The sequence below is a fragment of the Actinomycetes bacterium genome (assembly GCA_035506535.1).
GTDB lineage: Bacteria > Actinomycetota > Actinomycetes > DATJPE01 > DATJPE01 > DATJPE01.
Genome location: DATJPE010000029.1, coordinates 1 through 185,656, shown reverse-complemented (window position 1 = coordinate 185,656; position 185,656 = coordinate 1). Strand labels below are relative to the sequence as shown.

The following is a 185,656-nucleotide window of genomic DNA, read 5'->3' as shown; positions in this document are numbered from 1 at the left end:
GAGGCCGTCCAGCGCCACGACGCCGGATGGGCGCTGGAGGAGCTGCACGCCGTCGGCCGTCTGGTCGGGAGCGAGTCCTTCCAGCGGGACGCGGTCCTCGCCAACACCTACCCCCCGGTGCTACGGACCTTCGACCGGTGGGGCCACCGCGTCGACGACGTGGACTACCACCCCGGTTACCACCGTGTCCTGGGAGACGCGGTACGGCACGGAGCCCACACCGCGGCGTGGGCCGACCCCCGGTCGGGGGCCAACGTCGCCCGGGCGGCGGCGTTCATGCTGTTCGCCCAGGTGGAGCCCGGGCACGCGTGCCCGGTCTCCATGACCCATGCCGCGGTCCCGACCCTCGCCCTGCAGCCGGAGCTGGCCGAGGTGTGGCTGCCGAGGCTGTACTCCCGCGACTACGACCCCGACCTGGGCAGCGGCGCGAAGGCCTCCGCGATCCTCGGTATGGCGATGACCGAGAAGCAGGGCGGCTCCGACGTACGGGCGAACACGACGCGGGCGCTCCCCACGAGCCGCGGTGGCCCCGGTGCGGAGTACCTGCTGACCGGCCACAAGTGGTTCTGCTCGGCGCCGATGTCGGATGCCTTCCTCGTGCTCGCCCAGGCGAGCGGACCGGGCGGCGAGGGACTGTCCTGCTTCCTGCTCCCCCGGGTGCTCCCCGACGGCTCACGCAACGTCTTTCGCATCCAGCGACTGAAGGACAAGCTCGGCAACCGCGCGAACGCCTCCGCCGAGATCGAGCTGGACGCCACGTCGGCGGTCCTGGTCGGCGAGCCGGGCCGCGGCGTGCGCACCATCATCGAGATGGTCAACCGCACCCGGTTGGACTGCGTCCTCGGCACGGCGGCCGGCATGCGTCAGAGCGTCGCGGAGGCGTTGTGGCACGCGCGTCACCGCAGCGCCTTCGGGCGCCGGCTCGTCGATCAGCCGGCGATGGCAGCGGTCCTCGCCGACCTCGCGCTGGAGTCCGAGGCGGCGACGGTCACCGCGGTACGTCTCGCGCGGGCGCACGACGGCGTGGGCCGCGACGGCGAGGCGGCCTTCCGCCGCCTGGCCACCGCGGTGGCCAAGTACTGGATCTGCAAGCGCGGGCCGCACCACGCCTACGAGGCGCTGGAGTGCCTGGGCGGCAACGGCTACTGCGAGGAGTTCCCGCTCGCCCGCCGCTATCGGGAGCAGCCGGTCATGGCCGTGTGGGAGGGCTCGGGCAACGTGATAGCGCTCGACGTACTGCGAGCGCTGCATCGCGAGCCGGAGTCGGCGGCAGCCTTCGACGTCGAGGTGTCGCGTGCCCGAGGCCACCACCCGACCCTGGACGCGCACCTCGACAGCGTCCGCGACCTCATGCGCCGGACCTCGACGGCTGGTCCCGAGCTCGCCGAGCGCCAGGCTCGGGCGCTGGTCGAGGCGATGGCGCTCGCCCTGCAGGCGTCGCTGCTGGCGCGCTTCAGCCCGCGCGCCGTCAGCGACACCTTCATCGCCGCCCGGCTGGGTGAGGACCGGGGCCACGGCTACGGCACGCTGCCCTCCTCAGCCCCGGTCCGGGAGATCCTCGCCCGGCACTAGGGCGTCACGGGTAGGCCAGCACCGAGCCGGTGTAGTTCTCCGCGACGCCGGTCGCCGCCGCGCGCGACGTGGTGACGTAGCGCAGCTGGGTGAGCTGCATCTGCAGCAGGAAGTCGCGGTCGGGGTCGTCGGGAGGCGGCGTGTGCAGCATCGAGGTCATCCACCACGAGAAGTGGGTCGACTGCCATACCCGTTCGAGCGCGTCGTCGGAGTAACGGTCGAGCAGGTCGTCCTTGCCGTCCTGGACCGCGCGCGTGAGAGCTGTCCCCAGCCGCTTGACGTCGGCGATGGCCAGGTTCAGCCCCTTGGCGCCGGTCGGGGGGACGATGTGCGAGGCGTCTCCGGCGAGGAAGAGCCGGCCCCAGCGCATCGGCGCGCTGACGAAGCTGCGCATCGGGGTGATCGAGCGGTCGACGATCGGTCCGGGCCGAAGGGTCCAGCCGTCGAGCGCGAAGCGGGTCGAGAGGCCCTCCCAGATGCGGTCGTCGGACCATGCGGCGAGGTCCTCGTCGGGGGGGACCTGCAGGTACAGCCGGCTGATGGTGTCCGAGCGCATGCTGTGCAGGGCGAACCCGTCCGGGTGCAGCGCGTAGATCAGCTCGTCGGTCGAGGGCGCGACCTCGGCGAGGATCCCGAGCCAGGCGAAGGGGTAGATGCGCTCCCGGACGGTCCGTACGTCCTCCGGGATGCTCGGACGGCTCACGCCGTGGAACCCGTCACAGCCTGCGACGTAGTCGGCCTCGATGGTCTGGGCCCGGCCCGCGGAGTCGACGAAGCTCACGCGCGGGTGGACGGTGTCGGCGTCGTGGATCGCGGTGTCCGACACCTCCCAGAAGATCTGCTGGCCGTCGGCCTGGCGGGCGTTGATCAGGTCCTTGGTGAGCTCGGTCTGGCCGTAGACCCAGACCGAGTGACCGCACGTGTCGACGAAGTCGACCCGATGGCGCTCCCCCGGCCACTGCAGGTAGATGCCGTCGTGTCGCAGCCCCTCCTTGTGCAGGCGGTCCCCGACGCCGTACTCGGTGAGGACGTCGACCGCGCCGTGCTCGATGACGCCGGCGCGGATGCGCGCCTCCACGTACTCGCGCGACCGGTTCTCGACGATCAGCGACTCGACGCCGTGCTTGGCGAGGATCTGCGACAGCAGCAGACCTGAGGGACCCGAACCGATGATGGCGACCTGGGTGCGCATGCGCCGATGCTCGGGGCGGCGCAGCGACCGGGCAAGACGCTCCTTCCGTCCAGTGGAAGGTCGCTGTCCGGTCAGGCCGCCATCCGCCGGGTGATCGAGGCGGCGGCCACCCGCAGGGCGGGGACGAAGCGGGCCATGTCCCGACGGACCGTGCTGGTCACGAGCCCGAGGGAGGCGACGACGCTGTCGTGCACGTCGAGAACGGGGACCGCGACCGAGCAGGTGCCGAGGCTCATCTCCTCGACCGTGCGCGCGTAGCCCTGCCGGCGCACCTGCGCGAGCTCGCGCAGCAGCCGGCCGCGCTCGGTGACGGTGTAGCGGGTGACCGGCTGCAGGTCCGCGAGGCAGTCGTCGAGGACCTCCCGCGGTGCCCAGGCCAGCAGCACCTTGCCCACACCGGTCGCGTGCAGGGGCAGCGGGACACCGGCTCGGCTCACGAGCGGGACCGACGCGCGCCCGTGGATGCGCTCGACGTAGAGCGCCGAGCGGCCCTGGCGCACCGCGAGGTGGACGTTCTCGTGGGTGGCCTCGTAGACGTCCTGCATGGCGGGCAGGGAGGCCTCGCGCAGCTCACGCTGGACCGGGGCGAGCGTCCCCAGCTGCCACAGCCGGCGGCCGACGACGTAGCGCCCCTCGTCGTCACGCTCGAGCGCGCCCCACGCCTGGAGCTCGCCGACCAGCCGGTGCGCGGTCGACAGCGGCATCCCGGCGGCGGCGGCCAGCTCGGTCAGGGTCAGTCGCGGCCGGTCGGCGTCGAAGCCGTCCAGCAGGGCGAGGACCCGGGCGGTCACCGACGGGCGCGACCCCTCGGCCACGGGACTAGACTCCCCCTCCAGGTCGACTTCCGTCTGACGGAAGCGCACCGTATCCCTTCGGCGACCGGATTGGGAAGGTGAGCCTCACCAGTCTCGGTGGAGAGGATCGCCCGGTGCCCGTCGTCGTCCGCAACACCCCGCGAGCCGACCTGGCCGTGGTGGACGCCCTCGCCGAGTGCGGCAGCGCGACGGTCCACGAGGCGCAGGGCCGCACCGGCCTCCTCCACCACCGGCTGCGCCCCATCTACCGCCCGATCCGCGTCGGCGGCACCGCGCTGACGTGCACGGTCGCCCCCGGTGACAACTGGGCCATCCACGTGGCCGTCGAGCAGGCCCGGCCCGGTGACGTGCTCGTGGTGACCCCCACCAGCCCCTGTGACGACGGTTACCTGGGCGACCTGCTGGCCGAGAGCCTGCGCGCCCACGGCGTCCGTGGACTGGTCATCGATGCCGGGGTCCGCGATGTCGCCACGCTGACCGAGATGCGCTTCCCGGTGTGGGCCAAGGCGATCTGCGCCCAGGGCACGGTCAAGGAGACCCCCGGCGACGTCCAGGTGCCCATCGTCGTCGCGGGCGTGCGGGTACGTCCCGGGGACGTGATCGTGGCCGACGACGACGGCGTGGTGGCCGTCCCCCGTGAGGACGCCGCGGCGGTACTGGAGAAGGCCCGCGCGCGCGAGGCGAACGAGGCCTCCAAGCGGGCCCGCCTCGCCGCCGGCGAGCTGGGGCTGGACATCTACGGCATGCGCGAGCGGCTCGCGGAGAAGGGGCTCCGCTACGTCGACGCCGCGGAGTCGACGTGAGGCAGGTCGCGGTCCCCTGCGACGTCATGCGCGGTGGGACGTCGAAGGGCCTGGTGTTCAGCGAGCAGGACCTCCCCACTGACCGCGCGACCCGCGACGCCGTGCTCCTCGCCGCGATGGGCTCACCCGACGAGCGCGAGATCGACGGGATGGGCGGTGCGCACCCCCTCACCTCCAAGGTGGCGGTGGTGAGCCGCTCCGCGCACGACGGCGCCGACGTCGACTACCTGTTCCTGCAGGTGTGGCCCGACCGGCCCGAGGTCTCCGACTCCCAGAACTGCGGCAACATGCTTGCCGCGGTCGGGCCCTTCGCCGTCGAGCACGGCCTCGTCCCGGCGCGTCCCGACGTGACCCCGGTCCGGATCTGGATGGTCAACACCGAGACGCTCGCGACGGCGTACGTGCAGACGCCGGGCGGTGAGGTCCGCTACGACGGCGACGCCCGCATCGACGGCGTGCCGGGCACGCACGCACCCATCCCTCTCGAGTTCGCCGACATCGCCGGCTCCTCCTGCGGAGCCCTGCTGCCGACCGGGAACGTCGTCGACGAGATCGCCGGCCTGCGTGTCACCTGCATCGACAACGGTATGCCGGTCGTCTGCCTCGACGCCTCCGACGTCGGGCTCAGCGGCCGCGAGACGCCGGCCGAGATCGAGGCGATGGCCGCGGTCAAGGAGCGCATCGAGCAGGCCCGGCTGGCGGCCGGCCCGATGATGAACCTGGGCGACGTGACACGGCAGACGGTGCCGAAGATGAGCCTGCTCTCCGCACCCGACGCCGGGGGCACCGTCTCGACGCGCACGCTCATCCCGCACCGGGTGCACGAGGCGATCGGGGTGCTGGGCGCCGTCTCGGTGGCCACCGCGTGCCTGCTGCCCGGGTCGGTCGCCGCGTCGGTCGCGAAGGTCCCCGACGGCGACGGCCCGCTCGACGTGGTGGTCGAGCACCCGACCGGGTTCTTCACCGTCTCCCTGGACGTGGACCGCACCGGCGAGGCCCCCGTGGTGCACCGGGCGGCGCTGCTGCGAACGGCCCGCCTGCTCATGCGTGGCGAGGTCATGGTGCCCGGGCGCGTGTGGGAGCGGTCGTGACCCGGGTGGCCCTGGTGGGGCTCGGCGAGGTCGGCCGCACCTTCGCCGAGGACCTTCGAGCCGCGGGGGTCGTGCACCTCACCGCGTGGGACACGGCCTTCGCCGATCCGGCCAGCCCGGCCTCGCGCAACGCGCTCGAGCTGGGCCTCACCCCCTCGGTGTCGGCGCCGGCCACGGTGGCCGACGCGGACCTCGTGGTCAGCGCGGTCACCGCCGCGCAGTGCGTGGCCGCCGCGGCCTCGGTGGTCCCCGGCATCCGTGCCGGCACCTGGTTCTTCGACCTGAACTCGAGCTCGCCCGGCCACAAGAGCACAGCGGCCGACCTGGTCGACGCGGCCGGCGGACGCTATGTCGAAGCGGCGTTGATGTCGCCCATCGGGCCGCGACGGCTCGACTCGCCGTTCCTGCTCGGCGGACCGCACGCGAAGGAGTTCGCGACGGTCGCGGCGACGTACCAGCTGTCGGACGTCACGCCGGTCTCCGACGTCGTCGGCCGGGCGGCGGCCACGAAGCTGTGCCGGTCGGTCGTCGTCAAGGGCCTGGAGTCGCTGCTCACCGAGTCCCTCCTCGCGGCCCGGGTCTTCGGCGTCGAGCGCGAAGTCCTCGACTCGCTGCCGAACATCCTCCCGCCGGCGGACTGGGAGGCGGTGGCCGGGTACTTCATCTCGAGGTCCCTGCAGCACGGACAGCGCCGATCGGAGGAGATGCAGGAGGCCGCGGCCACCGTCGCCGAGGCCGGCGTGGAGCCGGTCATGTCACTGGCCGCCGTACGGCGCCAGGCGTGGGCTGCCGGCTTCCCCGACGCGAGGTCGGCCGGCACCACGATCGGGATGGTCGACGCCGTCCTCGAGGCGATGCGGGCGCAGCGTGCCGAGGAGGTGGCGGGTCCGTGATCATCGACTGCCACGGCCACTACACGACGGCGCCCGCGGCGCACAGCGAGTGGCGTGAGGGGCAGCTGGCCGCGTTCCTCGCCGGCGCTCCCGCGCCGACCTATCCCGCGATCTCGGACGAGGAGATCCGCGAGACCATCGAGGCCAACCAGCTGCGCCTGCTGCGCGAGCGCGGCGCCGACATGACGATCTTCTCCCCGCGTGCCTCCGCCATGGGCCACCACGAGGGCGACCTCGAGGTCGGTGTCGCCTGGGCCCGCGCCTGCAACGACCTCATCGCGCGGGTCGTGGACCTCTTCCCCGACGCCTTCATCGGCGTCTGCCAGCTGCCGCAGGTCGCGGGTCAGCCGTTGGACGCCGCCGTCGCCGAGCTGCGGCGCTGCGTCGACATGGGCTTCGTCGGCCTGAACCTGAACCCCGATCCCAGCGGCGGGCGCTGGAGCTCCCCGCCGCTCACCGACCGGTACTGGTACCCGGTCTACGAGGCGATGGCCGAGCTCGACGTACCCGCGATGGTGCACGTGTCCGCGAGCTGCACGCCGGTCTTCCACGCGACCGGCGCGCACTACATCAACGCCGACACCACGGCCTTCATGCAGCTCGTCCAGGGCGACCTGTTCGCCGACTTCCCCGACCTGCGCCTGGTGATCCCGCACGGCGGCGGCGCCGTGCCCTACCACTGGGGCCGCTACCGCGGCCTCGCCGACATGCTGGGCAAGCCGTCGCTTGACACCCACGTCATGCGCAACGTCTTCTTCGACACCTGCGTCTACCACCAGGCCGGCATCGATCTCCTCTTCGAGGTGATCGACGTCGACAACATCCTTTTCGGCTCCGAGATGGTCGGCGCCGTGCGCGGAGTCGACCCGACGACAGGGCACTACTTCGACGACACCCTGCGCTACGTCGACGTGCTCGACCTCGGCCCCGCCGAGCGCGAGCAGGTGCTCAGCGGGAACGCCCGACGGGTCTACCCGCGCCTCGACGCGGCGTTGCGGAGGAGGGGGCTGCCGTGAGCTTCACTCCGGACGCCGACTGGCTCGCCTACTGCGCCGCGCCGACGAAGCCGGCGTACGTTCCTCCGCCCGGCGCCGTCGACGCGCACTGCCACGTGTTCGGGCCGGGCGAGGTCTTCCCCTACGCTCCCGAGCGCAAGTACACGCCCATCGACGCGGGCAAAGCCGAGTTGTTCGCCCTAAGGGACTTCCTCGGCTTCGACCGCAACGTCGTCGTGCAGGCGACCTGTCACGGCGCGGACAACTCCGCGATGGTGGACGCCCTGCGCAGCTCGGGAGGGCGTGCTCGCGGCGTTGCCACCATCCGTCCGGGCGTCGCCGAGGCGGAGCTGGCGGACATGCACGACGCCGGCGTCCGAGGCGTCCGGTTCAACTTCGTCAAGCGGCTCGTCGACCCGAAGCCTGATGCCTACTACCGGGAGCTGGTCGAGCGCATCGCGCCGTACGGCTGGCACGTCGTCGTCTACTTCGAGGCCGCCGACCTGGCCGAGCGCTGGGCGCTGTTCACTTCCCTGCCGGTCACGCTCGTCGTCGACCACATGGGCCGGCCCGACGTGACCCAGCCCGTGGACGGCGAGCAGTTCGCCATCTTCCTGCGGTTCATGGACGAGAACCCCAACGTCTGGAGCAAGGTGAGTGGGGCCGAGCGGCTGTCCGTGGAGGGACCGCCGGCCTACTCCGACGTGTGGCCCTTCGCGCGCCGGGTGGTGGAGCGGTACCCGGACCGGGTCCTCTGGGGCACCGACTGGCCGCACCCGAACATGAAGAGCCACATGCCCGACGACGGTCACCTGGTGGACGTGATCCCCCACATCGCCACGACCGAGGAGCTGCAGCGCGCGCTCCTGGTCAACAACCCGACTCGGCTGTACTGGGAGGCCTGATGGTCGACAACTCAGCGCTGGACGACATCCCCGGAACGACGGTCTTCACCGCCGAGCGTTCGCGCAAGGGCTACCAGCTGAACCAGTTCTGCATGAGCCTCATGAAGGCGGAGAACCGCGAGCGTTTCCACGCCGACGAGCGGGCCTACCTCGATGAGTGGCCCATGTCCGAGGAGCAGAAGCAGGCCGTGCTGGATCGCGACTTCCAGCGCATGCTCGACCTCGGGGGCAACGTCTACTTCCTGTCCAAGATCTTCGCGAGCGACGGCCTCAGCTACGTGCAGGCGGTCAGCACGATGACGGACCTCACGGTCGAGCAGTACCAGGACATGATGCTGGCGGGCGGCCGCAGCCCCGAGGGCTGGCGCTCGAAGAGCGAGAGGGATTGACATGGCACGCATCACCGCCGGGCTCACTACGAGCCATGTCCCCGCGATCGGCATGGCCGTCGACCTCGGGAAGACCGAGCAGGACTACTGGAAGCCGGTCTTCGCCGGCTACGAGTGGACGAGGAGATGGGCAGCCGAGCAGCCGCCCGACGTCGTGATCCTCGTCTACAACGACCATGCATCCGCCTTCTCGCTGCAGATCATCCCGACCTTTGCGCTGGGTCTCGCGCCGTCGTTCAAGCCCTGCGACGAGGGGTACGGCCCCCGGCCGGTCCCGGTGGTGGAGGGTCACCCTGAGCTCGCCGCGCACCTCGCGCAGTCGCTCATCCTCGACGAGTTCGACATGACGCTACTGAACGAGCTGGACGTCGACCACGGGCTCACCGTCCCGCTGTCGCTGGTCTACGGCCGGCCGGACTCCTGGCCGACGAAGGTGATCCCGCTGGCCGTGAACGTCGTGCAGTTCCCGCCGCCGACCGGGCACCGCTGCCTGTCCCTCGGCCGGGCCATCCGCAGGGCGGTCGAGAGCTACCCCGAGGACCTCGACGTCCAGGTGTGGGGCACCGGTGGCATGAGCCACCAGATCCAGGGTGCACGGGCGGGTCTGATCAACAAGGAGTGGGACACCGCCTTCCTCGACCGGCTGGAGAGCGACCCCGACGGCCTCGCCAAGGTCTCGCACATCGAGTACCTGCGGGAGGCCGGCTCCGAGGGCATCGAGCTGGTGATGTGGCTGATCATGCGAGGAGCGCTGGGAGATCGCGTCAAGGAGCTCCATCGCTTCTATCACGTCCCCGCGAGCAACACGGCGGTCGGGCACCTCGTGCTCGAGCCGGCTCCCTGACCACCACCACCGAACCAGGAGACTGACGACACCATGCGCATCGCACTCGCCGGAGCCGGCGCGTTCGGCATCAAGCACCTCGATGCCCTCACGGCCATCGACGGGGTCACGGTCACCTCCGTGGTGAGCCGGCGGCTCGAGCAGGCCAAGGAGGTGGCGGAGAAGTACGGCGCGCCGCACGCCGGCACCGAGATCGACGAGGCGCTGGCTCGCGAGGACGTGGACGCGGTGATCCTCTGCACGCCGACGCAGCTGCACGCCGAGCAGGCGATCGCGGCGATGCGCGCCGGCAAGCATGTCCAGGTCGAGATCCCGCTCGCCGACTCCTGGACCGACGCGCTCGCCGTCGACCGGGTCCAGCGGGAGACCGGCCTGGTGTGCATGGTCGGCCACACCCGGCGCTTCAACCCGTCGCACCAGTGGATCCGGGGGCGCATCGAGAGCGGTGAGCTCACCATCCAGCAGATGGACGTGCAGACGTACTTCTTCCGGCGGTCGAACATGAACGCGCTGGGCCAGCCGCGGAGCTGGACCGACCACCTTCTCTGGCACCACGCGGCCCACACGGTCGACCTGTTCCAGTACCAGACCGGCGAGCGGGTGACGATCGCCAACGCCGTCCAGGGGCCGATCCACCCGGTCCTCGGGATCGCGATGGACATGTCCATCCAGCTGCGCACCGAGACCGGCACGATCTGCACGCTGTCCCTCAGCTTCAACAACGACGGCCCGCTGGGCACGTTCTTCCGCTACATCTGCGACAACGGCACCTACATCGCCCGCTACGACGACTTGGTCACCGGCAAGGAGGAGCCGATCGACGTCTCGCAGGTCGCGGTCTCGACCAACGGCATCGAGCTGCAGGACCGGGAGTTCGTCGCGGCGATCCGCGAGGGCCGGGAACCCAACGCCTCGGTCGCCTCCGTGCTGGCCTGCTACGAGACACTGGGGCGGCTGGAGCAGCAGCTCGCCACCCAGCAGTAGCGAAGGAGACGCATGCGCTTCGGCATCAAGACCCGCCCGGAACACGTCACCTGGCAGCAGGTGCGCGACGTCTGGGTGGCCGCCGACGACATCCCGATCTTCGAGAGCGCCTGGAACTGGGACCACTTCTATCCGCTGACCGGCGACCTCGACGGCCCGAACCTGGAGGCGTGGACCTCCCTCGCGGCGCTCGCGCAGGCCACTCGACGCATCCGCGTGGGCGTCCAGGTCACCGGGATGATCTACCGTCACCCGGCAGTGCTCGCGAACATGGCCGCGACGGTCGACATCGTGAGCAACGGACGGCTGGACATCGGTCTCGGCGCCGGCTGGAACCAGCTCGAGTGCGACGCGTACGGCATCCCGCTGCCCCCGCTGAAGGAGCGCTTCGACCGCTTCGACGAGGGTGTGCAGGTGATCATCGGGTTGCTCTCGCAGGAGTACACCGACTTCGCCGGTACCTACTACACGCTGACCCACGCCCGCTCGGAACCGAAGCCCGTGCAGCGACCGCACCCCCCGATCACGATCGGCGGCCGCGGCCCGAGACGCACGCTGCTGGCGGTGGCTCGATGGGCGCAGCAGTGGAACTCCCTGACCCAGAGCCCGGAGGAGTGGCTCGGACTCAAGCATGTCCTGCTCGAGCACTGCGCCGCGGTGGGGCGCGACGCGGCCGAGATCGAGTGCTCCGTGAACGTGATGCTGCCAACCGCTGGGGAGCTGGGACCCGCGTTCGAGAAGGCCGCGGGGTACCGGGACGCCGGCGTCGACATCGCCATCATGAACCTGCCGCACGGCGCGCCGCCGAGCCTGCTCGAGCCGCTGGCCGACGGCCTGGCCGCGATCTGACGCCCATGAAGCTCCTGACGTACCGCACCGGCACCGGGAGCCGGGCGGCGCTCGTCCTCGACGGATCGACCCTGCCGCTTCGCGAAGGGGTCACGGTCCTGGACGTGGTCCGCGCCGGCCTGCCCGTCCAGCCCGACCGCTGGGTCTCCGACGAGCCCGGGCTCGACCCGTCGAGCCTGGTCCTCGACGTCCCGTACCGCCCGCCGACCGTTCGTGACTTCGTCGCCTTCGAGGAGCACGTCGAGGGCGTGCGCAAGGCGGTCGACGGCGTCGGCGGCGTGGTGGACCAGTGGTACGAGTACCCCACCTTCTACTTCACGAACCCCTATGCCCTCGTCGCGACCGGCGATCCCGTGCCGGTCCCGCAGGCGAGCGCCCGCCTGGACTTCGAGCTCGAGGTCGGCATCGTGATCGGCCGGTCCGGCCACGACCTGGCCCCTGCCCGTGCCCACGAGAACGTGTTCGGCTTCACCATCTTCAACGACTGGTCGGCCCGTGACCTGCAGAGCCGTGAGATGAAGGTCAACCTCGGGCCGGCGAAGGGCAAGGACTTCGCGACCACGATCGGCCCCGTCATCGTCACAGCCGACGAGCTTCGAGACCACCTCGGCTCCGACGGGTTCCTCGACCTGGCGATGGTCGTGTCGGTGAACGGCAGCGAGGTCGGACGCGACCTCCTCTCCAACATGGGCTGGCCGATCGGTGACCTCGTCGCCTACGCCTCGCGCGACACCTGGGTGCACCCGGGGGACCTGCTCGGGACGGGGACCTGTGGCAACGGCGGATGCCTCGCCGAGCTGTGGGGCCGGTCGGGGTCGCTGGTACCGCCACCGCTGCAGCCCGGGGACGTCGTGACCATGACCGTCGAGGGCATCGGCACGATCACCAACGAGGTGGTCGCGGGCGTCGCGACCCCTGCGATCCCGCGGGCTCGGCAGCGACCACGCAACCGGCCCGACGACGCGCGGCTGGCCCGCGCGCGAGCGCAGTGACCGCACCGGCAGGGAGGAGGCCGGCGATGCCGGTCCGCGAGCCATGACCAGCGAAGACATGAGCAGCGAGGACACCACCATCAAGGACGTACCCGATCTGCCAGACACGTTGACGACCGATGTCCGAGGCGACGTCGCCGTCCTGACGCTGCGCCGGCCGGCCAAGCGCAACGCGATCGATGACGAGACCGTGCTCGGTCTCGAGGCGTTCTTCCTCGCGCCGCCGCCGGGCGTCCGCGTGGTGGTCCTCGACGGCGAGGGCGAGCACTTCTGTGCCGGTCTCGACCTGTCCTCGCTGTCGGCGACCTCCCTCGAGGAGGGCCTGCACCACTCGCGGATGTGGCACCGGGCCATGTCCGCCATCGAGTTCGGCCGGGTCCCGGTCGTGTCGGTTCTCAAGGGAGCGGTGATCGGGGGTGGCCTCGAGCTGGCCTCCGCCACCCACCTCAGGGTGGCCGAGAGCAGCGCGTTCTACGCATTGCCGGAGGGCCAGCGCGGCATCTACCTCGGCGGCGGAGGGTCGGTACGCCTGCCGCGTCTCATCGGCGTCTGGCGCATGGTCGACCTGATGCTCACCGGCCGGGTCTACGACGCCGCCGAAGGCCACACCGCCGGCCTCTCGCACTATCTGGTCGAGACCGGGCAGGGCCTGCCGGCGGCCCTCGAGCTGGCCGCCAAGGTCGCGACGATCGCCCCGATGACGGCGTACGCGGTCCTGCACGCGCTCCCGCGGATCGCGGACGCGGGGCCTCAGGAGGGCTATCTGATGGAGTCGCTCATGGCGGCCGTGGCGCAGAGCACCGACGAGGCCAAGGGCCGGCTGCAGGACTTCCTCGCGGGACGCGCCGCCAAGGTCACGGCCACGGAAGGGGACGCCCGATGAGCGAAGCCGTCGCCGAGGGAACGGTGCTGCGCCCGGTGCCGGCCGACGCGCGGGCGACCAGCGAGATCGGTCACTACCTCGACTGGCTCGAGAAGGAGCGGGGTCTGGCCTTCAGCGGCTACGACGACCTGTACCGCTGGTCCATCGAGGACCTCGACGCCTTCTGGCGCAGCATCTGGGACTACTACGACGTACGCGCGTCGACCCCACCGACCGCGGTGCTGGCCGACCGCAGGATGCCGGGCGCAGTCTGGTTCCCCGGCGCCACCTTGAACTACGCGGAGCACTCGCTCGGGACCTGGCGCGACCCGTCGGGTGTCGCGCTCATCGAGCACAACCAGACCAGACCGGCACGGACCACGACGCGCGGCGAGCTCGCCGACCAGGTCGCCCGAGCGCGAGCCGGTCTACGGCGCCTGGGCATCGGCAAGGGCGACCGCGTGGTCGCCTTCCTGCCGAACATCACAGAGACCGTCGTCGCCTTCCTCGCCACCGCGAGCCTCGGCGCGATCTGGGCGAGCTGCGCGCCGGAGTTCGGCACCCGCAGCATCGTCGACCGCTTCGCGCAGGTGGAGCCGAAGCTGCTGCTCGTCGTCCCGGGCTACGTCTACGGGGCCAAGCACATCGACAAGCGGGACGAGGTCGCGGAGATCCGAGCATCGCTGCCCACGGTCGAGCACGTGGTCACGGTGGCCTACGGGGAGGGGGAGATCCCGGACAGCACCTCCTGGGCCGAGCTGCTGAGCGAGCCTGCGCCCCTGGAGTTCGACCCGGTGCCCTTCGACCACCCGATGGTCGTGCTGTTCACGTCAGGGACGACGGGGAAGCCGAAACCCATCGTGCACTGCCAGGGCGGCCTGCTCGTCGAGCAGCTGAAGAGCCAGGGCCTGTCCTGGGACCTGCGCGAGGGCGACCGGCTGCTGTGGTTCACCACGACCGCGTGGATGCTCTGGACGACGGTCGTCGCGGCGCTGCTCCACGGCGCTGCCGCGGTCCTCGTCGACGGCAACCCGATGCACCCGGACCTCACCGCGCAGTGGCGGCTGGCCGAGGAGTCCGGCGCGACCCTCGTGGGCCTGAGCCCGGGGTATGTCATGGCGTGCCGCAAGGCCGGGCTCGAACCGGCCAAGGCCTTCGACCTATCCCGGGTCCGCCAGGTCGGTGTCGCAGGCGCCCCCCTCGCCACCGAGGGCTTCGTCTGGATCGTCGACCAGCTCGGCCAGGACGTCCTGCTCAACGTCGGCAGCGGGGGGACGGACGTCTGCACGGGGCTGGTCGCCGCCAGCCCCCTGCAGCCGGTCTACGCAGGACAGATGTCCGGGCCGGTGCTCGGCTGCGCCGTGTACGCCTTCGACCCGGACGGGAACCGCGTGGTCGACGAGCTCGGCGAGCTGGTCATCACCGAACCGATGCCGTCCATGCCGGTGGGCTTCTGGGGCGACACCGACGGCAGCCGCTACCGGTCCTCGTACTTCGACGTCTATCCCGGGGTCTGGCGCCAGGGCGACTGGGTCCGCTTCACCCCCCACGGCAGCTGCGTCATCACCGGCCGCTCCGACGCCACGCTCAACCGCGGCGGCGTACGCCTGGGCACCGCCGACTTCTACGGCGTCGTCGAGGAGCTCCCCGAGGTTCGGGAGAGCCTCGTCGTGCATCTCGAGGACCCCGAGGGCGGCCCGGGCGAACTGATCCTGTTCGTCGTGACCGCCGACGGAGATCTGTCCGACTCTCTTCGCGCGCGCATCGTGGACGCGCTGCGAACCAACCTGTCCCCTCGGCACGTCCCCGACGAGATCCGCGTGGTTCGCGCCGTCCCGCACAGCCGGACCGGCAAGAAGCTCGAGCTCCCCGTGAAGCGGATCCTGCTCGGCGAGGACCCCGATCACGTGGCCAGCCGGGACGCCCTCATGGACCCGACCACCCTCGACATCTTCGTCGAGGAGCGGGCCGCCAGGCAGGCGCGGACGTGAGCCAGGACGCGACGACGCCGGGCGACCCGGTGGCCGTCGTCGGGACCGGGGTCATCGGTTCGGCCTGGTGCGCGCTCTTCCTCGGTCGCGGTCTGCCCGTCCGCGCCCACGACCCGGCGCCCGGCGCGCGCGAGCGCCTCGAGCGTGACGTGCGCGCGGCGTGGCCGGCGCTGGCGGCGCTCGGCACTCCCGGCGAACCCGCGCTGGGGCGGCTCGAGTGGAGCGACACCGTGGCGGATGCGGTTCGCGGGGTGCGCTTCGTCCAGGAGAGCGGACCGGAACGTCTCGAGCAGAAGCGGCTGCTGCTCGCCGAGATCGACCGCTTCGCACCTGCCGTGACGGCGGTGGCGAGCAGCACCTCCGGACTGCGCCCGAGCGACATCCAGGCGAGCTGCACCGAGCACCCGGAGCGGGTTCTGGTCGGCCACCCGTTCCACCCGGCCCATCTCATCCCGCTCGTCGAGGTCGTCGGTGGAGCCCTCACCTCCGACGCTGCCATCGCGGCCGCCATGGCCTTCTACGCGGCGCTCGGCAAGCGGCCGGTGCACGTGCGGCTCGAGCTCGACGGCCACCTCGTCAACCGCCTGCAGGCGGCGCTGTGGCGCGAGGCGTACGACCTGGTCAGCCGGGGCGCGGCCAGCGTCGGCGACATCGACGCCGCCATCACCCACGGCCCAGGGCTGCGCTGGGCGGTGGTGGGGCCGTTCGCCGGCCAGCACCTCTCCGGTGGAGGCGGCGGCATCGCGCACACCCTCGAGCACCTCGGCCCGCCGATGGTCCGTTGGTGGGACGACCTGCGCACGCCGTCCTGGACGCCCGAGCTGGTGGCGACGGTGACCCGGCAGATGGCCGACGAGCTGGGCACGACGACGACGGAGGCACTGGCCGCGGCACGGGACCGGGTGGTCCTCGGATTGCTCGCGGCCAAGGCCGCAGAGACCGGGCTGCCATGAGCGCGGGAGAGGCGATGAGCACCGGCATCGACCTGGACGCGGTCGTCGCGATCGACGTCCACACCCACGCGGAGGTCTCCGAGGACGGCCATCTCAGCCTTCCCGACTCGCTGATGGCCGCCTCGGCTGCCTACTTCCGGACCGAGGACGGCCGGGCGCCGACGCTCGACCAGCTGGCCGAGTACTACCGCGCGCGGAACATGGCCGCCGTCGTCTTCACCGTGGACTCCGAGCACAACACGGGACACCCACCCGTCCCGAACGACGACGTCGCCCGAGCGGCGCGTCGCCATCCCGACGTGCTCATCCCCTTCGCCAGCATCGACCCGCACCGTGGTGCATGGGCTCTCGACGAGGCCCGCCGGCTGGTGGAGGAGATGGGGGTCCGCGGGTTCAAGTTCCATCCGACGCTGCAGGCCTTCTCCCCCGACGACGCGCTCGCCTACCCGCTCTACGCGGTGCTCGACGAGCTCGGCGTACCGGCGCTGTTCCACAGTGGCCAGACGGGGATCGGCGCGGGAACCCCGGGCGGACATGGCTTGCGGCTGCGCTACTCCAACCCGATGGCCCTCGATGACGTCGCAGCGGACTTCCCGGGGTTGACGCTGATCATCGCCCACCCGTCCTTCCCCTGGCAGGACGAGGCACTCGCCATCGCCACCCACAAGGCCAACGTCTACCTCGACCTGTCCGGATGGTCGCCGAAGTACTTCCCGCCCCAGCTGGTCCGCTACGCGGACTCTCTGCTCAGGCACAAGGTGCTGTTCGGCTCCGACTACCCGCTGATCAGCCCGGACCGCTGGCTGCGGGACTTCGCGGACCTGCCGCTGAAGGCCGAGGTGCGCCCGCTGATCCTCAAGGAGAACGCCATCGAGGCGCTACGGCTGCGCGGCTGACTCGGCGACGGTACCGGGTCCGCGGACCAGCACCACGCGCAGCAGCGGCCCGGCCAGCGCACAACCCGCGACCAGGAGGACGAAGGACCAGGCAGATCCGCCGGCTCCGGCCAGCGGTGCCACCAGACCGCCGAAGGCGAACTGGGCGATCCCGAACAGGCCTGCGGCCGAGCCTGCTCGACCGCGAGCGTGCGCCATGCCGAGCGCCATGGCGTTGGAGATGATCAGACCCATGCTGCTGACGGTCAGCAGCAGCCCGAGCAGCACGAGCGGGAGCGCGGACGCCGCGACGCCCGCCGCCACGACCGCGACCCCGACGAGCGTGAGCAGCTGTCCCGCCGAGAGCAGGGGGGCGGGGCCGGTGCGCTGTACCAGGCGGCGGCTGACGTTGGCGGCAACGAACAGCCCACTCGCGTTGAGCGCGAAGACGAAGCCGTACGACGTGGCCGACATCCCGAAGCGGACCTGCAGGAGGAACGACGACGCGGCGATGTAGGAGAACAGCACTCCTCCCGCCGCGGCAACGCAGGCGACGTAGGCGCCGAAGAGGCGCAGGCGCAGCAGCCCGGCCAGATCACCCATCGCCCGACCCACGTGGGCCGGCCGTCGCTCAGGGAGGGTCTCCTCCAGCGAGCGCAGCGCGGTGACGAGCACGAGGAACCCGGCACCGGCCAGCAGGACGAACATCATCCGCCAGCCCATGAACAGCGCGAGAACGCCGCCCACGGCCGGTGCGAGGACCGGGACGATGGTGACCGTCGCGGCCAGGGTCGCGTACGAGCGGGCCGCCTCACGATCCGGGTACACGTCGGCGACGATGGCGCGCGCGGTGACGAGACAGGCGGCGGTCGCGATCCCGGCGACGAAACGGATCACGACTAGCGACGCGATCCCCGGCGCCAGAGCGCTGCCCACAGCCGCCAGGACGAACATCGAGGCCCCCGCTACTGCCGGCCGTCTGCGCCCCCAGGCGTCGCTGAGAGAGCCGATGACCAGCTGGCCGATCGCGACGCCGATCAACACCGCGGCCACGGTGGCCTGAGCCGCCGACTGCGTGACCCCGAGGTCGCGTGCCATCGCCGGCATCACGGGCAGGTACAGGTCGGTGCACAGCGGCGCAAGCGCGGACAGGGCCGCGAGCAGCAGGATGAGGTGCGGGTGCCGGCGGGCGGTCGCCCCAGGCGTCGTCGTCATCCCGCTCGGCGGTCTTTCAGTGCGGGATCCCGCGCTCGACGGGCACGCCGTCCGACCCGGTGAAGGTGAAGCTGTTGTAGGCCACGCGGATGTCGCAGAACTTCCCGTCCCGGAGCCGGTACATGATGATGCCCCTGTAGTCGAGCTGGTCGCCCTTGCGGAGCGGACCGAAGAGCGACTCCTCGGCATCGACGAGTGCTTCGAAGTTCGCCCACAGCTGCACCGCCGCGGTGTGCTCGTCCGAGACGAATCGCTCGACGTGGAGGGTCTCCTTGAGGGTTCCCCAGATCCTCGCGTAGTGGTCCTTCATGCCTTGCACGCCGTGGTAGACGAGGGTGCCGTTCTGCATCCGCATGTCGTCGGTGAGGAAGTCGTCGAAGGCTGTCGGGTCCTCGGCGTTGAACCGGCGGACGTACTCGTCGTAGCGGTCGCGCTGCATGGCTCCTCCTGGTCCGGTCGGGTGCGATGGGCTCAGCGCAGGACGAGCCCGCCGTCGACGCAGAGGACCTGACCGGTCAGGGACTCGGCCGAGTCCCCGGCGAGGAACGCGACGGCCGCGGCGACATCGGCGGCGACGAGGCGTCGCGGCAGCGCCTGGTGGGACACGACGCTGTCGAACACGGTGTCGTCCATGGCCTCACGGGCGGCCGGGGTGTCCGTCAGACCGGGTGCGACGGCGCTCGCCGTCACACCGTGGCGTCCGAGAGCGGTGGCGAGCGCTCGGGTGAGGCCGACCAGCGCCGCCTTGCTCGTGACGTAGGCGAGCAGGTCTGCGGAGGGCGGCGACCACACGGTGTCGGACACCACCGCCACCAGGCGGCCGAACCCGCGAGCGGTCATCGCGGGGACGAATGCCTGCGCCAGCAGGAGGTAGGAGTCGACGTTGACGCGCTGCACCCGGTGGAACGTCGCCAGGTCCAGCGAGCCCAGCGTGGCGCGGTCGAACGCCGCCGCCGCATGGACCACGACGTCGCAACGGCCGTGCCGGGCGAGTACACCGGCTGCGGCCGTGCGAACTTCCGCCTCCTGACCGAGGTCGAGGACGACGGCGCCCACCGTTGGATCCTCCGGCGGTCGCATGTCGAAGGAGACGACCTCGTGTCCAGAGGCCAGCAGCGTCGTGCAGATCGCGCCGCCGATGGCCCCGGCTCCGCCGGTCACGACCGCGAGCCGACGGTTGCCGTCGCTCATGGGGCGAGCACGCTCATGCGGCGACCTTGGACGAGCCGGGCGCGGCGCCCACGACGGGCGCCGCGTCGCCGCTCGTTCGGGTGAACCGCCGGCCCACCCGCTCGATGAGGTTCGCCGGTCCCTTGCCGTTGGCGGTCGGGGTCGCGATCCCGTCCGGGTTCTGGATGGCGGTCAGGGTGAGCAGGATGCCCGCGATGACCGACTGGTAGCTGCCGAGGCCGAGGTACTTGTCCAGGGCGCTCACCACCAGGCCGGTGTTGGCGAGCATGATGCCCGCGACGGCCGCCCCGGCGATCCGTCCGATCCCGGCGACGTAGGCGATGGCCAGCAGGCCGAGGGACTGGAACACCGCGAAGCTCGCCGGGGAGATCGTGCCCTGCTGATAGGCGAGCAGGCAGCCGCCGAGGCCGGCGATGAAGCTGGAGATCCCGAAGGCGAGCAGCTTCGCACGAGGGACGTTGATGCCAGACGCCGCTGCTGCTCTCTCGTTGGACCGCACCGCAAGAAGCATGCGTCCGGTAGGGGAGTTGCGCAGCCGCGCGACGACATATCCGACGGCGATGACGACGACGAGCAGGAAGATGCCGAACACCGTCCGCGGATAGTCCTTGCCGCTGGAGATCCCGAGGTTGAAGCCGAGGATGCTGGGCGAGGGCACGTTGCGACCTCCGAGGCCGCCGCTGAAGTGCACGTTGTCGAACAGCAGGCCCTCGAGCGCGGCTCCCGCCGCGAGAGTGACGATGGCCAGGTTGACCCCTCGTACGCGAAGGGCGGGCAGGCCGATGAGCACGCCCAGCGGGACGGCCGCGAGCGACGCGAGGAGCAGCGACCACGGGAAGCCCAACCCGTGGGTCGTGGCGATGTGGCTGAGGATGAAGGCCGAGAACGCCGAGAAGGACAGCTGGGCGAGGGACACCTGTCCGACGTAGCCGGTGAGAACGACCAGGGACAGGGCGAGGCACGCCGTGCTGATCGAGGACATGAACGCGGACTTCAACGAGCCGTGCAGGAGCAGGAGGACCACGGTCCCGGCGACGAAGGTCAGCACCGAGGTGCGGAACGGGGCGCGGGGTCGGCCCACCGAGGGGTTGCGGGGCTGGATGAGGGTGCCGCGGGGGATCAGCGAGCGGCCTCGCCAGGTCATGATGAGCAGGATCACGATGAACGGCAGACCCTCGGCGATGCCCTGCTGCGGCAATGACTGGTGGTTCGCGAGGACTTGGATGATCTCCGACTCGGCCATCCCGAGGACGAGGCCGCCGGCCGCCGCGAGCATGAACGACGAGAAGCCCGCGATGAGCGCCACGCACAGCGCCGGGATGATGAACAGGGTGTACGACGTGGGGTCGAGGCTGGAGATCGGGGCGATGAGGATGCCCGATGCCCCGGCCAGGACCGTCGCGATGATCCAGTTCTGCATCGCCACACGCGTCGAGGAGATGCCGACGAGTGCGGCGCCGACCTCGTTCTCGGCACCGGCGCGCGTGCGTAGCCCGAACAAGGTGCCTCGGTACAGGAACGCGAGAGCGGCCGCGATGACCAGGACGAGCACGGACAGCCAGAGTCGGTCCACCGGGACCGGGACACCCGCGATGGTGACCGAGCCGCTAGGCAGCACCGAACCGGTGGTACGGCCCGCTGTCCCGAAGTTGAGGACGGCTGTGGCCTGCAGGTAGAGCATGACACCGACCGAGGCGCATACCTTGGTCAGCGCGTTCGAGTGCTGTAGCGGCCGGTAGACGATGTAGTAGAGGACCGCGCCGAGCACTCCCGCGTAGACCAGGGTGGCGACGATGCTGGTCGCCAGCGGCACACCGGTGTCGGAGATGTTGATCGTGTGCGGGAGGACCGGCCACGGCAGCTGGAGGTTGCCGTCGTCGCGCAGCGAGACGAAGACGAAAGCGGAGATCATCGCGACGGCGCCGTGGGCGAAGTCGACCACGCCGGCAGCCCGGTACTTCAGGACGAGGCCGAGGGCGAGCAGGCCGTAGATCGCTCCTGCGCCGAGCCCGAGCAGGAGGAAGAGCATCGTGTCGCTCATGGGTCCTCCGAGGTTGGTGCCCTGCCTGTGCCGCGTTCAGCGGCACAGGCAGGGCAGGACGGACATCGTCGGCTCTCGGTCAGCTGCCCATGGCCGAGACGGGGTTCACGTAGCCGCCGAGGTAGGAAGCCTTGCCTCCGGACCACTGGATGATGTGCTGCCAGGCGTTGCAGACCGTCGTGCTGCCGGGTAGCTGCTTGCCGTCGCAGGTGTACGGGTGGCCCATGAAGTTCGGATGGTTCGACCCGGTACGGAACGCCGAGAGGATCGACGCGGTCGTCAGGTTGTCCGCGATGGAGTTGAGCGCCGCCTGGATGTTCATGACGCTCTGGAACCCGATGGCCGTGATGGAGTCGATGACGACGTCCTTGGGGGCGAACTTCTGCAGCGCCGCCATGTACAGCGTCGCGTCAGGAGTCGAGTTGGGCAGGTCGACCGGGGCGCCCCAGATCATGCCGTCCGCTCCGCCGCCGGCGGCAGCGATGACGCGCGGGTCGGTGCAGGGGTCGACGACGAACACCTTGGCCTTGCTGCCGAGCTGCTTGAGCGTCTTGAGCATGCTCGCGCAGCCGACCGGAGTGGTGACGTACACCATGTCCCGCTTGGCCTTCACCACGGTGGCGGCCTGGGTGCTCACGTCGGCCGCGGTCGGAGGGACCGGCACCCCGGAGACCGGGTTCATGCCGACCTTCTTCATGTTGCCCTGCACCGCCAGACCCGAGCGGGTCCCCTCCGTGTCGGAGGTGTAGACGACGATGCCGCTGTTGACGCCCTGGCTCTTCGCGTAGACGACGCCGGCCGCGTTGTCCGCGCCCGCGATCGCCGAGAAGATCACACCGTTGGTGTAGTTGAGCTCCGCGGGAGTGAAGGATCCACCACCGACGTAGGCCAGGTTGGCCCGCTGCCACACCGGCATGGATCCCGGGGCGCCGGTGTCAGCGCCGCCGATGATGAACGCGGGATGCTTGTCCAGGATCTGGTTGGCGCAGCGAGCCGAGGTTGCCGGCTGGCCGTCGGTCACGCAGGTCACCAGCTTGAGCGGGTGGCCGCCGAGGCCGCCCTTGTAGGCGTTGATGTAGGCGATGGCCGCCTGAACACCTTCACGCATCTCGGGGAAGGTCACCGGGCCCTGCTCGAGGTTGAGCATGCCGACGGTGATCGGGGTCCCGGTCGCCGCGTTCGGCGTCCCCAGGACGTCGGCGGATCCACCGGTGGAGCTCGACGTGGACGAGCCGGTCGAGGTTGCGGGTGCGGAGGACGAGCCGGACGTGGAGCCCGACGAGGAGTTGCTACAGGCGGCTAGCAGCGCGACGGCTGCGACACCCACTCCCCATCGCACGAGGAGCTTGCGCGTCATTCCTGGTCCCTTCGGTTGGTTGGGAACTGTCGTCCCGCACCGGGCGGGGCGTCTGTGCGGGGCTCGGGCCCCGTGTCGGTGGCGGCGACGGACCCCTGGTCCAGCTCACCCATGTAGCTGGCGCGAAGCAGCTCACGGTCCTGCCGCAGGCGTGCGGCCGGTCCGCTCAGGACCATCCGGCCGTGGCTGAGGACGTACGCCGTGTCGGCGACGGACAGGGCGAGCGCCACGTGCTGCTCGACGAACAGCACCGAGGAACCGAAGTCGTCCGCGACCCGGCGCAGCACGGGCAGCAGGCGCTCGACGATCACCGGCGCCAGGCCCATGCTCATCTCGTCGACCATGAGCAAGCGAGGCCGCGACATGAGCGCGCGTCCCACCGACAGCATCTGCTGCTCCCCGCCGGAGAGCAGCCCCGCCTTGCGGTCCAGGCACTTGGTCAGCTCGGGCAGGAGGTCGAGCAGCTCGGACTCGGAGACCCCGTCCTTGGCGCGGGCGAGACGCAGGTGCTCTCTCGTCGTCAGGCCGAAGAAGAGCGCGCGACCCTCGGGGACGAGGGAGATCCCGCGTCGTGCCATCACGTGGGCCGGGGTGCCCGAGGTGTCCTTGCCGTCGACCTTGACCGCACCGCTGATGGGGGGCAGCAGACCGGCGATGGTGTTGACCGTCGTCGTCTTGCCGGCGCCGTTGACCCCCAGCAGGGCGACGACCTCGCCCGGCCCGACCGTCAGGTCCAGGTCCCGGACGACGGGGTTGCCGAAGTAGCCGGCCGACAGTTGCTCCAGGGCGAGCACCGGCCCTGAGGTCCCCGAGGGCTCCCGCTGCTCCATCACGGCGCTCTCAGGCATGGGCGTCCTCCGTCCCGCTGCTGCCGAGGTAGGCGTCGACGACGGCGGGGTCCTCCCGGATCTGCTGCGGCGTCCCGCGCGCGATGATCCGGCCGAAGTCGAGGACGACCACCCGGTCGCAGACGCTCAGCACCAGGCCCATGTCGTGGTCGACGAGCAGGACGCTGACGCCGTGACCGGGCAACGCCCTGAGTCGCTCGCCGAACTCGAGGCTCTCCGCACTGTCCAACCCGGCGGCCGGCTCGTCCAGGAGCACCAGGCGCGGACGCTGAGCGAGCGCCCGACCCACGCTGACCAGCTTGCGCTGCCCGTGCGAGAGATCGGTGGGCATCCGGTGCGCGATCTGCTCGAGCCCCAGCGTCTTGGTCGCCCACGCCACTGCCTCGGTCCCGCGCCTGCGGTGCGGCAGGAACATGTCCGCGAAGGGCGTGAACGGGCCGACTGGTTCGGCCGCCACGAGCAGGTTCTCCTCGACGGTGAGGTCGTTGAACAGCTCCACGGACTGGAAGGTCCGGACCAGGCCCTTGCGCGAACGCCGGTCGGCCTTGACCCGGGTGACGTCCTCACCGGCGAAGAACACCGAACCGGCCGAGGGGCTGTGATAGCCCGTGAGAGCATCGATCATCGAGGTCTTGCCCGCGCCGTTCGGCCCGATGAGCCCCACGACCTGGCCCTCCTCGACGGTGAAGGTGGCGTCGTCGACGGCGACCACGCCCCCGTAGGTCACTCGCAGGCCGCGCACGTCGAGCAGCTGGTCGGCCATCAGTTCCCACCTCCCGCGCCGGCGAGCACCGGCATACCCAGCTGGTGGAGCAAGTCCTCGAGCAGGGACGCGGCGTCCTCCGGACGCTCCGCGGTCCCGAACAGGTAGAAGTCGGGGCGCACCAGCGCAGCGACGATGCCGGCACCGGCGAAGAGGGGGAGGTAGTGCCCGTCCACGTCGGCGACCTGACACAGTCCGCCCTCGTCGACGGGGTCGACGTGGCGCGGGACGACCTGCACGAGGCTGCCCCCGAGCCGGGCGAACGCATCGAGAGCCTCCGCCCCCAGGAAGGGGCGGACGTCGACCGGACCGCTCAGCACGAACCCGGTTCCGACGATCTCGTCATGCAACCCGACCCGTCCGTCAGCACCGCGCACCCGTCCCTGCGACGTGAACGGGGGACCGGACGCGGGCTGGGTCGCTCGTGCGATGCCGGGCCCGAGGGCGGGCGGCGGGACGGGCGGCAGCGCCCGCTCCGGACGGCCGCCCGCCGCGAGCATCGTCGCGTCGCGCGCGGCGACGGCGACAGGGTCGGTCAGGCAGATGACGCGGCCGAGCTCGACCGACATCCCGATCGCGTGCTGCACGTGCGCGGCGCGCTCCGTGGTGTAGGTGTCGAGGACGGACTCCTCGGCGCAGCCGCGCAGCACCACGTCGAGCTTCCAGGCCAGGTTCGCTGCATCGCGTACGCCCGAGCACATGCCCTGGCCGAAGAACGGCGGCATCAGGTGCGCGGCGTCCCCCGCGAGCAGGAGCCGTCCGGCCCGCCAGGTCCGGCAGCAGCGGGCCCGGAAGCGGTAGACGGCGGAGCGCTCCATGTCCGCGTTCTCCGAGGACACCCCCCACCTCTCGAGCAGCGACCACGCGACCTCGTCGGAGTCGAAGTCGTCGGGGTCCTCCCCGGGCAGGACCATGAACTCGAAGCGGCGACGCCCAGGACCGCCGGAGACGGCTGTGGTGGGTCTGGCCGGGTCGCAGAGCTGCAGGTTCTGCGGCTCCCAGACGCGCGACCGGTCGTGGGGGAGGACGTCGACGACGGCCCAGTCGTAGAAGAAGCCACGGTCGTCGACCACGGGATCGATGACGGAACGGACGATGCTGTTGGCGCCGTCGCAGCCGACCAGGTATGCGCTCCGCACCGTCTCGACCTCGCCGTCACGACCCTCGACGTCGACCTCAGCGGACTCACCGGCGTCGCGGACCGCCACGACCGTGCTCCCTCGACGGACGCTGACGGAGGGGAGCTGGGCGACCCGCTCGACGAGCCGAGCCTCGAGGCTCGGCTGGTGGAAGGTCGCGTTCACCGGCCATCCCGACCCCGGCTCGCAGCCGAAGTCGAAGTGCAGGAGCGTCTCGCCCGCGGCGTTTCGCCAGTCGTACTGCCAGGACGGCTCGCTGAACTCCGCGAAGAACGACCCGACGCCGGCTGCGGACAGGACCCGCATCACCTCGCTGTCGAGCACGACCGCCCGGGGCAGCGGATAGGGCTCGTCCTGGCGCTCCAGGACCAGTACCCGATGGCCGCGTCGTCCGAGCAGGGCGGCGAGGGTCTGTCCGACCGGCCCGAAGCCCACGACGACGACGTCCGCGTCGAGGCTTCGGTCCGCAGGCCCGGGCAGGGCGGCGTCAGCCATCGCCCGTCCTCAGGCCGAAGCCACCGAGTCGTGCCCGGCGACCGCGTCGTACCCGGCGACGAGGGGGGTCTCGAGCCGGCCGATGCCCTCGATCTCGGTGACCAGCGTCTCTCCCGGGCGCAGGAACCGCGGCGGGGTCCGCCCGGCCCCGACACCGGCGGGGGTCCCGGTGAAGATGAGGTCACCGGGCAGCAGGGGCAGGATGCCCGACAGGTAGGCCACCAGGGTCGGAACGGAGAAGATCAGCTCCTTGGTCCGGCTGTCCTGGAGCACCTCCTCGCCGATCCACGCCCGGATGGCGAGGTCGTCGGGGTCGGCGAGCTCGTCGACGGTGACCAGCGCGGGACCGGTGGGCGAGAAGCCGGGGAAGGACTTCGCGACGGAGAACTGCGGAGCCGGCCCGCGGCGCTGGATGGCCCGCTCGGAGAGGTCCTGGCCGACCATGAGGCCCGCGACGTGGTCCCAGCCGGCGGCCTCGGACACACCACGGGCCTCGCGGCCGATCACGGCCACCAGCTCGGCCTCGTAGTCCACCCCGCGCGACGGGAGGGCCACCGGCGTGGCCGGCCCGGTCAGGCTCGTCACGAACTTGGTGAACACCACGGGGTACTCCGGGGTGGGGTGCGACGCCTCGGCGGCGTGGTCGGCGTAGTTGAGCCCGATCGCGAACACCTGGCGGGGCTCGGGGACCGGAGCACCGAGGTCGGCCAGGGCGTAGGGCTCGGGCGGCACCGGGGCGGTGGCCAGCCGCTGCGACGCGACCTCCCGGAAGCTGGCCCAGCCGTCGAGCACCGAGCGAGCATCGGGGCCGAAGGCGCCGTCGGTCAGGCGCTCGACGTCCACGGCGCCACCGTCGACCAGGAGCACCGCTCGCCCGAAGAGATTGGCGAGGCGCATCGGGAACCACCCCACTCGAGTCGGCCAGATGTGTCGGCTGGGTGAACTCTGGACCGTTGGTAGCGAAAAGGCAAGAGAAAATCGAAAACCGACGCGAAAACGTGTCCGGAACGCGATCAGCACGCGTCGGGCGCGGGCAAGCCGCTGAAGCGGGCCGGTCAGGCCGTGACGGGCTCGACCCTGGTATCGGCGAGGTAGCGCAGCACGAGGTCGGTCGTGAGCTGGATGTGCGCGGTCATCAGCTCGGTCGCCAGCTCGCCGTCGCGGTCGAGCACGGCCTCGCAGATGCGGCGGTGCTCTGCCGCCGCGTCGCGTCCGGTGTCCACCCGCACCGCGAGTGCGCGGTAGAGCTCCGCCCGGTCGTAGAGCTCACCGCGGATGCGGTGCATGAGCGGGCTCGCGCACCCCGACGCGACGGCGGCGTGGAACTGCGAGTGCAGAACCCGCCAGGCCGGGTTGACCGCACCGGCCGACGTCCGGGCGGGCGTGCCCGCCAGAGCGTGGTGGGAGGCGACGACTGCCGACTCCCAGGCGAGGTCGCCCTCGACCACGGCGCGGCGGATCATCATGTTCTCGACCTCGATCCGCACCCAGGTGAGGTCCAGCAGGGCGTCCTCGGACAGCGGGGTCACGGTGAACCCCACCTGGGGGGTGGACTTGGCCAGGCCCTGCTCGGCGAGACGGGTCAGGGCCTCGCGGATCACCGACAGGCTCACCTTGAAGCGCTGCGAGAGCGGGTTGACGAGCAGCCGTTCGCCGGGTTCCAGGGTGCCGAGGAGGATCTCCTCGCGCAACTGCGCGTGGACGTCCTCGACCAGGGAGGACCCGACTCGCTGGCGTCTCATGCGTGCACTCTAGCCCCAAAATCGAAAATCAGCGAGATTTCGACCACGGGCGTTGGGCACTGACCCAGCGGAAGGTGTTGCGCATGACCACCCGCCCGTCCGGCCGCTGGAACGGCTCGAGCGCGCGAACCAGCGTGGCCCGGACCCGGTCCGCACCCGCGTCCCGGACCGCGCGTGCGCCTCCGGCCGAGCACAACAGTCCCGCCACGGCATCGGAGAGGTCGGCGTAGTCCCAGCGGCACTCCACGGTGCCGCTGCCGGTCGGCGCCAGCCCGGCCGCGCCCATGGCTGCCTCGAGGTTGCCGGCGGCCGACAGGGCGTACGGCGCGTGGTCGGCGGCACGGGCCGGCCGGTTCAGCGCGGCCATCGCCTCGTGGACCACGGTGGACTCGCACAGCTCCGCGGCGGCGAACAGGCTGGCGGCCACCGCGCCCCCGGGCCGGACCACGCGAGCGGCCTCGCGAAACGCGTGCACCGGGTCTGCCGCGAACTGGAAGGCGTTGACCCCGATGACCGCGTCGAAGCAGTCGTCCTCGAACGGCAACGCCTCCATCTCGGCCTCGCGCAGGTCAGCCATCGGCAGGCGCTCACGGGCGACACCGAGCAGGCCCGGGCTCACGTCGATGCCCGACACCTCGGCACCCCGCCCCGCAGCAAGCAGCAGCGCGAGCCCCGATCCGCACCCGACGTCGAGCAGCCGGCACCCCGGCCCGACGGCCGCCGCGTCGAGCACGGCTTCGAACAGCGGCCGGTTGTGCGGCTCGGCGAGATCCGCCCAGGTCCGCGGGTCTCGGCCCCACAGGTCCCGCTGCACCTGCGCGGCGGGGCTGAGGCTCACGCACCCAGGCTAGGGGTTCAGCGCAGGGCCAACGGGTTCACCGGCGAGCCCACCGCGCCGGTGACGGGCAGGGGCGCGGCCACGAGCAGGAACTCATAGACCCCGTCGCTCGCGCACGCCGCGGCGAGCTCGTCCGGTGCCCACATCTCGCCGATGAACAGCCCGATGTGCGGGATCGCGACCTGGTGCAGCGGCTGGAAAGCGACGTCGAACTCGTTCGGACGCACCTCGAACCCCCACGTGTCGGTGGCGACCGCGGCGATCTCGGTGTCGTGCAGCCAGTCGGCCGTGGTGAACGACAGCCCCGGCGCGGGACCGCCCGCGTAGTCCCCCCAGCCGTCGCGGCGGGTCCGCGCGTACTGCCCCGTGCGGACCACGACGACGTCGCCGCGCCGCACCTGTGCCGTCGGGCCCTGGTGGGCGATGGTCGCCTCGAGATGCTCGACCGTGATGGCGAAGCCGTCCGGCAGCTCACCGCCGTCGCCGAACGCCCTCCCGACGTCGAGGAGCACCCCGCGGGAGGCGATCCCGTCCGCCGCGGTCTCGATCCCGGTGACGAGGTCGCCCTTGCTGGTCACCACCTCGGCGGCGTTGCGGCCGTTCCAGGCCTTGCCGTGGTCGAAGATGTGGCCGAGCCCGTCCCACTGCGTGGAGCACTGCAGAGGCATGGCGATCACGTCGTCGGCCCCGCCGAGACCGTGCGGGAACTCACCGCTCAGCGCCTCGAGCCCGGTGTCGAGCATCGTGTGGACCGGGTTCGTCCGGCGCCGCCAGCCCTTCTGCGGGCCGTCCATATCGAAGCGCTGGGACAGCGAATAGGCGTCCCCCAGCCTCACCAGCCCGGCCGCCTCGACCCGCTTCGCGGCGTCGACGAAGTTCAAGGTGCCCCGTACGTCGTCCGCGCCCCAACGGCCCCAGTTGGAGACGCGCGCCGTCGTGGCGGCGATGGCGCCCTCGGGGTCGCCGCGGTCCGGCAGCTGCACGGCCATCAGGACGCCCCGCCCGCCAGGTCGCGGAAGGTGTCGTCGACCCAGTCGGCGATGAAGCTGCCGACGTAGGGCAGATGGTCCAGCCCGATGTGCTCGGCGCCGCCCTCGTCGTGGGTGAAGACGCGGAGGGTGCGCTTGGGGCTGTTCACGGCCTGCTCGTAGGAGCGGAAGGCGTACTCGAGCGGGATCTGGCGGTCGTTCTCGCCGTGCATGACGAGGAACGGCACCGTGATCTTCTCCACCACACCGTCGAGGTGGACGTGGTCGGCCATCGCGAGGAACTCGTCGAGGTCGTCGTATCCCCAGGTCCAGAGCACGTGCTCCCAGTAGTGCGGGACCGGGCGCTCCCCCTCGCGCTCGACCCGCCGGCGCTGCACGGCGCCCCAGTTGTGGTTGGCACCCCAGGCGACGACCAGCGCCAGCCGCTTCTCGAAGGCCGCGGCACGGGGTGCGTAGTACCCGCCCAGGGACCAGCCGACCAGCCCGATACGCGCCGGGTCGATGTCATCGCGCTGCTCGAGGAAGTCGACGCAGGCGGCGGCCCAGACCTCGGTGTCGATCTGCGCCTTGAGTCCGCGAAAGCGCAGGGCCTCCCCGCTGCCGGGGCAGTCGACCATCAGCGTCGAGATCCCGCGCGCCGCCAGCTCGTGGGCGAAGCCCGAGGTGTACATGTGCTCCTTGGTCGAGTCCAGGCCGTTCCACATGATCATCACCGGCCGCAGCACGCCATCGATCTCCGGCGCCTTCGTGAAGTAGGCCGGGAGCGAGGTGTCGCCGTAGGGGACCTCCACCCGCGTCGTCGCGAAGTCGAGGTTGTCGAAGACGGCCTCGGTGAGGTCGAGGCAGCGCTGGTAGGTCGCCATACGCTCGGGGGACCCGGCGGACTGCATGCGTTCGGCGTTGACGAGGTAGTTCGCGGCTCGGAAGAACTTCTGCCCGGCTGAACGGTGGTGGCCGGCCTGGACATCCGCCCTCGCCGACGCTTCGAGCTGGTCGACGACCCGGGTCCAGGACGCCAGCAGCTCGGCGGTGCCGGCGTCCTCTCCTCGGCTCGCGGCCTCCCGCAGGGGCCGGACCGCGCGGTCGACCTCATCGATGAGTCCGCCGCTGTTCAGCACCGCGACCACGCCCAGGTTCCACACGTAGTTGCCGGGGAAGTACTCGAACACGAGGTCATCTCCTCTGGCTGATGGGTGGTTCGTACGTCGGCCGCATGGCGTCCGACACCTGCTTGGCGCCCGCGTGGGCGAAGGCTCCCCCGTCCACCGCGATCTCCGCGCCGCTCACGAACGACGCATCCTCGCTCAGCAGGAAGGCCACGACGGCCGCCACCTCGCGAGGGTGTCCCGTCCGCCCGAGGGGGGTGTCGGCGATCGAGGCGTCGCGGAAGGCGGCCGGGGCGCTGGCCGTCATCGGTGTCTCGACGAAGCCAGGGTTGACCAGGTTGACTCGTACGCCCCTCGGCCCGAGCTCCATGCTGGCGGTGCGGACCAGCCCGCGGACCGCCCACTTGCTGGTCGTGTACGCGAGTGGGTAGTGGCCATTGGTCGACGCCAGGGAACCGACCACCACGACCGAGCCGCCTGCGCGCATGAGCGGGAGGAGCGCCTGGATGGCGAGCAGCGATCCGGCGACGTTGACCGCATGCACCCTGGCGAGGTCCTCGGCACGCACGTCCCCGAGCCGGGCGCGCCAGGTGATGCCCGCGCAGCAGACCAGCCCGTCGACGACGACGCCCGACGACGCGAGCCCGCGGGCGAGGGCGGTCCAGCCGTCCTCGTCGGTGACGTCGAGACGGTGCTGCACGTCCGCCGCCGATGCCTCGACGTCCACGCCGTGCACGGTGGCACCACGCTCGTGAACGAGGTCGACGACCGCAGCCCCGATCCCGGAGGAGGCTCCCGTCACGAGGACGGTCCTCCCGTCGAGGCGGCTCACACCGGAGGAGCGTCGAACAGACCCGGGTCCGGGTCGTTGAACGACTTCCTGGCGACGAACTCGTTCATCTGGTTTGCCGTCCCCCACTGGTCGGCGACGTTCGGCTCGGTGAAGTCGTACAGGTGGGGGTGCCAGGTGTCCTCGTCGAGGGTCTGCATCGCGGTCGTGTACTCGATGGTGTTGCCGTGCGGGTCCAGGAAGTAGGAGAAGGTGTTGTTGCCGGCGAGATGACGGCCGGGCCCCCAGACCTTCTCGACGCCGAGCCGCAGCAGCCGTCCCGTCCCGCGCATGTACTCGTCGAGGCCGCGCATCTCGAACGACGCGTGGTGCAGCGAGTGGTGCGGGCAACGGGCCACGGCGATGCTGTGGTGCTGCGGGTTCATCCGCAGGAACCACATGAGGTTGCCCATGTGGGGGGACATCAGCGTGTCGCTGACCGCGAAGCCGAGGTGGTCCACGTACCACTGCACCGTGGCCTCGGGGTTCGCCGAGTTGAACACCACATGCGAGAGGGCGACCGGGATCGACTCCCCCTCCTCGATGCGTCGGTGCTGGCGGACGGCGACCTCGGCCGAGACCTCCACCGTGCGACCGTCGCCGTCGAAGAAGCGGAAGCCGTAGCCCCCGCCCGGCGTGGCCAGGGCCGCGGGCTCGGTGACGAGCTTCGCGCCCGCGGTGCCGAGTCGCTCGGCGAGGGCGTCGACCGACGCGCGGTCCGGGGCGCCGAACGCCACGAGGTCGACGCGCTTGTCACCCTGGCGCAGCCGCACGGCGTACTGCTCCGGCGACCCCTCGGCCGCGAGGAAGGCGATCCCGGTGTCGCCGGCCACCTGGGTCAGCCCCCACGTTCCCGTGTAGAACCCGAGCTGGGCGTCGAAGTCGGGTACGGCCAGGTCGATGTGGCGCAGGTGGGTGATGAGTCGGTCGGTCATCGGGTCTCCAGGTCGGCGTGACGGGACGTGCTCAGGCGGGTTGCGACACGAGGCCGAGGACGCGACCGAAGAGTCCGGGCAGGTCGCCCTGCTCGTGGGCCAGCTGCCACTCGGCCACCTGCACCGAGCCCTCGACGACCGTGCGCGCCCGCGGGATCCGGCGGTCCGTGAACGCCGTCCACAGCTCGTCGTCGAGCTTGTCGCGGGCGACGAGCAGCTCGGCGAGGACGGCCGCGTCCTCGAAGGCCATGGCGGCACCCTGGGCGATGGTGGGCGGGCAGGTGTGCGCCGCGTCGCCGATGAGCACGACCCGTCCCCTGTTCCAGGGAGCCTCGAGCAGGTGGTGCTCGAACCACGTGTAGTTGATCTGGTCGGGGTCGCTGAGCGACTCGCGGATCTCCACCCACGGGCCGCCGTACGACGCCGCGAGGTCGCGGACCACCTCGAGGCTCTCCTGCGGCGACAGCGTGCTGCGGTCCTGGGCGTCCTCGACGAGATAGGCGTAGAGCGAGTCCTCCGAGGTGGGGCAGTAGCCGGCGATGTAGCACCTCCCGCCGTAGGTCAGGTCCGTTCGCGTCACCGACGCCGGGCGCGGTGCGAACACTCGCCAGATCCCCATGCCCAACGACCTGGTCTCCAGCGGGATCCCGAGCAGCCGCCGCGTCCACGAACGGATGCCGTCCGCGCCGACGACCAGGTCGTAGCGGCCGGTCTGGCCGTCGGAGAAGTGCACGTCCACGCCGCCCTCGTCCTGCACGAGCTCGTTCACGGTCGTGTTGAACCGGAAGGTCGCACCCAGGGAGGTGGCCCGCCGGACCAGGATGCGTGCCAGCTCCGGCCGGAACATCCCCATGGTGGCGGGGTACTTCGGGCCTCCGGTCTTGGCGTCGACGATCTCGGCGAGGATCGTCCCCTGCGGGTCGGGAGCCCGGATGCCCGTGACGTCGAAGCCGTAGCCGTGCGTCGCGCACTCGTCGTACACCCCCAGCTGGTCGAGCACCCGCAGCGCGTTGCCCTGCAGCGTGATCCCCGACCCGAGGGCGGCGACGTCGGGCTTGATCTCGGCGACGTCGACGGCCACCCCCGACTCTGCGAGCAGGATCGCGACGGCACTCCCCGCCGCACCGGCGCCGACGACGAGGACGTTCTGCACTGCGGGCATGGGCTGGCTCCCGGGATGGAGGCGGGCGTGGCGACGTACGTCCGCTGTCGGCGCACCACTGTGCCGAGGCTCGTCCGGCGGCGGAAGTCGATGCTTGGTATGCCTGTCATCCGTCCCGCGGATGCAGCTCAGCCACGGTTGGTGCGGTCGAGCAGCTCGAGCAGGTTGCCCTCCGGGTCGGCCACGAAGGCCATCCGCACGCCGGGCTCGGGCGAGGGGCGCGGTGACATCACCGGCCGGGCGCCGAGCGAGATCACCCGCTCGAACGTCGCGTCGACGCCGATGACGTCGAAGGCCACGTGCCCGTACGCCTCCGACAGCGCCGCTTCCCCCGGGTCGGCGGGGCGCAGGCCCGGGGCCGAGCCCGGGCGGTGCAGCAGCTCGAGCCGGTCGCCGTGCTCGGGATGGATGAGCATGACGATGTCGAGCTCCAGCGCCTCCACGCGCAGCGCGAGCTCGCGCTGGTACCCGAACGCGGCGCGATACCACGACTCGGCAGCGGCGAGGTCGCGCACGGCGAGCCCCACGTGGTCCAGCCGCGGTTCAGCCATGGACGTTCAGCCCCGCGGCGTCGGAGGTGAGATAGGACGCGAACAGCTTGTTCGGGTCCCGGTGCGCGCGGATCGCCTCGAGCCGCCGCAAGTTCTCCTCCGACAGGAAGCGGTCCTGCCGGCGGGTGAAGTCGGTGTCGCCGAGATAGACGCCGACACCTCCCGCGGCCGCGATCTCCGCCGTGCGCGCGTGCACCCACGAGCGGTACCTCTCGTCGTCGGCAGGGTCGGTGTAGATGGCGTACGTCGCCACGTAGACGTTGCCCTCCACCGAGAACGCCATGTCGGGCAGCGCGCGTACCGGCGCCCAGCCGTACCAGATGGAGAAGGAGTGGCGCGTGTCGAGCTCGCTCCACAGGCGAGCGAGCAAGGGGGCCAGCGTCTCGGCTGGGGCGTCGGTCCACGTGCAGTCGACGGCGTAGCGGTGGTCCTCCGGGTTCTGTGCCGTCTGCGCGAGGTTCTCCTCCAGCACCGTCGTCCGGCCCTGCACGTGGCCCAGAGCGGAGGCGGCGAGCGGCGCGGCCTCGAACGCCGCCACGAGGCGGCGCACCTCCTCCTCGGACTCGCCCATCACGGTGGTGTGCAGCAGCAGGACGGTCCCGCCCGGGTGCGAGACACCGTCGAACAGCGGGACGTCGGGAAGCCTGGTCGCCGCGACGACCGGCTCGACGCGTCGGTCGAGCGTCGGCAGCACCTCGTGCAGCCAGGTGAGGAGCGGGACGGCGTCCTCGAGGCGGAAGGTCCAGGTGTCCTGCCACATGAGCGGGTATGCCGGGTACGTCTGCAGGTGGAAGCGCGCGACCAGGCCCGGGAAACCCGGGCCGGCGCCGCGGGCCGCCCAGTACAGGTCGCTGTTCTGGGCCGCGTCGGCACGGACCAGCTCACCGTCCGCGGTGACGACGTCGATCGCGACGACGCTCTCGCAGGCCCACCCCTTGGCCCGGCCGTTCCAGCCCTGCCCGCCCTGGAGCAGGTAGCCGCCGATGCCCACCGAGGAGCAGTGCCCGCCCGGGAACGCCCGCCCGCGTTCGGCGAGGAACGGGGCGAGCTGCAGCCCGCCCTTGGTCGCCGGGCCCGCGACGACGACGCCGCTGGCCTCGTCGTAGTCGATGGAGTCCAGCGCGCCGAGGTCGATGAGCAAGGCGTCGTCGCGCACGCTCCAGGCCGCCCACGAGTGGCCGCCGGAGCGCACGCTGACTCGCCAACCACGCTCGGCCGCGAGCCGTACGCCGGCGACGAGGTCGGCCTCGCCCGCGGCGAGCAGGATCGCGGGCGGGTAGCGGTCGGGCTTGCGGGCGTTGAAGATCCGGCCCACCCGCGCGTCCTCGTAGCCGTCCTCGCCCCGCAGAAGGAGTCGGCCCTTGGTCGTCGTGCTCATCCCACCACCGCCGCTCCGCCGTCCACGGGGATGTTGGCGCCCGTCACGTGCCGGGCCTCGTCGCTCGCCAGGAAGAGGATCGCGTTGGCCACGTCCTCGGGCTGGCCCCACCGGCCCAGCGGCACCCGGGCTCGGATGGCGGCCGCGGGGCCCTCGGGGTCGTGCAGCATCGGGCTGGTGTGGGGTGTCTCGGTCATGGCCGGGCTGACCGCGTTGACCCGGATACCGTGCGGCCCGCCCTCGACCGCGAGCTGGTAGGTGAGCGCGAGCACGCCCCCCTTCGCGGCACCGTGGGCGTTCTGCGGCATGAAGAACGCCCCCCGCGAGCCGGAGATCGACCCGACGTTGACGACCGAGCCGCCGCCTCGCGAGCGCAGGTACGGCCAGGCGGCCCGGGTCACCAGGAAGACGATGTCCAGCTCGTTGCGGATGGTGAAGGCCCAGTCCGCGTACGACAGCTCGTCGATCGCGCCGAACCGGATCGCCGAGGCGTTGTTGACGAGGACGTCGAGCCCGCCCGCGAGCCGCACCCCCTCATCGACCCAGCCCCGGGCGCCGTCCTCGGTCGCCAGGTCGACCGGCGCGACGGCGTCCATCCGGCCGCCAGCCGCACGGACGAGGTCCACCGTCTCCTGCGAGGGGCCGGGGTTGAGGTCGCAGCCCACCACGTGGGCGCCCTCACGGGCGCACACCATCGCGGTGGCGCGCCCGATGCCGCCTCCGGTGCCGGTGACGAGCACCGCCCTGCCCTCGAGTCGGCCCATCCGCAGTCTCCGTTCACTCTGTGGAAGTAACATTCTCAGAGTGAGAGCGTCGGCCACAAGGGCCGGCGCCGGACCAGCGGCAGGATCAGGCCATGAAGCTCACCCACCTGGGGCACGCGTGCCTGCTCGTCGAGACCGACGACGCCCGGCTGCTCCTCGACCCGGGCACGCTGTCCGGCTTCGAGGACGTGCGCGACCTCGACGCCGTGCTGGTCACCCACCAGCATCCGGACCATCTCGACCTGCCCCGGCTCCACGCGCTGCTCGCCGCCAACCCGCGAGCCGGCCTGATCGTGGACACGGACACCGTCACCGCGGTGGTCGGGCTGCCCGAGCACGCCGTGGTCGGGCCGGGCGACCGGCTGACGTACGGCCGGACGCGGGTGGACGTGCTCGGCGGGCTGCACGCCCCGGTGTACGCCGACGTGCCGGGCTGCACCAACGCGGCCTACCTGCTCGACGACGGGGCGTTCTTCCACCCCGGTGACTCCTTCACGCTCCCGGGGAGGCCGGTCGACGTGCTCGCCGTGGCCGTCGACGCCCCCTGGCTGAAGCTCGCCGAGGCCGTCGACTACGTCCGTGCGGTCTCGCCCCGCGTCGCGGTCCCGATCCACGAGGGGGAGACGACCGACCCCGGCAAGTACGCCGGCATGCTCGCGGCGTTCAGCCCGGACGGTGTCGTCCGCGCCCTCCCCCGGGGAGGAGCGCACGAGCTCTAGGAACCGTCGTCCGCCGGCACCACCAGGGCCGACCCGTCGAACCGGACGCCTCGCAGGTCGGGGACCGCGAGGTCGACGTCGAGGGCTCGGGCCCTCGGCCCCACGCCCAGGACGCCGGCCGCCCGCGCCGCACGGGCGGCGGCCACGCCGGCGGGGGCGTCCTCGACGACGACGCACGACGTCGGCGGGACTCCCAGCCGCTCGGCCGCCAGCAGGTACGGCTGCGGGTCCGGCTTGCCTCGGACGACATCGTCCGCGGTGACGAGCACGTCCGGGACGCGCAGGTCGGCCGCGCGGATCCTGGACCGGGCCAGCACGGACTCCCCCGAGGTCACGACCGCCCAGCATCCGGCGCCGAGTGAGTCCAGGATCTCCCGGGCGCCGGGCAACGCCGTGACCGAGTCGGCGTCCTCGCGCTCCATCGCCACGATCAGCCGCAGCGCCTGCTCGCAGCGCGACGGCGGCAGCCACGCCGCGACCGTCTCGGCGGCGGGCCGGCCGTGGACGCCGGGCACGACCTCCGCCGGGTCGAGGCCGTAGCGGGTGGCCCACCTCGTCCAGGTGCGGGTCACGCTGGCGTCGGAGTCGACGAGCACCCCGTCGCAGTCGAGCAGCACCGCGGCGCACGCCAGCCGGTGGCTCATCGGCTTGCTCCCTTGTGCTCTCGCTTGGCGGAAAGTATGTTCACAGAGCGAGAGTTGTCCGTCCCCCGGAGAGGCAGCCCATGGACGTCGGCCTGGCCATGACCGCTCGCAACCACCCGGACCACCCGCGCCCGCTCCCCGAGGTCTACCGCGAGGTCGTCGACGAGGCGGTGCTGGGCGAGGAGCTCGGGTTCCGCAGCTGGTGGCTGGCCGAGCACCACTTCGCCGAGGACCAGCACAACCCCTCCCAGTTCCCGCTGCTGGCCGCCGCGGCCGCGCGTACCAGCACCATCCGCCTGGGGACCTACGTGCTGCTGCTGCCACTGCACAACCCGCTGCGCGTCGCCGAGGACGCCGCCACCGTCGACATCATCTCCGACGGACGGCTCGAGCTGGTCATCGGCGCGGGCCCGATGCCCAACGAGTGCGCGGTCTTCGGCGTCGACCCCAAGGCGAACTTCGCGCGGACCTACGAGGCGCTCGAGGTGATCGAGAAGTGCTTCACCCTGGATGAGTTCACTCACGAGGGCAAGCACTTCTCGTTCACCGACGTACGGCTGACGACGAAGCCGGTGCAGCCGGGCGGGCCGCGCATCTACATCGCGGCGCTCGGCCCGCAGAGCATGGTGCGGGCGGGCGAACGGGGCTACAGCCTCGGCTCGATGGTCCACTCGCCGCTGTACCCGAAGTACCTGGAGGCGCAGACCGAGGCGGGGCGGGTCCGCGGGCGTGACTACCGGCTGCTGTCCGGCCCGCTCGGCGTCCACGTCGCGCCGACCCGCGAGCAGGCCTGGGACGAGGCCGAGGCCGCGTTGTGGTGGTGGGTCGAGTTCTATCGCCGCCGCGGCTTCCCCATGCCGCTGCCGCCGGTCGGCGAGCTGCGGCACTCCCCCCACGCCGCCATCTACGGGGTGCCGTTCGCGGTGGGCACTCCCGACGACGTGCTGCAGACCCTCTCGGCCTACCGCGACCTGCCGATGGACGAGATGGCTGTGCAGTTCCACCACCCGGGCATGGCGTACGAGCCGGTGGCGCGCTCGATGCGGATGTTCGCCGCCGAGTGCCTGCCCGAGATCGCCTCCTGGCACACCGAGTGGGACGGGTCCACCGAGATCCACGACCTGCGGGCCGGGCACTGAGGCTCAGCCCGGCGCGCCGGACCACGAGCGCTCGAGACCGTGCACGAGGGCGACCATCGCGTCGTGCAGGGGGGTGACGACCCCGACCGCGCGCCCCTGAGCCGCGATGCCGCCGTTGAGCACGTCGACCTCGGTCGCGCGTCGGGCGAGGACGTCCTGCAGCATCGACGGCTTGTGCCAGAAGGCGACATCGATGGCCTCCTGGACCGACGCGGCGGGCTCGCGGGTCAGCACGATCCCCGCGGCGGCGCAGACGGCGAGCGCCTCCTCGACCAGCCGGTCCACCTGGACGCGCAGCCGCGGGTCGGTGCACACCTGGCCCACGGAGAGCCCGGTCAGCGCGGACAGCGGGCTGGTGGCGGCATTGAACACGACCTTGGTCCACTGGGGACCGCGTGCGTCGGCGAGGGCGTGGGAGACGAGCCCGCCCTCGCCCAGCAGCGCGGCGAGGTGTTCGACGTCGGCCATGGGCGCCGGGCTCGGTTCGAAGGGGCCGAACCAGGAGTCCCCGCGCGCGTCGTAGCGCACGACGCCCGGCTCGGTCACCGCACCCGCCGTCACGATGCTGCCGCGGATGACCCGGGGCAGCACGGCGGCGATGGCCTCCTCGTTGCCCAGTCCGTTCTGCACGCTGGCCACCGACGCGGCCTGCAGGGCGGGACCGGCTGCGCTCACCGCCGCCGCGGTGTGCTCGGACTTGGTGGCCACGATGGCGAGGTCGCAGGCCGGCAGCCCGCTCGCGTCGGTGAGCGCGTGCACGGGGGCGACGAACTCCTCGAGCCCGGTGACCCGCAGCCCGGCTTCCTGGATGGCGCGCACGTGCTCGGCCCAGGGATCCACCGCCCAGACCTCGACGCCCGGGACCCTGGCGAGGTGGGCGGCGTACAGGCTGCCGATCGCGCCGCAGCCGAGGACGGCGACCCGGGTGGCCGGCGGCTCGCTCATCCGGCGGCGACCTCACGGGCCAGCTCGCCGCAGCGCCTGGGCTCCGCGCCGCCGATCCCGAGCCCGCCGACGACCACGCCGGCCTCGACCAGGGCGAACCCGCCCGGCGCCGCGAGGAAGGGAGCGGGGTCGAGCGCGGGCAGCGAGGGCGTCGCGTCGGCGTACCGGTCGGCGACCTCCTCACTCGGGCAGCCGAACCGAGCCGCGGTCGCCGCGGTGGCCAGCGCGACACCGACCCCGGCCGCGACGGCGTCATCCATCCGGTCCTGCTGGATCGGGTCGCCCCCGCGGTCCACCACCGCGACCGACACGCGCAGTCCGCGCTCGGCCGCGGCCTCGAGGACGCGGTCGCAGAGCGCGCGTGCCCAGGCGAGCTGGAGCTGCCGCGCCGCGGCCGGCGCGGGGGCGGTGCCGAGGCTCTCCGTCGGCGCGACGACCAGGTCGCCGAAGCGCGCCTGCCAGCGCGCCCGGTCGTCCCCGTGCTGCCCGACATAGGGCACCCCCAGCGCGTAGGCGATGAGCAGGTCCTCCGGGTTGGCCGGCTCGCCGTCGGCGCTGACCACCTCGGGCGCGACGTCAGCGGGCAGGAACGGGCTCACCGTCGCACCCGAGGCCGCGATCCCCGCGACCACCACGCCGTCCTCGTCGCGCACCGGCAGTCCGCCCGCACCGGGGAAGACCGCCTGCGGCGAGACCTGGACGAAGCCGGCCGAGATCGGCACCGGCAGGCCGGTCATCCGGTGCAGGTGCTCAGCGCTGGGGATCTGCTGGGTCGCGGAGATCCACGCCTTCGAGGCCGCCCGGGCCATGCCTCCCGGCCCGCCGTGGTCGAGGCGGGAGGCGGTGACGAGCGCCCCGCTCGCCCCGACGACCGCGATGCCGCCGCGCAGGCCGAGCTGCTCGGCCTTGTCGACCGCGCGCTGGACCAGGTGCCGGGCCTGCCCCAGCGGCAGGTCGCGCGGGTGGGCGGCGGACGCCATGCTCAGGCGCCGACCATGTTGTAGCCACCGTCGGCGACCAGGTAGCCGCCGGTGATGTGGCCGGCGTCGTCCGTGGCCAGGAAGAGCGCCGCGCCGGCGAGCTCGGCCGGTCCGGGGATCCGGCCCATCGGCGTCATGGCCCGCAGCTGGTCGCCGCGGCCCGACTTCCAGTCCTCGCGACCGAGGGTCGCCTCGGTCTCGATGAAGCCCGGCGCGAAGATGTTGACCCGAACGGTCGGCGCGAAGGCGTGCGCATAGGACTTCGTCGCGCCCAGGAGGCCGTACTTCGCGGCGGCGTACTGCGGAGCCCGCGCGCTGCCGCGCACGATCACCGTGGACCCGATGTTGACGATGCTGCCGTGCCCCTGGTCGAGCATCCGCCTCCCGAACTCGTGGATGCACGCCATCGTGCCCTTGATGTCGACGGCCAGGACGTGGTCGATGGACTCGGGCGTGATGTCCCGCCACGACATCTGCTCGCGGGCGACGTCGCCGACGTTGTTCACGAGGACATCGACCTGCCCCATCGCGGTGAAGGCCGCATCCGCCAGCGCCGAGACCTGGTCCCACTCGACGATGTCGGCCTGCAGGAGCACGGCCTCCGAACCCTCGGCTCGTACGCGCTCCGCCGTCCGCTCGGCCCCGGCGGCCGAGCTGCGGTAGTGCACGCCGACGACTCGGGCGCCCTCTTGGGCGGCGCGGACCGCGATCTCGGCGCCGAAGCCGGTGCCGGCTCCGGTGACGACGACCGAGCGGCCGACGAAGCGACGGGGCACCGGGACGGGAGCGAGGGGCACGGCAGGTCCTTTGGCGTGGGGGATGGGTCAGACGAGGGTTCGTCCGCCGTCGACGTAGAGCACCTGCCCGGTCACGAACCGGGCCCGGTCGGAGACGAGGAAGCTCACCGCGTCGGCGACCTCCTCCGGTCGGCCGAGACGGCCCGCGGGGACGAGGGACTCCAGCTGGGCACGGTGCCCGTCGGTGTCGAGGTAGGCACGGGTGAGGTCGGTCTCGACATAGCCCGGGGCGACCGCGTTGACGGTGACCCCCGCCGCCGCCCACTCCCGGGCCATGACGCGAAGCATCTGGTTGATGCCACCCTTGCTCGCGGCGTAGGGGGCATGGTGGGCGTGTGCGAGCAGGCCGGACACCGAGGAGACGAAGACCATGCGGCCGTACCCCGCAGCCACCATGCGCCTGCCGACCTCCTGGCCGAGCCACCACGCGGTCGAGAGGTTCAGCGTGATCAGCTGCTGCCAGTCGTCGTCGCCGAGGTCCAGGACCGGCCGTCGGCTGTTGCGCCCCACGGCGTGCAGGAACACCTGGGGCGTGCCCACGAGGTCGGCGGCGTCGGCGACCGCGCCGCGGCTGCCGTCGGGCGTACCGACGTCGCGGACGAGCGTGCGGATGGGCGAGTCGGCCCGCTTCGCCTCCAGCGCCACGGTCTCGAGGGTGGCCGCGTCGCGGTCGATGAGCACGACGGCGGCGCCCGCAGCCGCCAGACTGAGGGCACTGGCGCCGCCGAGCCCGCCGGCGCCCACGACGAGGGCGGGCCGGCCCACGAGCCCCAGCCAGTCCGTCATCGACGTCCCCTCGGATGTATTCTCGTATCGTGAAAGTCGGTTTCCGACAAGGTAGTCGAGCGGGAGCGGACGTGTCCAGGCGGGGCGTCCCGTCGACCGAGCGCGGCCCGCATCGAGAGGGAGGCCCCCATGCCCGCGAGGCGCACTGACGCGGCCGCCGCCGCGCGGGACCGGGGCGAGCCCGCCGAGCGGCCCGAGTACCGCGTGGAGGCGCTCGCCAAGGGCCTGCGCATCCTCAGCCTCTTCGACGAGCAGCGGCCCCAGTGGCGGGTGACCGACCTGGCGTCGGCGGCGGGGCTGCCGATGCCCACGGTCTACCGGGTGGTGATGACGCTGACCGCGGAGGGCTACCTCGACCACCTCCCGAACGGCGACTACCGGCCGGGTGTCCGGACCCTGACGCTGGGGTCGGCCGCGCTGCGCAGCCTGGACCTCGTCGGGCTGGCCACCCCGAAGCTGCAGGACCTGGGCGAGGCCACCGGCGAGACGGTCAACCTCGCGGTGCTGACCGGCGACCGCGTGCTCTACCTCGTCCGGCTGCGCAACTCCGACCTGGTGACGGCGAACATCCAGGTCGGCTCGACCCTGCCCGCCGTCACCACCTCGATCGGCAAGCTCCTGCTCGCCCATCTCGACGAGGCGGACCTGGCGAGCCGGATCACCGCCGAGTCCTTCGCCGCCCAGCACGGGCCGAACGCCAAGCTCAGCCTGGAGGAGCTGCGCGGGGAGCTGCGCCGCATCCGCGAGCAGGGCTGGTCGATGCAGGACGAGGAGCTCGCGTACGGGCTGCGCTCGGTCGCCGGACCTGTCATCGCCCCCGGCGGTCGCGTGGTGGCCGGGGTGAACCTCGCCGTCCAGGCACGGGACTGGTCGACCCAGCGGATCGTGCGAGAGCTCAAGCCGGCCGTCCTGCAGACCTGCGCCGAGATCTCCGCCCTCATCGCCGAGGGCGGGGTCGCGACGTGACCACCCGGCTGGCCAAGCTCGCACCGGGCTCCCTCGACCCCGAGCAGCGCGAGGTCTACGACGCCATCGCCGGGGGGCGCCGGGCCCAGGGCCCGCAGCTGTTCCGGCTCGTCGACGACGCGGGGAGCCTCGAGGGCCCGTTCAACGCCTTCCTGCTGCAGCCTCGTCTCGGGCTGGCGCTGCAGGCGCTCGGCTCGGCGGTGCGCTACGAGACCGCGCTGTCCGACCGGGCGCGCGAGTTGGCCATCCTCGTCGTCTCGGTGCACTGGGACTGCGCCTTCGAGTGGTACGCCCACGAGGCGCTCGGCCGCCACGTGGGGCTCTCCGAGGAGGAGCTGGCCGCCGTGCGCGGGCGGGCGTACGACGCCCTCCCCGCGCCCGACGAGCGCGTCATCGCCCGCACCGTCGATGCGCTGCTCACCGAGGCCGACCTGGACGATGTGGCCTACGCGGAGGCCGTGGCCGTGCTCGGCGCCGCGGGGCTGTTCGAGGTGCTCACGTTGGTCGGCTACTACGCCGCGCTCGCGCTGCAGCTGCGGGTCTTTCGCGTCCCGGCGCCCAGCTGACGGGGAGGCTTGACAGGCGCGGGGCCGGTCGGGACCATTGTCGAAAGTTACTTTCACAGAGCGAGAAGAGGTCCGCCGTGCGGCTCGTGACGTTCGACGAGGGCCGGGTCGGCCGGCTGGACGGCGACACCGTCGTCGAGCTCGCGTGCGCCTCGACGCGCGAGTACTTCGAGCGCGGCGGTGACGTCGGCGAGACCGGCGAGCGGCTGGCGCTGGCCGACGTACGGCTGCGAGCCCCGATCGTGCCGAAGAAGTTCTTCCACACCGCGGGCAACTTCTCCTCCCACCACGAGGAGCTGCAGGCCGTCAACTGGTCGCACCCCGTGCACAAGGGCATCGTGTTCTTCCAGAACGTCGACGCGATCATCGGCCCCGACGACGCGATCGTGTACCCGGAGGGGCTGACCAAGGAGCTGGACTACGAGCTCGAGCTCGGCATCGTGATCGGCAGGAGCGGGAAGTTCTTCGGCCCCGAGGAGGCGGCGGACTACATCGCCGGCTACCTCGTCTTCAACGACATCACCGCCCGCGACATCCAGCGCCGCGAGATGGCCTCCGGGGTGTTCTCGTTCTCCAAGGCGATCGACACCTTCTGCCCCATCGGCCCCTGGATCGTCACCAAGGACGAGATCGCCGACCCCCAGGCGCTCGCGATGGAGCTGCGCGTCAACGGCGAGGTCCGCCAGCAGGGCAACACTGCGCAGATGCTCATCCCCATCCCGCACCTGGTGGCCTACCACTCCGCGCAGGGCTACAGCGCCGGCGACATCATCACCACCGGGACCATCTCCGGCGTGGCCGCGATCCAGCCGAACCCGTTCGACTTCTACCTACAGCCCGGCGACGAGATCGAGGCCGAGATCGAGGGCGTCGGCATCCTGCGCAACCACGTGGTCCCGTGGAAGGCCGCCCACGACACCGAGCCGTACTCCACCGATCTGTACTCCTCCACCACCTGAGAACGAGGCACGCAATGGGTCGCACTGTCTACTCCGGCGGGCTGGTCTTCGACGGCACCGGCACCCCTGCCTTCCCCGGTGAGGTCGTCGTCGAGGGCGAGCGCGTCGTCGAGGTCCGTCCCGGACGGCACCCCGAGCTGCACGAGGGCCACACGGTGGTCGACACCACCGGGCACACGGTGATGCCCGGCATGGTCGAGTCACACGCCCACCTCACGTTCCCGTCGGCCGTCGGCCACATCGACCCTCGGTTCAACCCCCCGGTCGATGTCTCGTTCTTCGGCTTCATCGAGGGTTTCGACTCCGAGCTGGCCCGCTGCGAGCGGAACGCGCGGATCCTCCTCGAGGCGGGGTTCACCTCCGCGTACTCCGCCGGCTCGCTGCTGCCGATGCCGGTGGAACCAGTGGTCCGCGACAAGATCAGGGCGGGGATCATCCCCGGTCCGCGCATGCGCGCGGGAGCGGTGGAACGCGACAACCACCCGCAGCGGCCGGACGGACACATCGAGGCGGACTGGACCGGCCCCGACGCCTGTGCGAGGTGGGTTCGTGACCGAGCGGCCGAGGGCTTCGACAGCGTCAAGTTCCTCGTCAGCAACGACGACGTCTTCATCCCCGGCGGCAGCCACATCACGCAGTACTCGGCGGAGGAGCTGAACGCCGCCGGCGAGGCGGCCCGAGAGGTCGGGGTGTGGCTCAACGGCCACTGCCAGGCCGCCGAGTCCGTCAAGATCGCGGTGCGGGCGGGGTTCCGGTCGATCTACCACTGCACCTATGCCGACGAGGAGGCGCTGGACCTGCTCGAGTCGGTCAAGGACGTCGTCTTCGTCTCGCCCGGGCCGGGGATCATCTGGGCCAACGTCCACGAGGGCTTGGAGTTCGGCATCACCCCCGAGGTGGCGCGAACCATGGGCTCGGTCGACGCCCTCGAGGGCATGCAGGCGGTCTACCCCGAGATCCGCAAGCGCGGGATCAGGGCGCTGCCCGGCGGCGACTACGGCTTCCCGAACAACCCGATCGGGCGCAACGCCCGCGACCTGCGCCTGTTCGTCGACCTCTTCGGCTACAGCCCCGTCGAGGTCCTCACCGCCGCCACGCAGTACGGCGGTCAGCTCATGGGCATGGGCGACGAGCTCGGCCTGCTCGCCCCCGGCTACCTCGCCGACCTGCTCGTCGTGCGGGGGGACCCCACGGCCGACGTGACCGTCCTGGAGGACGCCGACAACCTCACCTGGATCGTGCAGGGCGGGACGGCGTACAAGAGCCCGGCCGGCGCGTGACGCAGCCCGTCACCGTCCACCGCGACATCGTCGTCTCGCAGGTCGAGGGCTACCGGCCGCTCGCCGCCGACGCCTACGTCCCGGCCGGCGGGGCGCGGGTGGCCTGCGTGTACCTGCACGGTGGCGGGTGGCGGGTGGGCTCCCGCCGGGAGGGCCCCGGCCGCCCCGGCGCCGGCTCCGCGCGCCTGTTCCTGCGCGCCGCGGAGAGGGGGCTCGCGGTCATCAGCGCGGACTACCGCCTCTCGGGCGAGGCGCGCTTCCCGGCGCAGCTGCACGACGTGTCGGCGGCGTGCGCGTGGGTCGTGGAGCAGGGCCCGGACCTCGGGATCGACGTGCGGCGCCTGTGCCTGTGGGGGGTCAGCGCCGGGGGTCAGCTCGCCGCGCTGCGCGGGCTGGACCTCGACGCCGCCCCCGCTGTGGACGCCGTCGTGCTGTGGTACCCGGTCACCGACCTGCTGTCGCTGCCCGACGACGTCGAGGGGGTCGGCGGTACGCCGGACCGGGGGCCGGGGTCACGCGAGAGCCGGCTGCTCGGGGCGACCCCGGACCAGGCTCCCGACCTGGCGCGGGAGGCCAGCCCGGCGCTGCGCGCACGTCCCGGCGCCCCTCCCTTCCTGCTCCTGCACGGCGACGCCGACGACCTGGTCCCGGCCCGCCAGAGCGAGCGGCTGGCTGCCGCCCTGCGCGCCGCGGGCGGCCGCGCCGAGCTCGAGCTCGTCCCCGGCCAGGGCCACATGTTCGCGGGCATGGCCGTGGAGGAGCTCGCCGGTCACGTCGACCGCTCCGTCGACTTCCTGCTGTCCGCGGCCGGGCGCCCTGCCCACGAGTGAGCCCGGCCTCAGGGGGCTGTCACCGACGTCCGCAGGTAGGCGTTGAATGGTGTCGACGGGTCCTTGTCAAGGACAGGCCACGGGCGAGACCGGAGGTGGCGCCGTGACGTGGGTGCTCCTCGAGCGCGACGACACGATCGTCGTCCGCCACGCCGGACCGGTGCGCAAGGCCATGGTGCGGCTGTTCGGGCCGCACTGGGACCAGGACCTGGCCGCCGGGGTCTCGGCGGACACCAGCGTCGAGCACTCCCTGCGGGCCCAGTACCTCGTGATGACCGGGCACCGGAGCCTGATCGCCGACGCGATCTGCCGGATCATGGCGCAGGCGGGCGTCTCCGTGGCGGGCGCCGCCCCGTCCGGCTTCCCCATGCAGTCACCGCGGACCCGGCGGGCGGTCCGGGCGTGCGCCGGTGACCTGCAGCGTCTCGCCGAGCGGCTGCGGGCACCGGGACCGGTGTCCCCGCGCGGGGTGGCGCTGGCGGAGCTCCTGGTGACCGACGGGGCCGGGCCGCTGCACTACGGCGGGGACGCCGCGGTGCTGCGGGCCGTCTGCCTGGCCGCCGAGGAGGCGCTGGACCCGTCGACGGAGCACCTGTGACGCCGGCCTCCGCGCAGCCGCCTGCACACCCATCCGGCGGACGTGCCCGGCTCCTATCCTGACCGCGTGGACCTGGAGTTCAGCGGCGAGCTCTGGCACTGGCGCGGCCCGTCGCCGTTCCACTTCGTCAGCGTCCCCGACGCGCAGGCTGTCGAGCTGGAGGCCGTCGCCCGCTCGGTGACGTACGGCTGGGGGATGATCCCGGTCGGCGTCCAGGTCGGGGACACGCGATGGCGCACTTCGCTGTTCCCCAAGGACGGCGGGTACGTCGTCCCGGTGAAGGACGCCGTGCGCAAGGCCGAGGACCTCGAGGTCGGCGACGTCCTCCGCATCCGCATCACCGTCGACCTCTGAGCGCACCGCCGATTCCGCGCGATCGCGTCAGGCGGCCCCACCGCGGTCCTCAGTCCACCACCGCATGGCGGCAGAGCTGCCACATCGCGGCCACGTCGTCGCGCTGCGTCGGCTCGGCACCGACCGAGATGCGCACCGTCCACCGGCCGTCGATGACGGCGGGTGTCAGGAACGCGCGCCCGGTCGCGTTCACGGCCTCGACCCAGCGCAGGGTGTGGGCGTCCAGCGCGTCGACGTCGCGGACCGAACCGTCGTCCGCGCGCAGCGACTCGGGGACGTGGCGGACGCAGACCGTCTGCAACGTCACAGGCGCGATCACCTCCCACCCGGGCTCCGCGTGGACCTGCTCGGCCAGCCACTGGGCGTTCGCGAGGTCGCGTCGCAGCCGGGCCCGGATCGCCTCGGCCCCGTCCAGGCGGAGGTGGAACCACAGCTTGAGCGCGCGGAAGCGCCGGCCCAGCGGGATGCCCCAGTCCTTGTACTGGGTGACCTCGCCGTCGACGGAGGACCGCAGGTACGACGGGTTCGTCGACATGACGCGCACCAGATGGTCGACGTCGCGGACGTAGAGCAGCGAGGTGTCCAGCACGGTGCCGAGCCACTTGTGCGGGTTCCAGCCCAGGGAGTCGGCGCCCTCGACCCCGTCGACCATCCACCGGCACTCGGGCAGCAGCATGGCCGAGCCCGCCATGGCCGCGTCGACGTGCACCCAGGCCCGGTGCTCGGCGGCCGCGGCCACGACCTCTCGGACCGGGTCGACCGCGGTCGTCGCCGTGGTCCCCACCGACGCCACCACTGCGGCCGGTCGCCGGCCGGCGGCCGCGTCGGCCGCCATCGCCTCGCGCAGCTGCGCGACGTCGATCGCGTAGGTCTTCGGGTCCACCTCGACCAGTCGCAGGTTGTCCCGCCCGTAGCCGGCGAGCAGCACCGCCTTGGGCACCGACGAGTGCGCCTGCGTCGACGCGTACACCGTGAGCGGGGCCGGCTCCGCCTGGAGGCCGCCGCGCAGCTCGGACAGGTCGCTGGCCCGCTCTCGCGCGGCCAGCATCGCGACCAGGCACGCGGTTGACGCCGTGTCGTGGATGGCACCGCGCCAGGAGGGTCCGAGGCCGCACAGCTCGCGCAGCCAGTCGGTCACCACCTCCTCCACCTCGGTGAGCGCGGGCGCCGACTGCCACGTGATGCCGAGGCCCCCGAGCCCTGAGGAGGCCAGGTCGCCGAGCACCGAGGCGAGGGAGGCGTTGGAGGGGAACCAGCCGAAGTAGCCGGGATGCTGCACCTGGGTCAGGCCGGGGACCACGACGCGGTCGAGGTCGGCGAGCACCTCGGCGAACGGCTGGGGCCGCTCGGGTGCGCTCGTGGGCAGCTGCGCGCGTACGTCGCCGGGCGCGACTCCACTGCGCACGGGCAGCTCGGGCAGCCGGGTCCTGAAGTCGGCGACCCAGTCCACCAGCGCATGGCCCGCCGCTCGAAACTCCTCGGGCGTCACCGTTCCTCCGTCATCGCATCGGTCTCATCGGCTCGGTCCCGTCCCAGCCGGAGGACAGGCCGACGAGGCGGTCGTGCATGCCCAGGATCGCCGGGGAGGCCCGATGCAGCTCGATGGGGTGCGGGAAGAGCCGGCCGCCGCTCAGCCAGGCGACCGAGATGGGCCCCGTCGTCGCCGTGTTGATGACCCGGCAGCCCATCGGCGCCAGCAGGTCGCACTCCCGGTCCAGGTCGTCCACGACCCAGGAGACGTGGCTCACCGCCCCCGGAGCGACGCCATAGGCGTCCGCAAGCTCGGGATCGATGGCGTGCACCTCGCCGTACTCGACGACGACGGGTCCCCAGGCGGCGAACGCGGCGGAGTGGTCGAAGACCACCGGCCCGAGCCCGACCGGACGCCCCGGCACGTCGAAGGTGTCGAACGCGATGTGTGCATGGACCAGGAACGGGCCGAGTCCCAGCTGGAGCGCGTCGGCGACGGCCGTGTCGAGGCTGTCCACCCAGTAGCCGACGTGGTGCAACGGACGTGGCCCCACCGTCGGCACCTGCAGCGGTTCGTCGGACCGGGCCGGATCGCCTGGCATCTCAGTGACCTCCTCCGCTGCTGTCGGTGCCGTGGGCGGCGGCGAGCGGCTCCAGGCGCCCGCCGGAGAGGAAGGTGCCGATGCGGTTGCCTCGCGTCACGGGCAGCACCAGCACGGAGGGATGGTCCTCGTCGTGGTGGATGAACACCCGGTTGTGCTGGGCTCCGGACACGAGCCCGACCGCGTGGTCGGACAGGATGTCGGGGTTCGGGTCGCCGACGTCCGTGGTCCGGATCGTGAGGCGAAGCCGGCTCCCGGCCCGCAGCAGCACCCCGATCGGGCGGATGTCGACGGCCAGCTCGTAGATCTCGCCCGGCTCCATGGGGACTCGCCGGCGGTGCCGGTGGACCGGCCACCAGGGCGTCGACTCGTCCTCGTCGAGCTCGCGCTGCGAGCCGCGCAGCCAGCCCCGGGTCAGCAGCCGGTCCGCGCCGTCCGGCCCCACCTCGTGCAGGGAGGCGAAGAACAGCGCCTCGGTGCCGGTCGTCGACGCGAACAGGGTGAGAACGACGGGTCCGCAGAGCTCGACGTCGTCGCGGAAGGCGGGTGTCGCGTACGAGACGCCCCCTCGCTCCAGCGGCGAGTCGGTGATGACGTCGTGGGGCTCGTGCGGCCAGAACTCCCGCTCGAACAGCAGGCCGTTTTCGTGGAGGTAGAACGGCGTGAACCGGGTCTGCGTCAGCGGCCAGGTCTGTCCCGAGCGCCACTCGTTTGCGTTGTCGACGAAGACCTGCACCGGCGGCTCGTCCATCAGCCCGGTGTCGTTGCCCTTGAGCCAGTGGTCGAACCAGCGCAGCGATTCGTACTGGTACTGCACGATCGGGCGGTCGAGGTAGGCCGGTGGACCGATGGTCAGCCGGGCCGGTCCGTTCCACCGCGTGAACGACCGGAACGCGCCCGGCAGGTGCAGTCCGTAGATGCCCCAGCAGGCGCCGAAGTAGCCCGGCACGGTGCAGCCGCGGGAGTAGTCGACGCAGCGCGGGTCGTAGTGCTCACCGAGCAGCGGGTTGACCACGATCTCGGCCAGGAAGCGGTTCACCGGGTCGTCGACGTCGGCCAGCACCTCCATGACCGAGGGCACGAGCTGGTTCTCCGGGTCCGCCTTCGCGCGCTCGACGAGCTCGCGGAACCGGTCCTCGCCGACGCTCTCGGCGTACGTCGCGCGAAGCCGCGCCCGCCGCAGCGCCACTGACCAGCCCCGCAGGAACGCGTACCCGAAGATGCCGCCCTTGTAATAGGTGTCGCGGTACTGGTCGGTCACCGAGAACGGGCAGAAGATGGCCTTCAGGGCGGGGGGCTCGAGCATGGCCACCAGCGGCTGGATCATCCCGTAGTAGGACATCCCGAACATGCCGACGTTGCCGTCGCTCCACGGCTGCTCGGCGCACCACGCGATCGCGTCGTAGACGGCCCTGATGGTGTCCGGACCCATGTGGTCGAAGAAGCCCTCGGACTCCCCTGTGCCCGGGAGGTTGCCCACGACGTGCACGTAGCCGCGACGCGCGTAGAAATGCGGGTCACCCGCCTCGATGTGGGCGTTGGGATAGCGCATGGGACCAGGGGTCAGCGGCGCCGCCTGGTCCTCGATCGGGTACGGCGCCAGGCTGAGGATCACCGGGAACCGCCCGTCGGCGTCGGGGCGGAAGACGTCGCAGTCCAGCCTGACCCCGGACGAGGTCGGGACCTTCGTCCCGCGGTCTCGCCGCACCCCGTACGCTCGCGGCGAGGTACGCCACGTCGTGGAGAACACGAGTCAGGCTCTTCCCTGCTCGAGGCGAACCCCGAGCTCGTCGGCCACCTCGACGATGGCGGCCACGTCCTCGGAGGTGGTGCGGAAGTTCACCACGCACGGGCGCAGGCAGGCGACACCGTCGATGACCGCGCTGGTCACGTACACCCTGCCGTCGGACTGCATGAGGCGGGCGAGCCGCATGTTGTGCGCGTCGACGTCGCCCTTCGCGGGGATACGACGAAACGGTACGACCGACAGGTCGGGCTCCTCGACGAGCAGCTGCATCCGCGGGTGCGCACGCACCAGCTCGACGAGCTCGCGAGCGAGCTCGATGTTGCCCCCGATGGCGCCTCGGAACGCGGCGGCGCCGTGGGCCCGCAGCGCCGTCCAGAGCTTGAGGGACCGGAACGGCCTCGAGTACTCCAGCGTCGCGTCGACGGGGTGGCTGTACCCCTCCTCCTCGATCATGTACGCCGACTCGTGGCGGAACGCACCCATCAGCACGGAGACGTCGCGCACGAGCAGGACACCGCACGCCTTCGGGACGTACATCCACTTGTGCGCGTCCATCGACGCCGAGTCCGCCCGGTCGAGACCCCGGAACAGGTGGCGGACGACCTCGGTCGAGGCGGCCGGCAGGCCGTAGGCGCCGTCGACGTGCAGCCACATCCCGTGCTCGCGCGCCACGTCCGCGATGGCATCGATCGGGTCCACCGCACCGGTCAGCGTCGTCCCCGCGGTCGCCACGACAGCGACCGGCTGCAGCCCGCCCGCCACGTCGGAGGCGACCATCGCGGCCAGAGCCGACGGGTCCATCCGGCGCCGAGCGTCCACCGGCACGCCACGAAGCTGCCCACGCCCGATACCGAGGACTTCGACCGCCCGCTCGATGCTGGCGTGAGCGTCCAGAGACGTGTAGACGGTCAGGCGACGCCCGTCGACGCCCTCGATGCGACTGGCCGGGACCGCGCGCGTCCGGGCAGCCACGAGCGCCGTGAGGTTCGAGAGCATGCCGCCGCTGGTGAACGTCCCACCGTGCGCGGGGAAGCCCACGAACTCGCCCAGCCACTGGAGCGCGGTCCGCTCGACGAGCTCCGCGCCGCCCGACTCGGCGGCGAGGTTGACGTCGTGGGAGGTGGCCATGGCGTCGGCGAGCACCGCCGACTCGAGCCCGGAGGACGCGATGTAGCCGAAGAAGCGCGGCCTGGACTGGGCGAGGCTCTCGTCGAGGACCACCGCCGCGCCGTCGAGGGCAGCACGCACACCGACCCCGACCTCGGGCAGAGGCCCGCCGATGAGGCCGGTCGTGCGGTCCGAGACCGGAGGCTGCATGGGGCGGGGGGCATCGAAGCTGTGCCACGCCTCAGCGAGCAACTCCAGCCCGTGGTTCAGCGCGTCGGCGCGTTCGTCGCGAAGGTCGACCTTGAGCGTCACGACGTGGTCCATGGAAGGTCCGTCGCCACCTCCGTACCGTATCGCGGGAAATGGCGCCCACAGGCCGCAGCCAGGCGAGCCATGCCGTCGGCGGCTCCCGGCGTGGTTGGCTGGGAGAACCCCCGAGACGACCGGAGAGGATGACGTGATCCGCGAGGAGGCCTTCGGTGTCGTCGGCGGTCGCGAGGTGCACGCGTACGTCCTCGACGGGGGCGCCGGTGTGACGGCACGAGTGTCGGACCACGGGGCGCGGCTCGTGGAGCTGCACGTCCCCGACCGTGACGGGCGGCCAGCCGACGTGGTCCTGGGCTTCGACGACATCGAGTCCTACGTCCGGCACCGGTCGCTGTTCGTCGGCGCCACGATCGGCCGTTACGCGAACCGGATCAGGGACGCGCGGTTCCGGCTCGAGGGCGCGGAGGTCCGGCTCGACGCGAACGAGGGCGCTCACCACCTGCACGGCGGCGGTGACGGCTGGGACCAGCGACTCTGGGACGCCGCCCTCACGGCGGACGGCACCGGGATCTCCTTCCACCTCCTCAGCCCGGACGGCGACATGGGCTACCCGGGAGCTTGTACGGCGAGCTGCACGTACACGCTGGTCGGGAACCTGCTCCACATCGTCATGGAGGCGGTCCCCGACGCGACGACCGTCATCAACATGGCCCATCACTCCTATTTCAACCTCGCCGGTCACGACCGCGGAGACGTCCTCGGCCAGCACCTGTGCCTCGCCGGCGACTTCTACGTCCCCGTGGACGAGGAGCTGCTCCCGACAGGAGAGATCCTGGCCGTCGCGGGCACGAGGTACGACTTCCGCTCGCCTCGCCCGATCGGGGACGCCCACGGCCGGGCGGACTACGACCACACCTGGTGCCTGCGCGAGCGCCCCGGCACCCACGGCCTTGCTCAGGCCGCCAGCACCCACGGCCTTGCTCAGGCCGCCAGCGCCCACGACCTCCGCTCCGGGCGGCGCCTTCGCCTCTGGACCGACCAGCCCGGCGTGCAGATGTACGCCTGTGGGCACCTGGACGGCCTCGTCCACGGCAAGCGCGGTTCGACGTACGCCCGTTACGCGGGCTTCGCGCTGGAGACCCAGACCTTCCCGGACTCTCCGAACATCGCACACTTCCCGAGCGCGACGGTACGGGCCGGTCGGACCTACCGCCACGAGGTCGTCATGGAGCTGAGCGCAGACTGAGCGACGTCAGGATGGAGCTCTGTGCGGACTGAGCGACCTCACACGTTGCGGCGGTACTGGCCGCCCACCTCGAAGAAGGCGTCCGTGATCTGGCCGAGCGAGCAGACCCGAACCGCCGACAGCAGCTCCTCGAAGAGGTTGCCGCCCGACACGGCCACCTTCTTCAGCCGTTCCAGCGCCGCGGGAGACTCCTGGCGGTGCCGCTCCTGGAAGTCGCGCAGTCGGTCGAGCTGCGAGGCCTTCTCGTCCTGGGTCGCCCTCGCCAGCTCGAGGGACTCCGAGACCTGCTCCCCTCCCGGTCGGAGGAAGGTGTTGACGCCGACGATCGGCAGGGAGCCGTCGTGCTTGCGACGCTCGTAGAGCATCGACTCGTCCTGGATCTTCCCCCGCTGGTAGCCGGTCTCCATCGCACCGAGCACGCCGCCGCGGTCGGCCAGGCGCTCGAACTCGAGCAGCACCGCCTCCTCGACCAGGTCGGTCAGCTGCTCGACGATGTAGGAGCCCTGCAGCGGGTTCTCGTTCATCGCCAGACCCCACTCCTTGTCGATGACGAGCTGGATCGCCAGCGCGCGGCGCACCGAGTCCTCGGTCGGAGTGGTCACCGCCTCGTCATAGGCGTTGGTGTGCAACGAGTTGGCGTTGTCGTAGAGGGCGCACAGCGCCTGCAGCGTGGTCCTGATGTCGTTGAACGACATCTCCTGGGCGTGCAGGGAGCGCCCGCTCGTCTGCACGTGGTACTTCAGTTTCTGAGCTCGTTCGGAGGCTCCATATCGTTCCTTCATCGCGATGGCCCAGATCCGGCGGGCCACGCGTCCGATGACGGTGTACTCGGCGTCCATCCCGTTGCTGAAGAAGAAGGAGAGGTTCGGCGCGAAGTCATCGATCCTCATCCCGCGCGCGAGATAGGACTCGACGTAGGTGAAGCCGTTGGCGAGGGTGAACGCGAGCTGGCTGATCGGGTTGGCCCCCGCCTCCGCGATGTGGTAGCCGCTGATCGACACGGAGTAGAAGTTGCGGACGCCGTGCTCGATGAACCACTGCTGGATGTCGGCCATCGCGCGCAGCGAGAACTCCGTCGAGAAGATGCACGTGTTCTGGCCCTGGTCCTCCTTGAGGATGTCGGCCTGGACCGTGCCACGCACGGTGGCCACCGTGCGGGCGGCGATCTCGTCGAGCTCGCCCGGGTCCGGCTCCCGCCCCTCCTCGGCGCGGAACCTCTCGACCTGCTGGTCGATCGCGGTGTCGAAGAACATGGCGAGGATCGTCGGCGCTGGCCCGTTGATGGTCATCGACACCGACGTCGTGGGCGAGCACAGGTCGAAGCCGGCGTAGAGGTCCTTCATGTCCTGCAGGGTGGCGACGGAGACCCCCGACGTCCCGACCTTGCCGTACACGTCCGGCCTCGGCGACGGGTCGCGGCCATAGAGCGTCACCGAGTCGAACGCGGTGGAGAGCCGCGTGGCGGGCTGCCCCTGCGAGAGCAGGTGGAAGCGCCGGTTGGTGCGCGCGGGGTCGCCCTCGCCCGCGAACATCCGGGCGGGGTCCTCCTCGGTCCGCTTGAACGGGAACACCCCGGCCGTGAACGGGAAGAAGCCGGGCAGGTTCTCGGCCCGGAGGAAGGAGTAGAGGGTGGCGTCGTCGTCGTCCGGCGGCAGGGCGACACGCGGTACGTCCGTCCCGGACAGCGTCGTACGCGTCAGCGGCGTCACGACCTCGCGGCCGCGAACGGCGTACACCTGCTGGTCGCCCTCGTAGGAGGCCCGCACGGCCGGCCAGCGCTCAAGGGTGTCCAGGCTCTGCGGATCCAGCGCGGACTCGACGGAGGCGAGGAGCCCGTCGACACGTTCGGCGGCCTCGCGCTCACCGGCCGAGCTCAGCAACGCGGAGGTCTCGCGCAGCTGCTGGCGGCGGCGAACCAGCACCGCTTGTTGGTCGGTCCGTCGGTGGTACCCGCGTACGGTCTCCGCGATCTCCGCGAGGTAGCGCTCCCGCCCCTTGGGCAGCACGCCGACGAGCCCCGTCGACGTCCGTCCGGTGACGAGCGGAAGGACGCCCTCGAAGTCCGGCAGACCGTACTCGACCAGCAGACCCTTGAGGTGGTGGTACAGGGCCGACACCCCGTCGTCGTCGAAGCGCGCGGCCGACGTGCCGAAGACGGGCATCTCCTCCCACGGGACGCCGAAGGCCTCGCGGCTGCGCACCAGCTGGCGGGCCACGTCCCGACGAGCATCCTCCGCGCCACGGCGCTCGTACTTGTTGATGGCCACCACGTCGGCGAAGTCGAGCATGTCGATCTTCTCGAGCTGGCTGGCGGCGCCGTACTCCGGCGTCATGACATAGAGCGACACGTCCGCGTGCGGCACGATGGCGGCGTCGCCCTGGCCGATCCCCGGCGTCTCGACGATCACCAGGTCGTAGCCGGCCAGCGAGCAGACCTGGATCACGTCGTCCAGAGCGGGTGGGAGCACGGCGCCGGCGTGCCGGGTCGCAAGCGAGCGGAAGAAGACGACCTGGGGGTCGAGAGCGTTCATGCGGATACGGTCGCCGAGCAGTGCGCCGCCGCCGCGACGGCGGGTGGGATCCACCGCGATCACCGCGACCCGCAGCTTGTCCTGGGAGTCCCGCCGCAGCCGGCGCACCAGCTCGTCGGTCAGCGAGGACTTCCCGGAACCGCCGGTGCCGGTGATGCCGAGGACCGGGGCGCGCCGCCCGCCTGCGGCGGCGCGAACCGCCTCCGGCAGGCCGGGGTCCGCCCCCGCCTCGAGCACGGTGATGGCCCTGGCCAGCGCGGGCTGAGCGCCGGAGGCGACGGCAGTGAGGTCGGCGCCGCCGCGGGCGAGGTCGGTGTCGCACTCCTGGACCAGCTGGCTGACCATCCCGGGCAACCCCAGTCGCTGTCCATCGGCGGGCGAGAAGATGCGCACGCCGAGGCGCGCCAGCGTCTCGATCTCCGATGCCACGATGACGCCGCCGCCTCCGCCGTAGACCCGTACGTGACCGGCGCCCCGCTCACGAAGCCGGTCCACGAGATAGGAGAAGTACTCCAGATGGCCCCCCTGGTAGGACGACACAGCGACGCCCTGCACGTCCTCCTGGAGTGCCGCGGTGACGACCTCCTCGACGCTGCGGTCGTGCCCGAGGTGCACGACCTCGGCGCCTTGGGACTGCAGCAGCCGGCGCATGATGTTGATCGCGGCGTCATGACCGTCGAACAGGCTCGCAGCCGTGACGAAGCGCACCGGGTTCACGGGTTGGTGCAGGGCCACCGGCCGACCTCCCACGTCCGCAGCGGCGCCGTTGACGACTGCCGCTGAGCTGATAGTAGGACGTCCGACTATCGGATGTCACTTCAACGTTCGTGCTTGGCTACCATGCGCTCATGCCGTCACGGGAGAACCACGACCCGGACCCCATCGCGGAGGCGCACCGGCTGTGGGTCGAGCATGGCTGGGGCGACGCGGCGGACGGGATGGCGGCGATCACCTCGCTCATGCGCGCCCACCAGATCGCGTTGTCGCGCGTGGAGGCCGTGCTCAAGCCCTACGACATCAGCTTCGCTCGCTACGAAGTGCTGATGCTGCTCTTCCTGAGCCGCCGCCGGGCGCTCCCCATGCGCGTCATCGGCTCCCGCCTCCAGGTCCACCAGACGAGCGTGACCAACGCGGTCGACCGACTCGAGGAGGCCCGCCTCGTCGCCCGCACACCGCACCCCACGGACCGCCGAGCAACCCTCGTGGAGATCACGTCGGAGGGCGTGGCGCTCGCCCGCGAGGCGACCGACGAGCTCAACAGCACGGTCTTCGCCGACCCGGGGTTGAGCCCCAGCGCCGTGTCCAGCCTCGTGCGGCTGCTCCGCCAGCTCCGCAAGGACGCCGGAGACTTCTGAGGGGCCGTGCCCCTCGTCGCGTTGCAGCGCCCAGCGGTGACCGGGACCATGGTCGTGGATGCTCGATGGTCGTGGACTCTCGATGGTCCTGCATGCTGAGCAACGCTGATCGGAGACACGTGATGGACCAAGCCGGACGCGGCCCGGCGGAGTCGGGACGGCGACGCTGGGTAGGCCTGTTCTTCGTGGCGCTCGGCGTCGCCCTCATCATCGTCGACGCCACGATCGTGAACGTCGCGGTTCCCTCGATCATCCGCGACCTCGGGATCACGTCGACCGACGCGCAGTGGGTCCAGGAGGCCTACACCCTGGTCTTCGCGGCGCTGCTCCTGACCGCAGGCCGCCTCGCCGATCGCTGGGGCAGGCGGGCCCTCTTCGAGGTCGGCGTCGTCGTGTTCATGGTGTCGAGCATCCTGGCTGCCCGCAGCGGGACCGGGAACGAGCTGATCATGGCTCGCGTCGCCCAGGGGGTGGGTGGCGCCATGATGCTGCCCACCTCGCTGTCGATCATCAACGCCGGCTTCCGCGGCCGTTCCCGGGCCATCGCCTTCGCCGTGTGGGGGTCGACCATCGGGGGGACGGCAGCGCTGGGTCCCCTGCTGGGCGGCTGGCTCACGACGAGCTACTCGTGGCGCTGGGCGTTCGGAATCAACGTCCCTCTCGGGCTCGTCGTCCTGGTCGGGACCTGGCTTGCTGTCGATGAGTCCCGGGGGGACGATCCGAGCCCCGGGGTGGACGTCGGCGGCGCGCTGCTGTCGATCGTCGGCTTCGGCGCGATCGTCTTCGGCCTCATCGAGGGCCGCACCTACGGGTGGTGGTCGCGGGAGAAACCGTTCTCGATCCTGCATCGGCCCTGGCAGTGGCAGCTGTCTCCCATCCCCGTGGCCTTCGCCGTCGGCGTGCTGGCCCTGCTGGCCTTCGTGGGCCTCGAACGGCGACGCAACCGGGCCGGCAAGGTGGTGCTGCTCGACCTCGGCCTGTTCTCGATCCCCTCCTTCCGTGGCGGCAACATCGCGGCCGGCATCGTGAGTCTCGGCGAGTTCGGGCTGCTGTTCTCACTGCCGTTGTGGTTCCAGAACGTCCGCGGGTACACCGCGTTCGAGACCGGGCTCGCGCTGCTACCGCTCGCGGTCGGCAGCTTCGTCGCCAGCGGCTTCGGCGGGCAGCTGGCATTGCGTCGCGGGGCGCCGTACGTGGTCCGGCTCGGCATCCTCCTCGAGGTCATCGGCGTCGCGGGGATCGGCGTCGTGGTGTCACCGTCCACGCCGTGGACGCTCACCTCCCCGCTGCTGTTCGTCTACGGGATGGGGGTGGGCTTGGCCACGGCACAGCTCACCGGAGTGGTCCTGACCGACGTCCCGGTCGTCAAGAGCGGGCAGGGCTCGGGCACCACCAGCACCACCCGCCAGCTCGGCTCGGCACTGGGTATCGCCATCCTCGGCACGGTGCTTTTCACGAGTCTGGGCTTGTCTCTCGATCGTGCACTGGCCAGGCAGGGCCAGCTCTCGGCCGACCAGAGGCGCCAGGTCGTGGCGGCCGTCCGCGACTCCGCGGGAGCGGCGATCGGCGGGCTAGCCGCCGATCCGCGTACGGAAAGCGTGGCCGAGGACGCCCGTACGGCCTTCTCGCACGCCACCCGCAACGCCGCCTGGGCGGCGGCCGGGTTCCTCCTCCTCGGGCTCTACGCCAGCCGCGGGCTCGGTTCACCGACGACGCGCGCCGAGGCCGCGGAGGAGGTGGCCGCGCGCCCCTGATCCACCAGGAGAGCCGGCGTGGTCAATTGCCTCTGTAACAGAGGTATCCTGGGGTCATGGGGTCACTCGCTGCCGTGGTCGCCGACGAGCTGATCGAGAGCGTGGGCGTGCTGCGCCGCCAGATGCGCGCAGTGGCCGGCCGCCCCTGGACCGGGGTGGAGCTGTCCGGTGCCGAGATCGATCTCGTCCGGCTGCTGCGCCGCCGTCCCGGCATCAGCGTCGCGCAGGCCGCCCACGAGCTCGGGCTGGCGCCGAACTCGGTCTCGACGCTGGTGCGGCGCCTCGGTGACAGGGACTGGCTCACCGGCGAGCGCGACGCTGCGGACCGGCGCGTCGTCCGGCTGCGGCTCACCCCGTCGGCCTCCCGGCAGGTCGAGGCCTGGCGGGACCACCGGGCCGAGCTGATGGCGTCGGCCCTGGAGTCCCTCGCGCCCGAGGACCAGCTGGCCATCCAGGACGCCCTCCCGGCGCTGTCGCGGCTGTGCGCCGCCCTCCGTGAGCTGCCCGAGGAGCGCCCATGACCGCCACCCGGCCCCCCGCGGTGCTCTGCGAGGGCATGACCCACCGCTTCGGCGACCATGTCGCCGTCGACCACCTGGACCTGGTCGTGGAGCAGGGCGGGGTCGTGGGGCTGCTCGGGCCGAACGGCGCCGGCAAGACCACGACCATCCGCGTGCTCAACACCCTGCTTCCGCTGCAGGCGGGGCACGTCACGGTGCTCGGCGTCGACGTCGCCGCCGATCCGATGGCCGTGCGCCGGATGATCGGCTACGTCCCCCAGCAGCTGTCCATCGAAGCCGCGCTGACCGGTCGCGAGAACGTGGCCCTCTTCGCGCGGCTCTTCGACATCCCCCGCCGGGAACGGCGGGCCCGCGTCGAGGAGGTCCTCGACGCGATGGAGCTGCAGGAGTCCGCGGGCCGGCTCGCGGGCACGTACTCCGGGGGGATGGTCCGCCGGCTGGAGCTGGCCCAGGCGCTGGTGAACCGCCCGTCCCTGCTGATCCTCGACGAGCCGACGGTCGGTCTGGACCCGATCGCACGCGACAGCGTGTGGGAGCGGGTCCGCGAGATGCGCGAGACGTACGGCACCTCGGTCCTGCTCACCACGCACTACATGGAGGAGGCGGACGTGCTCTGCGACCGCATCGCCCTGCTGCACCGCGGCCGGCTCCGGGCGGAGGGGACCCCGGCCGATCTCAAGGCCTCGGTCGGGGCCGACGCGACCCTCGAGGACGTCTTCCGCCACTTCACCGGAGGCAGCCTCGACGAGCCCGGGACGGGAGGTCTCGCCGGTGTCCGCAGTACCCGCCGCACCGCGCGCCGCGTCGGCTGACCGGCTTCCGGCGGACCGGCTCAGGTCCTGGCGGACCGGGCCGTCACGACTGGTCACCTTCTGCCTGGTCGAGCTGCAGAAGCTGCGGCACGACCCGAGCGAGCTGCTCACCCGCTCCATCCAGCCGGTCCTCTGGCTGGTGATCTTCGGCCAGACCTTCAGTCGCCTGCACGCGATCCCCACCGGCCAGGTGAACTACCTGGACTACCTGGCGCCGGGGATCATCGCCCAGTCGGGGATGTTCGTCGCGATCTTCTACGGCATCCAGATCATCTGGGAGCGCGATGCGGGGATCCTCGCCAAGCTGCTCGTGACCCCGACGCCGCGCGTCGCACTCGTCGCAGGCAAGTCCTTCGCCGCGACGGTGCGCGCCCTCGCGCAGGTCGTGGTCGTGCTGGTCGTGTCCGCCCTGCTCGGGGTCGTCTTCACGCTCAACCCGTTGAAGCTCCTCGGGGCGGCCGTCGCCGTCGCGCTCGGTACGGTCTTCTTCGCCTGCCTGTCGATGACGATCGCAGGACTGGTCATGACGAGGGACCGGCTCATGGGTATCGGTCAGGCCATCACGATGCCGTTGTTCTTCGCGTCCAACGCCCTCTACCCCATCGCGCTGATGCCGGCCTGGCTGCGCGGTCTGGCGCGGATCAACCCGCTGAGCTACGAGGTGGGCGCCCTTCGCGGGCTGCTCATCGGGACGCCGACGAGTCTGGCGCTCGACTACGCCGTCCTGCTCGTCGCCGCGGTCCTGGGCGTCCTCGCCTCCTCCAGGCTGCTGAGCCGCCTGGCGCGCTGAGCACCCCGATCGGCCGAGGACCGTCAATTCCCGCCCCTGGGGTGGCCCGAGAGCGAGTCAGGTCGCAGACTGGTGGGGACACACCGGGACGGGCAAGGGGGCCGTTCCCGGGTGGGACGCTTACGCTGGACGTCCCCCTCGTTTCGCCCGGCCCCGAGAGGTACCGATGCTTGACCGCCTTCCCCGCGCAGGCATGCTGGTCGCCGCGACCGTCGTCACGCTCGCCCTGACGGGCTGCTCCAGCTCGCACAGCGACGTCACCACGGTGGCCGCCGGCACCTCCTCGGCATCCAGCCCCGTCTCGTCCACGCACTCCTCGACGGCCGGCGTCTCGGCGACGACGACCACCGCGGGCGACCCCCACCTGGTGGTCGCGAAGGTCCAGTCATGGAGCCATGCGCTCACGGTGAAGGTGAGCGGCGCGAAGCTGACCACGGTGCAGGTCCGCCAGCACGGGACGCGCCACACGCTGCCAGGAAGCATCAAGACCGACGGCGTCACCTGGAAGAGCAGTGTCCTGCCGGTGGCCGGCAGCCTCTACGACGTCGCGGTGGTGGCCACGGCCTCGGGCGGCTCCACCAGGAACCTCACGGCCAGCGTCCGGATCACCCAACGGCCGCCGAGCGCGCAGATGGGCTACTCCGTCACCCCCTCCGGGAACTGGACGGTCGGGGTCAACGCTCCGATCGTCATCCGCTTCTCGAACTCGGTCACCCGCAAGGCCAGCGTCGAGCAAGCCCTCCACGTGGCCTCGTCGAAGCCGGTCGTCGGGGCCTGGCACTGGATCAACAGCTCCGAGGTCCACTTCCGCCCGAAGTTCTCCTGGCCGAGGCACATCAAGGTGCGCCTGACCGCCGACCTCGACGGCGTGCGGATGAACCACACCCGCTACGGGGCCAAGGACACCGTCATCACCTTCCACGTGGGGGACGCACACCTGACCCGAGTGAACGGCAAGACCCACAAGCTCACGGTCTACGTCAACGGCAAGAAGACGTACGTGTGGCCCACCAGCCTCGGCCGTCCGCAGTTCGCGACCCGTAGCGGCAGGTACATCGTGCTGTCGAAGACCCCGACGATCCAGATGACCTCCTGCAGCGCGCACATCACCTGTGACAAGACGAACCCGAACTACTACGACCTCACGGTCCTGTGGGACACCCGGCTGACCTGGTCGGGCACCTTCATCCACGCGGCGCCGTGGTCAGTGGCCCACCAAGGCGTCGCGAACGTCTCCCACGGCTGCATCAACCTCAGCACCGCCCGCGGTGAGGCCTACTACAACATCGCCCAGTACGGCGACCTGGTCGTGGTGACCAACACGGGCCGGGACCCCGCGGACCTGATCCGCAAGGGCGATCCGGGCATGACCGACTGGAACTCGACCTGGACGCAGTGGGTCAAGGGATCGGCGCTGGGCAAGCCCGTCACCACGAGCACGCTGAAGGGCTGAACCGGGCGCCCGTCCCCGGCGCACGCGGACGGGCGCTCAGTCGGCTCGCCAGGGCTTGACCCACGGCGTCTCGGGCCAACCCTCCGCGGCGGCCAGCAGGGGGAACCAGGTAGCCCCGTCGACGCTCTCCCGCACGATGTCAGCATGGCCAGCGTGGCGCGCCGTCTCCTCGATGAGGTGCAGGAGGACCCACCGGATGGACCACGCCTCGATGTCCTGTGGCAGCCAGGGGACGCCCTTGGGCACGGGCACCGGCGCACCCAGGTCGTCGAATGCGGCGATCACCTCGTCGGTGTGGACGGTGGCGTCGTCGTAGCCGGCGAGGATGCCGTCCAGGGTCTCCTCGGGGCGCATGACGAAGCTCGCGGCGTACTGCCCGGGGTCGGCGTTGCGCGGCAGCCCCTGCACGGTCTGCATCCAGGTGCGCTCCGCCTGGCCGCAGTGCTTGATGAGGCCGCCGACGCTGAGCGTGCTGGCACTCGGGGTCGCTCGCGCCTGCTCGTCGGTGAGCCCGAAGGCGGTCAGCCGGAGCATCCGGCGTTGCTGGGCGAGGTAGCTGAGCAGGCCATCGCGCTCGTCGGCGACGGGTCCGGGCATGGCGGGCATGGGCACGACCTCCTGTCCCTGCGACGACGTGCGCCGTCACGGGGGACACCCTGGCACGCTTGCCCGACAGCTCGGTCGGGACAGCGAGTGGGCGCCCTGAGCCTCGCCTAGGGTGGCCCACCATGGACCTCGGCCCCGGCCAGCTGCTCGGGCCGGGGCCCTCCCTCGACCCGCGGACCGGCGAGGTCTGCTTCGTCGCGACCGATGAGCTCGGGGACCGGGCCGAACGGGTCTGGTACCACCTGCGCGACTTCGGCGACGATCCCCGGTTCCGTCGCGTGCGCGGGCACTGGGTCGCGCGGATCCCCGCGCCACCGGTGGACCGCATCGAGTACCTGTTCGTCGTACGCTCCGCCGACGGTCACGAGGCTCTGCTGCTGGACCCCGCCAACCCGCGACGGGTCGACGGGGTGCTCGGCGCGCACTCGGTGCTCGAGCTGCCGGGATACCGCGCGCCGGACTGGCTCGTCTCGACGACGCAGCCCTGGGTCGCCCGCCCCGTCGCGGCAGGCTCCCCGGTCGCGGAGCTGGAGGTGACGGGGGACCTGTTGAGCCCGGAGGGGGTCGGGCCGGACCAGGAACTGCCACTTCTCGTCGTCCACGACGGCCCCGAGTACGTCCGGCTGGCTCGGCTGCTCGACTACCTGGACTGGCTGGGCCACATCGACGCGGCCCTGCGCTGCCGGGTCCTCTCCCTGGCGCCGGTCGACCGGGACCGTTCCTACGCCGCGTCGCCCGTGTACACGCAGGCGCTGGTGGAACAGGCGCTGCCCCGAGCTCGTGCGGCCGCGGCCACCGAGGGGCCGCTGGTGGGCCTCGGCGCGAGCCTGGGCGGGCTGGCGCTGGCCCACGCGGCGGCGACGTACCCGGGGACGTTCGCGGGTCTGCTGGCTCAGTCCGGGTCGTTCTTCCTGCCGCAGTTCGACGCGCACGAGGCGCGATGGCCGCACTATGGCGAGGTGGTGACGGCCACCGCGGCGTTGCACGCCGACCCGTCCCCCCTGACGGGCGTGGTGGTCCGGCTCACCGCGGGTGCCGGCGAGGAGAACCTCGAGAACAACCACGCGCTGGCCCGGCGCCTGGTTTCCCTGGGCGTGGACGCCGCCCTCACGACCGGACGGGACGGGCACAACCACACCGCCTGGCGCGACCTGCTGCATCCGACCCTGGGTGAGCTCCTCGCGCGGTGCTGGAAGGAGCACGCGACGACCTGAGACGGTTCGAGGTTCCGCCAGAACCGAACGCGTCGTCTCTCGGCGGGGCACACTTCGCCCATGCGCCGCGACGTCTGGACCCTCGAGGCTGAGTGGCCGGTCGGCGCAGGTCGGGTCATCGCCTACGGCCACTGGGGCACCCCTGTGCTCTTCTTCCCCGCGGAGGGAGGAAGCGCATCCGACCTCGAGAACCGCGGCATCGTGCACGCCCTCGCCGAACCGATCGACGCCGGCCGCCTGAAGCTGTACGCGGTCGACTCCATCGATCACAGCACCTGGTCGGACCACTCGGTGTGCCTCGAGGAGCGGGCGCGCCGGCACGAGGGCTACCACGCCTGGATCACCGACCGGGTCGCCCCGGCGATCCACGGCGACTGCGGGGGACGGGTCGCGATCACGACGGCAGGACCCAGCCTCGGCGCCTTCCACGCGGTCAACACGGCGCTGCGCCGGGCCGACCTGTTCCCCCGCGTCCTGGGGATGTCGGGCAACTACGACCCGACGTCGTGGAACGGCTGGGGAGAGCGCGGCGACGCACTGTACTTCAACGCCCCGTTCATGTACCTGGAGCACATGCAGGGCGACCACCTGGACTGGCTGCGACGATCCGTCTTCGTCCAGCTGTGCGTCGGCCGCGGCGCGTGGGAGGAGAACCCGACGAGAGCCCTCCCGTCAACGCTCTCGCTGGGCGCCCTGCTCCGAGCGAGAGGGATTCCGCACGCCGTCGACGTGTGGGGCGAGGACACACCCCACGACTGGCCGTCCTGGGCCCGGATGGCGGCCAAGCACCTCGGCGAAGCGGCGTACTGACGCCAGAAGGGGGACATCGTGGACCACGCCGCCCGGACTCACCTCGTGGGGCTCCTGCTCGGGACGGAGAACGACTGGCCAGTGGCTCTGGAGGCGCTCGTACGGGCTCTCGGACCGGTCACGGACGCGCACGGCGTCAGCCACACCATGGACACCGAGCGGGTGACGATCGAACCGTTCTCGCTGCGGGACAGGCCCAGGCACGCCCTCGTGATCGACCGGCTCGCCTACTGGTACTACGTGCCCCGTGAGTGGCTGAAGAAGGTCGCGCTGATGGACGACGTCTACCTCCTCAACAGCCCGTTCACGTTCCAGTCCATGGAGAAGCACTCGGCGTACTGCGCGATGATGCGACTGGGGCTCAAGATCCCGGAGACGGTCCTCGTGCCCTACAAGAATCCCGTCGACAACGCACGCTGGGCCTACACCGCCGAGCGGTACAACCGCCCGTTCGACCTCACCGCGGTCGCTGAGCCGCTGGGATACCCCCTGTACATGAAGCCGTTCGACGGCGGCGGGTGGCGCGGGGTCTCGAGGATCGAGAACCCCGAGATGCTGCGCCGGGCCTACGACGACTCCGGTGAGATGCTCATGCACCTCCAGGCATCGATGCCGCATGACGTGTTCGCGCGGGCGCTGTCGATCGGACCCGAGACGATGGTCATGCGGTTTCGCCCGGACGAGCCGATGCACGCCCGCTACGCCGTCGACCACTCCTTCCTGACGCCCGCGGCGGGAGAGGAGTGCGTGACCATCAACCGGACGGTGAACGCCTTCTTCCGATGGGAGTTCAACTCCTGCGAGATGCTCGTCGCCTTCGGCGCGGACGGCGGCCGCGACCAGGTCTACCCGATCGACTATGCCAACGCCTGCCCTGATATCGCGATCACCTCGCTGCACTACTACTTCCCCTGGGCGATCAAGGCCCTGGTGAAGTGGACGACGTACTGCCTGGTGACCGGCCGGCGCCACGAGATCGACCTCGACACGCGCGCCTACTTCGAGGTCGCCGACCGCGACGACCTGAGCTACGACGACAAGCTCGTGCACTACCGGCGGCTGGCCGACGACTACTTCGAGACCGAGCACTACGTCGACTGGTGCGACTCGCGGCTGCGCACCTTCGACGCGGTGGCCCTCGAGTGGTTCTTGGGGCCGGAGATGGACCGGGTGATCGTCGACACCGTCACGTCCACCTTTCCCGCGCACGAGCGCGACCGGTTCGTCGACCACTTCCGCGGGCTGCTCGCCCTCTGGTGCCGGGACGAGGAGGGACGGCTCGCCACACGGTGAGTCCGGACGGCCCCGGCCGGCGCCAAGGTAGCGTTCGAGCATGGGTGCGAACACCCCAGACCCGGCGGCGGGTCCGGAGTCGCGGTGGGCCGATCTGGACGGCCCCGTCCACTATGTCGACCACGGTGGTCCGTCGGATGCTCCGGTGCTCGTGTGCGTGCACGGCCTGGGCGGATCCCTCGTCAACTGGGCGGCTCTGGCCCCCCTGCTCACGCTGCGTTGCCGCGTCCTCGCGCTCGACCTCGCCGGCTTCGGCCACACGGTTGGTGGTTCGCGGTCGACGTCGGTCCAGGCGAACCAGCGCCTCCTCGACCGCTTCCTCGTCGAGGTGGTCGGCACGCCGGCCGTTCTGGTGGGGAACTCGATGGGGGGCCTGATCTCCGTCCTGCAGGCCGCCAGGTGCCCGATCACGGTGACCGGACTCGTCCTCATCGACCCCGCGCTGCCCGTGGGGCTGCGGAACCGCCCCGACCCGTGGGTCGCGGCGACGTTCGCCGCACTCGCGGTCCCGGCGATCGGGCGCACCCTGCTGGCCCGGCACCGAAGCGTCACGTCGGCCGAGGTGGCCGCGACGGACTTGTTGCGTCTGTGCTGCTATGACGCGACGCGCGTTCCCCGGCATGTGGTCGACCAGCACGTCGAGCTGGCAGCCCTGCGTCGCGCCTACCCCGACGTCGACGCCGAGCTGCTGACAGCGGCCCGGTCTCTGGTCTGGGTACTGGCGGACCGCCGCCGATACGGCGCGATGCAGCGCGCGATCGACGTACCGGTCCTGCTGCTGCACGGCGATCGCGACCGCCTGGTCCCCGTCAGCTGCGCCCGATCGGCCGCGCGGGCGAATCCCTCGTGGCGGCTCGAGATCGCCCATGACGTCGGGCATGTGCCTCAGCTGGAGGCGCCCGGGTGGACCGCCGAACGCATCCTGGAGTTCCTCGCCGACCACCCCGAGTGCGCGCCGGCGGGCAAGGCGTCAGGCCGACGTCGGTGACGGCCACGGACCGACTGAGCTCCCTCGACGCCGGCTTCCTCCACCTGGAGAACGACACCCAGCCGATGCACGTCGGCTCGGTGCTCCTGTTCGAGGGTCCTGCCCCCGACTACCAGGACTTCTGCGACTACATCGAGTTCCGCCTCGACTCCGTGCCGCGCTACCGGCAACGGGTCCGGCGGATGCCGCTCGACGTGGCGCGCCCCATCTGGGTGGACGACCAGCACTTCTCCCTGGCCTACCACCTGCGGCACACGGCGATCCCGCAGCCCGGCAGCGAGGAACAGCTGCGCCTGCTCGCCGGCCGCGTGATGGGTCAACGCCTCGACCTCGACCGACCGCTGTGGGAGATCTGGCTCGTCGAGGGGCTTCGAGACGGTCGCTGGGCCATCATCAGCAAGGTCCATCACGCGATGATCGACGGAATCTCCGGCAACGACCTCCTCGAGATCGTGCTCACCCGCGACCCCGCCGCATCGGACTCGATCCCACCCAGTACGTGGCGTGCGCGAGCTGAGCCGTCTCGAGTCGAGCTGGCCGCGGCCGGCCTCGCCTGGTCGCTTCGCCTCCCCGGGGAGCTCGGCCACGCCGCCGTCGGCGTCTGGCGCTCCCCGCTCCGGGCGGCACGGGCTGGGGCGATCAGGGCCTACGGTCTGGCTCAGCTCGGCCGCACGGCAGCCCGGCCGACGAGTGTGCTCAACGGTCCGCTCGGTCCGCACCGACGGTGGGGATGGGCCCGAGCGGACCTGGCCGATGTCAAGGCGGTGAAGAACGCAGCGGGCTGCACGGTCAACGACGTCGTCCTCGCCGCGGTGGCAGGCGGCTTCCGCTCCTTCCTGCTGGCGCGCGGAGAGCCCGTCGGCCACGAGGTCATCCGGTCCCTCGTCCCCGTCTCCATCCGCGAGCCCCACGAGCACGGCCGCCTCGGCAACAAGGTGACCGCCATGTTCGCCGAGCTGCCCGTCGGCTCGCCCGACCCCGCCGAGAGGCTACGAGCCGTCGCCCGCCAGCTCGATCGACTCAAGAGCAGCGGGATGGCGGTCGGCTTCGAGTCGATGGTCGCCGCGGCCGACTTCGTGCCGCCCACCCTGATGGTCCTCGGCGCTCGGGTCTCGACCGTGGTCGGCCAGCGGGTGGTCAACACCGTCACGACGAACATCCCTGGTCCGCAGTACCCGCTCTACCTCCTCGGACACCGGCTGCTCGAGATGTTCCCTTACATCCCCATCGGTCAGGGAATCCGGATCAGCATCGGGATCGTCTCCTACGACGGCCACCTGGCCATCGGTGTCACCGGCGACTACGAGGCGGTCCCTGACCTCGACCGGCTCTGCGAGGAGATCGAGACCTCTCTGGCCGAGCTGGTCGCCACCTTCGCTCCCGAATGACGCCTGTCCTGCGGTCCCCATCGGACTCGGCAGGAACCCACGCAAGGCTGGGCGAGGGCCATGGACTCCGAGAAGATGCCACCTGCGAGCCCGCGAAGGTGGGGCGGGCTCGCAGGTGGCGACGCTGTCTCAGCTGTCAGGCGTCGAAGGTGCCGAGGTACTGGCCGAGGGAGGGCCGACCCAGGTGACCTGCCTCCTGCATGATGCCCGGGGTCTCCGGGTCGGTGGCGAACGCCGTCCAACCCTCCTCGTCCCAGTCGAAGATCGCCCACACCCGGTCCTCCTCGATCGGGTCGCGGTAGACCGTGGACCCCTTGGAACCGTGCGACCCACGCTTGTCGGCGCCCTTGGTGCCGTACACCTCGAGGAAGTGGTCCAGGTCCTTCACCTTCGTCGTCGCCAGGATCATCGTGGTCTCCCTTCACTGCCGCGATCGCGATCGGATCAGCGGGCCTCCCAGCACTCTCGGCTGGCTCGCAGCGAATCCTCTGAGGCACCCGCGGTCCCCGGCATGAGGAGATCTCCCCATTTCGGGTCCCCATATGTGATCCGCGGACCCCGATCAACGCGCGTCGGCCGGACCCGCGCGATCCACCAGGTTGCGGTCGAACGCCCATCTGGTTGCCGCGGCGCGGTTCGTGACGCCGAGCTTGGTGTAGATGTGCTGGATGTGGTTGTCGGCCGTCTTCGCCGAGATGAACAGCCGTTCGGAGATCTCGCGCGTGGTCGCCCCTTCCGCGATGAGCCGCAGCACCTGGGTCTCGCGCGCCGTCAACGGGGAGTTCTCCTCCCCGTGCCGGCCCGGCCCCGCGAGTCCGCGCTGGGCGAGCTCGATCTGGTGGAGCGCGTACGTGGCAGCCTCGTGGAGGTCCATCGCGCCGCCGACGCCAGCGAAACGGGCAGACGCCTCCTCGCCCAGCCGGACGTGGAGTCGTTCGCCGAGCTCGGCGAGGGTGGGCACGTGATGCCGGCTGCTCGCTTCGTTGCCCATCGCGCCCACCAGGGTGGCTGCGGCCGCGGGCCGGTCGAGCCGCTCGAACAGGGCCGGGAGGCTGGCCAGTGTGATGACCAGCTGAGACACGGCGCCTGAGCGCAGGAACGCTTTGATGGATGTGCCGAAGAGCGTGAGCGCCTCCTCCAGGTGGCCGTCCGAGGTGTGCAGCAGGGCCGCATCCCGGGCCACGAAGCCCTCGAAGAACCTGATGCCGTCCTTGTCGAGGAGTGCGACGCCCTCGTCCCACACCTCCAGCGCTCGCTGTGGGTCAACCTTCGAGTACGCGAGACCGACGATCCACAGCGTGTAGACCAGCCAGAAGGGGTTCCCGACCTCGCGCGCAGCCCCAAGTGCGGACTCGGTGAGCTCCAGGGCCTCCTCGACCCGTCCAGCCGACTGGAGCCCGTCGACATAGGCGGCGATCCCGTACCCCCGCGCGGGGCCGGGCAGCGCAGCGACATGGCGGGTCAGCTCGATGTAGCGATCCAGGTTCCCGGAGTAGACCTGTCCGAGGGCCTCGATGAACGTCGCGTACCCGGGCTCGCACGACTCATAGCCCTGCCGGCCCTCCAGAGCACTCGCGCGCCGCGCGTTCTCGGCCGCGACCGCAGCACGTCCGACGAAGCAGGCGTACCCGGCAGCGGCGTACAGCCGTGGAAGCCTCCGGACGTCCGCCCGGGTCGCAGCGTCGAGAAGGGACTCAGCCCACCCGATGGTCTCGAACAGCTCGACCGAGAAACCCATCAGCGCGGCGTGCGCGGCGACATCGGCGGCGACCGCGACGTGACCACGATCGACGCTCCACTGGAACGCGACCCGCAGGTTCGCCAGCTCGGTCTGCACCCAGTCGACCTCGCTGCGCCACGAAGGGCCGTTCCACTGCGCCCAGCGCCGGGTGGCTTCTCGTGCGAAGTGCGCGGCGTGCCGATCGCGGGCGCCATCGGCGTCGGCGGCCTCGACCAGGCACTCCTGGGCGAACGTGCGGATCGTCTCGAACAGGCTGTACCGGGTACGCGCGGAACCGTGGTGTGCGCGCACCAGGGACTTGCGCACCAAGGAGTCGAGGAGCCGGAGCATCTCGACGTCGTCGGTCGTGTCCGCGACCGCGCACAGCGCAACCAGGTCGAATCCCCCGGCGAACACCGAGGCCGTGCGCAGCGCAGCACGCTCGTCGTCGTTCAACAGGTCGTAGGACCAGGCCATCGCGCGCCGCAGAGTCGTCTGGCGATCGGCAGCGATGTCCGGGCCCGTGAGCAGCCGGAAGCGGTCACCGAGCCGATCCCGAACCTCGACGGCGCTCATCGCCGCCATCCGCGCGGCTGCCAGCTCGATGCCGAGGGGTAGCCCGTCCAGCGCCTCGCAGACCTCGATCACCGCACGCGCGGTCAGCTCGTCGAAGATTCCGAAACCCTGCCGGACCGCGCGCGCCCGCTCCGCGAACAAGGTGACGGCATCCGAGGTCACGCCGCCGTCGACGGTCAGCGGAGGGACCGTCAGGACCGTCTCCCCTGGTAGGGCGAGGTTCTCCCGTGAGGTGGCCAGGACTCGCGGGACATCGGAACGAGCGAGGATCCGTGCGATAGCCGCCGCAGCTGCGGAGATGACGTGCTCGCAGTTGTCGACCACGATGAGCATCCGGCGTCCGGCCACGGCTTCGGCGACCGCGTCGACGACGGCGGCATCGCCCTGGGACGTGATGCCCAGGGCGGCCGCGATCGCGTCGGGGACCGCGACCGGATCCGCCACCGGAGCGAGCTCGACCAGCCACGCGCCGTCGGGAAACTCCTCGGCCAGCCGCGCGCCGACCTCGAGGGCGAGCCTGGTCTTCCCGACTCCGCCGGCGCCGCTGAGCGTGACCAGCTGACGAGAGCGGATCAGCGCGGCCAGCTCGGGTAGCACCACGGCCCGCCCGACGAGGGTTGCGCTGGGGTTCGGAAGGTTGCCACGCCCCGCCCCAAGGCTCACCGGGTCAGTCTGGCACCAGGCTCGGCCACGGCGGCCCGCCGTGGGGCGCCACGGTTCCGGCTCCGCTGGGGACGTCTCCCGGCCAGCTAGTCTGCTCGAGCCGATCCGAGAGGCTGCGATGGACCACCTGACGCTCCTGGCGTACGCCGAGCACGAGCTGAACCGAGTCATCGCCCAGCTCGACAAGGCAGAGCTGGACCTCCCCACCAACTGCCCGCCATGGACCGTCCGGCACCTGGCGAGCCACGCTCTGAAGAACCAGCTGTTCTGGGCGGGCCTGGCCGCGGGCCAGCAGCTGATGACCCTGACGGAGTCCATGGCGGCAGTGCCTTACGAGGGCGACCTGACCCCGATCGCCGCCGAGGTGACCGCCCTGGCCGGGCAGCTGTGGCGCGGCGACGCAGTGCTGACCGCACAGCACGACACACCCTTCGGCGTCCTGCCCGGTGCCGTCGTCGTGGACTTCGCGGTGATCGACGCTGCGGCACATGCGTGGGACCTCTCGGCAAGCGTGGGTCGCGCGATCGAGTTCACGCCGGAGTCGATCCCGGCGATGACCGAGGTGGTCGCACACACCTGCAACGAGCACGCGGTCGAACTGGGCCTGATCAAGCCTCCGACCACACCGCCGATCGATGCCACCGACACGGAGCGACTCATGGCGGACGCGGGCCGCGCCATCACCCGGCCGTGAGCGGTCCCGATCGACGCGACCGTTACCCGACCGCTCGTCCACTGGCGCCAAGAGCCTGACGCCGCGCGGCGTCCGCGCCGGAATCGTCACTCATGGTCTGGGCGGCGACGTCCGCCTCGACGCGACGTCGATATGCGTCGACCTGTGCCTCCCGCTCACGAGCGGACCAACCGAGAGCCGGGGCAACCAGTGCCGCCACCTCGTCAGCAGCGCGGATACCCCCGTCCGGCGTGAGGATCGATGTCCTCGTCCGCCTCGTCAGGATGTCGTCGAGGTGCAGCGCACCTTCGCACGTGGCTGCGTACAGGACCTCGGCAGCGAGATACCGAGGCGATCCGGTGAGCGGTGTCCCTAGCCGAGGGTCCTCCCGGATCAGGTCGAGGAGCTCCACCATGAGGGAGCCGTAGCGACCCTGCAGACGCTGGATCCACTCGACAGCCAGCCCGCTGCTCTGCGAGATCTGGCTCTGGCGTCGCCGCAGCGCAAGGTAACTATCAGCTCCAGCCAGAGGGACGTCCTGCGTGCACGACGGCTGGACAGAGCCGGGAAGTTCTGCGGCGGCGAGGTCGACGGCGTCACGCGCCATGACGCGATAGGTCGTGTACTTGCCACCAGCGACCGTCACCAGCCCTGGAGCGGGCCTGGTCACGGCATGGGTGCGGCTGAGGCGGCTCGTCTGGTCGGACTCGCCGGCCAAGAGCGGCCGCAAGCCGGCGTAGACGCCCAAGACATCTCGGTCAGAGATCGGGGCGCTGAGCAACAGATTCGCCTTCGTGAGGAGATAGTCGATGTCGCTGCGCGTCGCAGCCGGATGGTCGAGGTCGAGTCGCCAGTCCGTGTCAGTTGTCCCGATCAGCCAGACGTCGTTCCAAGGAATGATGAACAGCACACTGTTCTCAGTGCGGCTGATGATCCCGGCATGGCCGTGGATGCGATCGCCGGGGATCACCAGATGCACCCCCTTGGAAGCCCGCACCAATCCCGACTCGTGACCATCACCCAGCAGGCGGAGCACCTCGTTGCTCCACACTCCGGCCGCGTTGATGGTCTGACGCGCCCGGACTTCATGCAGGCTTCCGGTCTCGAGGTCTTCGACGACCGCTCCGCGAACACGGGGACCATCTCGAAGGAATCCCCTGAAGCGCGCCCTCGTGGCGCACAACGCTCCATAGGCAGCCGCGGTGCGCGCGAGCATGAGCGTGTGTCGAGCATCGTCGACCTGCCCGTCGAAGAACCGGATCGCTCCGACAAAGCCATCCGCCCGCAGAGACGGGAACTCAGCCAGCGCGCGTGCTCGGCTGAGATGACGGTGACGCGGTACGTCGCTGTGGAGTCCACCCATCGTGTCGTAGAGCACGAGCCCACTGCCGACATAGGCGCGCTCCCAGACCCGGTGCCGCAGCGGATAGAGGAAGGGGACGGGCTGGGCCAAGTGCGGTGCCAGCTTCGTCAGGGTCAGTCGACGTTCTCGCAGCGCTTCCCCGACAAGGCCGAAGTCCAGCTGCTCCAGGTATCGCAGCCCACCGTGAATCAGCTTGCTTGAGCTGCTCGACGTTCCCGCGCCGTAGTCATGGGCCTCGACCAATCCGGTGCGCAGCCCGCGACAGGTGGCGTCGAGCGCGGTGCCACAGCCGACTACCCCACCGCCGATCACCAGCACGTCGAGGGTCTCGGCGGCCATGTCGGCCAGCGCCCTGCTCCGGCTCTCACGGTTGAGGGGCGGTGGCCAGGTCATGATGTTCACCTCCGTCTCAGGGGCGGCGCGCGGTTCCTCACCGCCAGGCAGCGGTCTTGTCACCCCTTTGTGACACAGTCGTTATGACCATAGTCTTGACCTTTGCATGCGCATGCACAACCTTGTGACCACGTTCACGCCCAGCGGGGGCGGGACTCGGGCAGTCGATTGGCACCCAGCCGACTTGGCGTCAGGAGAAGGGCATGGGACGCATGCGCATATCTGGTCCACACGTGGTCGCGGTCTCGTCCGCAGCGATTCTCGCCCTGAGCCTCGCTGCCTGCAGCAGCAGCTCATCGAGCGGCGGCACCTCGACCGGGGGTTCTTCGGGTGGCGGTTCCTCGACCGGGGCTTCCGCCGCCGGCGGGTCTTCGAGTGCATGCCAGCCAAGTGGTGGAACGGTCAATCTGACGTTCTCGACGTGGGTTCCGGGCATGGACAAGGTGGTCGCCGTCTGGAACAAGCAGAACCCGGACATCCAGGTGAAGGTGAACGAGGTCGCTGCCGGTAACTCGGGCACCTATCAGAACTTCACCAACGCCCTGAAGGCGGGAACGGCTCCCGATCTGGGACAGATCGAGTACGACACCCTGCCGAACTTCCGCCTCCAGAACGGCTTGAAGAACATCGCGTCGTGTCCGGGTGTCGCGGATGCCAAGAGTGCCTTCGTCCCGTGGACGTGGTCACAGGTCGACTTCAACAGCAGTGACGGGGTCTACGCCATTCCTCAGGACAGCGGTCCGATGGCGCTGTTCTACCGCAAGGACATCTTCGACCAGTTGGGCCTGAAGGCACCGACGACGTGGGATGAGTACGCTTCGGATGCGGCGAAGATCCACGCCGCTGACCCTCAGCGCTACATCACCTTCTTCTCGCAGAGCGACCCCAACTGGTACACCGGACTGTTCTGGCAGGCGGGAGCTCAGCTCTTCAACGAGACCGCCAACGGCGTCAAGGTGACGATCTCGCCCAACTCTGACGTCGACAAGGTCAACTCCTACTGGCAGGGCCTCATCGACAAGCACCTCATCGCCACCAACCTGCAAGGTTTCTCCACCGAGCTGTACAAGGCGTGGAACGACGGCGACGTGGTGAGCTGGATCAGCGCGGCCTGGGGGTACAGCACGATCCGCGACAACGCGCCGGCAACCAGCGGCAAGTGGGCGGTGGCTCCGATGCCTCAGTTCACGGCCGGCTCCAGTGCCGCTGGTAACTGGGGAGGTTCCTCCACGGCGGTCTTCAGCAGCAGCAAGCACCCCGCCGAGGCGGCCAAGTTCGCGATCTGGCTCAACACCAATCCACAGGCACTCACGTTGGAGAACAAGCTGGGCGGCCTGTATCCGGCCGCGACGGCCGGTCTCGACCTCCCGTCCCTTCAGCAAGGTGTCCCCTTCTATGGGAACCAGCCCATCTTCGACGTCTTCAAGAGCGCGAGCGCCGGGGTCAACGAGAACTTCGAGTGGGGACCGACGATGACGGACACCTACGCGGCGCTGAAGGACGGGATCGTGAACGCCCTGTCCGGGAAGGGCACACTGGACGACGCCACCAAGTCGGCGCAGACCAAGACCGTGGCGTCGCTCAAGGCACAGGGAATCACGGTCACCCAGTAACCCTCGGCAGGCTTCGCAAGGCGCCGGGCCCAGCACTGTTGGGCCCGGCGCCGGAGACGGAGAATCGATGACTGTGCAGGGGCTATCGGTGGAATCCGCCGCAACGGGGCGTTCCTCAGGCAAGCCTCGTGTAGGCCTCGCCCCTGTGATGTTCCTGCTGCCCTTCCTGATCCCCTTCGTCTTGTTCTACGTGCTGCCGATCGTCTATGCGTTGTGGCGCAGCCTGCACAAGATCACCCGCACCGGAGGCCTGTTCGGTGCTGCGCACGAGCAGTTCGCAGGGCTGTCCCAGTTCCGCGCTGTGTTCCACGATGCGGACTTCCGATCCAGCGTGGTCCGGGTTCTCGTGTTCGGGGCTGTTCAGATCCCCGTGATGCTCGTGACGGCGTTGGTCCTAGCGCTCCTGCTCGACTCGACGTTGGCGAGGTTCCGGCGGACCTTCAGGATCGCGTTCTTCCTGCCCTATGCCATCCCCGGGGTGATCGCGGCCCTGATCTGGGGATTCATCTACAGCCCCAACCTGTCCCCCATCGTCAGCGCACTGAACAAGATGGGATTCCATCCCCAGTTCCTGAGTTCGCAGCTGGTCCTGTGGTCGATCGCCAACGTCGTCACGTGGACCTACACCGGGTACAACATGCTGATCATCTACTCGGCGCTGCAGGCGATCCCACAGGAGATCTACGAGGCGGCGAAGCTTGACGGTGCGGGCAACTGGGCGACCGCGACCCGGATCAAGATCCCGAATGTGCTGCCGGCCATCGTCTTGACCGCGGTCTTCTCCATCATCGGGACGTTGCAGCTGTTCACCGAGCCGATCGTGTTCAGCAAGATCGCGACGACCATCACGTCGACCTACACCCCCAACATGGTCGTGCTGAACGCCTCCCAGAACAACTACGACTACGCCGCGGCGTTGTCGGTCACACTGGCGATCGCGACGTTCGTGCTGTCCTTCGGCTTCCTCAAGCTGACCCAGCGGCGGGCCGGCTCGTGACCATCGCCACCACGCCGTCCTCAGCCGAGGCCGACCACCAGAGGGAATCACCTCACAGGCGACGGAGCGCGGTCCAGGACAGCCCGTCCAGCGTGGCCGTGGCGGTGGCCTTCCTGATCCTCATGGCCACCTATTTCTTGATTCCCGTCTATGTGCTGCTCACGGCCGCGACGAAGACGCAGTCACGGCTCAGCCAGGGTGGTGGGCTGTCGCTGAGCACCCACCTGCTGTCCAATATCGAGTCGCTGTTCACCGAGGACGGCCACATCTTCTTGTACTGGGTCGTCAACAGCGTGATCTACGCCGTCGGCGGCGCGGCGATCGGCACCCTGTTGGCCTCCATGGCGGGGTACGCGTTGGCCAAGTACTCCTTCCCCGGCCGAGAGCTGATCTTCAATGTGGTGCTCGGAGGCGTGCTCGTCCCCGCGACGGCGCTGGCCCTGCCGCTCTTCCTGTTGTTCGCCCACGTGCACCTGACCAACACCTACTGGTCGGTGTTGTTGCCGTCGATCGTCAGCCCCTTCGGGGTGTATCTGTCCCGCCTGTTCGCCTCCGCGGCCGTGCCCGACGAGCTGATCGAGGCCGCGCGGCTCGACGGTGCCGGAGAGTTCCGGATCTTCTGGCAGATCGCCAGACACCTCATGGGTCCGGCGTTGGTCACGATCTTCCTGTTCCAGTTCGTGGTGATCTGGAACAACTTCTTCCTTCCGCTGATCATGCTGCAGAACCAGAAGCTGTTCCCCGTGACTCTCGGGCTGTACACCTGGCAGTCGCAGGTCTCGCGCTCCCCGGAGCTTCAGGTGCTGGTCGTCGTGGGGTCGCTGATCTCGGTGCTACCGCTGATGATCATGTTCCTGGCGCTGCAGCGCTTCTGGCGCAGCGGGCTCTCGGCCGGGGCGGTCAAGTAGTGGACCGCGTCACTGGGCGGCTGGGCGGCCTGGCCTACGGAGGGGACTACAACCCGGAGCAGTGGTCGCCCGAGGTGTGGCTGGAGGACATGTCTCTCATGGGGCAGGCCTCGGTCAACCTCGTCACCGTAGGAGTCTTCGCCTGGTCCCTCGTCGAGCCCCATCCCGGCGAGTACGACTTCACCCTCATCGACCAGGTCCTCGAACTCGCCCACCGGAACGGGATCCACGTCGACCTGGCCACCGGCACCGCCTCGCCGCCCCCGTGGTTCACCAGGATGCACCCCGACGCCATGCTCGTCGACTCCGAGGGAACGCCACGCAGCCACGGGGCGCGTCAGGCCTACTGCCCCTCATCGCCCGCGTTCAGGGAGGCGGCCGCTCGGCTGTGCTCACACATGGTGGACAGGTATGGCGACCACCCGTCAGTGGTCCTGTGGCATGTCTCCAACGAGTACGGCGACCACAACTACCACTGCTACTGCGACGTCTCCGCCCAGTCGTTCAGGACCTGGCTCCAGCACCGATATGGATCACTGGCCGAGCTCAACCGTGCGTGGGGCACGGCTGTGTGGAGCCAGCACTACGCGGACTGGGCCGACGTCATGCCGCCTCGCTCTGTCTCGTACAAGTCCTTCGCCAATCCGACGCAGCAGCTGGACTGGTGGCGGTTCAGCTCGGATGAGCTGCTCACGTTGTTCCAGGCGGAGGCAGCCATCATCCGCGCGGGCAGCTCCTATCCGGTGACCACCAACTTCATGAGCTTCTTCAAGCCGGTGAACTACCAGAAGTGGGCTTCCTCGGTGGACATCGTCAGCAACGACGACTACCTCCTCTACACCGACCCGCACCCTGAGCAGCGCACGGCCATGGCCGCAGACCTCATGCGTTCGCTGGCGGCGGGGAAGCCGTGGCTGCTCATGGAGCACTCCACATCCGCGGTGAACTGGCAACCACGCAACCTGGCCAAGGCGCCTGGTGAGATGCGCCGCAACTCCCTGCAGCACATCGCGCGCGGTGCCGACGGTGCGCTGTTCTTCCAGTGGCGAGCCTCGACCTTCGGTGCCGAGAAGTTCCACAGCGCGATGCTGCCCCACGCGGGAACCGACTCGAGCATCTGGCGGGAGGTCTGCCGGCTCGGCGCCGACCTGCGGCACCTGTCTCACGTCGCCGGCAGTGCCGTGGAACAGCCACGAGTGGGGATCATCCTCGACTGGGAGTCATGGTGGGCTGCCGAGCTGGACTCCCATCCCAGCATCGACGCCACCCCGATCAGCCAGATCCGGCGCTGGTACGGCGCCTTGTGGGAGCGCAGTGTGGTCGTCGACTTCGTCGCACCGACCGGTGACCTGAGCAAGTACGACCTGCTCATCGCCCCATCCTGGTATCTGGTGAGCGACGACGACGCTGGGAGGATCAGCGACTTCGTCACCTCCGGCGCAACCCTGGTCCTGACCTACTTCTCAGGGGTTGTCGACGAGAACGACCACGTCCGGACCGGGGGTTACCCGGGGGCCTTCCGCGAGGTGACCGGCCTGGTCATCGAGGAGTTCGCGCCCCTGCTGGCCCACCAATCGGTCCGGCTCACCGATGGCGGCACCGGTTCGGTCTGGACCGACCGTGCACGCGTCACCACAGCGGAGGTGCTCGCCCGGTACGCGGATGGGCCGGCCGAGGGCTCCCCCGCCATCACGTTCAACACGGTCGGCGAGGGCGCCTGCTGGTACGTGGGCACCGAGCTCGACGATTCGGGCTTGACGCGCTTGGTCGAGACGGTACTCACGAGAGCGGGGATCCCGATGTCCACGCATGCTGCCGGCGTGGAGATCGTTCGTAGAGCCTCGCCGGAGAACAGCTATCTCTTCGTGCTCAATCACACCGCGGGGGAAGTGCTGGTCGAGGCGCGCGGTCATGAGCTGCTCGACGACCGCAGCGTGCAGGGGACGCTTCGCGTCGCACCCGGTGGCTGTGCGGTCGTGCTGGAGCAGCCACCGCGGCAGTGAGGGATCCTGCGGTCGGTGCGATGACAGCCAGCAGCCGTGGACGACCCGTGCTCGGCTAGCGTAGGACCATGAGCCGCCCCACGATCAGCACCATCACCATGGCTGACGTGGCCCGAGCGGCAGGCGTCTCCCAACCCACCGTGAGCAGAGCGCTCAACGGCGACGCCCGTGTCGCCACGAGCACGAGGTTGGCGATCCTGGACACGGCAGAGAGGCTGGGCTACGTCATCAACCGGGCGGCCCGCACCCTCGCCGGCAGCTCCACCAACTCCATCGGCTTCGTGATCGCCGAGCACGAGGCGCACGTCTGGGGGAACCCATACATCCCGCGCATCATCGCCGGGATCAGCAAGGAGCTCAGCGCGCAGGACAAGCAGCTGGTCCTGTTCGTCGCCCAGAACCGTCACGACCAGGAGAGACTCATCAAGGACGTCTCCCGCAGACGGACCGTCGACGGCTTCCTCATGATCACCGACAACCGGTCAGACCGCTTCCTCAGATTCCTGCTCGAGCAGCAAGTCCCCGTCGTCGTCGGAGGGCGTCCCCTCGGTTTCAAGCAGGTCAGCTATGTCGACGTCGACAACATCGGCGGTGCGGTCGCGGCGACGACCCACCTCCTCGACGTCGGCTGCACGCAGGTGGGGATGATCACCGGACCGCGAACCACCGGACCCGGAGTGGACCGGCTGGCCGGCTACCGACGCGCCCTGCGTGCGCGAGGCCTGAAGGACAACGGCGCTGTGTATCGGGCCAAGGACTGGGGTATCGACGAGGGTTACGCGGGTATGCACCGGCTGTTGCACGAGCACCCGAAGCTCGACGGAGTCTTCGCCGCCGGCGAGCTGCTGGCTCTGGGCGCCCTCTCGGCCCTGAGAACGGCGGGCAAGGTCGTCCCGGACGACGTTCGCTTCGTCGGCTTCGACGACTCCGCCGCCGCCAGCCGCAGCGATCCACCGCTCAGCTGCGTCGCCCAGCCGGTGGAGGAGCTGGGACAACAGATGGCCGCCCTGCTGCTTCGCCGCCTCGCTGGTGAGGAGAAGACCGGCCATCTCATGCTTCCGGTTCAGCTCAACCCCCGCGCGTCGAGCGTAGGCAAGGATCGCTAGCGTCGCGAGTCATCGATTGACCTTCAGGTCGTGGGGCGAAGCACGACCTCTCAACGACATCCGTCACGACGCGACGGGGAGCGCCGTCACGATGAGGTTGTCCTGGTACCCGCCCCTGCTGCGGTCGTACGGGCCGCCGCAGGTGATGATCGTGAGTCGTGGCGGGCCTGTGGCGGTGAAGAAGGTGGACCAGGGCAGGCCCCGCTTGACGTACAGGCGGCGTTCGACGATGCGGTAGGTGAGAGTCCTGCCGTTGGCGAGCACCACCTGGATGTGCTCGTTGAGGCCCGCGGAACCAAGGTTGTACAGCGCGCCACGGCCCTGGGTGCGCGAGTCGCGGTGGCCCACGATGACCGCCGATCCCGAGGCCGATCCCGGCGCAGGCCCGAACCGATACCACCCGACGTGGTAGGCGTTGTGCGGGATCGCTACCGTGCCGTCAGCGGCGACGCCGATGGTCTCGACGGGAGCGTCGACGCCGATGCTCTTGATGGTCAGCTCCGTCGGAGCCGGTGGGTGAGGGGCCGGCCCCGCCGCGGCGCCCAGGTGGGCGTCGTAGACGGGGATGCGCGGCGGCGTCCCCACCGCAGGCACCGCCGTCATGGGCAGCCCGTCCATCGGGCCGGTCGGGCGGCTGGCGGACGTCACGTCCGCTGGGAGGTGACCCACCCCAGTGGCGTCACTTCGGGTGACCGCCCATCCGGCCGGGATCATGATGAACACGGCCAGGCAGAGGGCGAACAGACCCTGCCATCCTCGGCCGCTCATCGACTCCCCTTCTCGGGACCGTCACTCGGGAATGCCGCGCCCGGGACAGCCGTCGCGGCATGGGGTGGCGCCACCCTACGCGCGTGGCGCCACCCCCGGACCAGGTCAGTCCTGGCGGGAACCGACCAGGACGCGCCGACCCGCAACCACCGCGCCGATGCCCGCGAGAACCATGCCGCCGATCGCCCAGTCGGGGAAGGACGAGCCGTCGTGCGCGAGCCCGGCCTCACCGGCGGGAACGCCGGTCGGAGCCGCGCCCAGTCCGGTGATCTTCTGGACCGCCACCGCGAACGTCGAGGGATAGGTTCCGTAGGCGAACACGATCGTGTTGGCGCCAGCTGCGACGGGCAGGCTGGTCGAGAACACGGTCTTGCCGCCGGCGACGACGCCCACCTTGTACGTGGCGGCAGGGACGACCGCACTCGCCGATTCAGGGTTGCTCAGGGACTTGATCAGTGTGGCGCCGTTCGCCGTGATCGCCACCGTGGGAGCGTCCGCGACGTGCGCGACGGTGACGCGTCCCTTGCCCGCGGCGAGACCTGAGATGTCGTTGTCGAACACCGTCGCCGTCGGCTTCCCCGCGGTCGTGAGGTGCGCTGCGATCGTGTAGTTGTGGCCTGCCGCAACGGGGATGTTCGCCGGGCCGATGACATCTGCGGTCTTCTTGCCTGCCGCCTTGTCGGCCTTGTACGAGGTCACCTCGACCTTGTAGGTACCCGCGGGCAGGGACAGCGGACCCGCCATCGCCCCGGGCTTGAAGTCCTTCAGGGTGATCTTGCCGTTGACGTACACGTTGACGTCGACACCGGGGATGCCGTGGAAGACGCTCACCTTGGCGTCGTTGGAGGCCGCGCCGGCGGGACCGGCGGCAACCAGGACAGCGGCCGGAGCGAGCAGCAGAGCCGCCCCGATCAGAGCAGTGGAACGAAGCGATCTCATGCAGACTCCTCGAGATGCAGACGGGTGGTACACCCCCTCTTCGCCCGTCGGACGGCCCTTGGATGCACTCCTGGCCACCAGCCCGGCCGACGGCCCGGCCGGGCCACTCAGAGCGCCGCCCCGGCCGCGAGGACCTGGCTCGCGCCGGAGGTGATCAGCTGAGGCCGACGATCTTGCCGTCGACGAGGTCGATGCGCGCGGATGCAGGAGACTTGGGCAGCCCGGGCATCGTCATGGTGTCACCGCAGACGAAGACCACGAACTCGGCGCCGGCACAGAGACGGACTTCGCGCACGTCCACCATGTGACCCTCGGGTGCGCCCAGCAACGTGGGGTCGGTCGAGAAGGAGTACTGCGTCTTGGCGACGCAGATCGGGAGCTCGCGGTACCCCGAGTTCTCCAGCTCCTGGATCCTGGCCCTGACGGCCCGCGTCGCGGTGACGCTCGACGCGCCGTAGACGCGGGTCGCCACGTCGCTCATCTTGTCCCAGAGCGACATGTCGTCGACATAGCTGAACCTCATCTCGGCGGGGTTCGCACACGCCTCCACCACTGCCTCGGCGAGGGCGGTCGCACCGGCGCCGCCATCGGCGACATGGGTGGCCACCACCGCGGTCGAACCCGCCCTTCGAACGAGTCCCTCGAGGAGGCCGAGCTCGGCCTCTGTGTCCCCTTCGAAACGGTTGATGCCGACCACGGCACGCAGGCCGAAGACGTTCGTGACGTTGGCGAGGTGGCGTTCAAGATTGGCGAACCCGATGCGGATGGCGTCCAGGTTCTCCGCTCCCATGTCCGCGAGCGCGACACCGCCGTGGTGCTTGAGCGCGCGGAGGGTCGCGACGACGACGGCCGCCCGGGGACGCAGCCCTGACTGCCGGCACGTGATGTCGACGAACTTCTCCGCACCGAGGTCGGCACCGAAGCCGGCCTCGGTGACGACGTAGTCGGCGAGCTTGAGCGCGGACGCCGTGGCGACCACGGAGTTGCAGCCGTGGGCGATATTGGCGAAAGGCCCGCCGTGCACGAGCGCAGGCGTGCCCTCGAGCGTCTGCACGAGGTTGGGGCGAAAAGCATCCTTGAGCAGGACCGCCATCGAACCCTCAGCCTTGAGGTCGCGCGCGGTGACGGCCTCCTTCTGACGGGTGTAGCCCACGACGATGTTGCCCAAGCGGCGCTTGAGATCATCGAGGGAGGTCGCGAGGCAGAAGATCGCCATGACCTCGCTCGCGACGACGATGTCGAAGCCGTCCTCGCGCGGGAAGCCGTTGGCCGGCCCGCCCAAGCCGACCGTGACGTGTCGCAGGGCGCGGTCGCTGAGGTCGAGGACTCGCTTCCACGTGATGCGACGTACATCGATACCCAGCTCGTTTCCGTGATGGATGTGGTTGTCGAGCAGGGCGGCGAGCAGGTTGTTGGCGAGCTGGATGGCGCTGAAGTCGCCGGTGAAGTGCAGGTTGATGTCCTCCATGGGCACGACCTGCGCGTGGCCGCCTCCCGTCGCCCCGCCCTTCGCGCCGAACACCGGGCCCAACGACGGCTCCCGCAGGCAGATCACCGCTGACTTGCCGATCCTGCGTAGACCGTCACCGAGCCCGACCGTCGTCGTCGTCTTGCCCTCGCCCGCCGGTGTCGGGCTCATGGCGGTGACCAGGATCAGGCTCGAGTCCGCCCGGGTCGGGAGCGCGCCGAGGTAGTCGAGGCTCACCTTGGCCTTGTACCGCCCGTGCAGGTCGATCGCGTCGGAGGGGATGCCGAGCTTCGACGCGACGTCTCCGATCGGCTCGAGCTCGGCTGCTCGAGCGATCTCCATGTCCGAGCGGGCCGAAGGACTCATCGAGCTCCCCTTGTGACATCGTGCCAGATCCTCGGAGGCCGGCCCCGGCTCGCCGGCATCGCGGTGAGACAGATCTTGCCGGATCGATGCCTCTCAGACGTCGACGGCCGGGCTCATCATGGGGCTGCAGTTCCGTCGAACCCGGGCAGCAGCTCGGCCAGCACGGGGCGCACCGGCACGGTGACGTCGAGGCGGCAGAGCACCCCGATCACCCCGAGCCAGACCCGCTGGGTCATGAGGTGCTCCGCCGGCAGGGTGAGCCCCATCGCCGCGGTGTAGTCCGGGTCCCGTGACGCGTCGTCTCGGGCGAAGCACGAGCGCAACCACGACGACGAGAAGGCGAACATGTCGTGGCGGGCGGGTTCGCTGAATGGCGACATGACCGCACGCAGGCTGTCGAGGTCGACCCGTCGGCCGGGCCTGACCAGTCCCGCCGCGACCAGCGCCGTCTGCGCGTCACCCGGGGCGGACTCGTCGGCGAAGGCACGCACGAGTCGGCCGAAGGCCGGGGGCAGGCCGTCGGGCATCGCGACAACGGCGCCGAAGTCGACCACGCCGAGCCGGCCGTCCGGGGTGACCCGGAAGTTCCCGGGGTGCGGATCGGCGTGCAACCATCCAGCGCGCGACGGCGCCAGCAGCGCGAAGCGCTGATAGAGGGAGGCGACACGACACCTCTCGTCCCGGGTGTCGTCGGCGACCGTCACGAGCGGGCGACCCGGCAACCACTGGCTCACCAGTACGCCCTCCGCGGCCGCCACGACACCGGGAACGGCGTACTCCGTGGACCCGGCGAAGGCCGCCGCGACCTCGCGCTGGGCCCTCGCCTCGTGCACGTAGTCGAGTTCCTCCCCCGCCCGGCGTCGCAGCTCGTCCACGACCGGTGCGGCGAGCAGCCCGGGCAGGACCACCCCCGCGAGCCGGAGCGACACGGACAGGGCGCGAAGGTCGGCGAGGAGGGCCGCCGTGGCGAAGGGGTACTGCACCTTCACGGCTACCTGCTGACCGTCGTGCCAGACCCCGCGGTGCACCTGCCCGAGGGATGCCGCTGCCACCGCCACGGGATCGATGTCCAGGAGCTCCCGCCACCGTGCGCCGAGCCCTCGTCGCAGGACCGGCTCCACCTGCGCCCAGTCCAGGGGCTCGTTGGTCTCCTGAAGAGCGGTCAGCGCCTCGGTCCACGTGCGGTCGGGGTCCGGCGGGAACAGCGAGTCGACGGTCGAGAGCAGCTGGCCGGCCTTCAGCGCCCCGCCCTTCATCCCGCCCAGCGTCGTGCGAAGGGCGTCGGCGTTTCGAGCACGGGCCCGTCGACGCAGCCTGGCCGGGTCGTCGTCGAACCGTCCGCGCACGGCGGTGAGCGACGAGCGGGCGGCCAGCCCCGCGACGAGGCCGGCGATCCGCGCGGAACGAAGCGTGGCCGATCGCTGCCGCAGCGGTGGCACATCAGCCCGCGGTGCGGAACGGATCCATCTGGTCACGGTCATCGGTCGTGTGAGCTGAGCTGGTTCTCGTGTGCGGTCCCCCGCGACCCACGGTCGACGCCGAGCATGAGCGCGACGCTGACCAGGTAGCCGCCCAGCATGAGCAGGGACATGGGCAGCAGGCTGCTCGATCCCAGCCATCCGGTCAGCGGAGTGGCCAGCGCGCCCGCGATCAGGCTGAGTCCTCCGAGCAGGGAGGACGCCGTTCCCCTCAGGTAGCTTCCCGCCTGCAGGGCCAGGGTCGCCGTGGCGGGGGCCACCAGACCCATCGAGGCCGCGATGAGGGCCAGCAGCGCCCACGGCGGCCCGACACCGGGCAGCCGGTCGGGTCCAACCGCCGCGGCTGCTACAAGGAGGGTCGCCGCGGCCGCGCCGAGACTGACACCAGCTCGTCGCAGAGCGACGGGCCCCCGCCGTCGTACCGTCAGTCGGTACACGAGGGCGCCGAGCACCATCGCAGCGGCGTTCCCTCCGAAGATGACCGCGTACTCGCTCGGCGTCACGCCGTAGACGGAGTGCAGGACGAAGGAGGAGCCCCCCAGGTACACGAAGAACCCGAAGACCATGGCGCAGGCGATGAGGACATGCTTGATGTACGACCAGTCGCACAGGAGGGTGCGCATCCGCAGGACGGCCAGCCCGACGCCACGGCCGTGCCGGTCTCGGACCGGCAGCGTCTCCGGCACGCGCAAGGCGACCGCGGTCGCCAGGACGGCCCCGACCCCCGCCATCCCCCAGAAGATCGCTCGCCACGTGGCCACCCGCAGCAAGGCGCTGCCCAGGACCGGGGCGACGACGGGACCGAGCTGGACGATCACCGCCACGGTACCGAGCCGCGCAGCCAGATCCGGCCCCCGATAGACGTCGCTCACCACCGCCCGTCCCACGACGATCGCGGCGCCGGCCGCGGCTCCCTGCACCAGGCGGACCGCGAGCAGGACATCGACGGAGGGTGTGCTCGCGGCCACGACCGAGGCGAGGGTGAACACGATGGCCGGCGCCAGCAGAGCGGCGCGCCGGCCCGTTCCGTCACTGATCGCGCCGGAGAAGAGCTGGCCGAGGGCCATCCCGACGATGTAGCAGGTGACGGTGAGCTGGATCGTCGAGGCCCCGGTGTGGAGCGACCCCTCCATCGTCGGCATCGACGGCAGGTAGGTGTCCAGCGCCACCGGTCCGATCCCGCAGGCGAGGACGAGCGCGGCGAAGGAAGGTCGGCCGCGGGCGCCCAGATCCAGTGCGCGCCACGACCTGGTGTGCCGGGCACGGGCACCAAACCCCGCGAATCCACGCTCGCTCATCGCACCTCAAGACGACAGGTCCAGCTCGCCTGGCTCATCGCCCGGTGGGGACAAGGAGGCACCTCGCGCCCGCTCCTCGAGCAGCGAGCCTGACCACAGCCTAAGCCTGCGCGGCGGGCCGGTGGCTGTCAGAACGTCGCGGGGACAGGTTGGACACTCGACCGCCGAATGCTGAGACGCGTCACTCGCTGCCCAACCTCTCGCAAGCGCGCACGAAGATCCCCCGAAGCCATTGCAAGGCCGCGTCCGCGGTCCGCGAAGGATCCCAGAAGATGGCTTCCACCAGTGGTGTCGACATCGACCCTGGCACCTCGAGGATCATCAGCTCGTCGAGGTGGTCGAACCGCCGGGCCAGGCGGTTGGGGATGAGGGCGATGAGGTCTGTCCCGATGACCAGCATCGGCAGGGCAAGGAGCCCGGGTACGGTCGCCGCCACCTTCCGTGGGATGTCGAGCTGCTCCATGAGCCGGTCCGCCGGAGTGACAACATCGTCTCCGAACGTGCCCACCGCGTGCGGCAGGTCCGCCAACAAGGACACGACGTCACAGTCGGCCGTCAGGGCAGCATGCTGCCTGCTAACGACGGCAACGAAGTGGTCGCGCAGGACGACGTCATGCGGACCCGTGACTCCGTACCCGACCGGTGCGACCAGGAGATCCGCGTCCGTCGTCCCCGACGCGAGCCGATCAGGAGACTGGGGCGTGAACTGGACGGAGACACCCGGAGCCTCGAGAGACAGCAATCGGCGCAGCGGTTCGTTCACCATGCACGTGGCGTAGTCCGAGGCGCGAACACGGAAACGGCGATCCGAGGTCGAGGCATCGAACTCGAGGCGTACGTCGAAGGTGCGCTCGACCTGCACAAGAGCCTCTGTGACGAGCGGCAGCAGGGTCTGGGCCAGCGGGGTCAGCTGCATCTCGCGCCCGACCCGCACGAGCAGCTCGTCGTCGAAGTGTCTCCGCAGCCGCGACAGGGCGGAACTGGTGGCCGGCTGACTCAGATGAAGCCGCTCCCCGGCCCGCGTGACGTTTCGTGTCTCGAGAAGCGCGTGCAGCGTAGGGAGCAGGTTGAGGTCTAGCCCGCCAAGCGCCACGCCAGCCTCCGATGCGTGTCCGGGTGGAGAACTTCTACCGCACCAGTTCCATTCTTCGCGATGCACGCCCACACATGGGCGGCACATGATCAGAGCCTCCAGAACCGGAGTTCTGGAGGCTCTGCGCCACAAAGGCCTCAGCGTAGCGGGGGCAGGATTTGAACCTGCGACCTCTGGGTTATGAGCCCAGCGAGCTACCGAGCTGCTCCACCCCGCGTCGGTCCCACCAGCCTAGGTGAGCGCACTCTCGCGGGCAAATTCCGAGCTCCCCGCTGGGTTCATGGGGCGCTACCCGCTGGGTGCGGCGCTCGACCCGGGGCTCGAGGAGGAGGCGGAGGAGGAGCTGCTCGACGAGGCACTGGGCGAGGGGGAGGCCAGCGCCTGCTGCGCGGCGACCGCGTCGGCAATGTCCCTCGCGAGCCGTGCCTGCGCCTCCCCGTAGGAAGTGAAGTCCTGGTTCTGCAAGGCGGTCCGTGCGGCAGCCAGCGCCTTCTGGGCGTCAGCCAAGGCGGCCGCCAGCTTCTGGCTCTGGGTGCCGCTCCCTGTGGCGCCCGGCGGGCCCGTCCCGCTGCCGCCTTGACCGGTGCTGGTCGCCGGGCTCTTCGCGAAGGCGTCGTTGATGGCCGCGGCGAGGGTGTCGTCGAAGCCGATGCGCTCCCCGTAGGCGACCAGGACCTTCTGCAGCAGCGGGAAGGAGGAGCTCCCCGACGCACGCTGGACGTAGACCGGCTCGACGTACAGCAGGCCGAGCGGGCTCTTCACCGACCCCGACTGCATGGGCAGGGTGAGGAGGTTGCCGAAGGAGACGGTGGACCCCTTCGTCCGCAGCAGCGCGAGCTCCTGCGAGACGTTGCTGTCGCTCTCGAAGTTGTTCTGGACCTGCTGGGGCCCCGGTGTGCTGCTCTCGGTCGGGAACTCGATGACGCGGATCTTGCCGTAGTCCGGACCCGGCTCGGAGTCCACGGCCATGAACGCCGACGCCTGTTGTCGTCCGCGGGGCGTGAACGTCGTGGTGAGCGAGAAGACCGGGGCGGTCTGGCCGGGCATCTGGACCTGGACGTAGTACGGGGGCTGCGACGGCGGGTTGTTGCTGTCCACCGTGGGGTCCTCCGGCACCGACCAGAAGTCCTGCCCCGTGTAGAAGGAGGAGGCGTCGGACACGTGGTAGCGCGCCCAGGCATCTCGCTGGATCTTGAACAGGTCCTCGGGGTAGCGGAAGTGGGCCATGAGGTCAGCCGGGATGTCCGCGTAGGGCTTCACCGTGCCGGGGAAGGCGTGCTCCCACATCTTCAGGACGGGGTCGGAGCGGTCCCACTCGTAGAGGGTCACGGTCCCGTCGTAGGCGTCGACGACCGCCTTGACCGAGTTCCGGATGTAGTTGGCGGTGTTCTGCTGCGCCACCACCGTGCTCGAGGACCCGCTCTGGGTGAAGGTGTCCTGGGTGACGTCGCTCAGCGTGGCTCGCTCCGAGTAGGGGTAGCCGTTCGTGGTCGTGTAGCCGTCGAGGATCCACACGATGCGCCCGTCCACGACGGCCGGATACGGGTCGCTGTCCAGCCGCAGCCACGGTGCGGCCTTCGCGACCATCTCCCGCGGGGTCCGGTCGTAGAGGATCTTCGAGGACGGGTTGACCAGGTCCGAGAGCAAGATGTTGCCCTCACGGAACTTCACCGCATAGACGACCCTGCGGAACAACGAGCCGACCGCCACCCCACCCTTGCCGGTGTAGGTGTAGTTCACCTGCTGCCCCGCCACGTTCTCGTCGGCGTAGTCCAGCTCCTGCCCGCCGGTGGTCCCGGACTTGGCCCCCACGATGGAGTACTGCGTGCTGTCCTCGCCGTAGTAGATCCGGGGCTGCGTGATGTTCAGCGGACCTGTCGGGGGAACGTCCTGCTCGTAGAAGGCGGGGGTGCCCTGCGGCGTGGCCGTGTTCCCATAGGCCGCGACGAAACCGAAGCCGTGCGTGTAGACGGTGTGCAGGTTCGCCCAGTTCTGGCTGTTCGACGGGATCTTGGTCGGGTCGAGCTCGCGCGCCGCGACCACCGAGACCAGCTCGCCGCCGCCCGCGCCCACCTGGTAGCGGTCGACGTCCAGCGGGTCGGCGAAGTTGTAGTACGCGCGGTTCTGCTGCTTGTTCGTGAAGCTGGCCCACACCTTGACCGGGTCGATCAGGCGGACCGTGGGCTCGAGTGCGACCGCGGCCTGCTCGGTCTTCTGCGTGGCGACGACGTCGGGGGAGACCGGGCTGCCCTCCGAGATGCCCGAGAGGCCGTACGCCGCCCGCGTCGCGTTGATGTTGCGCTGGATGTACGGCTGCTCGCGGATCGGCTCGCTGGGACGAACCTTGAAGTACTGGACGAAGGCGGGGTAGACGCCGCCGATGACCACGGCGGAGAACACCATGAGCCCCAGCCCCAACGCGGGGAGCTGCCAGCCACGGCGCCAGACGTTGAGGAAGAACAGGACGGCACAGATCAGGGCGACCCCGACGAGGATGTTCTTCGCCGGCAGGATCGCCTGGACGGCCGTGTACCCCGCCCCGGTGAACGACGCGCTCGAGTTCCCGCTGAGCTTGTGCTGGTCGAGGACGAGGCTGAAGCGATCCAGCCAGTAGCCGACGGCCTTGAGCAGCACGAACAGGCCGAGGAGCACCGAGACGTGGACCCGCGCCGCCGGGGTCATCCGCTCCCCCGGTGTCTGCAGCTTGATCCCCCCGTACAGGTAGTGGACCACCACGCTCGCCAGCAGCGAGAGCAGCACGATCGTGAACGAGAAGCCGAGCAGGTAGCGCCAGAACGGCAGCCGGAAGGAGAAGAACGAGACGTCCAGGTGGAACTGCGGGTCCGACGCGCCGAAGGACACCGCGTTGCGGAACATCAGCCAGACGCGCCACTGCGAGGCGGCGGAGGAGCCGGCCATGAGACCGATGAGCACCCCCAGCACGGGCACGACCACCTTGCGGTACGGCTCGAGGGAGACGCGGTAGCGCTCCAGGCTCTGCTGCTCGGGGGACAGCCCCCGAAACGGGGGACGGAACCGATAGGCGAGCCAGGCGTTGAGCACGACCGTTCCGCCGGCGATCGCACCGAAGATGACGAACAGCACGACCTCGGTGCGCAGCCGGGTGGCGAAGACCCCGCTGAAGTCGATCGAGCGGTACCACAGCCACTGCGTGTAGTACTGCACGAAGACGAGGAACCCGACGACGAGCGCGGCCAGCACGACCAGGATCGGCAGCAGCGGCCCGCGGCGGCGCAGCCGGCGCCGGCGTGTACGCCCGTTCCCGGCGCCACCCGCCGCACCCCGGCTCGGCCCCGAGCCCTCCGACGGCATCTCGTACGTCACGGTGTGCCAACGTACCTGCGCTCGATTCTGCTCCCGAACGACGGGCCGTCGACAATGTCTCGGTGACCCTCGCCTCGCTGACCCAGGTCGTGCTCGACGTGGAGCGGCACGCGTCCGCCGCCGGGTGGGACCAGCCGCCGCACCTCTTCGGCGTCGTGTCGACCGAGGACCTGCTGGCCCGGGAGCCGCAGCTGGCCACCGAGCTCGATCCCTCCGCCCTGGCCGGCCCCCTCACCCCCCTCGACCAGGGCGAGCTGCCCTGGTACGGCTCGCTCGAGGCCTCCCTCGCGCGCGTCGCCTGGCCGCCGGGGGTGCTGGGAGCGGTGCTCGTCACCGAGCAGGTCGTGGCCGGTGGGTCCACGCAGGGAACCCTCGCCACGGGGGCTGACGGCGGGGAGGAGCTGCGGCTGGTGGTCGCCGTCATGCGCGACGGCGACCACATGTGCGCCGTCCGGTTCCGATCCGCGGACGAGGAGGACTCCGTCCTCACCGGCGCCGAGATCGCGCCCGGGCTGAGCGAGCAGCTCGGCGCCACCTTCGCCGACTGACCGGCCTCAGCAGCCCGGGACGCTCGAGGTCGTCGGGTTCCCTGATGCCAGCGCGCGGACCGCGGTGAGCGCCTGGTCGAAGGTCGACACCTTGACCAGGCGCAGCCCGGACGGTTTCGCGGGGAGCGCTTCGGAGCAGTTCTGCGCGGGGACGAAGAACGCGGTGGCACCCGCGTCCCGGGCCGCTCGCATCTTCTGCTGGATGCCGCCGATCGGGCCCACCGAACCGTCGGCCGCGATGGTCCCGGTCCCGGCCAGGTGCAGGCCCCCGGTGAGCTCGCCGGGGGTCAGCTTGTCGTAGATGCCCAGCGTGAACATCAGCCCGGCCGAGGGGCCCACGACCGATCCCAGCTTGATGTTCACCGTGGCGGGGGACTCATACCCCAGGCGCAGGCTGACCCCGATCATCGGGTGGGTCGGGTCGTCCGTCGAGGGCACCGTGGTGACGTCGACGGCGACCTCCCGGCCGCCCCGCTTGACCACGAGGTGGACGACGTCGCCGGGCTGCACCTTCGCGATGTCGGCGCGCAGGTCGTCATCGCCGCTGACCGGTGTCCCGTTCACGCTGACGAAGACGTCGCCCTCTTTCAGTTTGCCGTCCGACGGACCGCCCGCCTCGACGGTGTCCACCACGACGGTCGGCGTCACCGGGATCCCCGCAGCTCGCAACGCGACGATCTCGGCGGTGTCCTGGCTGTCCTGCATCTCCAGGGTGCCCTGCTGCTGCACCTCCTGGCCGCTGGTGCCGGGGGGGTAGACGAGCGGCTGGAGGATCACCGCCACCGAGCTGGACAGCCAGCCCTGGATCGCCTGCAGCAGCGAAAGCTGCCGTCGACCCGGACCACCGGACTCCGACACCGTCGTGAGGTCCAGGCGTCCGGTCGTCGGGTAGGTCGCCGCGCCACTGATCGTGATCACCGGAGAGCCCGCGATCGTCCCGAGGGTGTTGTAGACCGGTCCGGGCGCGCGGCTGACGTAGGGCACCGGAAGCACCATCGCGGCGAGCAGCAACGCGACGACGAACAGGGAGGCGACGACCTGGGTCGCGACGCGCGAGGGCATCAGGGGCGGCTCAGGCCCCGGGGGGCCGCGCCTGGCGACGGCGCCGTCGCGGCAGCTCCCGCTCCATGGCGCGGCGGAAGCGCTGGTGCGCCTCGATCGACTCGTCGGTGGTGAGCGGCGGACGGGGCCGGTGCCAGAGGATGACCACCACCCAGGCCAGGACGGTCGCCACGATCGGCGGTCCCAGCCAGAGCAGCACGGACATGGCTCCAGGGTAGGGCGAGGGCGTCGGACCGCCCGACGCTCAGCACGACCCGACCCATTCCTCGGTGCCGTCGGCGAAGCGCTGGTGCTTCCAGACCGGCAGCTCGTGCTTGACCGCCTCGACCAGCTCGCCGCAGGCATCCAGCGCCGGCCCTCGATGGGCCGCGGACACGGCCGCGACGACCGCCACGTCCCCGACCGCCAGGGTGCCGACCCGGTGCAGCACCGCCGCTCGGAGGACGCCGGGCCGCCCCGACGCCGCGGTGACCAGCGCCCGCAGCACCTCGGTCGCACTCGGGTGGGCGCTGTACTCCAGCGAGACCACCGGTCGGCCGCCGTCCTCCTCGCGGACCGTACCCACGAACACGGCGTTCCCTCCGGCGGCGGGGTCCGCCACGGCCGCGAGCACCTCCTCGACCACCAACGGCTGCCGGCGAACCTCGGCCAGCAGGGTCGTGGTCGCCACGACAGGCAGCGTACGTCCTCACCGGCACTGCGCCGTCGGCGAACCTGGCCGTGACAGCGAGAGGAGCGAGCGTCGGTCTGGCTACGGTGGAGGTCCGTCCCTACGGTCAGGAGCACCCGTGAGCGACTTCCCCTTCGGCTTCCGCCCTCCGGGCGACGACGAGCCCGGCGGTCCCGGGGAGGGCGGGCCGCTGCCCTTCGGGTTCTCCTCCTCCGCCGACCTCGGCGAGATGCTCCAGCAGCTGGGCCGTGCACTCTCCTCGGGCGACGGCGGCCCGGTGAACTGGAACCTCGCGCGAGACACTGCTCGTCAGGTCGTCGCCGCGGAGGGCGACCGAAGCGTCGCCGAGGCCGAGCAGCGTGCCGCCGAGGAGTCCGCGCGGCTCGCCGAGGTCTGGCTGGACCCGACGACCACCCTGCCGGCCGGCACGACCTCGGCCCGTGCCTGGAGCCGCTCCGAGTGGATCGAGGGGACCCTGCCGACCTGGGCCCGGATCGTGGGGCCGGTGGCGGAGAAGGTGTCCGCCGCCAGTGCCGAGGCGCTGCCCGAGGAGATGCGCTCGATGGCCGGCCCGATGCTGGGCATGCTGCGCCAGCTCGGGGGGGCGATGTTCGGCGGTCAGGTGGGCCAGGGACTCGGGCACCTCGCTCTGGAGGTGCTGTCCGGCACCGACATCGGGCTTCCCCTCGCCCCCGCGGGCGTGGCCGTCCTGCTGCCCGCCAACATCACCGCCTTCGGTGCCGGTCTCTCGGTCCCCCAGGACGACGTCCGGCTCTACGTCGCGCTGCGGGAAGCCGCTCACCACCGCCTGTACGGCCACGTCGCGTGGCTGGAGGCTCGCCTCCTCGGGGCCATCGAGGAGTACGCGGCCGGGATCAACGTGGACGCCTCGAGGCTGCAAGAGCTCTTCGGCGGCATCGACCCCGGCGACCCCGCCGCGATCCAACGGGCACTCGAGTCGGGCGTCTTCGAGCCGGAGGACACCCCCGCGCAGCAGGCGGCGCTGGCCCGCCTGGAGACCCTCCTCGCCCTCGTGGAGGGCTGGGTGGACACCGTGGTCACCCGCGCCGCTGGTCCGATCGCCGCCGCCGGAGCGATCCAGGAGGCCATCCGGCGCCGCCGCGCCTCGGGCGGGCCGGCCGAGCAGACCTTCGCGACCCTGGTCGGGCTCGAGCTGCGGCCGCGTCGCCTCCGCGAGGCGGCCCGGCTGTGGGCGGCGCTGGAGGACGCGAAGGGTGTCGGCGGCCGGGACGCGGTCTGGGCGCACCCCGACCTGCTGCCCGGCCCCGCCGACCTCGACGACCCGGAGGCCTTCGCCCGAGCAACCGAGACCGACTGGGACATCGCCGCGCTGGACGACGGTCCCGGCGATGGCCCCGAGGGCACGGCTCAGCCCGATCCGCAGTCCTGATCGCCTGATCCCTCGACGTCCGCGAGCGCCAGGCCCGCCCCCTCCGCGTACCCGACGCCGTCGAGGAACCCTTGCGCCCGGTCGAGGTGCGGGACCTCGCTCAGCAGGGCCCAGAAGGCCGGGGAGTGCGACGCCTCGAGCAGGTGGGCGAGCTCGTGCAGGAGCACGTAGTCGAGCACCCATCCCGGCATGCCCTGCAGACGGGTCGAGATCCGGATCGCCCCCGACTCGACGCTGCAGGAACCCCACCGGCGCTGCTGGTCAGGTGCCCAGCGCACCGAGGACGGTCGCGCTCGACCGCCGAGGTGACGCCGGCTCAGCTGCTCGGCCCGCTCGGCCAGCTGCGGGTCCGAGGGACGCGTCCGGTGCTCCTGCCGCTCGAGGCGCTCCAGCATCGTCGCCACCCAGCGCGACTCCTCGGCCCGCGACATCCGGGCCGGGATCAACACGATGGTGCGACCGTCCTGGCGGTAGGCACTGACGGTACGTCGCCGGCGGGCGCTGCGGCGCACCTCCACGGTCGGTTCGAGTGGGCTGACCTCGTCCATGACCGGCGAGGCTAACGCCGCGACCCGACAGCGGCCCGCCGCGGGGCCGACTTCTTTTCGTCCACACCCGGTGCAGGACGTCTCCGCAGGTCACTGTCCGCCCGGAGGAGCTCCGGCGGCGGCACCAACAGCGACGTTCACCGTCTGTCCACAGCGCCACGCCACGCCGTCCCCACGTCGTCCACACCCTCGTCCACAGCCGGGTGGCGGCCCGCGTTGACTTGCCGGGCCGGACCCGCCTACCGTCGCCGTCCATCGAGGCCCCCGGGATAACTCGGCCCGGGCGTCCGCAAGGGGAAGGCGGACGGTCGGGGCGTGCGACCCGGGGGCCTCGGTTGCGACAGGCTCGCCGCGCTGTCGCCCGCCGCGCGGCCGACGCGAGCCCCGCGCGCCCACGAGGCGGTCGCCCCGCGGTGACGTACGCTGAGCGCCGGTCCGGCCGCCGGTCCCAGCCCCCTCGGGACCGGGAGCCTGCGAGCCGGAACGCCCGGGGCGCGGCCGGAGGGACCGGGTTTGTGCCAGCCGGACCTGATAAGCCAGACCTGACCAGCCGGACCTGACAAGCCGGATGTGACACGAGGCCGCGAGACCAGGCCGACACGACATCGAGCGAGATCGATCGACATCAGGAGGACCCATGGCCGAGAGCTACACCGGCGAGGCGTACTGCGTGAAGTGCAAGGAGAAGCGCAACTTCACGGGCGAGATCAAGGTGAGCGAGTCCGGTCGCCGGATGGCCCAGGGCATCTGCCCGGTCTGCGGGACCAAGCTCAACCGGATCCTCGGCAAGGCCTGACGCCCGGCTAGCACCGCGGCTCTGGGGACGGCACGGACCGTCCACAGGGCCGCGGTCGCATGCTGGGCGCGTGCGACCCCTGCTCAAGCCGGCGCTTCGTCGCCTGTGGCGTGACTCCTCGAGCCTGCAGCTGGGCGTGGACCCCGGGCGGGCGCTCATCCTGCAGGACCTGGCGCCGCCGCAGGCCCGCCTGTTGCTGGGCCTGGACGGGACGGCCACCCGCGAGGAGGTGCTCCAGCGTGCCGCCGGGTGGGGACTGGACCCCTCGCACGTCGCCGACATGCTCGACCAGCTGGCCGGCCTGGGGATGCTCGAGGACGCCGACCTGACCCGGACGGGCGGCCTGGGCGACCTCGACCGGGATCGGCTCGCGCCAGACCTGGCCGCGCTGTCCCTGGCGCGCCGGGACCCGGGGGGCGCGCACGCCGCGCTGGCCCGGCGGCGGCAGGCCTCGGTGGTCGTGGAGGGCGGGGGTCGCCTCGGCGCGGCCGTCGCGGCCCTGGTGGCCGCGGCCGGGGTGGGCCAGGTCCGGATCGATGACCCTCGGCCGCTGTCGGCCGCCGACCTCGGGCCGTGCGGGCCCGGGGTGGACGCGCTGGGCAGCCCGCGCGCGGAGGCCGCCCTCGCGGCGGTACGACGCAGCGCGCCGGCCACCCGGCCGGACGCGGGTCCGGCCGCGGTCACCGTCCTGGCCGACGAGGAGGTCCTCCGGCCGGCCCGGCACGCTCAGCTGAGTGCTCAGGGGGCCACCCACCTGGCGGTGACGACGCTGGGCGGGGGAGCCGTGGTCGGCCCGCTGGTCCGGCCGGGCCGCAGCCCCTGCCGACGCTGCGTCGACCTCCACCTCGCCGACTTCGACGGTGGCTGGCCACGGCTGATGGCCCAGCTGTCGAGCCCCCCGGCGCCCACCGCGCCCTGCGACGTGGTCCTGGCGACGGCCGCCGCGGCACTGGCCGCCCGTCTGGTGCTGGACCAGCTGGACGCCGGCGCCGTCCCCGGGCCGGGGCCTGCCCTCGTGTGGGTGTTCGGGGCCGGGGAGCCAACGCCCAGCCAGCGGGCTTACGGGTTCCACCCGGCCTGCGGGTGTCAATGGGGCGGACAGCACTGAGAATGGATCCGTGACCGAGGTTCCCAAGCGCGCGGTGACCCGGACCGCCAAGCTCGCGGCGCTGCCGATCGGCTTCGCGGGGCGCACCGCCGTGGGCTTCGGCAAGCGGGTGGGCGGCCGTCCGGCCGAGATCGTGGCGGCCGAGATCCAGCAGCGCACGGCCGAGCAGGTCTTCCGCGTGCTCGGGGAGCTCAAGGGCGGGGCGATGAAGTTCGGCCAAGCCATGAGCATCTTCGAAGCCGCGCTCCCCGAGGAGCTCGCCGCCCCCTACCGCGCCACGCTCACCAAGCTGCAGGAGGCGGCCCCGCCGTTGCCGGCCAAGGCGGTCCACGCGGTGCTCGCGGAGTCCTTCGGACGGCAGTGGCGCCGCCGGTTCGCCTCCTTCGACGACACCCCGGCCGCGGCCGCCTCGATCGGGCAGGTCCACCGTGCGGTCTGGAAGGACGGCACGCCGGTGGCGGTGAAGATCCAGTACCCCGGGGCCGAGAAGGCCCTCACCGCCGACCTCAACCAGGTCGCCCGGATGGGCCGGATGCTCGGGGCACTGATGCCCGGCGTCGACGCGCGCGCCCTGGTGGAGGAGTTGCGCGAGCGCATGGTCGAGGAGCTCGACTACTCCCTGGAGAAGCAGGCTCAGGAGGCCTTCGCCGCCGCCTACGAGGGCGACGAGCGGGTCGCCGTCCCACACGTGCTCGCCGGGTCCCGCCATGTGCTCGTGACCGGCTGGATGGAGGGACGGCCACTCTCCGACATCATCGCCTCGGGGACGCAGGAGGAGCGGGACGCGGCCGGCTCCGCCTACGTGTACTTCCTGTTCGCGTCTCCGGCGCGCGTGGGCCTGCTGCACGCCGACCCGCACCCTGGCAACTACCGCATGCTCCCCGACGGCCGGCTCGGCGTGCTGGACTACGGCGCCGTCGCCCGCCTCCCGAACGGCCTGCCCGACTCGATCGGGATCCTGCTGCGCACGGCGATGCGAGGCGACGCGCAGACCGTCGTCGACGGCCTGCGAGAGCAGGGGTTCATCCGTCAGAGCACCCGCGTCGACCCCGAGCAGGTGCTGGCCTATCTGGCGCCCTTCGTCGAGCCGGCCGAGCATGAGCGCTTCCGCTTCACGCGCTCGTGGATGCGTGCGCAGTTCCAGCGGATCAACGACCCGAGGCGGGAGAACTTCGCGACCGGGCTGAAGCTCAACCTCCCGCCCGAGTACCTGCTGGTCCACCGGGTGTGGCTGGGCGGGGTCGGGGTGCTGTGCCAGCTGGGCGCCGAGGTCGAGGTCCGCGCGACCCTGGAACGCTGGCTGCCCGGCTTCGCGGGAGCGCCCTAGCCTCACCAGTGCTCGGCGTCGAGCTTCGCCTCGATGGACCGCACGTGCTCGCGGGCGCACGCGGGGCAGTACTGCCGTTGCGGTGCACCCGGGGAGCGCTCGACGACCCAGTCGACGGGCGCCTCGTCCGGCGGGTCGGCCACCTGGCCGCACCACGAGCAGGTCACCACAGCGCCCCACCCCCTCGATCCGGCGAGCAGCCTACGACCGGGGGGCGGGGCGCGGTGGGTGGAGCGATGTCGACGCGCTCACAGCGATGCGAGGGCGAGACGGGCCCGCAGCGCAGCGCGCTCGGCCCGCAGCGCCTTGCGCCGCAGCCGATGACGCGCCAGGTGACGGCGGGCCAGGCGGGAGCGCTCGGCCTCCTGCAGGAGGTCGGAATGTCGTGACCGAGCCAGGTGCTCGGGCAGCAGACTCGCGTTGAACATGGCGAAACTCCTCGGGACGGACGGTGACGGCACCAGGTCGGGGCCGTCGGCGATGTCGGACGGGGACTGGATGGGCAACAGGACTCCTCGGGGACGCGATCGGATCCGGCTGGACCCGTCGAAGAGGACGGCGCTAGGCCGCGACCTCGTTCTTGCGGGGACGGCCGCGGGGCCGCTTGCGCGGGACCACGACGCCCTGGACGAACAGCTCGCCACCCCAGACACCCCACGGCTCCTGCCGCTCGAGCGCGCCCGCGAGGCAGGCGGAGCGGACGGGGCACGCGGTGCACAGGGACTTGGCGTACTCGACGTCCTCCGGCGACTCGGCGAAGAACAGCTCCGGGTCGTAGGACCGGCAGGGCAACAGCTCACCGAGCGCGTCGGCCCCGGGGGTCTCGTGGACGAGGGTCGAGAGCAGCACGGTGTCACCTCCAAAGGACCTCACCGCGCCTTGACGGCGCGCCCCGTCGTCGGGTCGGACGGGGTCGTGCGGCCCGGACGACCGGTCGGTGCGTCCGGGGGAAACAAAGAGGCCGCGGATCCCGGGTGTCGGGTTCCGCGGCCTGGAGGGCTGCCGGTCTGGTCGGTCAAACCGGCGGACTCCAGGTGCGGAGGTCGAACTCATCGGCCACGGTCGCGTGCGGACGCACGACACCCGTGGTGCCGATCTGGTCGGCGGGCAACAGCACGACGCTGGTCCGGCCACCCGTGAGGGGCCGGACGGACATGCGAGCGCGGAGGAACGACGTCGCGCTGGTCGACGTGCGGTACGTGGTCTCCATCGTGACGCTCACCTCCTGGGTCGGTCCCGGCGCCGTTGCTGCGGCGGCCGGCCGGGCGGACGAGACCCGGTCCGAGCACGGTAGGGAACGCCGGTGGGGCCAGGCAAACCATTTATCGCGGTCGGTCGAAGACCGTTACCCTTCCGTGACCTCCGGCGCGGGCGCCGGACGCCCGGCCACCATCGCGAGCAGCGCGCTCCCGTAGCGCTCGAGCTTGGCCGCCCCGATGCCGGGGATCGCGGCCAGGCTCGCGACGTCCTCGGGGCGGCGGCTGGCCACCGCCTCGAGGGTCGCGTCGGTCAGCACCACGTACGCCGGGACGGAGTCGGCCCGAGCCCGCTCGAGCCGCCAGGACTTCAGCCGCGCGTAGAGGTCCTCGTCGTAGGCCGGCGGGCAGCCCTCGCAGCGGCCGCGCTTGCGGTCGGTGGCGCTCACCAGCAGGCGCCCGCAGGCGTGGCAGCGGACCTCGGCCCGTCGCGCTCCCGGCCTGCCCCGCACCGCCGGCCCGGGTCCCGACGACGCCGGCCGGACCCCCTCGAGGAAGCGGGAGGGCCGGCGGCTGCGGCTGCCGCCGGGGCTGCGCACCAACGCCCAGGAGAGCGCGAGGTGCACGCGAGCCCGGGTGACCCCGACATAGAGGAGGCGACGCTCCTCCTCCACCGCCTCCGCCGTGACCGCGTGGACGATCGGCAACGTCCCGTCGACGAGCCCAACGAGGAACACCGCGTCCCACTCCAGACCCTTGGCGGCATGCAGGGAGGCCAGGGTCACCCCCGGGACGGTCGGCGCGTGCTGAGCGGCCGCTCGCTCGTCCAGCTCGACGACCAGCTCCCGCAGCCCGGCGCCGGGGTCGCGCGCGCTCAGCTCCTCGGCGAGCTGGGCCAGCGCGGCCAGCGACTCCCACCGCTCCCGGCTCGCGCCGCCGGCGGGGGTGACCTCCGGGTCCCAGCCCATCCCGGACAGGACCTGGGCCACCTCCTCGGCGAGCGGGCGGTCGTCCCCGGTGGTCTCGGCCACCCGAGCCGCGCCGCGCAGCAGCACCACGGCCTGCACGACCTCGCGGCGTTCGAAGAAGCGTTCGACGCCGCGCAGCACGTAGGGCACGGACGCAGCCGCGAGCGCCGCCTCGTAGACCTCGGACTGGGCGTTGACCCGGAACAGCACCGCGATCTCGGCGGCGGGCGTCCCGGCGGCGATCAGGGCCCTGATCCGCTGGGTCACGGCCGCCGCCTCCGCCGGCTCGTCGTCGAAGCCGGTGTAGGTCGGCTCGGGGCCCGGCGCCCGCTGCGCCCGCAGTTCGAGGCGCGCCGCACCCGATCCGCCCGCCCGCGCCAGCAGGCGGTTGGCGAGGTCGACGATCTGGGGGGTGGACCGGTAGTCGCGCTCGAGCTTGATCACTCGGGCCGTCGGCCAGCGCCGGGTGAAGCCGAGCAGGTAGCCCGGCGTGGCCCCGGTGAAGGAGTAGATGGTCTGGCCGGGGTCGCCCACCACGCACAGCTCCTCGCGCCCGCCGAGCCAGAGCTCGAGCAGAGCCTGCTGCAGGGGGTTGACGTCCTGGTACTCATCGACGGTGAGGCGGCGGTACACGGCCCGGACCTCCTCGGCCACGTCGGGCCGCTCCTCCAACGTGGCGACCGTGAGCAGGAGGACGTCCTCGAAGTCGATCAGGCCGGCCGCCCGCTTGGCCTCCTCATAGCCGGCGTAGACCCGTGCCACCGCCTCCAGGTCGTAGCCGCCCGGCAGGCCGCGGTCGCCCGCGTGCGCTGCGGCGACGTAGCCCGTGGGCGCGGTCCGGGTCACCTTCGCCCACTCGATCTCGCCCGCGAGGTCACGAAGCGCGGTCGGTGCCGGCGCCAGTCGCAGCCGTCCCGCCGCCTCGCGCACCAGCGCGACCTTGGACCCGGCGATCCGGGGCGGGTCCCCTCCGACCACCCGCGGCCAGAAGTAGGTGAGCTGGCGCAGCGCCGCCGCATGGAAGGTCCGCGCCTGGACACCGGACACACCGAGCTCGCGCAAGCGACCGCGCATCTCCCCCGCGGCTCGGGCGGTGAACGTCACCGCGAGCACCGACCGCGGGTCCCAGGCCCCCGACGCGACGCCATAGGCCAGCCGGTGGGTGATCGCACGGGTCTTGCCGGTTCCTGCGCCGGCCAGCACGCACACCGGCCCCCGCAGGGCGGTCGCCACCTCGCGCTGCTCGGCGTCGAGTCCGCCCAGCAACGCGTCGGGATCCACCCCTCCATCCTGGCAAGAGGCCACGACAGCCCGGTCGCGGGAAGACTGGAGGACCCGGCCACGTTGTCGCTGCCGGGTGCTACAACTGTCAACGACTTCCCGGCCCCCCGTCACGACGACCCGAACAGGACGCCCGATGACCGCCCCGATCACCGTGTACAGCACTCCCTGGTGCGGATACTGCCACCGGTTGCTGGGGCAGCTGGACCGGGAGGGCATCGCCTACACCGTGGTCGACATCGAGCAGCACCCCGACGCCGCGGCGTATGTCCGGTCGGTCAACCACGGCACCGAGACCGTCCCCACCGTCACCTTCCCCGACGGCAGCGCGCTGACCAACCCGAGCCTCGCCCAGGTGCGCCAGCGCATCAGCGCTTGAGACGGATCACCGCCGCCCGCCCGGGAGCGGCCCGCCGTACCAGTGCTCGATCAGGCGCCGGGCGATCGAGATGCCCGGCGGGATGAGCACCTCGCCGCGCGCCAGCGCCTCGGCCAGCTCCTCGCGGCTGAACCAGCGAGCCTCGGTGATCTCCACCCCGTCCACGTGAACCGTGGCCGGGGCCAGCGCCCGCGCGGTGAAGCCGAGCATCAGCGAGTGGGGGAAGGGCCACGGCTGGCTGCCCAGGTAGCTCACCTCGGTCACCTCGACGCCCGCCTCCTCCGACACCTCCCGCGCGACGGCCATCTCCGCCGACTCCCCGGGCTCGACGAAGCCGGCCAGCGTGCTGAAGCGCCTGTCCGGCCAGCGCGGGTTGTGCCCGAGCAGGGCTCGGCCCTGCGCGTCGGTGACCAGCACGATGATGGCCGGATCGGTCCGCGGGTAGTGCTCGGCGCCACAGCTCGGGCAACGTCGCACGTGCCCGCCGTGGATCACCTCGGTCGGCTGGCCGCACCGTGCGCAGCACGCATGGGTGGCGTGCCAGTGGCCGAGCGCGACGGCGTGCACGACGAGGCCGACCTCGCGGTCGTCCAGCACGCTGCCCACCGCGCGCAGGTCGAGCGCCTGGACCCCGTCGGCCTCCTCGATCGCGGACTCCGTGAGCACGCCGACGTAGGCGACGTCGTCCTCGTCGACGCCGAGCAGGAACGTCGTGCCCGGGCCGGCCGACGTGACCGGGACGAGGGCCAGGCGCGAGTCGCGCACCGGTACGCGGCCGTCGTGCACCCGAAGGGCGCGGGTCCGCGGATCGGTGAGTCGCTGGGCGATCCACGCCTCGTCGGTCCACCGCTCCCCGGCGCGGTCCATCGTCGCGCGAGCCAGCGCCAGCCCGTCGAGCACGGACGCGACGCTACCGGCGGGCGGGCGCCGGCACCGGTGCGTAGCGTGTCCTGATCATGCGCGTGGCGACCTTCAACCTCTTGCACGGGCTGGCCCTGGACGACGGGTCGGTCCGCGCCGACGCGCTGCGCGCCGCGGCGCGGACCCTCGACGTCGACCTCCTGGCGCTGCAGGAGGTCGACCTGGGCCAGGAGCGGTCCGGCGGGGTCGACCAGACCGCGCTCGTCGCCGAGGAGCTCGGCGCCCGGAGCTTCTGCTTCGCACCGGCGGTCCTGGGGACCCCCGGGGACGCGTGGACAGCCGCGACCTCCGCAGCCGGGGAGGCGGTGACCGGGCCGGCGTACGGGATCGGGCTGGTCTCCCGGCTCCCGGTGCGGCGCTGGTGGCTGCGCCGCTTCCCGCCGGCCCGTCTTCCGATGCCGCTGCTGGTGCCAGACCGTCCCCGGCCACGCCTCATGGTCGTCGAGGACGAGCCCCGGGTCGCCCTGGCCGCGCTGGTCGACGGGCCGCACGGGCCCTTCACCGTGGTCGGGACCCATCTGTCGTTCGTGCCCGGGGTGAACCTGCGCCAGCTGCGCAGCGTGGCGCGATGGGTGGCCCGCATGCCGGCCCCGGTGCTGCTGCTCGGCGACCTCAACCTGCCGGGCCGGCTGCCGAGCCTCGCGACGGGGTGGCGCGAGCTCGGCGGCGGTGCCACGTACCCGTCGTTCTCGCCCCGCGTCCAGTTCGACCACGTCTTGGCGCACGGGCTGCCGCCGGGCGTTGGTCACCACGCCGAGGTGCTGCGCCTGCCGGTCAGCGACCACTGCGCGATGCGCGTGTGGCTCGAGACGGACTGAGGAGCTCGGCGAGCTCCTCCCCGCCGGGCAGGCGGTCCGGGCGTACGACGCGCCCGCTCAGCACATCGTAGAAGGCGGCGCCCACGCGCTCCTCCGGCACGCCGGCGACGCGCGCCCACGCGGCGCGGTAGAGCGCCAGCTGCAGCGGGTCCGCGGGCCGGCGCCCGGTCTTCCAGTCGACCACGTCGAAACCGTCCTCGGTCACGTAGACCGCGTCGATGCGACCCCGCACGACCCGGCCACCGAGCACCAGCTGGAACGGTGCCTCGACGTGCAGGGGTACCCGCGACGCGTACGGGCCGCGCAGGAACGCCTCCTTCAGCTGCGCGAGGTCGGCCTCGGCGTCGACTTGCGCGTCGGCGGCCCCCGTCAGGTCGGTGCGGTCGATGAGCGCGTGGCTCCCGAAGTGCGCCTCGACCCACGCGTGGAAGCGGGTCCCCCGGCTCGCCGCGTCGGCCGGCGGGCGGGGCATCGGACGGGCCAGGTCGCGCGCCAGGCCGTCGGGGTCGGCCACCAGGCGCACGACCGCGGACGCGGAGAGCGCATCCGGGAGGGCGACCTCGCGTACGGCGGCCCGCCGGGCCGCCTCCTCCTCCAGCAGGGACGCGAGATCACTGTCCCACGCCGCGACCAGGGACAGCTGCGCCTCGCCCAGCCCCGAGGACTCCACCGGCAGCAGGTCGAGCTGGGATGCGACGGCCCCGGCCTCGATGAGAGCGGCACGGACCAGGTCCGCCCCCTCCCGGCGAGCCACCAGCGCCGCGGGGTCCAGGGGTGGCGGCCATTCGTGGACGTGGGTCGGCTCCAGACCCGGGTTGCGCTCGTGCACCGGCTCCTCGGCCCACCGCGCCACCGTCCCGAAGCCGGCGTCGCAGTGCTCCTTGATGGCGCGCAGGAACTGCGACGGCCCGCGCGGACGCGCCTGCGTGGGTCCCCACCAGTGGGAGCTGGCCAGCAGGAGGTCCTTGGCCCGAGTGGCAGCGACGTAGGCCAGCCGGCGCTCCTCGACAGCGTCGAGGTCGCGGCAGGCTCGGTCGAAGTCCGCCAGCCCGCTGCCGGACCACTCCCGCACTTCCGGGTAGTCCTCGGCGTCGCCGCGCAGCCGGTTCGGGAGCGTCTTGGCCGAGCGGGTCCAGCGCGGCCGGCCTCGGGTCGCGGGGAAGACACCGGCGGTGAGGTCGGGGACCACCACGACCGGCCACTCGAGGCCCTTGGCCTTGTGCACCGTCATGACCTTCACGCTGTCCTGGTCCGACGCCGCCGTCGTGTCCAGGCCCTGGTCGAAGTCCTCGGCCGCGTCGAGAAAGGCGAGGAAGGCACGCACGCTGGGGTCACCGTCGAGGTCGGCGAAGCCGGCCGCGTGCTCGACGAAGGCGCCCAGTCCGGACGCACGCGAGGCCTCGACCTCCAGCCCGGTCACCGCGAGGACCCGCCGAACGAGGTCGACCAACGGTTCGCCGAGGTGTGCCCGCAGCTCGCGCAGCTCGGCCGCCAGGCGGGTGAAGCGGGCCCGCGCCTGTGGCGAGTACGCCGCTGCCCCTGGGTGCTCCAGCGCCTCGCAGAGGCTGACCACCTCGGCCGGGTCGACCCCCGCGACCGCCTCTTCGAGGGAGCGTTCGAGCGCCGCCGCCTCCTCGAGCTCGCCGGTCCGGCCCCCCGACCCAGCGACACCCACCAGGGCCGAGGCGCGGCGGCCGAGCAGCGCCAGGTCGCGTGGGCCGATCCGCCATCGCGGACCGGTCAGCAGGCGCAGCAGGGCCGCGTTCTCAGTGGGCTCGTCGAGCACCCGCAGGGTCGCGACCAGATCGGCCACCTCGGGCAGCTGGAGCAGGCCACCCAGCCCCACGACCTCGACCGGGACCCCCCGGGCGGTGAGCGCCGCATGGAGGGCGGCGAACCCCGAGCGCGCGCGGAGCAGGACCGCCACGTCGCGGGGGCGGTGCTCGCCCCCGGCCAACAGGCCGGCGATCTGCTCGGCCACCCAGGCGACCTCGTCCTCGGCGGTCTCCATCAGCGCGCAGTGGACCCACCCGTTCGCCTCGGCGCCGGGCCGGCTGTGCAGCTCGGGGACCGCGGCGTGGCGGGCCCGCAGCGGCCGGGACAGATCGTTGGCCAGCGCGAGCAGGTGGCCACCGGACCGGTTGTTCTGGGTCAGCACGTAGCGGCGGGCGGGTGACCCGTCGCCACGGCGGAAGTGGGCGGGGAAGGCGTCGATGTTCGCGACGCTGGCGCCGCGCCAGCCGTAGATGGCCTGGCACGGGTCCCCGACGGCGGTCACGGGGTGGCCCGCGACGGCGAACAGGGAGGTGAGCAGGACGCGCTGCGCCACCGAGGTGTCCTGGTACTCGTCGAGGAGCACCACCCGGAAGCACTCCCGCTCGGTGGCGCCGACGGCCGGCTGCTCGGCGGCCAGCCGCGTGGCCCACCGGAGCTGGTCACCGAAGTCCAGCAGCGCGCGTTCGGCCTTCTCGGTCCGTAGCGCGTCGACGACGTCGGAGAGCTCCCGGCGCTTGCGCGCGGCGCGCGCCGCCTCCCGCACCGCCGCCGCGGGACGCGGCACGGCGGACAGGCGGTCCAGCAGGGCCGTGTCGTGGTCGCGCAGCTCCCCGGTCGAGACGAGGTGCTCCGACAGCTCGGCCTCGAGGGCGACCACGTCGCCCACGAGGGTGGCGACGGTGGTGTCGAGCTCGCGGTAGGGGCCTCGCGCCCGCCGCAGGACCCGTTCGGCCAGCTGGAAGCGCGTCGCGTCGGCGAGCAGGGTCGCCTGGGGCTCGATGCCGATGCGCAGTCCGTGCTCGCGCAGCAGCCGACCGGCGTAGGCGTGGTAGGTGGCGACGGTGGGCCAGCCCTCGGACTCATCCACGCCCGCCCGCGCCAGCGCCGTCCGCAGCCGGTGGGCCAGCTCGGCGGCGGCCTTGTTCGTGAAGGTCAGCCCGAGCACCTCCTCAGGGCGGGCCTGACCCGTGCCGACCAGCCAGACGACCCGTGCGGCCATCACCGACGTCTTCCCCGATCCCGCGCCCGCCACCACGACGGCCGGCTCCAGCGGCGCGGTGGCCGCCGCGAGCTGCTCCTCGGTCAGCGCCACGCCGAGGAGCTCGCGCAACCCCTCGGGCCGGTCCAGGCTCGGCGGGCTCACGGAAGCAGCCCCCGCCCCTCCGGCAGTGCCGGACACGCCGTGCGGTACTGGCAGCGCCCGCACCGCGGCCCGGGCGTCGGCGCGAAGTCCTCCGTGACCAGCGCCGCCACCGCCGACTCGAGCAGCTCCTCGACGGGGACCGGAGCGTCCGCGGCGGGCGCCGGCTGACGTTGGACGTACGGAAGCCCCCGCCGGTCCTCGCGAAGATGCACCAGCTCGGCTCCCCCCGGCGGGCGGCCCGCGGCCTCGGGCAAACAGTCCAGGGCGCCCGCGCGCACCGCGAGCTGGTAGAGCCCCAGCTGCGGATGCTCGTCGACTTCGCGCTGGGTCGGCGGAGTGCGGCCCGTCTTGAGGTCCACGACGACCACCGCGCCATCAGCGTCGAGCTCGACGCGGTCCATCGACCCGCGCAGCGTCACCGCCCGGTCGCCGACCGGGACCGTCACCTCGAAGCGGACCTCCGAACCCACGAGCCGGCGACCGTGGGCCGCGACGCCACGCCGCCAGGCGAGGAACCGGCGTAGCGCCTCGACCGCCTGCGTCCGCTGGCTCTCGGATTGCCAGGCCGCCTCGAAGGCGAGCCGGTCCCAGACGCGGTCGAGGCGAGCGGAGAGCGCCTCGGCATCGGGCTCGGCGTCGCCACGCTCGACGGCGTCGGCGAGGGCATGGACCACCGAGCCGAACCCCAGGGCGGCGCCGCGGGCCTCGCGGCCCCCGACCTCGTGGTCGAGGAACCAGCGCAGCCGGCAGTCGGTGATCCCGGTGAGGGAGGAGGCCGACAGGACGAGCGCCTCCTCAGGCGCGAAGAGCGGGATTGCGGCCACGCTGAGCTCTTCCAAGCCCCACCAACGGTCCGGGTGGGCCGCGGGGACCAACGGCGTGCCGTCCGGGGCGCGGGCGGCGGCCAACCGGGCCAACCGCGCCGCGGCGGCCGAGCGCAGCGCGCTGTCCGCCGCCGGGTCGGTGACCACCTGGCGAAGCTCGCGCACCAGGGCGCTCAGGGTCAGCGGGCGACGGCTGGCGTCCTCGGTGCGAGCCTCGACCGCGGTCCCGAGCTCGGCGAGGAAGCGGGAGGGGCGGGAGCCGTCGTCCTCGGGGGAGTCCACGGCGGTCACCACGAGCCGGCGCCGGGCGCGCGTCACCGCCACGTAGAACAGGCGGCGCTCCTCCGCGAGCAGCTCCCCGCGAGAGGGCGGCGGCACCAGGCCGAAGCGGTCGAGCCGGTCGGCCTCGAGCACCGACGCGCGCCTGCGCAGGTCGGGCCAGCTGTCCTCCTGCACGTCGCAGACGACGACGACGTCCCACTCCAGCCCCTTGCTGCGATGGGCGGTCAGCAGGCGAACCGCATCGCCACGGGTGCCGCGCTCCGCCAAGGTGTCGGCCGGGATCTGCTGGGCAGTGAGCTCGTCCAGGAAGGCGGCGATCGCGCGGCGTGGGCCACGCTCCTCGTCTCGCGCCGCGGCGTCGAAGAGAGCGACCACGGCGTCCAGGTCGCGGTCCGCCGCATGACCCTCGCGCCCCCCCAGGAGCGACTGGCGCTCGAGGCGGCGCGGCCAGGCCGTGGAGTCCCACAGGTGCCACAGGACCTCGTGGGTCGAGGCACCACGGTCGGCGAGCTCCCTCGCCGAGTGCAGCAGCTCGCCGAGCGCACGCGCAGCTGACACCGCCGGGTCGGCGGGCCTGTGCGCCATCTCGGGGCGCCGGCTCTCGGGCACCTCCGCCACCGTGGCCGGCGACCCGAGCAGCGACGGCTGGGCCAGCGCCTCGCGCACGAGCTCCGCGCTCGGTCGCGGGAGCACCGCGCCCCGCGTGCGCTCCCGGGCGCGCAGGCGCCGGCCGAGCCGGCGCAACCCGGAGGCGTCGAGCGCCCCGAGGGGGGAGAGCAGCAACGCGCGCGCCGCCTCCTGGGTGAGCGCAGCGGGATCGGTGATCACGCGCAGCGCGAGCAGCAGCGGTGCAACGGCGGCTTCGCGCACCAGCGGCAGCTCATCACCGGCGACCTCGATCGGGACCCCTACGCCGCCCAGGACGCGCTGGGCCAGGGGTATCGAGCGAGCGCCTGAGCGGACGAGCACCGCCATCGACCCCCAAGGGGTCCCCGCGTCCAGGTGCTCGCGACGCAGCAGGTCACCCACCGCCTCCAGCTGCGCAGCGGCGCTCGGGAAGGTGCAGACCTCGACGGCACCGTCGGGCGTGTCCGGCCCCGGCCGCAGCGCACGGTGCTCGCGCAGCGGCATGGACAGGCCGGCTCCCGCAAGGGGCATGGCCACGGCGAGGCGGCGGGAGGCCGTGAGCAGGGTGCGGCCCGCTCGCCGTGAGACGTTCAGCGTGAGCACCCGGGCAGGGGAACCGTCGACGCCCCGGAAGCGGTCGCGGAAGTCGAGCAGGCCGCGTACGTCCGCCCCGCGGAAGGCGTAGATGGACTGGTCCGGGTCTCCCACGGCGAGCAGGTCCCGACCGTCGCCGGCGAGCGCCCGGAGCAGCCGCTCCTGGCCAGGGTCGGTGTCCTGGTACTCATCGACGACGACCAGGTCGAAGCGGTCACGCAGGGCGTGGCGCGCCACCTCGCCCTCCGCATGGACGGCGGCCCGGTGCACCAGCTCGGCGTAGTCGACGGCCCCGAGGTCGTCGAGGACGGTGAGGTAGTCGTCGAGGAAACGCGCGCTCGCCGACCAGTCCGACCGGCCGGCCGCCCTCGCGAGGGCGGCCAGGTCCGGAGGCTCCAGGCCGAAGCTGCGGGCGCGGGCCAGCAACGTGCGCACCTCATCGGCGAACCCGCGGGTCCCGAGGGCGAGCACGAGCTCCTCGGGCCAGTCACGACGGCCGTCCACCCGGTCCCCGAGCAGGAGCTCGCGCACCACCACGTCCTGCTCCGGTGCCGAGAGCAGGCGCAACGGACGCCCCGCATCCTCGGCTGCCCGGGACGCGGCCACCAGCGAGAGCGCGAAGGCATGGAAGGTCCAGGCCGGCTGCACGGACAGGGCACGGCCCAGCCGCAGGGTGAGCCTCCTCCGTAGCTCCGACGCCGCCCTGCGGCTGAAGGTGAGCGTGAGCACCCGGTCGGGGGAGCATCCCCGTTCCACCCGCTGCGCGACGGCCTCGACAAGCGTCGTGGTCTTGCCCGTCCCCGGTCCCGCAAGCAGCAGCACCGGTCCGCAGCCTCGGCGCGAGACCACCTCGACGACCGCCCGCTGCGCCGGGTCGAGCCGCACCGGCGCGGGCGTGCTCGCAGGAGCGGCGACCAGTCGGTACGTCGGCGCCGGGCCGCTCACCCGGACCAACGAGCGTCCCGCAGCACGATCCGGTCGCCGCGCAGCGGGACCCCTTCGGCGCGAAGCCGCCGCAAGGCCTCTGTCTCGTGCCCCGGCGCCGGACGGCCACTGGCCAGGACCACGCGCCACCAGGGCACGGCACCGCCGTAGAGGGCCATGACCCGCCCCACGGTGCGTCCGGAGCCCTCACCGAGCATCTCGGCCACGTCCCCGTAGGTCACGACCGACCCCGACGGCACCCGCTCCACGAGGTCGAGGACGCGTTCGGCGTGGGCGGGCAGCGGAGACGGCACGGACCCCATCTTGACCGGGGCCTCCGACGGGACGTGACACGATCGTGCGGTGACCGTGCAGGAGCACGCGCGCGTCGAGGTCGTCGAGCCGCCGCTCGCCCAGCGCGTGCGGCGACCCGCGGACGCGCTGCGCTTCGCCGTGGCACTGGTCGCCCTCGTCCTCACCCTCGTCCTCGGCACCATCGCGCACGGCACGGCCACCGGGGTCGAGACCGACGTGGTCCAGGCGGTCTCCCTGGTCCCTGCCGTGGTCCTCTTCCTGCTCAACCTGATCACCGGCGTCGGGCTGCTCGGCCTGCCCATCGCGGTGAGCCTCGACCTGCTCGTGCGCCGCCGACCCCGACAGCTCATCGACGCGATGGCCGGGACGGCCTTCGCGGCCGTCGTCGTGGTGGCCCTGAACACCGGGATCGTGCACGTCGACCGCCTCAGCCAGCTGCGCTTCGCCCTGTCGGTCGGGGTCGCCAGCGGGACCCTGTCCAGCCCACTCTCCGTCCTGCTCGCGAGCACCGTCGCGTTCCTCGTGGTCGCCCGTGTCGGGGAGCGGCGCGGACTGCTCCCGCTGTCGGTCGTCGTGGTCGGTGCCAGTGTCGCCACCACGCTGCTGGCCGGCCGGGCGACGCTGCTGTCGGTGGCGGCCGGGATCCTGCTCGGCCTGACGATCGGGTTCGCCGCCCGGGTCGTGCTCGGGACCGTCCCCAGCCGGCCGAGCGGTCGCGAGATCGCAGCCGTCCTCGCCGGCTCGCTGCCCGACCTCGTGCGTCTCGAGCGCATCCCGTCGCGTCCCGAGGACGGCCGGCGCTACGCCGGGTCGCGCGCGGGTGGGGCGCCGGTCGACGTCGTCGTCCTGGATCGCGACCTGGAGGGCGCGGGACTGGCCTACCGGCTCTGGCGGCTGCTGCTCGTCCGCGGGCCGGCAGCCGGGCGGACCCTGGTGTCGGTGCAGCAGACCCTGGAGCGCGACGCGCTGATGACCTATGCGCTCGCCGCCGCCGGCGTCGGCACCCCCCGGCTGCTCGCCGTCTCCGAGGTCGGTCCGTCCGCCGTCATGCTCGCCTACGAGCACCGGGACGCCCGGGCACTCGCCGATCTCGAGCCCGGCGAGGTCGACCAGGCGCTGCTGGAGTCGATCTGGGAGGAGCTGGCCGCGCTTCGCCGGGCCAACCTCGCCCACCGGGAGCTCACCGCCGAGAACATCTGGGTGACGCCCGGCCGGGCGATCCTGCTCACCGGCATGCGCGGCGGCGAGGTGGCGGCCACCGACCTGCACCAGCGCCTCGACGTCGCCCAGCTGCTCACCACGCTGGCACTGGTGGCCGGACCGCGGGCCGCGGTAGGCGCGGGCGCAGCGGTGCTCGGCCCCGACGCGCTGGCGACGGCGCTGCCGGTCCTGCAGTCCCTGGTCCTGGCCCGCAGCACCCGGCAGGCGCTGCGCCGGCAGCGGGGGCTCCTCGAGGAGGTCCGCGAGGCGGTCATGGCGGTGGCCCCCGCCGAGACCACCGGCGTCGCCCCGGACACGAGCGTCGAGCGCCTCACCTGGCGGCGGCTGCTCCTCGTGGTCGGCGGCGCCGTCGCGGCCTACGTCCTGCTGTCCCAGCTCTCCGACGTCGACCTGATCGGGCTGCTGCGACGGGCCGACTGGCCCTGGGTCGTGGTTCTCGTGGCGTGCTCGGCACTCACCTACATCGGCGCCGCGTTCAGCCTCAACGGGTTCGTGCTCGAGCGGATCCCGCTGCCGAGGACCCTGCTGGCCCAGCTCGCCTCCTCCTTCGTCAGCCTGGTCGCCCCACCCGCGGTGGGCAGCCCTGCCGTGAACGCCCGCTTCCTGCAGCGCCAGGGGCTCGAGGGCCCCGTGGCCCTGGCCACGATCGGGGTGTGGCAGGCGATGTCGTTCGTCGTGCATCTGGTGCTGCTGGTCACGGTCGGCGTGCTCGCGGGGACCCAGGCGCACACCTCCTTCGACCCGCCCGAGGGAGCCGTGGTGGGAGCGGCCGTCCTGCTGCTGGTGGCCGGCGGCTTCCTGTCACTTCCGTGGGCGAGACGCACCATCGGCTCGCGGCTGACCACCCTCGGCCGTCAGGTCATTCCGCACCTGCTCGCCGTGGCACAGCGGCCGGGCAAGCTGGCCGAAGGCATCGGCGGCAGCGTGTTCCTGAACATCGCCTACTGCGCCGCGCTCGTCGCGTCGGTGCGCGCCTTCGGCGGCGACCTGCCGTGGCCCGCCATCTCGGTGGTCTATCTCGCCGGTGCCGCGGTGGGCTCCGCGGCGCCGACCCCCGGCGGGCTCGGCGCGGTCGAGACCGCCCTCGCGGCCGGCCTGACGGCGGCGGGGATGGAGGGCGGGGCCGCCGTGTCGAGCGTGCTGCTCTTCCGCCTGGCGACGTACTGGCTGCCGGTGGCCCCCGGCTGGGCGGCCTTCCGCTGGCTGCAGGCCAAGGGCTCCCTGTGACAGCCCGACATCAACGCGGGTGGTCGGGACTTGTCAGACGCTCCGCGCGCTCCCGCGCCCGGTTCGCCGGACGGCTCCTCGTGGCGGCCTCGCCACGACCGTAGCCGTGTCTCAGTAGGACGGCTTGTCCGGTTCGACCTGGTTGACCCAGGCCACCACGCCGCCCCCGACGTGCTTGGCGTCGGAGAGCCCCGCCGCCTTGAGGACCGCCAGGACCTCGGCCGAGCGCTGACCCGTCTTGCAGTAGAGGATGACCGGCTTCTCCTGCGGCAGCGACGCGAGCGCGTCGCCGATGAGGAAGTCGTTCTTCGGAACCAGCACCGACCCTGCGATGTGCACGATCTCGTACTCGCCCGGCTCGCGTACGTCCACGAGCAAGAAGTCCTGCTCCCCCGCGTCACGGGCGTCCAGGAGCTCCTTGAGCTGCTTGACGCTGATCGTGGAGTCCTTGGCCGCCTCGGCGGCCTCCTCGCTGATCGTGCCGCAGAAGGCCTCGTAGTCGATGAGCTCGGTGACGGTGGGGTTCTTCCCGCACACGGCGCACTCGGGGTCCTTGCGGACCTTGATGGCGCGGTACGTCATCTCGAGGGCGTCGTAGACCATCAGGCGACCGACCAGCGGCTCGCCGATGCCCGTGATCAGCTTGATGGCCTCGTTGACCTGGATCGAGCCGATCGAGGCACAGAGCACGCCGAGGACGCCTCCCTCGGCGCAGGAGGGCACCATGCCGGGAGGCGGCGGCTCCGGGTACAGGCAGCGGTAGCAGGGGCCGTGCTCGGCCCAGAACACCGACGCCTGGCCGTCGAAGCGATAGATCGATCCCCAGACGTAGGGCTTGCCCAGCAAGACCGCGGCGTCGTTGACCAGGTAGCGCGTGGCGAAGTTGTCGGTGCCGTCGACGATGAGGTCGTAGTCGGCGAACAGAGCCATGACGTTGCCGCTGTCGAGACGCTCCTCGTGGATACGGACGTCGACGTAGGGGTTGATCTCGGCCACCTTGTCCGCGGCGGACCGGGCCTTGGACCGGCCGACGTCGGACTGCCGGTGGATGACCTGGCGCTGCAGGTTGGACTCGTCGACCACGTCGAACTCGACGATGCCCAGCGTCCCGACCCCGGCGGCGGCGAGGTACATGAGAGCCGGCGACCCCAGGCCACCGGCCCCGACGCAGAGCACCTTCGCGTTCTTCAGTCGCTTCTGGCCGGTCATGCCGACGTCCGGGATGATCAGGTGTCGGCTGTACCGGCGAACCTCGTCGACACTGAGTTCGACGGCGGGTTCCACCAGGGGCGGCAGGGACACGACGAGCACTCCTCTCGCGGCAACGCTGCCGACAACGGTGTCACGGTGGGCGGCATTCCCGACGAGGCGTCCGAGGAGTGGGCGCGGGCTCAGCCGGGGCGACCGGCCGCAGCGCAGCGGTCCAGGTGGTCTCGGACCAGCCTTGCGACCACGTGCGGGCTCTCCATCTGGGCCACGTGGCCCGCACGAGGCAGAACGACGAGCCGGGCGTGCCGCATGCGGTGCGCGGCGCGGCGCGAGGCACGTACCGGCACGAGCGCATCCCTCGCTCCGTGCAGGATGAGCGTCGGCGCGACGACGCGATCCACCGAGGACCACAGCCCGTCCACTCGAGGAGCGGAGGCGGCGATGAGCCCACGCATCGACCGGGCGAGCGCGTCGGCCGCATAGAGCTTGCGTCCGCGGGCCTCCGCCTCGACGATCGCCGCCTGACGCCACGCGTCCGGGACCTGCGACGGCTCGGCGAAGCACAGGCGGATGGCGCCCGCGACCCGCTCCTCGGGCGTGAGCACGGACACCCGGCGCGACAGCGCCGGACCCACCAGCGGCAGGCCGAGCGCCCCCACCTCCGTCCGCCACCGGGTCGGGACCCAGTCGGGCAGGGCCGGGGACACCAGGACGAGGCTGCGTACCAGGTCGGGCCGTCGCGCGGCCAGCCGCACCGCGACCGCCCCGCCGAGGGAGTTGCCGAACAGATGCACCGGCCCGTGGCCGTCCGCCTCGATGAGCTCCTCCACCGCCCGGGCGTGCGCGTCGACCCCGTAGTCGCCGTCGTGCGGCGGCGGGCTCTCGCCGAACCCCGGCAGGTCGGGCGCCCGGCACGCCAGCCGGTCCGCGAGCAGGGCGCTCGAGGTGGTCCAGTTCAGCGCGGAGCCACCGAGGCCGTGGACGAGCACGGCGGGCTGGGCACCGGGAGCGGCCGGCGTGGTGCGGACCGACAGCGTGATCTCGCCGGGGAGCGCGAGGGTCTCCGCGGGCCAGCCCTCGAACGGGGCGGCGATCCCGAGGTCGCCCGCGTCGACGATCACCTCACCAGCGACGAGGTGGTGGACGCCTTCGGCGTGACGCGCTTTCACGACACGATCCTCACACCCCGGCGCACGGCCTCGTCAGGCGGGGACCAGGAAGCTCTCGAGGCGGCGGTTCAACGCCGCGAGGCTGGCCCGTACGACCGCGGCCCGTACGTCGTCGCGCACGGCGCTGACCCCCGTGAACCGCTCGCTGCCCCGGCGCGTCACCATCGAGATCTCCACGACGACGGCGCGCTCGCTGCCCATCGGCGAGACCTCGAGGTGCTCCACCTCGAAGCGCGCGGCAGCGCCGATGCAGGTCTCCACGGCGCGCAGCGTGGCCTGGGCCACGGCGCGGTGGATCGAGCTCGGTGTGGCTCCGGATCGCGCCGAGCCGACGTAGGCGGTCCCCTGGAAGGCCAGGCTCACCTCGACGTCCACCGTGAGGTCGGCCGAGGTCAGCTGGAGCTTCTCGATGAGCAGCCGGTTGCGCTGCGCCGGCGGCAGGGTGATCTCGCCCGGGACCGGGCGCAGGCCGGCCCTGCCCTCGGTGCTGGTGCTCGGGCGGACGCCCTCAGCAGCGATGCTCGGGCCCACGCCCTCAGTGCTGATGCTCGGACCCACGCCCTCGGTGCCGATGCTCGGGCCGACGCCCTCGGCCTGCACCGGACCGCCCACCGAAGGGCCAGGCGGCGTCCCCGCACCGGCTCCCCCGGGTTGTGCCTGGGTGCCCACGCCTGCTCCTTCGACCCTGAGGCCCCCCTGCTCCCTCGCCTCCGAGCCGCCCGACCGGCGGGGCCGCCGCAGCGTCGACTCGTCGACCACGGCGACCCGCTCGGCGTCGACGGCGAGACCGAACCGCTCGCGCAGCACTCGGTTCACCGCCGCCGCGACGGCCACCTCGTCGGAGCCGGGCTCCAGCGTCAGCCGCAAGGTCCCGGCACCGCCGGGACGCCCGTCCGGGGCGATCTCGGCGTCGGCGACTCCCGGCACGGCGCGCAGCGCCGCGACGATGTCCCCGGCGGAAGCGCCGGGCCCCCCCTCGCCCACAACAGCGAGTGTGGCAGCAGGTCAGGGTCCCGGGCTCCCTCGTTCCCCCGTCTGGAGCATCAAGCGGACTCGGTCTTCTCGCGCTTGGCCGCCTCGACGCTGGCCCGAAGGGCCGCCATGAGGTCCACCACGGAGCCAGCCGTGGGCGCCTCCGCCGCGGCCTCGACGACCTCGTGCCCCTCGACCTTCGCGTCGATCAGCGCCTGCAGGGCGGCGCGGTACTCGTCGGAGTACTCGGTCGGGTCGAAGTCCCCCGCCATCGCCTCGATGAGCGACTCGGCCATCGCCAGCTCCTGCGGGCGTACCTCGACGTCCTCGGTGAGGAAGGCGAAGTCGGGCGTGCGGACCTCGTCGGGCCACAGCATCGTCTCCAGGACGAGCACACCGTCGCGGACCCGCAAGGTGGCCAGCGACTCACGCTGCCGGAGGGCCACCTTGACCACCGCCACCCGCCCGGAGGCCTCCAGCGCCTCGCGCAGGAGGACGTACGGCTTGGTCCCGACTCCCTCCGGTTCGAGGTAGTAGGACCTCGAGAAGTAGATCGGGTCGACCTCCGCCAGCGGCACGAACTGGAGCACCTCGACCGTGCGCTGGGTCGGGAGCGGAAGCTCGGCGAAGTCCTCGTCAGTGAGGACCACGGTCTGGCCGGTCGGGAGCTCGAAACCCCTGGCGATGTCGGCGTAGGGGACCTCCTCGCCGTCGGCCTCGGCGACCCGCTTGTAGCGGATCCGGCTGCCGTCGCTACGGCGGACCTGGTGGAAGGCGACGTCACGCTCCTCGGTCGCGCTGTAGAGCTTGACCGGGATCGTCACCAGGCCGAAGGAGATGGCACCCTTCCAGATCGTGCGCATCCTGACGAGGGTAGCCACCCCGGTAACGTCGCGACCGTGGCTTCGGACAGAGTGCTGGTCGACGTCGACGGGCGCCGACTGACCCTGTCGAACCTCGAGAAGGTGCTCTACCCCGACTCGGACGTCACCAAGGGCGAGGTGCTCGACTACTACGCCCGTGTCTCGCCGTTGATGCTGCCGCACCTTCGGGGCCGTCCTGCGACGTTTCGACGCTTCCCCGACGGTGTCGACGCGGACTCCTTCTTCGAGAAGAACGCGCCCCGCGGCACGCCCGAGTGGGTGCGCACCGTCCGGCTTCCGGTGCCGGGGTCGACGAAGCAGCGCGAGACCATCGACTACGTCGTCGTCGAGGACCTCCCCACCCTGGTGTGGGCGGCCAATCTCGCCGCCCTGGAGATCCACGTCCCGCAGTGGCGGGTCGACGGCGCCGGGCGGGCGCTGGCGCCGGACCGGCTCGTGCTCGACCTCGACCCGGGTCCGCCCGCCAGCGTGGTCCAGTGCTGCGAGGTCGCGGTGCTGCTGTCCCAGATGCTCGCTGACGACGGGCTCGCACCGTACGCGAAGACGTCGGGGTCCAAGGGTCTACAGGTGTACGCCGCCGTACGTGATGCCTCGGCGGAACGAGCCTCGGCATACGCGCGGGAGCTCGCGGTCCGCCTCGAGTACGACCGGCCGGACCTCGTCGTGTCACGGATGACGAAGTCCTTGCGCCCGGGGAAGGTCTTCCTCGACTGGTCGCAGAACAACGCCGCCAAGACGACCGTGGCGCCGTACTCGCTTCGGGCGCGGCCCCGCCCGACCGTCTCGACCCCCCTCACCTGGGCAGAGGTCACCTCCTGCCGCGATGCGGCGGACCTCGCCTTCACGGCCGCGACCGTGCTCGATCGCGCGCACCGGTTCGGCGACCTGTTCGAGGGCCTGGACGTGCAGCAGCCCCCGCCGCTTCCGTGACGGGGGCTGCCGCGCTCAGGGGTCCGCAGGTCTCTCAGCGGCAGGAGGTCAGGAGGCGTCGCTGCCCAAGGTGACACTGACCGTGTGGGTCTGGCCGTCGCGCACGAAGGTGATCTGGACGGTCGTCCCCGGGGCGAAGCTACGGATCGTGGCGATCAGCCCGTCGGCGCCCTGGACCAGGGAGTCGTTCACCTTCGTGATCACGTCACCGACCTTCAGACCGGCCTTGGCGGCCGCCGAACCGGACGCGATGGAGTCGAGGCGCGCCCCGATGGTCGTGGGGTTGGCGTCGTTGGCGGCGACAGTGGTGCCCAGCCGGGCGTGGGTCGCGGTCTGGCCGGCGATGATCTGGGCCGCGACGCGCTTGGCCTGGTCGATCGGGATGGCGAACCCCACCCCGATGTTGCCCGACTGCCCTCCGAAGGAGTTCTGCGAGACCGTCGCGATCGCCGAGTTGATCCCGACCACGGCTCCCTCGGCGTCGACGAGCGCACCGCCTGAGTTGCCCGGGTTGATCGCGGCATCGGTCTGGATGGCCGGGATGAAGGCCTGCTCCGCGTCGGTGGTCTGGTCGGTCACGACGGGGCGGTCGAGGGCGCTCACGATGCCCTCGGTCACCGTGCCGGACAGCCCGAGCGGGGACCCGATCGCGATCACCTGGTCGCCGACCTGCAGGCTCGAGGAGTCTCCCAGCCGAGCTGGCTGGAGTCCCTGCTTGTCGCTGACCCTGACGACGGCGATGTCGGTGAGGGGGTCGCGGCCCACGATCGTGGCCTTCGCGGAGGACCCGTCGTGGAAGGTCACGGTGAGGGTTCCGCCGCTCGCGGCCTCGGCCACGACGTGGTTGTTGGTCAGGATGTCGCCGGCGGTGTCGAGGATGACCCCGGAACCCTCGCCCGAGCCCGACGGGCTCGTCTCGATGATCGACACCACGCTGGGCAGCACATCGGCGGCGACGGCGGCGATCGACCCGGCGGGGCGGGAGCGCTCGACAGCGGGTGCCGTCCCTGACGGCGCTGCGCTCGTGCCGAAGGACGTGCTCGCCGGCGTGGAGCTGCCCGGACGGGTCGCGATGACGACCGCGCTCACGCCGGCGGCCGAGATCAGCCCGGCCGCGAGTGCGACGGCGACCAGGGTCAGCCCGCTGAAGCGCCGCGAGGTGCGGGCGGGCTCGCTCGGCCCGACGGCGAGCGGTGCGACCGGCGGAAGCCACGGGTCCGGCGTCTGGCCCGCTGGCGGGCCGGCGTAGCCGGCGTAGGCGGAGGCGGAGGCGTACGGGTCGCCGTACGGCTGGGCCGGGGGAGTCGAGGGCATCGGCCGGGCCGGCGGGAGCGGCTGCGTGGGCTCGGTCGGGCTCGACCACGCAGAGCCGCCGGTCGGCTCGGCCCAGGGGTCGACCGGCCGGCCGGCGGAGTCTCGGGCCGCGTCGTCGGGGGTCTGCGGCGTCTCGTCCATGGGCACCCACCCTGGCGCACCCGCCTGAGAGCACGCTGAAGCGGGGGCAACGACGCGCTGAGAGTCCTGGCCGGACCCACGACGCTCAGGCCTGGTAGCTCACCTGCTCGGCCGGCAGCGGCGCAGGCGACCCCGGCAAGGCGATCGTGAGCAACGCTCCCCCGCCGGGGGCACTGCCCGCCGTGACCCGCCCGCCGTGACGCTCGGCCGCCTGGCGCACGATCGCCAGCCCCAGGCCCGACCCGGGCTTGGCGCGCGCCGCCGGCGAGCGGTAGAAGCGCTCGAACACGTGCGGCAGGTCCTCGGCAGGGATACCCGGTCCCTCGTCGGCGACGTGCAGGACCCCCCGGTCCAGCCGGACGTGGACGGTGCCTCCCGGGGGGCTCCACCGGGTGGCGTTGTCGAGCAGGTTGACGACCGCGCGCTCCAGCTGGGCCGGGTCGCCGTACAGGTACCACGGGTTGACCCGTACGTCGAAGCCGACGCCCGGCGCCCGCCGCCGGACGCGTTCCACGGCCCGGTCGACGACCGCCACCAGGTCGACCGGCTCGGAGACGGGGCCCGACTCGTCCTCGCGGGCGAGCTCCACCACGTCGCCGACCAGGGCGCTCAGCTCCTCGACCTGGGCCCGGACATCGGCGAGGAGCGCGGCCCGGTCCTGCGCGTCCAGCCCGCGCCCCCCGCGGGCCTCCTGGCTGTCGCTTTGGGCCAGCAGGTCGAGGTTGGTCCGCAGGCTCGTCAGCGGTGTCCTCAGCTCGTGCCCGGCGTCCGCGACGAGCCGGTTCTGCCGACCGCGCGACTCCGCGAGAGCGGCGAGCATCGCGTTGAAGCTCACGGCGAGACGCGTGATCTCGTCGTCGGAGGGCCCGGGTGCGACGTCGATGGGCTCGGGCCGACCGGTTCGGGCCACGTCCTCCGCGGCCGCCGTCAGCCGTTCGACGGGTCGCAGGCCGGCGCGTGCGACCGCGAGCCCGGCCAGCCCCGCGCCGGCCGCGCCGACGACGCCGACCAGCAGCAGCACCAGGCGCAGGCGGGCGAGCGTGCGATCCACCGACGAGACGGACTGGGCGACCAGCATCGCCTGCCCGGGGCCGACGTGCAACGCGGCGACGCGCAGCCCGCCGGGCGCGTCGTGGACCAGCAGCTGGTGGTCGCCGCGGGCCACCGCGATGTCGCTGGGGAGGACGGGGAAGGGCTGCGCCCCGAGGGCGTACGTGGCGTTGCCGAGGACGTCGACGTCGGCGACCTGGATCCCGCCCGCGTCGAGGTAGTCGGACGGAACACGAGCCAGCTCCCCCGGAACGGTCAGCGTCGTGATCGCGGCGGTACGAGCACGGGATACCAGCTGCGCGTCGAACTGGCTGTGCAGCTGCGCCGCGACGGTGAAGTACGCCGCTAGCGCGACGAGTGCCACCCCGAGACCGACCGCGACCGCGACGAGGAGTGCGAGCCGGGCCCGAAGGGTCACGGTGGTGTCTCGCGCAGCACGTACCCGACGCCGCGAACGGTGTGGACCAGCCGCTTCTCCCCGCCCTCCTCGGTCTTGCGGCGCAGGTAGCCGATGTAGACCTCCAGGGAGTTGGCGGTCGTCGGGAAGTCGAAGCCCCACACCTCCTCGAGGATGTGGTCGCGGGTGAGCACCCGTCGCGGGTTGCGCATCAGCAGCTCGAGCAGCGCGAACTCGGTGCGCGTCAGCCGCACGCTGCGCTCCCCTCGGTGCACCTCACGGGTGGCCAGGTCGAGGGTGAGGTCGTCGAAGGCGAGGACCTCCTCGCCCTCGTCGTCGCGGCGGAACCGTCGCAGCAGCGCGCGCAGGCGGGCCAGCAGCTCCTCGAGCGCGAAGGGCTTGGGCAGGTAGTCGTCGGCGCCGGCGTCGAGTCCCGCGACCCGGTCCGGGACCGCGTCCCGGGCCGTGAGCAGCAGGATCGGCACGTCGTTGCCCGCCGCGCGCAGCGCGCGGCAGGCCTGGAGTCCGTCGAACCTGGGCATCATCACGTCCAGAACGACCGCGTCGGGCCGTTCGTCCCCGACGACGCGAAGGGCCTCGATGCCGTCCTCGGCCGTGAGGACCTCATAGCCGTTGAAGGCCAGGGAACGACGCAGGGAGTCTCTGACCGAAGGGTCGTCATCGACCACGAGGACGCGCACGTGCCTAGTCTGCCCGCCACCGGGGTTCCGGCGGTGACGGCGCCGGCACCGTAGGATCCGCGCCGTGACGGGCAACGCCGACCAGCGCATGCGCGGCGCCCGGCTCCCGCGTCCGGCGCGGCGTGCCCAGCTCATCGACGCGGCGCGCGAGGTCTTCGTCGCGAACGGCTACCACGCAGCCGCGATGGACGACATCGCCGACCGCGCCGGGGTGTCGAAACCGGTGCTGTACCAGCACTTCCCGAGCAAGTTCGAGCTCTACCTCGCGCTGCTCGACGAGGGAACCGAACGTCTGGTGTCGGTCGTGCGCGACGCGCTGGCCTCGACCCAGGACAACAAGGCTCGGGTCGGAGCCACCATGGCCGCGTACTACGACTTCGTGGCCGGTAACCAGGGCGTCTTCCGGCTGGTGTTCGAGTCCGACCTCATCTCCGAGCCCCCGGTGCGCGAACGGGTCGAGTCCGCGAACCGGCGCTGCGCCGACCTGGTCGCCGAGGTCATCGCCGAGGACGCGGGCCTGTCCGCCGAGGAGGCGCACCTGCTGGCGGTGGGGCTCACCGGCCTCGCGCAGGTCAGTGCCCGGGCATGGACGAGCACCGACAGCAGCGTCCCGCGCGACGTCGCCGTCGGACTCATCGCGACCCTCGCGTGGCGCGGGATCCGCGGCTTCCCCCGCAAATGATGACCGAGGCACGGGGCGGGCTCCACTAGCCTGGGCGCCAGAGGTCCGGGAGCGGAGGCGGTCGTGGAGATCAAGATCGGGGTCAACGGGGCGCCCCGCGAGCTCGTGGTGGACAGCTCCCAGACCGCGGAGGAGGTCGTCGCGCTGGTCGAGGCGGCGCTGGCCTCCGAGAAGGGGCTGCTCGTGCTCGAGGACGCCCGCGGCCGCCAGGTCCTCGTCCCGGTCGACAAGCTCGGTTACGTCGAGGTCGGCGAGCCCGAGGCCCGCCGGGTCGGTTTCGGCGCCCTGTAGGTCCGACCCTCGTGGGTTCTCGATCCGACGTGTCAGGTCGGCTCGTCAGGCGCTGAGCCCGAGGGTCTGCATCCGCAGGGTGTGGTTCTCGGTGAGCCGAGCGAACATCTGCGCCAGCGCCGCGAGGTCGAAGCTGGGCCGGCCCGCCGGCTCCATGCCTCCGACGATGAGGGTGACCAGGGAGTCGCGCTCGGCGGCCACCCGCTGGGCCTGGCTGAGCATCTCGCCGACGAGTCGGCGGCCCCACAGCGCGAGGCGCCCGGCCACCCGCGGATCCGCCGCGATGGCCGCGCGCACCCGCTCGACCGCGAAGGCACTGTGCCCGGTGTCCGCGCAGACGCCCATCACCAGGTCTCCGGTCTCCTCGTCGAGGTGCGTCGCGATCTCGCGGTAGAAGTCCGCGGCGATGCCGTCGCCGACGTAGGCCTTCACGAGCCCCTCCAGCCAGTCCGCCGGGCGCGTGGATTCGTGGAAGGCGTCCACGCCCTGGGCGAAGGGCTGCATCGCCGCCTCGCTGTCGGCGCCCAGCTCGGTGAGACGGTCCCGCAGCTGCTCGAAGTGCCGCAGCTCGGCGGCCGCCATCCGGGCGAGCTCGGCCTTGTCTCCGACCGTGGGGGCCAGCGCGGCGTCGGCGGCCAGCCGCTCGAACGCCGACAGCTCCGTGTAGGCCAGCACCGCGAGCAGGTCGATGATGGCCTCGCGGTACGTCGGGTCGTCGAGGGGGGCCATGGGGGCGCAGCGTAGCCCGCGGATCGCCGGGGATCCGCGTCGTCCGAGCCCAAGCGACGGTGCCGGTACACTGATCGAGTACCCGTGAGCGCGGGTGCACTCCGCGCGGTCGCCTGCAACGGCGCCCGGACCCTGCGCTCGAAACGCTTGCGACGAAACGGCAGGACCCGTTCTGACCACCTTCCGCGATCTCGGGGTCCGTCCCGAGACCGCCGACGCGCTCGCCGCCGTCGGCATCACCACTCCCTTCGCCATCCAGGAGCTCGCGCTCCCGGTGGCCCTCGCCGGCAACGACGTCATCGGCCAGGCCAAGACCGGCACCGGCAAGACGCTTGCGTTCGGGATCCCCCTCCTGGAGCGGGTAGTCGCCCCAGGAGACCCCGACGCGGCCGAGCTGAGCGACCTGGGCAAGCCCCAGGCGCTCGTCGTCGTCCCGACGCGTGAGCTCTGCGTGCAGGTGACCCGCGACCTCCAGGTCGCCGGCTCGCGGCGCGGCGTCCGGCTGCTCTCGGTCTACGGCGGTCGCGCGTACGAGCCGCAGGTCGCCGCCCTGGACGCGGGTGTCGACGTGATCGTCGGTACCCCCGGCCGGCTGATCGACCTGTCCAACCAGCGACGGCTCGACCTGCACCACGTCAGGACCCTGGTGCTCGACGAGGCCGACGAGATGCTGGACCTGGGCTTCCTGCCCGACGTCGAGAAGATCGTGCGGATGCTCCCGGACGGGCGGCAGACGATGCTGTTCTCCGCGACCATGCCCGGCGAGGTGATCGCCCTCGCCCGTCAGTACATGTCCCAGCCGACGCACATCCGCGCCCACGACCCGCACGACGACCGACTGACCGTGCAGGGTGTCGAGCAGCACGTCTTCCGTGCCCACGCGCTCGACAAGGTCGAGATGCTGGCCCGGATCCTCCAGGCCGAGGGCCGTGGCCACACCATGGTGTTCTGCCGGACGAAGCGCACGGCCCAGAAGGTCTCCGACGAGCTCGCCGAGCGCGGCTTCGCAACCGCGTCCGTGCACGGCGACCTCGGCCAGGGTGCGCGGGAGCAGGCGCTGCGCGCCTTCCGCAACGGCAAGGTCGACGTCCTCGTCGCCACCGACGTCGCCGCCCGCGGCATCGACGTCGAGGGAGTCACCCACGTCGTGAACTACCAGTGCCCGGAGGACGAGAAGACCTATCTGCACCGCATCGGTCGCACGGCTAGGGCCGGCGCCGAGGGCACCGCGGTCACCTTCGTGGACTGGGACGACATGCCCCGGTGGGCGCTGATCAACAAGGCGCTCGGCCTGGACTTCGAGGAGCCCACGGAGACGTACTCGACCTCCGAGCACCTCTACGAGGCGCTGGACATCCCCACCCACGTGACCGGCGTCCTGCCTGCCGCGGGTCGCACCCGGCAGGGCCTGGCGGCTGAGCAGATCGAGGACCTCGGCGAGACCGGGCACCGTCGGCGCTCCGACGCCAGCCCCCGGACCGAGCCCGGCACGTCGCAACCGGCGCCGTCGCAACCGGCGCCGTCGCGGCGGCGCCCCTCCGGATCGCGTCGCCGGACGCGTGCCGGCGCGAGCACCGAGGCGGGCGCGGCGCCGCCGGAGGTGGCGACCGACCCGGCCGCCGAGCGGTCGGAGCCGCACCGCCGCCGTCGGCGCGGCCGGCGCGGGCGCAGCAGCGGCACCAAGCCGGCTTCGCAGGGCTGAGCGTCCGGCGCCGACCCGGCATGCTCGCACGGCCTTGCCTATCCTCAGACCGTGAGCACCCCGCCGTTCCTGGACCCGCCCCCGGCGACTCGTCGCGCGATGGTGGACAGCGAGCGCGGCGCGTTCGCGGCGTGGGTTCTCGACCCGGTCGGGGAGCCGCGGGGCACGACCGTGCTGATCCCCGGTTTCACCGGCAGCAAGGAGGACTTCGTCGCGGTGCTGGCTCCGCTCGCGGACCTGGGCTGGCGGGTCGTTGCCTACGACCAGCGGGGGCAGCACGAGACGCCCGGGTCGGACGGGGCCTACTCGCTGGAGGAGTTCGCCGCGGACGCGGCAGCCGTGGCGCGGGCCGGCGCCGTCGGGCCGGTCCACCTCGTGGGCCACTCCTTCGGCGGTCTCGTCGCGCAGCAGCTCGTCCTCGACGAGCCCGACCTGCTGGCGACGCTGACCCTGCTGTGCTCGGGGCCGGGCGCTTTGCCGGGCGAGGTGGCTCCCCCGCTGCTTCTGCTCGCCGAGGCCCTCGGCGCCTTCCCGATCGAGCAGGTCTGGGAGGCCAAGCTCGCCTGGGAGATCCAGCACGGCTGGGTGCCGCCCTCCGACCCGGCCATCCTCACCTTCCTGCGCCGGCGCTTCGTCCGCAACGACCCCGCCTCGCTGGCGGCGATGGCCGCGCTGCTCGTCGGGGCTCCCGACCGCGTCGATCACGTCGCGGAGCTCGCCCCCCCGACCCTCGTCGTCCACGGGGAGTCCGACGACGGCTGGCCGACCGAGGTCCAGCAGGAGATGGCCGTGCGTCTCGGGGCACGCTTCGACGTGGTCCGCGGTGCGGCCCACTCGCCGGCGGCCGAGGCGCCGCTCGCCACCGCGACACTGCTCTCGGCGTTCTGGTCCGAGCGGGTCCCCGTCTGATGCTGCCCGGGAGCCCGTCTCTTGAGGCGGTCCTCGCCGACGACCCGGCCGAGGTCGGGCGCGCCCGCGGGCTCTCCACGCAGTTCCTGCTCGAGCTGGGGTCCCGGGCGCCCGACGTCGCCGTCCTGCTCGTGAGCGAGCTCGTGACGAACGCGATCCGCCACGGGCGTCCGCCCATCCTGCTGCGCGCGTACCGGCAGGGCCCCGGCCTGCGCGTCGAGGTCAGCGACGCCGAGCGGCACTCGCCCGTGACCGCTCGTACGGCTGCCGGTGATGTGCCCGACGGCGGTCGCGGGCTCCTCCTCGTCGAGGGGCTCTCGGACCGGTGGGGATGGTCATCGACCGGTCTCGGCAAGATGGTCTGGTTCGAGCTCGACGTCATCTGAGGCGCCGACGCCCGGTCGGCGCGCTAGCGTCCCACGCATGGCGTTCCGCGGCTGGACCGACGAGGCGATCCGCTTCTTCGAGGAGCTCGAGGTCGACAACACCAAGGCGTTCTGGCTCGCGCACAAGGACGTCTACGAGGAGCAGGTACGCGCCCCCATGCGGGCGCTCCTGGACGACCTCGAGGAGGAGTTCGGACGCGCGCGGATGTTCCGGCCGTACCGCGACACCAGGTTCAGTGCCGACAAGTCGCCGTACAAGACGACCATCGCGGCCGAGCTGGAGCGCGGCGGCTACGTCCAGTTCTCGGCGGCGGGGCTCGGGGTCGGAGCGGGGTCCTACCACCTGGCCCCCGACCAGCTCGACCGCTACCGCGGCGCGGTCGCAGCCGACCGGACCGGACGCGAGATCGCGGGCATCGTCGCGACCTTGCGCCGCGACGGCTACGAGGTCATGGCGCATGACTCGCTCAAGACCGCACCGCGCGGCTACCCCAAGGACCATCCACGGCTGGAGCTGCTGCGGCTGAAGGGCCTGGCCGTGTGGCGGCAGCTGCCCGCGTCGGACTGGCTCGGCTCGTCGAAGGCCCCGGCGAAGGTCACCGCCGCCCTGCGCTCGGCGCGTCCGCTCACGGCCTGGCTCGAGGCCTACGTCGGGCCCTCGCGGCTGCCCCCCCGCTGACCACGCCTCAGCCTGCCAGCTCGGCAAGCCCGGCCCACGAGGGCTTCCGCGGGGCCGCCGCGCTGCCTTGCGGGCAGTGCCGCGCGACGTCGCACCATGCGCACTGCGGGCCGGGCCGCGGGGGGAACGCGGCGTCCCAGTCTCCGGGCCGCTCGGCCAGCCCGTCCGCCCACGCCCGGTCGAGACCGGCCGCCTCGGCGCCGATGTCCTCGGCCCGGGCGACCTGACGCTCGAGGGACTCCGGCGTGTGGGTCCAGGAGGCCACGGTCCCCGAGGGGACGTGGTGCAGCTCGACCCGCCGGCAGGTCCGGCGAAGCACGCGGCCGGCGGCGACGGCGTACAGGGCCAGTGCCAGCGATCCCCGGGCGTCGGAGACCTCGGGTGGACGCCGCCCGGTCTTGTAGTCGACGACGACGAGCTCGCGAGCACCGTCCACGACGCGCTCGTCCAGCCGGTCGACGCGGCCGGTGACGGCCAGGGTGGCAGTCCGGAGCGAGACCGTGCGCTCCGCACCCAGCGGCTCCTCGGTCGGGTCGAGACCGCGGACGTAGGCCGCCACGAGATCCGCTGCGTGCTCGCGATAGGCGACGCTCTGCTGGTCATCGCGGTAGCCATCGTCGACCCAGCCCGCGCGCAGGAGCCGGGCCGCGGCCGTGTCGGTGCGCTCCTGGGCCGGCAGGTCGTACCAGCCGCGCAGGGCGAGGTGGATCGAGGATCCGAACGACAGGTGCGCCCACGGCGGACCCGGCGGGGGAGCCGGTCGCTGGAGATAGGTCATCCGATAGCGGCGAGGGCAGTCCAGGTAGGTGAGCAACCGCGAGGGTGAGGCGACGTAGAGGCGCTCCGGCATCCCGGCGAGCGGCAGGGTCGGCTCGGCAGGCACGGGCTCAGGCCGACTTCGCGAAGGCGATGACCGAGTCGGCCACCAGCTGAACCGCGATGGCGGACAGGAGCAGGCCGGCGATGCGGGTCAGGATACTGATCCCGCCGTCGCGCAGGACCTGCAGGATCGCCCCGGAGAACCGAAGCACCAGCCAGATGACGACGTGGACCGCCACGATCGCCAGGGCCAGCGCCGCGAGCTTCTCGCCGGCCCCGCCGGCCTGCCGGACCGCGACCATCGTCGCCACGATCGCACCGGGTCCGGCCAGCAGCGGGGTGCCGAGCGGCACCAGCGCCACGTCGACGTCCGGCTCGGTCGAGGCGGCGGAGGACCCCATGCCGGTCAGCAGCTCCAGCGACACGAGGAGCAGCAGCAGGCCGCCCGCCCCCTGCAAGGCGGGCAGCGAGATGTCGAGGTAGCGCAGGATGGAGGATCCGAAGATCGCGAACGCCACGATGACCGCGAAGGAGACGAGGACCGCGCGTAGCGCCGACCGCGCCCGTTGCCCCCCGGTCTGGTTCGCCGTCAGCGCGAGGAAGAGCGGGACGCTGCCGGGCGGGTCGATGATGACGAACAGCGTGACGAACGCCGTGCCGAAGAAGGTCGGGTCGAGCAGGGAGCTCATCCGGCCGCCACCGGCCGGACGAGGGCCGCGAGGGCGGCGAGCACGGCTGGGGCCGTCGTCTCCTCGCCCAGGGCCTGCCGCTTGCCACGACCGTGGTAGTCACTGGAGCCGGTCACCAGCAGCCCCAGGCGCACGGCCAGGCCGCGAAGCCTCGCTCGGGTGGCCGCATCGTGATCGGGATGGTCGACCTCCAGACCGGCGAGGCCCTGCTCGGTCATCGTCTCCACCGCGGACTCGGGCAGGACCCGCCCGCGGGAGGCGGCCCCCATGTGAGCGATGACCGCTACACCACCTGACGCGCGGACGAGGGGGACGATCGTGCGGTGGTCGACGTAGTGGTGCCCGACGACGTAGGGCGAGCCGTCACGCAGCAGCTCGGCGAAGGCCTCGTCACGATCCGCGACCGCCCCCGCGGCCACCAGGGCGTCGGCGAGGTGCGGGCGGCCGATCGTCGCGCCCGGCCGCACCTGCGCGCAGACATCCTCCCAGGAGATCGGGTAGCCGGCCTCGGCGAGCCGCCGAGTGATCTCCTTGGCGCGTGGCACCCGGTCGTCGCGGTTGAGCGCCAGCTCGGCGCCCAGGGCCGCGTCGTCGGGGTCGCACCAGTAGCCGAGGAGATGGAACGGGACGTCCCCGGCGACGCAGGAGACCTCCACCCCGGGGACGAGCCGCACGCCCACGGTGCGCGCGGCGTCGGCCGCCTCGTCCAGCCCCGCGAAGGTGTCGTGGTCGGTGAGGGCGATGACGTCGATGCCGAGCTCCGCCGCCGCGCGCACGAGGCGCGCCGGGGAGTCGGTGCCGTCGCTCGCCGTCGAGTGGGTGTGCAGGTCGATGCGCACGGCGGCCAGCGTAGGCGTCATGGCCGACGCCACCGCGCGAGTGTCAACCGGGTCGCGCGATGCGGGGCGACAGCGCCCCGAACGGGATGTCCATCCCCAGGCCGCGTTCGCGCAGGTCGACCAGCGCCAGGTGCTCCAGGACGAGCAGGTCCGCGGTCTCCGGCCAGGTGACCAGCCACAACCAGAGGCCGGCGGCCTCCCCCACCCACGCCGCTCGGTCCAGCGGGCGGTCCGGGTCCGACGGGACGGCCCACAGCGGCGTCGGCCACCCGTCGGCGGCGACCCGTGCCCCGGCGGGAGCGCTGACGACACCCGCGCCGGGGTCGGGACCGGGCAGCCCGGCGAAGGCAGCCCCGAGCCCGACTCCCGGCTCCTCCGCCACGAGGACCATCTCGGCGGGGCCCCCCAGGGGTGCTGGACCGCTGCACGCCAGGACCGAAGCCCGGCCCCCGTGCGCCTCGTCCCCGGCGTACGTCGTGCCGGTGACCAGCCACCCGGGCGGCAACGGCCACGGCAGCCACAGCGGGACGCGCAGCAGCTTGAGCACCCAGCTCAGCGCCTCCACCCCCGGCCGCGGCGGAGGGTGATACGGCTCGATGACGCCGTGGACCTCGCACGTCCATCGGCTGGTCATCAGTCCGGGAGGGTGGGCCGGCTCGGCGCAGCGCGGGCACAGCGGCGGCTGCTTCATGGACCTGGCACCTCCCGCGTCAGGTCGTCGTGGTGTCCAGCCCGGCCAGCACCGACTTCGCCTGCTCGAGGTGGTCCCAGGTGCACACGACGTCGTAGGACGTCGCGGTGATCGCGCTGCGGGAGACGAAGTCGCGATGGCCGCCCGTGAGGGAGTACGACAGGAGGCCGAGGCCGACGCCGAAGGCGAGGCCCAGCACCGCGCACCCGAGGATCACCGTCCCCGGCTGCTGGGCGAACAACGAGATGAGCAGGCCGACGAACAGGCCGTACCAGACGCCCTGGATGAGGCCGCTGACGGCGGCCTTGCCCCAGTCCATCCGACCCAGGACCGCCTCCTCGATGCGCAGGTCGCGCCCGAGGATGCCGAGGAACTGCACGGGGAACTTCTCGTCGGAGAGGTAGTCGACGGCTCGTTGGGCCTCGGCGTAGGTGGCGTAGCTGGCCACGACCGGGCGGCTGGCGACCGCCGGGCCCGGGGTGGGCCGGCCGGAACCCAGAGGGGACCCCAACGACATGCGCACCTCCATGCTCCAGGCGTCCTGCGCCGTCCATCCTCCTCCACCGGAGGACGGCGCGGGAGGGGAGGTCAGTCCGAAAGCGGCTCGAAGCGCGCCGCGGACCGAAGCCCGGCGGCACGACCGCGGGCGAAGACCCTTAGGGCCATGGCCCGCGAGGCCTCGTCGAGCATCTCCTGACCGAGCATGACCGCGCCGCGTGAGCCGCCTTCCGCCGAGGTGTGCCACGCGTAGGCCTGCAGGACGAGGTCGGCGTGCTCGAAGTCCTCCTGGGTCGGGGTGAAGACCTCGTCGGCGACGCCGACCTGGTCGGGGTGGACGCACCACGTCCCGTCGTAGCCGAGGGCGGCGCTGCGTCCGGCGACGCGACGCAGGCCGTCCAGGTCCCTCACTCGCAGATAGGGCCCGTCGATGGCCTGGACGTCCGCCGCGCGGGCGGCGACGAGGATGCGCATGAGCGGGTAGTGGAACGCCTCCCCGTCGTAGCCGCTGGGCTGCTCCCCGGGGCCGCGAGTACGCATGCCGAGGTCGGCGATCAGGTCGGCCGGCCCGAGCACGAGAGCGGCGACGCGCGGCGACGCGGCGGCGATCGACTCGGCGTTGACCAGCCCGCGGGCGCTCTCGATCTGCACCTCCAGGACGATGCCGCCCGGCGTCAGGCCGAGCCGGTGCTCGAGCTCGGTCAGCGCCTCGTCGGCCCGCCGGACGTCCTCGGCCCTGTGCACCTTGGGCAGGACGACCGCCTCCACCCGGTCACCGGCCCCCTCGAGCACGGCGACCAGGTCCTCGCGGGTCCACGGCGTCGACCACCCGTTGACCCGTACCGCGCGAAGCTGCGTCCCCCAGCCATCGGCACCCAGTGCGGACACGACCATGGCCCGGGCCGCCTCCTTGGCGCTGGGCGCCACCGCGTCCTCGAGGTCCAAGAAGACCTCGTCGGCGGCGATCCCCCGCGCCTTCTCCAGCATCCGCGGGCTGCTCCCCGGGACGGCGAGCACGCTGCGCCGTGGCCTGGCCTCCACGCGCGGGATGCTAGCGAGCGGCCACCGCCATCCCGACCCTCACTCGGCGGGGATGGCCGGCAGGTCCCGCTGGCTGGTCACGACCAGCCCCACCCCGACGAGCAGCAGTGCAGCGGCGGGCAGGATCGCCGGTGGGGGTACCTGACCCAGCGTGAGGGCGGCGATCAGGGTCGCCCCGGGCATCTCGAAGAGGATGGCCAGACTGACCACGACCGGAGAGGTGGTCCGGAGCACGACGTTGAACAGGCTGTGGCCGAGCAGCTGGGCACCGAGCACCAGCGCCACGATGCGAGCCCAGTCCTCGCTCGAGTAGCCGCTGAGCGCGACCCCGCCCACCAGGCACACCCCGAGCAGCAGCACGGCGGCGCTGCCGTAGCAGAGCAGCGTGTACGTCGTCGTCGAGACGGTGGCGCGCACCGCCGCCCCGGTGAACACGTACGCCGCCGCGAAGACGGCACCGAGCAGGGCCAGGACGTCGCCGACCAGGGCTCGCCCCGACACCGCCACGTCGACACCGGTCAGCACCACCACCCCGGCCAGGGCGACGCCGATCCCGAACCAGGCCCGCCGCGGCACGCGGTGGCCGAAGGCGCGGGCGATCAGCGCCGCCCACACCGGCTGGGTGGCGACCAAGGCGGTCGAGGACGCCACGGAGGTGTAGCGCAGCGACGGGACCCAGGTCGCGAAGTGGAGGGCCAGCACCAGCCCGGCCAGCAGCGCGAGCCGGACCTCGCGCCGAGACAGGGAGAGGATCTCGGCCCGGGGGGCGCGTCGCAGGAAGGCATAGGGAGCGATGACGAGCGTGGCGAGCCCGTTGCGCCAGAACGCGATCGCCATCGCCGGCGCAGTCGTCGCCGCGATCAGGGGCCCCGACGTGCTCACCGCCACCAGGGCGACGGCCATCAGCCCCACGTCGCGCGACGGCGGCCTCCCGATCGGAGGTGCGCGAAGCGGTTCGGCGGGGCCGGTCAAGGCACGCGGATCGTGCCGGACGCCACGTGCACCACGTCCCCGGCGACTCGCACCTGGCGGGGTTCAGCGCCGTCGACCAACGCGGTGACACGCAGCAGCGACGGACGTCCCAGCTCCACGCCCTGCTGGACCACGAGGCCGTGCTCGCCGTCGGCGAGCCGGCCGGAGGCGCCGAGCCAGACGCCCAGCGCCAGGGCGGCCGAGCCGGTCGCCGGGTCCTCCGAGACGCCGATGTCGGCGGCGAACATGCGGGCGCGCACAGCGCGCGCAGGCAGGTCGACGGCGACGACGTACACACCGGTCATGCCATGCCTGCGGTCCACCTCGCGCAGGGCCGCGACGTCGACCTCGCACTCACCCAGAGCGTCCGCGCGAACGGGCAGGATGACGAAGGGAAGGCCCGCCGCGGCGATGCGGGCCGGCGCGATGGCGTGGTCGAGGTGCGGGTGCCCGAGACCCACCGCGGCCAGGACCGCGTCCACGTCGGCGTCCGGACCGAGCTCGGGCCGGCCGCCGGTGAGCTCGACCGGTCCCTCGCCATCGGACACCGCCAGGCCCAGGAGCCCCGCCCCGCAGGCTTGGACCACCGGCCCCGGGGCGATGCGCCCCTGCCGGGCCAGCAGCCACGCCGTGCCCACCGAGGGGTGGCCGGCGAAGGGCAGCTCGGTCTCCGGCGTGAAGATCCTTAGCCGGTACGCCGCCCCGGCGGCGAGGTCGTCGGGAGCCGGCGTCACCGGGAAGGCCGTCTCGGACAGGTGGAACTCGGTGGCGATCGCCTGCAGCTGGGCGTCGTGCAGGCCGTCGGCGTCGTGCACGACGGCGAGCGGGTTGCCGGTGAAGGCCGTGTCCGTGAAGACGTCCACGACGTCATAGGCCAGCCGGTCCACCACGCCTCCTCATCGCCAGACGACCCAGCGACCCTAGCGAGCGGTGGGCCCCGAGGACCTGCGAGGCCGCACAACGGCGCGGGGCGACGATGGGGCCAACGTGGCGCACTAGCCTTGCCAACCGTGAGCGGAGCGTCGAAGGTCTTCATCGCTCGGCTCGCCGGTGTTCGCGTGTTCGACCCGAACGGCGACCAAGTCGGCCGGACCCGTGACGTCGTCGTGAGCTTCGGAGCTCCTCGCACGCCGCCGCGGGTCAACGGCCTGGTCGTCGAGGTACCCATGCGGCGACGCATCTTCCTGCCCATGACACGGGTCACCGCCGTCGACGTCGGCCAGGTCATCACGACGGGCGTCGTGAACATGCGCCGTTTCGAGCGCCGGGCCGCCGAGGCCCTGGTGCTCGGTGACCTGCTCGACCGGCAGGTCCAGCTCGTGGAGTCCGGCGAGACCGTGACCGTCCTCGACGTGGCCATGGAGCAGACCCGCACGCGCGACTGGGTGCTGAGCCAGGTGCACGTGCGCAAGGGCGTCTCGGGCGGGTTCCGACGTCGAGCCGAGACCGTGACCGTCGAGTGGTCGGAGGTGAGCGGGCTCGGGGCGAGCGAGGAGCACCAGGGCGCCGCGAACCTGCTGGCCACCTTCGACAAGCTGCGGCCGGCCGACCTCGCGGGGGTGCTGCACGAGCTGTCGCCCAAGCGGCGGGCGGAGGTGGCCGCCGCCCTCGACGACGAGAAGCTCGCCGACGTCCTCGAGGAGCTACCCGAGGACGACCAGGTCGAGATCCTCGGCTTCCTCGCCCAGGAGCGCGCCGCCGACGTCCTCGAGGCGATGGGGCCTGACGATGCGGCCGACCTGCTCGGCGAGCTGCCCCCCGATCAGGCCGAGCAGCTGCTGGAGCTGATGGAGCCCGACGAGGCGGAGGACGTCCGCCGGCTGCTGACCTACGACGAGTACACGGCCGGCGGCATGATGACCCCGGAGCCCGTGGTGCTGCCCCCGGACGCGACGGTCGCCGAGGCGCTGGCCAGGATGCGCAACCCGGACCTGACACCGGCGCTGGCGGCGCAGGTGTACGTCTGCCGCCCGCCGCTCGACACCCCGACCGGTCGCTTCATCGGGGTCGGGCACTTCCAGCGGTTGCTGCGCGAACCGCCGTACACCCTCGTCGCGGGCGTCTGCGACACCGACCTGGAACCGTTGCGCCCGGACGACACGCTGCCTCAGGTCACGACCTACCTCGCCACCTACAACATCGTCGCGGCACCGGTGGTCGACGAGGACGACCATCTCCTGGGCGTGGTCACGATCGACGACGTGCTCGACCACCTGCTCCCCGACGACTGGCGCCGCTCGGAGGAGGACGAGGACGACGACGGGCCGGTCCGAGGTGAGGACGCCCGGCATGGCGCGTAGTTCCGAGCGCGCGAGCGCACGGCTGGACACCCCGCGCGGGGTTCGGCGCCGGCCGCGGCTGTCCTACGACCCCGAGTCCTTCGGCCGCATCTCCGAGTCCATCGCCCGGACCTTCGGGACGGCCACCTACCTCGTGATCCAGACCGTGGTGGTCATCGCCTGGATCACCTACAACGTCTGGGCGGTCCACGCCGACCGCTTCGACCCGTACCCGTTCATCCTGCTCAACCTGGCGTTCTCGACGCAGGCGGCGTACGCCGCCCCGCTCATCCTGCTGGCCCAGAACCGGCAGGCCGACCGCGACCGCGTGCAGTACGAGCAGGACCGCGAGCAGGACGAGCGCAACGTGGCGGACACTGAGTACCTCACCCGCGAGGTGGCGGCGCTGCGGATCGCGCTGGGCGAGGTCGCGACGCGAGACTTCGTCCGTTCGGAGTTACGCGACCTGCTCGACGAGCTGCTCGAGCGGGAGCCCGGGTCGCGCGAGCAGGACCGGCCACACCCGTGAGCGGGCGGTCCGCGGCCTGAAGGTTGGCGGCCGCCGTGCCGACACCTCTGAGGTGAGCCTCGAGCCCGCCGAGCCGCGACCCGCGCACGCTGGGGCCGGCTACGAGCACGCCCTGCACTCGGCGGCCGTTCCTCGCTTCGTCGACCCGGAGGAGCGCCGACGCCTCGGAGCCGTGCTCGTCGGACGTGGTCGCCTGACCCCGTCGCAGCTGCAGGAGGCGCTGGACGCGCAGGCCGGGGCACCGGCGGGACGTCGTCGCCTCGGGCAGGTCCTCGTCGACCTGGGCATGGTCACCGAGCTGGAGGTCGCCGGTGCGGTGGCCGACCTCATGGGTCTTCCACTCGTCGACCTCTCTGACGTGCGCCCGGAACCGGACCTCGTCCGGGTCCTTCCCCGGGCCTTCGCCGTGGCGCATCGGGTGGCGGTGATCGACCGACGTGCCGACCGCCTCGTGGTGGCCCTCGCCGACCCCCTCAACGTCGTCGTGCTGGACGACGTACGCCTCATCGCCGGCGTGAAGGAGCTCGACATCCGGGTCGCGACGGAGAGCCAGGTCGTCGACCTGATCAGCCGCATGTACGCGGGCCGCGTCGGGATCGGAGCGGTGGACGCGGTGCTCGAGCAGCTCGAGCAGCCGCGCGCGCCGGAGTCGTCGTCGGCCGCGGCCGTGGTCGACATCGAGGCCGCGCCCGTGGTCCGGCTGGTCAACGCGATCCTGACCGGTGCGCTCGACGCGCGCGCGAGCGACGTCCACATCGAGCCGCACCCGTCCGGGCTGCGGGTGCGCTACCGCGTCGACGGGATGCTGCGGGACGTGATGGAGGTCCCTCCCGGCGCCGCCCCGACGGTGCTGGGTCGGTTGAAGATCATGGCCGGTCTCGACATCGCGGAGCGTCGGGTACCGCAGGACGGTCGCACGAACATCGTCCTCGACGGACGTCAGCTGGACGCGCGGGTGAGCACGCTGCCGTCGATCCACGGCGAGAAGGTCGTACTCCGCCTCCTGGACAACGGTGCCGCCCTGCCGACCCTGGACCACCTCGGGATGCTGCCCTTGGAGGAGGCGCTGGTCCGCCGCACCCTCGGCTCCTCCCAGGGCCTCGTGCTCATCACCGGCCCCACCGGCTCCGGCAAGACCTCCACGCTGTACGCCGCCCTCCGCGAGACCCTCACCGCGGAGCGCAACGTGGTGACCCTCGAGGACCCGGTCGAGGTCCAGCTGCCGGGGATCACCCAGGTCCAGGTCAACGAGCGCACCGGGATGACCTTCGCCCGTGGCCTGCGCGCCGTCCTGCGGCAGGACCCCGACGTGGTGCTCGTCGGCGAGGTTCGGGACGCGGAGACCGCGGAGCTGGCGCTACGCGCCTCGCTGACCGGTCACCTCCTGCTGACGACCCTGCACACCAACGACTCGGTGTCGGCGATCACCCGGCTCGTGGACATGGGCGCCGAGCCGTTCCTCGTGGCCTCATCGCTCTCCCTCGTCATCGCCCAGCGCCTGGTACGTCGCCCGTGCCCGTCGTGCTCCCGACCCAGCGACCCCGACCCGGAGACCCTCGCGGCGCTCGGCCTGGACGCCAGCGCCCTCGTCGGTGGCCACTTCGTGCGGGGCGGCGGCTGCGCCGAGTGCGGCGAGACCGGCTACCGCGGGCGGGTCGGCGTCTTCGAGGTCCTGCAGGTCACGCCGCACGTACGGGCGGCGCTCCTGTCGGACCCGACCGAGTCCTCGCTCGCGGCGGCGTCCACCGGGCGTACGACGCTTCGCAGCGCCGCGCTGGCCCTGGCCCGCTCCGGCGGCACCACCCTGCGCGAGGTGCTGCGGGCGACCGAGCTGAGTGACGCCAACCACCTGGCCTGCGTCACCTGCGGCCGCGGCCTCGACCCGGCCATGCTGGCATGCCCGTGGTGTGCCACCCCTGTGCACCACTCGCGCTGCTCGGGGTGCGGCCGCCGACGGGACAACGGTTGGGTGATCTGCCCCTGGTGCGCGGGACCCTGACCCGGGCGACACGGCGCGGCGGTGGCCCGCCCGGGCCGCCGTAGCATCGAGGGGTGACCCAGCGACCCACCCTCGAGCAGGTCCGCGCCGCCCTCGCCGGTGTCGAGGATCCGGAGATCCATCGGCCGGTCACCGAGCTCGGGATGGTCGACTCGGTGACCGTCGACGCCGACGGCGGGGTCGACGTACGCCTGCTCCTCACCGTCGCCGGCTGTCCGATGCGCCAGACCCTGACCGAGCGCACCACGGCGGCGGTCTCGGCCGTGCCGGGTGTGCGCGAGGTACGCGTCGAGCTCGGGGTGATGAGCGAGGAGCAGCGGGCCGCGCTGGGCGTCCAGCTCAGGGGTGGCCGCGCCGAGCCGGAGATCCGTTTCGCGCGGCCCGACTCGCTCACCCGGGTCTACGCGGTCGCCTCCGGCAAGGGTGGGGTCGGCAAGTCGTCGGTGACGGTGAACCTCGCGGCCGCGCTGGCCGCCACCGGCCAGCGGGTCGGGGTCGTCGACGCCGACATCTACGGCCACTCGATACCGCGGATGCTCGGCGTCACCGGCCGGCCCACCCAGGTGGACCAGATGATCATGCCGCCCGCGGCGCACGGCGTGAGCGTCATCTCGATCGGCATGTTCACGTCGGGCAACACCCCGGTGGTGTGGCGCGGCCCCATGCTCCACCGCGCCCTCCAGCAGTTCCTGGCCGACGTGTGGTGGGGCGACCTCGACGTCCTGCTGCTCGACCTGCCCCCCGGGACCGGGGACGTCGCGATCTCGCTGGCGCAGCTGCTGCCGAACGCCGAGATCCTGCTGGTCACCACCCCGCAGCCGGCCGCCGCCGAGGTCGCGGAGCGAGCCGGCAGCGTCGCGTTGCAGACCCACCAGCGCATCGTCGGCGTCGTGGAGAACATGGCCTGGCTGGACCTCCCCGACGGGAGCCGCCTCGAGGTCTTCGGCACCGGGGGCGGCCTGGCGGTGGCGGACGCCCTGACCCGGCTCACCGGCGCGCCGGTCCCGCTGCTGGCACAGATCCCCATCGACGTCCGGATGCGCGAGGGGGGCGACGAGGGCCTGCCGGTGGTGCTGGCCGATCCCGGCTCGGCCGCGGCCCAGGCCCTGACCGGGCTGGCCTCCCGCCTGGGCGCTCGACCCCGCGGGCTCGCCGGGCGGCCCCTCGGGCTGACGCCGGTCGGGCCCTGAGTGCTGCCCGGACGCCTCACCCTGGGCCTGCTCCTCGCCCCGGCCCTGCTCGTCCTGGGCGTCGGGGCGGGACCGCCCTCAGCCCCGGCCGTCGCCGCGGCCGCCTCCGTGCGGCACGGCCAGGCCGAGCCGGCGATCGCGTCGACGCACACGCGAACGGCGTTCAGCGAGGTGCGGCTGGCGGCCCACGTGATCGGCCAATCCGTCGATGGACGCCCCATCCTGGCCTATCACCGCTTCCGGGCGGACGAGGGCTGGGCACGTACGGTCGTCGTCATCGGGCAGATGCACGGCGACGAGACGGCCGGGCGCGACGTCGTCCACCGCATGCTGCGGGGCGCGCTGCCGCGCCACCTCGACCTCTGGGTGATCGTCTCGATGAACCCGGACGGCTACGCCGCCGGGCGGCGCCAGAACGCCCACCAGGTGGACCTCAACCGCAACTTCCCCTGGAGCTGGCGGCGCACGTCGAGCAGAAGCTCGACGTACTCCGGGCCACGGGCCGGGAGCGAGCCGGAGACCGCCGCCGTCATGGCCTTCTTGGCCGCGGTCGACCCCCGCACCGTGGTGAGCATCCACCAGCCGCTGGACGGCGTCGACGCCTACCACGCGAAGCGCCCCGCCCTGACCCGCGCGCTGTCCCGCGCGACCGGGCTACCCGTCAAGGTCTTCTCCTGCGACGGCGGTTGTCACGGGACGCTCACGCAGTGGTTGGACAACACCGAGGCGGGCGCGGCGATCACCGTTGAGCTGCCCCGCCACCCGGGGACCGCACTGCTGGGACGGGTGGCCAGCGGATCGCTGCGGGTGCTCGCCGCGGGCACCTGAGCCTGCCGTCGGTCAGGTCGCGTCGGCGTCCCAGGGCGGCGGCGTCCCGGCGGCTGCCGCCGGCGGGTCCGCCACCGGCGGGGAGACGTTGGGCGTGGCCGTCCCGTTGGCCCGCCGCGCCGGCGGCCGCTCCTCCAACGCCGCGTCCAGGTCGTCGCGCTCCTCGAGCAGCTGGCGTCGCACGTAGCGGCGGGGGTCGAGGTCCTGGAGGTCCTTCAGACCGAGCTCCTCGAGGTCGGGAAGGGCCCCCGACACCTCGTCCCGGGCCTCCTGGGCCATCCGCCGCAGCTGCCGCAGGATGCGCGCCGCGTCCGCCGCGAGGCCGGGCAGCCGCTCCGGGCCGAAGACCAGCAGGGCCAGGACGGCCAGGATCACGAACTCGAAGCCCGAAATCCCGAAGAACACCGAGCCAGGGTAGCCCCGCGCGCTGCGTGGGCCGTCCAGGCGCGGGGCCGCTCGCGGCGGGTCACCGGGCGCCTCAGCCGAGCGGGTCGATCCAGGACCCGAGGCGATGCATGCCCCGCCTGATCCTCGCCCACGCGCCGGCCGGCTCCTCCTCACCGGGCAGCGCCGCGACGATCGCGCTCACGTCGGTCGGGGTGTCCGACACGACCGTGTAGACGATCCCGTCGGCGGCCCAGGTGACCTCGTCCGACCCGCGGGTGTAGACCGTGCGGCCGGCCATCGTGGCGCGGGTGTAGCCGGCGAGGCCGGCACGGGCCAGGTGGCCACGCTCCTCGAACACCGAGACGCTGACCAGCCCGTCGCTGTACGCCAGGTGCACGACCGCCGCCCCGGTTGCGGCGGAGCGGCGCACGTCGTAGAGCGTGAGGTCGCCCGGGAGGTGCCTGGGGCAGTCCCAGCCCCCGGCCGCCAGGAGCGAGACCTCGCTGGGGGCGACCTCCGAGGCCCACGGCGACGCGACGTCTCGGCCCGGTGGCATGGTGGCGGCCACGCCGGCGTGGACCTCGATGAACGCCGTCGAGTGCGTGACGCGGCCCGCGGGGTCCAGGAGCTCGCGGCGCAGGAGCAGTCCGGACGAACGGTCGATCCAGAACCGGGCGGCCACCGAGCCGTCAGGGCGAAGCGCGGTCACCAGCTCGGTGGTGTGCCCGGCCACCGACTGCCCGTCCTGCAGCCGAAGCAGGTACGTCGCCGCCAACAGCGCCAGGGGCCCGCTGCCGTCCGGGGTCGAGGAGGTCTCCGGGCCGGTGCCGTCGGGGACGTAGGTCACGTCGCCGCTGTCCTGAGGGGTCGCCTGCAGACGCGCGACGGTGCCCTGCCCGGGCTCGTGGGACAGGTCCACGTAGCGCGCGACGCTGCCGGACGAGGTCCAGGTGGTCACGACCTGGGTTCCGCTCCACGGGATCGCCGTACGCGCGACCGCGGCCCGGCGCAGCACCGCCAGCGCCTGCGCGTCCTGGCTGCGGCGCGGCACGCCGAGCAGCGAGGAGGCCGCGACGCTCGCCCCGGATGCGGCGATCGCCGCGCGGTCGGGCTCGCCGGAGGAGCTCCCCCCGCCGGCGACCCAGCCGATCGCGGCACCGAGGCCGACACCGGCGACGAGGGCGGCCCCAACGGGGAGCACCACCCGCGCGGACGGCCTACGCAGTCCCTTCACCGGCTCGTGACCCCGGCGGGGACGACCTGGGCGGCGAGCGGCGCGGCGTCGGGGAGCATGAACTGAGCAGTGGTCGCGATGTGCTCGCGCACCATCGCGGTCGAGGCCGGGACGACGGCGGGGCCGCCGTTGCCGCCGGAGGAGGAGCCGCCGCCGCCGAGGAACCAGCCGGCGCCGAGGGTGACGACGGCTGCCACGGAGGCGACCGCGGACAGGGCGGCCATCCGATGCTGCGGGCGCCGCCCCGCGGTGGGGAGCGGGACGGGGGCCAGGAACGAGGTCTGCGGCAGGTCGTGGAGACGGGCGATGAAGGCTGGGTCCGGGACGGGGGCCGGGAGCTCGGCCAGCAGCCGCTTGGTCAGCCGCTCGGCGTCGAGGACAGCGCGGCAGTCGCCGCAGCCGGCGACGTGGGCGAGGACACGCTCGGCCTCCTGCGGGGGCAGCGCGTGGTCGGCCAGCGCGGTCAGCCGGTCGTCCGCCCGCGGGCACGGACGGCCGCCCAGGACGCCGGTGTCGAAGGGTGAGGACGTCATCGGTTGCCCCCCGGGAGGGCAGGGCCGATACCGCCGCCCGGGCGCAGGCGCGACGACAGGGCGGCCCGCAGCTGGCTGCGGCCGCGATGGATGCGGCTGCGCACCGTGCCCAGCTTGATGTCGAGGGTCTCGGCGATCTCCTCGTAGGTCAGGCCCTCGACGTCGGCGAGGACCACCGCGGCGCGGAAGTCCTCGGGGAGGGAGTCGAGGGCGGCCTGGACGTCGGCCTCCATGACGCCCTCCACCACGGTGTGCTCGGGTGAGGGCTCCCGACCCTCGATGCGGTCCGAGGCATCCTCACCCAGCGCGTCGAAGCGGATCCGGTTCCGTCGGCGCACCTGGTCGAGGAAGAGGTTGGTCGTGATCCGGTGCAGCCAGCCCTCGAAGCTGCCGGGCGTGTAGGTGGACAGGGACCGGAACACCCGGACGAAGACCTCCTGGGTGAGGTCCTCGGCGTCGTGCTTGTTGCCGGTCAGGCGGTACGCCAGCCGGTAGACGCGGTCCCCGTGCTCGACGACCACCTGCTCCCAGCTGGGAGGCTGCCACGGGGCCGGCGGATGCTCGCCGGCGGCGTCCGCCGCCGGCGCGGCGGGCGTGGCTGGGCCGTCGATCGACTCGACGGCCTCACCGTCGGGCCGGGCCCGCTCCTCCACGTCGCCTCCCACCATGAGCAGGACGGCGTCCATCGTCCCTCCTGTTCACGCGGTGACCAAACGTCGAGGCCGTGGGTCGGCAGGCGAGCCGGTCGGCCCGTCGAGCGCACCCGGCGGGCCCACGGCCCGTGAACGCGCCTGTCCGGACGCAAGTTCCCGCGTACGCTGCTCGCCGTGCCCGGGAGCCTGAGCCAGAGCTGGACCTACGCCGAGCAGTACCTGCCCGAGGACGAGGTGCTCCTCGCCGCGCGCAAGCGCGCCGACGAGGTCGGCTGTGTGCCGGTCGAGTCGGGCAGCGGGGCGCTGCTGCGCTTCATGGCGGCGCTGCTGGACGCCCGGGCCGTCGTGGAGATCGGCACCGGCACCGGCGTCTCCGGGGTGTGGCTGCTCCGGGGGATGCGCGAGGACGGCGTGCTCACCAGCGTCGACGTCGAGGCCGAGCACCAGCGACTGGCCCGCGAGACCTTCCGAGAGGCCGAGATCGCGCCGAACCGAGTCCGGCTCATCACCGGCCGGGCCCTCGAGGTGCTGCCCCGTCTGACCGACGGTGGTTACGACCTCGTCCACGTCGACGGCGACAAGCAGGAGTACCCGGAGTACTTCACCGAGTCGCTTCGCCTGCTGCGCCCCGGTGGTGTGGTGGTCTTCGACAACGCGCTGTGGCACGACCGCGTGGCCGACCCCGCGCAGCGCGACCCGGACACGGTCGCGGTCCGCGAGACGGCCCGACTGGTCCGTGACAGCGAGGCGGTGGTGCCGGTGCTCCTCCCCGTCGGCGACGGCGTCCTGCTGGCTCGCAAGACATGACCGGTCAGACGCGAAGCGACTCCAGCCAGCGCAGCAGCAGCCGGACGCCGTAGCCGGTGGCACCCCGCGTGAGCTCGTCGGTGTCGGCGTCGCTGCGCCCGGTCCCGGCGATGTCCAGGTGCGCCCAGGGCCGGTCCCCGGCGAACTCGCGCAGGAACAGGGCCGCCAGGATCGTGCCGGCGCTGAACCGGGCGGGCTTCGCGGCGACGTTGGAGAGGTCCGCGACGTCGGAGTCGACGGCGGGCCGGTAGTCCTCGACGAAGGGCATCCGCCACACCCGCTCCCCCGACGCCTCCCCCGCCCGCTCGAGCGCTCGCGCCAGCGCGTCCCGGGTGGCGAACAGGGCGGCGTCACGGCGGCCGAGCGCGATCGAGACGGCGCCGGTCAGGGTCGCGATGTCGATCATCGCGTCGGGGCGCAGCCGGGCGTCGGCGTAGGCCAGGGCGTCGGCGAGCACGAGCCGGCCCTCGGCGTCGGTGTTGAGCACCTCGCTGGTACGCCCGCCGTAGTGACGGATGACGTCGGAGGGTCGCATCGCCGAGCCCGAGGGCATGTTCTCCGCGCAGGCGAGCAGCCCGGTGACCCGTGCCCGGATCCCGAGCCGCGGCAGCGCCGCGAGGACCGCCAGGACCGCGCCCGCCCCCGCCATGTCGGTCTTCATCGCCACCATCGACTCGGCCGGCTTCAGCGAGATGCCCCCGCTGTCGAAGGTGATCCCCTTGCCGATGAGGACCAGGTGAGGCACCCGTCCCCCGGGGGAGTAGCCCAGCTCGACGAGCCGGGGAGGGCGCACCGATCCACTGCCTACGGCGAGGATGCCGCCGAAACCCTCGTCGGCGAGCTCGTGCTCGTCGCGCACCCGCACGCGCAGGCCGGCCGAGGCGGCGGCGGCGACCGCCTGCTCCGCCAGCCACTGCGGCGACTTCGTCGAGGACGGGGTGTTGGCCAGGTCTCTCGCCAGATGGACGGCGCCCGCGGTCACCTCGGCTCGGCGCAGCGCCTCGGGGTAGGCGCCGACGAGGGTGACCTCGAGGGGCCGGGCCCGGGCGGCGCCGGCCTTCGGCACGGCGTAGGCGGCCAGCGCCAGCCCCTCCGCGAAGGCACGTACCGCCTCCCCCGAGACGCCCCCGAGACCGGCGACCGCAAGCGGTCCGGTGTCGGCCCGTGTCGCGCGGCCCACCGCCGCGCCGGCCCTGCGCATCGCAGCGGACCCGCCGTCGCCGGTGCCGACCAGCAGGACGCGGCGCAGCGCTCCCTCGGGCACGGGCACCTCGAGCACGGACCCGGCCCGGCCGGCGGCGGGTGCGCGGCCCAGGTGCGCGACCAGGACCTCCTCCGCGGGCGCCCCCGCCGCCCGCAGGACGTTCGCGACGCCGCGGGCGGGACGGGGCGCGTCGCCGCCGCTGACCAGGCAGGCCAGCACGGTCGCGGGAGCCCCGAGGGCGGGGGCACTGCTCAGGACCGGCACCGGCATGCGGACCACCCTCCCACCCTGGTCCAGGACAACGTGAAGGCCCTGGACCAGCGAGGGTCTCAGGGCCTCCACGGGCGGCCGGACCAGCCGGCCGATGGCCTGCAGGTCAGCCGACAGCAGCCTTCAGCGCGTCGCCGAGGTTGGTCGCCTCGTCGGGGGTCAGCTCGACGACCAGACGGCCGCCACCCTCGAGGGGAACCCGCATGACGATGCCGCGACCCTCCTTGGTGACCTCGAGCGGGCCGTCGCCGGTACGCGGCTTCATGGCCGCCATCTGGTTCCCCTTCCTCCTGCGTGCTGCGCCCGGCCGGAGGCGGTCGGATCAGCGTCGATGGTCTCCCGCCCATTATCCCGCACGGCCCGGCGTGCCGGTGACCGGCGGTGCAGACTGACCGGCGTGCACGCCCGCTCAGCTCTGTTCGACCTCTACGGCGACCATTTGCGCCGCAGAGGCGGTACCGCCCCCATCGCCTCCCTCGTCCGCCTGCTCGGGTCTCTCGGCATCGCCGCGCCGGCGGTCCGCACCGCGGTCTCGCGGATGGTCCGACAGGGATGGCTCGTCCCGATGACGCTCGAGGGCGGTCCCGGGTACGCGCTGACGCCCAAGGCCGTCGCCCGCCTCGACGACGCCGTCGCGCGCGTGTTCCGCACCGACCCGCCCGAGTGGGACGGCCGCTGGGACCTCGTCGTGACCTCCCGCCCGGCGAGCCGGTCAGCGCGTGAGCGCCTGCGCGCGGGGATGACCTTCCTCGGCTACGCCCCGATCGGCGACGACACCTGGGTGGCTCCGCGAAGGAGTCCCGAGGCGGCGGCGCTGCTGGACTCGGAAGGGGTGGACGTGCACTGGTTCGGGTCGGCCCGGGCGGAGGACGCGCGAGCGCTCGTCCGCTCGGCGTGGGACCTCGAGGCGCTCGCGACGGCGTACGCCCGCTGGCTCGACGAGGCGTCGCTGCTGGTCGGGGACGACGTCGCGCCGCCGGCCACCGACGAGGACGCTTTCGCGCTGCGCAGCCAGCTGGTCCACGAGTGGCGCAAGTTCTTGTTCACCGACCCGGCACTGCCCCCCGAACTGCTGCCGGAGGACTGGGTCGGCTCCGTCGCGGCCGACTTCTTCGACCGGCATGCCGCAGCGCTGCAGCCCGGTGCCAGCCGCTGGGTCGAGGCCTGCCTGCGCCGCTGACGCACGCGCGCTCGCTCGAGGCGCATCAGCCGGCGGACTCGCGCACGGTCGTCGCCATCAGAGCCGGACGTGGCAGCCGGACAGGTGGTCGTCGACCATGCCGGCGGCCTGCATGGTGGCGTAGGCGGTCGTCGGCCCGACGAAGACGAAGCCGCGCCGCTTCAGCTCCTTGGCCATGGCAGTGGACTCTGCCGTCTTCGCGGGTACCTCGGCGAACGACACCGGTCGCGGGCGGGGCGAGGGCGCGAAGGACCACAGCAGCGAGGCGAGCCCCTCCGGCTGCTCGAGGGCCACGCGTGCGTTGTGGATCGCGGCGTCGACCTTGGCCCCGTTGCGCACGATCCCCACGTCCGCCAGCAGGCGGTCGCGGTCGGCCGGCCCGAACCCGGCCACCGCCTCGATCGCGAACCCCGCGAACGCCGCGCGGAAGGCCGCCCGCTTGCGCAGGATGGTCAGCCACGACAGCCCCGACTGGAAGGCTTCGAGCACCAGCCGCTCGTACATCCCGTCGTCGGTGCGCACCGGCCGGCCCCACTCGTGGTCGTGGTAGCCGACGTACTCGGGGGCGCTCGCGCCCCAGGCGCAGCGGGTCAGACCGTCGGCTCCGACGACGAGGTCGCTCACGCGGTCGGGTGCTCGAGCGAACGGGCGAGGCGCAGCAGCGAGCGGCGGACGCCCGCCGCGGCGAGCGGGCGGACGATCGGCCAGGCGAGGCGACCGAGCCGACCGTACGGCAGCTCGAGCTGCTCGGCCCACAGGAAGCGGCTACCCCCGCCCTCGGGCACCACCTCGAACACCCCCGTCCCGGTCACCGGCTTCCCGGTGTGGGTGACGACACAGCGGCGCGGCGGGTCCCACTCGGTGATGACCATGGTGTCGAGGAAGCCCAGCCGGCCCACGCCGGTGAACGCCTCGAGACGCCCACCGACCCCGACGCCACCTCCGACCGTGCCGCGCACCCTCGTCCCGAGCATCCACTCGCCCTGACGGTCCCAGTCGACGACGGCGTCCCACACCGCCTCCGGGGCCGCGTCGATGTGCACGTCGAGGCGCAGCTCCGCACGCTCAGCCGTCGGCACGGGGCTCCCGCGGCACGTTGCCGCGTTGGGCCTCGAGCTCGTCGATGAGCTCGTCGCGCAGCGAGATCTCCTCGGCGAGCCGGTCGAGCAGCCGGTCCACCTCGGCCATCCGGTACCCCCGGAACGCCACGCCGAACCGCACCTGCCGCAGGTCCTGCCCGCTCACCGGGCGCTCGCTGGGCAGCCACGGTCCCGGGCGGTCCGGCCGTGGGGGCTCGAGACCGTCCCCGCTGCCCGACGCCACGAACGCGACGACACCGAGGATCGCGATCCCGGTCAGCACGAACACGAACGTCACGAGAGGATCGTGCCACGGACAGCGCCGCGCGACGCCGCGGCCAGGAGGAGGGGTGCATCGTGCCGCTGCGCCTGCGGGGGCGCCTGGTCCCCGAGGACCGCCTGCTGGTGATGGCCATCGTCAACCGGACGCCGGACTCCTTCTACGACCAGGGTGCGACCTTCGCGCGGGAGGCGGCGCTCGAGGCAGTGGACCACGCGGTCGAGGAGGGCGCCGACCTCGTCGACATCGGCGGGGTCAAGGCGGGACCGGGAGCCGAGGTCGGGGTGGTCGAGGAGATCGAGCGGACCGCCGGCTTCGTCGCCGACGTACGCCAGCGCCACCCGGACCTGGTGATCAGCGTGGACACATGGCGCCACGAGGTGGGTCGCGTGTGCTGCGAGGCGGGCGCCGACGTGCTCAACGACGCCTGGGGCGGGTTCGACCCGCACCTGGCGGAGGTGGCTGCGGAGTTCGGCGTCGGCCTGGTCTGCACGCACGCGGGCGGTGCGACGCCGCGCACCCGCCCGCACCGGGTGGGCTACGACGACGTGGTCGCCGACGTGCGGCGACGTACGGTCGCCGAGGCCGAGCGGGCGGTCGCCCTCGGCGTCCCGGCCGACTCGGTGCTCATCGACCCAGGGCACGACTTCGGCAAGAACTCCCGACACTCGCTGGAGGCGACGCGGCGGCTGCCCGAGCTCGTGGCGACCGGCTGGCCCGTGCTGGTGTCGCTGTCGAACAAGGACTTCGTCGGGGAGACCCTCGACCGGCCGGTCGGGGAGCGACTGACCGGGACCCTGGCGGCGACCGCCGTCTCGGCCTGGCTCGGCGCGCGCGTGTTCCGCGCGCACAACGTCCGTGAGACGCGCGAGACCCTGGACATGGTCGCCTCGATCCAGGGGGTACGGCCGCCGGCCGTGTCCCGCCGCGGCCTGGCCTGACCGCGGCCGACTCGAGGGCGCAGGGCAGGCTCACCCGCCCGGCGGACTGGGCAGGGCGGGGAACTCGACGCATCATCGAAGACGTCATGCTCGTCGGGGGCCGAACGGGCTGGGAGGGGTACCCGTCGTGACTGGTTCGCGCATCGCGCTCGTCCTCGCCGCGGGTGTGGCCGCCGGCGCGACCATCGCGGGCGTCGGGGTCGTGGCCACCTCAGCTGCACGGCACCCGACGAGCCGGGTGGCCGCGGCCAGCGGTTCGGGGGACAGCGTCGAGATGCAGGCCCTCGACCAGCTCGCCGGGCTGCAGGCCACGCGGACACGCTCGAGCCAGCCGTCGACCTCGAATGCGCCCAACGGCGGTCCGCACCTGATGGGTCCGATGGGTCGTGGCCCGCTTTGGCGCGGCCTCATGGGCGGCGGTCTCATGGGCGGCGGCCCGGTGGGCGGCGCGGTGCTGCACGGCACCGTCACGGTGCAGACCCCGGACGGCAAGACGGTGGACGTCGAGGTGCAGCGGGGCACGGTGTCCGCGGTGGGCGGCGGGCACCTCACCGTGCGCAGCAGCGACGGGTTCAGCACGACCTGGTCGACGGGGGGCGACACCCGCTACCTCGCTCCCGGGCTCAGGTGGCGGCTGGGCGGCACGAAGCCGGGCAGCTCGGCCGCACCCTCCACCGCTCCCTCCGGATCGGCCCCGGCCAAGGGTGCGCTGGTGCTGGTGCTGGGCCGGGTGCAGGGGAGCTCGTCCCCGACCGCTCGTCTCGTGCTCACCGTCCCGGACCTGTCGAAGCTGCGTCAGACGGCGCCGCGGTGGATGGGCCCGGGCAACCGCCACGGGTGGGGCGGCCCGAATGGCGAAGCCCCGTACGCGAGCCCGAAGGCGTCGCCGGCCAAGACCGCCTGACCGAGGTCAGGGCATCGGGTCCCGCCTGACCGAGGTCAGGGCATCGGGTTCTGCCTGACCGAGGTCAGGGCTCGAACTCCAGCAGGTCCTCGGCCGACACCGCGGTGGGCGCCGGGGGCGTCGGCCCGGGGGCCAGGCCCGCCCCCAGGAGCGCGAAGGCCTCGCTCACCTCGGCGGCCCAGGACAGGGCGCCGAGTGCCTCGGGGTGCACAAAGGCCTGCTCCACCAGCCGGTCCACGTAGCTGCGCAGCGCGGCGTACGTGCCGAACGGGTCGAGCACGACCACCGGGCGCGCGTGCATGCCGAGGCTGCGCGCGGTCCAGGTCTCGAACAGCTCCTCCAGCGTGCCGAGGCCGCCGGGCAGCGTGAGCACCGCGTCCGAGCGCGCCTCCATCGCCGCCTTGCGGGAACGCATGTCATCGGTGACGACCAGCTCGTCGGCGTCGTGGTCGGCCACCTCGAGGTCGACCAGGGCCCTCGGGATGACCCCGACGGTGCGGGCGCCCGCCGAGCGGGCCGCTCGCGCGAGCGCGCCCATGGAGCCGACGCTGCCGCCGCCGCTGACGAGCGTCCACCCCCGCCGCCCGATCTCCGTACCCACCGCGGACGCGACGTCCAGGTGGCGCGCGTCGATGCGGGTCGAGGACGCGCAGAAGACGCACAGGGCGGTCACGGCGTACGGCGCCGGTCGTAGCCGGCCTCTCCCCTGCTCGGTCCGAGGTCCTCGGCGCCCAGGCCGTTGGTGTACATGGCACTCTCCTCGGCGACCTGCAGCGCGTGCAGGGAGGCGAGCTCGTCGACCTCCTTGTGCGAGCGGTCGGCTTCGCTCGCCTGGATGAAGGCCACCGCCTCGTCGACGTCGTCGGTCAGGTGGAGCAGGGTCAGGTCGGGCGGGCTCACCTTGCCGCTCTCCAGCACGGTGTCGCGCATCCAGTCGACCAGACCGCGCCAGTACGACGTCCCGAGCAGGACGATCGGGAACGAGGTCACCTTGCGGGTCTGCACCAGCACGAGGGCCTCGAACAGCTCGTCGAGGGTGCCGAAGCCGCCGGGCGTCACCACGAAGCCCTGGGCGTACTTGACGAACATGGTCTTGCGCGCGAAGAAGTAGCGGAAGTTGATCCCGATGTCGACCCACGGGTTCAGGCCCTGCTCGAAGGGCAGCTCGATCCCGAGGCCGACGGAGGTACCGCCGGCCTCGCAGGCCCCGCGGTTGGCCGCCTCCATCGTGCCGGGGCCGCCGCCGGTGATGACGGCGTAGCCGGCGTTGGCCAGCGCCGCGCCGAGGCGGACCCCGAGGGCGTACTCGGGGTCGTGCCGGTGGGTACGGGCCGAGCCGAACACGCTCACCGCCCGGCCGAGCTCCGCGAGCATGCCGAAGCCCTCGACGAACTCCGACTGGATCCGCAGGACCCGCCAGGGGTCGGTGTGGACCCAGTCGCTGGGCCCGCGGCTGTCGAGCAGTCGCTGGTCGGTGGTGGTCGACTCGACCATCCGGCGCCGCAGCGTCACCGGCCCGCGGTGCTGCTCCACCGGCAGGTCGTCGGGGTCGACCGGGCCCGGGGCGGTCGCGGGGTCGGGTGCCGGGTCAGTGGCCACGCGGTCACGCTACCCAGCCTCGGCCCGGGCGGACGACGGGACCGGCCGAGGGAATCAGTTGACGCCTCAAGTAGTTGAGTGATATAAAGTTGAATACACAACCAGTGACCTCCGAGGAGCCTTCGATGACCGTCACCACCACCACCACCCAGTTGACCGGCACCTGGACGATCGACGCCGCACACAGCCGCCTCGGCTTCTCGGTGCGCCACGCGGGGATCGCCACCGTCCGCGGGTCCTTCGCCGGCTTCGAGGGCCAGCTCGTGCTCGACGGGACGAACCCGGCCAACAGCACCGCGACCGCGACGATCGACGCGACGAGCTTCACCACCGGCAACGAGCAGCGCGACGGCCACGTCAAGAGCCCCGACTTCCTCGACGTCGAGAAGTACCCGACCCTCACCTTCGCCTCGACCGAGGTCCGCCCGGACGGCGAGGACTACGTGCTCGTCGGCGACCTCACCATCCACGGCGTCACCCAGCCCGTGGAGATCAAGGTCGAGGTCGAGGGGCAGGCCGTGGACCCCTTCGGCAACACCCGGGTCGGCTTCTCGGGCGAGACGCAGATCAACCGCAAGGACTTCGGCCTCACCTGGAACGCCGCCCTCGAGACCGGCGGCCTCCTGGTCGGCGAGAAGGTGAAGATCACCCTCGACATCAGCGCCATCAAGGCCGCCTGAACCGGCGCCGCCTGAACCCGCGCCGCCTGAACCCGCGCCGGCTGGACCGGCGCCGGAGGCTGCCCGGCCCGAGCGGGACGCCTCTTTCGGATCGCACACCCTCCGCATGTCTTGGAATGAACGCGGCGTTCTCCCGAACCTATTGGAGGAACGCCGCGTTCATTCCTGACTGCAGGGGGGGGCAGCTGGTGGTCAGCTGGTGGTCAGCCAGGCGCGCAGGCGCTCCTCGCACGTGCGCAGCTGGGCCAGCGGTACGTGCTCCTGCGGGGTGTGCGCGAGCATCGGGTCGCCCGGCCCGTAGTTCAGCGCCGGCATGCCCAGCTCGGCGAAGCGCGCCACGTCGGTCCAGCCGTACTTCGCGCGGGGCGTCGCACCGACGGCCTCGACGAAGGCCTCGGCGGCCGGCAGCGTGAGCCCCGGCCGCGCGCCTCCCGCGACGTCGACGACCCGGACCTCCCAGTCGGCGAAGACCTCGCGCACGTGGGCCGCGGCCTGATCCGGCGTACGGTCGGGGGCGAAGCGGTGGTTGACGGTGACGACGCACTCGTCGGGCACCACGTTCCCGGCGACCCCGCCGCGGATCCCGACCGCCTGCAGCCCCTCGTGGTAGGTCAGGCCGTCCACCTCGGGCTCCCGGGGGACGTACGCGCGCAGCCGCTCGAGGACGGGGGCGGCGGCGTGGACGGCGTTCTCGCCCATCCACGCCCGCGCGGTGTGGGCGCGGCGGCCGGGGACGCGCACCTCCACGCGCAGCGTGCCCTGGCACCCCCCCTCGACACCAGCGGACGTCGGTTCGAGCAGCACCGCGAGGTCGCCCACGAGCAGGTCGGGGGAGGTACGGGCGAGGCGGAGCAGCCCGTTGAACTCCGCCTCCACCTCCTCGGCCTCGTAGAACAGGTACGTCGCGTCGCGCACCGGCTCGGCCACCGTCGCCGCCAGGCGCAGCATGACGGCGACCCCGCCCTTCATGTCGCAGGACCCGAGGCCGTACAGGAGATCCCCGTCCAGGCGCGACGGCAGGTTGCCGGCTGCCGGCACGGTGTCGAGGTGACCCCCGAAGACCACCCGCTCGCCACACCCCAGCCGGGTCCGGGCGACCACGGTGTCGCCGTCGCGGACCACGTCCAGCCAGGGTCTGGTCCGCAGCTCAGCCTCGACGGCGTCGGCCAGCGGTCCTTCGTGGTGGCTCTCGGAGGGGATGTCGACGAGGGCCGCCGTGAGCGTGACGACGTCGGCGTCGGCGTCCAGATCGGTCAAGGCCGTTCCTCGGCGAACACGCAGAACTCGTTGCCCTCGGGGTCCGCGCAGATGTCCCAGTCGATCTCGTCGTCACGGCGTCGGACCAGGGTGGCGCCGCGGGCGAGCACGTCCTCGTAGTCGCCGTCGACGTCCCAGTGGGTCCGGATCTTGGCCTGGCGCTGGCCCCCGCCGGCGACGAAGCGCAGCGCGGCGAACGGGGCTGCCGGTACGTCGGCGACGTACCACCCGCCCCCCGAGGCCGCCGCCGCCACCCCGCCGAGCATCGCCGCCCACCACCGCGCCAACGCCTCGGGGTCCGCGGCATCGACCATCACCTCGCGCAGACCGCGCTCGTCGGGCACCACGTAGAGAACCCCGCCCTCCGGGTCGCGCAGCGCCCACGGATCCGTCGGCTCCTCGCGCCCGCGCAGCACGCCCCCGCCCAGGGCGACCAGGTCCGACACCAGCTGCGCGTCCCCGCCCACCGTCAGGGCGACCCGCTGCTCGGCGGGGACGGGGTCGACGTGGTTGAGCCACACGTCGTCGGTCGACGTACGGCCACGCAGCACGATGTCGCCGTCGTCGAGCTGGTCGGCGAGCAGGTGGAGGGCCGTCGCCCAGAACGTGGCGACCGCGACCGGGTCCCGCGCGTCGATGCACAACGCCTTGAAGCGGACCACGCCGTCGCCCACGCTCCCCTGGTCCGCCACATCGCCTACGTTAGCCCGCGTGACCTCCCGCTCCGCCTCAGCTCACGGCGTCGCGACGTACGGCGCCGACGGCGCGCTGCTCGACGCGTGGTACCCCTCGCCGGCGCTCGGCCTCGACACCCCCGACGTCGACGGGCTCGATGCCCTGGTGGGTGCGGACGAGCGGCGCGGGGTGGAGGTACGCCGCCTGCACACGGTGTCCGCCCTCGACGATGCGCCGCTCGACGCGGCCGACGTGTACCTGCGCTTGCACCTGCTCTCCCACCGCCTCCTCGCCCCGCACGAGGCGAACCTCGAGGGCGTCTTCGGCCTGCTCGCCAACGTGGTGTGGACCTCCGCGGGGCCGTGCGCGGTCGCCGGCTTCGAGAACGTCCGGCTGCGGCTGCGGGCGGACGGCCCGCTGACGGTGCACGGCGTGGACAAGTTCCCGCGGATGGTGGACTACGTCGTGCCGGAGGGCGTACGGATCGCAGATGCCGACCGCGTCCGGCTTGGTGCCCACCTCGCCTCGGGGACGACCGTGATGCACGAGGGGTTCGTCAACTACAACGCGGGGACGCTGGGTGCCTCGATGGTCGAGGGACGCCTCTCGGCCGGGGTGGTCGTCGGCGACGGCTCGGACATCGGCGGCGGCGCGTCGGTGATGGGGACGCTCTCCGGCGGTGGCCGGCACGTCGTGTCGATCGGGCGGCGCTGCCTGGTGGGCGCCAACGCCGGGATCGGCATCTCCCTCGGCGACGACTGCGTCGTCGAGGCCGGGCTGTACGTCACTGCGGGCACCAAGGTCGCCCTGCCGGACGGCTCGACGCTGAAGGCGGCCGAGCTCTCCGGTCGCGACGGACTGCTGTTCCGACGCAACTCCACGACCGGACGGGTCGAGGCGATCGCGCGTACCGGCGACTGGGGCGGGCTCAACGCCGCCCTGCACGCCAACGACTGACTGGCGTCGACCTCCGCGTCGGCGGGGTCAGCGGCGGCCGCTCAGCCTGATCGCGAGGAATCCCGCCGCAAGCGGCCCTGTCAGGCCGGCGAGCAGGATCACCACGGGGTAGAGCCCGAGTCCGCCGGACACGCTGAAGCTGGACATCACGGGCGCCCCCATCCGGAAGTCACTCAGGACGGCGCGCAGGGCCAGCAGCGGCACTGCCGTCCCCAGCGCGACGACGGCTGAGGCGAGGAGCTTCTCGCCGGTGGTCCACGCCGAGGACACCCAGGCAAGCAGGAGCCCGATCAGCGACCCCACCCCGGGGAGGACGAAGGCGCCCACGGCCAGAAGCGCGACCGCAGCGATCTCCAGGCCTCCCCATCGCGCCGCCGTGGACACGTGAGACCCCTGAACCGCTGGCGGCGGCGCCGTCGGTGGCGCAGTCTCTGTCACCGGCGGAGGAGGCGGCGTCGGCGGGGCAGCCTCCGTGACCGGCGGAGGAGGCGCCGCCGCCTCTGTCGCTGTCGGAGGTGGCACGGACTGATGCTGGGGAGGGGGTTGCTGTCCGTCGGTCGCCGCAGCCACGATCTCCTCCGGCGTCCCCAGCCGATCGAGCAAGGTGCGGGTCCAGGCCTCGTCGGTCGCGCCATCAGCGCTGGCCCGTGCCTCGACGATGTGGTCACGGATCTCGAGGACGAGCTCGGCGCGGCGTCCGGGCGGCAGCGCGTACGCCGCCTTCTCGAGCCGACGCAGGTAGTCGTCGACCAGGCGATCGGTGCGATCCGTCTCGTTCATGTGGTGTCCTCCGTGCCCAAGAACGTCTCGACGGCGTCGCGGAAGCGGCGCCACTCCTCGACGAATCCCGCGAGTGCCGTACGCCCGGACGGGGTCAGCGCGTAGTACCGGCGGGGCGGGCCGGACTCCGACTCCCGCCACGACGTCTTGACCCAGCCGTCCCGCCTCAGGCGTGAGAGCAGGGGGTAGATCGTGCCCTCGCTGGTGACCATGCCGTCGACGTCGGAGAGCCGCCGGACCAGGTCGAAGCCGTACAGCTCCTCGTCCCGCAGCAGTGAGAGCACGCAGAACTCCAGGACCCCTCGACGCAGCTGGGTGAGCGGCAATCGTGCCTCACCCGGTTCCATGTCTCACAAGGTAGTACCAGACCATCATCCCCGCCAGCCCCCACCGCGCTTCCCCACCCGACCAGGGCGCCCGTTGATCCGAATGAACGCGGCGTTCCTTCGGACCTATTGGAGGAACGCCGCGTTCATTCGGAAAGGACGGGAGCAGGGTGGGTCAGGAGAAGGCCGGGCCGGTGAAGGTGGCGGTGTCGCCGACGACGACGTACGCCGACCACTGCCCGGGGAACCGCGGCAGCCAGGAGAGGCCGGCCACCCCGGCCACCACCAGGCCGGTGGCGGCGGCGTCGGCGAGACCACCGTCGGGCCCGACCACGGTCGCCGAGACGACATCGGCGGCCGGCCGGCCGGTGGCGGGGTCGATGACGTGCAGACCGCGCTCGTAGGTCCCCGACGTCGCCACCGCCCCGTCGTGGACCTCGACCACCCGGGCCACCTTGTCCGTCTCGACCGGATGCCGTACGCCGATCCGCCACGGCTCCCCCGGCGCCGCCGCGCCCCGGCAGACCACGTCACCGCCGGCGTTGACCGAGACGTTGGCGAACCCGGCCTCGCGCAGCATCGTGCACGCCCGGGCGGCCGCCCAGCCCTTGACGTAGCCACTCGGATCGACCCCGCCCGGTACGGCCCACGGGTCGAACGCGCCCGCAGTGAGGTCGCGCGCGATCCGGCACGCGGCTAGCACCTGGCGCACGATGGCAGGCGCGTCCTCCTCGGCCAGCCGGCCGCTGCGGATCAGGTGGACGGGGGTGTCGTCCCGGAAGGTCGAGAACCAGGCGTCCACGTCGTCGAGGAAGGCACCCACGCGGTCGAAGGCGCCCGGCGCTCGCGCCACCGTCTCGCCCCGGACGTCGAGGCGCACCGTCGTGCTCCACACGTCGATCTCGCGGGTCGCCGCCTGCCAGGTCACGACCGCATGATCACAGAGCCGCGCGAGGCGGGGATCAGAGGCCGGCCTGCGACATCGCGGCCGACAGCGCCTGCTTGTAGGCGTTGCAGGTGAACGTCGCCCCCGACACGTTGGCGATGTTGGCCGACTTCGCCGCCAGGGCCTCCTCGCGCAGCACGGGCAGCGCCTGGGCGTCGATCTCCCGCGAGTGCTGGCTGGACGCGTTGGCCGTGCCGTGCACGTCGAAGAACTGCCCGGACACCGTGGTCAGGGTGACGGTGATCGTTCCGTAGTGCATCTGCACCGACACGGTGAAGGTCTTGGTCGTCGGCGTCGGAGACGGCGTCGGGGTGGGCTTCGGCTTCGGCTTCGGCGTCGGCTTCGGCGTCGGCTTCGGCGTCGGCTTGGGCGATGGCTTCGGTGAGTGCTTGGGGGAGGCCTTCGGCGATGACGTCGATGCCGTGGGCGTCGACGACGGCTTCGAGGCGGGCTTGGAGGTGAGCGGGCCCCCGCTCACCGGGCTCGGCGCAGCTGACGTTCGCGGGGAGGATCGCGCGGGCTTGGCCCGCGCGCTTCGGTGGGCGGACGCCGTGGGCTTCGTCGCCTTCGCGTTGGCCTTGGCGGCGTGCGTCGTGACGGGTGACGGCGAGGGCGAGGGCCCGGCGGGCAGGACGGCCGGCGGTCCGTCCCCGACCGTTCCCACATGCAGCGGCCCGGCCGAGGAAGTGTCCACCAGGGTCGGGGACGCAGGGGAGTACGACAGCACGGCGGCGACGCCCGCCACGGTGCCGGCGGAGACGAGCAGGGCCCGCCTCATGATGCGCTCACCGACGACCTCGTCACGACGACCACCTCAGACCATCGCGAACGACTCGTGGTGGAGCCGCTGCTCGGGCACCCCGAGCCGGCGGGCGGCGTCGAAGACGGCCGTGGAGAAGGACTCCGGCCCGCAGACGTACACGTCGGCCCGGCGGATCTCCGGCGCCAGCCGTTGGAGCTCGGCGGCGTCCAGCGGGTGCTGGCTGCGGTCCCCCTCGAGGTACCAGAGGCGCCACCCGCGCGCCGTCACCAGCGCCTCGAGCTCGGCGCGCAAGGGCGCCGAGTCGACGCGCGGCACGCGGAAGAGCAGGGTCACGCTGACGCCGGGGGGCAGCTCGTCGAGCAGCGAACGTATCGGCGCGATCCCGGCCCCTCCGGCGATCGCGACCACGCTGTCACTGCTGCGGGTGTCGGCGGTGAACACGCCGTACGGGCCTTCGGCCAGCACCCGTGTCCCGACGCGGAGCCGGGCGAGGTCGTGGCTGTGGTCCCCGAGCCCCTTGACCGTGATGCGCAGGGTACGGCCGTCCGGCGCCGCGGACAGCGAGTACGGGTGCGCCTGCCACCACCACTCTCGGGTCAGGAAGCGCCAGCCGAAGTACTGCCCGCCACGCGCGCGCAGCGCGTGCAGGTCCCGACCGGAGACGTACACGCTCACCACCTGGGGCGACTCCCGGACGACGGCGGCGACCCGCAGCCGGTGCCGGGTCGAGCGAAGGACCGGAAGGACGACGCGGTAGCCGACGAGCGCGGCTGCGACCACCAGGTAGAGCCCGGTCCACGCCCAGCGGGCCAGGTCGTGGCCGGGGAAGACGGTGCCGTTGGTGACCTGGTGGCCGAAGGCGAGGCCGACCGCGAGGTAGAAGTACAGGTGGCTGACCCACCAGGTCTCGTAGCTCATCAGCCGCCGCAGCGGGCGCCAGGACACCACCCCGAGGCTCACCATCGCGACGAATGCCGCGGCCGCGGGGAGCATCCACGGGTAGCCGGTGACCAGGCTCCAGACCTCGTGCGCGAGGTCGACCCGGGCCGCGCGGGCGTACCCGACGCTCACCAGCACGACGTGCAGGCCGATGAGGACGAGGGCCCACGGCGCGAGCCGACGGTGCCAGGCGACGAGGACCTCCTGGCCGACCCGGCGCTCGAGCGCCGGCACCCGGGCCACGATGAGCAGGCAGAGCAGGCACAGGTAGGCGCCGGCGAGCGCCGCGAGGCTGCCCCCCGTCGTCGCGAGCCCGCCAGGCCCGTGCAGGGCGTACGTCGCCTGGACGCGCCAGCCGTACCCGACGACGAGCAGCCCGACGACCGCCGCGGCCGCGCCGAGCGGCCGGGCCAGGCGGTTCGAGCGCACGAGCACCCCTCCCGGCCCCGACCCGGTCCCCGCGACGCCACGCCCATCCGGCCGGGGAGATGGACGCCGCGCTCGTCGAGGAGCTCGCCGCGGCGGCGAGCGGGGGCCTGGAGGTGATCTCGACAGCCGAGCCGGGAGCAGGCGATGCCCCGATCGGGTGAGCGTGTCTGCGGAGGACCCGGCCGACGCGCGTGCGAGCAGCGGCGATGATCGAGCGGTGAGCCCCGAGATGCCCTCGCTCATCCGGCCGATGCTGGCGACGGCGGGCGAGCTGCCCAAGGGCGCGGCCGAGGCCGCCTGGGCATTCGAGATGAAGTGGGACGGCGTGCGCGCGGTCGTGTACGTCCGTGACGGCCGCGCGAGGGCCCTCAGCCGAAACGACCGGGATATCACTCCCACCTACCCGGAGGTCCAGGCGGTGGCCGACAGCCTGCGCGGTCGGGGGGCGATCGTCGACGGCGAGCTCGTCGCCGCCGGGGCCGCCGGCCGGCCGGACTTCGGCCTGCTCCAGCAGCGCATGCACGTGGTCGACCCCGGAGCCGTCCGCCGGCTGTCCGCGACCGTCCCCGTGACCTTCCTCGCCTTCGACCTGCTCTGGCTCGACGGGCGTTCCCTGCTCGACGAGTCCTACGACGCCCGCAGGACCGCCCTGGAACGTCTGGTGCCCACCGGGTCCTGGGACGTCCCACCCGCCTTCGCGGGAGCAGGGAGCGCCGCGCTGGAGGCCAGCAAGGCGGCCGGGCTCGAGGGCGTGGTGGCCAAGCGGCGGGACTCCCACTACCTGCCCGGACGGCGCTCAACCTCGTGGTTGAAGGTCAAGCACGTGCGCATGCAGGAGGTCGTGGTGGGCGGATGGCGACCGGGGCAGGGCGGGCGGGCCGGCCGGATCGGCTCGCTCCTGCTGGGCGTGCGGGGCGACGCCGGCCTGGACTACGTCGGGCACGTCGGCACCGGCTTCAGCGACGCCGCCCTCGCCGCCCTGGGCGAGGCGCTCGAGCCGTTGCGGCGGCCCACCCCACCCTTCGCCACCGCGCTGCCCCGCGAGGACGCGCGCGACGCCGTGTGGGTCGAGCCCCTGTTGGTCGGTGAGGTCTCCTACGGCGAGTGGACCTCGGCCGGACGCCTGCGCCACCCGAGCTGGCGCGGCCTGCGCCCCGACAAGGACCCCGCCGACGTCACCCGCGAACCGTAGCCCCACCTGCTCGGCCCGCCGCCTCGAACGGGCACACGGTTCCGGAGGTTTCCTAGGGAGCTCGCAGCGACAGCCGCGGCGGATGCAGCAACCGCAGGAAGCCTGTGCCCGTTCTCGGCCCCGATGGGCCTCAGGAGCCAGCGGCGGCGCGGCCCTCAGTCGAGAACGGGCGCAGGGTTCCGGAGGTTTCGTAGGGAGCTCGCGGCGAAGCCGCGGCGGATGCAGAAACCGCAGGAAGCCTGTGCCCGTTCTCGGCGTCGATGGGCCTCAGGCGCCAGCGGCGGCGAGGACGGCGCGGCGGGTCAGTACCCGGGCGAGGTGCTCCCGGTACGCCGCGTCGGCGTGCAGGTCGCTCGTCGGGTGCGTGCCGTCCGCCGCGTGCGCCGCCGCCGCCCGCACCCCGTCCGTGGTCGCCGCCACGCCGGCCAACGCCGCCTCGACCGATGCCGCACGGATCGGGGTCGCCCCCATGTTGGTCAGCCCCAGGCGGGCCTCGGCGATCGACCCGTTCGAGCGACGGACCGCCGCGGCGACGCCGACGATCGCCCACGCCTGGGCGGTGCGGTGGAACTTCTGGTAGTCGTACCCCCACCCAGCGCCGAGCTTGGGCACCCGCACCGACACCAGGACCTCGTCGGCGGCCAAGGACGTCGTGAAGTAGTCGACGAAGAAGTCCTTGGCGGCGATCGTGCGCTGGCCGGACGGGCCCTGGGCGAGGAACGCGAAGTCGAGCGCCACCGCGACGGCCGGCAGGTCCCCGGCCGGGTCGGCATGGGCGAGGGAGCCCCCGAAGGTCCCGCGGTGCCGGATGGCCGGGTCGGCGACGGTGGCCGTCGCGGCCGCGACCAGCGGGGCGTGCTCGCGGACCAGGGGGTCGTGGAGCACGGCGTGGTGCGTCGTCCCCGCGCCGACGACGAGGGCGTCACCGTCGTCGCGCACCCCCTGCATCTCGGCGACCCGGCTGCAGTCCACGAGCACGCTGGGCGCGGCGAGGCGGGTCCGAAGGAGGGGCATCAACGACTGGCCGCCGCCGAGGACCTTCGCGTCCTCCCCACCGGAGGCGAGCGCCGAGACCGCCTCCGCGACGGTCGACGCGCGGACGTAGTCGAACGAGGCCGGGATCATGCCGCACCTCCCTGGGCCGCCTGGATGGCTCTCCACACGTTCTGCGGTGACGCGGGCATGAGGACGTCGGTCACGCCGAGCGGGCGCAGGGCGTCCACCACCGCGTTCATGACCGCCGGGGTCGAGGCGATGGTCCCCGCCTCCCCGACGCCCTTGGTGCCCAAGGGGTGCGTGGTCGACGGCGTCTCCGTGCGGTCGGTGACCAGGTTCGGCAGGTCGGCCGCGCTGGGCAGCAGGTAGTCGGCGAGGGAGGCCGTGAGGAGCTGCCCGTTGCTGTCGTACACCGCGCCCTCGAAGAGGGCCTGCCCGATGCCCTGGACGATGCCCCCATGGACCTGACCCTCGACGATCATCGGGTTGATCGTGCGGCCGATGTCGTCGACGGCGACGTACGAGCGGATACGGACCAGGCCCGTCTCGGTGTCGACCTCGACAGCGCACAGATGGGTCCCGTGCGGGAAGGAGAAGTCGGCCGGATCGACCGTGGCCTCACCGGACAGCGTCGGGTCCATGCCGTCGGGCAGGTTGTGCGCGGAGAACGCCTCGAAAGCCACGGCCTGGATCGTCGTCGACTTCTCGGGGTCGCCCTTGACGCGGAAGGCGCCGTCGACGAACTCGAGATCGTCCGGGTTGGCCTCCATCTGGTGAGCAGCGATCACCCGGGCCTTGTCGACGACCTTCTCCGCCGCCCGCTTGATGGCCTGACCCCCCACGGCGAGTGAGCGCGAGCCATAGGTGTCCATGCCGTACGGGGCCCGGCCGGTGTCGCCGTGCACCACCTCGATGTCCTCGACCGGGATCCCGAGGTAGTCGCTGGCGATCTGGCTCCATGACGTCTCGTGGCCCTGGCCGTGGGGTGAGGTCCCCGTGATGAGCTCGACCTTGCCGAGCGGGAGCACGCGGATCGTGCAGCTCTCCCAGCCGCCGGCGACGTACTTCAGTGACGCCAGGACGCGCGACGGCGCAAGGCCGCACATCTCGGTATAGGTCGAGATGCCGATCCCCAGCTGTACCGGGTCGTTGTCGGCCCGGCGCTTGGCCTGCTCCGCGCGCAGCGCGTCGTATCCGAACAGCTCGACGGCGCGGTCGGTCGCCGCCTCGTAGTTGCCGCTGTCATAGGTCAGGCCCGCGATCGTGGTGAAGGGGAACTCCTCGTGCCTGATCCAGTTCTGCTTGCGCAGCTCCAAGGGCTCCCGCCCGAGCTCGGCCGCGAGCTCGTCGACGATGCGCTCGATCGCGTACGTCGCCTCCGGGCGCCCAGCACCCCGGTAGGCGTCGGTCGGCGTCGTCGTCGTGAACACGCCGGTGCACCGGAAGTCCAGTGCCTCCATCTTGTAGATCGCGTTGTACATGAACATGCCGAGCAGCGGGATGCCGGGGGTGATGATCTGCAGGTAGGCCCCCATGTTCGCGAGGAGGTCGACCTTCAGACCGAGGATGGTGCCGTCGCTCTTCGCGCAGATCTCGATGTCCTGGATCTGGTCGCGGCCGTGGTGGGTGGCCACGGTGTTCTCGCTGCGGCTCTCCGTCCACCGCACCGGACGGCCGAGCTTGTTCGCGATGACGGTCGCGAGCAGCTCCTCGCGGTAGTACTGCAGCTTCGAGCCGAAGCCGCCCCCGACGTCGGGAGCGATGATGCGCAGCTTGTTCTCCGGGATCCCGGTCGTGAGGGACAGCAGCACGCGCACGATGTGCGGGATCTGCGTGGACGACCACAGCGTGATCTCGCCCGTCGCACCGAGCGGGGAGGCGATGACCGCGCGGGGCTCCATCGGGGACGGGATGAGCCGTTGCTGGACGAATCGGCGCGACACGACGACGTCGGCCTTGGCCTTGGCGGCGGCGTAGTCGCCACCGGTGAGCGTGGCGGTGTAGCACTTGTTCGTGCCCGCGGCGCCGTGCACGAGCGGCGACCCCGACGCGAGCGCCGCCTCCATGTCGACGACCGCCGGCAGCTCGTCGTAGTCGACGTCGATCGCGTCCAGAGCGTCCGCAGCCGCGTAGCGGCTGGTCGCCAGCACGACGGCGACGCAGTCGCCGACGTGGCGGACCTCGTCCGTCGCGAGCGCTGGGAAGTCCGGCATCACGATGTCGTCGGTCACCGGCCACACGCAGGGGATCTTGCCGTTGAGGTCCCCGAGCTCCGCCGCCCCGAACGCCGCGACCACGCCAGGGCGCTGCAGCGCCGCCGAGACGTCCAGCCGTGCGACCCGCGCGTGCGCGACCGGGCTGCGAAGGATCTCCATGTGCAGCTCACCGCCGACGGTGAGGTTGTCGGTCCACTGCGTCGCGCCGGTCAGCAGGTGCGCGTCCTCCTTGCGACGGACGGGGCTGCCGATCGCGGTCGCGCGCTCGACGGTCTCGGTCATCGCTCCGCCCCCTCCGCCATCGCGGCAGCCGCGGCCTGGACGGACTTCACGATGTTCTGATACCCGGTACAGCGACAGAGGTTGCCCTCGAGCCCCTCACGGATCTCCTGCTCTGTCGGGGTCGGGTTCTCCGAGAGCAGGTCGACCGCCGCGAGCACCATGCCAGGGGTGCAGTAGCCGCATTGCAGCCCGTGGCACTCCCTGAAGGCCGTCTGGACCGGATGCCATTCCCCGTTGGCCAGCCCCTGGATCGTGGTGACCCGAGTGCCGTCTGCCTGGACGGCGAGGACACTGCACGACTTCGCGCTGCGGCCGTCGATGAGGACCGTGCAGGTCCCGCAGTTGGAGGTGTCGCACCCGATCGGGGTGCCGCCCTTGCCGAGCGAGTCACGAAGCCAGTGCACGAGCAGGAGCCGCGGCTCCACGTCGTCCTCGTGGCGGACACCGTCGACGTTGACGCTGATCCGGACCATGGCCACTCCATCGTGGTTGGCAGGCTGTGGCCGGACTCTATGTCGGAAAAGTCATCACCGCCACGCATCGCGAGGGATCACGTCGGGCGTCCGTCACGGATCGCGCGCAGGACCTCCTCGACGGCGCGCACCGAGTGCCCGCTGACCAGCGAGTCAACATAGGGCAGCACGGCTGCCATCCCGCCGGTGAGCGGGCGAAAGCCCGCGGCCGCCACGCGCGGGTTGACCCAGACGACGTGATTCGCGAGGCGGGACAAGCGTTCCATCGATTCGCGCAGCACCTCTGGCGACCCGTGCTCCCAGCCGTCGGAGACGATGACGACCACCGCGCCGCGGGCCAGCCCGCGTCGGCCGTGCTGGTCGAGGAACGCGGCCAGCGCCGCCCCGATCCTGGTGCCGCCCGACCAGTCCGGGGCTCCTGCCGCAACTGCGGCATAGGACTGGTCAGTTCTGCCGTAGCTGAGGAGACGAGTCAGGCGTGTCAGCCGCGTCGCGAACACGAAGGCCTCTGCGTCGAGGGATCGGACCGCCCCACGCATCAGATGCAGGTACACCCGCGCGTACGGCTGCATCGACCCCGACACGTCCGCGATGAGGACGAGCCGACGCGGGCGCTGGCGTCGCTTGCGGCGTACCAGCCGGACCGGGTCCCCCGCCGTCGACCTCGCTGCCCGCACACTCGCGCGGACGTCGATGCGGCGTCCGCGCGGATGGCGCCGAGAGCGCCGCGTCTCGCGAAGCGGCACCTCGACGGGGAGCCGGCTGACCAGCGCGGCGAGCAGCTGCAGCTCCTCAGGGGTGCAGCGCGCGAAGTGCACGTCGTGCAGCCGCTCGGTGTCGTCGACGGCCGGCAGAGCCGCCGGCTGGTCGTCGACGGCGGACTGCGGCTGCTCTCCTCCCAGCCGGACGTCGGCGCGCGCCCGGCCGAGCGAAGGACCCGCCTCGTCGTCGTCGACGGCGGCGCGGGGGCGGGGCCGACCTCGGTCAGGCCCGCCCGGCTCGTCGACCTCGCCCGCCGCCGCGCCGAACACCTCCGCGAACACCCGGTCGTACACCGGCAGGTCCGAGCGCGAGGACACCAGGGTGACGCGCCCGACCCAGTAGAGCGCACCGAGGGCGGCCGGCGCGGCGACGAGGACGCCACGAGCGAAGGTCGCGCTGCGCTCGGGCGTCACCGGGACACCGGCCTCGTGCAGGCGCCGCCCGAACGCCGCCGCCGTCTCGGCGAGGTCAGGCACCGGCCACCCAGGCCAGCCCGCGCTCCTGGGCCAGCTCGAGGTCCTCGCGGTACTTCAGGGCCGAGCCCAGGGTGCGCCCGACGGCCGCCTCGTCCAGCGGGCCGAGCCCGAGCACGGTGAGCGCACGCAGCCAGTCGACCGCCTCGGCGACACCGGGCGGCTTCTGCAGGTCCAGGTCGCGCAGCCGGCCGACGGCTGCCGCCACCTGACCGGCCAGCTCGACGTCGGCCTGCGGCACGCGCAGTCGCACGATGGCCGTCGCGCGGTCCAGTCCGGGGTAGTCGATCCAGTGGTAGAGGCAGCGCCGCTTGAGCGCGTCGTGCAGGTCCCTCGTGCGGTTCGACGTCAGCACCACCACGGGTGCCACGTGGGCCCGGACGGTGCCGAGCTCCGGGATGGTCACCGAGGACTCGGCGAGCAGCTCGAGGAGGAACGCCTCGAACTCCTCATCGGCACGATCGACCTCGTCGACGAGCAGGACGGCGGGCCTCGGTCCAGGGTGCTCCACCGCGCGAAGCAGCGGCCGCTCGACGAGGTACTCGCGCGAGAACAGGTCGCCCTCGCTGAGCGCGCGACCCTGCGCCTCCGCGAGGCGGATGCCCAGCAGCTGGCGCGGGTAGTTCCACTCGTAGAGGGCCTCGGCGGCGTCGATGCCCTCGTAGCACTGCAGGCGCAGCAGGGGCGTGTCGAGCATGGTCGCGAGCGCCACGGCGGCGTGCGTCTTGCCGACGCCCGCCTCGCCCTCGAGCAGGACCGGCTGCGGCAGGCGGACGGCGAGGTGGAGCGCCGTGGCCAGTCCGAGGTCGGCCAGATACCCCACCTGAGCCAGCCGTCGGGCAGTGGTCTCCGGGTCCGGGACCAGGTCGGCGAGATCGTCCAAGGTCACCGGGCCCGTCGCAGGACCCGCCAGACGATGAGGAGCACGACGGCTCCCGCCAGCACGGGCAGCAGCCTCTTCAGCACCGGCGTCCCGGCGGCCTGCAGGAGGTCGATCGCCTCCTCGCGGCGAGGCTGCGGCGCGGCGGCGGGCCCAGCCTCGCCGGCCTGGGCCGGCGGGGCGCTCGGGAGCTCGCCACCGGCAGCGCCCACCTCGGGCGCAGGCGTCTCTCCCGGCGCCGGCGCTGCCATCAGGTCCGAGAGGTTCGCCGCGAACTGGTCGATGATGCGGCCGGCGACGTCCTGCATGACCCCCCGGCCGAACTGCGCCGGGCGTCCGGTGATCGCCAGGTCGGTCGTGACGTCCACTCGGGTGCGCCCGGGCTCCTCCTCGACGAGCTGGGTGTGGATCAGTGCCTTGGCCGTGCTGGAGCCCCGGCTGTCCTTGCCGGCGGCCTCGATGACCGCTCGGTGCGACGCGGGGTCGAGCTCCACGAACTTGCCGGTGCCGCCGTACGTCATCGTGACCGGACCCAGCTTCACCTTCACCGTCCCGGAGAAGGTGTCGCCCTCGCGACCGGTCAGGCTCGCGCCGGGCAGGCAGGGCGCGACCGCCTCGAGCTCGAGCAGCTTGGCCCACGCGTCGTCCACCGGCGCGGGCACGACGAAGGAGTTCTGCAGATCCACGGATCCTCCGATCAAGGCGTCCGATCAAGGCGGCGATGTCCTTCGGTGCGTCGGAAACGGGTCCGCGCACCTGCGTTGCACCGTAAGCCTCGAGCGTCTCCTCCGCGAGTGCGTCTCCTCCGCTGGTACCCAACGACGTCGTGCTGGTGCATCGCGTTGGCAGCGCGGCGACGTGAAGCGCACACTCGTCACACGTCCCGTACGACGAGGTCGGAGGCTCGATGCGCGACATCCTGCCCGCACTGCTCGAGGCGTGGTCGCGCGACGAACCGGTCGGGCTGGCCACGGTGGTGCGCACCTGGCGGTCCGCCCCGCGCCCGGCCGGCGCCTCGATGCTCGTGACGGCGACCGGCGAGGCGGTCGGCTCGGTGAGCGGCGGGTGCGTCGAGGGCGCGGTCTACGAGCTCGCGACCGAGATCCGCGAAAGCGGTCTGCCCCAGCGTGTGACGTACGGCATCAGCGACGACTCGGCGTTCGAGGTCGGCCTCACCTGCGGAGGCATCCTCGAGCTCTTCGTCGAGCGCGTCGACCCCGTCACGTGGCCCGAGCTGGCGGGCTTCGCACGCAGTGTCGAGCTGCACGAGGCGGTGGCGGTGGCCACTGTCGTGCAGGGTCCGCCGGAGCGCCTCGGCCGGCACCTGCTCGTGCGCGAGGGGCGGGTCGAGGGCGGCACCGGGTCGGCCCGGCTGGACGCCGCGGTGACCGACGACGCCCTCGGGATGCTCCGGTCGGGGACCACCGGGTTCCTGCGCTACGGCGTGGACGGCCAACGCCTCGAAGGCGAGCTGGAGGTCTTCGTCTCCTGCTTCGCCCCGCCCCCGCGCCTGATCGTGTTCGGAGCCATCGACTTCGCCGCGGCGCTCGCCCGCGCGGGGAAGTTCCTCGGCTTCCACGTCACGGTCTGCGACGCCCGACCGGTGTTCGCGACCACCAAGCGCTTCCCCGACGCCGACGAGGTGGTCGTCGACTGGCCACATCGGTGGCTGGCCACCCAGCAGGTCGACGAGCGCACGGTGATCTGCGTGCTGACGCACGACCCGAAGTTCGACGTACCGGCCCTGGAGGTGGCGCTGCGCACCCCGGCCGCCTATGTCGGGGCGATGGGTTCGCGCCGCACCCACGAGGACCGCCTGGCCCGGCTCCGCGAGGCGGGCGTGACCGAGGAGCAGTCGAAGCGGCTGCACTCCCCGATCGGCCTCGATATCGGTGCCCGTACCCCGGAGGAGACCGCGATCTCCATCCTCGCGGAAGTGGTCCGGGAGCGGTGGGGGGGCAGCGGCCGCTCGCTGGCGGAGTCCGACGGCCCCATCCACGTCGGCGTCGCGCGTTGACCCAGGCGACGGCCACGGCGGGCCTGGTGCTCGCCGCGGGCGCCGGGCGCCGGTACGGCGGCCCGAAGGCGCCCGTCGTCGTCGACGGCGAGCGGCTGGTGGACCGCTCCGTGCGGACCCTGCGCGAGGCCGGCTGCGATCCCGTCGTGGTGGTCCTCGGCGCGTGGCGCGGCGACGTGCCGGCCGCCGACGTCGTGGACAACGACGGGTGGGAGGAGGGCCTCGGCTCCTCGCTGCGGGTCGGGCTCGAGGCGCTCGAGGCCTCGCCCGCCCAGCGGGTCCTGGTGACCCTCGTCGACCTACCGGGCCTGACGGTGGCGGCGGTGGAACGAGTCGCCGCGGTGGACGCCGGGCTCGTCGCCGCGACGTACGACGGACGACGCGGGCATCCGGTCCTGATCAGCCGGGCGCACTGGGCGGGGGTCCGCGCCGGCGCACGCGGCGACCGCGGGGCACGCGACTACCTCGACGCCCACCGGGACGAGCTCCTGCTGGTGGAGGTCGGTGACGTCGCCGACGACGAGGATCTCGACGTCCCCACTCCCGGCTGAGCCCCGACTTCTCCGACGCATCCCCGCGACGAGCTCACGTGGACGTCGGAAAAGTCGGGACCGCACGGGCTAGGGTCCGAGCGTGACCGAGGGTTTCGCGGACTTCGACGGGTTCCGGACGTGGTATCGGGTGGAGGGGGACCTGCGGCCCGGCGACCCAGCGGTTCCCGCGCCGCTCGTCGTCCTCCATGGCGGACCGGGGGCGACGCACGAGTACCTCGTGCCCCTCGCCGACCTCGCGTCCGACGGGCGGGCCGTGGTCCTCTACGACCAGCTGGGGAACGGCAACTCCACCCACCTGCCCCAGCGCGGTGCCGACTTCTGGACCGTCGAGTTGTTCGTGCGCGAGCTCGCGAACCTGGTGGGCCAGCTGCGGATCGACGAGCGCTTCCACGTGCTCGGCCAGTCCTGGGGCGGCTTCCTCGCCCAGGAGTACGCCTTCACGCAGCCGCCGGGGCTGCGCTCGCTGGTGCTCTCGAACTCCGCCGCGAGCTTCCCCGACTTCGTGTCCGTGGCCAACCGGCTGCGCAGCGAGCTGCCACCGGGGGTCGACGACACGCTGCGCCGCCACGAGGAAGCGGGCACGACCGACGACCCCGAGTACGCGGCGGCGTGCGACGTCTTCTACCGCCGCCACCTGCTGCGAGTCGACCCGTGGCCGGAGCCCGTCGTCCGTAGCTTCGCCGCCATCGAGTCGGACCCGACCGTCTACCACACGATGAACGGGCCGTCGGAGTTCCACGTCATCGGCAGCATCAAGGACTGGACCTCGCTCGGCCGGCTGGACCTGATCCGCGTCCCGACCCTGGTGCTCTGCGGGCGCTACGACGAGGCTGCCCCCGAGCTGCAGGAACCCCTCCTCGCCGGCATCGCGGACAGCCGGCTGCACATCTTCGAGGAGGGCTCGCACCTGCCCATGTGGGAGCAGCGCGAGGAGTACATGGCCGTGGTGGGCGATTTCCTGGCCGGCCACGACTGACGACCTGTCAGACGTCTCGTGCGCCCTGGCGCACGAGACGTCTGACAGGTTCAGGTGAGCCGGTGTGCCGCGGCTGCGATGCGCTCGTCGGTCGCGGTCAGCGCCACCCGGACGTACGTCGAGGCGGTGGCGCCGTAGAAGTCCCCCGGCGCGACGAGGACGCCCCGTTCGGCGAGCCAGCGCAACGTCGCCCGGCCGTCCTCGCCACGCGTCACCCACAGGTAGAGGCCGGCCTCGGAGTGCTCGACGCTCAGCCCGGCCTTGGTCAGCGCCTCGAGGAGGACGGCGCGGCGGCGCTCGTAGCGCGCCCGCTGCGCCGCCACGTGCTCATCGTCCGCGAGAGCGGCGGCGGCGGCCTGCTGGACCGGGGTAGGGACGAGCAGGCCCGTGTGCCGCCGGATCTGCAGCAGCTGGGCGAGCAGGCGCGGGTCCCCCGCGACGAACGCGGCCCGGTAGCCGGCGAGATTGGACCGCTTCGACAGCGAGTGCACGGCGAGCAGGCCGTCGACGGAGTCCCCGCACACCGACGGGTGCAGGATCGACACCGGCCGGGCCGTCCACCCCAGCTCGCAGTAGCACTCGTCGGAGGCGACGACGCATCCGCGCTCGCGGGCCCAGGCGACCACCTTCGCGAGGTGCTCGGCGGGCAGCACCCGGCCTGTCGGGTTGCTCGGCGAGTTCACCCAGAGCAGGCGCGGCGAGGCCGGCCCGAGTGCCGTGAGTGAGTCGCTGGCGACGACCCGCGCCCCGGCCAGCAGCGCGCCGACCGCATAGGTCGGGTACGCCACCTCGGGGACCACGACGGTGTCGGAGGCACCGATTCCCAGCCACAGCGGCAGGTGCGCGACGAGCTCCTTGGAGCCGATCGTCGGCAGGACCTGCGTGCCCGGGTCGACACCGGGTACGCCGAGGCGCCGGGCCAGCCAGGACGCGGCGGCCTCGCGGAACTCGGAGGTCCCCAGCGCGGTGGGGTACCCCGGGCTGTCGCTGGCCGCTCGCAGCGCCTCCTGGACCACGGCCGGCACCGGGTCCACGGGGGTGCCCACCGACAGGTCGACCTCGCCGTCGGGGTGCGCCCGCGCGAGGGCGGCGTCCTCGGCGATGGTGTCCCAGGGGAAGTCGGGCAGCCGGGCCGCCAGCCCCTGGTCAGACGCGTTCAGTGCTCGTCGTGCTGCTGCGGCGGGAGCGCGGCGACGTACGGGTGATCCTTGTTGATCTTGCCGAGCTTGGAGGCGCCGCCGGGTGAACCCAGGTCGTCGAAGAACTCCACGTTGGCCTTGTGGAACTCCTTCCACTCCTCGGGTACGTCGTCCTCGTAGAAGATCGCCTCGACCGGGCAGACGGGCTCGCACGCCCCGCAGTCCACGCACTCGTCAGGGTGGATGTAGAGCATCCGCTCGCCCTCGTAGATGCAGTCGACCGGGCACTCCTCGATGCACGCCTTGTCGAGCAGGTCAACGCACGGCAGCGCGATGACGTAGGTCACGATCCCTCCCAGGGACGCACGCGGGGCTTCGGGTCCGCGCTCTGCGGGGCATTGTGCCCCATGCCCCGACCGCGCCACCCGAGCACCCGGTCGGCGCGCGAGATCCGGGCCGCGACGTGCCGTCAGCCGGAGCTGATCCCCGAGAGCCGGGCGTTGTCGATGACGACCGCGGCGGGCTGCTCGACCAGACGCAGGGTCGACAGCGAGGCCTCCCCGAACGCGCTCTTCACCGCACTGGACAGCGCGAGCACGCCGACCACCCGGCCGCGAGCCCGCAGGGGCATCGACAAGAAGGTGGCCATGTCGCCCTCGTCGTCGGCCCCGAGCAGGTGGTCCGGGTCCGCCAGGCGCGGCTGCAGGTCGTGCACCTCGACGTGCTCCCCGGTGACCTGTGACGCGGCGTCGGCGACGGCGGCGAACAGCTCCGCGTACTGCCGGTGCGAGGTCTCGCGGGCGACGGTGAGGTAGGTGCTGCGGTCGTCGAGCATGAGCAGCGCGGCGAGGTCGTAGTCGACGATCGCGCCGATCACCCCGAGGACGGCGGCGACGGTCTCCTCGAAGCCGTGGACGTCGGCCGCGATGGCCGTCATGTCCGCCGCGACCTGGGCCTCGAACAGCTTGCGGTCCAGCAGGTCGCAGACCCGCCCGAAGACGGCGTCGTCGGACAGCTCAAGCGGGTCGGGGGTCAGCCGCGCGCGCCCGCCGCGCTTGTCGTCGGCCGCCGTCCGCAGCTCGAGGAGGGTGTCGATGAGGTCGGGCGCCTCGAAGTCCTTGGTGATGAACGCGTCGGCGCCGACGTGCCGGCCCCAGTACCGGTCGCTGGCGGCGTCGAGGGAGGTCAGCAGCAGCACCGGGATGTCCGCCGTCTGCCAGTCGTCCTTGATCAGCCGCGCCGCGACGTACCCCGAGACGCGAGGCATCTGGACATCGAGGATCACGGCGTCCGGCTGGTGCTGGAAGACCGCCTGCACCGCCTGGACGCCGTCCTCGGCCATCACCACGGTGTAGCCCGCGCGGCCGAGCACCGTTCCGACGATGCGGCGCAGGGTCGGGCTGTCGTCGGCGATGACCACGGTGGGCATGAGGCGTGTCCTTGTCGCGGAGGGGCCGATCAGCGGCCGACGAGACGTCGGACCGTCTCTACGAGTTCGGCCTGGTCGAACTCGCTCTTGAGGAGGTAGGCGCTGGCGCCGGCGTCGAGTCCGGCGCGCCGGTCGGCCTCGTCCCCCCGGGAGGTCATGATCACGACCGGGACGGACTCCCACCCGCGGGTACGTCGGATCGTGCGGGTCAGCGTGAACCCGTCCATCCCCGGCATCTCGACGTCGGACAGGACCAGGTCGACAGGGTCCCCGCCGAGGCGACCGGCACCGTCTTGGCCGTCCACCGCGGTGACGACGTCGTAGCCCGCCGCCTCGAGGATGACCCGCTGGAGCTCCCTCACCCCGGCGCTGTCCTCCACGACGAGGACCCGGGCCCTCTTTCGGTGGGCGGCTGGAGCGGCGTCGGCCTCGGCAGCCTCCTTCGCGCTGCCACGAGGCGAGGCGGGGACGGTGGCCGCGACGGGGATCCGGCGTGCGCCCTGGACGCTGAGGTCCCGCACGTCGACCAGCAGCATCAGGGTTCCGTCGCTGTCGATCGCGGCGCCGCTGAGACCGGGGGGCCGGTCGAGAAACCCACCGAGGTCCTTGACCACGATCTCCTGCTCCCCGACCAGGCGGTCGACCGTCCACGCCATCAGGTCGACGCCGGTGCCGCCGTGGCGGACGACCACGGCCGCCGCGGGCGTCCGCTCGCCGGGGACCTCGAGAACCGCGCCGAGGTCGGCCAGCGGCACCGGCACGCCCCCCCGGTCCACGGTCGGGACACCGGCCACGGTGTTCACCGCGGAGTCCTTGAGCGCGATGGTCTCCACGACGTTGGTCACCGGCAGGGCATAGCGCTCCTCACCGACCCGAGCGACCAGGCAGCGAAGCACACCGAGGGTCACCGGCAGAGTGAGGACGAAGCGGGTGCCCACCCCGGGCTCGGAGAACACCTCGGCGGTTCCGCCCAGGTCCTGGGCGGCACGGCGCACGACGTCGAGCCCCACCCCGCGCCCGGAGGTCTCGGTCACGACGTCCCGGGTGGAGAACCCGGGCTCGAACAGCACCGCGAGCAGCGCCTGCCCGGAGACCGCCGCGTCCTCGGGCAGCAGGCCGCGGCGGATCGCCGCGTCCCGAAGCGCGTTCTCGTCGATGCCCATGCCGTCGTCGGCGACCTCGATGATCACCGATGACCCCGCGGCGGCGGCGCTGACCCGTACCCGCGCCCGGCTGCTCTTGCCGGCGAGCCGGCGCTCCTCGGGCGTGCCGCAGCCGTGGTCGACCGCGTTGGTGACGAGGTGGCCGAGCGCGTCGGCGACGCCGTCGAGGACCCGGGCGTCGAGCTCGACGTCCTCGCCCTCGAGGACGAGCTCGACGTCCTTGCCGGTCGCTCCCGCCACCTCACGCACCAGCTGGGGGAAGGCCGCCACCACTCGGCGCAGCGGCACCATGGCCAGACCGAGGGCACCCTGGCGGACCCGGCCGAGCCGCGCGTGCGTCTCGTCGATGTCGGCGCGCGCCACCCGTGCCGCAGCGTTCATCCGGTCGCTCTGGGCCGCCAGCGACGCCAGTGCGTCCAGGACCGGAGCGGGCAGGCCGAGGAGCTCGACGCGACGGCGTACGTCGCTGACGGCGCGGGCGCACTCGGCGGCCATCGCGTTCCACGACGTGATGTGCAGGTCGAGGACCCGGGTGGACAGGTCCGCCTCGCCCACGAGGTCGAGCAGGTCGTGCACCCGGCGGGTCGGGACGCGCACCGAGTCGCCGAGGCGCGGGCGGCCGGGCTCGGCCTCCGCTGCCACGGCCTCGGCGAGCGCCGCGGCACGCCCCAGCTTCGGGACCTCGACCGGATCGTCACCGGCGAGGGCCGAGTCCAGGGCGCGGACGACCTCGTCGATCTCGGCCGCGCCGATCGCCCGCTCCGCGCCCGGCATGGCCCGTGAGATGCACTCGGCGGTGACGAGCAGCAGGTCGACCAGGTCTCGCCGCACGCCGAAGCGGCCGTCCTTGAGGGCGCCGAGGAGGTCCTCCGCGCGATGGGCCAGCCCGACGACCCCGTCCAGCGCGAGCGCGCGTGCCGACCCCTTGACCGTGTGGGCATCACGGAACAGGCCGCCGACGACGTCACGCGGCGAGGGGTGTCCCTCGAGGCTCAGCAGGCCGGCCCGCAGCGACTCGAGCTTCTCGTCGACCTCCGCGCGGAAGATGGCGACGAGCTCGGGGTCGTCGGTCCAACCGTTCACCGTCGGGCCCCGACCCCGCCGTCGTCCCCGACCTTGAAGCGGGCGATCTCCTCGCGGAGCTGGTCGGAGAGCGAGGTCAGCTGGGCCGCCGAGGTCGCCGTCTGCTTCGAGCCGATGGCGTACTGGCGGGAGGCGTCGGAGACCTGGCTCATCGCCGCCACGACCTGCTCGGACGCGGAGCGCTGCTGCTGGGTGGCGATCGAGATCTCCTGGGCGGCGGTGGTCGTCTCGTCGACCATGCCGGAGATGCGCTCGAGGGCGTCGACCACGTCGCGAGCCAGCGCCGCCCCCGCGTGCACCTCCCGGGCCCCCTCCTCGGACGCGAGAATGGTCGCGTTGGTCTCGGCCTGGATCTGCGCCACGATGGACTGGATCTGGCCGGTGGACTCCTGGGCGCGCTCGGCGAGCTTGCGCACCTCGCTCGCGACGACGGCGAAACCGCGGCCGTGCTCCCCTGCCCTCGCGGCCTCGATGGCCGCGTTGAGCGCCAGCAGGTTGGTCTGGTCGCTCATGTCGTCGATGACGACGAGGATCCGCCCGATCTCCTGGCTCTTCTCCCCCAGGCCGAGGGCCCGGGCGGCGATCGAGTCCACGCGCTGGGCGATGGAGTCCATCGCCTCCACGCTGGCCGCGACCGCGCTGCGGCCGTGCTCGGCGTGACGCAGGGTCTCGGAGGCGTACCGGGCCACCGACTCGGCCGTGTCGGCGATCTGGGCCGCGGTCGCCGCGAGCTCCTCGATCGTGCTCGACGTCTCCGTCACGGCGCTGGACTGCTCGGTGGCGCTGGCGGCATGCTCCTCGGCGGTGGCCAGCAGCTGGCCGGCCGACACCGAGATCTGGTCACCGGCGTCGCGGATCTGCTCGACCAGGTGCCGCAGGTTGCCGACGGTGTCGTTGAAGCGGAGCGCGAGCTGCCCGATCGCGCCCGCGGAGACCACGCGCTCGCTCGCGAGGACGCTGGCCTGGTTGAGGTCGCCCTCGGCGGCACGCCCGAGCGCCTCGGACAGGAGCGCGACCTGCTCGGCCAGCAGCTGCTGGTCGGCGAGCATCTCCTTCTGGCGGGCCCGCAGCGAGGCCGACAGGCCCCAGCAGAACACGACCGCGGCCGCCTGCAGGATGCAGGCGACGGCGAGGAGCGGGGTGTCGTCGCGGACCAGCGGGCCGCCCAGCTGAGCGGCCAGCACGAACGCGAGCAGGACGAACACGCCGAATACCAGAGCCAGCCGGCCGTCGCTGATGTCGACCGCGAAGATGACCAGCAGGAGCGCCGTCGCCCACAGCGGGCCGCTCAGTCCGTCGGAGACACTGACGAGGGCCGCGCACCATGCGACGTCGGCGACCACGACCAGCATGCGCAGCGGGATCGGGGGGACGGTGCCCTCTCCGGTGTACACGGCGGCCAGGACGAAGCCGGCGAGCACGAGGACGACCCCAATGCCCAACGTGACGTAGAGCCCGCGGCTACCGGCCGTCCCGAGGGCCAGGGCGACGGCGGTGACGAGCAGCTGCACCGCGAGCACGCCGCTCGTGGTGAGGAACAGCCGGCGCGGGCTCTCGACGGCGGCCGCCTCGCGCATGATCATCGCGGTGAAGCGGCGGTGCGTGGGCTCGGGGCTCTTCTCGACTGCGGTCATGTCGGTTCCTGGGCTGGTCAGCTGCGTCGGGTCGACGGCAGGGAACGGCGGAGGTCGAGGACGGCTTCGGCGTCGAGCAGGGAGACCGGGCCGCCCGAGTCCACGACGCCATGGACGAGCTCGACGGCGCCCGTGGAGGCAGTCGAGGGGGTGGGGAGCGCGGCGGCCTGGGAGGGCGTCAGAAGTCCGGTGATCAGCTCGACGAGCAGGCCGGCCTCGATCCCGTCGCGGGTGAGGACGACGACGCGCGCGCTCGTCGGCAGCGGGCTGGTCGGCTCGCCGAGCACCGGGCGCAGGTCGAGGACCGGCAGCACGTGCCCGCGCCAGTTGACGACCCCGGCGAGCCAGGTGGGCATCCCAGGGACCCGCGTGACGGCCGGCACCGGCACCACCTCGGCGACGTCGGCCATCGGGACGGCGTACCGGGCGACTCCCAGGCGCACCACGATCGCGTCGGGGACGACCTCGACCGGCTCGCCGGGATCCCCCGGCTCGCGGTCTGAGACGGTCGCGGCTTCCTGCACGTGCAGGTCATCGGCGGCTCGGGCGCGCTCCTGTAGGCCGTTCGGGTGGTCCCCCGCCGCCCGATGTCTTCGACTGAACGCGACGTTGCTCCGGACCTATTGGAGGAACGCCGCGTTCATTCGGACTCAGCGGCCGGCGGGGCGGGGGCGACGGAGGCGGGCTGCGCAGGTGCCGCGTCACGGAGGTCGATGAGGCCTGCCATGGTGCTCGACCCGCGGCGCTCGTGCGCGTCGCGCGCGGCCTCGAGCACGGCGGTGATCTCGCGCCCCACGAGCTCGTGGCGCTCCAGCAGCGCGTCGCGCAGCGCCTCCACGAGGTGCTTGTTCGCGTTCAGCAGGCTCGACGCGACCATCTTCTGCTGCTGGAGCAGGTCCTCGACGCGGCGGCGGCCGTCAGCGTCGGCGAGCACCCTGCCCACGAGGTTGGTGTCGTTGAAGGCGGACCCCTGGACCGCGCCGAGGGACACCAGGGTGTCGGTCATGCCCGCCGCGCCGACCATCTGCGCCGCGACGTTCGTCGCATAGAGCAGGTCCCCGCCCGGGCCGGTGGAGACGTCGCCGAAGAAGATCTCCTCCGCGCACTGGCCCCCCATGGCGATCTGGATGAGGTGCACAAGCTCCGACCGGGAGCGCGTGTAGACGTCGGCCGCGTCCCCGTGCGCCAGCATCCCCAGCGCCGAGCGCCGCTTGATGATGGTCAGGACCTCCAGGCGCCGGTACGGCGCCACGAGCCACGCGACCGTGGCGTGTCCGGACTCGTGGGTGGCGATGAGGCGCGCCTCGTGGTCGGTGTAGGCCACGGGCTGGCCCATGCCGACCTCCTCGACGAGGCGTGCCCGCTCGACGTCTCGGCGGTTCATCATCTCGTCGCCGCGCCGCATCGCGTTGACCAGCGCCTCGTCGAAGACGTGCTCGATCATCACCGGCGTGTAGCCCTGGGTCACGCTCGCCAGCTGGTCACGCTGCTCGTCCTCGTCCAGCTCCAGGTGGTGCGCCTTGCGGGCGAGGAAGAAGTCGACGAGCTCGCGACGGCCGGCCTTGTCCGGGGGCTCGAAGGTGAGTCGGCGGTCGAAGCGTCCGGGACGCAGCAGGGCGGGGTCGAGGTTGTCAGCCCGGTTGGTCGCCGCGATGATCAGCACGTTCGTGGGACTCGGCTTCGGCTTGTGCAGCTGGCGCGAGGCCGGAAGCAGCGGGTTGACGTGGTCGACCCCCCACGCGCGCAGGCGCTGCCACCCGGTTGGCGTGTCGAAGGACTGCATCTGCACCAGCAGCTCGTTCACGACGCCGCCGACGCCCTCGCTGGTGATGTTGGGGTGAACGGTCGTGGCCGGCTGACCGTACAGGCTCGGCAGCCCCTCGAGCCCTCCGCAGCAGGAGACCATGCGGGCGACGTCGGGCATCGCCGTGGCCCCCAGCCCACCGCGGGCGACCGCGATGGCGTCGATCTCCTCGATGAAGCCGATCGCACCGCCCTCGGTGCGCGCCGCCTTGCGCAGGGCCTTGAAGTAGGCCCGGATCTTCCACGCGGTCGCGCCGTAGTACATGTTCTGGAAGGACGTGCCGGAGACGAACAGGAAGGGCACCCCCGCCTCGCGGGCCATCGCCTTGGCAAGGTGGGTCTTGCCGGTTCCCGGAGCGCCCTCGAAGAGCAGGCCGCGCCGCGGCGTGCCGCCCATCGTGTCGGCGAACTGCTTGTGCGCCAGGAAGAGGTTGAGGGAGCGGACCACCTCCTCCTTGACCGGCTCGATCCCGACCACGTCGCTGAGCCTGATGTCGATCTGTTCCGGGCTGAACGTCACGTGCGGGGAGCGCCGCGCCATGAGCATCGGGACCAGCGCCACCGCGCCGAGGGCGCCGAAGAAGAGCAGGTAGACCAGGACGTTGATCGGGACCGATGGCATCGCGAGCACGTTGAAGGGCCGGCGGTCCGCGAGGCGGTACCAGAGGAACAGCGTCGGGACGCCGAGCCAGAGCGCGAGCCGCGTCAGCCGGCGCTGCCGGGCCCGCTCCCGGGTGCGGCCGACGTCCGCCTTGGCCGCATCGAGGACGTGCAGGCCGGATGCCTCGCTCGCCACCGGATCGCCTCCCTCCACAGGGTCCGAACCCCGAGTCTTTCCCGACCGGTGGGGGGTGTCTGCCCCGTTCACCCGTTCGGCGGATCAAGGGCGGGCCGGCCTGCGGCCGTCACTCCAGGCCGTTGAAGAGCCCGTCCTCGCGCCCGTCCTCGTCGAAGGGAGCCGCGGTCCGCCCCTGGACGAGCCGGTAGAACTCATAGCCCCACGCCTCCTGCCCGACGTTGTTGGACAGGGCGAAGAACGGGCCGTCGACGGTGACCTGGGTCGCGTGCGCGGCGAGCGCGCGCATCTTCACCGGCTCGTACGCCCGGGCGTCCACTCGCGTGGTCACCGACTCGTCGGGATCAACGAACGGGAAGTCGTCGACGGAGTCGACCCCGAAGAAGTCCGTCCCGCTGGCCTTCATCGCCTCCAGCCCGCGCTCCATGTACGAGCGGGGCAGGGCGCTCTCGTAGACCTTGGCCACCAGCCACGCCTCGCCGAGCTCGGGACGGTACGTCGGATCGGCGCTGAGCTCCACCGCCCGCATCGCCACCCGGTGGGCCTGGATGTGGTCCGGGTGCCCATAGCCACCGTTGGCGTTGTACGTCGCCAGGACCTGGGGACGTACCTCGCGAAGCACCGCCACCAGGTGACCCGCCGCCTCGTCGACGTCGGCCTGCCAGAAGCAGTCGGGGCGTGAGTTGGTCGGCTCACCCATCATCCCGCTGTCACGGTAGCGACCGGCTCCGCCGAGGAAGCGGTGGTCCTCGACCCCGAGCTCGGCCATCGCCGCGGCGAGCTCCTGCTCCCGGTGGGCGCCCAGCTCGTCGGTGTGCTGGGCGGCGAGGTGCTCGAGAGCGGGCACGAGGACCTCGCCCTCCTCGCCCCGGGTGCAGGTCACGAGAGTGACGTGCACTCCCTCCGCGGCGTAGCGGGCCATCGTCGCTCCGTTGGCGATCGACTCGTCGTCGGGGTGCGCATGCACGAAGATCGCGCGGCGTGCGGCCAGGACATCGGTCATGGCCGCACGCTACGACAGTCACCGGAGCGGCGCGCGACTGGCAGGATCGGTGCGTGACCAACGACTCGCCCAGCTTCCCGCGCCTGCTCGCCCGCACGATGCGCTTCACCCTCGGCGTCCCCCGTGGGATCACCATCTCCCCGGACGGCGCGCGCGTGACGTTCGTGCGCAGCACCTCCGGCGTCGACCGGGTGGGCCGCCTGTGGGTCCTCGACGTCGCGTCGGGGGAGGAGCGCCTCGTCGCCGACCCCGCGGCCCTGCTCGCCCAGGGCGAGGAGCATCTGAGCGACGACGAGCGCGCGCGGCGCGAGCGCTCCCGCGAGGTCGGGGCAGGCGTGACGGCGTACAGCACCGACGCCGCGGCCACCCGAGCGGTCTTCGCGCTCTCCTCGCGGCTGTTCGTCGCGGACCTGGTGGGCGACGCGGGGGTGCGGGAGATCCCGGCGGAGACCCCGGTCGCGGACCCGCAGGTCTCCCCGGACGGCCAGTGGGTCGCGTACGTGGCGCGCCGCACGGTCCACGTCGTCAGCATCGACGGGGACGAGGCGCGGACCCTGTGCGCCCCGGCGTCGGAGGAGGAGTCCTGGGGGCTCGCCGAGTTCGTCGCGGCCGAGGAGCTCGACCGCTTCCATGGCATGTGGTGGTCCCCGGAGTCCACCGGCCTGCTGGTGGCGCAGGTCGACGAGCGCCCGGTGCGGACGTTCTGGATCGCCGACCCGGCCAACCCCGACCAGCGCCCGCACGAGCACCGCTACCCCGCGGCCGGGACCGCCAACGCAGAGGTGGCCCTGTGGTACGTCGCGCTCGACGGGGGACGCACCGAGGTGCCGTGGGACCACGAGGCCCTGCCCTACCTCGTCGGCGTGTCGTGGACACCGGCCCGACCGGCGCTGGTCTCGCTGATGGATCGCCGCCAGCAGCGGCAGCTGGTCCTGTCGGTCGAGGACCCGGCAGCGCCCAAGGAGCAGCTCGAGATCACCGACCCGTCGTGGGTGGATGTCGTCCCGGGGACTCCGTGCTGGTGGGGCGAGCGAGTCCTCACGGTCGAGGTGCAGGCCGACAGCTATCGGCTCTTCGCCGACGGCGAGGCCCTGACCCCCGAGGCCTTGCAGGTCCGCGCCGTCCTCGACGTGGCCGACGACGCGGTCCTGCTGCTCGCCGGTGAGGACCCGGTGGAGCGGCGCGCGTACCTGCTCGGCCGCGACGGCAGCCTCACCGGCCTGGGCTCGGGCATGTCCGCGGCCAGGCGAGCCGGGGGCACCACGGTCGTACGCAGCGAGACCATCGACTCCCCTGCACCGCACTTCGCGGTGATGCGAGCCGACGGCTCCACGCTCGAGGCGCCACGGGTCCTCGCCGCGGAGCCGCCGATTCAGGCGGCACCGGCGTTCGTCCCCGGCGACCGGGTGCGCACTGCCGTGCTGCTGCCCACCGGCTGGAACGCCGAGGACGCTCCGTTGCCGGTCCTCATGGCCCCCTACGGGGGCCCGCACCACGCGGAAGTCACCTACGCCGGGCGGGCCTACCTCGAGGACCAGTGGTTCGCCGACCAGGGTTTCGCGGTCGTCATCGGGGATGGCCCCGGGGCGCCCGGATCGCCGTCATGGGAGCGGGCGGTCCGCCTCGACCTGGCCACCCCGGCCCTGGAGGGGCAGGTCGCTGCACTGGAGGCCGCCGCGAAGGCGTACCCGGGTGCGCTGGACCTCGGTCGCGTGGGCATCCGCGGCTGGTCCTTCGGCGGGTACCTGGCCGCCCTGGCCGTCCTGCGCCGTCCTGACGTCTTCCACGCCGCCGTCGCGGGCGCGCCGGTGACCGAGTGGACGCTCTACGACACGGCGTACACCGAGCGCTACCTCGGTCTGCCGCAGGAGAACCCGGAGGCATACGCGCGCAGCTCCCTGCTCGACCTCGCCGCCGAGCTGCGCCGCCCGCTGATGGTGATCCACGGCCTGGCCGACGACAACGTGCTGCCGGCCCACACGCTGCGGCTCTCCAGCGCGCTGCTCGCCGCGGGACGACCGCACCAGGTGCTGCCGCTGTCCGGCATCACCCACCTCACCCCGCAGGAGGTCGTGTCCGAGAACCTGCTCCTGCTGCAGGTGAGCTTCCTGAAGGACGCGCTCGGGGTCCGCTAGGGCTGCTTCTCAGGCGTCGGCGGCGGCGACGCCCGGCGCGACGATGGACTCGCCGCGGTCCGGCTGCTCCGGGAAGTGGCAGGCGACCTGGTGACGCGAGGCCAGCTCGCGCAGCGGCGGCTCCTCCGTGGCGCAGATCTCCTGGGCCTTCCAGCAGCGCGTCCGGAAGACGCACCCGGACGGCGGGTCGCTCGGGCTCGGCAGGTCGCCCGTGAGCAGGATCCGCTCCCGGGCCGCCTCCCGGATCGGGTCGGGCACCGGGACCGCGGAGAGCAGGGCCACGCTGTACGGGTGACGAGGTGAGCGGTAGAGCTCCTCGGAGTCGGCGACCTCGACCAGCTTGCCGAGGTACATGACCATGACCCGGTCGGCGATGTGGCGGACCACGGACAGGTCGTGGGCGATGAACACGTACGCCAGCCCGTACTCGTCCTGCAGGTCCTCGAGCAGGTTGATGACCTGGGCCTGGATCGAGACGTCGAGAGCGGAGACCGGCTCGTCGCAGACGATGAGCCTCGGCTGTAGCGCCACCGCTCGGGCGATGCCGATCCGCTGGCGCTGACCACCGGAGAACTCGTTGGGGTAGCGGTTGTAGTGCTCTGGGTTCAGGCCCACCCGGCTCATCAGGTCCTGGACGGCCTTCTTGATGCCCCCCTCGGGCTTGATGCCCTGGATGATGAATGGGGCCGCGATGATCCCGCCGACGGTGTGCCGCGGGTTCAGCGACGAGTACGGGTCCTGGAAGATCATCTGCATCTCGCGCCGCAGAGGGACCATGTCCTTGCGGGAGAGCGCGGTGATGTCCTGGCCGTCGAACTCGACCGTGCCTCCGGTGGGCTCGATCAGCTTGAGCATCGAGCGACCGGCGGTGCTCTTGCCGCAACCGCTCTCACCGACCAGCCCCACTGTCTCGCCCGGATCGACGGTGAGGCTGACGCCGTTGACCGCCTTGACGTCTCCGATGTGCTTCTTGAACACTCCGGCGGTGATCGGGAACCAGGTCTTCAGGTCGGTGACCCGGAGCAGGGGGTCTGTCGCGGTGGTCACGGGGTCGCTCCCGTGTGCGCCGCCAGGGCCTCGTCCGCGATCCGGCGGCGCTGGGCAGGGGTCAGGTGGCAGCGCACGAGGTGCTCCGGAGAGGTGGGCAGCAGCTCAGGTCGTTCGGTGCCGCAGCGATTGTCCGGCACCTGGTCGTAATAGGTGCACCGCGGCCGGAAGACACACCCCTTCGGGAGCCGGATGAGCGAGGGCGGCTGCCCGGCGATCGGGTCGAGCCGGCTCGAGGGCCGGTCGAGGCGGGGCAGGGAGGAGAGCAGGCCGAGGGTGTACGGCATCTCCGGCGCGTAGAAGATGTCGTGGATCGGTGCCTGCTCCACGATCCGTCCCCCGTACATGACGGCGACCTCGTCGGCCACGTTGGCGACGACACCCAAGTCGTGGGTGATGAGCACGATCGCCGTACCGAACTCCTTCTGGAGGTCGTTCAGCAGCTCGAGGATCTGCGCCTGGACCGTGACGTCGAGCGCGGTCGTCGGCTCGTCGGCGATGACGAGCGACGGGCTGTTGATCAGCGCCATGGCGATGACGACGCGCTGCCGCATGCCGCCGGAGAGCTGGTGGGGGTACTCGTCGATGCGGCGCGCCGCGTTGGGGATGCCGACCCGGTCCAGCATCGCCACGGCGCGCTTGCGCGCGTCCTTCTTGCTCGTCTTGCTGTGCACCTTCATCGCCTCGACCAGCTGGTCGCCGATCTTGTAGAAGGGGTGCAGCGACGACAGGGGGTCCTGGAAGATCATCGCGACCTTGCTGCCCCGGACCGCACGGATCTCGCTCTTGGACGCGGTGAGCAGATCCTCCCCGTCGAGGAGGATCTCGCCGCTCACATCGGCGTTCTTGCCGGCCAGGCCCATGATCGCCAGGCTCGTGACCGACTTCCCGGACCCGGACTCGCCCACGATGGCGAGGGTCTTGCCGCGCTCCAACGAGAAGCTGACGCCGTCGACGGCGTGGACGATGCCGTCCTCGGTGCCGAACTGGACGCGCAGGTCGCGAACATCGAGGTAGGGCTGGGTCACGCAAGCCTCACCCTCGGGTCGATGGCGGCGTAGAGGATGTCGACGACCAGGTTGGCCACGATCACGAAGACGGCCGCGACCAGGACCGTCGCCGCGATGACGGGCAGGTCGTAGGTGATGACCGAGTCGACGGACAGCTTCCCCAGCCCGTCGAGGTTGAACACCTGCTCGATGACGATGGCGCCTCCCAGCAGACCGGCGAGGTCGAGCCCGGCCGAGGTGACGATGGGTGTGAGGCCGGCCCGGAAGGAGTGCTTGGTGATGACTCGCCGCTCGGGCAGCCCCTTCGCGCGGGCCATGCGGATGTAGTCCTCGCCGAGGGTCTCGAGCATCTGATTGCGCGTCAGCCTGGTGTAGAAGGCCGCGTACAGCAGGGCGATCGCGATCCAGGGCAGCACCATCCCCTGGAACC

Annotated in this window: 178 protein-coding genes, 1 tRNA gene and 1 pseudogene; 73 read left to right on the top strand and 107 right to left on the bottom strand. The window is 72.2% G+C overall.

What is annotated here, in order from left to right; genetic code table 11:
- A partial coding sequence (locus VMI11_04380) for an acyl-CoA dehydrogenase family protein (protein ID HTY71646.1) occupies nt 1–1,572 on the top strand: 1,572 nt, incomplete at its 5' end.
- Between the two features lie 4 nt (nt 1,573–1,576).
- Here the strand turns inward: VMI11_04380 and VMI11_04375 are convergent.
- Nucleotides 1,577–2,764: a 4-hydroxybenzoate 3-monooxygenase gene (locus VMI11_04375; protein HTY71645.1), complete on the bottom strand. Its 1,188-nt coding sequence runs from the start codon at nt 2,762–2,764 to the stop codon at nt 1,577–1,579.
- Between the two features lie 71 nt (nt 2,765–2,835).
- Nucleotides 2,836–3,579, bottom strand: coding sequence for an IclR family transcriptional regulator (locus VMI11_04370; GenBank protein ID HTY71644.1), 744 nt, complete (start codon nt 3,577–3,579; stop codon nt 2,836–2,838).
- Nucleotides 3,580–3,692: 113 nt separating this feature from the next.
- Here VMI11_04370 and VMI11_04365 point away from each other — a divergent pair, with 113 nt between their 5' ends.
- The 14 genes from VMI11_04365 to VMI11_04300 are packed head-to-tail and all read left to right on the top strand — an operon-like array spanning nt 3,693 to nt 17,026.
- On the top strand, nt 3,693–4,382 hold the full coding sequence (locus tag VMI11_04365; protein ID HTY71643.1) for a 4-carboxy-4-hydroxy-2-oxoadipate aldolase/oxaloacetate decarboxylase: 690 nt from the start codon (nt 3,693–3,695) through the stop codon (nt 4,380–4,382).
- The gene (locus VMI11_04360) at nt 4,379–5,473 is read left to right on the top strand and encodes a 4-oxalomesaconate tautomerase (protein HTY71642.1); all 1,095 of its coding nucleotides are present in this window, start codon (nt 4,379–4,381) and stop codon (nt 5,471–5,473) included. The genes VMI11_04365 and VMI11_04360 overlap by 4 nt, the downstream gene beginning before the upstream one ends.
- On the top strand, nt 5,470–6,366 hold the full coding sequence (locus VMI11_04355; protein ID HTY71641.1) for a DUF1932 domain-containing protein: 897 nt from the start codon (nt 5,470–5,472) through the stop codon (nt 6,364–6,366). Before VMI11_04360 ends, VMI11_04355 begins: the two co-directional genes overlap by 4 nt.
- Nucleotides 6,363–7,382 carry an amidohydrolase family protein gene (locus VMI11_04350; protein ID HTY71640.1) on the top strand — a complete coding sequence of 340 codons (1,020 nt, stop codon included), beginning with the start codon at nt 6,363–6,365 and terminating at the stop codon, nt 7,380–7,382. Before VMI11_04355 ends, VMI11_04350 begins: the two co-directional genes overlap by 4 nt.
- On the top strand, nt 7,379–8,266 hold the full coding sequence (locus VMI11_04345) for an amidohydrolase family protein (GenBank protein HTY71639.1): 888 nt from the start codon (nt 7,379–7,381) through the stop codon (nt 8,264–8,266). Before VMI11_04350 ends, VMI11_04345 begins: the two co-directional genes overlap by 4 nt.
- Nucleotides 8,266–8,655, top strand: coding sequence for a protocatechuate 4,5-dioxygenase subunit alpha (gene ligA / locus VMI11_04340; GenBank protein ID HTY71638.1), 390 nt, complete (start codon nt 8,266–8,268; stop codon nt 8,653–8,655). Before VMI11_04345 ends, ligA begins: the two co-directional genes overlap by 1 nt.
- 1 nt (nt 8,656) lies before the next feature.
- Nucleotides 8,657–9,499, top strand: coding sequence for a class III extradiol dioxygenase subunit beta (locus VMI11_04335; GenBank protein HTY71637.1), 843 nt, complete (start codon nt 8,657–8,659; stop codon nt 9,497–9,499).
- A gap of 33 nt (nt 9,500–9,532) precedes the next feature.
- Nucleotides 9,533–10,483: a Gfo/Idh/MocA family oxidoreductase gene (locus VMI11_04330; GenBank protein HTY71636.1), complete on the top strand. Its 951-nt coding sequence runs from the start codon at nt 9,533–9,535 to the stop codon at nt 10,481–10,483.
- A 12-nt stretch (nt 10,484–10,495) separates the two neighbouring features.
- Nucleotides 10,496–11,332 carry a TIGR03560 family F420-dependent LLM class oxidoreductase gene (locus tag VMI11_04325; GenBank protein ID HTY71635.1) on the top strand — a complete coding sequence of 279 codons (837 nt, stop codon included), beginning with the start codon at nt 10,496–10,498 and terminating at the stop codon, nt 11,330–11,332.
- Between the two features lie 5 nt (nt 11,333–11,337).
- Complete coding sequence (locus VMI11_04320; protein HTY71634.1) at nt 11,338–12,324, top strand: fumarylacetoacetate hydrolase family protein; 987 nt, start codon at nt 11,338–11,340, stop codon at nt 12,322–12,324.
- Nucleotides 12,325–12,382: 58 nt separating this feature from the next.
- On the top strand, nt 12,383–13,207 hold the full coding sequence (locus VMI11_04315) for a crotonase/enoyl-CoA hydratase family protein (protein ID HTY71633.1): 825 nt from the start codon (nt 12,383–12,385) through the stop codon (nt 13,205–13,207).
- Nucleotides 13,204–15,177 (top strand): acetoacetate--CoA ligase, encoded by a 1,974-nt coding sequence (locus VMI11_04310; protein ID HTY71632.1) that lies wholly within the window; start codon nt 13,204–13,206, stop codon nt 15,175–15,177. The genes VMI11_04315 and VMI11_04310 overlap by 4 nt, the downstream gene beginning before the upstream one ends.
- Nucleotides 15,174–16,130: a 3-hydroxyacyl-CoA dehydrogenase NAD-binding domain-containing protein gene (locus VMI11_04305; GenBank protein ID HTY71631.1), complete on the top strand. Its 957-nt coding sequence runs from the start codon at nt 15,174–15,176 to the stop codon at nt 16,128–16,130. Before VMI11_04310 ends, VMI11_04305 begins: the two co-directional genes overlap by 4 nt.
- Nucleotides 16,127–17,026 (top strand): amidohydrolase family protein, encoded by a 900-nt coding sequence (locus VMI11_04300; protein ID HTY71630.1) that lies wholly within the window; start codon nt 16,127–16,129, stop codon nt 17,024–17,026. Before VMI11_04305 ends, VMI11_04300 begins: the two co-directional genes overlap by 4 nt.
- Here VMI11_04300 and VMI11_04295 read toward each other — a convergent pair.
- The 19 genes from VMI11_04295 to VMI11_04205 all read right to left on the bottom strand — a co-directional run bounded on the left by VMI11_04295 (nt 17,009) and on the right by VMI11_04205 (nt 36,348).
- Nucleotides 17,009–18,220, bottom strand: coding sequence for a multidrug effflux MFS transporter (locus VMI11_04295; protein ID HTY71629.1), 1,212 nt, complete (start codon nt 18,218–18,220; stop codon nt 17,009–17,011). The genes VMI11_04300 and VMI11_04295 overlap by 18 nt on opposite strands.
- Nucleotides 18,221–18,236: 16 nt before the next feature.
- A complete protein-coding gene (locus VMI11_04290) occupies nt 18,237–18,659 on the bottom strand; it encodes a nuclear transport factor 2 family protein (protein ID HTY71628.1) in 423 nt (140 codons plus the stop codon).
- Between the two features lie 32 nt (nt 18,660–18,691).
- Entirely contained in the window at nt 18,692–19,411 is a 720-nt protein-coding gene (locus VMI11_04285) for an SDR family oxidoreductase (GenBank protein HTY71627.1), read from the bottom strand.
- Nucleotides 19,412–19,424: 13 nt separating this feature from the next.
- On the bottom strand, nt 19,425–21,452 hold the full coding sequence (locus VMI11_04280) for an ABC transporter permease (protein HTY71626.1): 2,028 nt from the start codon (nt 21,450–21,452) through the stop codon (nt 19,425–19,427).
- A gap of 79 nt (nt 21,453–21,531) precedes the next feature.
- The gene (locus VMI11_04275; protein HTY71625.1) at nt 21,532–22,809 is read right to left on the bottom strand and encodes an ABC transporter substrate-binding protein; all 1,278 of its coding nucleotides are present in this window, start codon (nt 22,807–22,809) and stop codon (nt 21,532–21,534) included.
- Entirely contained in the window at nt 22,806–23,657 is an 852-nt protein-coding gene (locus tag VMI11_04270; GenBank protein HTY71624.1) for an ABC transporter ATP-binding protein, read from the bottom strand. Before VMI11_04270 ends, VMI11_04275 begins: the two co-directional genes overlap by 4 nt.
- Nucleotides 23,650–24,420 (bottom strand): ABC transporter ATP-binding protein, encoded by a 771-nt coding sequence (locus VMI11_04265; protein ID HTY71623.1) that lies wholly within the window; start codon nt 24,418–24,420, stop codon nt 23,650–23,652. The genes VMI11_04270 and VMI11_04265 overlap by 8 nt, the downstream gene beginning before the upstream one ends.
- Nucleotides 24,420–26,054 (bottom strand): bifunctional 3-(3-hydroxy-phenyl)propionate/3-hydroxycinnamic acid hydroxylase, encoded by a 1,635-nt coding sequence (locus VMI11_04260; protein ID HTY71622.1) that lies wholly within the window; start codon nt 26,052–26,054, stop codon nt 24,420–24,422. Before VMI11_04260 ends, VMI11_04265 begins: the two co-directional genes overlap by 1 nt.
- 9 nt (nt 26,055–26,063) lie before the next feature.
- Nucleotides 26,064–26,951, bottom strand: coding sequence for a fumarylacetoacetate hydrolase family protein (locus VMI11_04255; protein ID HTY71621.1), 888 nt, complete (start codon nt 26,949–26,951; stop codon nt 26,064–26,066).
- 158 nt (nt 26,952–27,109) lie between these two features.
- Nucleotides 27,110–27,796: a GntR family transcriptional regulator gene (locus VMI11_04250; GenBank protein ID HTY71620.1), complete on the bottom strand. Its 687-nt coding sequence runs from the start codon at nt 27,794–27,796 to the stop codon at nt 27,110–27,112.
- Nucleotides 27,797–27,824: 28 nt separating this feature from the next.
- Entirely contained in the window at nt 27,825–28,634 is an 810-nt protein-coding gene (locus VMI11_04245; protein ID HTY71619.1) for a class I SAM-dependent methyltransferase, read from the bottom strand.
- Nucleotides 28,635–28,651: 17 nt separating this feature from the next.
- Entirely contained in the window at nt 28,652–29,623 is a 972-nt protein-coding gene (locus tag VMI11_04240; protein ID HTY71618.1) for a cyclase family protein, read from the bottom strand.
- Nucleotides 29,623–30,792: an alpha/beta fold hydrolase gene (locus VMI11_04235; protein ID HTY71617.1), complete on the bottom strand. Its 1,170-nt coding sequence runs from the start codon at nt 30,790–30,792 to the stop codon at nt 29,623–29,625. The genes VMI11_04240 and VMI11_04235 overlap by 1 nt, the downstream gene beginning before the upstream one ends.
- 4 nt (nt 30,793–30,796) lie before the next feature.
- Nucleotides 30,797–31,561: an SDR family NAD(P)-dependent oxidoreductase gene (locus VMI11_04230; protein ID HTY71616.1), complete on the bottom strand. Its 765-nt coding sequence runs from the start codon at nt 31,559–31,561 to the stop codon at nt 30,797–30,799.
- On the bottom strand, nt 31,558–32,493 hold the full coding sequence (locus VMI11_04225; protein ID HTY71615.1) for a VOC family protein: 936 nt from the start codon (nt 32,491–32,493) through the stop codon (nt 31,558–31,560). Before VMI11_04225 ends, VMI11_04230 begins: the two co-directional genes overlap by 4 nt.
- Nucleotides 32,494–32,524: 31 nt before the next feature.
- Nucleotides 32,525–33,655, bottom strand: coding sequence for an FAD-dependent monooxygenase (locus tag VMI11_04220; protein ID HTY71614.1), 1,131 nt, complete (start codon nt 33,653–33,655; stop codon nt 32,525–32,527).
- Nucleotides 33,656–33,783: 128 nt separating this feature from the next.
- Nucleotides 33,784–34,206: a VOC family protein gene (locus VMI11_04215; GenBank protein ID HTY71613.1), complete on the bottom strand. Its 423-nt coding sequence runs from the start codon at nt 34,204–34,206 to the stop codon at nt 33,784–33,786.
- Nucleotides 34,199–35,584 carry an FAD-binding oxidoreductase gene (locus VMI11_04210; GenBank protein ID HTY71612.1) on the bottom strand — a complete coding sequence of 462 codons (1,386 nt, stop codon included), beginning with the start codon at nt 35,582–35,584 and terminating at the stop codon, nt 34,199–34,201. Before VMI11_04210 ends, VMI11_04215 begins: the two co-directional genes overlap by 8 nt.
- Complete coding sequence (locus VMI11_04205) at nt 35,581–36,348, bottom strand: SDR family NAD(P)-dependent oxidoreductase (protein HTY71611.1); 768 nt, start codon at nt 36,346–36,348, stop codon at nt 35,581–35,583. The genes VMI11_04210 and VMI11_04205 overlap by 4 nt, the downstream gene beginning before the upstream one ends.
- A gap of 92 nt (nt 36,349–36,440) precedes the next feature.
- Between VMI11_04205 and VMI11_04200 the strand changes: the two genes are divergently transcribed.
- The gene (locus VMI11_04200; GenBank protein HTY71610.1) at nt 36,441–37,067 is read left to right on the top strand and encodes an MBL fold metallo-hydrolase; all 627 of its coding nucleotides are present in this window, start codon (nt 36,441–36,443) and stop codon (nt 37,065–37,067) included.
- Here VMI11_04200 and VMI11_04195 read toward each other — a convergent pair.
- Nucleotides 37,064–37,711, bottom strand: coding sequence for an HAD-IA family hydrolase (locus VMI11_04195; GenBank protein HTY71609.1), 648 nt, complete (start codon nt 37,709–37,711; stop codon nt 37,064–37,066). The two genes, VMI11_04200 and VMI11_04195, sit on opposite strands and share 4 nt — an antisense overlap.
- Before the next feature lie 80 nt (nt 37,712–37,791).
- On the opposite strand from VMI11_04195, the gene VMI11_04190 reads away from it, so the two are divergent.
- Complete coding sequence (locus tag VMI11_04190) at nt 37,792–38,850, top strand: LLM class flavin-dependent oxidoreductase (GenBank protein ID HTY71608.1); 1,059 nt, start codon at nt 37,792–37,794, stop codon at nt 38,848–38,850.
- 3 nt (nt 38,851–38,853) lie between these two features.
- Here VMI11_04190 and VMI11_04185 read toward each other — a convergent pair whose 3' ends face one another.
- From VMI11_04185 to VMI11_04170, 4 genes are read right to left on the bottom strand one after another with little or no spacing between them, the layout of a single operon-like run.
- Nucleotides 38,854–39,795, bottom strand: a complete 942-nt coding sequence (locus VMI11_04185) for a 2-dehydropantoate 2-reductase (protein ID HTY71607.1) — start codon at nt 39,793–39,795, stop codon at nt 38,854–38,856.
- Nucleotides 39,792–40,775, bottom strand: coding sequence for a heme-binding protein (locus VMI11_04180; protein HTY71606.1), 984 nt, complete (start codon nt 40,773–40,775; stop codon nt 39,792–39,794). The genes VMI11_04185 and VMI11_04180 overlap by 4 nt, the downstream gene beginning before the upstream one ends.
- 2 nt (nt 40,776–40,777) lie before the next feature.
- Nucleotides 40,778–41,572 (bottom strand): SDR family oxidoreductase, encoded by a 795-nt coding sequence (locus VMI11_04175; protein ID HTY71605.1) that lies wholly within the window; start codon nt 41,570–41,572, stop codon nt 40,778–40,780.
- Between the two features lie 27 nt (nt 41,573–41,599).
- Nucleotides 41,600–42,358, bottom strand: a complete 759-nt coding sequence (locus VMI11_04170; protein ID HTY71604.1) for an SDR family oxidoreductase — start codon at nt 42,356–42,358, stop codon at nt 41,600–41,602.
- A 129-nt stretch (nt 42,359–42,487) separates the two neighbouring features.
- Between VMI11_04170 and VMI11_04165 the strand changes: the two genes are divergently transcribed.
- The 7 genes from VMI11_04165 to VMI11_04135 all read left to right on the top strand — a co-directional run bounded on the left by VMI11_04165 (nt 42,488) and on the right by VMI11_04135 (nt 47,911).
- Complete coding sequence (locus VMI11_04165; GenBank protein ID HTY71603.1) at nt 42,488–43,324, top strand: IclR family transcriptional regulator; 837 nt, start codon at nt 42,488–42,490, stop codon at nt 43,322–43,324.
- Nucleotides 43,321–43,890 carry a carboxymuconolactone decarboxylase family protein gene (locus VMI11_04160; protein ID HTY71602.1) on the top strand — a complete coding sequence of 190 codons (570 nt, stop codon included), beginning with the start codon at nt 43,321–43,323 and terminating at the stop codon, nt 43,888–43,890. The genes VMI11_04165 and VMI11_04160 overlap by 4 nt, the downstream gene beginning before the upstream one ends.
- 77 nt (nt 43,891–43,967) lie before the next feature.
- Entirely contained in the window at nt 43,968–44,849 is an 882-nt protein-coding gene (locus VMI11_04155; GenBank protein ID HTY71601.1) for a fumarylacetoacetate hydrolase family protein, read from the top strand.
- A 14-nt stretch (nt 44,850–44,863) separates the two neighbouring features.
- Nucleotides 44,864–46,129, top strand: a complete 1,266-nt coding sequence (locus VMI11_04150) for an amidohydrolase family protein (protein ID HTY71600.1) — start codon at nt 44,864–44,866, stop codon at nt 46,127–46,129.
- Nucleotides 46,126–46,959: an alpha/beta hydrolase gene (locus VMI11_04145; GenBank protein ID HTY71599.1), complete on the top strand. Its 834-nt coding sequence runs from the start codon at nt 46,126–46,128 to the stop codon at nt 46,957–46,959. The genes VMI11_04150 and VMI11_04145 overlap by 4 nt, the downstream gene beginning before the upstream one ends.
- A gap of 103 nt (nt 46,960–47,062) precedes the next feature.
- On the top strand, nt 47,063–47,557 hold the full coding sequence (locus VMI11_04140) for a hypothetical protein (GenBank protein HTY71598.1): 495 nt from the start codon (nt 47,063–47,065) through the stop codon (nt 47,555–47,557).
- A 66-nt stretch (nt 47,558–47,623) separates the two neighbouring features.
- Entirely contained in the window at nt 47,624–47,911 is a 288-nt protein-coding gene (locus VMI11_04135) for a DUF1905 domain-containing protein (GenBank protein ID HTY71597.1), read from the top strand.
- A 49-nt stretch (nt 47,912–47,960) separates the two neighbouring features.
- On the opposite strand, the gene VMI11_04130 is transcribed toward VMI11_04135, so the two are convergent.
- The 4 genes from VMI11_04130 to VMI11_04115 are packed head-to-tail and all read right to left on the bottom strand — an operon-like array spanning nt 47,961 to nt 53,161.
- Complete coding sequence (locus VMI11_04130) at nt 47,961–49,400, bottom strand: pyridoxal-dependent decarboxylase (protein HTY71596.1); 1,440 nt, start codon at nt 49,398–49,400, stop codon at nt 47,961–47,963.
- Nucleotides 49,401–49,410: 10 nt separating this feature from the next.
- Nucleotides 49,411–49,983 (bottom strand): VOC family protein, encoded by a 573-nt coding sequence (locus VMI11_04125; GenBank protein ID HTY71595.1) that lies wholly within the window; start codon nt 49,981–49,983, stop codon nt 49,411–49,413.
- Between the two features lies 1 nt (nt 49,984).
- On the bottom strand, nt 49,985–51,733 hold the full coding sequence (locus VMI11_04120; protein ID HTY71594.1) for a CocE/NonD family hydrolase: 1,749 nt from the start codon (nt 51,731–51,733) through the stop codon (nt 49,985–49,987).
- Between the two features lie 3 nt (nt 51,734–51,736).
- A complete protein-coding gene (locus VMI11_04115) occupies nt 51,737–53,161 on the bottom strand; it encodes an aminotransferase class V-fold PLP-dependent enzyme (GenBank protein ID HTY71593.1) in 1,425 nt (474 codons plus the stop codon).
- A gap of 133 nt (nt 53,162–53,294) precedes the next feature.
- Here VMI11_04115 and VMI11_04110 point away from each other — a divergent pair, with 133 nt between their 5' ends.
- The gene (locus tag VMI11_04110; GenBank protein HTY71592.1) at nt 53,295–54,350 is read left to right on the top strand and encodes an aldose epimerase family protein; all 1,056 of its coding nucleotides are present in this window, start codon (nt 53,295–53,297) and stop codon (nt 54,348–54,350) included.
- Between the two features lie 38 nt (nt 54,351–54,388).
- On the opposite strand, the gene icmF is transcribed toward VMI11_04110, so the two are convergent.
- Nucleotides 54,389–57,616, bottom strand: coding sequence for a fused isobutyryl-CoA mutase/GTPase IcmF (gene icmF / locus VMI11_04105; GenBank protein HTY71591.1), 3,228 nt, complete (start codon nt 57,614–57,616; stop codon nt 54,389–54,391).
- Between the two features lie 113 nt (nt 57,617–57,729).
- Here icmF and VMI11_04100 point away from each other — a divergent pair, with 113 nt between their 5' ends.
- From VMI11_04100 to VMI11_04075, 6 genes are all read left to right on the top strand, one after another.
- A complete protein-coding gene (locus tag VMI11_04100) occupies nt 57,730–58,236 on the top strand; it encodes a MarR family transcriptional regulator (protein ID HTY71590.1) in 507 nt (168 codons plus the stop codon).
- 122 nt (nt 58,237–58,358) lie between these two features.
- Complete coding sequence (locus VMI11_04095; protein ID HTY71589.1) at nt 58,359–59,990, top strand: MFS transporter; 1,632 nt, start codon at nt 58,359–58,361, stop codon at nt 59,988–59,990.
- A gap of 56 nt (nt 59,991–60,046) precedes the next feature.
- Nucleotides 60,047–60,511, top strand: coding sequence for a MarR family transcriptional regulator (locus VMI11_04090; GenBank protein HTY71588.1), 465 nt, complete (start codon nt 60,047–60,049; stop codon nt 60,509–60,511).
- Entirely contained in the window at nt 60,508–61,323 is an 816-nt protein-coding gene (locus tag VMI11_04085) for an ATP-binding cassette domain-containing protein (protein HTY71587.1), read from the top strand. The genes VMI11_04090 and VMI11_04085 overlap by 4 nt, the downstream gene beginning before the upstream one ends.
- On the top strand, nt 61,283–62,113 hold the full coding sequence (locus VMI11_04080; protein ID HTY71586.1) for an ABC transporter permease: 831 nt from the start codon (nt 61,283–61,285) through the stop codon (nt 62,111–62,113). Before VMI11_04085 ends, VMI11_04080 begins: the two co-directional genes overlap by 41 nt.
- A gap of 193 nt (nt 62,114–62,306) precedes the next feature.
- Nucleotides 62,307–63,566, top strand: a complete 1,260-nt coding sequence (locus VMI11_04075; GenBank protein ID HTY71585.1) for an Ig-like domain-containing protein — start codon at nt 62,307–62,309, stop codon at nt 63,564–63,566.
- Nucleotides 63,567–63,602: 36 nt separating this feature from the next.
- Here the strand turns inward: VMI11_04075 and VMI11_04070 are convergent, their stop codons facing one another.
- Nucleotides 63,603–64,172: a DinB family protein gene (locus tag VMI11_04070; GenBank protein HTY71584.1), complete on the bottom strand. Its 570-nt coding sequence runs from the start codon at nt 64,170–64,172 to the stop codon at nt 63,603–63,605.
- 122 nt (nt 64,173–64,294) lie between these two features.
- Between VMI11_04070 and VMI11_04065 the strand changes: the two genes are divergently transcribed.
- Genes VMI11_04065 through VMI11_04045 form a run of 5 tightly spaced genes read left to right on the top strand, consistent with a single transcriptional unit; the run spans nt 64,295 to nt 69,865 of the window.
- Entirely contained in the window at nt 64,295–65,386 is a 1,092-nt protein-coding gene (locus VMI11_04065) for an alpha/beta hydrolase-fold protein (protein HTY71583.1), read from the top strand.
- A gap of 60 nt (nt 65,387–65,446) precedes the next feature.
- The gene (locus VMI11_04060) at nt 65,447–66,196 is read left to right on the top strand and encodes an alpha/beta hydrolase-fold protein (protein HTY71582.1); all 750 of its coding nucleotides are present in this window, start codon (nt 65,447–65,449) and stop codon (nt 66,194–66,196) included.
- An 18-nt stretch (nt 66,197–66,214) separates the two neighbouring features.
- Nucleotides 66,215–67,489 carry a hypothetical protein gene (locus VMI11_04055; GenBank protein ID HTY71581.1) on the top strand — a complete coding sequence of 425 codons (1,275 nt, stop codon included), beginning with the start codon at nt 66,215–66,217 and terminating at the stop codon, nt 67,487–67,489.
- 40 nt (nt 67,490–67,529) lie between these two features.
- Nucleotides 67,530–68,477, top strand: a complete 948-nt coding sequence (locus tag VMI11_04050; protein HTY71580.1) for an alpha/beta hydrolase — start codon at nt 67,530–67,532, stop codon at nt 68,475–68,477.
- The gene (locus tag VMI11_04045) at nt 68,474–69,865 is read left to right on the top strand and encodes a wax ester/triacylglycerol synthase family O-acyltransferase (GenBank protein HTY71579.1); all 1,392 of its coding nucleotides are present in this window, start codon (nt 68,474–68,476) and stop codon (nt 69,863–69,865) included. Before VMI11_04050 ends, VMI11_04045 begins: the two co-directional genes overlap by 4 nt.
- Nucleotides 69,866–70,001: 136 nt before the next feature.
- Here the strand turns inward: VMI11_04045 and VMI11_04040 are convergent, their stop codons facing one another.
- Nucleotides 70,002–70,274 carry a hypothetical protein gene (locus VMI11_04040; protein ID HTY71578.1) on the bottom strand — a complete coding sequence of 91 codons (273 nt, stop codon included), beginning with the start codon at nt 70,272–70,274 and terminating at the stop codon, nt 70,002–70,004.
- Between the two features lie 153 nt (nt 70,275–70,427).
- Nucleotides 70,428–72,824 (bottom strand): LuxR C-terminal-related transcriptional regulator, encoded by a 2,397-nt coding sequence (locus VMI11_04035; GenBank protein HTY71577.1) that lies wholly within the window; start codon nt 72,822–72,824, stop codon nt 70,428–70,430.
- A 118-nt stretch (nt 72,825–72,942) separates the two neighbouring features.
- Between VMI11_04035 and VMI11_04030 the strand changes: the two genes are divergently transcribed.
- The gene (locus VMI11_04030) at nt 72,943–73,518 is read left to right on the top strand and encodes a TIGR03086 family metal-binding protein (protein ID HTY71576.1); all 576 of its coding nucleotides are present in this window, start codon (nt 72,943–72,945) and stop codon (nt 73,516–73,518) included.
- Nucleotides 73,519–73,540: 22 nt separating this feature from the next.
- On the opposite strand, the gene VMI11_04025 is transcribed toward VMI11_04030, so the two are convergent.
- A complete protein-coding gene (locus VMI11_04025) occupies nt 73,541–75,253 on the bottom strand; it encodes a glycerol-3-phosphate dehydrogenase/oxidase (protein ID HTY71575.1) in 1,713 nt (570 codons plus the stop codon).
- A gap of 203 nt (nt 75,254–75,456) precedes the next feature.
- On the opposite strand from VMI11_04025, the gene VMI11_04020 reads away from it, so the two are divergent.
- The 5 genes from VMI11_04020 to VMI11_04000 all read left to right on the top strand — a co-directional run bounded on the left by VMI11_04020 (nt 75,457) and on the right by VMI11_04000 (nt 81,880).
- The gene (locus tag VMI11_04020) at nt 75,457–76,866 is read left to right on the top strand and encodes an extracellular solute-binding protein (GenBank protein HTY71574.1); all 1,410 of its coding nucleotides are present in this window, start codon (nt 75,457–75,459) and stop codon (nt 76,864–76,866) included.
- A 148-nt stretch (nt 76,867–77,014) separates the two neighbouring features.
- Nucleotides 77,015–77,863: a sugar ABC transporter permease gene (locus VMI11_04015; protein ID HTY71573.1), complete on the top strand. Its 849-nt coding sequence runs from the start codon at nt 77,015–77,017 to the stop codon at nt 77,861–77,863.
- A gap of 122 nt (nt 77,864–77,985) precedes the next feature.
- Nucleotides 77,986–78,771 (top strand): carbohydrate ABC transporter permease, encoded by a 786-nt coding sequence (locus VMI11_04010; GenBank protein ID HTY71572.1) that lies wholly within the window; start codon nt 77,986–77,988, stop codon nt 78,769–78,771.
- Entirely contained in the window at nt 78,771–80,774 is a 2,004-nt protein-coding gene (locus VMI11_04005; GenBank protein ID HTY71571.1) for a beta-galactosidase, read from the top strand. The genes VMI11_04010 and VMI11_04005 overlap by 1 nt, the downstream gene beginning before the upstream one ends.
- A gap of 68 nt (nt 80,775–80,842) precedes the next feature.
- Entirely contained in the window at nt 80,843–81,880 is a 1,038-nt protein-coding gene (locus VMI11_04000) for a LacI family DNA-binding transcriptional regulator (protein HTY71570.1), read from the top strand.
- Between the two features lie 63 nt (nt 81,881–81,943).
- Here the strand turns inward: VMI11_04000 and VMI11_03995 are convergent, their stop codons facing one another.
- The 8 genes from VMI11_03995 to VMI11_03960 all read right to left on the bottom strand — a co-directional run bounded on the left by VMI11_03995 (nt 81,944) and on the right by VMI11_03960 (nt 92,635).
- Nucleotides 81,944–82,648 (bottom strand): class F sortase, encoded by a 705-nt coding sequence (locus VMI11_03995; protein HTY71569.1) that lies wholly within the window; start codon nt 82,646–82,648, stop codon nt 81,944–81,946.
- Between the two features lie 105 nt (nt 82,649–82,753).
- Nucleotides 82,754–83,587, bottom strand: a complete 834-nt coding sequence (locus tag VMI11_03990; protein ID HTY71568.1) for a DUF4397 domain-containing protein — start codon at nt 83,585–83,587, stop codon at nt 82,754–82,756.
- Nucleotides 83,588–83,741: 154 nt separating this feature from the next.
- Entirely contained in the window at nt 83,742–85,421 is a 1,680-nt protein-coding gene (locus VMI11_03985) for a formate--tetrahydrofolate ligase (protein ID HTY71567.1), read from the bottom strand.
- Between the two features lie 116 nt (nt 85,422–85,537).
- The gene (locus VMI11_03980; GenBank protein ID HTY71566.1) at nt 85,538–86,860 is read right to left on the bottom strand and encodes an AarF/UbiB family protein; all 1,323 of its coding nucleotides are present in this window, start codon (nt 86,858–86,860) and stop codon (nt 85,538–85,540) included.
- A gap of 38 nt (nt 86,861–86,898) precedes the next feature.
- A complete protein-coding gene (locus tag VMI11_03975; GenBank protein HTY71565.1) occupies nt 86,899–88,197 on the bottom strand; it encodes a multidrug effflux MFS transporter in 1,299 nt (432 codons plus the stop codon).
- Nucleotides 88,198–88,378: 181 nt separating this feature from the next.
- On the bottom strand, nt 88,379–89,290 hold the full coding sequence (locus tag VMI11_03970; GenBank protein ID HTY71564.1) for a LysR family transcriptional regulator: 912 nt from the start codon (nt 89,288–89,290) through the stop codon (nt 88,379–88,381).
- 143 nt (nt 89,291–89,433) lie between these two features.
- Nucleotides 89,434–89,507: transfer RNA gene (locus tag VMI11_03965), tRNA-Met, on the bottom strand.
- Between the two features lie 71 nt (nt 89,508–89,578).
- Complete coding sequence (locus VMI11_03960; protein HTY71563.1) at nt 89,579–92,635, bottom strand: UPF0182 family protein; 3,057 nt, start codon at nt 92,633–92,635, stop codon at nt 89,579–89,581.
- A 62-nt stretch (nt 92,636–92,697) separates the two neighbouring features.
- Between VMI11_03960 and VMI11_03955 the strand changes: the two genes are divergently transcribed.
- Nucleotides 92,698–93,183 (top strand): PPA1309 family protein, encoded by a 486-nt coding sequence (locus VMI11_03955; protein HTY71562.1) that lies wholly within the window; start codon nt 92,698–92,700, stop codon nt 93,181–93,183.
- 6 nt (nt 93,184–93,189) lie between these two features.
- Here the strand turns inward: VMI11_03955 and VMI11_03950 are convergent, their stop codons facing one another.
- Genes VMI11_03950 through VMI11_03940 form a run of 3 tightly spaced genes read right to left on the bottom strand, consistent with a single transcriptional unit; the run spans nt 93,190 to nt 94,915 of the window.
- Entirely contained in the window at nt 93,190–94,245 is a 1,056-nt protein-coding gene (locus VMI11_03950) for a PDZ domain-containing protein (protein ID HTY71561.1), read from the bottom strand.
- Nucleotides 94,246–94,255: 10 nt separating this feature from the next.
- Entirely contained in the window at nt 94,256–94,450 is a 195-nt protein-coding gene (locus tag VMI11_03945) for a hypothetical protein (GenBank protein HTY71560.1), read from the bottom strand.
- 39 nt (nt 94,451–94,489) lie between these two features.
- Nucleotides 94,490–94,915 carry a molybdenum cofactor biosynthesis protein MoaE gene (locus tag VMI11_03940; GenBank protein HTY71559.1) on the bottom strand — a complete coding sequence of 142 codons (426 nt, stop codon included), beginning with the start codon at nt 94,913–94,915 and terminating at the stop codon, nt 94,490–94,492.
- 118 nt (nt 94,916–95,033) lie between these two features.
- Between VMI11_03940 and VMI11_03935 the strand changes: the two genes are divergently transcribed.
- A complete protein-coding gene (locus tag VMI11_03935; protein ID HTY71558.1) occupies nt 95,034–96,326 on the top strand; it encodes a zinc-dependent metalloprotease in 1,293 nt (430 codons plus the stop codon).
- Here the strand turns inward: VMI11_03935 and VMI11_03930 are convergent.
- Nucleotides 96,305–96,874 carry a M48 family metallopeptidase gene (locus VMI11_03930; GenBank protein HTY71557.1) on the bottom strand — a complete coding sequence of 190 codons (570 nt, stop codon included), beginning with the start codon at nt 96,872–96,874 and terminating at the stop codon, nt 96,305–96,307. The genes VMI11_03935 and VMI11_03930 overlap by 22 nt on opposite strands.
- A 637-nt stretch (nt 96,875–97,511) precedes the next feature.
- Between VMI11_03930 and VMI11_03925 the strand changes: the two genes are divergently transcribed.
- From VMI11_03925 to VMI11_03915, 3 genes are all read left to right on the top strand, one after another.
- On the top strand, nt 97,512–97,670 hold the full coding sequence (locus tag VMI11_03925; GenBank protein ID HTY71556.1) for a DUF5679 domain-containing protein: 159 nt from the start codon (nt 97,512–97,514) through the stop codon (nt 97,668–97,670).
- Nucleotides 97,671–97,740: 70 nt separating this feature from the next.
- Nucleotides 97,741–98,778 carry a hypothetical protein gene (locus VMI11_03920; GenBank protein HTY71555.1) on the top strand — a complete coding sequence of 346 codons (1,038 nt, stop codon included), beginning with the start codon at nt 97,741–97,743 and terminating at the stop codon, nt 98,776–98,778.
- A 10-nt stretch (nt 98,779–98,788) separates the two neighbouring features.
- A complete protein-coding gene (locus VMI11_03915; protein HTY71554.1) occupies nt 98,789–100,105 on the top strand; it encodes an AarF/ABC1/UbiB kinase family protein in 1,317 nt (438 codons plus the stop codon).
- 2 nt (nt 100,106–100,107) lie between these two features.
- On the opposite strand, the gene VMI11_03910 is transcribed toward VMI11_03915, so the two are convergent.
- From VMI11_03910 to VMI11_03890, 5 genes are all read right to left on the bottom strand, one after another.
- On the bottom strand, nt 100,108–100,248 hold the full coding sequence (locus VMI11_03910; GenBank protein HTY71553.1) for a hypothetical protein: 141 nt from the start codon (nt 100,246–100,248) through the stop codon (nt 100,108–100,110).
- A gap of 105 nt (nt 100,249–100,353) precedes the next feature.
- On the bottom strand, nt 100,354–100,611 hold the full coding sequence (locus tag VMI11_03905; GenBank protein HTY71552.1) for a hypothetical protein: 258 nt from the start codon (nt 100,609–100,611) through the stop codon (nt 100,354–100,356).
- Nucleotides 100,612–100,666: 55 nt separating this feature from the next.
- Nucleotides 100,667–100,954, bottom strand: coding sequence for a WhiB family transcriptional regulator (locus tag VMI11_03900; protein HTY71551.1), 288 nt, complete (start codon nt 100,952–100,954; stop codon nt 100,667–100,669).
- A gap of 166 nt (nt 100,955–101,120) precedes the next feature.
- Nucleotides 101,121–101,327, bottom strand: a complete 207-nt coding sequence (locus VMI11_03895; protein ID HTY71550.1) for a hypothetical protein — start codon at nt 101,325–101,327, stop codon at nt 101,121–101,123.
- Nucleotides 101,328–101,450: 123 nt separating this feature from the next.
- On the bottom strand, nt 101,451–103,550 hold the full coding sequence (locus tag VMI11_03890; protein ID HTY71549.1) for an ATP-dependent DNA helicase UvrD2: 2,100 nt from the start codon (nt 103,548–103,550) through the stop codon (nt 101,451–101,453).
- 136 nt (nt 103,551–103,686) lie between these two features.
- Between VMI11_03890 and VMI11_03885 the strand changes: the two genes are divergently transcribed.
- Nucleotides 103,687–103,929 (top strand): mycoredoxin, encoded by a 243-nt coding sequence (locus tag VMI11_03885; protein HTY71548.1) that lies wholly within the window; start codon nt 103,687–103,689, stop codon nt 103,927–103,929.
- 6 nt (nt 103,930–103,935) lie between these two features.
- Here the strand turns inward: VMI11_03885 and nudC are convergent, their stop codons facing one another.
- Nucleotides 103,936–104,829: an NAD(+) diphosphatase gene (gene nudC, locus VMI11_03880; GenBank protein HTY71547.1), complete on the bottom strand. Its 894-nt coding sequence runs from the start codon at nt 104,827–104,829 to the stop codon at nt 103,936–103,938.
- A gap of 56 nt (nt 104,830–104,885) precedes the next feature.
- Between nudC and VMI11_03875 the strand changes: the two genes are divergently transcribed.
- Entirely contained in the window at nt 104,886–105,668 is a 783-nt protein-coding gene (locus tag VMI11_03875) for an endonuclease/exonuclease/phosphatase family protein (protein ID HTY71546.1), read from the top strand.
- Here the strand turns inward: VMI11_03875 and VMI11_03870 are convergent.
- Genes VMI11_03870 through VMI11_03860 form a run of 3 tightly spaced genes read right to left on the bottom strand, consistent with a single transcriptional unit; the run spans nt 105,625 to nt 112,372 of the window.
- Complete coding sequence (locus tag VMI11_03870) at nt 105,625–108,807, bottom strand: ATP-dependent DNA helicase (GenBank protein ID HTY71545.1); 3,183 nt, start codon at nt 108,805–108,807, stop codon at nt 105,625–105,627. The genes VMI11_03875 and VMI11_03870 overlap by 44 nt on opposite strands.
- The gene (locus tag VMI11_03865; GenBank protein ID HTY71544.1) at nt 108,804–112,079 is read right to left on the bottom strand and encodes an ATP-dependent DNA helicase; all 3,276 of its coding nucleotides are present in this window, start codon (nt 112,077–112,079) and stop codon (nt 108,804–108,806) included. The genes VMI11_03870 and VMI11_03865 overlap by 4 nt, the downstream gene beginning before the upstream one ends.
- A complete protein-coding gene (locus tag VMI11_03860; protein ID HTY71543.1) occupies nt 112,076–112,372 on the bottom strand; it encodes an MGMT family protein in 297 nt (98 codons plus the stop codon). Before VMI11_03860 ends, VMI11_03865 begins: the two co-directional genes overlap by 4 nt.
- 49 nt (nt 112,373–112,421) lie before the next feature.
- On the opposite strand from VMI11_03860, the gene VMI11_03855 reads away from it, so the two are divergent.
- Nucleotides 112,422–114,821 carry a lysylphosphatidylglycerol synthase transmembrane domain-containing protein gene (locus VMI11_03855; GenBank protein HTY71542.1) on the top strand — a complete coding sequence of 800 codons (2,400 nt, stop codon included), beginning with the start codon at nt 112,422–112,424 and terminating at the stop codon, nt 114,819–114,821.
- 111 nt (nt 114,822–114,932) lie between these two features.
- Here VMI11_03855 and moeZ read toward each other — a convergent pair whose 3' ends face one another.
- The 4 genes from moeZ to VMI11_03835 all read right to left on the bottom strand — a co-directional run bounded on the left by moeZ (nt 114,933) and on the right by VMI11_03835 (nt 119,034).
- Nucleotides 114,933–116,123 (bottom strand): adenylyltransferase/sulfurtransferase MoeZ, encoded by a 1,191-nt coding sequence (gene moeZ / locus VMI11_03850; protein ID HTY71541.1) that lies wholly within the window; start codon nt 116,121–116,123, stop codon nt 114,933–114,935.
- Nucleotides 116,124–116,212: 89 nt separating this feature from the next.
- Entirely contained in the window at nt 116,213–117,199 is a 987-nt protein-coding gene (locus VMI11_03845) for an alpha/beta hydrolase (GenBank protein ID HTY71540.1), read from the bottom strand.
- Nucleotides 117,200–117,232: 33 nt separating this feature from the next.
- Nucleotides 117,233–118,183 carry a hypothetical protein gene (locus VMI11_03840; GenBank protein HTY71539.1) on the bottom strand — a complete coding sequence of 317 codons (951 nt, stop codon included), beginning with the start codon at nt 118,181–118,183 and terminating at the stop codon, nt 117,233–117,235.
- A gap of 59 nt (nt 118,184–118,242) precedes the next feature.
- Nucleotides 118,243–119,034, bottom strand: a complete 792-nt coding sequence (locus tag VMI11_03835) for a Ku protein (GenBank protein ID HTY71538.1) — start codon at nt 119,032–119,034, stop codon at nt 118,243–118,245.
- A gap of 36 nt (nt 119,035–119,070) precedes the next feature.
- Between VMI11_03835 and ligD (VMI11_03830) the strand changes: the two genes are divergently transcribed.
- A complete protein-coding gene (ligD, locus tag VMI11_03830) occupies nt 119,071–119,985 on the top strand; it encodes a non-homologous end-joining DNA ligase (GenBank protein HTY71537.1) in 915 nt (304 codons plus the stop codon).
- Between the two features lie 48 nt (nt 119,986–120,033).
- Here ligD (VMI11_03830) and VMI11_03825 read toward each other — a convergent pair whose 3' ends face one another.
- The 3 genes from VMI11_03825 to VMI11_03815 form a co-directional block, all read right to left on the bottom strand.
- Nucleotides 120,034–121,440, bottom strand: coding sequence for a trypsin-like peptidase domain-containing protein (locus VMI11_03825; GenBank protein ID HTY71536.1), 1,407 nt, complete (start codon nt 121,438–121,440; stop codon nt 120,034–120,036).
- An 85-nt stretch (nt 121,441–121,525) separates the two neighbouring features.
- On the bottom strand, nt 121,526–122,908 hold the full coding sequence (locus VMI11_03820; protein ID HTY71535.1) for a HAMP domain-containing sensor histidine kinase: 1,383 nt from the start codon (nt 122,906–122,908) through the stop codon (nt 121,526–121,528).
- On the bottom strand, nt 122,905–123,588 hold the full coding sequence (locus VMI11_03815; protein HTY71534.1) for a response regulator transcription factor: 684 nt from the start codon (nt 123,586–123,588) through the stop codon (nt 122,905–122,907). The genes VMI11_03820 and VMI11_03815 overlap by 4 nt, the downstream gene beginning before the upstream one ends.
- A gap of 88 nt (nt 123,589–123,676) precedes the next feature.
- Between VMI11_03815 and VMI11_03810 the strand changes: the two genes are divergently transcribed.
- Nucleotides 123,677–124,270: a TetR/AcrR family transcriptional regulator gene (locus VMI11_03810; protein ID HTY71533.1), complete on the top strand. Its 594-nt coding sequence runs from the start codon at nt 123,677–123,679 to the stop codon at nt 124,268–124,270.
- Between the two features lie 63 nt (nt 124,271–124,333).
- Complete coding sequence (locus VMI11_03805; GenBank protein HTY71532.1) at nt 124,334–124,561, top strand: DUF3107 domain-containing protein; 228 nt, start codon at nt 124,334–124,336, stop codon at nt 124,559–124,561.
- A 45-nt stretch (nt 124,562–124,606) separates the two neighbouring features.
- Here the strand turns inward: VMI11_03805 and VMI11_03800 are convergent, their stop codons facing one another.
- On the bottom strand, nt 124,607–125,290 hold the full coding sequence (locus VMI11_03800) for a ferritin-like fold-containing protein (GenBank protein HTY71531.1): 684 nt from the start codon (nt 125,288–125,290) through the stop codon (nt 124,607–124,609).
- A gap of 172 nt (nt 125,291–125,462) precedes the next feature.
- Between VMI11_03800 and VMI11_03795 the strand changes: the two are divergent.
- From VMI11_03795 to VMI11_03780, 4 genes and pseudogenes are all read left to right on the top strand, one after another.
- A pseudogene (locus VMI11_03795) lies at nt 125,463–126,965 on the top strand (DEAD/DEAH box helicase).
- 78 nt (nt 126,966–127,043) lie between these two features.
- The gene (locus VMI11_03790) at nt 127,044–127,901 is read left to right on the top strand and encodes an alpha/beta hydrolase (protein ID HTY71530.1); all 858 of its coding nucleotides are present in this window, start codon (nt 127,044–127,046) and stop codon (nt 127,899–127,901) included.
- A complete protein-coding gene (locus VMI11_03785; protein ID HTY71529.1) occupies nt 127,901–128,287 on the top strand; it encodes an ATP-binding protein in 387 nt (128 codons plus the stop codon). The genes VMI11_03790 and VMI11_03785 overlap by 1 nt, the downstream gene beginning before the upstream one ends.
- 37 nt (nt 128,288–128,324) lie before the next feature.
- On the top strand, nt 128,325–128,966 hold the full coding sequence (locus VMI11_03780) for a DUF2461 domain-containing protein (GenBank protein ID HTY71528.1): 642 nt from the start codon (nt 128,325–128,327) through the stop codon (nt 128,964–128,966).
- 7 nt (nt 128,967–128,973) lie between these two features.
- Here VMI11_03780 and VMI11_03775 read toward each other — a convergent pair whose 3' ends face one another.
- The 8 genes from VMI11_03775 to VMI11_03740 form a co-directional block, all read right to left on the bottom strand.
- Complete coding sequence (locus tag VMI11_03775) at nt 128,974–129,816, bottom strand: PD-(D/E)XK nuclease family protein (protein ID HTY71527.1); 843 nt, start codon at nt 129,814–129,816, stop codon at nt 128,974–128,976.
- 37 nt (nt 129,817–129,853) lie between these two features.
- Nucleotides 129,854–130,474, bottom strand: a complete 621-nt coding sequence (locus VMI11_03770; GenBank protein HTY71526.1) for a MarC family protein — start codon at nt 130,472–130,474, stop codon at nt 129,854–129,856.
- Nucleotides 130,471–131,334 (bottom strand): PHP domain-containing protein, encoded by an 864-nt coding sequence (locus VMI11_03765; GenBank protein ID HTY71525.1) that lies wholly within the window; start codon nt 131,332–131,334, stop codon nt 130,471–130,473. Before VMI11_03765 ends, VMI11_03770 begins: the two co-directional genes overlap by 4 nt.
- A gap of 22 nt (nt 131,335–131,356) precedes the next feature.
- Nucleotides 131,357–132,004 carry a DUF6758 family protein gene (locus VMI11_03760; protein HTY71524.1) on the bottom strand — a complete coding sequence of 216 codons (648 nt, stop codon included), beginning with the start codon at nt 132,002–132,004 and terminating at the stop codon, nt 131,357–131,359.
- A gap of 19 nt (nt 132,005–132,023) precedes the next feature.
- Entirely contained in the window at nt 132,024–132,521 is a 498-nt protein-coding gene (locus VMI11_03755) for a general stress protein (GenBank protein HTY71523.1), read from the bottom strand.
- Between the two features lie 71 nt (nt 132,522–132,592).
- Entirely contained in the window at nt 132,593–133,543 is a 951-nt protein-coding gene (locus VMI11_03750) for a CoA ester lyase (protein ID HTY71522.1), read from the bottom strand.
- A gap of 39 nt (nt 133,544–133,582) precedes the next feature.
- Complete coding sequence (locus VMI11_03745; GenBank protein ID HTY71521.1) at nt 133,583–134,446, bottom strand: DMT family transporter; 864 nt, start codon at nt 134,444–134,446, stop codon at nt 133,583–133,585.
- A gap of 65 nt (nt 134,447–134,511) precedes the next feature.
- Nucleotides 134,512–135,405, bottom strand: a complete 894-nt coding sequence (locus VMI11_03740; protein HTY71520.1) for a PhzF family phenazine biosynthesis protein — start codon at nt 135,403–135,405, stop codon at nt 134,512–134,514.
- A 120-nt stretch (nt 135,406–135,525) separates the two neighbouring features.
- Here VMI11_03740 and VMI11_03735 point away from each other — a divergent pair, with 120 nt between their 5' ends.
- Genes VMI11_03735 through VMI11_03715 form a run of 5 tightly spaced genes read left to right on the top strand, consistent with a single transcriptional unit; the run spans nt 135,526 to nt 141,340 of the window.
- Nucleotides 135,526–136,815, top strand: coding sequence for a CBS domain-containing protein (locus VMI11_03735; GenBank protein HTY71519.1), 1,290 nt, complete (start codon nt 135,526–135,528; stop codon nt 136,813–136,815).
- A complete protein-coding gene (locus VMI11_03730; GenBank protein HTY71518.1) occupies nt 136,805–137,323 on the top strand; it encodes a DUF1003 domain-containing protein in 519 nt (172 codons plus the stop codon). Before VMI11_03735 ends, VMI11_03730 begins: the two co-directional genes overlap by 11 nt.
- Nucleotides 137,324–137,375: 52 nt before the next feature.
- Nucleotides 137,376–139,322: an ATPase, T2SS/T4P/T4SS family gene (locus VMI11_03725; GenBank protein ID HTY71517.1), complete on the top strand. Its 1,947-nt coding sequence runs from the start codon at nt 137,376–137,378 to the stop codon at nt 139,320–139,322.
- A 53-nt stretch (nt 139,323–139,375) separates the two neighbouring features.
- A complete protein-coding gene (locus tag VMI11_03720) occupies nt 139,376–140,512 on the top strand; it encodes an Mrp/NBP35 family ATP-binding protein (GenBank protein HTY71516.1) in 1,137 nt (378 codons plus the stop codon).
- Nucleotides 140,513–141,340: a DUF2817 domain-containing protein gene (locus VMI11_03715; protein ID HTY71515.1), complete on the top strand. Its 828-nt coding sequence runs from the start codon at nt 140,513–140,515 to the stop codon at nt 141,338–141,340.
- Between the two features lie 12 nt (nt 141,341–141,352).
- On the opposite strand, the gene VMI11_03710 is transcribed toward VMI11_03715, so the two are convergent.
- The 4 genes from VMI11_03710 to sigE all read right to left on the bottom strand — a co-directional run bounded on the left by VMI11_03710 (nt 141,353) and on the right by sigE (nt 144,180).
- Entirely contained in the window at nt 141,353–141,745 is a 393-nt protein-coding gene (locus VMI11_03710) for a sec-independent translocase (protein HTY71514.1), read from the bottom strand.
- 73 nt (nt 141,746–141,818) lie between these two features.
- Complete coding sequence (locus VMI11_03705) at nt 141,819–142,931, bottom strand: sigma-E factor regulatory protein RseB domain-containing protein (protein HTY71513.1); 1,113 nt, start codon at nt 142,929–142,931, stop codon at nt 141,819–141,821.
- A gap of 26 nt (nt 142,932–142,957) precedes the next feature.
- The gene (locus VMI11_03700; GenBank protein HTY71512.1) at nt 142,958–143,494 is read right to left on the bottom strand and encodes a zf-HC2 domain-containing protein; all 537 of its coding nucleotides are present in this window, start codon (nt 143,492–143,494) and stop codon (nt 142,958–142,960) included.
- Nucleotides 143,491–144,180, bottom strand: coding sequence for an RNA polymerase sigma factor SigE (sigE, locus tag VMI11_03695; GenBank protein HTY71511.1), 690 nt, complete (start codon nt 144,178–144,180; stop codon nt 143,491–143,493). The genes VMI11_03700 and sigE overlap by 4 nt, the downstream gene beginning before the upstream one ends.
- 141 nt (nt 144,181–144,321) lie before the next feature.
- On the opposite strand from sigE, the gene VMI11_03690 reads away from it, so the two are divergent.
- A complete protein-coding gene (locus VMI11_03690; GenBank protein HTY71510.1) occupies nt 144,322–144,954 on the top strand; it encodes an O-methyltransferase in 633 nt (210 codons plus the stop codon).
- Nucleotides 144,955–144,958: 4 nt separating this feature from the next.
- On the opposite strand, the gene VMI11_03685 is transcribed toward VMI11_03690, so the two are convergent.
- Both VMI11_03685 and VMI11_03680 read right to left on the bottom strand, forming a co-directional pair.
- Nucleotides 144,959–146,428, bottom strand: coding sequence for a leucyl aminopeptidase (locus VMI11_03685; protein HTY71509.1), 1,470 nt, complete (start codon nt 146,426–146,428; stop codon nt 144,959–144,961).
- 106 nt (nt 146,429–146,534) lie between these two features.
- Nucleotides 146,535–146,702, bottom strand: a complete 168-nt coding sequence (locus VMI11_03680; GenBank protein HTY71508.1) for a DUF3117 domain-containing protein — start codon at nt 146,700–146,702, stop codon at nt 146,535–146,537.
- Between the two features lie 123 nt (nt 146,703–146,825).
- Here VMI11_03680 and VMI11_03675 point away from each other — a divergent pair, with 123 nt between their 5' ends.
- A complete protein-coding gene (locus VMI11_03675) occupies nt 146,826–147,608 on the top strand; it encodes a PaaX family transcriptional regulator C-terminal domain-containing protein (protein ID HTY71507.1) in 783 nt (260 codons plus the stop codon).
- A 57-nt stretch (nt 147,609–147,665) separates the two neighbouring features.
- On the opposite strand, the gene VMI11_03670 is transcribed toward VMI11_03675, so the two are convergent.
- Genes VMI11_03670 through VMI11_03660 form a run of 3 tightly spaced genes read right to left on the bottom strand, consistent with a single transcriptional unit; the run spans nt 147,666 to nt 148,985 of the window.
- A complete protein-coding gene (locus VMI11_03670) occupies nt 147,666–148,232 on the bottom strand; it encodes a DNA-3-methyladenine glycosylase I (protein ID HTY71506.1) in 567 nt (188 codons plus the stop codon).
- Nucleotides 148,229–148,663, bottom strand: coding sequence for an SRPBCC family protein (locus VMI11_03665; protein HTY71505.1), 435 nt, complete (start codon nt 148,661–148,663; stop codon nt 148,229–148,231). The genes VMI11_03670 and VMI11_03665 overlap by 4 nt, the downstream gene beginning before the upstream one ends.
- A 10-nt stretch (nt 148,664–148,673) precedes the next feature.
- Entirely contained in the window at nt 148,674–148,985 is a 312-nt protein-coding gene (locus VMI11_03660) for a DivIVA domain-containing protein (protein HTY71504.1), read from the bottom strand.
- A gap of 110 nt (nt 148,986–149,095) precedes the next feature.
- Between VMI11_03660 and folP the strand changes: the two genes are divergently transcribed.
- Together folP and VMI11_03650 are read left to right on the top strand one after the other, a co-directional pair.
- Nucleotides 149,096–149,908 (top strand): dihydropteroate synthase, encoded by an 813-nt coding sequence (folP, locus tag VMI11_03655; GenBank protein HTY71503.1) that lies wholly within the window; start codon nt 149,096–149,098, stop codon nt 149,906–149,908.
- A gap of 127 nt (nt 149,909–150,035) precedes the next feature.
- Nucleotides 150,036–150,812, top strand: coding sequence for a hypothetical protein (locus VMI11_03650; GenBank protein ID HTY71502.1), 777 nt, complete (start codon nt 150,036–150,038; stop codon nt 150,810–150,812).
- Between the two features lie 64 nt (nt 150,813–150,876).
- On the opposite strand, the gene VMI11_03645 is transcribed toward VMI11_03650, so the two are convergent.
- Nucleotides 150,877–151,485, bottom strand: coding sequence for a TIGR00730 family Rossman fold protein (locus VMI11_03645; GenBank protein HTY71501.1), 609 nt, complete (start codon nt 151,483–151,485; stop codon nt 150,877–150,879).
- Nucleotides 151,482–152,306, bottom strand: coding sequence for a TIGR00730 family Rossman fold protein (locus VMI11_03640; protein ID HTY71500.1), 825 nt, complete (start codon nt 152,304–152,306; stop codon nt 151,482–151,484). Before VMI11_03640 ends, VMI11_03645 begins: the two co-directional genes overlap by 4 nt.
- 230 nt (nt 152,307–152,536) lie before the next feature.
- Here VMI11_03640 and VMI11_03635 point away from each other — a divergent pair, with 230 nt between their 5' ends.
- Nucleotides 152,537–153,091: a YceI family protein gene (locus VMI11_03635; GenBank protein HTY71499.1), complete on the top strand. Its 555-nt coding sequence runs from the start codon at nt 152,537–152,539 to the stop codon at nt 153,089–153,091.
- Nucleotides 153,092–153,283: 192 nt separating this feature from the next.
- On the opposite strand, the gene dapE is transcribed toward VMI11_03635, so the two are convergent.
- Nucleotides 153,284–154,348 (bottom strand): succinyl-diaminopimelate desuccinylase, encoded by a 1,065-nt coding sequence (gene dapE, locus VMI11_03630; GenBank protein HTY71498.1) that lies wholly within the window; start codon nt 154,346–154,348, stop codon nt 153,284–153,286.
- Entirely contained in the window at nt 154,345–155,040 is a 696-nt protein-coding gene (locus tag VMI11_03625; GenBank protein ID HTY71497.1) for a VOC family protein, read from the bottom strand. The genes dapE and VMI11_03625 overlap by 4 nt, the downstream gene beginning before the upstream one ends.
- Before the next feature lie 19 nt (nt 155,041–155,059).
- Between VMI11_03625 and dapD the strand changes: the two genes are divergently transcribed.
- Nucleotides 155,060–155,980 carry a 2,3,4,5-tetrahydropyridine-2,6-dicarboxylate N-succinyltransferase gene (gene dapD, locus VMI11_03620; GenBank protein HTY71496.1) on the top strand — a complete coding sequence of 307 codons (921 nt, stop codon included), beginning with the start codon at nt 155,060–155,062 and terminating at the stop codon, nt 155,978–155,980.
- A gap of 27 nt (nt 155,981–156,007) precedes the next feature.
- Here the strand turns inward: dapD and VMI11_03615 are convergent, their stop codons facing one another.
- The 5 genes from VMI11_03615 to VMI11_03595 form a co-directional block, all read right to left on the bottom strand.
- The gene (locus VMI11_03615) at nt 156,008–156,760 is read right to left on the bottom strand and encodes a hypothetical protein (protein ID HTY71495.1); all 753 of its coding nucleotides are present in this window, start codon (nt 156,758–156,760) and stop codon (nt 156,008–156,010) included.
- Nucleotides 156,757–157,107, bottom strand: a complete 351-nt coding sequence (locus VMI11_03610; GenBank protein HTY71494.1) for a PadR family transcriptional regulator — start codon at nt 157,105–157,107, stop codon at nt 156,757–156,759. Before VMI11_03610 ends, VMI11_03615 begins: the two co-directional genes overlap by 4 nt.
- Nucleotides 157,108–157,261: 154 nt before the next feature.
- Nucleotides 157,262–158,014, bottom strand: a complete 753-nt coding sequence (locus tag VMI11_03605) for an FAD:protein FMN transferase (protein HTY71493.1) — start codon at nt 158,012–158,014, stop codon at nt 157,262–157,264.
- A 34-nt stretch (nt 158,015–158,048) separates the two neighbouring features.
- The gene (locus VMI11_03600) at nt 158,049–158,810 is read right to left on the bottom strand and encodes an FMN-binding protein (GenBank protein HTY71492.1); all 762 of its coding nucleotides are present in this window, start codon (nt 158,808–158,810) and stop codon (nt 158,049–158,051) included.
- 36 nt (nt 158,811–158,846) lie between these two features.
- Nucleotides 158,847–160,163, bottom strand: a complete 1,317-nt coding sequence (locus VMI11_03595; GenBank protein ID HTY71491.1) for a ferredoxin reductase family protein — start codon at nt 160,161–160,163, stop codon at nt 158,847–158,849.
- Nucleotides 160,164–160,380: 217 nt separating this feature from the next.
- Between VMI11_03595 and ligD (VMI11_03590) the strand changes: the two genes are divergently transcribed.
- Nucleotides 160,381–161,355 (top strand): non-homologous end-joining DNA ligase, encoded by a 975-nt coding sequence (gene ligD / locus VMI11_03590; protein HTY71490.1) that lies wholly within the window; start codon nt 160,381–160,383, stop codon nt 161,353–161,355.
- 267 nt (nt 161,356–161,622) lie between these two features.
- On the opposite strand, the gene VMI11_03585 is transcribed toward ligD (VMI11_03590), so the two are convergent.
- The 6 genes from VMI11_03585 to VMI11_03560 form a co-directional block, all read right to left on the bottom strand.
- On the bottom strand, nt 161,623–162,480 hold the full coding sequence (locus VMI11_03585; protein ID HTY71489.1) for a xanthine dehydrogenase family protein subunit M: 858 nt from the start codon (nt 162,478–162,480) through the stop codon (nt 161,623–161,625).
- Complete coding sequence (locus VMI11_03580) at nt 162,477–164,849, bottom strand: xanthine dehydrogenase family protein molybdopterin-binding subunit (GenBank protein HTY71488.1); 2,373 nt, start codon at nt 164,847–164,849, stop codon at nt 162,477–162,479. Before VMI11_03580 ends, VMI11_03585 begins: the two co-directional genes overlap by 4 nt.
- Nucleotides 164,846–165,322, bottom strand: a complete 477-nt coding sequence (locus VMI11_03575; GenBank protein ID HTY71487.1) for a (2Fe-2S)-binding protein — start codon at nt 165,320–165,322, stop codon at nt 164,846–164,848. Before VMI11_03575 ends, VMI11_03580 begins: the two co-directional genes overlap by 4 nt.
- Nucleotides 165,323–165,399: 77 nt before the next feature.
- Entirely contained in the window at nt 165,400–166,560 is a 1,161-nt protein-coding gene (locus VMI11_03570) for a VWA domain-containing protein (GenBank protein HTY71486.1), read from the bottom strand.
- Entirely contained in the window at nt 166,553–167,422 is an 870-nt protein-coding gene (locus VMI11_03565; GenBank protein ID HTY71485.1) for a MoxR family ATPase, read from the bottom strand. Before VMI11_03565 ends, VMI11_03570 begins: the two co-directional genes overlap by 8 nt.
- Before the next feature lie 20 nt (nt 167,423–167,442).
- Nucleotides 167,443–168,123, bottom strand: coding sequence for an SRPBCC family protein (locus VMI11_03560; protein HTY71484.1), 681 nt, complete (start codon nt 168,121–168,123; stop codon nt 167,443–167,445).
- Between the two features lie 221 nt (nt 168,124–168,344).
- Between VMI11_03560 and VMI11_03555 the strand changes: the two genes are divergently transcribed.
- From VMI11_03555 to VMI11_03545, 3 genes are all read left to right on the top strand, one after another.
- The gene (locus tag VMI11_03555; protein HTY71483.1) at nt 168,345–169,454 is read left to right on the top strand and encodes an XdhC/CoxI family protein; all 1,110 of its coding nucleotides are present in this window, start codon (nt 168,345–168,347) and stop codon (nt 169,452–169,454) included.
- Entirely contained in the window at nt 169,451–170,005 is a 555-nt protein-coding gene (locus VMI11_03550; protein ID HTY71482.1) for a nucleotidyltransferase family protein, read from the top strand. The genes VMI11_03555 and VMI11_03550 overlap by 4 nt, the downstream gene beginning before the upstream one ends.
- Before the next feature lie 82 nt (nt 170,006–170,087).
- Nucleotides 170,088–170,984: a proline iminopeptidase-family hydrolase gene (locus tag VMI11_03545; protein HTY71481.1), complete on the top strand. Its 897-nt coding sequence runs from the start codon at nt 170,088–170,090 to the stop codon at nt 170,982–170,984.
- 50 nt (nt 170,985–171,034) lie between these two features.
- Here VMI11_03545 and dapC read toward each other — a convergent pair whose 3' ends face one another.
- The 8 genes from dapC to mshB all read right to left on the bottom strand — a co-directional run bounded on the left by dapC (nt 171,035) and on the right by mshB (nt 181,034).
- The gene (gene dapC, locus VMI11_03540) at nt 171,035–172,123 is read right to left on the bottom strand and encodes a succinyldiaminopimelate transaminase (protein ID HTY71480.1); all 1,089 of its coding nucleotides are present in this window, start codon (nt 172,121–172,123) and stop codon (nt 171,035–171,037) included.
- A 17-nt stretch (nt 172,124–172,140) separates the two neighbouring features.
- Nucleotides 172,141–172,470: a ferredoxin gene (gene fdxA / locus VMI11_03535; GenBank protein HTY71479.1), complete on the bottom strand. Its 330-nt coding sequence runs from the start codon at nt 172,468–172,470 to the stop codon at nt 172,141–172,143.
- Between the two features lie 122 nt (nt 172,471–172,592).
- The gene (locus tag VMI11_03530; GenBank protein ID HTY71478.1) at nt 172,593–173,552 is read right to left on the bottom strand and encodes a response regulator; all 960 of its coding nucleotides are present in this window, start codon (nt 173,550–173,552) and stop codon (nt 172,593–172,595) included.
- A gap of 29 nt (nt 173,553–173,581) precedes the next feature.
- Nucleotides 173,582–175,798, bottom strand: coding sequence for a response regulator (locus tag VMI11_03525; protein HTY71477.1), 2,217 nt, complete (start codon nt 175,796–175,798; stop codon nt 173,582–173,584).
- Nucleotides 175,795–177,432: a methyl-accepting chemotaxis protein gene (locus VMI11_03520; protein HTY71476.1), complete on the bottom strand. Its 1,638-nt coding sequence runs from the start codon at nt 177,430–177,432 to the stop codon at nt 175,795–175,797. Before VMI11_03520 ends, VMI11_03525 begins: the two co-directional genes overlap by 4 nt.
- A 17-nt stretch (nt 177,433–177,449) precedes the next feature.
- Nucleotides 177,450–177,956 (bottom strand): chemotaxis protein CheW, encoded by a 507-nt coding sequence (locus VMI11_03515; protein HTY71475.1) that lies wholly within the window; start codon nt 177,954–177,956, stop codon nt 177,450–177,452.
- Nucleotides 177,957–178,072: 116 nt separating this feature from the next.
- Nucleotides 178,073–180,031, bottom strand: a complete 1,959-nt coding sequence (locus VMI11_03510) for an AAA family ATPase (GenBank protein ID HTY71474.1) — start codon at nt 180,029–180,031, stop codon at nt 178,073–178,075.
- 109 nt (nt 180,032–180,140) lie between these two features.
- Nucleotides 180,141–181,034, bottom strand: coding sequence for an N-acetyl-1-D-myo-inositol-2-amino-2-deoxy-alpha-D-glucopyranoside deacetylase (mshB, locus tag VMI11_03505; GenBank protein HTY71473.1), 894 nt, complete (start codon nt 181,032–181,034; stop codon nt 180,141–180,143).
- Nucleotides 181,035–181,087: 53 nt separating this feature from the next.
- Between mshB and VMI11_03500 the strand changes: the two genes are divergently transcribed.
- Nucleotides 181,088–183,169, top strand: a complete 2,082-nt coding sequence (locus VMI11_03500) for a prolyl oligopeptidase family serine peptidase (GenBank protein HTY71472.1) — start codon at nt 181,088–181,090, stop codon at nt 183,167–183,169.
- A 9-nt stretch (nt 183,170–183,178) separates the two neighbouring features.
- Here the strand turns inward: VMI11_03500 and VMI11_03495 are convergent, their stop codons facing one another.
- The 3 genes from VMI11_03495 to VMI11_03485 all read right to left on the bottom strand — a co-directional run.
- A complete protein-coding gene (locus VMI11_03495) occupies nt 183,179–184,216 on the bottom strand; it encodes a dipeptide ABC transporter ATP-binding protein (protein HTY71471.1) in 1,038 nt (345 codons plus the stop codon).
- Complete coding sequence (locus VMI11_03490; GenBank protein ID HTY71470.1) at nt 184,213–185,244, bottom strand: ABC transporter ATP-binding protein; 1,032 nt, start codon at nt 185,242–185,244, stop codon at nt 184,213–184,215. The genes VMI11_03495 and VMI11_03490 overlap by 4 nt, the downstream gene beginning before the upstream one ends.
- A partial coding sequence (locus VMI11_03485; GenBank protein HTY71469.1) for an ABC transporter permease occupies nt 185,241–185,656 on the bottom strand: 416 nt, incomplete at its 5' end. The genes VMI11_03490 and VMI11_03485, both read right to left, overlap by 4 nt.

Bases quoted from the DNA above. Each gene is read 5' to 3' on its own strand.
- VMI11_04375 (HTY71645.1), bottom strand. From the start codon at position 2,764: ATGCGCACCCAGGTCGCCATCATCGGTTCGGGTCCCTCAGGTCTGCTG.
- ligA (HTY71638.1), top strand. From the start codon at position 8,266: ATGGTCGACAACTCAGCGCTGGACGACATCCCCGGAACGACGGTCTTC.
- VMI11_04335 (HTY71637.1), top strand. From the start codon at position 8,657: ATGGCACGCATCACCGCCGGGCTCACTACGAGCCATGTCCCCGCGATC.
- VMI11_04330 (HTY71636.1), top strand. From the start codon at position 9,533: ATGCGCATCGCACTCGCCGGAGCCGGCGCGTTCGGCATCAAGCACCTC.
- VMI11_04325 (HTY71635.1), top strand. From the start codon at position 10,496: ATGCGCTTCGGCATCAAGACCCGCCCGGAACACGTCACCTGGCAGCAG.
- VMI11_04320 (HTY71634.1), top strand. From the start codon at position 11,338: ATGAAGCTCCTGACGTACCGCACCGGCACCGGGAGCCGGGCGGCGCTC.
- VMI11_04315 (HTY71633.1), top strand. From the start codon at position 12,383: ATGAGCAGCGAGGACACCACCATCAAGGACGTACCCGATCTGCCAGAC.
- VMI11_04310 (HTY71632.1), top strand. From the start codon at position 13,204: ATGAGCGAAGCCGTCGCCGAGGGAACGGTGCTGCGCCCGGTGCCGGCC.
- VMI11_04300 (HTY71630.1), top strand. From the start codon at position 16,127: ATGAGCGCGGGAGAGGCGATGAGCACCGGCATCGACCTGGACGCGGTC.
- VMI11_04295 (HTY71629.1), bottom strand. From the start codon at position 18,220: ATGACGACGACGCCTGGGGCGACCGCCCGCCGGCACCCGCACCTCATC.
- VMI11_04290 (HTY71628.1), bottom strand. From the start codon at position 18,659: ATGCAGCGCGACCGCTACGACGAGTACGTCCGCCGGTTCAACGCCGAG.
- VMI11_04285 (HTY71627.1), bottom strand. From the start codon at position 19,411: ATGAGCGACGGCAACCGTCGGCTCGCGGTCGTGACCGGCGGAGCCGGG.
- VMI11_04280 (HTY71626.1), bottom strand. From the start codon at position 21,452: ATGAGCGACACGATGCTCTTCCTCCTGCTCGGGCTCGGCGCAGGAGCG.
- VMI11_04275 (HTY71625.1), bottom strand. From the start codon at position 22,809: ATGACGCGCAAGCTCCTCGTGCGATGGGGAGTGGGTGTCGCAGCCGTC.
- VMI11_04270 (HTY71624.1), bottom strand. From the start codon at position 23,657: ATGCCTGAGAGCGCCGTGATGGAGCAGCGGGAGCCCTCGGGGACCTCA.
- VMI11_04265 (HTY71623.1), bottom strand. From the start codon at position 24,420: ATGGCCGACCAGCTGCTCGACGTGCGCGGCCTGCGAGTGACCTACGGG.
- VMI11_04260 (HTY71622.1), bottom strand. From the start codon at position 26,054: ATGGCTGACGCCGCCCTGCCCGGGCCTGCGGACCGAAGCCTCGACGCG.
- VMI11_04255 (HTY71621.1), bottom strand. From the start codon at position 26,951: ATGCGCCTCGCCAATCTCTTCGGGCGAGCGGTGCTCCTGGTCGACGGT.
- VMI11_04250 (HTY71620.1), bottom strand. From the start codon at position 27,796: ATGAGACGCCAGCGAGTCGGGTCCTCCCTGGTCGAGGACGTCCACGCG.
- VMI11_04240 (HTY71618.1), bottom strand. From the start codon at position 29,623: ATGGCCGTGCAGCTGCCGGACCGCGGCGACCCCGAGGGCGCCATCGCC.
- VMI11_04225 (HTY71615.1), bottom strand. From the start codon at position 32,493: ATGACCGACCGACTCATCACCCACCTGCGCCACATCGACCTGGCCGTA.
- VMI11_04220 (HTY71614.1), bottom strand. From the start codon at position 33,655: ATGCCCGCAGTGCAGAACGTCCTCGTCGTCGGCGCCGGTGCGGCGGGG.
- VMI11_04215 (HTY71613.1), bottom strand. From the start codon at position 34,206: ATGGCTGAACCGCGGCTGGACCACGTGGGGCTCGCCGTGCGCGACCTC.
- VMI11_04210 (HTY71612.1), bottom strand. From the start codon at position 35,584: ATGAGCACGACGACCAAGGGCCGACTCCTTCTGCGGGGCGAGGACGGC.
- VMI11_04205 (HTY71611.1), bottom strand. From the start codon at position 36,348: ATGGGCCGACTCGAGGGCAGGGCGGTGCTCGTCACCGGCACCGGAGGC.
- VMI11_04200 (HTY71610.1), top strand. From the start codon at position 36,441: ATGAAGCTCACCCACCTGGGGCACGCGTGCCTGCTCGTCGAGACCGAC.
- VMI11_04195 (HTY71609.1), bottom strand. From the start codon at position 37,711: ATGAGCCACCGGCTGGCGTGCGCCGCGGTGCTGCTCGACTGCGACGGG.
- VMI11_04190 (HTY71608.1), top strand. From the start codon at position 37,792: ATGGACGTCGGCCTGGCCATGACCGCTCGCAACCACCCGGACCACCCG.
- VMI11_04185 (HTY71607.1), bottom strand. From the start codon at position 39,795: ATGAGCGAGCCGCCGGCCACCCGGGTCGCCGTCCTCGGCTGCGGCGCG.
- VMI11_04180 (HTY71606.1), bottom strand. From the start codon at position 40,775: ATGGCGTCCGCCGCCCACCCGCGCGACCTGCCGCTGGGGCAGGCCCGG.
- VMI11_04170 (HTY71604.1), bottom strand. From the start codon at position 42,358: ATGACGGACTGGCTGGGGCTCGTGGGCCGGCCCGCCCTCGTCGTGGGC.
- VMI11_04165 (HTY71603.1), top strand. From the start codon at position 42,488: ATGCCCGCGAGGCGCACTGACGCGGCCGCCGCCGCGCGGGACCGGGGC.
- VMI11_04150 (HTY71600.1), top strand. From the start codon at position 44,864: ATGGGTCGCACTGTCTACTCCGGCGGGCTGGTCTTCGACGGCACCGGC.
- VMI11_04125 (HTY71595.1), bottom strand. From the start codon at position 49,983: ATGCCAGGCGATCCGGCCCGGTCCGACGAACCGCTGCAGGTGCCGACG.
- VMI11_04115 (HTY71593.1), bottom strand. From the start codon at position 53,161: ATGGACCACGTCGTGACGCTCAAGGTCGACCTTCGCGACGAACGCGCC.
- VMI11_04100 (HTY71590.1), top strand. From the start codon at position 57,730: ATGCCGTCACGGGAGAACCACGACCCGGACCCCATCGCGGAGGCGCAC.
- VMI11_04095 (HTY71589.1), top strand. From the start codon at position 58,359: ATGGACCAAGCCGGACGCGGCCCGGCGGAGTCGGGACGGCGACGCTGG.
- VMI11_04090 (HTY71588.1), top strand. From the start codon at position 60,047: ATGGGGTCACTCGCTGCCGTGGTCGCCGACGAGCTGATCGAGAGCGTG.
- VMI11_04085 (HTY71587.1), top strand. From the start codon at position 60,508: ATGACCGCCACCCGGCCCCCCGCGGTGCTCTGCGAGGGCATGACCCAC.
- VMI11_04075 (HTY71585.1), top strand. From the start codon at position 62,307: ATGCTGGTCGCCGCGACCGTCGTCACGCTCGCCCTGACGGGCTGCTCC.
- VMI11_04070 (HTY71584.1), bottom strand. From the start codon at position 64,172: ATGCCCGCCATGCCCGGACCCGTCGCCGACGAGCGCGATGGCCTGCTC.
- VMI11_04065 (HTY71583.1), top strand. From the start codon at position 64,295: ATGGACCTCGGCCCCGGCCAGCTGCTCGGGCCGGGGCCCTCCCTCGAC.
- VMI11_04060 (HTY71582.1), top strand. From the start codon at position 65,447: ATGCGCCGCGACGTCTGGACCCTCGAGGCTGAGTGGCCGGTCGGCGCA.
- VMI11_04050 (HTY71580.1), top strand. From the start codon at position 67,530: ATGGGTGCGAACACCCCAGACCCGGCGGCGGGTCCGGAGTCGCGGTGG.
- VMI11_04040 (HTY71578.1), bottom strand. From the start codon at position 70,274: ATGATCCTGGCGACGACGAAGGTGAAGGACCTGGACCACTTCCTCGAG.
- VMI11_04030 (HTY71576.1), top strand. From the start codon at position 72,943: ATGGACCACCTGACGCTCCTGGCGTACGCCGAGCACGAGCTGAACCGA.
- VMI11_04025 (HTY71575.1), bottom strand. From the start codon at position 75,253: ATGACCTGGCCACCGCCCCTCAACCGTGAGAGCCGGAGCAGGGCGCTG.
- VMI11_04020 (HTY71574.1), top strand. From the start codon at position 75,457: ATGGGACGCATGCGCATATCTGGTCCACACGTGGTCGCGGTCTCGTCC.
- VMI11_04015 (HTY71573.1), top strand. From the start codon at position 77,015: ATGTTCCTGCTGCCCTTCCTGATCCCCTTCGTCTTGTTCTACGTGCTG.
- VMI11_04010 (HTY71572.1), top strand. From the start codon at position 77,986: ATGGCCACCTATTTCTTGATTCCCGTCTATGTGCTGCTCACGGCCGCG.
- VMI11_04000 (HTY71570.1), top strand. From the start codon at position 80,843: ATGAGCCGCCCCACGATCAGCACCATCACCATGGCTGACGTGGCCCGA.
- VMI11_03995 (HTY71569.1), bottom strand. From the start codon at position 82,648: ATGAGCGGCCGAGGATGGCAGGGTCTGTTCGCCCTCTGCCTGGCCGTG.
- VMI11_03990 (HTY71568.1), bottom strand. From the start codon at position 83,587: ATGAGATCGCTTCGTTCCACTGCTCTGATCGGGGCGGCTCTGCTGCTC.
- VMI11_03985 (HTY71567.1), bottom strand. From the start codon at position 85,421: ATGAGTCCTTCGGCCCGCTCGGACATGGAGATCGCTCGAGCAGCCGAG.
- VMI11_03975 (HTY71565.1), bottom strand. From the start codon at position 88,197: ATGAGCGAGCGTGGATTCGCGGGGTTTGGTGCCCGTGCCCGGCACACC.
- VMI11_03950 (HTY71561.1), bottom strand. From the start codon at position 94,245: ATGCCCTCGCGCGTCGCGACCCAGGTCGTCGCCTCCCTGTTCGTCGTC.
- VMI11_03945 (HTY71560.1), bottom strand. From the start codon at position 94,450: ATGTCCGTGCTGCTCTGGCTGGGACCGCCGATCGTGGCGACCGTCCTG.
- VMI11_03930 (HTY71557.1), bottom strand. From the start codon at position 96,874: ATGGACGAGGTCAGCCCACTCGAACCGACCGTGGAGGTGCGCCGCAGC.
- VMI11_03925 (HTY71556.1), top strand. From the start codon at position 97,512: ATGGCCGAGAGCTACACCGGCGAGGCGTACTGCGTGAAGTGCAAGGAG.
- VMI11_03885 (HTY71548.1), top strand. From the start codon at position 103,687: ATGACCGCCCCGATCACCGTGTACAGCACTCCCTGGTGCGGATACTGC.
- VMI11_03875 (HTY71546.1), top strand. From the start codon at position 104,886: ATGCGCGTGGCGACCTTCAACCTCTTGCACGGGCTGGCCCTGGACGAC.
- VMI11_03835 (HTY71538.1), bottom strand. From the start codon at position 119,034: ATGCGCACGATCTGGAAGGGTGCCATCTCCTTCGGCCTGGTGACGATC.
- VMI11_03825 (HTY71536.1), bottom strand. From the start codon at position 121,440: ATGGACGAGACGCCGCAGACCCCCGACGACGCGGCCCGAGACTCCGCC.
- VMI11_03810 (HTY71533.1), top strand. From the start codon at position 123,677: ATGCGCGGCGCCCGGCTCCCGCGTCCGGCGCGGCGTGCCCAGCTCATC.
- VMI11_03800 (HTY71531.1), bottom strand. From the start codon at position 125,290: ATGGCCCCCCTCGACGACCCGACGTACCGCGAGGCCATCATCGACCTG.
- VMI11_03785 (HTY71529.1), top strand. From the start codon at position 127,901: ATGCTGCCCGGGAGCCCGTCTCTTGAGGCGGTCCTCGCCGACGACCCG.
- VMI11_03780 (HTY71528.1), top strand. From the start codon at position 128,325: ATGGCGTTCCGCGGCTGGACCGACGAGGCGATCCGCTTCTTCGAGGAG.
- VMI11_03775 (HTY71527.1), bottom strand. From the start codon at position 129,816: ATGCCGGAGCGCCTCTACGTCGCCTCACCCTCGCGGTTGCTCACCTAC.
- VMI11_03770 (HTY71526.1), bottom strand. From the start codon at position 130,474: ATGAGCTCCCTGCTCGACCCGACCTTCTTCGGCACGGCGTTCGTCACG.
- VMI11_03765 (HTY71525.1), bottom strand. From the start codon at position 131,334: ATGACGCCTACGCTGGCCGCCGTGCGCATCGACCTGCACACCCACTCG.
- VMI11_03760 (HTY71524.1), bottom strand. From the start codon at position 132,004: ATGAAGCAGCCGCCGCTGTGCCCGCGCTGCGCCGAGCCGGCCCACCCT.
- VMI11_03755 (HTY71523.1), bottom strand. From the start codon at position 132,521: ATGTCGTTGGGGTCCCCTCTGGGTTCCGGCCGGCCCACCCCGGGCCCG.
- VMI11_03745 (HTY71521.1), bottom strand. From the start codon at position 134,446: ATGGCCGTCGCCCTGGTGGCGGTGAGCACGTCGGGGCCCCTGATCGCG.
- VMI11_03730 (HTY71518.1), top strand. From the start codon at position 136,805: ATGGCGCGTAGTTCCGAGCGCGCGAGCGCACGGCTGGACACCCCGCGC.
- VMI11_03700 (HTY71512.1), bottom strand. From the start codon at position 143,494: ATGACGTCCTCACCCTTCGACACCGGCGTCCTGGGCGGCCGTCCGTGC.
- sigE (HTY71511.1), bottom strand. From the start codon at position 144,180: ATGGACGCCGTCCTGCTCATGGTGGGAGGCGACGTGGAGGAGCGGGCC.
- VMI11_03685 (HTY71509.1), bottom strand. From the start codon at position 146,428: ATGCCGGTGCCGGTCCTGAGCAGTGCCCCCGCCCTCGGGGCTCCCGCG.
- VMI11_03680 (HTY71508.1), bottom strand. From the start codon at position 146,702: ATGGCGGCCATGAAGCCGCGTACCGGCGACGGCCCGCTCGAGGTCACC.
- folP (HTY71503.1), top strand. From the start codon at position 149,096: ATGGCCATCGTCAACCGGACGCCGGACTCCTTCTACGACCAGGGTGCG.
- VMI11_03640 (HTY71500.1), bottom strand. From the start codon at position 152,306: ATGGTCGAGTCGACCACCACCGACCAGCGACTGCTCGACAGCCGCGGG.
- VMI11_03635 (HTY71499.1), top strand. From the start codon at position 152,537: ATGACCGTCACCACCACCACCACCCAGTTGACCGGCACCTGGACGATC.
- VMI11_03615 (HTY71495.1), bottom strand. From the start codon at position 156,760: ATGAACGAGACGGATCGCACCGATCGCCTGGTCGACGACTACCTGCGT.
- VMI11_03610 (HTY71494.1), bottom strand. From the start codon at position 157,107: ATGGAACCGGGTGAGGCACGATTGCCGCTCACCCAGCTGCGTCGAGGG.
- VMI11_03600 (HTY71492.1), bottom strand. From the start codon at position 158,810: ATGAGGCGGGCCCTGCTCGTCTCCGCCGGCACCGTGGCGGGCGTCGCC.
- VMI11_03585 (HTY71489.1), bottom strand. From the start codon at position 162,480: ATGATCCCGGCCTCGTTCGACTACGTCCGCGCGTCGACCGTCGCGGAG.
- VMI11_03580 (HTY71488.1), bottom strand. From the start codon at position 164,849: ATGACCGAGACCGTCGAGCGCGCGACCGCGATCGGCAGCCCCGTCCGT.
- VMI11_03575 (HTY71487.1), bottom strand. From the start codon at position 165,322: ATGGTCCGGATCAGCGTCAACGTCGACGGTGTCCGCCACGAGGACGAC.
- VMI11_03555 (HTY71483.1), top strand. From the start codon at position 168,345: ATGCGCGACATCCTGCCCGCACTGCTCGAGGCGTGGTCGCGCGACGAA.
- VMI11_03530 (HTY71478.1), bottom strand. From the start codon at position 173,552: ATGCCCACCGTGGTCATCGCCGACGACAGCCCGACCCTGCGCCGCATC.
- VMI11_03520 (HTY71476.1), bottom strand. From the start codon at position 177,432: ATGACCGCAGTCGAGAAGAGCCCCGAGCCCACGCACCGCCGCTTCACC.
- mshB (HTY71473.1), bottom strand. From the start codon at position 181,034: ATGACCGATGTCCTGGCCGCACGCCGCGCGATCTTCGTGCATGCGCAC.